214 protein-coding genes, 4 tRNA genes and 2 other RNA genes (2 of these 220 running past the window's edge) are annotated in these 223629 nt (G+C 70.7%); 94 read left to right on the top strand and 126 right to left on the bottom strand.

Annotation, left to right across the window (positions count from 1 at the left end):
* Positions 1-140, top strand: the 3' portion of a protein-coding gene (locus BLT43_RS05695; protein ID WP_090110899.1) for a lytic murein transglycosylase. 655 nt of this gene lie to the left of the window's left edge; 140 of the gene's 795 nt are visible here — the last part of the coding sequence; the start codon falls outside the window, past its left edge; the stop codon is at positions 138-140.
* 127 nt (positions 141-267) lie between these two features.
* Here the strand turns inward: BLT43_RS05695 and BLT43_RS05690 are convergent, their stop codons facing one another.
* The 3 genes from BLT43_RS05690 to BLT43_RS05680 all read right to left on the bottom strand — a co-directional run bounded on the left by BLT43_RS05690 (position 268) and on the right by BLT43_RS05680 (position 1745).
* A complete protein-coding gene (locus BLT43_RS05690) occupies positions 268-741 on the bottom strand; it encodes a GAF domain-containing protein (RefSeq protein ID WP_090110897.1) in 474 nt (157 codons plus the stop codon).
* Positions 742-1056: 315 nt separating this feature from the next.
* Positions 1057-1140: transfer RNA gene (locus BLT43_RS05685), tRNA-Leu, on the bottom strand.
* Between the two features lie 62 nt (positions 1141-1202).
* Positions 1203-1745 (bottom strand): tetratricopeptide repeat protein, encoded by a 543-nt coding sequence (locus tag BLT43_RS05680; protein WP_090110895.1) that lies wholly within the window; start codon positions 1743-1745, stop codon positions 1203-1205.
* A gap of 61 nt (positions 1746-1806) precedes the next feature.
* Here BLT43_RS05680 and BLT43_RS05675 point away from each other — a divergent pair, with 61 nt between their 5' ends.
* On the top strand, positions 1807-2550 hold the full coding sequence (locus BLT43_RS05675) for a rhomboid family intramembrane serine protease (RefSeq protein ID WP_090110893.1): 744 nt from the start codon (positions 1807-1809) through the stop codon (positions 2548-2550).
* Positions 2547-2936: a GFA family protein gene (locus tag BLT43_RS05670; RefSeq protein WP_090110891.1), complete on the top strand. Its 390-nt coding sequence runs from the start codon at positions 2547-2549 to the stop codon at positions 2934-2936. The genes BLT43_RS05675 and BLT43_RS05670 overlap by 4 nt, the downstream gene beginning before the upstream one ends.
* A 3-nt stretch (positions 2937-2939) precedes the next feature.
* On the opposite strand, the gene BLT43_RS05665 is transcribed toward BLT43_RS05670, so the two are convergent.
* Positions 2940-3734, bottom strand: a complete 795-nt coding sequence (locus BLT43_RS05665) for an inositol monophosphatase family protein (protein WP_090110889.1) — start codon at positions 3732-3734, stop codon at positions 2940-2942.
* A gap of 219 nt (positions 3735-3953) precedes the next feature.
* Here BLT43_RS05665 and BLT43_RS05660 point away from each other — a divergent pair, with 219 nt between their 5' ends.
* Positions 3954-5894 (top strand): putative bifunctional diguanylate cyclase/phosphodiesterase, encoded by a 1941-nt coding sequence (locus BLT43_RS05660; RefSeq protein WP_131802623.1) that lies wholly within the window; start codon positions 3954-3956, stop codon positions 5892-5894.
* Here the strand turns inward: BLT43_RS05660 and BLT43_RS05655 are convergent, their stop codons facing one another.
* Positions 5895-6800 (bottom strand): LysR family transcriptional regulator, encoded by a 906-nt coding sequence (locus BLT43_RS05655; RefSeq protein ID WP_090110885.1) that lies wholly within the window; start codon positions 6798-6800, stop codon positions 5895-5897.
* 86 nt (positions 6801-6886) lie between these two features.
* Here BLT43_RS05655 and metF point away from each other — a divergent pair, with 86 nt between their 5' ends.
* From metF to BLT43_RS19090, 6 genes are all read left to right on the top strand, one after another.
* Positions 6887-7753, top strand: coding sequence for a methylenetetrahydrofolate reductase [NAD(P)H] (gene metF / locus BLT43_RS05650; RefSeq protein WP_090110883.1), 867 nt, complete (start codon positions 6887-6889; stop codon positions 7751-7753).
* A 120-nt stretch (positions 7754-7873) separates the two neighbouring features.
* On the top strand, positions 7874-8914 hold the full coding sequence (locus tag BLT43_RS05645; protein ID WP_090110881.1) for a ligase-associated DNA damage response exonuclease: 1041 nt from the start codon (positions 7874-7876) through the stop codon (positions 8912-8914).
* Positions 8911-10515: an ATP-dependent DNA ligase gene (locus tag BLT43_RS05640; protein ID WP_090110879.1), complete on the top strand. Its 1605-nt coding sequence runs from the start codon at positions 8911-8913 to the stop codon at positions 10513-10515. Before BLT43_RS05645 ends, BLT43_RS05640 begins: the two co-directional genes overlap by 4 nt.
* Positions 10512-11588 (top strand): endonuclease/exonuclease/phosphatase family protein, encoded by a 1077-nt coding sequence (locus BLT43_RS05635; RefSeq protein WP_090110877.1) that lies wholly within the window; start codon positions 10512-10514, stop codon positions 11586-11588. Before BLT43_RS05640 ends, BLT43_RS05635 begins: the two co-directional genes overlap by 4 nt.
* Positions 11589-11655: 67 nt before the next feature.
* Positions 11656-13473: a M3 family oligoendopeptidase gene (locus BLT43_RS05630; RefSeq protein ID WP_090110875.1), complete on the top strand. Its 1818-nt coding sequence runs from the start codon at positions 11656-11658 to the stop codon at positions 13471-13473.
* The gene (locus tag BLT43_RS19090; RefSeq protein ID WP_090110874.1) at positions 13470-13967 is read left to right on the top strand and encodes a GNAT family N-acetyltransferase; all 498 of its coding nucleotides are present in this window, start codon (positions 13470-13472) and stop codon (positions 13965-13967) included. Before BLT43_RS05630 ends, BLT43_RS19090 begins: the two co-directional genes overlap by 4 nt.
* Positions 13968-14108: 141 nt before the next feature.
* Here the strand turns inward: BLT43_RS19090 and BLT43_RS05620 are convergent, their stop codons facing one another.
* The 5 genes from BLT43_RS05620 to BLT43_RS05600 all read right to left on the bottom strand — a co-directional run bounded on the left by BLT43_RS05620 (position 14109) and on the right by BLT43_RS05600 (position 18682).
* A complete protein-coding gene (locus BLT43_RS05620; protein WP_090110872.1) occupies positions 14109-14654 on the bottom strand; it encodes a hypothetical protein in 546 nt (181 codons plus the stop codon).
* Between the two features lie 122 nt (positions 14655-14776).
* A complete protein-coding gene (locus tag BLT43_RS05615; RefSeq protein WP_090110870.1) occupies positions 14777-15478 on the bottom strand; it encodes an NAD(P)-dependent oxidoreductase in 702 nt (233 codons plus the stop codon).
* Between the two features lie 44 nt (positions 15479-15522).
* Positions 15523-16506: a Gfo/Idh/MocA family protein gene (locus BLT43_RS05610; protein ID WP_090110868.1), complete on the bottom strand. Its 984-nt coding sequence runs from the start codon at positions 16504-16506 to the stop codon at positions 15523-15525.
* An 88-nt stretch (positions 16507-16594) separates the two neighbouring features.
* Positions 16595-17494, bottom strand: coding sequence for an RNA polymerase sigma factor RpoH (gene rpoH / locus BLT43_RS05605; RefSeq protein ID WP_090110866.1), 900 nt, complete (start codon positions 17492-17494; stop codon positions 16595-16597).
* Between the two features lie 168 nt (positions 17495-17662).
* Positions 17663-18682: an RluA family pseudouridine synthase gene (locus BLT43_RS05600; protein WP_090110864.1), complete on the bottom strand. Its 1020-nt coding sequence runs from the start codon at positions 18680-18682 to the stop codon at positions 17663-17665.
* Between BLT43_RS05600 and BLT43_RS05595 the strand changes: the two genes are divergently transcribed.
* The gene (locus tag BLT43_RS05595) at positions 18681-18989 is read left to right on the top strand and encodes a DUF6476 family protein (protein ID WP_090110862.1); all 309 of its coding nucleotides are present in this window, start codon (positions 18681-18683) and stop codon (positions 18987-18989) included. The two genes, BLT43_RS05600 and BLT43_RS05595, sit on opposite strands and share 2 nt — an antisense overlap.
* A 97-nt stretch (positions 18990-19086) precedes the next feature.
* Here the strand turns inward: BLT43_RS05595 and BLT43_RS05590 are convergent, their stop codons facing one another.
* Both BLT43_RS05590 and BLT43_RS05585 read right to left on the bottom strand, forming a co-directional pair.
* On the bottom strand, positions 19087-19431 hold the full coding sequence (locus tag BLT43_RS05590; protein WP_090110860.1) for an SPW repeat domain-containing protein: 345 nt from the start codon (positions 19429-19431) through the stop codon (positions 19087-19089).
* A gap of 415 nt (positions 19432-19846) precedes the next feature.
* On the bottom strand, positions 19847-20071 hold the full coding sequence (locus BLT43_RS05585) for a hypothetical protein (protein ID WP_090110858.1): 225 nt from the start codon (positions 20069-20071) through the stop codon (positions 19847-19849).
* A gap of 447 nt (positions 20072-20518) precedes the next feature.
* On the opposite strand from BLT43_RS05585, the gene BLT43_RS05580 reads away from it, so the two are divergent.
* Positions 20519-21490 carry a LysR family transcriptional regulator gene (locus tag BLT43_RS05580; RefSeq protein ID WP_090110856.1) on the top strand — a complete coding sequence of 324 codons (972 nt, stop codon included), beginning with the start codon at positions 20519-20521 and terminating at the stop codon, positions 21488-21490.
* 206 nt (positions 21491-21696) lie between these two features.
* On the opposite strand, the gene BLT43_RS05575 is transcribed toward BLT43_RS05580, so the two are convergent.
* A tRNA-His gene (locus BLT43_RS05575) sits at positions 21697-21773 on the bottom strand.
* Positions 21774-21898: 125 nt separating this feature from the next.
* Here BLT43_RS05575 and BLT43_RS05570 point away from each other — a divergent pair.
* A complete protein-coding gene (locus BLT43_RS05570; RefSeq protein WP_090110854.1) occupies positions 21899-22096 on the top strand; it encodes a DUF6324 family protein in 198 nt (65 codons plus the stop codon).
* On the opposite strand, the gene BLT43_RS05565 is transcribed toward BLT43_RS05570, so the two are convergent.
* Entirely contained in the window at positions 22077-22619 is a 543-nt protein-coding gene (locus BLT43_RS05565; protein ID WP_090110852.1) for an MmcB family DNA repair protein, read from the bottom strand. The two genes, BLT43_RS05570 and BLT43_RS05565, sit on opposite strands and share 20 nt — an antisense overlap.
* 113 nt (positions 22620-22732) lie before the next feature.
* On the opposite strand from BLT43_RS05565, the gene ssrS reads away from it, so the two are divergent.
* A non-coding RNA gene (gene ssrS, locus BLT43_RS19490) (6S RNA) lies at positions 22733-22888 on the top strand.
* A 92-nt stretch (positions 22889-22980) separates the two neighbouring features.
* Positions 22981-23322, top strand: a complete 342-nt coding sequence (locus BLT43_RS19230; protein WP_207497418.1) for an SH3 domain-containing protein — start codon at positions 22981-22983, stop codon at positions 23320-23322.
* A gap of 67 nt (positions 23323-23389) precedes the next feature.
* On the opposite strand, the gene nusB is transcribed toward BLT43_RS19230, so the two are convergent.
* The 4 genes from nusB to BLT43_RS05540 form a co-directional block, all read right to left on the bottom strand.
* Positions 23390-23857 (bottom strand): transcription antitermination factor NusB, encoded by a 468-nt coding sequence (gene nusB / locus BLT43_RS05555; RefSeq protein ID WP_090110848.1) that lies wholly within the window; start codon positions 23855-23857, stop codon positions 23390-23392.
* Complete coding sequence (locus BLT43_RS05550) at positions 23857-24375, bottom strand: 6,7-dimethyl-8-ribityllumazine synthase (RefSeq protein ID WP_090111509.1); 519 nt, start codon at positions 24373-24375, stop codon at positions 23857-23859. Before BLT43_RS05550 ends, nusB begins: the two co-directional genes overlap by 1 nt.
* On the bottom strand, positions 24375-25505 hold the full coding sequence (ribB, locus tag BLT43_RS05545; RefSeq protein ID WP_090110846.1) for a 3,4-dihydroxy-2-butanone-4-phosphate synthase: 1131 nt from the start codon (positions 25503-25505) through the stop codon (positions 24375-24377). The genes BLT43_RS05550 and ribB overlap by 1 nt, the downstream gene beginning before the upstream one ends.
* 85 nt (positions 25506-25590) lie before the next feature.
* The gene (locus BLT43_RS05540; protein ID WP_090110844.1) at positions 25591-26262 is read right to left on the bottom strand and encodes a thiamine diphosphokinase; all 672 of its coding nucleotides are present in this window, start codon (positions 26260-26262) and stop codon (positions 25591-25593) included.
* A gap of 147 nt (positions 26263-26409) precedes the next feature.
* On the opposite strand from BLT43_RS05540, the gene BLT43_RS19435 reads away from it, so the two are divergent.
* Entirely contained in the window at positions 26410-28935 is a 2526-nt protein-coding gene (locus tag BLT43_RS19435; protein WP_090110842.1) for a prolipoprotein diacylglyceryl transferase, read from the top strand.
* A 79-nt stretch (positions 28936-29014) separates the two neighbouring features.
* On the opposite strand, the gene BLT43_RS05530 is transcribed toward BLT43_RS19435, so the two are convergent.
* Complete coding sequence (locus tag BLT43_RS05530; protein ID WP_090110840.1) at positions 29015-29254, bottom strand: DUF2842 domain-containing protein; 240 nt, start codon at positions 29252-29254, stop codon at positions 29015-29017.
* 11 nt (positions 29255-29265) lie between these two features.
* Positions 29266-30558, bottom strand: coding sequence for an adenylosuccinate synthase (locus BLT43_RS05525; protein ID WP_090110838.1), 1293 nt, complete (start codon positions 30556-30558; stop codon positions 29266-29268).
* Between the two features lie 187 nt (positions 30559-30745).
* Here BLT43_RS05525 and secG point away from each other — a divergent pair, with 187 nt between their 5' ends.
* Positions 30746-31102, top strand: coding sequence for a preprotein translocase subunit SecG (gene secG / locus BLT43_RS05520; RefSeq protein WP_090110836.1), 357 nt, complete (start codon positions 30746-30748; stop codon positions 31100-31102).
* 175 nt (positions 31103-31277) lie between these two features.
* The gene (locus tag BLT43_RS05515; RefSeq protein ID WP_090110834.1) at positions 31278-32921 is read left to right on the top strand and encodes a CTP synthase; all 1644 of its coding nucleotides are present in this window, start codon (positions 31278-31280) and stop codon (positions 32919-32921) included.
* Positions 32922-32986: 65 nt separating this feature from the next.
* Here the strand turns inward: BLT43_RS05515 and BLT43_RS05510 are convergent, their stop codons facing one another.
* Entirely contained in the window at positions 32987-33469 is a 483-nt protein-coding gene (locus BLT43_RS05510; RefSeq protein WP_090110832.1) for a GNAT family N-acetyltransferase, read from the bottom strand.
* 124 nt (positions 33470-33593) lie between these two features.
* A complete protein-coding gene (locus BLT43_RS05505; protein WP_090110830.1) occupies positions 33594-34376 on the bottom strand; it encodes a MipA/OmpV family protein in 783 nt (260 codons plus the stop codon).
* A 162-nt stretch (positions 34377-34538) separates the two neighbouring features.
* Here BLT43_RS05505 and BLT43_RS05500 point away from each other — a divergent pair, with 162 nt between their 5' ends.
* The 9 genes from BLT43_RS05500 (at position 34539) to BLT43_RS05460 (ending at position 42691) form a co-directional block, all read left to right on the top strand.
* Entirely contained in the window at positions 34539-35321 is a 783-nt protein-coding gene (locus BLT43_RS05500) for a 23S rRNA (adenine(2030)-N(6))-methyltransferase RlmJ (RefSeq protein WP_090110828.1), read from the top strand.
* A 40-nt stretch (positions 35322-35361) separates the two neighbouring features.
* Positions 35362-35808, top strand: coding sequence for a tellurite resistance TerB family protein (locus BLT43_RS05495; RefSeq protein WP_090110826.1), 447 nt, complete (start codon positions 35362-35364; stop codon positions 35806-35808).
* 136 nt (positions 35809-35944) lie between these two features.
* Positions 35945-36733, top strand: coding sequence for an ABC transporter ATP-binding protein (locus BLT43_RS05490; RefSeq protein ID WP_090110824.1), 789 nt, complete (start codon positions 35945-35947; stop codon positions 36731-36733).
* 43 nt (positions 36734-36776) lie between these two features.
* The gene (locus BLT43_RS05485) at positions 36777-37511 is read left to right on the top strand and encodes a transporter substrate-binding domain-containing protein (protein ID WP_090110822.1); all 735 of its coding nucleotides are present in this window, start codon (positions 36777-36779) and stop codon (positions 37509-37511) included.
* 70 nt (positions 37512-37581) lie between these two features.
* Positions 37582-38481, top strand: coding sequence for an ABC transporter permease (locus BLT43_RS05480; RefSeq protein ID WP_090110820.1), 900 nt, complete (start codon positions 37582-37584; stop codon positions 38479-38481).
* The gene (locus tag BLT43_RS05475) at positions 38478-39290 is read left to right on the top strand and encodes an ABC transporter permease (RefSeq protein WP_090110818.1); all 813 of its coding nucleotides are present in this window, start codon (positions 38478-38480) and stop codon (positions 39288-39290) included. Before BLT43_RS05480 ends, BLT43_RS05475 begins: the two co-directional genes overlap by 4 nt.
* Positions 39291-39363: 73 nt before the next feature.
* Positions 39364-40041, top strand: coding sequence for a type 1 glutamine amidotransferase (locus BLT43_RS05470; protein ID WP_090110816.1), 678 nt, complete (start codon positions 39364-39366; stop codon positions 40039-40041).
* Positions 40038-41390, top strand: coding sequence for a glutamine synthetase family protein (locus tag BLT43_RS05465; protein ID WP_090110814.1), 1353 nt, complete (start codon positions 40038-40040; stop codon positions 41388-41390). The genes BLT43_RS05470 and BLT43_RS05465 overlap by 4 nt, the downstream gene beginning before the upstream one ends.
* Positions 41387-42691: an NAD(P)/FAD-dependent oxidoreductase gene (locus tag BLT43_RS05460; RefSeq protein WP_090110812.1), complete on the top strand. Its 1305-nt coding sequence runs from the start codon at positions 41387-41389 to the stop codon at positions 42689-42691. The genes BLT43_RS05465 and BLT43_RS05460 overlap by 4 nt, the downstream gene beginning before the upstream one ends.
* Before the next feature lie 169 nt (positions 42692-42860).
* Here the strand turns inward: BLT43_RS05460 and BLT43_RS05455 are convergent, their stop codons facing one another.
* The 10 genes from BLT43_RS05455 to BLT43_RS05410 all read right to left on the bottom strand — a co-directional run bounded on the left by BLT43_RS05455 (position 42861) and on the right by BLT43_RS05410 (position 51327).
* Positions 42861-44864 carry a TRAP transporter permease gene (locus BLT43_RS05455; protein WP_090110810.1) on the bottom strand — a complete coding sequence of 668 codons (2004 nt, stop codon included), beginning with the start codon at positions 44862-44864 and terminating at the stop codon, positions 42861-42863.
* A gap of 4 nt (positions 44865-44868) precedes the next feature.
* Complete coding sequence (locus tag BLT43_RS05450; RefSeq protein ID WP_242652228.1) at positions 44869-45360, bottom strand: DUF1850 domain-containing protein; 492 nt, start codon at positions 45358-45360, stop codon at positions 44869-44871.
* On the bottom strand, positions 45357-46316 hold the full coding sequence (locus tag BLT43_RS05445; RefSeq protein WP_090110808.1) for a TAXI family TRAP transporter solute-binding subunit: 960 nt from the start codon (positions 46314-46316) through the stop codon (positions 45357-45359). Before BLT43_RS05445 ends, BLT43_RS05450 begins: the two co-directional genes overlap by 4 nt.
* A 444-nt stretch (positions 46317-46760) precedes the next feature.
* Complete coding sequence (gene rpmG / locus BLT43_RS05440; RefSeq protein WP_090110806.1) at positions 46761-46928, bottom strand: 50S ribosomal protein L33; 168 nt, start codon at positions 46926-46928, stop codon at positions 46761-46763.
* 116 nt (positions 46929-47044) lie between these two features.
* An RNA gene (gene rnpB, locus BLT43_RS05435) (RNase P RNA component class A) lies at positions 47045-47440 on the bottom strand.
* 12 nt (positions 47441-47452) lie between these two features.
* Positions 47453-48100 (bottom strand): N-acetylmuramoyl-L-alanine amidase, encoded by a 648-nt coding sequence (locus BLT43_RS05430; protein ID WP_242652227.1) that lies wholly within the window; start codon positions 48098-48100, stop codon positions 47453-47455.
* Between the two features lie 45 nt (positions 48101-48145).
* Positions 48146-48817: a hypothetical protein gene (locus BLT43_RS05425; protein WP_090110800.1), complete on the bottom strand. Its 672-nt coding sequence runs from the start codon at positions 48815-48817 to the stop codon at positions 48146-48148.
* A 38-nt stretch (positions 48818-48855) separates the two neighbouring features.
* Positions 48856-50340 (bottom strand): Asp-tRNA(Asn)/Glu-tRNA(Gln) amidotransferase subunit GatA, encoded by a 1485-nt coding sequence (gene gatA / locus BLT43_RS05420; RefSeq protein WP_090110798.1) that lies wholly within the window; start codon positions 50338-50340, stop codon positions 48856-48858.
* 13 nt (positions 50341-50353) lie between these two features.
* Positions 50354-50641 (bottom strand): Asp-tRNA(Asn)/Glu-tRNA(Gln) amidotransferase subunit GatC, encoded by a 288-nt coding sequence (gatC, locus tag BLT43_RS05415; RefSeq protein WP_090110796.1) that lies wholly within the window; start codon positions 50639-50641, stop codon positions 50354-50356.
* Positions 50642-50670: 29 nt separating this feature from the next.
* On the bottom strand, positions 50671-51327 hold the full coding sequence (locus tag BLT43_RS05410; protein WP_090110794.1) for a hypothetical protein: 657 nt from the start codon (positions 51325-51327) through the stop codon (positions 50671-50673).
* A gap of 68 nt (positions 51328-51395) precedes the next feature.
* Between BLT43_RS05410 and BLT43_RS05405 the strand changes: the two genes are divergently transcribed.
* Positions 51396-52100, top strand: a complete 705-nt coding sequence (locus BLT43_RS05405) for a metal-dependent hydrolase (protein ID WP_090110792.1) — start codon at positions 51396-51398, stop codon at positions 52098-52100.
* 38 nt (positions 52101-52138) lie between these two features.
* On the opposite strand, the gene BLT43_RS05400 is transcribed toward BLT43_RS05405, so the two are convergent.
* Positions 52139-53581, bottom strand: a complete 1443-nt coding sequence (locus BLT43_RS05400; RefSeq protein ID WP_090110790.1) for a Glu/Leu/Phe/Val family dehydrogenase — start codon at positions 53579-53581, stop codon at positions 52139-52141.
* 210 nt (positions 53582-53791) lie between these two features.
* On the opposite strand from BLT43_RS05400, the gene BLT43_RS05395 reads away from it, so the two are divergent.
* The 9 genes from BLT43_RS05395 (at position 53792) to BLT43_RS05355 (ending at position 61657) form a co-directional block, all read left to right on the top strand.
* The gene (locus BLT43_RS05395; RefSeq protein ID WP_165612543.1) at positions 53792-55369 is read left to right on the top strand and encodes a TadE/TadG family type IV pilus assembly protein; all 1578 of its coding nucleotides are present in this window, start codon (positions 53792-53794) and stop codon (positions 55367-55369) included.
* Positions 55366-55905, top strand: coding sequence for a TadE/TadG family type IV pilus assembly protein (locus BLT43_RS05390; RefSeq protein WP_090110786.1), 540 nt, complete (start codon positions 55366-55368; stop codon positions 55903-55905). The genes BLT43_RS05395 and BLT43_RS05390 overlap by 4 nt, the downstream gene beginning before the upstream one ends.
* Positions 55902-56492 (top strand): TadE/TadG family type IV pilus assembly protein, encoded by a 591-nt coding sequence (locus tag BLT43_RS05385; RefSeq protein WP_090110784.1) that lies wholly within the window; start codon positions 55902-55904, stop codon positions 56490-56492. Before BLT43_RS05390 ends, BLT43_RS05385 begins: the two co-directional genes overlap by 4 nt.
* 73 nt (positions 56493-56565) lie before the next feature.
* On the top strand, positions 56566-56940 hold the full coding sequence (locus BLT43_RS19310) for a hypothetical protein (protein ID WP_242652226.1): 375 nt from the start codon (positions 56566-56568) through the stop codon (positions 56938-56940).
* A 60-nt stretch (positions 56941-57000) separates the two neighbouring features.
* Positions 57001-58287 (top strand): homoserine dehydrogenase, encoded by a 1287-nt coding sequence (locus BLT43_RS05375; protein WP_090110782.1) that lies wholly within the window; start codon positions 57001-57003, stop codon positions 58285-58287.
* A gap of 161 nt (positions 58288-58448) precedes the next feature.
* The gene (gene glpX, locus BLT43_RS05370; protein WP_090110780.1) at positions 58449-59432 is read left to right on the top strand and encodes a class II fructose-bisphosphatase; all 984 of its coding nucleotides are present in this window, start codon (positions 58449-58451) and stop codon (positions 59430-59432) included.
* Between the two features lie 178 nt (positions 59433-59610).
* Complete coding sequence (gene recJ, locus BLT43_RS05365) at positions 59611-61356, top strand: single-stranded-DNA-specific exonuclease RecJ (protein ID WP_090111505.1); 1746 nt, start codon at positions 59611-59613, stop codon at positions 61354-61356.
* 98 nt (positions 61357-61454) lie between these two features.
* Positions 61455-61529, top strand: a tRNA-Glu gene (locus BLT43_RS05360).
* Positions 61530-61582: 53 nt separating this feature from the next.
* Positions 61583-61657: transfer RNA gene (locus BLT43_RS05355), tRNA-Glu, on the top strand.
* 115 nt (positions 61658-61772) lie between these two features.
* Here the strand turns inward: BLT43_RS05355 and BLT43_RS05350 are convergent.
* Positions 61773-62333, bottom strand: coding sequence for a transferrin-binding protein-like solute binding protein (locus tag BLT43_RS05350; RefSeq protein WP_090110778.1), 561 nt, complete (start codon positions 62331-62333; stop codon positions 61773-61775).
* 184 nt (positions 62334-62517) lie between these two features.
* On the opposite strand from BLT43_RS05350, the gene gndA reads away from it, so the two are divergent.
* Positions 62518-63936, top strand: coding sequence for an NADP-dependent phosphogluconate dehydrogenase (gene gndA / locus BLT43_RS05345; protein WP_090110776.1), 1419 nt, complete (start codon positions 62518-62520; stop codon positions 63934-63936).
* A gap of 4 nt (positions 63937-63940) precedes the next feature.
* A complete protein-coding gene (locus BLT43_RS05340; RefSeq protein ID WP_090110774.1) occupies positions 63941-65215 on the top strand; it encodes a glycerate kinase type-2 family protein in 1275 nt (424 codons plus the stop codon).
* Positions 65216-65231: 16 nt separating this feature from the next.
* Here BLT43_RS05340 and BLT43_RS19085 read toward each other — a convergent pair whose 3' ends face one another.
* Genes BLT43_RS19085 through BLT43_RS05315 form a run of 5 tightly spaced genes read right to left on the bottom strand, consistent with a single transcriptional unit; the run spans position 65232 to position 69998 of the window.
* Positions 65232-65387: a hypothetical protein gene (locus BLT43_RS19085; protein ID WP_090110772.1), complete on the bottom strand. Its 156-nt coding sequence runs from the start codon at positions 65385-65387 to the stop codon at positions 65232-65234.
* Positions 65384-66748 carry an amidase gene (locus BLT43_RS05330; protein ID WP_242652225.1) on the bottom strand — a complete coding sequence of 455 codons (1365 nt, stop codon included), beginning with the start codon at positions 66746-66748 and terminating at the stop codon, positions 65384-65386. Before BLT43_RS05330 ends, BLT43_RS19085 begins: the two co-directional genes overlap by 4 nt.
* A gap of 1 nt (position 66749) precedes the next feature.
* Positions 66750-68171: a TRAP transporter large permease gene (locus tag BLT43_RS05325; protein ID WP_090110768.1), complete on the bottom strand. Its 1422-nt coding sequence runs from the start codon at positions 68169-68171 to the stop codon at positions 66750-66752.
* Between the two features lie 40 nt (positions 68172-68211).
* On the bottom strand, positions 68212-68799 hold the full coding sequence (locus BLT43_RS05320) for a TRAP transporter small permease subunit (protein WP_090110766.1): 588 nt from the start codon (positions 68797-68799) through the stop codon (positions 68212-68214).
* 59 nt (positions 68800-68858) lie between these two features.
* Positions 68859-69998 carry a TRAP transporter substrate-binding protein gene (locus BLT43_RS05315; RefSeq protein ID WP_090110764.1) on the bottom strand — a complete coding sequence of 380 codons (1140 nt, stop codon included), beginning with the start codon at positions 69996-69998 and terminating at the stop codon, positions 68859-68861.
* 218 nt (positions 69999-70216) lie between these two features.
* Here BLT43_RS05315 and BLT43_RS05310 point away from each other — a divergent pair, with 218 nt between their 5' ends.
* Positions 70217-73108 carry a PAS domain-containing protein gene (locus tag BLT43_RS05310; RefSeq protein ID WP_090110762.1) on the top strand — a complete coding sequence of 964 codons (2892 nt, stop codon included), beginning with the start codon at positions 70217-70219 and terminating at the stop codon, positions 73106-73108.
* Positions 73109-73165: 57 nt separating this feature from the next.
* Here BLT43_RS05310 and BLT43_RS05305 read toward each other — a convergent pair whose 3' ends face one another.
* The 3 genes from BLT43_RS05305 to BLT43_RS05295 all read right to left on the bottom strand — a co-directional run bounded on the left by BLT43_RS05305 (position 73166) and on the right by BLT43_RS05295 (position 76202).
* Entirely contained in the window at positions 73166-74707 is a 1542-nt protein-coding gene (locus BLT43_RS05305; RefSeq protein WP_090110760.1) for a tripartite tricarboxylate transporter permease, read from the bottom strand.
* A 10-nt stretch (positions 74708-74717) separates the two neighbouring features.
* Positions 74718-75149, bottom strand: coding sequence for a tripartite tricarboxylate transporter TctB family protein (locus BLT43_RS05300; protein ID WP_090110758.1), 432 nt, complete (start codon positions 75147-75149; stop codon positions 74718-74720).
* Between the two features lie 63 nt (positions 75150-75212).
* Entirely contained in the window at positions 75213-76202 is a 990-nt protein-coding gene (locus BLT43_RS05295; protein WP_090110756.1) for a Bug family tripartite tricarboxylate transporter substrate binding protein, read from the bottom strand.
* Between the two features lie 153 nt (positions 76203-76355).
* Between BLT43_RS05295 and BLT43_RS05290 the strand changes: the two genes are divergently transcribed.
* The 3 genes from BLT43_RS05290 to BLT43_RS05280 are packed head-to-tail and all read left to right on the top strand — an operon-like array spanning position 76356 to position 79466.
* Entirely contained in the window at positions 76356-77033 is a 678-nt protein-coding gene (locus BLT43_RS05290; protein ID WP_090110754.1) for a response regulator, read from the top strand.
* Entirely contained in the window at positions 77026-78408 is a 1383-nt protein-coding gene (locus BLT43_RS05285; protein WP_090110752.1) for a sensor histidine kinase, read from the top strand. Before BLT43_RS05290 ends, BLT43_RS05285 begins: the two co-directional genes overlap by 8 nt.
* Positions 78405-79466, top strand: a complete 1062-nt coding sequence (locus BLT43_RS05280; protein WP_090110750.1) for an ABC transporter substrate-binding protein — start codon at positions 78405-78407, stop codon at positions 79464-79466. The genes BLT43_RS05285 and BLT43_RS05280 overlap by 4 nt, the downstream gene beginning before the upstream one ends.
* A 22-nt stretch (positions 79467-79488) precedes the next feature.
* Here BLT43_RS05280 and BLT43_RS05275 read toward each other — a convergent pair whose 3' ends face one another.
* The 7 genes from BLT43_RS05275 to BLT43_RS05245 form a co-directional block, all read right to left on the bottom strand.
* A complete protein-coding gene (locus tag BLT43_RS05275) occupies positions 79489-80481 on the bottom strand; it encodes a YeiH family protein (protein WP_090110748.1) in 993 nt (330 codons plus the stop codon).
* Positions 80482-80633: 152 nt separating this feature from the next.
* Entirely contained in the window at positions 80634-81692 is a 1059-nt protein-coding gene (locus BLT43_RS05270) for a TRAP transporter substrate-binding protein (RefSeq protein WP_090111503.1), read from the bottom strand.
* Positions 81693-81724: 32 nt separating this feature from the next.
* On the bottom strand, positions 81725-83014 hold the full coding sequence (locus BLT43_RS05265; protein ID WP_090110746.1) for a TRAP transporter large permease: 1290 nt from the start codon (positions 83012-83014) through the stop codon (positions 81725-81727).
* Positions 83015-83605 (bottom strand): TRAP transporter small permease, encoded by a 591-nt coding sequence (locus tag BLT43_RS05260; protein WP_090110744.1) that lies wholly within the window; start codon positions 83603-83605, stop codon positions 83015-83017. It lies immediately after the preceding gene.
* Between the two features lie 52 nt (positions 83606-83657).
* Positions 83658-84173, bottom strand: a complete 516-nt coding sequence (locus tag BLT43_RS05255) for a flavin reductase family protein (RefSeq protein ID WP_090110742.1) — start codon at positions 84171-84173, stop codon at positions 83658-83660.
* Positions 84170-85060, bottom strand: coding sequence for an aldo/keto reductase (locus BLT43_RS05250; protein WP_090110740.1), 891 nt, complete (start codon positions 85058-85060; stop codon positions 84170-84172). Before BLT43_RS05250 ends, BLT43_RS05255 begins: the two co-directional genes overlap by 4 nt.
* Positions 85060-86214 carry an LLM class flavin-dependent oxidoreductase gene (locus BLT43_RS05245; RefSeq protein ID WP_090110737.1) on the bottom strand — a complete coding sequence of 385 codons (1155 nt, stop codon included), beginning with the start codon at positions 86212-86214 and terminating at the stop codon, positions 85060-85062. The genes BLT43_RS05250 and BLT43_RS05245 overlap by 1 nt, the downstream gene beginning before the upstream one ends.
* 96 nt (positions 86215-86310) lie before the next feature.
* On the opposite strand from BLT43_RS05245, the gene BLT43_RS05240 reads away from it, so the two are divergent.
* The 4 genes from BLT43_RS05240 (at position 86311) to BLT43_RS05225 (ending at position 89783) form a co-directional block, all read left to right on the top strand.
* Positions 86311-87015, top strand: coding sequence for a GntR family transcriptional regulator (locus BLT43_RS05240; RefSeq protein ID WP_090110735.1), 705 nt, complete (start codon positions 86311-86313; stop codon positions 87013-87015).
* Between the two features lie 9 nt (positions 87016-87024).
* The gene (locus BLT43_RS05235) at positions 87025-88155 is read left to right on the top strand and encodes a Gfo/Idh/MocA family protein (RefSeq protein ID WP_090110733.1); all 1131 of its coding nucleotides are present in this window, start codon (positions 87025-87027) and stop codon (positions 88153-88155) included.
* Positions 88156-88288: 133 nt separating this feature from the next.
* Positions 88289-89245 (top strand): calcium/sodium antiporter, encoded by a 957-nt coding sequence (locus tag BLT43_RS05230; RefSeq protein ID WP_090110731.1) that lies wholly within the window; start codon positions 88289-88291, stop codon positions 89243-89245.
* A 91-nt stretch (positions 89246-89336) separates the two neighbouring features.
* Complete coding sequence (locus BLT43_RS05225; RefSeq protein ID WP_090110730.1) at positions 89337-89783, top strand: hypothetical protein; 447 nt, start codon at positions 89337-89339, stop codon at positions 89781-89783.
* Between the two features lie 27 nt (positions 89784-89810).
* On the opposite strand, the gene hppD is transcribed toward BLT43_RS05225, so the two are convergent.
* Positions 89811-90908 carry a 4-hydroxyphenylpyruvate dioxygenase gene (gene hppD, locus BLT43_RS05220; RefSeq protein ID WP_090110727.1) on the bottom strand — a complete coding sequence of 366 codons (1098 nt, stop codon included), beginning with the start codon at positions 90906-90908 and terminating at the stop codon, positions 89811-89813.
* A 155-nt stretch (positions 90909-91063) separates the two neighbouring features.
* Between hppD and BLT43_RS05215 the strand changes: the two genes are divergently transcribed.
* The 4 genes from BLT43_RS05215 to BLT43_RS05200 all read left to right on the top strand — a co-directional run bounded on the left by BLT43_RS05215 (position 91064) and on the right by BLT43_RS05200 (position 93528).
* Positions 91064-91561 (top strand): Lrp/AsnC family transcriptional regulator, encoded by a 498-nt coding sequence (locus tag BLT43_RS05215; protein ID WP_242652224.1) that lies wholly within the window; start codon positions 91064-91066, stop codon positions 91559-91561.
* A 121-nt stretch (positions 91562-91682) separates the two neighbouring features.
* The gene (locus BLT43_RS05210; protein WP_090110726.1) at positions 91683-91874 is read left to right on the top strand and encodes a hypothetical protein; all 192 of its coding nucleotides are present in this window, start codon (positions 91683-91685) and stop codon (positions 91872-91874) included.
* Positions 91875-91981: 107 nt separating this feature from the next.
* Entirely contained in the window at positions 91982-92470 is a 489-nt protein-coding gene (locus tag BLT43_RS05205) for a GNAT family N-acetyltransferase (RefSeq protein WP_090110725.1), read from the top strand.
* Between the two features lie 56 nt (positions 92471-92526).
* Positions 92527-93528 (top strand): MBL fold metallo-hydrolase, encoded by a 1002-nt coding sequence (locus BLT43_RS05200; RefSeq protein WP_165612542.1) that lies wholly within the window; start codon positions 92527-92529, stop codon positions 93526-93528.
* Positions 93529-93530: 2 nt separating this feature from the next.
* Here the strand turns inward: BLT43_RS05200 and BLT43_RS05195 are convergent, their stop codons facing one another.
* From BLT43_RS05195 to BLT43_RS05175, 5 genes are all read right to left on the bottom strand, one after another.
* On the bottom strand, positions 93531-93710 hold the full coding sequence (locus BLT43_RS05195; protein WP_090110723.1) for a hypothetical protein: 180 nt from the start codon (positions 93708-93710) through the stop codon (positions 93531-93533).
* A gap of 1 nt (position 93711) precedes the next feature.
* The gene (locus BLT43_RS05190; protein ID WP_090110722.1) at positions 93712-94833 is read right to left on the bottom strand and encodes a YeeE/YedE family protein; all 1122 of its coding nucleotides are present in this window, start codon (positions 94831-94833) and stop codon (positions 93712-93714) included.
* A gap of 10 nt (positions 94834-94843) precedes the next feature.
* Positions 94844-95773 carry a sulfurtransferase gene (locus BLT43_RS05185; RefSeq protein WP_090110721.1) on the bottom strand — a complete coding sequence of 310 codons (930 nt, stop codon included), beginning with the start codon at positions 95771-95773 and terminating at the stop codon, positions 94844-94846.
* A 209-nt stretch (positions 95774-95982) separates the two neighbouring features.
* The gene (locus BLT43_RS05180; RefSeq protein ID WP_090111499.1) at positions 95983-96210 is read right to left on the bottom strand and encodes a WGR domain-containing protein; all 228 of its coding nucleotides are present in this window, start codon (positions 96208-96210) and stop codon (positions 95983-95985) included.
* Positions 96211-96344: 134 nt separating this feature from the next.
* Complete coding sequence (locus BLT43_RS05175) at positions 96345-97100, bottom strand: alpha/beta fold hydrolase (RefSeq protein ID WP_090111498.1); 756 nt, start codon at positions 97098-97100, stop codon at positions 96345-96347.
* Between the two features lie 88 nt (positions 97101-97188).
* Between BLT43_RS05175 and BLT43_RS05170 the strand changes: the two genes are divergently transcribed.
* Positions 97189-97638 carry an NUDIX domain-containing protein gene (locus BLT43_RS05170; RefSeq protein ID WP_090111496.1) on the top strand — a complete coding sequence of 150 codons (450 nt, stop codon included), beginning with the start codon at positions 97189-97191 and terminating at the stop codon, positions 97636-97638.
* On the opposite strand, the gene BLT43_RS05165 is transcribed toward BLT43_RS05170, so the two are convergent.
* Entirely contained in the window at positions 97635-98381 is a 747-nt protein-coding gene (locus BLT43_RS05165) for a sulfite exporter TauE/SafE family protein (protein ID WP_090110720.1), read from the bottom strand. The genes BLT43_RS05170 and BLT43_RS05165 overlap by 4 nt on opposite strands.
* A 140-nt stretch (positions 98382-98521) precedes the next feature.
* Here BLT43_RS05165 and BLT43_RS05160 point away from each other — a divergent pair, with 140 nt between their 5' ends.
* The gene (locus tag BLT43_RS05160; RefSeq protein ID WP_090110719.1) at positions 98522-98986 is read left to right on the top strand and encodes a GFA family protein; all 465 of its coding nucleotides are present in this window, start codon (positions 98522-98524) and stop codon (positions 98984-98986) included.
* Between the two features lie 59 nt (positions 98987-99045).
* Here BLT43_RS05160 and groL read toward each other — a convergent pair whose 3' ends face one another.
* Positions 99046-100698: a chaperonin GroEL gene (gene groL, locus BLT43_RS05155; RefSeq protein WP_090110718.1), complete on the bottom strand. Its 1653-nt coding sequence runs from the start codon at positions 100696-100698 to the stop codon at positions 99046-99048.
* A 44-nt stretch (positions 100699-100742) separates the two neighbouring features.
* Positions 100743-101030, bottom strand: coding sequence for a co-chaperone GroES (gene groES, locus BLT43_RS05150; RefSeq protein WP_090110717.1), 288 nt, complete (start codon positions 101028-101030; stop codon positions 100743-100745).
* A 635-nt stretch (positions 101031-101665) separates the two neighbouring features.
* Between groES and BLT43_RS05145 the strand changes: the two genes are divergently transcribed.
* The 6 genes from BLT43_RS05145 to BLT43_RS05120 all read left to right on the top strand — a co-directional run bounded on the left by BLT43_RS05145 (position 101666) and on the right by BLT43_RS05120 (position 106332).
* Entirely contained in the window at positions 101666-101923 is a 258-nt protein-coding gene (locus tag BLT43_RS05145) for a hypothetical protein (RefSeq protein WP_090110716.1), read from the top strand.
* 132 nt (positions 101924-102055) lie between these two features.
* Positions 102056-102973, top strand: coding sequence for a manganese-dependent inorganic pyrophosphatase (locus BLT43_RS05140; RefSeq protein ID WP_090110714.1), 918 nt, complete (start codon positions 102056-102058; stop codon positions 102971-102973).
* A gap of 4 nt (positions 102974-102977) precedes the next feature.
* Complete coding sequence (locus BLT43_RS05135; protein ID WP_090110712.1) at positions 102978-103856, top strand: TIGR01459 family HAD-type hydrolase; 879 nt, start codon at positions 102978-102980, stop codon at positions 103854-103856.
* Between the two features lie 58 nt (positions 103857-103914).
* The gene (locus BLT43_RS05130; RefSeq protein WP_090110710.1) at positions 103915-104853 is read left to right on the top strand and encodes a bifunctional riboflavin kinase/FAD synthetase; all 939 of its coding nucleotides are present in this window, start codon (positions 103915-103917) and stop codon (positions 104851-104853) included.
* Entirely contained in the window at positions 104846-105286 is a 441-nt protein-coding gene (locus BLT43_RS05125) for a YcgN family cysteine cluster protein (protein WP_090110708.1), read from the top strand. The genes BLT43_RS05130 and BLT43_RS05125 overlap by 8 nt, the downstream gene beginning before the upstream one ends.
* On the top strand, positions 105286-106332 hold the full coding sequence (locus BLT43_RS05120) for a threonine aldolase family protein (protein ID WP_090110706.1): 1047 nt from the start codon (positions 105286-105288) through the stop codon (positions 106330-106332). The genes BLT43_RS05125 and BLT43_RS05120 overlap by 1 nt, the downstream gene beginning before the upstream one ends.
* Positions 106333-106357: 25 nt before the next feature.
* On the opposite strand, the gene BLT43_RS05115 is transcribed toward BLT43_RS05120, so the two are convergent.
* Positions 106358-106957: a 2-hydroxychromene-2-carboxylate isomerase gene (locus BLT43_RS05115; RefSeq protein ID WP_090110705.1), complete on the bottom strand. Its 600-nt coding sequence runs from the start codon at positions 106955-106957 to the stop codon at positions 106358-106360.
* 129 nt (positions 106958-107086) lie between these two features.
* On the opposite strand from BLT43_RS05115, the gene BLT43_RS05110 reads away from it, so the two are divergent.
* Complete coding sequence (locus BLT43_RS05110; RefSeq protein WP_090110703.1) at positions 107087-108106, top strand: ribose-phosphate pyrophosphokinase; 1020 nt, start codon at positions 107087-107089, stop codon at positions 108104-108106.
* A 143-nt stretch (positions 108107-108249) separates the two neighbouring features.
* Positions 108250-108444 (top strand): DUF1127 domain-containing protein, encoded by a 195-nt coding sequence (locus tag BLT43_RS05105; protein WP_090110701.1) that lies wholly within the window; start codon positions 108250-108252, stop codon positions 108442-108444.
* Positions 108445-108478: 34 nt separating this feature from the next.
* Here the strand turns inward: BLT43_RS05105 and BLT43_RS05100 are convergent, their stop codons facing one another.
* Positions 108479-108823, bottom strand: coding sequence for a hypothetical protein (locus tag BLT43_RS05100; RefSeq protein ID WP_090110699.1), 345 nt, complete (start codon positions 108821-108823; stop codon positions 108479-108481).
* Between the two features lie 92 nt (positions 108824-108915).
* The gene (locus tag BLT43_RS05095; protein WP_090110697.1) at positions 108916-109803 is read right to left on the bottom strand and encodes a 50S ribosomal protein L11 methyltransferase; all 888 of its coding nucleotides are present in this window, start codon (positions 109801-109803) and stop codon (positions 108916-108918) included.
* Positions 109804-110005: 202 nt separating this feature from the next.
* Between BLT43_RS05095 and BLT43_RS05090 the strand changes: the two genes are divergently transcribed.
* Positions 110006-110965, top strand: coding sequence for a PEP-CTERM sorting domain-containing protein (locus BLT43_RS05090; RefSeq protein WP_131802621.1), 960 nt, complete (start codon positions 110006-110008; stop codon positions 110963-110965).
* A 96-nt stretch (positions 110966-111061) separates the two neighbouring features.
* Here BLT43_RS05090 and msrA read toward each other — a convergent pair whose 3' ends face one another.
* From msrA to BLT43_RS05070, 4 genes are all read right to left on the bottom strand, one after another.
* Complete coding sequence (msrA, locus tag BLT43_RS05085) at positions 111062-111712, bottom strand: peptide-methionine (S)-S-oxide reductase MsrA (protein ID WP_090110693.1); 651 nt, start codon at positions 111710-111712, stop codon at positions 111062-111064.
* Positions 111713-111767: 55 nt separating this feature from the next.
* Positions 111768-113006: an MFS transporter gene (locus BLT43_RS05080; protein ID WP_090110691.1), complete on the bottom strand. Its 1239-nt coding sequence runs from the start codon at positions 113004-113006 to the stop codon at positions 111768-111770.
* 44 nt (positions 113007-113050) lie between these two features.
* Positions 113051-113476: a cupin domain-containing protein gene (locus BLT43_RS05075; RefSeq protein WP_090110689.1), complete on the bottom strand. Its 426-nt coding sequence runs from the start codon at positions 113474-113476 to the stop codon at positions 113051-113053.
* Between the two features lie 120 nt (positions 113477-113596).
* The gene (locus BLT43_RS05070; RefSeq protein WP_090110687.1) at positions 113597-114181 is read right to left on the bottom strand and encodes a YdeI/OmpD-associated family protein; all 585 of its coding nucleotides are present in this window, start codon (positions 114179-114181) and stop codon (positions 113597-113599) included.
* Between the two features lie 332 nt (positions 114182-114513).
* Here BLT43_RS05070 and BLT43_RS05065 point away from each other — a divergent pair, with 332 nt between their 5' ends.
* On the top strand, positions 114514-115257 hold the full coding sequence (locus BLT43_RS05065; protein WP_090110686.1) for a sulfite exporter TauE/SafE family protein: 744 nt from the start codon (positions 114514-114516) through the stop codon (positions 115255-115257).
* Here BLT43_RS05065 and BLT43_RS05060 read toward each other — a convergent pair.
* Complete coding sequence (locus BLT43_RS05060; RefSeq protein WP_090110684.1) at positions 115254-117446, bottom strand: primosomal protein N'; 2193 nt, start codon at positions 117444-117446, stop codon at positions 115254-115256. The genes BLT43_RS05065 and BLT43_RS05060 overlap by 4 nt on opposite strands.
* Positions 117447-117719: 273 nt before the next feature.
* Here BLT43_RS05060 and fsa point away from each other — a divergent pair, with 273 nt between their 5' ends.
* The 4 genes from fsa (at position 117720) to BLT43_RS05040 (ending at position 120858) form a co-directional block, all read left to right on the top strand.
* Positions 117720-118373 carry a fructose-6-phosphate aldolase gene (gene fsa, locus BLT43_RS05055; RefSeq protein ID WP_090110682.1) on the top strand — a complete coding sequence of 218 codons (654 nt, stop codon included), beginning with the start codon at positions 117720-117722 and terminating at the stop codon, positions 118371-118373.
* A gap of 121 nt (positions 118374-118494) precedes the next feature.
* Entirely contained in the window at positions 118495-119202 is a 708-nt protein-coding gene (locus tag BLT43_RS05050; protein ID WP_090110680.1) for a DUF484 family protein, read from the top strand.
* On the top strand, positions 119199-120113 hold the full coding sequence (locus tag BLT43_RS05045; RefSeq protein WP_090110678.1) for a tyrosine recombinase XerC: 915 nt from the start codon (positions 119199-119201) through the stop codon (positions 120111-120113). Before BLT43_RS05050 ends, BLT43_RS05045 begins: the two co-directional genes overlap by 4 nt.
* Positions 120114-120162: 49 nt before the next feature.
* On the top strand, positions 120163-120858 hold the full coding sequence (locus BLT43_RS05040; protein ID WP_090111494.1) for a CDP-alcohol phosphatidyltransferase family protein: 696 nt from the start codon (positions 120163-120165) through the stop codon (positions 120856-120858).
* A gap of 13 nt (positions 120859-120871) precedes the next feature.
* On the opposite strand, the gene BLT43_RS05035 is transcribed toward BLT43_RS05040, so the two are convergent.
* Both BLT43_RS05035 and ileS read right to left on the bottom strand, forming a co-directional pair.
* Complete coding sequence (locus tag BLT43_RS05035) at positions 120872-121708, bottom strand: EamA family transporter (RefSeq protein ID WP_090110676.1); 837 nt, start codon at positions 121706-121708, stop codon at positions 120872-120874.
* 118 nt (positions 121709-121826) lie between these two features.
* A complete protein-coding gene (gene ileS, locus BLT43_RS05030) occupies positions 121827-124751 on the bottom strand; it encodes an isoleucine--tRNA ligase (RefSeq protein WP_090110674.1) in 2925 nt (974 codons plus the stop codon).
* A 247-nt stretch (positions 124752-124998) separates the two neighbouring features.
* On the opposite strand from ileS, the gene BLT43_RS05025 reads away from it, so the two are divergent.
* Positions 124999-125400: a group III truncated hemoglobin gene (locus BLT43_RS05025; RefSeq protein WP_090110672.1), complete on the top strand. Its 402-nt coding sequence runs from the start codon at positions 124999-125001 to the stop codon at positions 125398-125400.
* 69 nt (positions 125401-125469) lie between these two features.
* A complete protein-coding gene (locus BLT43_RS05020; RefSeq protein ID WP_090110670.1) occupies positions 125470-126279 on the top strand; it encodes a glycosyltransferase family 25 protein in 810 nt (269 codons plus the stop codon).
* 59 nt (positions 126280-126338) lie between these two features.
* On the opposite strand, the gene BLT43_RS05015 is transcribed toward BLT43_RS05020, so the two are convergent.
* On the bottom strand, positions 126339-127358 hold the full coding sequence (locus BLT43_RS05015; protein ID WP_090110668.1) for a YcjF family protein: 1020 nt from the start codon (positions 127356-127358) through the stop codon (positions 126339-126341).
* A 10-nt stretch (positions 127359-127368) separates the two neighbouring features.
* Positions 127369-128787, bottom strand: coding sequence for a YcjX family GTP-binding protein (locus tag BLT43_RS05010; protein ID WP_090110666.1), 1419 nt, complete (start codon positions 128785-128787; stop codon positions 127369-127371).
* 152 nt (positions 128788-128939) lie between these two features.
* Here BLT43_RS05010 and truA point away from each other — a divergent pair, with 152 nt between their 5' ends.
* The 3 genes from truA to BLT43_RS04995 all read left to right on the top strand — a co-directional run bounded on the left by truA (position 128940) and on the right by BLT43_RS04995 (position 137238).
* On the top strand, positions 128940-129713 hold the full coding sequence (truA, locus tag BLT43_RS05005) for a tRNA pseudouridine(38-40) synthase TruA (protein WP_090110664.1): 774 nt from the start codon (positions 128940-128942) through the stop codon (positions 129711-129713).
* A 119-nt stretch (positions 129714-129832) separates the two neighbouring features.
* Entirely contained in the window at positions 129833-131665 is a 1833-nt protein-coding gene (locus BLT43_RS05000) for an autotransporter assembly complex protein TamA (RefSeq protein WP_090110662.1), read from the top strand.
* Entirely contained in the window at positions 131662-137238 is a 5577-nt protein-coding gene (locus BLT43_RS04995) for a translocation/assembly module TamB domain-containing protein (RefSeq protein WP_090110660.1), read from the top strand. Before BLT43_RS05000 ends, BLT43_RS04995 begins: the two co-directional genes overlap by 4 nt.
* A 28-nt stretch (positions 137239-137266) precedes the next feature.
* On the opposite strand, the gene BLT43_RS04990 is transcribed toward BLT43_RS04995, so the two are convergent.
* On the bottom strand, positions 137267-137986 hold the full coding sequence (locus BLT43_RS04990) for a response regulator (RefSeq protein ID WP_090110658.1): 720 nt from the start codon (positions 137984-137986) through the stop codon (positions 137267-137269).
* Between the two features lie 162 nt (positions 137987-138148).
* On the opposite strand from BLT43_RS04990, the gene mce reads away from it, so the two are divergent.
* Both mce and BLT43_RS04980 read left to right on the top strand, forming a co-directional pair.
* Complete coding sequence (gene mce, locus BLT43_RS04985; RefSeq protein ID WP_090110656.1) at positions 138149-138553, top strand: methylmalonyl-CoA epimerase; 405 nt, start codon at positions 138149-138151, stop codon at positions 138551-138553.
* A 78-nt stretch (positions 138554-138631) separates the two neighbouring features.
* Positions 138632-138934, top strand: a complete 303-nt coding sequence (locus BLT43_RS04980) for a DUF1467 family protein (RefSeq protein WP_090110654.1) — start codon at positions 138632-138634, stop codon at positions 138932-138934.
* On the opposite strand, the gene BLT43_RS04975 is transcribed toward BLT43_RS04980, so the two are convergent.
* The 5 genes from BLT43_RS04975 to BLT43_RS04955 form a co-directional block, all read right to left on the bottom strand.
* Positions 138918-139628 (bottom strand): EI24 domain-containing protein, encoded by a 711-nt coding sequence (locus BLT43_RS04975; protein ID WP_090111492.1) that lies wholly within the window; start codon positions 139626-139628, stop codon positions 138918-138920. The two genes, BLT43_RS04980 and BLT43_RS04975, sit on opposite strands and share 17 nt — an antisense overlap.
* Positions 139625-140203: a nitroreductase family protein gene (locus BLT43_RS04970; protein WP_090110651.1), complete on the bottom strand. Its 579-nt coding sequence runs from the start codon at positions 140201-140203 to the stop codon at positions 139625-139627. The genes BLT43_RS04975 and BLT43_RS04970 overlap by 4 nt, the downstream gene beginning before the upstream one ends.
* Positions 140204-140283: 80 nt before the next feature.
* Positions 140284-140739: a prepilin peptidase gene (locus BLT43_RS04965; RefSeq protein ID WP_090110649.1), complete on the bottom strand. Its 456-nt coding sequence runs from the start codon at positions 140737-140739 to the stop codon at positions 140284-140286.
* Positions 140740-140824: 85 nt separating this feature from the next.
* A complete protein-coding gene (gene mgrA / locus BLT43_RS04960; protein ID WP_090110648.1) occupies positions 140825-141856 on the bottom strand; it encodes an L-glyceraldehyde 3-phosphate reductase in 1032 nt (343 codons plus the stop codon).
* A gap of 66 nt (positions 141857-141922) precedes the next feature.
* Positions 141923-143122: an AI-2E family transporter gene (locus BLT43_RS04955; RefSeq protein ID WP_242652223.1), complete on the bottom strand. Its 1200-nt coding sequence runs from the start codon at positions 143120-143122 to the stop codon at positions 141923-141925.
* A 152-nt stretch (positions 143123-143274) separates the two neighbouring features.
* On the opposite strand from BLT43_RS04955, the gene ettA reads away from it, so the two are divergent.
* The 3 genes from ettA (at position 143275) to BLT43_RS04940 (ending at position 145818) form a co-directional block, all read left to right on the top strand.
* Positions 143275-144930, top strand: a complete 1656-nt coding sequence (ettA, locus tag BLT43_RS04950) for an energy-dependent translational throttle protein EttA (protein WP_090110646.1) — start codon at positions 143275-143277, stop codon at positions 144928-144930.
* 268 nt (positions 144931-145198) lie between these two features.
* A complete protein-coding gene (locus BLT43_RS04945) occupies positions 145199-145405 on the top strand; it encodes a cold-shock protein (protein WP_090110644.1) in 207 nt (68 codons plus the stop codon).
* 209 nt (positions 145406-145614) lie between these two features.
* Positions 145615-145818 (top strand): hypothetical protein, encoded by a 204-nt coding sequence (locus tag BLT43_RS04940; RefSeq protein WP_090110642.1) that lies wholly within the window; start codon positions 145615-145617, stop codon positions 145816-145818.
* A gap of 181 nt (positions 145819-145999) precedes the next feature.
* Here the strand turns inward: BLT43_RS04940 and BLT43_RS04935 are convergent, their stop codons facing one another.
* The 6 genes from BLT43_RS04935 to BLT43_RS04910 form a co-directional block, all read right to left on the bottom strand.
* The gene (locus BLT43_RS04935; RefSeq protein WP_090110640.1) at positions 146000-146437 is read right to left on the bottom strand and encodes a F0F1 ATP synthase subunit epsilon; all 438 of its coding nucleotides are present in this window, start codon (positions 146435-146437) and stop codon (positions 146000-146002) included.
* A gap of 13 nt (positions 146438-146450) precedes the next feature.
* A complete protein-coding gene (gene atpD / locus BLT43_RS04930; protein ID WP_090110638.1) occupies positions 146451-147872 on the bottom strand; it encodes a F0F1 ATP synthase subunit beta in 1422 nt (473 codons plus the stop codon).
* A gap of 18 nt (positions 147873-147890) precedes the next feature.
* Positions 147891-148769, bottom strand: coding sequence for a F0F1 ATP synthase subunit gamma (locus BLT43_RS04925; protein WP_090110636.1), 879 nt, complete (start codon positions 148767-148769; stop codon positions 147891-147893).
* 30 nt (positions 148770-148799) lie between these two features.
* Positions 148800-150338 (bottom strand): F0F1 ATP synthase subunit alpha, encoded by a 1539-nt coding sequence (atpA, locus tag BLT43_RS04920; protein WP_090110634.1) that lies wholly within the window; start codon positions 150336-150338, stop codon positions 148800-148802.
* Entirely contained in the window at positions 150338-150898 is a 561-nt protein-coding gene (locus BLT43_RS04915; protein WP_207497416.1) for a F0F1 ATP synthase subunit delta, read from the bottom strand. The genes atpA and BLT43_RS04915 overlap by 1 nt, the downstream gene beginning before the upstream one ends.
* Positions 150899-151169: 271 nt before the next feature.
* Entirely contained in the window at positions 151170-151934 is a 765-nt protein-coding gene (locus tag BLT43_RS04910; protein WP_090110630.1) for a class I SAM-dependent methyltransferase, read from the bottom strand.
* 96 nt (positions 151935-152030) lie between these two features.
* Between BLT43_RS04910 and gloB the strand changes: the two genes are divergently transcribed.
* From gloB to BLT43_RS04895, 3 genes are all read left to right on the top strand, one after another.
* Positions 152031-152795: a hydroxyacylglutathione hydrolase gene (gloB, locus tag BLT43_RS04905; RefSeq protein ID WP_090110628.1), complete on the top strand. Its 765-nt coding sequence runs from the start codon at positions 152031-152033 to the stop codon at positions 152793-152795.
* Positions 152796-152997: 202 nt separating this feature from the next.
* Positions 152998-155328 (top strand): ATP-dependent Clp protease ATP-binding subunit ClpA, encoded by a 2331-nt coding sequence (clpA, locus tag BLT43_RS04900; RefSeq protein ID WP_090110626.1) that lies wholly within the window; start codon positions 152998-153000, stop codon positions 155326-155328.
* A gap of 159 nt (positions 155329-155487) precedes the next feature.
* Positions 155488-156465, top strand: coding sequence for a M23 family metallopeptidase (locus tag BLT43_RS04895; protein ID WP_090110623.1), 978 nt, complete (start codon positions 155488-155490; stop codon positions 156463-156465).
* Here the strand turns inward: BLT43_RS04895 and BLT43_RS04890 are convergent.
* The 3 genes from BLT43_RS04890 to BLT43_RS04880 all read right to left on the bottom strand — a co-directional run bounded on the left by BLT43_RS04890 (position 156462) and on the right by BLT43_RS04880 (position 160438).
* Positions 156462-158606 (bottom strand): peptidoglycan -binding protein, encoded by a 2145-nt coding sequence (locus BLT43_RS04890; RefSeq protein ID WP_090110621.1) that lies wholly within the window; start codon positions 158604-158606, stop codon positions 156462-156464. The two genes, BLT43_RS04895 and BLT43_RS04890, sit on opposite strands and share 4 nt — an antisense overlap.
* A 3-nt stretch (positions 158607-158609) precedes the next feature.
* On the bottom strand, positions 158610-159791 hold the full coding sequence (locus tag BLT43_RS04885; protein ID WP_090110619.1) for a biopolymer transporter ExbB: 1182 nt from the start codon (positions 159789-159791) through the stop codon (positions 158610-158612).
* A 101-nt stretch (positions 159792-159892) separates the two neighbouring features.
* Positions 159893-160438: a gamma-glutamylcyclotransferase gene (locus BLT43_RS04880; RefSeq protein WP_090110617.1), complete on the bottom strand. Its 546-nt coding sequence runs from the start codon at positions 160436-160438 to the stop codon at positions 159893-159895.
* Positions 160439-160500: 62 nt separating this feature from the next.
* Here BLT43_RS04880 and BLT43_RS04875 point away from each other — a divergent pair, with 62 nt between their 5' ends.
* On the top strand, positions 160501-161469 hold the full coding sequence (locus BLT43_RS04875) for a DUF2125 domain-containing protein (protein ID WP_090110615.1): 969 nt from the start codon (positions 160501-160503) through the stop codon (positions 161467-161469).
* A 9-nt stretch (positions 161470-161478) separates the two neighbouring features.
* Here the strand turns inward: BLT43_RS04875 and BLT43_RS04870 are convergent, their stop codons facing one another.
* From BLT43_RS04870 to hisC, 3 genes are read right to left on the bottom strand one after another with little or no spacing between them, the layout of a single operon-like run.
* Positions 161479-162381, bottom strand: coding sequence for an extensin-like domain-containing protein (locus tag BLT43_RS04870; protein WP_242652222.1), 903 nt, complete (start codon positions 162379-162381; stop codon positions 161479-161481).
* A complete protein-coding gene (locus BLT43_RS04865; RefSeq protein WP_090110613.1) occupies positions 162378-163313 on the bottom strand; it encodes a prephenate/arogenate dehydrogenase family protein in 936 nt (311 codons plus the stop codon). Before BLT43_RS04865 ends, BLT43_RS04870 begins: the two co-directional genes overlap by 4 nt.
* Entirely contained in the window at positions 163310-164389 is a 1080-nt protein-coding gene (gene hisC / locus BLT43_RS04860; protein ID WP_090110611.1) for a histidinol-phosphate transaminase, read from the bottom strand. Before hisC ends, BLT43_RS04865 begins: the two co-directional genes overlap by 4 nt.
* A gap of 110 nt (positions 164390-164499) precedes the next feature.
* Between hisC and BLT43_RS04855 the strand changes: the two genes are divergently transcribed.
* Both BLT43_RS04855 and BLT43_RS04850 read left to right on the top strand, forming a co-directional pair.
* Positions 164500-165309, top strand: a complete 810-nt coding sequence (locus BLT43_RS04855) for a hypothetical protein (protein ID WP_090110609.1) — start codon at positions 164500-164502, stop codon at positions 165307-165309.
* Positions 165310-165431: 122 nt separating this feature from the next.
* Complete coding sequence (locus BLT43_RS04850; protein WP_090110607.1) at positions 165432-165716, top strand: SH3 domain-containing protein; 285 nt, start codon at positions 165432-165434, stop codon at positions 165714-165716.
* 180 nt (positions 165717-165896) lie between these two features.
* Here BLT43_RS04850 and rpsD read toward each other — a convergent pair whose 3' ends face one another.
* From rpsD to BLT43_RS04835, 3 genes are all read right to left on the bottom strand, one after another.
* Positions 165897-166517, bottom strand: coding sequence for a 30S ribosomal protein S4 (rpsD, locus tag BLT43_RS04845; protein ID WP_090110605.1), 621 nt, complete (start codon positions 166515-166517; stop codon positions 165897-165899).
* Between the two features lie 185 nt (positions 166518-166702).
* Positions 166703-167620, bottom strand: coding sequence for a lipid A-modifier LpxR family protein (locus BLT43_RS04840; protein WP_090110603.1), 918 nt, complete (start codon positions 167618-167620; stop codon positions 166703-166705).
* A gap of 63 nt (positions 167621-167683) precedes the next feature.
* Positions 167684-168835, bottom strand: coding sequence for a CaiB/BaiF CoA transferase family protein (locus BLT43_RS04835; protein WP_090110601.1), 1152 nt, complete (start codon positions 168833-168835; stop codon positions 167684-167686).
* Between the two features lie 189 nt (positions 168836-169024).
* Between BLT43_RS04835 and BLT43_RS04830 the strand changes: the two genes are divergently transcribed.
* The gene (locus BLT43_RS04830) at positions 169025-169756 is read left to right on the top strand and encodes a DUF1194 domain-containing protein (RefSeq protein ID WP_090110599.1); all 732 of its coding nucleotides are present in this window, start codon (positions 169025-169027) and stop codon (positions 169754-169756) included.
* Positions 169757-169869: 113 nt separating this feature from the next.
* On the opposite strand, the gene ccoS is transcribed toward BLT43_RS04830, so the two are convergent.
* From ccoS to fnrL, 9 genes are all read right to left on the bottom strand, one after another.
* Entirely contained in the window at positions 169870-170055 is a 186-nt protein-coding gene (ccoS, locus tag BLT43_RS04825; RefSeq protein WP_090110597.1) for a cbb3-type cytochrome oxidase assembly protein CcoS, read from the bottom strand.
* Complete coding sequence (locus tag BLT43_RS04820) at positions 170052-172172, bottom strand: heavy metal translocating P-type ATPase (protein WP_090111489.1); 2121 nt, start codon at positions 172170-172172, stop codon at positions 170052-170054. Before BLT43_RS04820 ends, ccoS begins: the two co-directional genes overlap by 4 nt.
* 32 nt (positions 172173-172204) lie before the next feature.
* The gene (locus BLT43_RS04815) at positions 172205-172654 is read right to left on the bottom strand and encodes a FixH family protein (RefSeq protein WP_090110595.1); all 450 of its coding nucleotides are present in this window, start codon (positions 172652-172654) and stop codon (positions 172205-172207) included.
* Positions 172651-174075, bottom strand: a complete 1425-nt coding sequence (ccoG, locus tag BLT43_RS04810) for a cytochrome c oxidase accessory protein CcoG (RefSeq protein WP_090110593.1) — start codon at positions 174073-174075, stop codon at positions 172651-172653. The genes BLT43_RS04815 and ccoG overlap by 4 nt, the downstream gene beginning before the upstream one ends.
* A 116-nt stretch (positions 174076-174191) precedes the next feature.
* Entirely contained in the window at positions 174192-175103 is a 912-nt protein-coding gene (gene ccoP, locus BLT43_RS04805) for a cytochrome-c oxidase, cbb3-type subunit III (protein WP_090110591.1), read from the bottom strand.
* Positions 175100-175297 carry a CcoQ/FixQ family Cbb3-type cytochrome c oxidase assembly chaperone gene (locus BLT43_RS04800; protein ID WP_017927843.1) on the bottom strand — a complete coding sequence of 66 codons (198 nt, stop codon included), beginning with the start codon at positions 175295-175297 and terminating at the stop codon, positions 175100-175102. Before BLT43_RS04800 ends, ccoP begins: the two co-directional genes overlap by 4 nt.
* 10 nt (positions 175298-175307) lie before the next feature.
* On the bottom strand, positions 175308-176072 hold the full coding sequence (ccoO, locus tag BLT43_RS04795; protein WP_090110589.1) for a cytochrome-c oxidase, cbb3-type subunit II: 765 nt from the start codon (positions 176070-176072) through the stop codon (positions 175308-175310).
* Between the two features lie 4 nt (positions 176073-176076).
* Positions 176077-177678, bottom strand: a complete 1602-nt coding sequence (ccoN, locus tag BLT43_RS04790; protein ID WP_090110587.1) for a cytochrome-c oxidase, cbb3-type subunit I — start codon at positions 177676-177678, stop codon at positions 176077-176079.
* A gap of 319 nt (positions 177679-177997) precedes the next feature.
* Positions 177998-178732 (bottom strand): transcriptional regulator FnrL, encoded by a 735-nt coding sequence (fnrL, locus tag BLT43_RS04785; protein WP_242652221.1) that lies wholly within the window; start codon positions 178730-178732, stop codon positions 177998-178000.
* Positions 178733-178800: 68 nt separating this feature from the next.
* Here fnrL and hemN point away from each other — a divergent pair, with 68 nt between their 5' ends.
* Positions 178801-180144, top strand: coding sequence for an oxygen-independent coproporphyrinogen III oxidase (gene hemN / locus BLT43_RS04780; RefSeq protein WP_090110585.1), 1344 nt, complete (start codon positions 178801-178803; stop codon positions 180142-180144).
* Between the two features lie 201 nt (positions 180145-180345).
* Here hemN and BLT43_RS04775 read toward each other — a convergent pair whose 3' ends face one another.
* The 9 genes from BLT43_RS04775 to BLT43_RS04735 all read right to left on the bottom strand — a co-directional run bounded on the left by BLT43_RS04775 (position 180346) and on the right by BLT43_RS04735 (position 189831).
* Positions 180346-181467 (bottom strand): Gfo/Idh/MocA family protein, encoded by a 1122-nt coding sequence (locus BLT43_RS04775; protein WP_207497415.1) that lies wholly within the window; start codon positions 181465-181467, stop codon positions 180346-180348.
* 76 nt (positions 181468-181543) lie between these two features.
* The gene (locus tag BLT43_RS04770) at positions 181544-182332 is read right to left on the bottom strand and encodes a ThuA domain-containing protein (protein ID WP_090110581.1); all 789 of its coding nucleotides are present in this window, start codon (positions 182330-182332) and stop codon (positions 181544-181546) included.
* Positions 182333-182376: 44 nt separating this feature from the next.
* Positions 182377-183411: a LacI family DNA-binding transcriptional regulator gene (locus BLT43_RS04765; RefSeq protein WP_165612541.1), complete on the bottom strand. Its 1035-nt coding sequence runs from the start codon at positions 183409-183411 to the stop codon at positions 182377-182379.
* Positions 183412-183430: 19 nt separating this feature from the next.
* Positions 183431-184435 carry an ABC transporter ATP-binding protein gene (locus tag BLT43_RS04760; protein WP_090110578.1) on the bottom strand — a complete coding sequence of 335 codons (1005 nt, stop codon included), beginning with the start codon at positions 184433-184435 and terminating at the stop codon, positions 183431-183433.
* Between the two features lie 6 nt (positions 184436-184441).
* Positions 184442-185500: an NAD(P)-dependent oxidoreductase gene (locus BLT43_RS04755; RefSeq protein ID WP_090110576.1), complete on the bottom strand. Its 1059-nt coding sequence runs from the start codon at positions 185498-185500 to the stop codon at positions 184442-184444.
* Positions 185501-185509: 9 nt separating this feature from the next.
* Positions 185510-186322 carry a carbohydrate ABC transporter permease gene (locus BLT43_RS04750; RefSeq protein ID WP_090110574.1) on the bottom strand — a complete coding sequence of 271 codons (813 nt, stop codon included), beginning with the start codon at positions 186320-186322 and terminating at the stop codon, positions 185510-185512.
* Positions 186323-186325: 3 nt separating this feature from the next.
* The gene (locus BLT43_RS04745) at positions 186326-187213 is read right to left on the bottom strand and encodes a carbohydrate ABC transporter permease (RefSeq protein ID WP_090110572.1); all 888 of its coding nucleotides are present in this window, start codon (positions 187211-187213) and stop codon (positions 186326-186328) included.
* Between the two features lie 117 nt (positions 187214-187330).
* Complete coding sequence (locus BLT43_RS04740) at positions 187331-188641, bottom strand: extracellular solute-binding protein (RefSeq protein ID WP_090110570.1); 1311 nt, start codon at positions 188639-188641, stop codon at positions 187331-187333.
* A gap of 314 nt (positions 188642-188955) precedes the next feature.
* A complete protein-coding gene (locus tag BLT43_RS04735; protein ID WP_090110568.1) occupies positions 188956-189831 on the bottom strand; it encodes a LysR family transcriptional regulator in 876 nt (291 codons plus the stop codon).
* A gap of 97 nt (positions 189832-189928) precedes the next feature.
* Between BLT43_RS04735 and BLT43_RS04730 the strand changes: the two genes are divergently transcribed.
* Together BLT43_RS04730 and BLT43_RS04725 are read left to right on the top strand one after the other, a co-directional pair.
* Positions 189929-191140, top strand: coding sequence for a pyridoxal phosphate-dependent aminotransferase (locus BLT43_RS04730; protein WP_090110566.1), 1212 nt, complete (start codon positions 189929-189931; stop codon positions 191138-191140).
* On the top strand, positions 191137-191553 hold the full coding sequence (locus BLT43_RS04725; protein ID WP_090110564.1) for a RidA family protein: 417 nt from the start codon (positions 191137-191139) through the stop codon (positions 191551-191553). Before BLT43_RS04730 ends, BLT43_RS04725 begins: the two co-directional genes overlap by 4 nt.
* A gap of 73 nt (positions 191554-191626) precedes the next feature.
* Here the strand turns inward: BLT43_RS04725 and pepT are convergent, their stop codons facing one another.
* The 10 genes from pepT to BLT43_RS04675 all read right to left on the bottom strand — a co-directional run bounded on the left by pepT (position 191627) and on the right by BLT43_RS04675 (position 204706).
* Positions 191627-192868 carry a peptidase T gene (gene pepT / locus BLT43_RS04720; RefSeq protein ID WP_242652220.1) on the bottom strand — a complete coding sequence of 414 codons (1242 nt, stop codon included), beginning with the start codon at positions 192866-192868 and terminating at the stop codon, positions 191627-191629.
* A gap of 24 nt (positions 192869-192892) precedes the next feature.
* Positions 192893-193927 (bottom strand): ABC transporter ATP-binding protein, encoded by a 1035-nt coding sequence (locus BLT43_RS04715; protein WP_090110560.1) that lies wholly within the window; start codon positions 193925-193927, stop codon positions 192893-192895.
* Complete coding sequence (locus BLT43_RS04710; RefSeq protein ID WP_090110558.1) at positions 193924-195858, bottom strand: dipeptide/oligopeptide/nickel ABC transporter permease/ATP-binding protein; 1935 nt, start codon at positions 195856-195858, stop codon at positions 193924-193926. Before BLT43_RS04710 ends, BLT43_RS04715 begins: the two co-directional genes overlap by 4 nt.
* Entirely contained in the window at positions 195855-196820 is a 966-nt protein-coding gene (locus tag BLT43_RS04705) for an ABC transporter permease (protein WP_090110557.1), read from the bottom strand. Before BLT43_RS04705 ends, BLT43_RS04710 begins: the two co-directional genes overlap by 4 nt.
* A 39-nt stretch (positions 196821-196859) precedes the next feature.
* On the bottom strand, positions 196860-198431 hold the full coding sequence (locus BLT43_RS04700) for an ABC transporter substrate-binding protein (protein ID WP_165612540.1): 1572 nt from the start codon (positions 198429-198431) through the stop codon (positions 196860-196862).
* Positions 198432-198501: 70 nt separating this feature from the next.
* Positions 198502-199431, bottom strand: a complete 930-nt coding sequence (locus tag BLT43_RS04695) for a 2-hydroxyacid dehydrogenase (protein WP_090110554.1) — start codon at positions 199429-199431, stop codon at positions 198502-198504.
* Positions 199432-199743: 312 nt separating this feature from the next.
* Positions 199744-201327 carry a DUF885 family protein gene (locus BLT43_RS04690; RefSeq protein WP_090110552.1) on the bottom strand — a complete coding sequence of 528 codons (1584 nt, stop codon included), beginning with the start codon at positions 201325-201327 and terminating at the stop codon, positions 199744-199746.
* Positions 201324-202433, bottom strand: coding sequence for a Gfo/Idh/MocA family protein (locus tag BLT43_RS04685; protein WP_090110550.1), 1110 nt, complete (start codon positions 202431-202433; stop codon positions 201324-201326). The genes BLT43_RS04690 and BLT43_RS04685 overlap by 4 nt, the downstream gene beginning before the upstream one ends.
* The gene (locus BLT43_RS04680) at positions 202430-203506 is read right to left on the bottom strand and encodes a ketopantoate reductase family protein (RefSeq protein WP_278245649.1); all 1077 of its coding nucleotides are present in this window, start codon (positions 203504-203506) and stop codon (positions 202430-202432) included. Before BLT43_RS04680 ends, BLT43_RS04685 begins: the two co-directional genes overlap by 4 nt.
* 21 nt (positions 203507-203527) lie before the next feature.
* Positions 203528-204706 (bottom strand): hypothetical protein, encoded by a 1179-nt coding sequence (locus BLT43_RS04675; protein WP_090110546.1) that lies wholly within the window; start codon positions 204704-204706, stop codon positions 203528-203530.
* Positions 204707-204823: 117 nt separating this feature from the next.
* Between BLT43_RS04675 and gcvA the strand changes: the two genes are divergently transcribed.
* Positions 204824-205708, top strand: a complete 885-nt coding sequence (gene gcvA / locus BLT43_RS04670; protein ID WP_090110544.1) for a transcriptional regulator GcvA — start codon at positions 204824-204826, stop codon at positions 205706-205708.
* A 182-nt stretch (positions 205709-205890) separates the two neighbouring features.
* On the opposite strand, the gene BLT43_RS04665 is transcribed toward gcvA, so the two are convergent.
* Both BLT43_RS04665 and BLT43_RS04660 read right to left on the bottom strand, forming a co-directional pair.
* On the bottom strand, positions 205891-206244 hold the full coding sequence (locus tag BLT43_RS04665; protein ID WP_165612539.1) for a DUF1428 domain-containing protein: 354 nt from the start codon (positions 206242-206244) through the stop codon (positions 205891-205893).
* Positions 206245-206575: 331 nt separating this feature from the next.
* Positions 206576-208852, bottom strand: a complete 2277-nt coding sequence (locus tag BLT43_RS04660) for an adenosylcobalamin-dependent ribonucleoside-diphosphate reductase (protein ID WP_090110540.1) — start codon at positions 208850-208852, stop codon at positions 206576-206578.
* 209 nt (positions 208853-209061) lie between these two features.
* Between BLT43_RS04660 and BLT43_RS04655 the strand changes: the two genes are divergently transcribed.
* On the top strand, positions 209062-209487 hold the full coding sequence (locus BLT43_RS04655; RefSeq protein WP_090110538.1) for a DUF1489 family protein: 426 nt from the start codon (positions 209062-209064) through the stop codon (positions 209485-209487).
* On the opposite strand, the gene hisG is transcribed toward BLT43_RS04655, so the two are convergent.
* The 3 genes from hisG to hisS are packed head-to-tail and all read right to left on the bottom strand — an operon-like array spanning position 209484 to position 212772.
* Positions 209484-210176 (bottom strand): ATP phosphoribosyltransferase, encoded by a 693-nt coding sequence (gene hisG, locus BLT43_RS04650; protein ID WP_090110536.1) that lies wholly within the window; start codon positions 210174-210176, stop codon positions 209484-209486. The genes BLT43_RS04655 and hisG overlap by 4 nt on opposite strands.
* Positions 210173-211267, bottom strand: a complete 1095-nt coding sequence (locus BLT43_RS04645; RefSeq protein ID WP_242652217.1) for an ATP phosphoribosyltransferase regulatory subunit — start codon at positions 211265-211267, stop codon at positions 210173-210175. The genes hisG and BLT43_RS04645 overlap by 4 nt, the downstream gene beginning before the upstream one ends.
* Positions 211264-212772, bottom strand: a complete 1509-nt coding sequence (gene hisS / locus BLT43_RS04640; protein WP_090110532.1) for a histidine--tRNA ligase — start codon at positions 212770-212772, stop codon at positions 211264-211266. The genes BLT43_RS04645 and hisS overlap by 4 nt, the downstream gene beginning before the upstream one ends.
* Positions 212773-212899: 127 nt before the next feature.
* Between hisS and BLT43_RS04635 the strand changes: the two genes are divergently transcribed.
* Positions 212900-213103, top strand: coding sequence for a SlyX family protein (locus BLT43_RS04635; RefSeq protein WP_090110530.1), 204 nt, complete (start codon positions 212900-212902; stop codon positions 213101-213103).
* A gap of 2 nt (positions 213104-213105) precedes the next feature.
* Here the strand turns inward: BLT43_RS04635 and BLT43_RS04630 are convergent, their stop codons facing one another.
* Together BLT43_RS04630 and dnaE are read right to left on the bottom strand one after the other, a co-directional pair.
* A complete protein-coding gene (locus tag BLT43_RS04630; protein WP_090110528.1) occupies positions 213106-213672 on the bottom strand; it encodes a lipoprotein in 567 nt (188 codons plus the stop codon).
* Positions 213673-213762: 90 nt separating this feature from the next.
* Positions 213763-217272 (bottom strand): DNA polymerase III subunit alpha, encoded by a 3510-nt coding sequence (gene dnaE / locus BLT43_RS04625; RefSeq protein WP_090110526.1) that lies wholly within the window; start codon positions 217270-217272, stop codon positions 213763-213765.
* 311 nt (positions 217273-217583) lie between these two features.
* Between dnaE and xdhA the strand changes: the two genes are divergently transcribed.
* The 4 genes in view from xdhA to BLT43_RS04605 are tightly spaced (each overlapping or abutting the next) and all read left to right on the top strand, a layout consistent with a single transcriptional unit that may run on beyond the window.
* Entirely contained in the window at positions 217584-219068 is a 1485-nt protein-coding gene (gene xdhA / locus BLT43_RS04620; protein ID WP_090110525.1) for a xanthine dehydrogenase small subunit, read from the top strand.
* A complete protein-coding gene (xdhB, locus tag BLT43_RS04615) occupies positions 219065-221467 on the top strand; it encodes a xanthine dehydrogenase molybdopterin binding subunit (RefSeq protein WP_090110523.1) in 2403 nt (800 codons plus the stop codon). Before xdhA ends, xdhB begins: the two co-directional genes overlap by 4 nt.
* Positions 221464-222393, top strand: a complete 930-nt coding sequence (gene xdhC, locus BLT43_RS04610) for a xanthine dehydrogenase accessory protein XdhC (protein WP_090110522.1) — start codon at positions 221464-221466, stop codon at positions 222391-222393. The genes xdhB and xdhC overlap by 4 nt, the downstream gene beginning before the upstream one ends.
* Positions 222390-223629 carry the 5' portion of an ABC transporter ATP-binding protein gene (locus tag BLT43_RS04605; RefSeq protein ID WP_090110521.1) on the top strand. 284 nt of this gene lie beyond the right edge of the window, so the window shows 1240 of its 1524 coding nt (coding positions 1-1240); the start codon lies at positions 222390-222392; the stop codon falls past the right edge of the window. The genes xdhC and BLT43_RS04605 overlap by 4 nt, the downstream gene beginning before the upstream one ends.

The raw sequence follows: 223629 nt of genomic DNA, 5'->3' as shown, positions 1-223629 counted from the left end.
ACTTCCTGCGCCAGAAGGGCTGGCAGCCGGGCGCGGGCTTTCAGGAAGGCCAGCCGAACTTCCGGGTGATCCAGGAATGGAACGCCGCCGGCGTCTACCAGAAGGCGATCGCCCTCATGGCCGCCGACATCGAAGGCTGAGGCCGGCGCCCGAGGAGCGTGCAACTGGCCTCGCCGCAGGGTGGCGGGGCCGGAACGGCAAACCGGCCCCGTGGCAGTCCGCACCGCCGGCGGCGGCGCGAACCGGGGCAGCGCGCCGCCCGCGGGCTCAACGCATCTGCGTTCCGATGGCCGATGAAAGCGCCTCCATGAGACGCACGTCCCTCTCCGTCAGCATGGGCCGGGTGTCCCGGCCGATGCAGCACAACATTCCGTAGACGCTGGCGTCCGTCCGGTAGACCGGGACGCTCAGATGGCTCCTGATCGGGATCAGCTGGGTGATGGGAAGATCGCGAGCGATCTGGTGCGCGCTGGTGTCGGTCATGAGCCGAGGCAGGCCGCCGTCGATGATGTGCCTGCAGTAGATCTCGTTGAGGTCGAAGGCCTGGCCGGTCTGGATCATGTTCTCCAGGCCCGGCGCGCTCACCGCGCGGATGACCGCCTTGTCGGCGCCGAACTCGGACAGGTAGGCCACGTCCATGTCGAACTTTTCGCGGATGTTGGGAAGCAGCGTCTCTATGAACTTCAGATCGCTCGGATCCGAGAACATCGCGAAGGCAGCGGGTGACGTTTCTACGGTCATGATCAAGCTCCGACATTGGACAGGCCGCCCGTCCGATGACCGGCTCACCTGTCTGCAAGGCAACGAGCCGCGTCGTCATGCGGACCGATTGATGTGGAACGAGACTGGCTTCGATTGATGGCCGAAATGGTCCGGGGGCGAGTTCAGACTGGGGCACGCGGCCGATCGGCCGCGCCAGCGCCATCCCGACCGCGATTGCCTCTCCCCATGCCCAGGCGACGCCCTAGTTCGCCCCGAGACACCCGAAACGCCTGTGTCCCGACGCGGACACGGAGCGGCAGGAGGCCGAAGAAGTGCAGCGAATGCAGTCCGAATTGGTGCCCACGGCCGGACTCGAACCGGCACGCCCGAAGGCAGGAGATTTTAAGTCTCTTGTGTCTACCATTCCACCACGCGGGCCCGGGGACCGGCTTACGACGCCCGCGAGGCGGGAACAAGCGCCGGTCTCGACTCCCGCGGGGTCAGAGATCGGTGCCGGGCGGCGCGACCAGCAGCGCGCGCTCGGGCAGCCAGGGGTTGCGGTCGAGGGCCTCGCGCAGCGCCGCCTGCGCCTCGGCATCGCGGCCCAGCCCGATCAGCGCCAGAGCCCGGCCCGACAGCGCGCCGACATGATCGGGCGTGCGCGCCAGCGCCGCGTCGAGATCGGCCAGCGAGGCCGCGAAGTCGCGCTGCAGGAAGCGGGCGAAGGCGCGCTGGTTCCAGCCCTCGGCATAATCCGGGCAGTACTCGACCAGCCGATCGAACAGCGCCGCCGCGCCGTCGAGATCGCCCGACAGCCGGCGCGCCATGCCGCGGTCCAGAAGGTCCTGCGCCCGCGCGTCGGGCGCCGTGGTCCAGAGCTGCCAGAGCTGTTCGCTGAAGCGGTTGGCCATGACCGGGTCGGGCGCGGCGGCGAGGTGGCCGAGCAGTCGCGACATCTCGGGCTCGTGGTCCGGCACCGCCGGGCAGTCCGCCGCCACGGGCGCGGCGAGGCCGAGAAACGCAATGGCGACGAGACGTTGCATGCCCCATGCTGCGCCCTGCCCCTCCGCGCGGTCAAGGCCGCCGCCCCGAAGGTTCACTGAGATGTTCCCGATCCGAGACCACAACCCGTCGCGCGGCTGGCCCTGGGTCACCTGGACCCTCATGGCGCTGAACATCGCCGTGCATCTGTGGGTGATGACCGCCGTGCCGGGCGAGCGCGGGCTGATGCAGCTCTATTACGACTGGGCGATGATCCCGGCGCGCATCGCGCAGCTGGAGAACCCGGTCTCGCTCGTGAGCTCGCTGTTCCTGCATGGCGGGCTGCTGCATCTCGGCGGCAACATGCTGTTCCTGTTCATCTACGGCGACAATCTCGAGGACGAGATGGGCCATGCCGGGTTCCTCGGCTTCTACCTCGCCGCAGGGGTGGCCGCGAACCTCGTGCAGTTCGCCGCGGCGCCGCTCTCGCCGATCCCGACCATCGGCGCCTCGGGCGCGATCGCGGGCGTGATGGGGGGCTACCTGCTGATGTTCCCGCGCGCCAAGGTGGACATCCTCATCTTCCTGGTGATCATCATCCGCGTCGTGCCGGTGCGCGCCTGGGCGGTGCTGGCGGTCTGGTTCGGCCTGCAGGTCGCGGGCGGCGTCGGCACCGACCCCGATGCCGGCGGCGTCGCCTACTGGGCCCATGCCGGCGGCTTCGTCGCGGGCCTCGCGCTAACCCTGCCGGTCTGGCTCAGACGCGGCGGCCCGGCCTTCTGGCGGCGGACGCAGGGCCATCCGCCGCACGCCCCCGCGCCGCCGCTGGGGCGGACCAACGTGCCCGCGGTGAGGAGACGTAGATGAGCCTGAAGGATCCCGTCCACCGCCTGACCTGCCATTGCGGCGCGGTCGAGCTGCGCCTGCATCTCAAGCACGGGCTGGGGGGCGCGCATCGCTGCGACTGCTCGTTCTGCCGCAGGCGCGGCGCCATCGCCGCGCCGGTCGATCTCGACCAGCTGGAGGTGGTGAAGGGGCAGGACGCGCTGACGCTCTACCAGTGGGGCACCAAGACCGCGCGGCACTGGTTCTGCGCCACCTGCGGGATCTACACCCACCACCAGAGACGCTCGAACCCGAACGAGTACAGCGTCAACGTCGCGGCGATCGAGGGGGTGAACCCGCGCGACCTCGGCGATGTGCCGTGGTCGGACGGGGTCAACCATGTCTGCGACCGGCCCGAGGGCCGCTAGCGATCAGGCCTCGCGGGCGCGGACCAGCTTGGCGAAGCGCTCGAAGATCTCGGCATTGGCGGCGACCACGTCGCCATGCTCGAGCGGGTCGTGGCCCTCGCGGATCGCGCCGACGAAGCCGCCCGCCTCGGTGATGATGACCTGCCCGGCCGCGATGTCCCAGATCTTCAGCTCGCGTTCCCAGAAGCCCTCGGTGCGGCCGGCGGCGACATAGGCCATGGCCAGCGCGGCCGAGCCGAACTGCCGGATGCCGGCCACCTCGGGCGCGATCCGGGCGAGATCCTGGATCATCGCCGGCAGGGTGCGGCGGCCGGCGGCCGGAACGGCGGTCTCGAACACCGACTCGACCAGGCGGTGGCGCCCCGAGACCCGCAGGCGGCTTTCGTTCATCCAGGCGCCCTCGCCCTTCTCGGCGTGGAACATCTCGTCCTTCACGGGGTCGTAGATCACGCCCGCGACGATCTTGCCCTTGTGCTCGAGCGCGATCGAGATCGCCCAATGCGGCTGGCCGTGCAGGTAGTTGGTGGTGCCGTCGAGCGGATCGACGATCCAGCGCCGGGTCGGATCCTCGCCCTCGACGGGGCCGCCTTCCTCGCCGAGGAAGCCGTAGGAGGGCCGCGCCTCCATCAGCGCCTCGCGGATGGTCTGCTCGGCCTGCCGGTCGGCGCGGCTGACGAAGTCGGCCGGGCCCTTGGTCGAGACCTGCAGCTGCTCGACCTCGGAGAAGTCCTTGAGCAGCGCCCGCCCGGCGCGGCGGGCGGTCTTCATCATCACGTTGAGATTGGCGGAACGGGCCATCGGGGCCTCCTGGAATGGGCTGTCAGGCCCACCGGGGCCCTGAGATGTCGCGGATCGTCGGGGCTATAAGTGTTCGCACCGCTTGCGGCAAGGGGCCAGCAGGCGGCGCGGGCGATCCCCCGCCTTCGAGCCAAACGCCACCTCGGCGCCGCAATTGCCTAACCCGGCCTTGGCATCTCGGGCCCAGCCTGTGTCGCGGGGGTGCGGCGAGGTGGACGGATGCAGCGACTGATCGGACGGATACGGCGCGAGGCCGGTTGCGCGATGCGGATCGCGGGGGCCAGCCGGGCCAAGCGGCTGGCCATGTCGGCCCTGATGCTGCTGCTGTGCCGCGAGATCGGGCAAGGCCCCGCCGCCCTGCAGATCGCCGCGGCGATCGTCACGCTCGAGGCGGTGCAGATCGCGGCCGCCTGGGCGCGCCCGGCGCGGGGCGGGCCCGGCCCCGGCGCGGCGCTGGCGGTCTGGGGCGTGGCGCTGTGCACCGCGCCGGTCTACCTGCTGCCCTCGATGCTGCTGGCCGGCCAGCCCTCGGTGCCGCTGATGCTCGCCGGCACGATCTGGCTGTTCGGCGTCTACGCGCAGATCTCCAACGTCTTCGTCACCCTGCCGCTGTTCTACTGGAGCCAGATCCTGCCGGGCTTCCTGATGGCGGGGGTGGTGTTTTCCTGCACCCCGGCGATCGCATTCGCGCCGCGCGCGCCGTTGATCGAGTGGCTCGTCCCTGCGTGCCTGATGCTGGCCTATGCCGCGCACAGCTACGACACGCTGCGCCTGCAGAAGCGCACCCGCCGCGCGCTCGAGGACGCGCGCTCGGAGGCCGAGGCCCGACTCAAGGCGCTCGAGCACGTGACCCGGCATGACGGGCTGACCGGGCTGCTCAACCGCCGCGCCTTCGACGAGCAGCTGGCCGAGTTCCTGCTGCGGCCGGCGCAGGCCGGCCGGCGCGTCGCGGTGCTGCTGGTGGATCTCGACGGGTTCAAGCCGATCAACGACACCTACAGCCACGAGGCGGGAGACCGGGTGCTGGGCGCGGTGGGCGAACGCCTCGGCCGGATCGCCGGCGAGACGGGCATCGCCGCGCGGCTGGGCGGCGACGAGTTCGCCCTGGCCTTTCCCGCCCTTCCCTCGGCCGCGCAGGCGCATGGTCTGGCGCGGCAGGTGCTGAAGGAGTGCGAGCGCCCCGTGCCGTTCGAGGAACGGGCGCTGCGGATCTCGGCCTCGGTCGGCATCGCGATCAGCGGGCCGGGCCGCGACAGCGTCACCGCGATCTGCGCCGCGGCCGACCAGGCGATGTTCGCCGCCAAGGACCAGGGCGCCGGCCGGGCGCTGCTCTACGATCCGGCCACCTTCCCGTCGCGCCCGGCGCCTGGCGAACGCCGCCGCCTCGCCGCGGCGCTCGAGGCCGGCGAGATCGAGCTGCTCTACAAGCCGCTGGTGCGGCTGACCGACGGGGAGATGGCGGGCTTCGAGGCGATGCCGCGCTGGCACCACCCCGAGCGCGGCCCGCTCGGCCCCGAGACGCTGCTGCCGCTGGTCGACGATCTCGGCCTGCAGGGCGAGTTCATCGCCCGGCTCGTGCGCATGGTGCTGCGCGACATCGAGGCGCTGCTCTGCGAGGGGTTCGAGCCGGGGCGGGTCTCGCTCGACCTCGCCGCGGCGGCGCTGGCCACGCGGTCGGGGCGCAACGATCTCGAGCAGGCCTTCGCCGCGCATCCCGAGGCCGCCGCCTGCCTGACGCTGGAGATCACCGAAACCGTGTTCGGCCTGCGCGGCGAAGGGCTGATCGAGGCCGGCGTGCTGCAGCTGCGCCGCGCCGCGATGCGGCTGTCGCTCGACGGCATCGGCTCTGGCGCGGGGTCGCTGCAGCAGCTGCGCCGGCTCGACTTCGACGAGCTGAAGATCGCGCCGGGCTTCGTCGCGGGGCTGGGCACGGACCGCACCAGCGAGGTGCTGGTCGCGGCCCTGCTCGGCGTCGCGCGCGGGCTCGAGATCTCGGCCGTGGCCTGCGGCGTGACCACCGAAGAGCAGCAGGCGCAGCTGCTGCGGCTGGGTTGCCCCTACGGCCAGGGGCCGCGCTTCGGGGCGCCCATGACGGGCGCTGCGCTGCGCGAGCGGCTGCGCGCCCGCAGCCCCGCGCCGCCGGCGCTGGCAGCCGGCTGATCAGCCGCGCTGCATCTTCACCGCCTCCTGCCGCGCCAGCCGGGTGAAATGCGCCACATAGGGGCGCGCGGTGTCGTCGGCGCGCGTCGCGGCAAAGAGCCTGCGGGTCTTGCCCTGCGCGGTCAGCGGCCGGGTCACGTAATCCGAGTTGTAGCGCACCTGCCGCACCACCCAGTCCGGCAGCACCGCGACGCCGCGATTCGACGCCACGAGAAGCAGGATCACCGCCGTCAGCTCGACCTGCCGGATGGCGGCGGGCTCCACCCGCGCCGGGATCAAAAGCTCGGTGAAGACGTCGAGCCGTGTCCGCTCCACCGGGTAGGTGATCAGCGTCTCGCCGCGGAAATCCTCGGCCTCGACGAACTCCTTTTCGGCCAGCGGGTGCGAGGACGACGCCACGAAGACCGGCTCGTAGTCGAAGAGCGGGGTGAAGTCGGTCTCGGGCAGCTCCTCGGGATCCGAGGTCACGACGAGATCGACCATCTCGCGCCTCAGCGCCGGCATCGCGTCGAAGGCCAACCCGGGGCGGATGTCGACATCGACCTCGGGCCAGGCGCGGCGGAACTGCTCGAGCACCGGCAGCAGCCATTCGAAGCAGGCATGGCACTCGATCGCGATGTGCAGCCGCCCGGCCTTGCCGGCGACGAGGCCCGCGAACTCGGCCTCCAGCTCGGCCACGCGCGGCAGGATATCCTCGGCCGCGGCCAGGAGCTTCAGCCCGGCGGCCGAAAGCTTCAGCGGCTTGGAGCGGCGCACGAAGAGCTCGACCCCGGCCTGGTCCTCGATGCCCTTGATCTGGTGGGACAGCGCCGACTGGGTGATGTTCAACAGGTCGGCCGCGCGCGCCAGCCCGCCTGTGTCGTGGATCGCCTTGATGGTGCGCAGGTGGCGAAACTCGATATGCAAGCGAAACTCATCATCGTGGTGAGGGTTATGAATTTGTCTCACGATCCCCCGTCTGCGACAAGCATCGCATCCCAAGGAGACCGTCCATGACCCGTCCTGCCGTCAGTTTCGAATTCTTTCCGCCGAAGAACATCGAAGGCTCGTTCCGCCTTTGGGACACGGTGCAGGCGCTGGCGCCGATGGGACCGGAATTCGTCTCGGTGACCTACGGCGCGGGCGGCACGACCCGGAAGCTCACGCACGAGGCGGTGGACGCGATCCACAAGAAGACCGACCTGCGGGTCGCCGCGCACCTGACCTGCGTCGACGCCACCCGCGCCGAGACGCTGGAGATCGTCGACGCCTACGCCAAGGCCGGCGTCGAGGAGATCGTCGCGCTCCGGGGCGACCCGCCTAAGGGCTCGGGCCAGTTCCAGCCGCATCCCGAGGGCTTCGCCGGCTCGGTCGAGCTGATCGAGGCGCTGGCCGCCCGCGGCAACTTCCGCATCCGCGTCGGCGCCTACCCCGAGCGGCACCCCGACGCCGCGCATGAATGGGCCGATGTCGAGCACCTGAAGCGCAAGTTCGACGCCGGCGCGCACAGCGCGATCACCCAGTTCTTCTTCGACGCGGACACCTTCTTCCGCTTCCGCGACGCCTGCGAAAAGGCGGGCATCGACCGCCCCATCATCCCCGGCATCCTGCCGATCGAGAACTGGAAGGGGGCCAAGAAGTTCGCCGGCCTCTGCGGCGCCTCGATCCCGCAGGTGGTGCATGACGGCTTCGAGCACGCGGCGAACCAGCAGGAGGCCGACCTGCTCGCCACGGCGCTGGCGACCGAGCTGTGCGACAAGCTGATCGCCGGCGGGGCCGAGCACCTGCATTTCTACACGCTGAACAAGCCGGACCTGACCCGCGACGTCTGCCACGCGCTGGGCATCCACTCCAAGGCCACGCTTAGCGAAGTGGCCTGAACGGCGCAGAGGTCGCCCCCGGCACATCGACGAGAAAACGGAAAGGGGCGCGAGGCGCCCCTTTCGCCTTTCTCGAAAGACGCACTTCCCGCCCCTGCCGCCCGCACTACCCTCGGATGCATGGGCGATCTTCTCACCTTCACCGACCGGGGCATCTATTGCGAGGCGGGCGATTTCTACATCGACCCGTGGCGGCCCGTCGACCGCGCGCTGGTCACGCATGGCCATGCCGATCACGCGCATGACGGCATGGCGCGCTACCTCGCCACCGACATCGCCGCGCCGGTGATGCGGCACCGTCTGGGCGACATCTCCCTCGACACCGTCCGCTACGGCGAGACGCGGCGCATCGGCGACGTCACCGTCTCGTTCCACCCGGCCGGCCACGTGCCCGGCTCGGCGCAGATCCGGGTCGAGCACCGGGGCGAGGTCTGGGTCGCCTCGGGCGACTACAAGACCATCGACGACGGGCTCTCCACCCCGTTCGAGCCCGTGAAATGCAACGCCTTCATCACCGAATCCACCTTCGGCCTGCCGGTGTTCAAGTGGACGCCGCAGGCCGAGCTGGCGGCCGACCTGAACGCCTGGTGGGCCGCCAACGCCGCCGAGGGGCGGTTCTCGCTGATCGGGGCCTACGCGCTGGGCAAGGCGCAGCGGATTCTCACGCTGGCCGACACCTCGATCGGCCCGATCCTGACCCATGGCGCGGTCGAGAACACCAACGCGGTGCTGCGGGCGCAGGGCATCGCTCTGCCCGACACGACCCGCGTGACGCCCGACACCGATCTCAAGGCCCATGCCGGCGCGCTGGTCGTGGCCACGCCCTCGGGCCTCGGCGGGCCGTGGTCGCGCCGCTTCAACCTGCCCGGCAAGCCCGCCTCGACCGCCTTCGCCTCCGGCTGGATGGCGCTCCGGGGCGTGCGGCGCAGGCGGGCGGCGGATCGCGGTTTCATCATGTCGGACCACGCCGACTGGCCCGGCCTCAACGCCGCGATCCGCGAGACCGGCGCCTCCCGCGTCTTCGTCACCCATGGCTACACCTCGGTGTTCCGCCGCTGGCTCGAGAGCGAGGGCTACGATGCCCATGTCGTCTCGACCGAGTATTCCGGCGAGAGCGTCGATGCCGAGGACGAGGGCGGCCACGAGGGAGAGGCCGCGTGAAGCGTTTCGCCGAACTGTTCCGCGCCGTCGACCAGACCACCCGCACCACCAGGAAGGTGGCGGCGATGGCCGACTACTTCCGCGAGGCGCCCGACGCCGACAAGCTCTGGACCGTGGCGCTGTTCTCGGGCCGCCGCCCGCGCCGCACCATCACCGCCACCGTTCTGCGCGAATGGGCGGCCGAGCGGGCGGGCATCCCGCTGTGGCTGTTCGAGGAGAGCTACCCGATCGTCGGCGATCTCGCCGAGACCATTTCGCTGGTCCTGCCGCCGGCCGAGGCCGAAGAGGACCGCCCGCTCAGCCACTGGATCGGCGAGATCCGCAGGCTGTCGAAACAGGACGAGGCGGCGCGCAAGGCCGGCATCCTCGCCGCATGGGACGCGCTGGGGCCGACCGAGCGGCTCCTGTTCACCAAGCTGCTCACCGGCAGCTTCCGCGTCGGCGTCAGCCAGAAGCTGATGACCCGCGCGCTGAGCCAGGCCACCGGCATCGACGAGCCCGAACTGACGCACCGGCTGATGGGCGCGTGGACCCCCGACACGGTCAGCTGGCAGGGTCTCGTCCACGCGCCCGACCCCTCGGCCGACCTGTCGCGGCCCTACCCGTTCTACCTCGCCTACCAGCTCGACGACCCCGAGGATCTCGGCGACCCGGCCGAATGGATGGCCGAGCGCAAGTGGGACGGCATCCGCGGCCAGCTGATCCTGCGCGGCGGCGATCATCACCTCTGGTCGCGCGGCGAAGAGCTGATGACCGACCGCTTCCCCGAGCTGGGCCGCCTCAAGGACTTCCTGCCGATGGGCACGGTGATCGACGGCGAGGTGCTGGCCTGGGGCGAGGATCAGCCGCTGTCGTTCAACGCGCTGCAGAAGCGGATCGGCCGCAAGACCGTGCCGAAAAAGCTCTTGGCCGAGGCGCCGGCGATCATCATGGGCTACGACCTTCTGGAACAGGACGGCGAGGACATCCGCGCCCTGCCCTTCGCCGAGCGCCGCGCCCGGCTCGACGCGCTGGGCGCCGACCTTCCGCCCGAAGCGCCGTTCCGGCTGTCGCCGCTGGTGCCGGTGGAGAGCTTCGACCAGCTGGCCGAGGAGCGCGCCCGCTCGCGCGAGCTGATGGCCGAGGGGCTGATGCTGAAGCGGGCGGACAGCCCCTATCTCTCGGGCCGCAAGAAGGGCGACTGGTGGAAATGGAAGGTCGACCCGCTCACCATCGACGCGGTGATGGTCTATGCGCAGGCCGGCTCGGGGCGGCGGGCCAACATGTTCACCGACTTCACCTTCGCGGTGCGCGACGGCAACGCGCTGGTGCCCTTCACCAAGGCCTATAGCGGCCTGACCGATGCCGAGTTTCGCAAGATCACCGCCTGGGTGCGGAAAAACACGCTCGAACGCTACGGACCGGTGCGCCACGTCAAACCGGAACATGTCTTCGAGATCGGCTTCGAGGGCATCCAGCCCAGCCCGCGGCACAAGTCCGGCGTGTCCCTGCGCTTCCCGCGCATGCTGCGCTGGCGGCACGACAAGCCGCTCGACGAGATCAACACGCTCGGCGATCTGAAGGACATGCTCGCCGCCTATGGCGGGGACGCCCCGGCATGAGGCGCGGCCTCGCCATCGCCGCCGGGGCCGGCCTCGCGTTGCTCGGCGCGGCCTCGCTGCTGCCGCTGCTCGAGACGGACGCGTGGTGGGTGCGCTACCTCGATTTTCCACGCATGCAGTTCGCGGGGCTGATCGTCCTTTTCTGGATCGCCATGGTCGCGCTTGGCGGGATCGGCCACGGCGCCGCGCGCTGGCTCACCGTGCTGGCGATCGCCGCGCTCTCCTATCACGGCTGGCGGCTCTGGCCCTACCAGCCGCTGGCGCAGGTGGCCGCGCCGATGACGGAAAGCTGCGCGCCGGGTGACCGCATCTCGGTTCTGGTCGCCAACCTCCGGCGCGACAACCGCGACGCGGAGGCGGTGCTGGCCCTGCTGCGCGACGCGGAGCCCGACCTCTTCCTCGCGATGGAGACCGGGCCCTGGTGGGACGAGGCGCTCGCGCCGCTGGGCGAGACCTATCCCGAGATCGTCCAGCACGTGCCGAAGGACGCGACCCATTACGGCATGCATCTCTACTCGAAGCTGCCGCTGGAGCGGGTCGAGTTCCGCTTTCCCTTTGCCTCCGACACGCCGATGCTGTTCGCGGACGTGCTGCACCCCGCGGCGCGGCTGCGCTTCATCGGCCTGCATCCCCGGCCGCCGCTCGCGCCCGACCAGCCGACCACGCTGCGCGACGCGACCCTACTGCTGGCCGGGCGCGAGGCCTGGGCCACGCCGCTGCCGGCGATCGTCGCGGGCGATCTCAACGCCGCCCCCTGGGAGCGCACCGCACGGCGGATGCTGCGGCTGGGCGGGCTGGTCGACCCGCGCGCCGGGCGCGGCCCGATGCCGAGCTTCGACGCCCAGAGTGCCTGGATGAAATGGCCGCTCGACACCGTGCTCTGGCGCCCCGGCCCCGGGCTCATGGCCTTCGAGATCCTGCCGGAGGTCGGCTCCGACCACCTGCCGGTGCGGGCCGAGCTGTGCCTGACCGGCGGCGCGACGCAGCACCCGCCGGCACCCTATCCCGGCGATGCCGAGGAGGCCGAGGCCACCTTCGCCGCCGCCCGCAGGCTGGGCGGCAGCGATGGCTGAGGCGGGTTGAGGCCCCTGCCCCGCGCCCATATCTTCCCCCTGACACACAGATGGAGACGACCGGACCATGACCCGAGAGCCCCGCTTCGACGCCGCGACCGAGACCGGGGGCCGCCCCTTGGGCAACCTGCCGGAATGGGACCTGACCGATCTCTACCCCGCGCCGGATTCGGCCGAGATCAAGAACGACATCGACTGGCTGGAGAAGGCCTGCGCCGACTTCGCCGCCGATTACGAAGGCAAGCTCGCCTCGCTCGACGCCGCCGGCCTGCTCGAAGCCGTGCAGCGCTACGAGCGGATCGACATCGTCGCCGGCCGGATCATGTCCTATGCCGGGCTGCGCTACTACCAGCAGACCACCGACAGCGAGCGCGCCAAGTTTCTCTCGGACTGCCAGGACCGGATCACCGTCTTCACCACGCCGCTGGTGTTCTACGGGCTGGAGTTCAACAGGCTTGAGGAGGACCACCTCGAGACCCTGCTCGGCCAGAGCCAGGAGCTGAACCGCTACCGCCCGGTGTTCGAGCGGATGCGCGCGATGAAGCCCTACCAGCTCTCGGACGAGCTGGAGAAGTTCCTGCACGACCAGTCCAGCACCGGCGCCGCCGCCTGGAACAAGCTGTTCGACGAGACCATCGCCGGCCTCACCTTCACCGTCGACGGCGAGGAGCTGAATATCGAGGGCACGCTGAACCTGCTCACCGAGCAGAACCGCGCCAAGCGCGAGGCCGCGACGCACGAGCTGGCCCGCGTCTTCAAGAGCCAGGTCCGCCTCTTCGCGCGCGTGCACAACACGCTTGCCAAGGAGAAGGAGATCGAGGATCGCTGGCGCGGCATGCCGACGCCGCAGACCGGCCGCCACCTCGCCAACCACGTGGAGCCGGAAGTGGTCGAGGCGCTGCGCGACGCGGTGGTCGCGGCCTATCCGCGGCTGTCGCACCGCTACTACGCGCTGAAGGCGAAATGGCTCGGCCTCGACCGCATGCAGGTCTGGGACCGCAACGCGCCGCTGCCGATGGAGACCGACCGCATCGTCGGCTGGGACGAGGCGCGCGCCACGGTCGAGGAGGCCTATCGCGACTTCGACCCGCGCATGGCCGAACTGTCGCAGCCCTTCTTCGAGGATGGCTGGATCGACGCGGCCGTGAAGCCCGGCAAGGCGCCCGGTGCCTTCGCGCACCCGACCGTCTCGACCGTGCATCCCTACGTGATGCTGAACTACCTAGGCAAACCGCGCGACGTGATGACGCTGGCGCATGAGCTGGGTCACGGCGTGCACCAGCGCCTCGCGGCCGGCCAGGGCGAGCTTTTGTCCTCGACGCCGCTGACGCTGGCGGAAACGGCCAGCGTGTTCGGCGAGATGCTCACCTTCCGCAAGCTGCTTGCCCAGGCCAAGGACCGCAACGAGCGCAAGGTTCTGCTCGCCGGCAAGGTCGAGGACATGATCAACACGGTCGTGCGCCAGATCGCCTTCTACGACTTCGAGTGCAAGCTGCACGCCGCACGCGCGCAGGGCGAACTCACGCCCGACGACATCGACGCGCTGTGGATGAGCGTGCAGGCCGAGAGCCTCGGCCCGGTCTTCGACTTCGCGCCGGGCTACGAGACCTTCTGGGCCTACATCCCGCACTTCGTGCACTCGCCCTTCTACGTCTATGCCTACGCCTTCGGCGACGGCCTCGTGAATGCGCTCTACGCGGTCTACGAAGAGGGCGGCGAGGACTTCCAGGAAAAGTATTTCGAGATGCTGAAGGCGGGCGGCTCCAAGCACCACAAGGAGCTTCTGGCGCCCTTCGGCCTCGACGCCTCGGACCCGGCCTTCTGGGACAAGGGCCTGTCGATGATCGAGGGGATGATCGACGAGCTGGAGCAGATGGAGGCGTGAGCCTCGATCAGCCCCGCGCGGCGCGGGTGACCCTCGCGCCGCTCGACCCCGACCACCTGCCGGTGCTGCGCGCGCTGCGCCCCCTGCCCGAGCAGGAGCAGTTCTCCGGCACCGCCGTCACCATTCTCGGCGACGACCGCGCCGGCATCGAGGTGCACGTGATCCTCGCGGGCGGCGCGCCGGTCGGCCTCTTCAAAGTCGACCGGGCCTACGAGGACGGGCGGCATTTCGCGGAGGCCGGCGCCTGGGGGCTGCGCGGCGTGATGATCGACGCCCGCCACCAGGGGCGCGGCATCGGCGGCGCGGCGTTCGGGCAGCTGCCCGGCTACCTCCGTGCCGCCTATCCCGACCTGCGCCGGATCTGGCTCACGGTGAACTGCCGCAACCCGGCGGCCCGGCAGACCTATCTGCGCGGCGGCTGGATCGACGACGGCACGCTCTACCACGGCGGCGCGGCCGGGCCGCAGCACGTGATGCGGCTGGAGCTGGCCTAGGCCGGCAGGCCGCGCCGCACCGACTTCGCGCGGGATCGCCGTAAGCGGGCGCCGCCACTCGCCGTTCCCCCCTTCACGGAACAAGGGCCGGGGATCGCTCCCCGGCCCTTGTCATGTCAGACCCCGGACACGGGGGCCCGTTCAGTCGTCGTCTTCATCGTCGTCTTCATCTTCTTCGTCATCATCATCGTCGTCGTCTTCGTCGTCGTCGCGGCGCTTCTCGGCCTTTTCCTCCTCGCGCTCGCGACGCGCCTCGGCCTTCTCCTCTTCCCGCTCGCGGCGTTCCTCGGTGCGCTCCGCCTCGCGCTCGAGCCGGTCTTCCTGCTCTTTCTTCGCGCGCTCGGCACGGGGATCGTCGGAGGGGCCTTCGTATTCCTCTTCCACGAGGTTGCCGGCCAGGTCGTATTCGCGCTCGACGGTCGAGCCGTCGGCGTTGCGGGTCTCCTCCTCGAACAGGCTGCTGCCGTCTCCGCTGTAGACCCGCTCGGTGCGGCCCGCGGCCCCGCTGGCCTCGACGATCAGCGTGTCGCCGCTCGGCCGGATGCGGATCTCGCCGCTGTAGCCCTCGGCCACGAGGCCCGCGACCACGGCGTCGATGACGGCCTGGTCGGGCGCCGCCGCGACCGGGGCCGCCACGCCGATCGTGGCGGTGGCGAGACCGGCGAAGAGGTAGGTCCTGAGGGTCATGCGATGTCTCCTGTCCCGTTGCGGCGGCCGCCTGCCGGCGACCGCCTCATCCGGGACAGGTCATGGGGCCGAAATGTGCCGAAAATGTGCTCTCGCGCAGAGCACCGGCCCCGTGGGCAGGATCACGCCAGCATCTCGCGCACCACCTCGAAGGAGGAGCTGTGCGCCGCGTCCTCCTCGCGCGCGATGGCGGGGGTCTGGCGCAGCCATTCGCCGCTCTCGGCGCAATGCAGCATGAAATGCGCGAGATCGGCGTGGCGGGTGCGGATCAGATCCTCGGGGATCACGTCCGGCACCACGACGTATTCGGCGGTGAGCGGCTCCGGCAGCAGCCAGCCCGGGCGCACCGCGGTCCAGTCGAGGTCGGTGGCGCGCAGCATCTCCTCCATGTCACGCATCTGGTCGAGCACGCGGGTCAGCGCCGGGATCGCGGTGGCGCGAAACAGCGCCGGGCCGCGGTCATGCGTGACCACGAAGCTCGCCGAGATGGTGACGAGGCGTTTCACGCCCGCGCCGCGCATCGCCTCGACCAGCCGCCGCGTCCCGGTGGTGTAGAGCGGCGGCGGATCCATCAGAGTCTGCGGATCGCCCGGCACGCCCAGCGCCGAGATGACGGCGTCGACGCCCTGCACCACCGGCCCGAGATCGTCCTTGAGCACGTCGGCCGTGACGCGCTCCACCCCCGGTGCGGGCGGCGCGGCGTCCTCGGGCCAGCTCATCTCGGCGGCGCGGACGCGGTGGCCCTTCGCCACCGCCTGCGCCACCACCTCCTGCCCGGTCACGCCATGCGCGCCCAGAACCAGCAGCGTCTTCGGATCGGTCATGTCGTTGCCCTCCGGCGAAATACCGGGAACAACGACGCCAGGCCTCAGCCGTTCCCGCGACCGCCTGCCGCGTAGACCATGTCGATCATCGCCTGCGTGCCGCGGCTGAACTCCAGCGGGCACGGGTAGTCCGCCTCGCCGCGCACCGCGCGCCCGAAGGCCTCGACCTGCAGCTTGTAATGGTCCACCCCCGGCCAGCGCTCATGCAGCACGCGCTTGCCCTCGGTCTCGAGCGTCAGCTCGGCCTGCCCGAAGGCGTTGGCGTTGAACGGGCAGAGCATCTTCAGCACGCCCGCCTCGCCATGGAAGGTCACCTCCTGACGCGGAAAGAGCCGCATCGAGACCATGCCGGAATACTCGAAGCCGTCGAAGCCGGCCGCGACCTGCGCGTAGACGTCGACGTCGTTCTCGGTGCGGATGGTGGCGTGCCGGATCTCGCGCGGCTCCAGCCCGGTGACGAAGCGCACCGAGCCGAAGGCGTAGACGCCGATATCGGGCAGCGCGCCGCCGCCCGTTTCGGGCCGGTTGCGGATGTTGCCGGTCTGGGCCGAGTTGTCGAAGCTGAAGGCCGCCTCGACATGCCGCAGCGCGCCGATCGCGCCCGACTGCACCAGCTCGCGCGCGCGGATCCATTGCGGGTGATGCACGATCATGTAGGCCTCGGCGGCGACCTGCCCGGTCTCGTCGCGTTTGGCGATCACCGCGTCGAAGTCGCCCGCCCGCATCGCCAGCGGCTTTTCGCACAGCACGTGCTTTCCGGCCGCGAGCGCCTTCAGCGTCCATTCGACATGCATGTGGTTGGGCAGCGGGATGTAGACCGCGTCGATCTCCGGGTCGTCGAGCAGCGCCTGGTAGTCGAGATGCACCCTGAGCCCGGGGCGGAAGGCGCGGAACGGCCCGGCCTTTTCCTCGGACGAGGTGGCGAGCGCCACGAAATCGGCGCCCTCGGCGGCATGGATGGCCCGCGCCATGAACTCGCGCGCGAATTTCGCGGCGCCCAGCACGCCCCAGCGGATCGGTTCGGTCATGTCTCTCTTCCCTCGTTCGGGAAAAGAAAAACCCTCTTCCCGGTCGGGGAAGAGGGTAACGGTCACGGCGCGGGGGGCGCAACGCGGATCAGGCGCGTTCCATCATCCCGCGTTCCTTGGCCAGCTCCTGCATCCGCTTCTGCAGCTTCTCGAAGGCGCGGACCTCGATCTGGCGGATGCGCTCGCGGCTGACCTCGTACTGGCCCGACAGCTCCTCGAGCGTCACCGCCTCGTCCTGCAGCCGCCGCTGCACGAGGATGTCGCGCTCGCGCTCGTTCAGCACGCTCATCGCCTCGGCCATCATCTCGCGCCGCGCATCGAGCTCGTCGCGCTCCTCGTAGTCGGTCGCCTGGTCGGCGCCCTCGTCCTCGAGCCAGTCCTGCCACTGGGTGGCGCTGTCGCCCTCGGTGCCGACCATGGCGTTGAGCGAGGCGTCGCCGCCCGACATGCGCCGGTTCATCGACACCACCTCGTCCTCGGTCACGCCGAGATCGGTGGCGATCTGACGCACGTTCTCGGGGCGCAGGTCGCCTTCCTCGAGCGCGCCGAGCCGGGCCTTGGCCTTGCGCAGGTTGAAGAACAGCTTCTTCTGGCCCGACGTGGTGCCGAGCTTCACCATCGACCACGACCGCAGCACGTATTCCTGGATCGAGGCGCGGATCCACCACATCGCGTAGGTCGCGAGACGGAAGCCCTTCTCGGGGTCGAACTTCTTGACCGCCTGCATCAGGCCGACATTGGCCTCCGAGATCACCTCGGCCTGCGGCAGGCCGTAGCCGCGATAGCCCATGGCGATCTTGGCCGCGAGCCGCAGATGCGAGGTCACGAGCCTGTGGGCGGCGCCCGCATCCTCGTGGTCGACCCAGCGCTTGGCGAGCATGTATTCCTCTTCCGGCTCCAGCATCGGAAACTTGCGGATTTCCTGCAGGTAGCGGTTCAGCCCCTGTTCGGGAGACGGGGCGGGAAGATTCGAATAGGTCGCTGCCATGGGCCCCTCCTTTCGGATGTCTTAGGGTCGGACACGATTAAAGCGCGGCACCGGTTCCGGCAAGCGCAACCGCCGCGCCGGTACCTGTGCAATCATGAACCGAGCGGCCCCGCTTGCGCGAGGGGCTGCATCGAAGGCTCGGCTATATGTGAATTTCGTTACGGCGTTTCAACCCCGCAGCGCGGCAAGGAGTTCCGCCATGTCGGCGGGCATCGGGCTGTCGAAGCTCAGCGCCTCGCGGGTCACGGGATGCCTGAAACCCAAGGACGCCGCGTGCAGCGCCTGCCGCGGGAAGGCGGCCGCGAGGGCTGCGGCATCTGGTCCCACCGCCTTCTCCGAAAGCTTACGCCGGCCGCCATAGACCGGATCGCCGATCAGCGCGTGGCCGGCATGGGCCATGTGCACCCGGATCTGGTGGGTGCGCCCGGTCTCGAGCCGGCACTCGACCAGCGCGGCGCCGGCGAAGGCCTCGATCACCCGCGCGCGGGTCACCGCGTGGCGGCCCTGCTCGAAGCTCACCGCCTGGCGCTGGCGGTCGGTGCGGTGCCGGCCGAGCAGGGTCTGGATCTTCAGCACCGCGCCGGGCTCGAAGCTCGCCCCCTTCACGCCGCGCAGCCGCGGGTCGTTCGGGTCGGGCACGCCGTGGCAAAGCGCGAAATAGCGCCGCTCGGCCGTGTGCTTCTCGAACTGCAGCGCGAGGCCCTGATGCGCGCGGTCGGTCTTGGCCACCACCAAGAGCCCCGAGGTGTCCTTGTCGATCCGGTGCACGATGCCCGGCCGCTTGGCGCCGCCGACGCCAGAGAGGCTGTCGCCGCAATGGTGGATCAGCGCGTTGACCAGCGTGCCGTCCGGGCTGCCCGGCGCGGGATGCACCACCATGCCGGCGGGCTTGTCGATCACGATGAGATCGTCGTCCTCCCACACCACGTCGAGCGGGATCGGCTCGGGCGCCATGTGGCTCTCGGCCGCCTGCGGCACGATGATCTCGACCTGCGCGCCCTCGGCCACCGCGGCCTTGGCGTCGGTCGCGACGGCGCCATCGACCGTCACCGCGCCCTCGGCCATCAGCTTGGCCAGCCGCGAGCGCGACAGCGCCGCCTGCTCTGGCACATCGCGGGCCAGGGCCTTATCAAGACGCGCCGGCGGATCGGCGGCGATGGTGAAGCGCAAAATGGAGACGTCGCCCATGCAGGACACTCCCGAAGCCGAGGGCCCGGTCCGGATCCCGCCCGAGCTGAAATGGCTCAAATGGCTGGTGATCGCTCTGGCGGGCGTGATGATCGCGGGCTTCCTAGTGCTGATCGCGACGCTTGTCATCCGTCTGAACGCCGATCCCCTGCCGCTGCCCGAGCGGATCGCCCTGCCCGAGGGCGCGGAAGCCGCCGCCTTCACCCAGGGCCGCGACTGGATCGCGGTGGTCACGCAGGACGACCGCATCCTCGTCTACGGCCGCGACGGCGCGCTGCGGCAAAGCGTGGAGATCGCGCCCGAATAGGCCGCGGCCCGGCGCGCCGCGACCGGCGAGGCCCCGGGACATGGCATGGCGTGGCGCGGCGGCCCGGCGCGATGTCCGCACCGCCGCGCGCCGCCGCTCAGGCGTGCCCGCCCTCATGCGGCATCAGGTGGGTCCACAGCGCCGCCACCGCGAGCACGATGCCGCACAGCACCGCGTTCCAGGTCGGCAGCGTCATGGCGGTGAACCCCATGACCCAGGGCGAGGCCACCAGCAGCACCGCCAGCACCGCCACCCCGTAATCGGTCCACTCCTCGGCCCCCGCCTCGAGCAGGCCCAGCGCCGCCATGGCCACGACCAGCGCGCCGAGCACGATGAAGCTCCACAGCGCGGCGCCGGTCGCGGCAAAGGCGAAGGGCGAGACGATCAGCCACAGCCCGATCGCGCCGAAGACCCAGTCCTGCCAATGATGTCGATGATGCATGTCGCTCCTCCGTCGCAGGGCCGGAAGGCGTCCGGACGCCGGTGCACCTTGCCGGCCGGCCCAAACGCGTGGCCCGGCGGGGCCGTCCGTCCATGATCGGGGGAGCGGCCCGCAGGCCACGGAAGGCCGCGCACGGCCTTCGGATCACAGATGGGAGAGCCCGGCACCGCGCGGTAGGGGTGGTCGATCACTTTGTCGGGATCGCAGGCGCGGCCGCGCCCGGGGCCGTGCGGAGACCGCGCGGAGGCCGGAATCACAACCCAAGAGCGAGGAATCGGGCGCCGGTCGATCGAAATTCCGCGGCCGCCGGCCCCGCGGATACGGGCAATTGCACGGCCCCGAAATACGGCGATTCTGTGTTGAACCGCCCCTCAAAGGGAAATAGAGGGTCGGCCGAACACAGAATTGCCATATTTCAGCTTCGCCGCGAATTTCGCTGGCCGGAGATGACGGCAGAGTGCAAAGTGGAAATGACCGAGCACTCCCAACGCTGCATGTCTTTTCCGTAGCGATACCATTCCATTTCGAGGTCCTTGCGACCCGACATCATCTCCGATCCGATGGACTGCCAGAGTTCACGGAATTCCATCGCGTCGAGCGCGAGAATTTGCCGTGCAAGGCTCGTCGTTTTTCTATCCATTCTGGATTCCTTTCACTTCCGACCCGAAATTCCACGCGGTCTCTCGCCACGATGTTCGCAGCCGCGCTTCGCGTCGTTCCGCCCCATGTCCGTCCCCATCCCTAGCGGCCGGCCAGCCAGCCCAGGGCCACCGACACCACCCAGATCCAAGACAATATGCCGGCCAGGAAGAACGGGATCAGGAACCAGCCCGACCTCGCATCCCCTTGGGGTCCGGTCACTTCAGCGGGCGGCGGAGGCGCGAAACGGTTCGGGGAGCGCCATTCGACCGCCCCATCCATCATTTCCACCCTACGCCCGTATCGCCCGTATTGATCTCCGATTCGGGACAGGTATGACGGATCCCTTGCCGCTCTTACCGTTATCACGATCGCTTCCACAATCACCTCGGTATTCGCGTGACGCATAGCCGGTATGTCGTGATTTGGGGAGATACTTCCGCATGAAATGGTTCTATCCACCGACCGCCGCCCATCACATTGCATTGCATCAAGATTGACAAAATCTGGCACGCACCAGATCGCATCGCAAACCAGTAGTTTTGATCCATGGCTTCAAGATTATTGGAGGAACCAGTTGGACACCGAAACAGTTAGGACATTCGTGGAAATCGTTGCCCAAGGCAGCTTCGCGGATGCCGCTTCTAGGTTGCATGTCGCCCAGACCACCGTCAGCGCGAGGATCAAGGCGCTGGAAGAGCGGGTCGGCCAGCCGCTCCTCTATCGCACCCGGGGAGGGGTCAAACCCACGCCCGCCGGGCAGCAGCTGCTTCGGCTGGCGCCGCGATTCATCCAGACCGGCGAGCAGATCACGCGACTCACGAGCGTGCCGGAAGGCCATCGCGACATCATCGTGGTCGCGACCGAGGCGAGGCTGCCCTTCGGCTACACCGCCGCATGGATGTCGCATCTGCGGCAATCCGATCCGGAGCTGGCCCTGCGGGTCGTCCTCGACTCGTCAGACCGGGTCGCCGAGGGGCTGGCGCTGGGAGAGATCGATTTGGCCCTGATGCATGTCCCGCCGCACCGGCCCGGCATCAGGTACGAGCTCTTCATCGAGGAAAAGCTGGTGATGCTGACGACGGACCCGGAGGTCACCTCCGTCGACGACCCGCGATTCATCCATATCGACTGGGGCGAGCAGTTCGAGCAGGATTTCAAGCACTGCTTCGGCGAACGAACGTCCCGGTCGATCGAGATCAACTCCGGCCCGCTCGCGATGCACTACGCGCTGAGCTATGGCGGCGCGGGCTATGGCCGGCTGCGCACCGTGCAGCCCTATCTGGACCGGGGCGAGGTCGCGATCGTTCCGGACATGCCGATCTTCTCCTACCCGCTCTACGTCGTGCATGCCGAGAACGCCGATCCGAAACTGATCGACCTCGCGCAGCGCGCCCTGCGCGCCTCGCTGGAGGACTAGCACCGACCGGGCCGCGGCCCCGACGGCGCGTCGGACGACCGGCCCGCCGGCCGGCAACTTCGCGACGTGGCACGACCGGACGTCGCGCGCCGCAGCAAGATATCGCGCAGCAGAAAGGGCCAGCTACAACGACCCTCGGGCCACGCATTGCCTGATCACAGGCAGCGATCCGACCACGTCGGGCCGCGAACACGATTTCGGGAGGATGGTACCGCCTCCCTGGCTTGAACAGGGGACCTCTGGATCCACAATCCAGCGCTCTAACCAACTGAGCTAAGGCGGCACTGGCGCGGAATTAGCGCCGGGCGGCGGGGATTGCAACCCCTGATCCGGCTTCCCTCGCGGCGGCCGCGCTTGCCCGGATCGCCGGCCGGCGATAGGGACGTTGCAACGAGGAAAGGAGCCGCCATGGGCATCGACACCGAACGCGACATCGAGGCGAACCTGCAGATCGGCCCGACCGACCAGGGCATGGTCCGGCTGTTCATCGAAGCCGGCAAGACCGAGATCCCGATGGATTTCGACCCCGACGAGGCCGAGGAGATCGCGGAAGAGATCATGGCCGCGGTGCGGGCGGCGCGCGCGGTCAGGCCGAGGAAAGGCTGATCGCCGGATCGCGCGCCTTGTGCCAGCGCAGCGCCGCATGGCGCGCGAATTTCTGCGTCATCGCCTTGCGCCGCGCGCCGGCAAGCTTCGCTTCCGGCGCCATGGCGACGATCTCCGCGTCGTAGCCGTCGGCGATGATCACGCCGGTCTCGTCGGGCAGCAGCTCCAGCGGAAAGCCGTCATCCACCGCCCAGAAGAAGCGGTCGCAATAGTCGAGATAGCCCTGCCACTTGCGGTCCGAGGTGAAGTCGGCGCGCGAGGACTTGCACTCGATCACCCACAGCTCGCCCTTGGGGCCGAGCGCCATCACGTCGACCCTGAGCCCAGAGACGGGCACGAATTCCTCGACCGTCACGAAGCCGTGCGACAGCAGGTGCCGGCAGACCCCGCGCGCGAGGATCTGGCCCGGTTGCGGCTCAGCGCGCGGGCGCGCCAGCGCCTCGGCCGATAGCGCATCCTCGGGCAGCTGCGGCGTCGGCGGCCGCCGCTCCCCCTTCTCCCAGTCGTCCCAGTCCTCAGGCATGGCGCGCAATATGAACGAAGGGCGAACGCCGTGCAAGCCGCGAAACCTCTCGCACGGCACCCTTGCACGGCCCCCTTGTCAGCGCCGGGGCGCGCGCCTAGGTGTGGCCTCGGCGGTTACTGCTCTTCTCGTGCAACGGGTCAATTCCGGTGGCCTTAAGCAAATCCGAGGGAGCTGGCTCTGGTCGGGTCCTGGCCCGTCTACCTGGCGCCCACCTGTATATACAGGTCCTCGGGAATTCTCACCCGCACGGTCGCTGCGGTTTCCGCCATCTTCCTCCCCTGCGATCCGGGGGCGTTCGTCACGCCCGCCCTGCGTGCTAGACTGCGCCGGCAACCGAACGCCTGCGGAGGTCTGCGCCATGACGCGCCCATTGTCGCTGTTTACCCTTTTGTCCGTCCTGTTCCTCGCGCCCGCCGCCCCGGCGCAGCCGCTCGATGTGCCGTTCGACACCTACTGCCCGCCCGACGCGCAGGCGGCCTGCTTCGGCGCGGCCACGGTGATGGGGCTCGACCCCAATGGCGACGGCTTTTTGGCCGTGCGGACCGGGCCGGGCTCGAACTACCCGATGATCGGCAAGATCCATAACGGCGACCGCGTCGGCACCTACGGGGCGCGCGGGCCGTGGTACGCGATCAGCTTCGGCCCCGACGACCGGCTGGGCTGGGCGCATGGCAATTGGCTGGGCAACCACATTCCCTGAGCCGGCCGAACGAAAAGGGGCGCGGCCATCGGCCACGCCCCTTTCGTGTCTCGTGCGCCCGTGGCGCTCAGAACGCCTCGGGCCGGGCCTCGCGCGCCATGTGATCGAGCACGGCGTTGACGAAGCGCGGCTCGCGCCCCTCGGGGTAGAAGGCCTTGGCGATCTCGACGAACTCGACGATCACCACCTTGGGCGGCGTGGCGTTCGAGATCATCTCGGCCCCGGCGGCGCGGAACAGCGCCCGCAGCGTCGGGTCGATCCGCGCGATCGGCCATTTCGCGACCAGCGCGCGATGCGTCATCTGGTCGATCCGGGCCTGCTCGTCGACGGCGCGCTCCATCAGGCCGCGGAAGGTGTCGAGATCGCCCTCCTCCCATTCGACCTCGTCATAGACCGCGCCGAAGCGATGCGTCTCGAACTCGCGCATCACCTGGTCGACCGATTGCTGCGCGGCCTCCATCTGGAACAGCGCCTGCACCGCGTACATCCGCGCGGTCGAGCGCATCCGCCGCTTCTGGGTCTGCTTGTCGGCCATCAGCCCTCTCCCGAGAGCCGGCTGGCGGTGAAGCCAAGGCCCTTGTCCTTGCGGCCCATGCGGCGCGCCAGCGCCACGAGGTGCAGCGCCGCGGCGGCCGCGCCGCCGCCCTTGTTCTGGCCCTGCGGGTCGGCGCGCACGGCGGCCTGCTCGTAGTTCTCGACCGTCAGGATGCCGTTGCCGATGCAGATGCCCTGCAGCCCCAGCAGCGTCAGCCCGCGCGAGCTGTCGTTGCACACGGTGTCGTAATGCGTGGTCTCGCCGCGGATCACGCAGCCCAGCGCAACGAAGCCGTCATAGTCGCCCATCCGCGCGGCGATGCCGATCGCCGAGGGCAGCTCGAGCGCGCCGGGCAGCTCGACCACCTCGGAGCTGCCGCCGGCGGCCTCGATCTCGGCCATGGCACCGGCGAGGAGGTTGTCGGCGATGTCCTTGTAGTAGGGGGCGACCGCGATCAGGATCTTCGGGCCCTCGTCGAATTCGGGTCGCGCGAGCGCGTGGTGGGTGGGGCCGGCCATCATCCGATCTCCGAAATCTTGCGCGTGCCGGTGATCTCGAGCCCGTAGGCGTCGAGGCCGACCACGCGGGGTTGGGGGGAATTGGTCAGCAGCACGATCCGCGACAGGCCGAGCGAGGACAGGATCTGCGCGCCGAGACCGTATTGCCGCAGCACGTGCGGCGAATGCTCTTCGGTGGTGGCGAGCTTCATGTGCAGGTCGCGCAAGAGCACCAGCACGCCGCGGCCCTCCTCGGCGATCAGCTTCATCGCCTCGCCGAACTCGCGCGCGCGGCCCTTCGGGCCGGTGCCGACCACGTCGAGCATCGGGTCGAGCGTGTGCATCCGGGTCAGCACCGGCGCCTCGCCCGAGATGTCGCCCTTGACCAGCGCGATGTGCTCGGCGCCCTGGGTCTCGTCGACATAGATGCGAAGCGTCCAGTCGCCGCCGAACTCCGACACGATCTGCTGCTCGTCGCGCAGCCGCACGAGGTTGTCGTGGCGGCGGCGATAGGCGATCAGGTCGCTGATCGTGCCGATCTTGAGGTTGTGCGTCTGCGCGAAGGCCACGAGGTCGGGCAGACGGGCCATGGTCCCGTCCTCCTTCATGATCTCGCAGATCACGCCCGACGGGTTGAGGCCGGCCAGCCGCGATATGTCGACCGCCGCCTCGGTGTGACCGGCGCGGACCAGCACGCCGCCCTCGCGCGCCCGCAGCGGGAAGACGTGGCCCGGCGTGGCGATGTCGGCCGCCGTCTTGGAGCTATCGATCGCCACCGCGACGGTCAGGGCCCGGTCATGCGCCGAGATGCCGGTCGACACGCCCTCGCGCGCCTCGATCGAGACGGTGAAGGCGGTCTCGTGGCGCGAGGAGTTGTTGGTCGACATCAGGGGCAGGCCGAGCGCGTCGATGCGCGAGCCTGGCATCGACAGGCAGATCAGACCGCGGCCATGGGTGGCCATGAAGTTGATCGCGTCGGGCGTGGCCATCTGCGCGGGGATCACCAGGTCGCCCTCGTTCTCCCTGTCCTCGTGGTCGACGAGGATGAACATGCGGCCGTTGCGCGCGTCGTTGATGATCTCGTCGATCGGGCTGATCGCATCGGACCAGTCGCTCTCGACGGGGCCGGGGGTCTCGTAGGCTTGGGTCACTGGCGGGTCCTGACGTTTGGCGTGGCCCGCAGATAGCCGAGACCGGCGGTTTTGCAAAGAGCGCGCGGTCCGCCCGCGCCCCGCTTCAGCGGGCCGGCCAGCACCGCGGCGCGGCGCGCAGCCCCGCGATCACCGCGTCGAGCGCCGCGCGCGGCGCGATCGCCAGCATCCCCGGTGCTTCGGCCCGCAGCCGCACCGGGCCGGTCGCCTCGTTCGAGGTGCCCACCCGGCGGTCGGGCGCGAAGTCGAGCCCCGCGGTCGGCCAGCGCAGCCCCTCGGAGGCGATGCGGACCGGCGCCATGGGAAACAGCGAGAAGGCGGTGCCGGGCGGCAGGTCGACCGCCAGCTCGGGCGGGCAGTGGCAGACCAGGCTCTGCGCGCCGATCACCAGGCAGGCCCGGTCGGGCCGCGCGGCGAGCACGTGGTAGACCGCCAGCTCGTGGTCGATCCGGCCGCCGGTGAAGCCGATCGCCAGCACCAGCGGCGCGTCGATGTTGCGCAGCGCCTTGTCGAAATCGGTGCTGTCCTGCTCGGCGATCTCGTGGATGCGGTCGGCGAAGCTCTCGGCGCAGTCGCCGAGGCTGTCCATGTCGCCGATCACCGCGCGCGGCATCGCCCCCGCCCGGCGGGCATGCTCTGCTCCGCCATCGGCGGCGACCAGCACCGGCGCGCGCTCCAGCGCGCATTCCAGATCCTGCGGAAACAATGCGCCGCCACCCAGGAGCGTGACCGCCCCTGCGGACTGGACAATCGGCATCGGTCTCTCCCATCATCGCCGCGGGCGGAACGGCCCGCCCCGCTTTTGCCATGAAATCATCCCACGGCAACCCATCTCACGATCCGGTTTCCAACCCATTCTCTGCTAGATCGAGTGAGCCGGACAGGGAAGAAAGCGAGGACGCTGATGGTTGGATCGAGCAAGATACTCACCGTTTCATACGGGACCTTCTCCTGCACGCTCGAGGGATTCGACGATTCCTTCGACACCATGAAGGCGATCGCCGAGTATTTCCGCGACCTCGCGGCCGACGACCGCTACTTCGGCGCCGAGCCGCCGACCCCCGACGCCGAGATGCTGGCCCGCATCGCCGAGCGCGAGGTGTCCCGCCGGGTCGAGGCGCGCACCGAGGGCACCGGCGTGGTGCTGCGCGCCGCCCTGCCGCAGGAACAGCCCGCCCCCCGCCCCGCACCGACCGAGCCCACCGCCGCCACGGCGCCCGCCGCCGCCGATCCGGCCCCGCGCGCGACCGAGAGCCCGGCGAGCCCGGCCCGGCAGGAAGACGCGACCCCGCAGCCGGCCTCCCCTGCCCCGACCCCCGAGGCAGCGGCCGAGCCCGCGCCCGAGGCGGCACCGGCCCGGAGCGAGCCGGCCCCGCAGCCCGAGCCGTCCCGCACCGCCGCCCCGGCCAGCGGCGACAGCATCGCCGCCAAGCTGCAGCGCATCCGCGCCGTGGTCGGCCGGCAGACGGCCCTCGCCGCCGGCGAGGAGGACGAGGATCTCGCCCCGATGACGAGCCCGGCGCCGCGCACCGGCTTCGGCGGCCGGGACTGGGCCGATGTCGAGGACGCGCAGGAGACCGAGGCCACGCAGCAGGCGGACGCGCAAGAGCCGCAGCCCGAAGTCGAAGTTCACGAGGCTCACGAGGCTCACGAGGCTCACGAGGCTCACGAGGCTGAGGCGCCCGAAACGTCCGAAACCGCAACCCACGACCTCGAAACCCCCGAGGCCGAGGACGAGGAAACCGTCGACTCGGTGCGCGAAGCGCTTCGGCAGGAGCGCGGCGCAGCCGAGGCGGCGCAGGACACGCCGGACGCCGCCGAGGCGGCCGCGCATGACGACGCGGTGGACGAGGCGCTCAGGGCGCTCGAAACCGAGGCCTGGGAAGAGACGTCCGAGCCGGACAACGAGGCCGCCCCCGTCGCGGAGACGGACGCCTCCCAAGAGCCGGGTCACGACGTTCCCGAGGCGCAGCAGACCGAGGAAGACGCAGCGGAGGCCGAGGACACCTCGCAGGCCGAAGCCGCCGAGCCGGCCGCCGAAGCCGATCCGGCCATGCCCCCGGCCGCGGCGCAGCCCGCACCGCGCCGGGCGCGGGTGATCCGGATGCGCAAGGCCGATTTCGAGCGCGCCGTCGCTCGCGGCGAAGAGCGGCCCGCCGAGCCGGAGGACGACCGCGCCGGCCCCGATGCGGCGGCCCAGACCGCGACCGGGCCGGAGCGGGCCGAAGAGGACCTGACCCTCGCCGATCTGGACGAGACCGCGCAGATCGACGCCCCCGGCACCGAAGCCGAAGCCGAGCCGGCCGAGGCCGCGCGGGACGAGGCGCCCCGGCCTAGCGGGTCCGACCCGTCGGACGATGCCGAGCGCGCCCTGCTTGCGGAACTGGCGGCGCTCGAGCGCGAGATGGGGCTCGACATGGCCCCCGCCTCGCGCGAGCTGGCAGACCGGTCGCAAGCCGATCTCGACCAGGCGCTGTTCGATGCGGTCGAGGCGCGCGAAGGCGATGACGCCGCCGAGACCGACGCCGCGCCCGAAGAGCGCCTCGAGGACGGCGACGCCGAAGAAACGGCGGCGTCCGGACAGCCCGACGAGGATGCCGACGAGACCGCCGCCCCCCGCGCCGAGACCGAGGCCGCGCCCCAGCCCGATCGGGCCGGGCCGCTGCGCCGCCCCGCCCCGGACGAGGCCGACATGGACCGGCTGCTCGATGCCGCCGACGCGCGGATGGCCGACCCCGAGGGCAGCCGCCGGCGCGACGCGATCTCGCAGCTCAAGGCCGCCGTGGCCGCGACCGAGGCGGCCCGCCGGCTCGGCGATGTCGAGGATCGCGACGCGGCGGAGAGCGCGTTCCGCGACGACCTGCGCCAGGTGGTCCGGCCGCGCCGCCCCAGGCTGCCCGCCCGCCCGGAGGAGCGCGAGGAGGCCCAGCCCCGCCCCGAGCGGCCGCGTCCCGCGCCGCTGAAGCTGGTGGCCTCGCAGCGGGTCGACCTGCCCGAGGCCGCCGAGCCGCAGCCTGCCAGCGCCGCGCCGGTGCGGCCGCGCCGGGTGTCGCTGGCCGATATCGAGGCCGAGGCCCCGGCCCTGCCGGCCCGGGCCGCCCAGCCGGCGCCGCGCGCCGAGGCGGCGCCGGAACGGTCCGCCGAGGCCGACAGCTTCGCGAGCTTCGCCGCGCGGATGGGCGCGCATGACCTGGGCGAGCTGCTCGAGGCCGCCGCCGCCTACACCGCCTTCGTCGAGGGGCTCGAGGACTTCTCCCGCCCGCAGCTGATGCAGAAGGTGCGCGAAGCGGCGCCGGGCCCGGTGAGCCGCGAGGACGGGCTGCGCAGCTTCGGCACGCTGCTGCGCCAGGGCTTGCTGACCCGGACCCGCACCGGCCGCTTCCAGGTCAACGCGCAGAGCCGCTTCAACCCCGAGCGCCGCGCCGGCTGACGCGCGGGGCCGAAACCAAAACGAAAAAGGGCGGCGCCGCGGCGCCGCCCTTTATCTTTTCGAAGCCGACCGCCCCGGTTCAGCGGTCGCCGCGCTCCTCCTCCTCCGGGTCGGCCTTGCCGACACCGAGAAATATCCGGCGGAAGGGCAGCGCCCAGAGCAGGCCGAGCGCGATGTAGATCACCAGCTCGAGAAACAGCGGCGGCCGGTCGAACAGGCCGACCACGGTGATCGCCACCACCACGTAGAGCGGCAGCCCGACCAGCAGGATCAGCAGCGACAGCCGCCGCCGGGCCTTGTGCGAAAGCTTGCGCGCCATGCCCCGAAGCCTCAGTCCGAGAAGGGGTCGGTGACGAGGATCGTGTCCTCGCGCTCGGGGCTGGTCGAGACCATCGCCACCGGGCACTGGATCAGCTCCTCGATCCGGCGGATGTACTTGATCGCCTGCGCCGGCAGGTCGGCCCAGCTGCGCGCGCCGGCGGTCGATTCCTGCCAGCCCGGCATTTCCTCGTAGACCGGGGTGCAGCGCGCCTGCTGGTCGGCGGCGGTCGGCAGGTAGTCCATGCGCACGCCGTCGAGCTCGTAGCCGGTGCAGATCTTCAGCGTCTCGAAGCCGTCGAGCACGTCGAGCTTGGTCAGCGCGATGCCCGAGACACCGCTCGTCGCGCAGGTCTGGCGCACGAGGCAGGCGTCGAACCAGCCGCAGCGGCGCTTGCGCCCCGTGGTGGTGCCGAACTCGTGCCCGCGCTCGCCCAGCCGCTGGCCGTCGTCGTCATGCAGCTCGGTCGGGAACGGGCCTTCGCCGACGCGGGTGGTGTAGGCCTTGACGATGCCCAGCACGAAATCGATCGCGCCCGGCCCGATGCCGGTGCCGGTCGCGGCCTGCCCGGCGATCACGTTCGAGGAGGTCACGAAGGGATAGGTGCCGAAATCGATGTCGAGAAGCGCACCCTGCGCGCCTTCGAACAGGATCCGCTCGCCGGCGCGGCGGCGCTCGGTCAGCACCTTCCAGACGGGGGCCGCGTATTGCAGGATCTCGTCCGCGATCTCGCGCAGCTGCGCGATCACCGCCTCGCGGTCGATCGGCTCGAGCCCGAGGCCCGCGCGCAGCGCGTTGTGGTGCACCAGCGCCCGGTCGACCCGCAGCTCAAGCGTCGCGGCGTCGGCGAGGTCGGCGACGCGGATCGCGCGGCGGCCGACCTTGTCCTCGTAGGCCGGGCCGATGCCGCGGCCGGTGGTGCCGATCTTGGCGACCGTGCTCTGGCCTTCGCGCGCGCGGTCGAGCTCGCCGTGGAACGGCAGGATCAGCGGCGTGTTCTCGGCGATCATCAGCGTCTCGGGGGTGATCTCGACGCCCTGCGCCCGGATGCCCTCGATCTCCTTCAGGAGATGCCACGGGTCGAGCACGACGCCGTTGCCGATCACCGACAGCTTGCCGCCGCGCACCACGCCCGAGGGCAGCGCGTGCAGCTTGTAGACCTCGCCGCCCACGACCAGCGTGTGGCCGGCGTTGTGGCCGCCCTGGAACCGCGCGATCACGTCGGCGCGCTCGGACAGCCAGTCCACGATCTTGCCCTTGCCTTCGTCGCCCCACTGGGTGCCGACGACCACCACATTCGCCATGGGCCCTGCCCCTTCCGGTCAAACCAATCCGGCGCTCCCTATAGCGCCGGGCGCGCGGCCGCGAAACCGCAATCTGCCCGCCGCACCGCCCGGCCCGGACCCCCGGCTTGCATTCGGGGTTGCGACGCGGGCCGCCAGCTTCTAGATACGGCCCGTTCCGAACCCGAGCCGTCCGCGAGAGGTCCGCATGGAAAACGTCGTCCTGATCGTCCACCTGATCCTCGCCCTGGCGCTGATCGGCGTGGTGCTGCTGCAGCGCTCCGAGGGCGGCGGTCTCGGCATGGGCGGCGGCGGTGGCGGCGTGATGTCGGGCCGCGCGGCCGCGACCGCGCTGGGCAAGGTCACCTGGGGTCTCGCCGGTGCCTTCATCGTCACCTCGATCGCGCTGACCATCATCGCGGCCAACAACTCGGCCGGCGGTTCGGTGCTCGACCGTCTGACCGCGACCCCCGAGGTCGAGGACAGCGCCACCGGCGACGCGCTGGGCGAAAGCCTGCTGCCGCCCTCGGCCGGCGACGGCCCCGTCGTTCCGCTGGCCGACTGATCGGCTTATCCACAACCACTGGGCGTCGGCCGGTTTCGGCCACATGATCTTGCGTCCCCGGTTGCGGTCACGGGCCGAATCCGGATATCCTCAAATCCCGTGATGCCGCGAAGCCCGAGTTTCGCGGCATATCATCTTTCGACATGAACTCGACGATCACGGGGTATCTCCGACCATGGCGCGTTACATCTTCATCACCGGCGGCGTCGTCTCCTCGCTCGGCAAGGGCCTCGCCTCGGCGGCGCTGGGCGCGCTTCTGCAGGCGCGCGGCTACACGGTGCGGCTGCGCAAGCTCGACCCCTACCTGAACGTCGATCCGGGCACGATGAGCCCGTTCGAGCACGGCGAGGTCTTCGTCACCGATGACGGCGCCGAGACCGATCTCGACCTCGGCCATTACGAGCGCTTCACGGGCGTCGCCGCGCGGCGCACCGACAGCGTCTCGTCGGGCCGGATCTACTCGAACGTGCTGGAGAAGGAGCGCCGCGGCGACTACCTCGGCAAGACGATCCAGGTGATCCCGCACGTCACCAACGAGATCAAGGACTTCCTCTCGGTCGGCGCCGACGAGGTCGACTTCCAGCTCTGCGAGATCGGCGGCACGGTCGGCGACATCGAGGGCCTGCCCTTCTTCGAGGCGATCCGCCAGTTCGCGCAGGAGCGCCCGCGCGGCCAGTGCATCTTCATGCACCTGACGCTGCTGCCCTTCGTCGCCGCCTCCGGCGAGCTGAAGACCAAGCCGACGCAGCACTCGGTCAAGGAGCTGCGCTCGATCGGCATCGCGCCCGACGTCCTGGTCTGCCGCTCCGAGCACCCGATCCCCGAGAAGGAGCGCGAGAAGATCGGCCTCTTCTGCAACGTCCGCAAGGAGAGCGTGATCGCGGCCTACGACCTCAAGTCGATCTACGAGGCGCCGCTGGCCTATCACCGCGAGGGCCTCGACCAGGCCGTGCTCGACGCCTTCGGCATCGCGCCCGCACCCAAGCCCAACCTCGCGCGCTGGCACGACGTGATGGACCGGCTGACCCATGCCGAGGGTGAGGTCCGCGTCGCCATCGTCGGCAAGTACGTGCAGCTCGAGGACGCCTACAAGTCGATCAAGGAAGCGCTCACCCATGGCGGCATGGCCAACAAGGTCCGCGTCAAGGTCGAGTGGGTCGACAGCGAGGTGTTCGACCGCGAGGACCCGGCCCCGCATCTCGAGGGCTACCACGCCATCCTCGTGCCCGGCGGTTTCGGCGAGCGCGGCACCGAGGGCAAGATCAAGACCGCCCAGTTCGCGCGCGAGCGCGGCATCCCCTACATGGGCATCTGCCTCGGCATGCAGATGGCGGTGATCGAGGCGGCGCGCAACGTCGCGGGCTTCAAGACCGCCGGCTCCGAGGAGTTCGACCACGAGGCCGGCAAGCGCCGCTTCGAACCGGTGGTCTACCACCTCAAGGAATGGATCCAGGGCAACCACGTGGTCGAGCGCGCGGTGACCGACGACAAGGGCGGCACGATGCGGCTCGGCGCCTACACCGCGGCGCTGAAGGAAGGCAGCCGGGTCTCCGAAATCTACGGCGCCAGCCGGATCGAGGAGCGCCACCGCCACCGCTACGAGGTCGACGTGAAGTACCGCGAGGCGCTGGAGAACAAGGGGCTGTGCTTCTCGGGCATGTCGCCCGACGGCCGCCTGCCGGAAATCGTCGAGTGGTCGGATCACCCGTGGTTCATCGGCGTGCAGTTCCACCCCGAGCTGAAGTCCAAGCCCTTCGCGCCGCACCCGCTCTTCGCCGATTTCGTGCGCGCCGCGGTCGAGACCTCGCGCCTGGTCTGAGCGCCGCGCTTTCAACGGGAAGGCCGGTCCCCTAGGGGGCCGGCCTTCGTCGTTCAGGGGGCAGGTCAGGTCTCGCCTTCGACCAGCACCAGCAGCGGCGACAGCCCGGCCTTGCCCAGCACCGCCGCCGACACCTCGTTGAAGGCGTAGTGATGCGCTCGCAGGCGGTCGACGCCGTCGGCTTTCAGCCGTGCCTTCACCTCCTCGACCAGCCGCGAGCCGAGGCCCTGCCCGCGCCACGCCGCATCGACGACGAGATGCCTCAACATGCCGTTGCGCCGCGCCGCGATCAGCGGCTTGGCCGCGACCTCCTCGACCTCGTAGACCGCGCAGCCGAGAATGCCGCCCGCCTCGGATACGGCGGCGAGCGCGACCACGCCCTCGCGGGCCAGCCATTCGTCGAGAAAGCGGCCGAGATCCGCGTCGGTCTCGTCGTCGCGGAAGACGCGCGGCAGGGCGGCGTGGTGGAAGTCCTGCGCCTGACGGAGCAATGGCAACAGGCTGCGCGCCTCTTCCGCCGGCACCTGCCTGATCGCGATCTCGGTCATTCCGCCGCCCTCCCTGCCTGGGGCGCATCTCCACGTCTTCGCACGGCCGGGTCAAGGCATCGGCCGGAAACGAGGCGGGGCCGGCCCGTCCGGACCGGCCCCGCAGCTTCCCGAGCGCCTGTGCTCAGAACCGGAAGTCGAACTTCCGGGTCAAGCCGATCCGGGCGGCGTACTGGTCGTCCTCGACCGTGATAGGGCTGTCTTCGGCATCGCCGACGAAGCGCTCCCAGGTCGCGGCGGCGTCGATGCCCCAGACTTCCGTGACCTCATAGGTCGCGCCGACCTCCACCCCGGCCGAGATCACGCCGCCCTCGGCCTCGAAGCCGGGCGTGCTGAAATAGGTGTCGGCGTAGTCGTCCGAGCCGATCAGCACGCGCGGCCCGGCGCTCAGCAGCCAGCGGTCCGAGGGCCGGGCGTAAAGATCCATGCCCAGCTCGGCCACCAGCGCCTCATGGCCGCCGAAGCCGTGGCGCAGGTCGGCGAAGACGCCGTAGGCGCGCTGGTCGTAGGAGACGCCGACGCCGACCTCGAGCGCCGCGTCCACGTCCTCGAGCCCGGCGACGTTCTCGACGTCGTCGGCGTCGCGCTCACCGATGTAGCGAAACGCGCCGCGCAGGCCGAAGCCGGTCGAGACGAAGTCCGGGTCGTCATTGCCGATGTCGAAGGGGCCGAAGCGCAGCCGGTCGAGCGCGAAGCCGAAATCCGGGCCGACCTCGTAGTCGTCCGAGCCGAAATACTCGGGCGAGACGCCGACGCCGCCGCGCAGCGTGAAGGCCAGCGCACGGCCCGGCGCCGGGGCGGGTGCGGCTGCGGGCGCCACGACCGGCTCGACCACCGGCTGGGCGAGCGATCCGGCGAAGGCCGGCACGGGCGCGAGAACGAAGGCGAGGAGCGGCAGGCGGCGCATCGGCGGATCCTTTCCAATGGAGATCGCCTTCCAGATACGTCACGCGGGCGCGCAGGCAAACAGATGAGGCCGATGGGGCGCGGCTGCGGCCCGCGCGCCACAGGCCCGCCACGCTTGCCCCGCCCGCGCCCCGCCGCTAGTCGGGGCGCGAAGGAGACGCCCATGCTGTCCTACCAGCACGCCTACCATGCCGGGAACCTCGCCGACGTGCACAAGCACGCGCTGCTGGCCTGGATGCTCGACTATCTCGGCCGCAAGCCGAAGGCGCTCAGCTACATCGAAAGCCATGCCGGGCGCGCGCTCTACCGGCTCGACGCGGCCGAGGCCGCCAAGACCGGCGAGGCGGCGCAGGGCATCCTCAGGGTGGCCGACTGGTTCGCGGCCGACCACCCCTATGCCCGCGTGCTGGACGCGACCCGCGCCGCGCACGGGGCCACGGCCTATCCCGGCTCGCCCGAGATCGCGGCGCGGCTCCTGCGCGAAGGCGACCGGATCGACCTCGCCGAGCTGCACCCGCAGGAACACGCGGCCTTGCAGGCCGCGATGGGCGATCGCGCCCGCGTGCATCGCCGCGACGGCATCGAGATGGCGGTGGCGCTGACCCCGCCAGAGCCGCGCCGCGGGCTTTTGCTGATCGACCCGAGCTGGGAGCTGAAGGACGAGTACCTCTCGATCCCCAAGGCGCTGAAGCGGATCGCGAGGAAATGGCCGGTCGGCGTGATCGCGCTGTGGTACCCGATCCTGCGCGACCGGCCGCACGCCCCGATGCTGCGCGCGCTCGAGCGCGACCTGCCCGACGCGGTGCGCCACGAGGTGACCTTCCCGCCCGCGCGGGAGGGGCACGGCATGACCGGCTCGGGGCTGTTCGTGGTCAACCCGCCCTACGGCTTTCACGCCGAGGCCGAGTGGCTCGGCGCCCGTTTCGCCGCCCTGACGAAATCGTAACCCCCCTTTTCCCCGCCCCGGGGCCGTCTATATCCGCCGCATGTTCGCAGATCTCATCCGCCGCCTCACCGATCCCGGCCCCGAGCCGCTGCCCGACATCGACGCGCGCCTCGCGCTCGGCGCGCTGCTGGTGCGCATCGCCCGCTCCGACGGCAGCTACACCACCGACGAGGTGGCGCGGATCGACCGCATCCTCGCCACGCGCTACCACCTGTCCGAGCCCGAGGCCCGCCGCCTGCGCGCCGATTGCGAACAGCTCGAGGCCGAAGCCCCCGACACGGTGCGCTTCACCCGCGCGATCAAGGACGCCGTGCCCTACGAGGAGCGCGCCGCGGTGATCGAGGCTTTGTGGGATGTCGTGCTGGCCGACGGCCAGCGCGACGACGAGGAAGACGCCTTGATGCGGATGGTGGCGCCGCTTCTGGGCGTCTCGGATCCCGACAGCGCGCTGGCCCGGCAGCGGGTCACCGACCGGCGCGGCCGCTGACCGGCCGGGGCCGGGCCACGGCCCGGTCGAAGCCCGTTCCGCGGCCCCCGTGACGCGGGGTCCGCGGCACTGAACCGTTGCAATTCGAGACGTTTTGCCCCCTACTCGCGATCCAAGCGAGGGGAGCGGACAACACGTGAGCGAGACGAAGCCGGTCATCGAGATCCGCGATCTGCACAAGTCCTACGGGGCGCTGGAAGTCCTCAAGGGCGTGGACATCTCCGCGCCCGCCGGCCACGTGGTGTCGATGATCGGCTCCTCGGGCTCGGGCAAGTCGACGCTCTTGCGCTGCTGCAACCTGCTCGAGGACAGCCAGCAGGGCGAGGTGCTGTTCGAGGGCGAGCCGGTGAAGTGGAAGGGCCAGGGGCTCGACCGCCGTCCCGCCGACCCGCGGCAGGTCACGCGCATCCGCACCAACCTCGCCATGGTGTTCCAGCAGTTCAACCTCTGGTCCCACATGACGATCCTGCAGAACGTCATGGAGGCGCCGGTCACCGTGCTCGGCCGCGACCGCGCCGAGGTCGAGGCCAAGGCCCGCGAATACCTCGAGAAGGTCGGCATCGGCGACAAGGCCGAGGCCTGGCCCGCCCAGCTTTCGGGCGGCCAGCAGCAGCGCGCCGCGATCGCCCGCGCGCTGTGCATGGAGCCGCGGGCGCTTCTGTTCGACGAGCCGACCTCGGCGCTCGACCCTGAGCTCGAGCAGGAGGTGGTGCGCGTGATCAAGGACCTCGCCGAGGAAGGCCGGACCATGATCATCGTCACCCACGACATGCGCATGGCGCATGACGTGGCCGACCACGTCGTGTTCCTGCACCAGGGGCTGATCGAGGAGCAGGGCCCGCCGGCCGAGCTGTTCGGCAACCCGAAATCCGAGCGGCTGCGGCAGTTCCTGTCGCATTCCGCCCCGCAACCGCAGCCCGCCTGACAGAGCGGGCACGGCCCCTTTCCCCAACAGGAGAAGACCACAGATGAAGACCCTGATCCTTTCGAGTGCCGTGCTGGCGCTGACCGCCGGCGCCGCGCTGGCCGAAAGCCACATGCAGACCGTGCGTCTGGGCACCGAGGGCGCCTACCCTCCGTACAACTTCCTCAACGACGCGGGCGAGGTCGACGGCTTCGAGCGCGAGGTCGGCGACGAGGTCTGCGCCCGGGCCGAGCTGACCTGCGAGTGGGTCACCAACGACTGGGATTCGATCATCCCGAACCTGGTCTCGGGCAACTACGACACGATCATCGCCGGGATGAGCATCACCGACGAGCGTGACGAGGTGATCGACTTCACCCAGAACTACCTGCCGCCCGCGCCCTCCGCCTATGTCGCCGCCTCCGAGGAGGTCGACGTGATGGGTGACGTGGTCGCCGCGCAGACCACCACCATCCAGGCCGGCCACGTCGCCGACAGCGGCGCCGCGCTGCTGGAGTTCGCCACCCCCGAGGAGGCCGTGGCCGCCGTGCGCAACGGCGAGGCCGAGGCGGTCTTCGCCGACAAGGACTTCCTCGTGCCGATCGTCGAGGCCTCGGGCGGCGAGCTGGTCTTCGTCGGCGAGGACGTCTCGCTCGGCAACGGCATCGGCATCGGCCTGCGCGAGAGCGACGGCGAGCTGCGCGAGACGCTCGACGCGGCGATCCAGTCGATGAAGGATGACGGCTCGCTCAACGAGCTGATCCTCAAGTGGTTCGGCGAGGACGCCCAGACCTTCTGATCCGGACCGACCGGACAAGACCGCGGGAGAGCGGATCGCCGCTCTCCCGCCCTGCTCCGCCCAGAGGCCCATGTTCTCCTACTGCGCCGATCCAGACACTCTCGAAGGCCTGCGCTGGCTGTCGTGCTACCTGACCACGGGCAAGCACCTGTCCTTCTATTGGGCCTTCGGCACCGTGCTGCTGCTCCTGGCCGTCACCGCGCCGGTGGCGCTGCTCTTCGGCTTCGGCGGCGCGGTCGCCGCGCGCTCACGCGTCGCGCCGCTGGCGTGGTTCGGCAAGGGCTACATCGCGCTGGTGCGCGGCGTGCCCGACATCGCCTTCTTCCTGTTCTTCGTGATCGCGCTCGACCAGGGCATCGAGTGGCTGCGCCATCAGGCGAAGTGCCCCGACTGGGACCAGCCGATCCGGCAGGGCAACGACTTCGTGGTCTGCGCCGAGGCCAAGATGCCGCTCTCGACCTCGGCCCAGTGGGTGCACGAGGTCTACGGCTTCTGGCTCGCCGTCTTCACCTTCGCCATCGTGTTCGGCGCCTTCGCCGCCAACGTGCTCTTCGGCGCGATGCGCGCCGTGCCGCGCGCCCAGATCGAGACCGGCGAGGCCTATGGCATGACGCGGGCGCAGATCTTCCGCCGCATCCTCGTGCCGCAGATGTGGGTCTATGCCCTGCCCGGCCTGTCGAACCTGTGGATGGTGCTGATCAAGGCCTCGCCGCTGCTGTTCCTGCTCGGCGTCGAGGACATCGTCTACTGGGCGCGCGAGCTTGGCTCGACCAAGACGCCGCAATTCACCGACTACCCGCATGGCGACTGGCGCATGTGGTACTTCCTGTTCCTGCTGGTCTTCTATCTCGGCTTCACCCGGGTGTCCGAGATCGCGCTCGACCGGCTGATGCGCCGCCTCACCCACGGGCAGGCGACGCTGGGCGGCGGCGCGGGCCGCGCGGGCATGACCGAAGCGGGGCCGCCATGAGCTGCTGGGACACCATCGCCGATTACGGGCTGCGCTCGCTGGGCTACGGCGAGCGGCTGCTGCCGCGCTCTGACTTCACGCTCTGCCAGCAGTTCACGCTGATCGGCTCGGGGCTGCTGTGGAACATCTATTTCGGCGTGGTGGCGCTGCTGTCGGGCTTCGTGCTCGCGACCGCGCTGGCGCTCGGCAAGGCCTCGGCCTCGCCGTGGTTCCGCAAGCCGGCCGAGTGGACGATCTTCGTCTTCCGCGGCTCGCCGCTCTTCATCCAGTTCTTCTTCGCCTACTTCCTGTTCCTGTCGCTCAAGGGCCAGGTGGACGGGCTCGACGCGCTGACCTCGGCCTGGCTCGGCGCGGCGGTGGTGCTGTTTCTCAACACCGCCGCCTATTCGGGCGAGATCTTCTACGGCGCGCTCCTGTCGGTGCCGAAAGGCGAGGTCGAGGCCGCCGACGCCTACGGCATGGCCGGCTGGACCCGGTTCCGCCGGGTGATCTGGCCCACCATGCTGCGGCTGGCCTGGCCCGCCTACACCAACGAGGCGATCTTCCTGTTCCACGCCACCACGCTGGTGTTCTTCTCGGGCTTCCCGGCCTCGCGCCAGCAGGGCGACGCGCTCTACTACGCCTCCTATTTCGCGGACAAGACCTTCAACCCCTTCGTCCCCTACCCGATCCTCGCGGGCTACTTCATCCTGCTGACGCTGGTGATCATCGCGCTGATGGGGCTGATCGGGCGACGTCTGAACCGCCACCTGCCGGCGGCGCAGGCCACCGCGCGGCGTCCGCGCCGCTTCGCGCTGCTGTTCCGCTGAAACCGGGCACGGCCCCGCTTGCCGCGGCCCCGGCCGCGGTCTAGCTTCGGGGCGTTCCAACCCACGGTGTTCCATGCAGATCGGCATTCTCGAGACCGGCCACGCGCCAGACGCGCTGCGCCCGGAGCTCGGCGACTATTCGGACCTCTTCGAGACGCTCCTTTCGGGGCACGGCTTCGCCTTCCGGCGCTACGACGTGGAGGCGATGCAGTTCCCCGACGGCGCGGCCGAGTGCGACGGCTGGCTCGTCACCGGCTCCAAGCACGGCGCCTATGAGGACCATCCCTTCATTGCCCCGCTCGAGGATCTGATCCGCGACATCCACGCCCGCACCATCCCGCTGGTCGGCGTCTGCTTCGGCCACCAGATCATCGCCCAGGCGCTGGGCGGCCGGGTCGAGAAGTTCAAGGGCGGCTGGTCGATCGGCCGCCAGCCCTACAGCTTCGAGGGCCGCGAGATCGCGCTCAACGCCTGGCACCAGGACCAGGTCGTCACGCTGCCAGAGGGCGCGCGGATCTGCGCCAGCAACGACTTCTGCGCCCATGCCGCGTTGGCCTGGGGCAAGCACGTCTTCACCGTGCAGCCGCATCCCGAGTTCGGCGCCCGCTTCATCGAGGGGCTGGCGACCACCCGCGCCATCGGCGTCGTGCCGCAGGAGCAGATCGACTACGCGCTCGCCAATCTCGACAAGCCGGTCGATGCCGACCTGCTGGCCGAGCGCATGGCCCGCGTGCTGAAGGGGGCCGCATGAACTGGGTCGACCAGATCCCCGAAGCCGCCCGCCTCTACCTCGAACAGCACCGCCTCGACGAGGTGGAATGCGTGATCGCCGACCTGCCGGGCATCGCCCGCGGCAAGGCGGTCCCCGCCGCCAAGTGGGAACGCCAGCAGTTCTTCCACCTGCCGAACTCGATCTTCTTCCAGACCATCACCGGCGACTGGGGCGAGGCGGCGGGCCCGGAGGGCTTCGTCGAGCCCGACATGATCCTGAAGCCGGACCTGTCGACCACCACCGCCGCGCCCTGGGCCGCCGACGGCACGCTGCAGGTGATCCACGACGCCTTCGACCAGAAGGGCCGCCCGGTGGGCTGCGCGCCGCGCAACGTGCTCAAGCGCGTGGTCGATCTCTACAAGGCCGAGGGCTGGACGCCCGTGGTCGCGCCCGAGATGGAGTTCTACCTCGTCGGCAAGAACATCGACCCCGCCAAGGCGATCGAGCCGATGATGGGCCGCACGGGCCGCCCCGCGGCGGCACGGCAGGCCTACTCGATGATGGCGGTGGACGAATACGGCCCCGTGATCGACGACATCTACGAATACGCCGAGATCCAGGGCTTCGAGATCGACGGCATCACCCAGGAGGGCGGCGCCGGCCAGCTCGAGATCAACCTGCGCCACGGCGACCCGGTCAAGCTTGCCGACGAGGTGTTCTACTTCAAGCGGCTGATCCGCGAGGCGGCGCTGAAGCATGACTGCTTCGCCACCTTCATGGCCAAGCCGATCGAGGGCGAGCCGGGCTCGGCCATGCATGTCCACCACTCGGTGATCGACGCCAAGGGCCGCAACATCTTCACCGGCCCGCAGGGCGGCGAGACCGACGCCTTCTTCAACTTCATCGGCGGGTTGCAGGAACACATGCCGAGCGTGATCGCGATGATCGCGCCCTACGTGAACTCCTTCCGCCGCTACGTGCGCGACCACGCCGCCCCCATCAACCTCGAATGGGGCCGCGACAACCGCACCACCGGCATCCGCGTGCCGATCTCGCCGCCGCAGGCGCGCCGGGTCGAGAACCGCCTCGCCGGCATGGACTGCAACCCGTATCTCTGCATCGCGGCCTCTCTGGCCTGCGGATACCTGGGCATGAAGAACGAGATCTGGCCCGACAAGCGGTTCCGGGGCGACGCCTACGAGGCCGCCGAGGAGATCCCGCAGGGCCTCTACGCCGCGCTCGACCTGTTCGACCAGGCCAAGGTGCTGCACGAGGTGCTGGGCCCTGACTTCGCGCGGGTCTACTCGATCGTGAAGCGCGCCGAGTACAACGAGTTCCTGCAGGTCATCAGCCCGTGGGAGCGCCAGCACCTGCTCCTGAACGTATGAACCCGCTCTACCGCAACGACCGCCCCGGCCAGATGCCGCGCAGCTGGTACGTGGCCAGCGGCGGCCCCGCCGAGGAGCGTGCCGCGCTCGAGGGCGAGCGGCGCTGCGACGTGGCCATCGTCGGCGCCGGCTTCACCGGGCTCTGGGCCGCGCTCACCGCGGCGCGGGCCGGGCTCGACGTGGTGGTGCTCGACGCGCATCGCGCGGGCTTCGGCGCCTCGGGCCGCAACGGCGGACAGGTCGGCTCGGGCTTCAACAAGGGCCAGCTCTGGCTCGAGCAGCGGCTGGGCGAAAGCCCGGCCCGGCAGCTCTGGGACCTCGCCGAGGAGGCCAAGCGCCAGCTGCGCGACTTCTGCGCCGAGCATGCGCCCGAGGCGCGCTACCTGCCCGGCGTGGTGCACGGCGCCTATTCCGAGAAGGAGGCCGCCGGCGACCGGGCCGAGGCCGAACACCTTTCTCGCGCCTATGGCTACGATGCGGTCCGCCCGCTCGGGCGCGACGAGATCCGCGGGATCGTCAGGACCGACGCCTATCACGGCGGCACCTACGATTCGGGCGCGGGCCACCTGCACCCGCTGCGCTACGCGCGGGCGCTGGCGCGCGCGGCCGAGGCGGCGGGCGCAACGATCCACGAACTGACCGAGGTCACGAAGGTCGAGCCCGGCCAGCCGGCGGTGCTGCACACGCCCGGAGGCCGCGTCACCGCCGATCACGTGATCCTCGCCGGCAACGGCTACCTGCCCGGCATCATGCCCGAGGTGGCCGAGCGGGTGATGCCGATCAACAGCTTCATCGCCGCGACCGAGCCCTTGGGCGAGCGCTGGCGCGAGGTGCTGGCCGAGGACATCGCCGTCGCCGATTCGCGATTTGTGGTGAACTACTACCGCATGACCGAGGACCGCCGCTTCCTGTTCGGCGGGCGCGAGAGCTATTCGATCGGTTTTCCGACCGACATCACCACCAAGCTGCGCCAGCGCATGGAAGAGCTGTTCCCGCAGCTCAAGGGCACGCGCATCGACAACGTCTGGGGCGGCACGCTCGGCATCACCATGACCCGCCTGCCCGCGCTGCAGAGGATCGGGCCGAACATCCTGTCGGGCGCGGGCTTCTCGGGCCACGGCGTGGCGCTGTCGGGCATGGCCGGAAAGGTGATGGCCGAGGCCGTCGCCGGGCAGGCCGGCCGCTTCGACACCTTCTCGCGCCTGCCGGTGCCCTCCTTCCCCGGCGGCGCCCGCTACCGCGCGCCGCTGCTGACTCTGGCGATGACCTGGTTCTCGCTCAGGGACCGGCTCGGCATCTGAAGCGGCGAAGGGGCGCGCCGCCCGGCCGCCGAGTGCGGTCGCTCCCGCCGCTCTGTCGATGATGCGGGCGAACGGCCCGGTCGTATCAGCTCCGGTAGAGAACGCCCGCCCCGCAGGGGTGCGCGCCGGCGGTACCCCGATGGGGGCACCGCCGGCCTAAAACCACTGCTCAGCCCGCGGCCACCGGACCTTCGCGCCGCGCTGCCGCCGCGTTCAGCCCGAGCACCAGCGCGATCACCGCGGCACCGACGGCCTCGATCGGCAGCGACGGCCAGAACACCGCCACCACGCCGACCGCAGCCAGCAGCCGCGCCCAGAGGCGCATCGGCGCGAAGAGATGCCCCTCGAGCGCCGCCGCGAAGGCGGTCAGCGCCAGGATCGCGAGCAGCCCGTTCCACAGCACCAGAGGCAGCGGCCCGCCGGTGATGATCGGCTCGTTGAACACCATGAAGAGCGGCACGAGGTAGAGGCCCTTGGCGAACTTCCACGCCTGCACCGAGGTCTCCATCGGCGGGGACTTGGCGATCGCCGCGCCGGCGAAGCCCGCCAGCGCCACCGGTGGCGTGACGTTGGAATCCTGGCTCCACCAGAACACCACGAGGTGCGCGATCAGGAGCGGAATGCCGAACTCCTCGGTCAGCGCCGGGCCGATCAGGATGATCAGCACGATGTACGCCGCGGTCACCGGCAGACCCATGCCGAGGATCAGGCTGGCGATCACCACGAGAAGCAGCGCCAGCAGCAGGTTGCCGCCCGAGAAGGCGATCATCATCGCCGAGAACTTCAGCCCGAGGCCGGTGAGCCCGACCACGCCGACGATGATGCCCGCCAGCGCGCAGGCCACCGAGACCGCCACCGCGTTGCGGGCGCCGAGCTCCAGCGCCTCCAGCAGCTTCGCGACGCCGGTGCGCGCCAGCGCCACCGCGCCGGCCGCCGTCGGCCCGGTCTGCGCGAAGGTGAAGAGCGCCCGCAGCACCGCCGAGGCCACCACCGCGACGATGGCGTAGAAGCCCACCCGCATCGGCGAGTAGCCGGCCACCAGGAGCCAGACCAGCACCCCGAGCGGCAGCAGGAAATGCCAGCCCTCGGCCAGCACCGTCCGCACCTTGGGCAGTTCCTCGTCGGGCAGGCCCTCGAGGCCGCGCTTCACCGCGGCGATGTGCACCAGCAGGTAGACCGTGCCGAAATAGAGGAAGGCCGGGAAGATCGAGACCAGCACGATGTCGACGTAAGGCGTACGGGTGAACTCGCTGATCAGGAAGGCGCCGGCGCCCATCAGGGGCGGCATGATCTGGCCGCCGGTCGAGGCCGCGGCCTCGATGCCGCCGGCCTGCGCCGGGCGGTAGCCGAGCTTCTTCATCAGCGGGATGGTGAAGGCGCCGGTGGTGACCACGTTGGCGATGGCGCTGCCCGAGATCGAGCCCATGCCGGCCGAGGCGATCACCGCCGCCTTGGCCGGGCCGCCGCGCTGGCGGCCGGTGGTGGCATAGGCGAGGTCGATGAAGAACTTGCCGGCGCCGGTCACCTCGAGAAAGGCGCCGAACAGCACGAAGATGAAGATGAAGGTCGCCGCGACCCCGAGCGGGATGCCGTAGATGCCCTCGGCGCCCAGCGTCAGCTGGCTCGCCAGCCGCTCGAGCGAGTAGCCGCGATGGTTGAGGATGCCCGGCATCCAGTCGGCGAGGAACGGCAGCTCGCCGCGATTGCCGGCGAAGGCGTAGACGATGAAGACCGCGCCGATCACGGTGATCGTCGGGCCGATGGCGCGGCGCGAGGCCTCGAGCACCAGCAGCGTGGTGACGATGCCCACGGCCACGTCCTGGGTGCGCGGGAAGATGGCGTTGGCGATGGCGTCGATGTTCGCCGGCACCCAGAACCCCACCAGCACGCCGCCGAGGATCAGGAGCCCGTCGACTGCCCAGCCGAGCGTGCCCCGCGGCCGGTCGCGGGTGACCGGGTAGATCAGGAAGCACAGCACCAGGATGAAACCGAGATGGATCGGGCGCTGGAAGAACAGGCCCAGCGGCTGCACGCCGGCGGCGTAGAGCTGGAACAGCGACAGCGCGATGCCGACCACCGCGATGACGCGCAGCGCGAGCTTCGGCTGGATCTGGGGGGCTTCGGGCTGCGGCCCGGGCTCGGTGGCGGCGGGCCGCTCTTCCGGCGAGGTCATGTGGTCACTCCAGTGCGATGCGGACACGGGCGCGGGCGGCGCGTGCGGAGAGCGAGACGGTGGTGCCGCCGACGCTCAGACGGTGGTCGACGGCCATGGAGCCTGCGCGCAGCACGTAGGCGTCGCCCGGCACCGGCTCGTCGATGCCGGTGATCCAGTAGCCGCCGGCGCCGTCGGAGGCTTGGGTGCCGCGGCCGGGGATGTGCCCGAGACCGGCGGCGAAGTCGGGCTGGTGCGACCGCACCAGCACCATGTGCCCGTCCCGGTTCTCGTAGCAGTCGGCCACCTCGAAGCCCTGCACCGAATGGCGCCAGAGCACGCACCACTCGCCGCCCGAGGGGACGGCGAGGCGGGCGATCTCGGTGCCGTCGGCGAGCGTGGCGACGAGGGCGGCGGTGCCGCCCTCTGTCACGGCATCGCCGGCCCCGGCGGCGCCGAGGGCGGAGGCGGCCAGCAGGAGGGACAGCGCCCCTCCCGCCGCGACGCGGCGCCTCACGGGCGCAGGTCGTCCGGGATCTCGGCGCCGGCTTCCTCGAAGTAGCGCAGCGCGCCCGGGTGCAGCGGCACCGGGGTGGCGTTCATGGTGAACTCGACCGTGGTCTCGTTGGCGGCCGGGTGCACGGCCTGCAGATCGGCGATGTTCTCGTACATGGCCTTGGTGATCTGGTAGACCGTCTCCTCGTCGGTCTCCGACGACACCACCAGCACGTTCGGCACGCCGATGGTGGCGACGTCCTCGTCGACGCCCTCGTAGGTGCCGCCCGCGAGCGACAGCGACGCGAAGGTCGGGTCGGCCTCGAGCGCCGCCGCCACCTGCTCCTCGGTGAGCGAGATCATCCGGATGTCCTGGGTGGTCGCGAGGTTGAGGATCGACGAGGTCGGCGCGCCGACGCTCCAGAAGCCGGCGTCGATGTCGCCGTTGGCCAGCGCGTCGGCGGTCTCGTTGAAGTTCAGCCGCTGCGCGTCGAAATCGTCGAAGGACAGGCCGTTGGCCTCGAGCAGGGTCATCGCGTTGACCTCGGTGCCCGAGCCCGGCGCTCCGACCGAGACGCGCTTGCCGGCGAGGTCCGCGATGGACGAGATGCCCGAGTCGGCCGGGGTCACGATCTGCACCATGTTGGCGTAGAGCGAGCCGACGGCGCGGATCATCGGCAGTTCCTGCCCCTCGAAGCGGCCGGTGCCGGAATAGGCCTGCTGCACGGTGTCGGCGAGGCCGATGGCGAGGTCGGCGTCGCCGGTGGCGATCAGGCCCATGTTCTCGACCGAGGCGCCGGTGACCTCTGCGGTGGCGCTCATGCCCTCGACATGGTTGTTGATCACCTCGGCGAGGCCGCCGCCCATGGGATAATAGACGCCTCCGGTGCCGCCGGTCGCGATCGAGAGCTGCGACTGCGCGGCGGCCGGACCGGCTGCCATCACGGCGACCGCAACGAGGGCTCGGATATGAAGCATGGTTTCCTCCCTGACATGCACCCCGCCGAGCCTAGCCGGAGATGCCCGGTTTTCAATGGGCTATCGGCGGCCGTGGCGCCGCGTCCGCCCCGACCCGGCGCCCACGATTCCCGCCCCGCGACTTCCGGCTGGCGGGGCACCGAGCCATCCTGCTCGCAGGGGCTATGCTCCGTGGAGCGCGAGAGGCTGCGCTGCTTGCCCTAACGGCAGGTCACTGCACCACCTTTGGTTGCGCGGGCTTCGCCGGGACGATGCCGAACCGGGGCATGGCCGCTCCGGACGCGGCGCAGGTTCCGACGGAGAGAGGGGGCGCTGCCCCTGCCCCTGCCCCTGCCCCTGCGGGGCTCCCCCGGAGTATTTGCGGAGTGAAGCGGGCCGCCAAGCGAAAGGGCCGCGCTCCTTGCGGAACGCGGCCCTGAACTCTGCCGAGGAGGCGTGGATCAATTACTTGATCTTGCCTTCCTTGTACTCGACATGCGCACGCTTGACGGGGTCGTACTTCCGCACGACCATCTTCTCGGTCATGGTGCGGGCGTTCTTCTTGGTCACGTAGAAGTGGCCGGTCCCCGCGGTCGAGTTCAGGCGGATCTTGATCGTCGTCGGCTTCGCCATGGTCGTCTCTCCTGCTCGCGGGGCGTGCGCGTTGACGGCGCCCGCGTGAATAAGTCTGAGCCCCGCCTTTTAACCGCGCGCGGGGCGCTGTCAACCGCGAAACGGGACGATCGGATACGCGCGGATGGCCTGTAAGCCGGATTCTGTTCCGGGGTCGCCCCCGGCGATGACCATTCGTCTCGACGCGCTGTTGCCAACGCGCCTGAAGCTGCCAACCCGGACCTCTCGGGGTCAGGCGTCCCTGCGGGGATATCCGGTCTCCCGGATCAGCGCCCGCGCGAGGTCCCTATTTGGCATTGCTCCCGGTGGGGCTTGCCGTGCCGGTCCGGTTGCCCGTCCCGCGGTGGGCTCTTACCCCACCGTTTCACCCTGACCCGGACCTGCCGGGCGGACTGTTCTCTGTGGCGCTTTCCCTCGGGTTGCCCCGGCCGGGCGTTACCCGGCACCGTGCCTTGTGGAGTCCGGACTTTCCTCGAACCTCTCGCGAGGCCCGCGGCCATCCGGCCATCCGCGCGAGAGATCTGCTACGCGCGGGGGCTCGCGCGGTCAACGGGAAAGCGCGCGGCGAGATCGGCGATGGCGGCCATGTCGGCCGGCCCCACCGGCCCACCCGCCCGCGGCCGGAAGCGCAGCCGGAAGGCCGCCAGCCGCGCGGCATGGCTCACCGGCGCGGTGTAGCCGAAGGCGCGGGCAGAAGCGTCGAAGGCCTCGGGCGACGGCGCGTCCGCCGGCCCCGCCGCCACGGGCCAGACCGACAGCCCGCGCCGCGCCAGACGCCGCCAGTCGAATCGCGGGCCGGGGTCGTCCTTGCGCTCGGGCGCCATGTCGGAGTGTCCGATCACCCGCTCGGGCGGGATCGACCAGCGATCGAGGATCTGCGCCAGGAGCCGCTCCAGAGCCGCCATCTGCGGCCCGGCGAAGGGGTGGTCGCCGCGATTGGTCAGCTCGATCCCGATCGAGCGGGAATTGACGTCCTCCACCGCGCCCCAGCGCCCCGCCCCGGCATGCCAGGCGCGCCGCTCTTCCGGCACCAGCGCGACCGTCTCCCCCGCCTCGGAGATCAGCCAATGCGCCGAGACCTCGGCCGCGGGGTCGCACAGCCGCTCGAGCGCGGCGTCGTGGCTTTCCATCGCGGTGTAGTGCAGCACGACGAGATCGGGCCGCGCGCCCAAGCGTCGCGGCCCGTGATTGGGTGACAGGCTGTCGGGCACCCGCCCCTAGCGGCCGACGGCGGCGCGGAACGGCGCCGGGTCCCAACCGCAGGCGAAGCCGTCGCCATCGGGGTCGATGCCGCGCGGGTCGCGCTCCGGCCCGCCGCGCGACAGGAAATCGCGCTGCGCCTCGTCGGGCGAGTTGTAGCCGGCGCAGTTGCGCTCGAAGCGGTTGCCCCAGGTGCCGAGGATGAAGCGCGAATACCACTCCTGCCCGCGCTGGTTCGGCGCGTTGAGCGCGTATTCCACGAGGTTCGGGCCATTCTCGCTGCGCTGCGGCAGCGCGGTCGGCTGGATCACCTGGTAGGCCGCGGCCTGCTGGGCGCGGCGCTCGGCGTCTGACTGGATCGTCTCGCGGTTCGACACCGCCTCGAAGCTCTGCTCGTCGGAGATCGAGGGCGAGGCGTTCGAGGGGCTGGCCTGCACGCCGGCGCGGCGCTCGAGATCGGCGCCGCCCGTGGTGCCGAAGCCCGGCTGCGCGCCGCCGATGCCGGCGGCCGACAGCTCGGAGCTGGCGATCGCGCCGCCCGCCGGGGGCTGGAAGCCCCCCATCGTGCCGGTGAGTTGCGCCTCGCGCATCGCCGCCCCGCTGTCGGGGACCGGCGCGGCGCAGGCGGCGAGCGTCAGCCCGGCCGCCGCGAAGGCGGCCATCTTCAGTTTCGGCGCGAGCGTTCTCACGGTGCGACTCCGGTGCAGGTTGTTCCCGAAGCCGCGGGTTACCACCATTTCTCGGGCTTGGAAACGAAACCTGCGGCCTGCTCCAGCGCATAGGCGGTATTGAGCAGATCGCCCTCCTCCCACGGCCGCCCGATCAGCTGCAGCCCGAGCGGCAGGCCCTTGGCGTCGAGCCCGGCCGGCACCGAGATGCCCGGCAGGCCCGCGAGGTTCACCGTCACGGTGAAGACGTCGTTGAGGTACATCTGCACCGGGTCGGCGTCCTTCATCGCGCCCAGCGCGAAGGCCGAGGACGGCGTCGCCGGCGTCAGGATCGCGTCGACCCCTTCGGCGAAGACCTGGTCGAAGTCGCGCTTGATCAGCGCACGCACCTTGCGGGCGCGGTTGTAATAGGCGTCGTAGAAGCCCGCCGACAGCACGTAGGTGCCGACCATGACGCGGCGCTGCACCTCGTGGCCGAAGCCCTCGGCGCGGGTCTTCTCGTACATCTCGGTGATGCCGTCGCCCTGCCCCAGCTTGGCGCGGTGGCCGAAGCGCACGCCGTCGTAGCGCGCGAGGTTCGAGGACGCCTCGGCCGGCGCGATCACGTAATAGGCCGGCAGGGCGTATTTGGTGTGCGGCAGCGAGATGTCGCGGATCTCGGCGCCCGCGTCCTTCAGCATCGCGATGCCGTCGGTCCAGAGCTGCTCGATCTCGGCGGGCATGCCCTCCATGCGGTACTCGCGCGGGATGCCGATCACCTTGCCGCGGATGTCGCCGGTGAGCATCGCCTCGAAGTCCGGCACCGGGAGGTCGGCACTGGTCGAATCCTTGGGGTCGTGGCCCGACATGGCGCGCAGCATGATCGCGGCGTCGCGCACGTCGCGGGTCATCGGCCCGGCCTGGTCGAGCGAGGAGGCGAAGGCGATGATGCCCCAGCGCGAGCAGCGGCCATAGGTCGGCTTGATGCCGGTGATGCCGGTGAATGCGGCGGGCTGGCGGATCGAGCCGCCGGTGTCGGTGCCGGTGGCGCCGAGGCAGAGATCGGCCGCCACGGCCGAGGCCGAACCGCCCGAGGAGCCGCCGGGCGTGAGGTCCGCGCCGGTCTCGTCGCGCCACGGGTTCACGGCGGCGCCGTAGGTCGAGGTCTCGTTAGACGAGCCCATCGCGAACTCGTCCATGTTGAGCTTGCCAAGCATCACCGCGCCGTCGCGGAACAGCTGGCTGGTGACGGTCGACTCGTATTGCGGCTTGAAGCCGTCGAGGATCCGGCTCGCGGCCTGGCTCGCCACGCCCTCGGTGCAGAACAGGTCCTTGATGCCGAGCGGGATGCCGCAGAGATCGGGCGCCTCGCCCGACTTGAGCCGTTCGTCGGCGGCCTTGGCCTGCTTGGCCGCGACATCGGGCGTCTTGTGGGCATAGGCGTTGAGCCGGTCGCCGCCGTCGACGGCGGCGTTGAGCGCGTCGGTCAGCTCGACGGAGGTGATGTCGCCGCGGCGCAGCGCGTCGCGCGCGCCGGCGATGGTGAGCCTGGTCAGTTCGGTCATCGTCTCGCGCCCCTTATTCCACGACCTTCGGCACCGCGAAGAAGCCCTCGCGCGCATCCGGCGCGTTGGCGAGCACCTTCTCGGGCTGGCTGCCGTCCGTCACCACGTCGTCGCGGCGCTTGAGATGCATCGGCGTCACGCTGGTCATCGGCTCGACGCCGTCCACGTCCACCTCGTTGAGCTGCTCGATGAAGCCGAGGATGGTGTTGAACTCCGAGGCAAGCGCCGGCAGCGCCTCTTCCTCGACCCGGATCCGGGCCAGCTTGGCCACCCGCCGGGCGGTGTCGGTGTCGATCGACATGGGGCTCTCCTGTCTGGTCGGCCCCGGCTTTAGCCGCCCCGGGGCGGTCCCGCAAGCAGGGCCCGGCGCAGCAGCTCGATCATCCAGCCCAGCATCGCCGCGTTCAGCAGGTGCCACATGAAATGCGTCCCCACCGGCCAGGCCGCGCAGAGCGTCTCGTCGAGCGAGCGGAAGGCCAGCGAGACGCAGAGGATCGCCGCGCCCAGCGCCAGCCCGCGCCCGACCATCGGCCAGCGCCGCCACAGCAGCACCGCGTAGATCGCGATCAGCAGCGGCACCGGCCAGTAGAAGGCCGAGACCGCGAAGAAGGGCAGCATCGCGAAGGCCGGTGTCAGCAGCATGGTCCAGGGGATGAAGGCCGCGGCCCCCAGCGCCGCGCCCCAGGCCGGCAGCCGCCAGTAGACCCGGTTCGCGGCATAAACGTAGAGCAGGATGAACAGCCCGATCGGCGTGGTGTCGGCGGTCGCGGCCCAGGCCATGGCGAAGCTGTGGAACAGCCCGCTGCCCACCCCGATGGCGAAGAGCACAACGGCCAGCAGCCGCGGCAGCACCAGCCCCTCGGCCCGGCGCCAGCACCAGATCGCGGCCACGAGGAAGGCTACGTTGGTCAGAAGGTTCACCGGCTCGGCCCAGAACCCCGGCGCCAGCCGCTCGCAATAGCCGTCGATCGCCCGGCTCCACTCCATGCCCGTCCCCCGCTGGCCCGCCGTCCCGCCCGGACTATCCTGACGGGTGACAGCAAGAGGAGGGATACATGAAACTCACATGGCTCGGCCACGCCTCGTGGCGCATCGAGGTCGGCCGCGAGGTGCTGCTGATCGACCCGTGGCTCGAGGGCAACCCCGCCTTCCCGGACGCGCGCCGCATCGAGGCGCTCACCGGCGCGACGCGCATCCTCGTCACCCATGGCCATGGCGACCACGCGAGCGAGGTCCCGGCCATCGCCGCCGAGATGGACCTGCCGGTGATCTGCATCGCCGACCTCGCCGGCTGGTGGTCGCAGAACCACGGGCTCGACTGCACCGGCATCAACAAGGGCGGCACGGTGGACCTCGACGGCGCCAGCGTCACCATGGTGAACGCGGTGCATTCCTCGTCGGTCGCCACCTCCGGCGGCCAGCCGGTCTATGCCGGCGCCGAGGCGGGCTTCGTGATCCGCGGCGAGGGGCGCTGCATCTACTTCTCGGGCGACACCGACGTGATGGCCGACATGGGCTGGATCGGTGAATACTACCGCCCCGACATCGGCATCCTCGCCTGCGGCGGCCATTTTACCATGGACATGAAGGCCGCGGCCTGGGCGTCGAAGCGGTTCTTCGACTTCGAGACCGTCTTGCCCTCGCATTACGCGAGCTTCCCGGTGGTGGCCGCGACCGCCGACGAGCTCGTGGCCGAACTGGACGGGGTCGACGTGCGCGTACCCGCCGTTCTGGAGACGGTCGAGATCGCCGCGAAGTGACGGGCGGGAGGGGCCGCGCCGGCCCCTCCCCTCCGGGCTCAGAGGCCCTTGGAGCGGTAGCTCAGCGCCACCCGGCCGATCGCCACGAGGTAGGCGGCGGTGCGCAGGTCCGGCACGTCGTCGCGGCCGTTCCAGAGCTCGCGCATCGCCTGGTAAGCGGTGCGCATCGTGTCATCGAGACCCGAGCGCACCAGCTCCAGCTCGTCGTCGCCCTTCAGGTAGCGCTCCTTGAAGTTCTTCGACAGGTTCCAGCCCAGACCCTTGTCGCCCGAGAGCCGCTCCAGCTCGTCGACGATCAGCTGCGCGCGCGCCTCGTCGGCGCGGCGCTCCATCCGGCCGAAGCGGATGTGGCTGAGGTTCTTGACCCATTCGAAGTAGGACACGGTCACGCCGCCGGCGTTGGCGTACATGTCGGGGATGATGACGCAGCCCTTCTCGCGCAGGATGTCGTCGGCGGCGGCGGTGACCGGGCCGTTCGCGGCCTCGATGATCAGCGGCGCCTTGATCCGCTCGGCGTTCGAGAGGTTGATCGTGCTCTCCAGCGCCGCCGGGATCAGGATGTCGCAATCGGCCTCGAGCAGCTTGGCGCCGTCGCTCTCATGGGTGGCGTGCGGGTAGTCCGCGACGCCGCCATGCTTGGCGATCCACTGGTGCACCGCCTCGACGTCGAGACCGTCCTCGTCGACGATCGCGCCGTCGCGCTCGATGATCGCGGTGATCTTGGCGCCGTCCTCCTCCGAGAGGAACTTGGCGGCGTGGTAGCCCACGTTGCCGAGGCCCTGCACGACGATCCGCTTGTCCTTGAGCGAGCCCGACAGCTTGGCGCGGGCCACGTCCTCGGGGTGGCGGAAGAACTCGCGCAGGGCGTATTGCACGCCGCGGCCCGTCGCCTCGACCCGGCCGTGGATGCCGCCGGCGTTGAGCGGCTTGCCGGTGACGCAGGCGCGCGAGTTGATGTCGGTGGTGTTCATCCGCGCGTACTGGTCGGCGATCCAGGCCATCTCGCGCTCGCCGGTGCCCATGTCGGGGGCGGGCACGTTCTGGGAGGGATGGATCAGGTCGCGCTTGGCCAGCTCGTAGGCGAATCGCCGGGTGATCTGCTCGAGTTCGTGCTCGTTCCAGTCGCGCGGGTCGATCCGGAGCCCGCCCTTGGAGCCGCCATAGGGCACCTCGACCAGCGCGCATTTGTAGGTCATCAGCGCCGCCAGCGCCTCGACCTCCTCCTGGTGCACGTTGGGCGCGTAGCGGATCCCGCCCTTGACCGGCTCCATGTGCTCGGAATGCACCGAGCGGTAGCCCGTGAAGGTGTGGATCTGGCCGCGCAGGCGCACGCCGAAGCGGACGGTGTAGGTGGCGTTGCAGACGCGGATCTTCTCCTCGAGCCCGGGCGACAGGTCCATCAGCGCCACGGCGCGGTTGAACATCATGTCGACGGAATCGCGGAATCCCGGCTCCGCGATCTGGCTTGCTTGCTCGGTCATCGCATCCTTCTCCCTGGTGCAGGCGGCCCGGGCCGGGCCTCTGCCTAGAACCTAATCCTTCCCTGTCAGGAATCGACCGCAAATACAGCGCGTTTGGAACGCAGTTCCGTCGCGGCACGGCCGGCACGGCCGCCGATGCGCCCGATTTTGGCCATGCGGCTCGGCTGTACTGGAGCCACCACACGAATCGACCCCGAACCAGGGAGGCCCATGCCGGTGCATCGCGACCGCCTCATCGCCCCGATCCTGCGCGGCGCCGCGCGACTGAAGCGCGACCAGGCCGGCTCCATGGTCATCTTCTCGCTGTTCATCTTCGCGCTGATGGTGGCGATGGGCGGACTCGGCATCGACCTGATGCGCTACGAGGCGCGGCGCGCCAAGATGCAGGCGACGCTCGACCGGGCCGCGCTGGCGGCTGCGGACCTGCAGCAGCAGCTGGCGCCGGAATCGGTGGTGCGGGACTACTTCGCCAAGGCCGGGCTGAGCGACGGGCTGAAATCGGTCAACGTGATCCAGACCCTCAACAGCCGCACCGTGCAGGTCGAGGCCGAGATCGAGCTCGACACCTACTTCATGCACATGCTGGGCGTCCCCACCCTGCCGGTGCCGGCGCTGGGTACGGCGATCGAATCGGTCACAGACCTCGAGATCGGCTTGGTGCTCGACGTCTCCGGCTCGATGGGCTCGAACGGCCGGATCGGCCGGCTGCGCGATGCGGGTACGGACTTCATCGACCTGCTCTTCGCCAACACCCCGGCCGAGAACCTCACCTTCTCGGTCGTGCCCTACTCGACGCAGGTCAATCTCGGCCAGACGGCGGCGCTGCTCTACGGCGTGGCGCCGCTGCACCCCTATCACGGCTGCGTGCAGGTGCCGTCCAGCACCTACAACTCCACCGCCATGCCGCTGGTGGGCCTGCTGCATTCGGGGCATTTCGACCCCGACAGCTCCAGCAACTGGTACGGCGGCATGGGCGCGCCGAACAAGAACTGCCGCACCGACGCGGCCTTCAAGGTGCTGCCCTGGTCGAACGACAAGGCCGCGCTCAAGTCGAAGATCGAAAACCTGACGCCCGGCGGCTGGACCTCGATCGAGATGGGGGTGAATTGGGGGGCGGCGCTGCTCGACGCCTCGGCCCGGCCAGTGCTGAACGGGCTGATCACCGAAGGCGAGGTCGATGCCAGCTTCGCCGGCCGGCCCTTCGGCTTCCTCGAGCCGGACGTGATGAAGGTGCTGGTCGTGATGACCGACGGCGAGAACACCCGCGACTACGAGATCGACCTGCCCTACCGCACCGGCCTGTCCGACGTCTGGCTCGACGGCAGCGACGACTACTACGTCGCCTCGATCGAGCAGTACAACCGCGACGGCGACTGGTGGTGGAACGAGCCCTTCTACCGGGCCAAGACCCGCGAATGGGTGATGGCGCCGCAGGGCCGGCAGCTGACCTGGCCCGAGCTGTTCGAGCGCATCTCGGTGGAAGACCACGCCGTGCACCTGCGCTACACCCAGTACTGGGACCGCTCCACGCGCAACTACTGGCGCGGCATCGAATCGCGCAACGACAAGGCGCTCAAGGACCAGCGGCTGTCGCAGATCTGCTCGGCCAGCAAGGACAACGGCATCGTGATCTTCACCATCGGTTTCGAGGTGAACGACGCCGCGGCCGAGATCATGCGCGACTGCGCCTCCTCGCCCGCGCATTTCTACCGCGCCGAGGGGCTGCAGCTGGCCAGCGCCTTCACCTCGATCGCCACCCAGATCAACGAGCTGAGGCTGGTGCAATGACCCGGTGGCACGGCCTGCGCCGCCTGGCCCGGCGGCTCGCCCGCGACCGGCGCGGCACCGCGAGCGTCGAGTTCGTGATGATCTTTCCCGTGGTCTTCTCGGTGTTCCTCGCCACTTACGAGCTGGGCCTGACGACCGCCCGGCAGGTGATGCTGGACCGCGCGGTGGACATCGTCGTGCGCGACATCCGGCTCGGCCTGATCACGCCCGTCACCCATGACGCGGTCAAGGACCGGCTCTGCGCCGGCGGGCTGCTGCTCGAGGACTGCCGCGCCCAGATCCGGCTCGAGATGCGGCCGGTCGATCCGCGCGCCTGGGTGCCGCTGCCGGTCGATGTCGACTGCGTCGACCGGATGGACGAGGCCAAGCCGGTGCGCCGGTTCCGCTCCGGCGTCTCGAACCAGCTGATGGTGATGCGCGCCTGCATCCTGTTCGACCCGATCATGCCGACCACCGGGATCGGCGCGACCATGACCAAGGGCAATGACGGCTTCTACGCCTCGGTCTCCACCTCGGCCTTCGTGGTGGAACCATGAGCGCGCTGGCACGCCTGACGCGCCGGCTGCGCGCGCTGCGGCGCGACGAGCGCGGCGCGCTGGTCATCGAGGCGATGCTGATGATGCCGCTTCTGATGTGGACCTTCGCCGCCAGCTGGGTGTTCTTCGACGCCTACCGCGAACAGTCGATCCATGTCCGCGCCGCCTACACGATCAGCGACATGCTCAGCCGCGAGACCGGCTACATCACCCCCGCCTATCTCGACAGCCTGCAACAGATGCAGACCTTCCTGATCGCGACCCGGCAGCCGGTCCGGCTGCGGGTGACGGTCTTCTCCTACGACGCCAACAACGACCGCTACGAGGTGCGCTGGTCCAAGACCCGCGGCGGCGGCACCGCGCTCGACACCGACGCTCTGGCCGGGCTTCGCGGCGAGCTGCCGGTCATGCCGCACCGCGAGGTCGGGATGCTGGTCGAGAACTGGGTCGACTACATGCCGCTGTTCGACGGCACCGGTCTCGAGCCCTTCACCTTCGAGAACCGGGTGGTCAGCCGGCCCCGCTTCGCCGGGCAGCTGTGCTGGAACTCCGACGCCGCCGGCGGCATCGCCACCGCCATCTGCTAGGGCGCCGGCGCCACCGGCTTGCCGGCACCGCCGCGGCGGGCCTATGGTCCGGCGACGCCGCCACGGACATCGCATGACCCCCTTCCACCGCCTCGCCGCCCTTGGCCTGCTGGCCGGCTGCACCGCGTTTCCCGAGCTCGACGCCCGCATCCCCGAGGCCGAGCGCGCGGCCCCGCCGCCGCCGCTGGTCGACGTGGTGCCGCTGCTGGCCCGGGCCGACGCCGCCACCCACCGCATCTCGCCCGAGGCGGGCGCGGTGCTGCGCGCCGAGGCCGCGGCGCTGCAGGGCCGCGCGGCGGCGCGCCCCTCCGGCACGGCAGCGCCCGGGTCGGACCGGCTGGCCGGTCTCGCGGCGCGGGCCGAGGCGCTGCGCGCCCGCGAGGCGATCGATCCCGCCACCCGCGACCGGCTCGAAGCCGGCGTCGCGCTGCCGCCCGCGTTGCAGTGATGCCGGTCAGCCGCTAACAGACGCGGGCAGCCCATTTCAGACCACAGACCGGAGCCTCCCATGACCTCTCCCCTTCGCCTCGGTATCGCCGGCCTGGGAACCGTCGGCGCGGGGGTCGTGCGGATCGTTCAGACCCATCCCGAACTGCTCGAGGCGCGCGCCGGCCGGGCGGTCGCGATCACCGCCGTCTCGGCCCGCGACCGCAACCGCGACCGCGGCGTCGACCTCTCGGCCTATGCCTGGGAAGACGACGCCGCCGCGCTGGCGCGCCGCGACGACGTCGACGTGGTGCTCGAGCTAATGGGCGGGCATGACGGCATCGCCAAGCAGGTGCTCGAGACCGCTCTCGACCACGGCAAGGACGTGGTCACCGCCAACAAGGCGCTGCTCGCGCATCACGGCCACGCGCTGGCCGAGCGGGCCGAGGCCAATGGCCGGATCATCCGCTTCGAGGCCGCCGTCGCCGGCGGCATCCCGGTGATCAAGGCGCTGACCGAATCGCTCGCCGGCAACGAGATCAGCCGCGTCATGGGCGTGATGAACGGCACCTGCAACTACATCCTGACCCGGATGGAAAGCGCAGGCCTGCCCTATGACGCGGTGTTCCAGGAGGCCGCCGATCTCGGCTATCTCGAGGCCGACCCGCAGCTCGATGTCGGCGGCATCGATGCCGGCCACAAGCTGGCGCTGCTCTCGGCCATCGCCTTCGGCACCCGCGTCGACTTCGACGGGGTCGAGCTGGAGGGCATCGGCGCGATCACCATCGACGACATCCGCCACGCCGCCGACATGGGCTTCAAGATCAAGCTGCTGGGCGTCGCGCAGATGACCGGCCGCGGGCTCGAGCAGCGCATGTCGCCCTGCCTCGTGCCGGCCTCCTCGCCGCTGGGCCAGCTCGAGGGCGGCACCAACATGGTGGTGCTCGAGGGCGACGCGATCGGCCAGATCGTGCTGCGCGGCCCCGGCGCCGGCGCCGGCCCGACCGCCAGCGCCGTGATGGGCGACGTGATGGACCTTGCCCGCGGGCTGCGGCTGCCGGTCTTCGGCCAGCCCGCCGCCAGCCTGCGCGCCGCGCGCGCGGCGCAGGCCGCGGTGGCCGCGCCCTACTACCTGCGGCTGCGGCTGCTAGACAAGCCGGGGGCGCTGGCCAAGGTCGCCAAGGTGCTGGGCGAGGCCGGGATCTCGATCGACCGGATGCGGCAGTACGACCACGAGGACGTCACCGCCCCGGTGCTGATCGTCACCCACAAGACCACCCGCGCCGCGCTCGAGGACGCGCTGTCGGGCTTCGAGGCGACCGGCGTGGTGCAGGGCCAGCCGGTGGCGATCCGGATCGAGCAGGTCTGAGCGAAGTCCCTGTCGCCACGGCCTGATTCCCGGGCGGCGGGACGCCACCGCCCGGCGATTCGCCCCCCGTTTGCGCAAACATCGCCTTGCGCGCTTGTCAGCGCCGCGGGGCGCGGGCTACCTCGAGGGCAACGCTCACACTGTCTTGAGGACCCGACCGAATGCCCCAGGCCCCCGAATTCCACGACCGCATGCTGTCCCTCGGCCTCGCCCGCGTTTCCGAGGCCGCGGCGATCGCCTGCGCGCCGCTGATCGGTCGCGGCGACGAGAAGGCCGCCGACCAGGCCGCGGTCAACGCGATGCGCACCCAGCTCAACATGCTCGACATCGCCGGCACCGTGGTGATCGGCGAGGGCGAGCGCGACGAGGCGCCGATGCTCTTCATCGGCGAGGAGGTCGGCACCGGCCAGGGCCCGGCGGTGGACATCGCGCTCGACCCGCTCGAGGGCACGACGCTGACCGCCAAGGACATGCCGAACGCGCTCACCGTGATCGCCATGGGCCCGCGCGGCTCGATGCTGCACGCCCCCGACGTCTACATGGACAAGCTCGCCATCGGCCCTGGCTTCCGCGCCGGCGTCGTCACGCTCGACATGTCGCCGGCCGAGCGGGTCAGCGCGCTGGCCTCGGCCAAGGGCTGCTCGACCGAGGACATTACCGTCTGCGTGCTCGAGCGTCCGCGCCACGAGGAGATGATCTCCGAGCTGCGCTCGACCGGCGCGGCGATCCGGCTGATCACCGACGGCGACGTCGCCGGCGTCATGCACTGCGCCGAACCCGACAAGACCGGCATCGACATGTACATGGGCTCGGGCGGCGCGCCCGAGGGCGTGCTGGCGGCGGCCGCGCTGAAATGCATGGGCGGGCAGTTCTACGGCAAGCTGCTGTTCCGCAACGAGGACGAGAAGGGCCGCGCCAAGAAGGCCGGGATCACCAATTTCGACCGGGTCTACACCCGCGACGACCTCGTCACCGGCGACGTGATCTTCGCCGCCACCGGCGTGACCGACGGCAGCCTCGTGCCGGGCATCAAGCGCGAGGTCGGCTACCTCACCGCCGAGACCATCCTGATGCGCTCCAAGACCGGCTCGGTGCGCCGCATGAGCTACCGCAACCCGGTCGGCCGCAGCCACCCGGGACGCTGAGCCCAGCAAGGCCGGGGGGCGCTGCCCCCCGCCGCCCGTGCCGGGCGTCTCCCCCCGGAGTATTTGCAGAGTGAAGTCGGGGGGCGCCCGTCGCCCTCCGGCACCGGATCGCGCGGTGGTGAGCGCCGCGCCCCTCGCGGGGCTTGCCTTGCCGGCCGCTTCGCGCGACACCCGCGCCATGCCGGACTTCCTGAACGTCTCCGCCTCGATCACGGGCCGCCGCTGGGTCGGCCCCGCCGCCGAGGCCGACCGCCTCGCCCAGGCCATGGCGCAGGGCTGCGACCTGCCGCTGCCGCTCTGCCATGCCCTCGTCGGGCGCGGCGTCACCGCCGAAAGCGCCGCAGCCTGGCTCGCCCCCACCCTGCGCGACCTGCTGCCCGACCCGCTGTCGCTGCGCGACATGGCCACCGCCGCCGAACGGGTGATGCAGGCGGTCGAACGGCGCGAGCGCATCGCGGTCTTCGCCGATTACGACGTCGATGGCGGCTCGTCGGCGGCGCTGCTGCTGGTCTGGCTCCGCGAGATCGGCCACCGCGCCACGCTCTACATCCCCGACCGGATCGAGGAAGGCTACGGCCCGAACGAGCCCGCGATGGAGCGGCTCGCCCGCGACCACGACCTGATCGTCTGCGTCGATTGCGGCACGCTCTCGCACGGGCCGATCGCCGCCGCCAGGGGCGCCGACGTCGTGGTGCTCGACCACCACCTAGGCGGCGAGACCCTGCCCGAGGCCGTCGCCGTGGTGAACCCCAACCGCCAGGACGAGAGCGGCGATCTCGCCCATCTCTGCGCCGCCGCCGTGGTGTTCCTGCTGCTGGTCGAGCTGAACCGGCGGCTGCGCGCGGCCGGCCGGCCGGGGCCGGACCTGATGGCGATGCTCGACCTCGTGGCGCTGGCCACCGTGGCCGACGTGGCGCCGCTCGTCGGCGTCAACCGGGCGCTGGTGCGCACCGGGCTGCAGGTCATGGCGCGGCGCCAGCGCGCGGGGCTCGTCGCGCTCGCGGACGTGGCCGGGCTCGACGTGCCGCCCACCGCCTACCACCTCGGCTACCTGCTCGGCCCCCGGGTCAACGCCGGCGGCCGGATCGGCAAGTCCGACCTCGGCGCGCGGCTCCTGGCCACCGACGATCCGCACGAGGCCGCCGCACTGGCCGAGAAGCTCGACGTGCTGAACCGCGAACGCCGCGAGATCGAGGCGCGGGTGCGCGACGCGGCGCTCGAGCAGGCCGAGGCGCGCGGGCTCGACGGCCCGCTGGTCTGGGCCGCGGGCGAAGGCTGGCACCCGGGCGTGGTCGGCATCGCCGCCGCGCGCATGAAGGAGGCCACCAACCGCCCCGCCGTGGTGATCGGCGTCGAGGACGGCATCGGCAAGGGCTCGGCCCGCTCGGTGCCCGGCATCGATCTCGGCGCGGCGATCCACCGCGTCGCGGCCGAGGGGCTGCTGATCCGCGGCGGCGGCCACAAGATGGCCGCGGGCCTCACCGTCGAGGAGGCCAAGATCGGCCCGGCGATGGAGCGGCTGTCGGAGCTTCTGGAAAAGCAGGGCGCCGGTGCCGGCGGGCCGCGCGACCTGCGGCTCGATTCGGTGCTGATGCCCGGCGCCGCCACGGTCGAGCTGATCGAGCGGATCGAGACCGCCGGCCCCTTCGGCGCCGCCGCCCCCGCGCCGCGCTTCGCCTTTCCCGACGTGATGCTGCACCACGTGCGCGAGGTGGGCCAGGGCCACCTCAAGATCGGCTTCGGCGACGGCATGGGCGCACGGCTCGACGGCATCGCCTTCGGCGCGCTGGACGGCCCTCTGGGCCAGCGTCTCGCCGCGCATGGCGGCGCGCGGTTCCACCTCGCGGGCAAGCTCGACCTCAACATCTGGCGCGGCCGCCGCAGCGTCCAGCTGCGGCTCGACGACGCCGCGCCGGCCGGCTGAACCGGCCCGGCATTTTCCGTCACGGCAACCATGCCGGGGCGCAAATTTCCCCTTGCGGGCGGCCGGGGCTTTGCCTAAACACCGCCTCACCGACGAGCGGCCCGTTCGTCTATCGGTTAGGACGCCAGGTTTTCAACCTGGAAAGAGGGGTTCGATTCCCCTACGGGCTGCCATCGGTCTACGGATCACAGGTCGCGTTTCGCGAAACCGGATCCGTCGTCAGAGTGGCCCGTTCGTCTATCGGTTAGGACGCCAGGTTTTCAACCTGGAAAGAGGGGTTCGATTCCCCTACGGGCTGCCACGACGTCACACCCCCTTCAAACTCGATACTTCAGCGACGGCACGCGCCGGACCCGATCGTTCCGCGTCTTCTCCGTGCGATCGCGCGCCCGACCATGGCCGGGCGCGCCGGGGATTTATTGGCGCTCGATGGCGAAGCCGCCCTTGAGGCCCGAACGTCCCTCATACGGCCTGCCGCCGACCACGCCCTCCTGGGAGATCACGCTGCCCTCGAAATCGCCGACGATGGCCTCGCCGTCCTCGCCGCGCATATCGCCCGAAAAGCGGCTCTCGTCGTCGAAGACGACGCCGTAGAGCATGTCGCCCTCGGTGCGCGACAGCCGGCCGTTCACCGTCCCGGCGACGCGGTTGGCGTCGAGCTGCCCTGCCAGCGACAGCTGACCGTCCACGTCCCCCACATCGCCCGAGAGGCCGCCGATCTCGCCGGCGATGTCGCCTTCGGCGAAATCGACCATCATCGTCAGATCGCCGTTCAGGTCGCCGAAATCCTCTTCCATGATGTCGACGGCGGCATAGCCGGCATAGCTGGCGGTTCCGGTATCCGGCAGCTCCGCGGCCGGCGTGGTCGACAGGTCGGCCAGCCGCGCGTATTCGGCGCCGTACTCGGAACCGGACCCGATGCACCCCGCCACCGAGGTCGTCAGCAGCAGGGCGAGGGCGGTCTTGGTCAGGGACATGGGTCATTCATCCTGTGATTGTTGGCCTGACTGGCTTTTAGTACAATCACGGCGAAAGAATGGCATCCCGCCCCGCGCGCAGCCCCTGTTCCCGCCCGTGACCAGCTTGCCGCGTCGGATCTGTTGTTCCCCCCGCCCGCGGAGGCTAGATGTGCAGCGACACTGAAAGGATCGGAGCCGCTTCATGGCACAAGAGGAAAAAGCGCAGATCGGCCTGGTCGGCCTTGGCACCATGGGCAGCGCGCTGGCGCTCAACATCGCCGAGAACGGCTTCCCGATCGCGGTCTGGAACCGCAAGACGCAGGTGACCCGCGACTTCCACGAGGAGGCCGGCCCGCTCGCCGACAAGGTGATCCCGACCGAGAGCCACGAGGAACTGGTCGCCGCCATCGCCAAGCCGCGCGCGATCATCCTGATGGTGCCCGCGGGCGAGCCGGTCGACGAGCAGATCGCCAAGCTGCGGCCGCTGCTCGACGAGGGCGACCTCATCATCGATGCCGGCAACGCCAACTTCCACGATACCAACCGCCGGGTGCGCGATCTCGACGACGTCGAGTTCCTCGGCATCGGCGTCTCGGGCGGCGAGGCCGGCGCGCGGCACGGCCCGGCCATCATGGGCGGCGGCAAGAAGGAGCTGTGGGACCGGGTCTCGCACATCCTCGAGGCGATCTCGGCCAAGTTCAAGGGCGAGCCCTGCGCCGCCTGGATGGGCCAGGAGGGCGCGGGCCACTTCGTCAAGGCGGTGCACAACGGCATCGAATACGCCGACATGCAGATGATCGCCGAGGTCTACGGCGTGATGCGCGACGGCATGAAGATGTCGCCCGACGCCATCGGCGACGCCTTCGCCCGCTTCAACGAGGGCGCGCTGCAATCCTACCTGATCGAGATCTCCTCGACCGTGTCGAAGGCCAGGGACAAGCACACCGGCGAGCCGATGATCGACCTGATCCTCGACAAGGCCGGCCAGAAGGGCACCGGCCGCTGGACCGCGATCGAGGCGCAGCACCTCGCCGCGCCGATCCCGGCGATCGAGGCCGCCGTCGTGGCCCGCAACCTGTCGAGCCGCGTCGCCACCCGCAAGGAAGGCGAGGAGATGTTCGGCGCCGCGCCGATGGAAGTGCCCGCCGAGATGATCGGCGAGGAGATGCTCGAGCGCGCGCTGATCGCCGGCAAGGTGCTGTGCTACGCGCAGGGCTTCGACATGATCTCGGCCGCCTCGGCGCAGTTCGGCTGGGCGCTGCCGTTGCCGGAGATCGCCAAGGTCTGGCGCGAGGGCTGCATCATCCGCTCGGCGATGCTCGACGACATGGCCGCCGCGCTCTCTGAGGACGAGGACCGCAACCTGATGCTCGCCCCCGCCTTCGCCCGCCACCTGCGCGAGGGCCACGTGGCGCTGCGCGAGCTGGTCGCGATCGGCGCGCGCTACGGCCACCCGATGCCGGCGCTGGCCTCGGGGCTGAGCTACTTCGACGCCATGCGCACCGGCCGCGGCACCGCCAACATGATCCAGGCGCAGCGCGACTACTTCGGCGAGCACGGCTTCGAGCGGGTCGACGGCGTCGAGGACCAGCACGGCCCCTGGCACGGTCACGGGGTCTGATGCCATGACCCTGCCCGGTGACCCCCGCCCGTTCCTGCGCGAACTGTTCGAGGCGGCGGTCGCCGCGGCGGACCCGATGAAGGTGATCCCCCCGGCCCTGCCGCCCCGCCCCGAGGGGCGGGTGGTGGTGGTCGGCGCGGGCAAGGCCAGCGCCCGCATGGCCGAGGCGGTCGAAAGCGTCTGGGGCCCCTGCGAGGGCCTCGTCGTCACCCGCGACGGCTACGAGCGCGCCTGCGAGGGGATCGAGATCGTCTCGGCCTCGCACCCCGTCCCGGACGCGCGCGGCGAGGCGGCGACACGGCGGATGCTGCAGCTGCTGGAGGGCCTGGGCGAGGACGACCTCGCTTTGGCGCTGATCTCCGGCGGCGGCTCGTCGCTGCTGGTCGCGCCCGCGGGCGAGATGATGCTCGAGGAGAAGCGCGCCGTGAACCGGGCGCTTCTGGCCTCGGGCGCGCCGATCGGCGCGATGAACCGGCTGCGCAAGCATCTCAGCCGGGTGAAGGGCGGCCAGCTCGCCGCTGCGGCCCACCCTGCCCGCATGGTGGCGCTGACCATCTCCGACGTGCCCGGCGACGACCCGGCCGACATCGCCTCGGGCCCCACCGTGGGCGAGACCAGCACCGCCGAGGATGCCCGCGCCATCGTCGCGCGCTGGGCCATCGACCTGCCGCCCTCCGCGCAGCGCGTGCTGGGCGGCCCGACCGGGCCTCTGCGTCCCGACGACCCCAGGCTCTCGCGCGCCAAGACCCGGGTGATCGCCGCGCCCTCGCAATCGCTCGACGCCGCGGCCGAACGGGCGTGGGCCGAGGGCGTCGAGGTGCGCCTGCTCGGCGACGCGCTCGAGGGCGAGGCGCGCGAGCTTGCGGCCGAGCACGCCGCGCTGGCGCTGCGCGAGGCCGCCGCCATGGCGCCCGGCGCGGCGCCGCTGCTGCTCCTGTCGGGCGGCGAATGCACGGTGACGCGGCGCGGCGACGGGATCGGCGGGCCGAACGCCGAATACGCGCTGGCGCTGGCCGTGGCGCTCGACGGCGCGCCCAATGTCTTCGCGGTGGCGGGCGACACCGACGGCGTCGACGGCGCGGCCGAGGTGGCGGGCGCGCTGGTCGGGCCGGACACGCTGGAGAAGGCGCGGCAGGCGGGGCGCGACCCGCGCGCCGCGCTCGACACCAACGACGCGCACCGCTTCTTCGAGGCGATCGGCGACCAGCTCGTCACTGGCCCGACGCTGACCAACGTCAACGACCTGCGCGCGATTCTGGTGCGGCCGCCCCGGGGCTGAGCCCCGGGGCCGCGGCTCAGTCCTGCTTGGTGGTGATCAGGTCCCAGATCACCAGCGCCAGCGTCACGCCGATCACCGCGCCGATGTCGAGGCGCGGGATGTGCCAGAGCATGATGCCCGCGAAGCCCAGCAGGAAGGCCAGCGCCACGAGCGACAGGATGCGGTTGGTCATGCCTCGGTCTCCCCGGTCAGCCCTTCGAGCCAGCGCGCGGTGCGCAGCAGCCGGGCGTCGTCGCCGCGCCGCCCGACGAGCTGCACGCCCATCGGCAGGCCGGTCTCCGATTGCAGCAGGGGCACGGTCACGGCGGGGGTGCCGCACAGCGTCCAGAGCCCGTTGAAGATGGAATCGCCGGTCGAGGCGTGGCCCTCCGGCGCGGGGCCCGGCGCCGCCGGCACCAGGATCGCGTCGCAGCGCTCGAAGATCTCGTCGAGACCGGCATAGAGCACGTCGGGCCAGTCGAGCGCGGCGATGTAGTCGCGCGCCGGGATCGCCTTGCCGCGGTCGAGCGCGCCCTGCATCTCCTCCGACAGCTGCGCGCGGCCGCGCTTCTCGTAGCCGTAATAGGACTTGGCCATCTCGGCGAGGTTGATCCGCTCGCGGATCGCCGCCGCCTCGTCGAAGGCGCTCGGCAGCGCCGCCTCGAAGCATTGCTCGCCCAGCGCCTCCACCAGCTCGCTGAGGCCGGCATGGGTGTCGGGATGCGCGTCGTCCCAGCCCGGCGGGCGCAAAAAGGCCAGCGTCGGGCGCACCGGCGGCTTCGTCGTCGCGATGGCGTGCAGCCGCGGCGCCGGGGCGAGCGCGGTCGCCCGGTCGGCCGGGTCGTGGCCGTAGAGCACCTCGGCCAGAAGCGCCGCGTCCTCGACCGTGCGGGCGAAGACGCCGATCGTGTCGAGCGAGGGCGACTGGCTCAGCACGCCGGTGCGGGGGATCGCGCCGAAGCTCGGCTTGAAGCCCACCGTGCCGCAGAAGGCGGCCGGGCGGATCACCGAGCCGCCGGTCTGCGTGCCCACCGCGAAGGGCACCATGCCCGCCGCGACGGCGGCCGCCGAACCCGAGGACGACCCGCCCGGCGTGCGGCTCTCGTCATGCGGGTTGCGGGTCTTGCCCGGATGCAGGAAGGCCAGTTCCGCCGTCACGGTCTTGCCGATGACGATCGCGCCCGCCGCCTTCAGCCGCTCGACCAGCCAGGCGTCCTTCTCGGGCACGCGGCCCTCGTCGAGCGCGGTGCCGTTGGCGGTGGGGATCTTCGCGGTGTCGATCACGTCCTTCAGCGCCACCGGCAGCCCGTGCAGCGGCCCCACGGGCCGGCCCGAGCGGCGATGCGCGTCGAGCGCGCGGGCCTGTTGCAGCGCGTGGTCGCCGTCGAGCCAGGCCCAGGCCTGCACCTTCGGCTCCAGCGCCGCGATGCGGTCGAGGCAGGCCTCGACCAGCGCCGCGGCGTCGAGCGCGCCCGCCGCCAGCCGGTCGCGCAGCTCGCGCGCCGTGAGGTCGAGCATGGCGACATGGCCCCTGGGCAGGGTCTTCGCGGTCATCTCAGCGCCCATAGAACAGCTCCGGCAGGCCGAACACGAGGTTCGGGAAGACGTAGACCAGCACCATCGAGACCACCACCATCGCGAGGAACGGCAGGATGCCCCTGAAGATGTGGGTGAGTTTCACCTCGGGCGGGGCGATGCCCTTGAGGTAGTAGGCCGACATCGCCATCGGCGGCGTCAGGAACGAGGTCTGCAGGTTCAGCGCCACGAGGATGCCGAAGAACAGCGGATCGACCCCGAAGATCTCCAGAAGCGGCAGGAAGATCGGCACGAAGATGATGATGATCTCCGACCATTCCAGCGGCCAGCCCAGCAGGAAGATGATCAGCTGCGCCAGGATCAGGAACTGCACCGGCGTCAGGTCGAGCCCCGAGACGAACTCCGAGATCAGGTGCTCGCCGCCCAGATAGGAGAAGACCGACGAGAAGATGTAGGAGCCGACGAAGAGCCAGCAGACCATCGCCGTGGTGCGCACCGTGAGATAGACGCTCTCGCGCAGCCGCTGGAAGGTCATGGCGCGGTAGACCACCGCCAGCACCATGCCGCCCAGCGCGCCGATCGCGGCCGCCTCGGTCGGGGTGGCGAGGCCGAACAGGATCGAACCCAGCACCGACAGGATCAGCACCGCCAGCGGGAAGAACGAGGTGAACAGCATCCACAGGAGCTTGCCCCAAGGCACGTCGGGCACCTCGTCCTTGGTCGGGCGCGGCGCCGAGGAGGGCTGCAGGATCGAGCGGCCGACCACGTAGACGAGGTAGAGCCCGACCAGCACGAGGCCCGGCAGCAGCGCGCCGGCATAGAGCCGCACGATCGAGACGCCCGAGGCCGCGGCGTAGACGATCAGCATGATCGAGGGCGGGATCAGGATGCCCAGCGTGCCGCCGGCGCAGATGATGCCGGCCGCGAAGCTGTCGTTGTAGCGCGCCTTGAGCATGGCCGGCAGCGCCAGAAGGCCCATCAGCGTCACCACGGCGCCGACGATGCCGGTGGCGGTGGCGAAGAGCGCGCAGGTGATCAGCGCCGCCACGCCCATCGAGCCGGGCACGTTCTTCGAGGCGATGTTCAGCGTGGTGAACAGCCGGTCGACGATGTTGGCGCGCTCGACGATGTAGCCCATGAACAGGAACAGCGGCACCGCGGTCAGCACCTCGTTCGACATCACCGTGTAGGTCTGGTTGATGAAGAGGTCGAAGATGCGGTTGTTGAAGAAGCCGCCGATCCAGGCCGAGGTGCTTTCCCACCAGCCGGCGACCTCGGGGTCGAGCCGGTCGAAGCTGCGCCACATGCGGCCGGCATCGAAATAGGCGAAGTAGCCGAAGCCGATGCCCAGCGCCATCAGCGTGAAGGCGATCGGGAAGCCCAGGAAGACGAGGCAGATGAAGACCCCGAGCATCATCAGGGCGATTTGCGGTTCGGTCACGTGCTCACGCTCCGTATCGGTTCGACGCGGGGCGAGCGCGTCATTTCATGTCCGGGTGGTCTTGCGGCGCATCGTGCTGCGCCATCAGCAGCTGCTCGGTCTCCTCGACATCCTCGGCCGCGGCCAGCCAGACGCCGTCGCGGATCGCCAGGATGCAGCGGAAGATCTGCGCCAGGCCCTGGATCGCCAGCAGCACGCCGGCCGCCACGATCGCGGTCTTGAACTGGTAGATCGGCACGCCCGCCGGGCTGTTGACCGACACCTCGCCGTACTGCCAGGAGCGCGAGGCGTATTTCCAGCCGGCGAAGATCAGCGCCAGAACGCCCGGGTAGAAGAAGATCAGGTAGAGCACGAGATCGACCGAGGCCTGCACCCGCACCGGCCAGAGCCGGTAGAGGAAGTCGCCGCGCACATGACCGCCGCGCGACAGCGTGTAGGCGCCGCCGATCATGAACAGCGTGCCGTACATGATGAAGGAGACGTCGAGCGCCCAGGGCGTCGGCGATCCCAGCACGTAGCGCACGAAGACCTCGTAGCTGACGCCGAAGGTCATCAGCACGATGAGCCAGCCGAAGACCTTGCCGAAGGCGGCGGAGAGGGCGTCGGCGAATTTGATGTATCCAACCATGCGTGTCCCGTGGGGTTGGGGGCCCGGCGGCACGCTGCCGCCGGGCGGTCAGGCCGCGCTCAGAGCGCCAGCTTGCCGGGGTAGTAGTGCTCGTAGGCGAGCGTGTAGTCCGGCGAGTTCATCAGCGTGTAGTAGGTCACGCGCTCGACCCATTCGCGCTGGCTGTCGAGCACGCGCTTCATGAACTCGTCCTGCTCCAGCTCGGGGATCAGCGCGTCCCAGGCGTCGAGCTGCGCCGACAGGATCGCCTGCGGCGTGCGGTGCACGGTGACGCCGCTCTCGGACAGCTTCTGCAGGTCTCGCGAGTACTGGTCGAGCGCCGTGGCCGAGTTGGCGGTCGAGGCGGCCTCGACGGCGTGGCGCAGGATCGCCTGCAGATCCGGGTCGAGGCTCTCGAGGAAGCTGCGGCTGAACAGGAACTCGAAGCTCTCCGAGGCCTGGTGATAGGACGACAGGTAGTAGTTCTTGGCCACGTCCTGCGCGCCGAAGCGGCTGTCGGAGGTCGGGTTGTTGAACTCGAAGGCGTCGATCACGCCGCGCTCCATCGCCGGGACGATCTCGCCGCCCGGCAGCTGCGCCACCGACATGCCCATCGACTGCATCAGGTCGGCCGCGAGACCCACCGTGCGGTATTTCAGGCCCTTGATGTCGTCGACCGCCGCGACCTCGTTCTTGAACCAGCCGAAGGGCTGGGCGGGCATCGGGAAGCCCATCATGCCGACCACGTCGAGCCCCATGATGTCCTGCGTCAGCTCGCGGTAGAACTCCTGGCCGCCGCCGGCATAGAACCAGCCCAGCATGGTGTCGGCCGAGCCGCCGAACACCGGGCCGGTGCCGAACAGCGAGGCGGCCTTGTTCTTGCCGTACCAGTAGACCGGCACCGAATGCGCCATGTCGATCAGGCCGTCGCTGACCGCGTCCATCACCTGGAACGCCGCGACCACGGCGCCGGCGGGCAGCACGTCAACCTTGAGCCGTCCGCCCGACATCGCCTCCACCCGGTCGGCGTAGTGCTGCGCCATCTCCTGCCAGATGTCGGATGCCGGCCACGAGGTCTGCAGCTTCACCACGATCGGGCTCTGCGCCAGCACCGCCGGGGCCGCGAGGCCGCCGGTCGCGGCGACGCCGGCACCCAGCGCGCCCTTCCTCAGGAACGAGCGCCGCGATACCCGCGCGGCGGAGTTGTCTTTGACTGTCATGGTTGTCCTCCCCTTCCCAGTCATCTGCCCGCGCTCCCCCCGCAGGCAGCCCGATCATTGGGTGTATCCGGCGCGAAGGCAACTGGTAATTATTCTTGACCACGTTGCCGCCGCTACGTCAGCCGCGGCGCGCGCAATCGTCATGGATCCGGAACCGGCCCGACTTGCTTGAGTCCAAAAGCCGAATATATCCGCAGGGCTGGCAGGGAGAACAATCTATGGGCGTCGACGTCGAGGCGATATTCGCGGCAGTGCCTTCGCCTTATGTCCTGCTCGACCGCGACCTCCGGATCGTCTGGGCGAACGCCGCCTATCTCGAAGTGACCGGGCGCACCGGCAATCCGCCGATCGGCAAAATCATCACCGAGGAGTTCCCCGCGCCGCCCGACAGCCTGTCCGAGCAGATGCTGCAAAGCTCGTTCCAGCGGGTGCTCGAAAGCGGGCGGGTCGACCACCTGCCGCTGATCCCCTACCCGATCGACATGCCCGACGGCCGGCGCGAGCACCGCTACTGGAGCGCCACGCACAGCCCGATCTACGACGCCGAGGGCCGGGTCGAGTACATCCTGCAGAACACCAACGACATCACCCGCCTGCACCAGCGCGGCCAGACCGGCAGCTTCGAGACCAGCGAGGAGGGCGACCTGATCCGCCGTGCCGAAAGCGTGGCGCAGGAGAACCTCGAGCTCGGCACCGCCACGCGCTTCTTCCAGACCGTGTTCGACCAGGCCCCGAGCTTCATCGCGATCCTGTCCGAGCCCGATCACGTGTTCCGGCTGGTCAATGACAGCTATCGCCAGATCGTCGGCCCCGAGCGCGACTATATCGGCCTGCCGGTGCGCGAGGCGCTGCCCGAGGTCGAGGGCCAGGGCTTCTTCGAGATGCTGGACCAGGTCTACGCCACCGGCGAGCCGATCGCGCTGCGCGGCGCGCAGGTCTTCCTGAACGTCGAGCGCGACGCGCCGCCGACCGAGCTGTTCATCGACTTCGTCTACCAGCCCCTGCGCGGCCCGGGCGGCGATGTCATCGGCATCCTCGTGCAGGGCCACGACGTGACCGCGCAGAAACAGGCCGAGCGGCAGCTGCGCGAGGCCGAGGAACGCTTCCGCACCATGGCGCAGTCCATGCCGTCGCATGTCTGGACCGCCGGCCCCGACGGCCTGCTCGACTGGGTCAGCGACCAGGTCCGCGCCTATGCCGGCACCTCGGACGGAGACTTGCTGGGCGAGGACTGGGTCCGGGTGCTGCATCCCGACGACGTGGCCCGCGTCGCCCCGATCTGGACCCGCGCGGTCGCCACCGGCGAGACCTACGAGACCGAGTTCCGCCTGCGCCGCCGCGACGGGACCTATCGCTGGCACCTGACCCGCGCCGTGCCGATCCACGACGAGGCCGGCCGCGTCCGGCGCTGGATCGGCAGCAACACCGACATCGAGGACCGCAAGGCCACCGAGGCGGCGCTGGCCGAGCTCAACGCCACGCTCGAGGAGCGGGTCGAGAGCCGCAACCGCGAGCTTGAGGAGGTCAACGCGACGCTGCGCCAGAGCCAAAAGATGGAGGCGATCGGCAACCTCGCCGGCGGCGTGGCGCATGACTTCAACAACCTGCTGCAGGCGATCACCGGCAGCCTGCAGCTGGCGCAGCGCGGTCTCGAGGCCGACTCGCCCGCCGCGCAGCGCATCGACCAGGCGATGCAGGCGGTGGATCGCGGCGCCACGCTCGCCGCGCAGCTCCTGGCCTTCGGCCGGCGCCAGCCGCTCGAGCCGCGCGCCACCGATCTGGGGCGGCTGCTGGGCGAGATCGACCCGATCCTGCGTTCGGCGGTGGGCGAGGGCATCGCGATCGAGACCCGCGTCGCATCGGGGCTGTGGAACACGCTGATCGACAGCGCCAACCTCGAGAACGCGCTTCTGAACCTCGCGGTCAACGCCCGCGACGCGATGGAGGGGCGGGGCCGGCTGTGCATCGAGGTCGAGAACGCGACGCTCGACGCCGCCTATGCCCGCGCGCAAAGCGACGTGGTGCCGGGCGAATATGTCTGCCTCGCCGTCACCGACGAGGGCAGCGGCATGACCTCCGAGGTGATCGACAAGATCTTCGAGCCCTTCTTCACCACCAAGCCCGAGGGCCGCGGCACCGGGCTCGGCATGGCGATGGTCTACGGCTTCGTGAAGCAGTCGGGCGGCCATGTCGCGATCGACAGCCGCCCCGGCCGCGGCACCACGGTGCGGATCTACCTGCCGCGCTCGCTGCGCCCCGAGGAAACCGCGCCGCCGCGCGTCGAACGCCCGGTCGCGGGCGGCAGCGAGACGATCCTGCTGGTCGAGGACGACGTCGCGGTGCGCCGCACCGCGCGCGACCTGCTCGAGGATCTGGGCTACGGCGTGATCGAGGCGGCCGATGCCGACGAGGGGCTCGCGGCGATCGAGAGCGGCCGGGATCTCGACCTGCTGCTGACGGACGTGGTGATGCCGGGAAGGCTGACCAGCCGCCAGATGGCCGAGCGGGCGCAGGCGCTGCATCCCGGCCTGCCGGTGCTGTTCGCCTCAGGCTATTCGCGCGACGCCATCGTGCATGACGGCCGGCTCGACGAAGGCATCCAGCTTCTGCGCAAGCCCTATCGCCGCGAGGTTCTGGCGCAGCGGCTGCGCGAGCTGCTCGACGCGCCGGGCGGCGCCGCGCCGGCCCCGAAGGCGGAAGCGCCGAAGCCCGCCGCCCCGCCGCGCGACCCGGCCGCCGCCTGCGCCGGGCTCGGGATCGTGGTCTGCGAGGACGACACCTTCATCCGGCTCGACCTCGTGGAGATGCTCGAGGCGGCCGGCGCAAAGGTGCGCGAGGCGGCCTCGGGCGCGCAGGCGCTCGACCTGCTGGCCGCCGCCCCGGCCGACCTGCTGCTGGTCGATGTCGGCCTGCCGGACCTGTCCGGCGTCGAGGTGGCGCGCCGCGCGCAGGGCCGCCAGCCCGGCCTGCCGGTGATCTTCGCCACCGGTCGCGACCGGGTCGATGGCGCCGAGACGGTCGAGAACGCGGTCACGCTCACCAAGCCCTTCGGCCAGGACGCGCTGCTGCGCGCCGTGGCCGAACGCTGCGGCGCGCTGGCCGAGGGCTGAACGGATCGGGGCCGCCCCCGAAGGGACGGCCCCGGCCCGCCTGCCCTGCCTCGCGCCTCAGTCGGTCTGCGCCGCCTCGCGCTGGGCCGCACCCCGCATCCGCGCCTTGACCACGCCGCCGACGAAGATCGGCAGCACGAAGCCCACGATCGCGATCGCCCAGAGCACCAGCGTCAGCCACGAGCCGAACAGCACCGAGTAGTCGCCATCGGCGATGGTCACGGCGCGGCGCATGTTCACCTCCATGGCGTTGCCCAGAAGCGTGCCGAGGATCACCGGCACCAGCGGCACGTCGAGCTTCCTGAGCACCCAGCCCATCACGCCGAAGCCGATCATCACCATCAGGTCGAAGCTCGAGCCCGAGATGCCGTAGATGCCGACGAAGGAGACCATCGCCACCACCGGCATCAGGATGCGCGGCGGCACCATCAGCACCCGCACGAACAGGCCGACCATCGGGATGTTCATCGCCAGAAGCATGACGTTGCCGATGAACAGCGCCGCAATCAGGCCCCAGACCACGTCCGGGTTCTGGGTGAACAGCAAGGGCCCCGGCGTGATGTTGAGCGACAGAAGCACCGCCAGCAGCACCGCGGTCGTGCCCGAGCCCGGCACGCCCAGCGCCAGCATCGGCACCAGCGCGCCGCCGGCGGCGGCGTTGTTGCCGGCCTCGGGGGCGGCCACGCCGCGCGGATCGCCGGTGCCGAAGGTGCCATTGCGGTCGACCAGCTTCTTTTCCATCGAGTAGGAGATGAAGGAGCCGAGCGAGGCCCCCGCCCCGGGCAGCACGCCCGCGATGAAGCCCAGCACCGTGGTGCGCAGCATGGTCGGCGTGCAGCTCTTCAGCACGCCCCAGGAGGGCACGATCCGGCCGATCGCCAGCTTCGGCGCGGTGCTCGCATCCTTGTCGGTGCCGCGATGCTCGAGGAAGATGAACACCTCCGACAGCGCGAACAGCCCGACGATGGCGACGAGGAAGTCGATGCCGTCATAGAGATGCACCTCGCCGAAGGTGAAGCGCGGCACGCCGGTCTGGGTGTCGACGCCGACCATGGCGAGCCCGAGACCGAGCGCGGCGGCGAAGGCCGATTTCGCCTGGTTGGTCGAGCTGACGCCGCCCAGCGTCATGAAGGCCAGCGCGAAGAGCGCGAAATACTCGGCCGGGCCGAACAGCAGCGCCACCTTGACGAGCTGCGGCGCCAGCAGCACGAGGCCCCAGGTCGCGAAGAAGGCGCCGACGAAGGAGGCGACGCCCGACAGCGCCAGCGCCTCGCCCGCCCGGCCATTGCGGGCCATCGGGTAGCCGTCGAGGCAGGTCATCATCGCCGGCTCGTCGCCGGGGATGTTCAGCAGGATCGAGGAGATCCGCCCGCCATACATCGCGCCGTAATAGACGCTCGTGAGCAGGATCAGCGACGGCGTCGCGCCCAAGCCCAGCGTGAAGGCGAGCGGGATCAGGATCGCCACGCCGTTCGAGGGCCCGAGCCCGGGCAGCGCGCCCATGATCGTGCCGAGAAAGCAGCCCATCAGCGCCAGGCCGATGTTCTGGAAAGTCAGCGCGACGGCGAAGCCGTCGCCGAGGGAAGCCAGAAGGTCCATGGCGCGCTCCTCAGAAGCCGAACGGCCCCTTGGCCAGCGACAGGCCAAGGATCAGTCGGAAGATGACGTAGATGCCGATCGAGGTGCCGGCGCCGATCAGCACGCTCTGCAGCGGCGGCGAGCCGAGCCGCCAGGTCAGGTAGGCGCTGGCGAAGGCGGTGGCGATCAGGAAGCCGACCTCGGGCAGAAGCTGCGCATAGGCGATCATCACCAGCACCGCGAAGCCGATCTCGGCCAGCCGGCCCGCGCGCGGCCATTCCGGCGCCGGGTCGGGCTTGAGCAGGAAGAAGACCGAGCTCAGCGCCAGCACCGCGGCGATCCCGTAGGGAAAGGCGCGCGGTCCCACCGCGTCGGACATGAAGCTGTCGGGGATGATCGCGGCGCGCCAGACATAGAGCAGCGCCAGCATCAGACCGATCCCGCCGAAGATGCGATCGCTCATGCGATCCTCCCGGTGTTGTGCGGGCGGGGCGCGCGCGTCGGGCGCGCCCCGCCACGGGTGCCGTTACTGGATGATGCCGATTTCCTTCGACAGCTCGGTGATCTCGCTCACCGACTCCTGCACGAAGGCCTGGAACTCCTCGCCCTGCAGGTCGAGCGGCGCGAGGCCGTTGCTCTCCATGATCGCCTTCCACTCGTCGGAGGCGTAGAGCTGGTCGAGCGCCGAGACCCAGTAGTCATAGGCCGCGTCCGACATCTCGCCCGGGCCGTAGAAGCCGCGCCAGTTGGCGCCGACCGCGTCGATGCCCTGCTCCTTGGCGGTCGGGATGTCCGAGTACTCGCCCTCGAGCCGCTCCGGCGCCAGCACCGCCAGCACGCGGATGTCGCCCGACTCGATGAAGCCGGTGGATTCCGACAGGTCGCCGGTGAAGGCCTGCAGCGAGCCCGCCAGCAGCTGCGTCACCGCCTCGCCGCCGCCGTCGAAGGCGATGTACTTGACGCCGCGCACCTCCTCGATCCCGGCCTCCTGCGCCGCGATCAGCACCTTGAGGTGGTCCCAGCCGCCCACGGCCGAGCCGCCGCCGATCGAGACCGAGGTCGGGTCCGACTTGATCATCTCCATCAGCTGCGGCAGGTCCTGCACCTCGCTGTCGGCCGAAACCGCGATCACGCCGTAATCGGCGCCGACCGAACCCAGCCAGCGGACCTGGTCCATGGTGTTGCCCGGATAGGCGTTCTGCGCCAGCCGCGTCGCGGTGGCCGAGGAGGCCGCGACCACGAGGTCGTTGTCGTCGGCGCGCTTGTTCACCACCTCGGCGAAGGCCACGCCGCCGCCGCCGCCGGCGAGGTTCACCACCTGCATGGTCGAGGGGATCAGGTCGAGATCCTGCAGCGTCTTGCCCGCCTGGCGGCAGGTGAAGTCCCAGCCGCCGCCCGGGTTGGCGGGCGCGATGCATTCGGGGCTCTCGGGGGTGAAGTCCTGCGCCATGAGCGCGCCGGGCGCGCAGCCGAGCAGCGCGGCGGCCACGAGGCCGCGACGGATGGTGATCGTCATCTTGTCTCTCCCATTTCGTGGTCCGGCCGGACTCCTCCCGCCGGATGCGGGGTCCCTTTTCTACCGCGAAGCTGTCACCAAGCTGTCATCGCCGCGCGCGGCCTTCTGCTCGCGCCGCAACGGCCCTATGCTCGGCCGCCGGGGAGGGACGAGATGCGCCTGCTGATCGTGGAGGACACCGCCGACGTCGCCGAGGCCGCATCCGCGAGCCTCGGGCGGGCGGGCTTCGCCTGCGACGTCGCGCCGACGCTCGCCGATGCCCGCGCCTGCGCGGGGCTCACGGATTACGGCGTGGTGATCCTCGACCTGAACCTGCCCGACGGATCGGGCCGCGACTTCCTGCGCGAGCGCCGCCGCGCCGGCGACCGCACGCCGGTCTTGGTGCTGACCGCGCAATCGGCGGTCGAGGACCGGGTCGGCGCGCTCGACGAGGGCGCCGACGACTACCTCGTGAAGCCCTTCGACCTGCGCGAGCTGGAGGCGCGGGTGCGCGCGCTCACCCGCCGCGAGGCGGGACGGGCCGAGAACCGGGTGACGCTCGCGGGGCTCGACTTCGACCCGGCGGCGCAGAGCCTGCGGGTGAACGGGGCCACGGTCTCGGCCACCCGGCGCGAGCTGGCGCTCCTGAACCTGCTGGTGGCCAACCGCGGCCGGATCATGCCCAAGGACCGGCTGTTCGACGGGCTGTTCGGCTTCGAGAACGCCGATGTCGGCGACAACGCGGTCGAGCTCTACGTGGCCCGCCTGCGCAAGAAGCTCTCGGGATCGGGCGTGGCGATCGAGACGCATCGGGGCCTGGGCTACCGGCTCGAGGTGGCGGGCGATGGCTGAGACGCCTGCGCCGCCGGTGCGCACGCTGTCGCTGAAGTCGCGCGTGGCGCTCGCGGTGGGCGCGGTGCTGCTGCTGGGCGGCGTGGTGGTGCTGGCGGTGGCGCTGGCCTATGGCCGGCAGGCGGCGCGCGAGGCCTATGACCGGCTGCTCGTCGGCGCGGCGAGCGACATCGCCGCCTCGATGTCGGTGCGCGACGGCGCGGTGGTGGTCGACATGCCGGTCTCGGCCTTCCAGATGCTGGCGCTCGCGCCCGAGGACCGCATCCGCTACCGGGTGATCGGCCCGGACGGCGCGACGCTGACCGGCAGCGACGCGGCGCCGCTGCCGCCCGAGCGCGAGGGCGTGGGCCCGGTCTTCTACGACGGCGATCTGGGCGCGGAACCCGGCCGCTACGTCGCCGTCACTCGCCGCTTCGCCGAGCGCGGCTTTTCCGGGCCGGTGCGGGTGCTTCTGGGCCAGACGACGCGGGCGCGCGCGGCCCTGGCGCGCGACATCGCGCAGGGCGCGCTGGCGGTGCTGGCGGCCGCCGGGGTGGTGATCGGGCTCTTCGCATGGCTCGCCACCCGCTCGGCGCTCAGGCCGCTGCAGCGGCTGGGCGGGGCGCTGGCAGAGCGCGACCCGACCGACCTCACGCCGCTGGCCCTGCCGATGCCGTCCGAGATCGCGCCGATGCTGGGGGCGCTCAACGGCTTCATGGGCCGGCTCGACCGCCAGCTCGCCGCCAGCCGCAACCTGATCGGCGACGCCGCGCACCAGCTGCGCACGCCGGTGGCCGCGATCCGCGCGCAGGCGCAGCTGGCGCAGGACGAGTGCGACCCGGAGGCGCGCGCCCGCATCCTCGGGCGCATCCACGAGCGCAGCGTCGGGCTGTCGCGGCTGCTGGACCGGATGCTCGACCGGGCGCTGATCATCCACCGCACCGACACCGCGCCGCGCGCCGCGCTCGATTTGCGCGACGTGGCGCTCGAGGTCTTCGAGGAGGTCGACGCCGCTGCGATCGCGCCGGGCGCGCGGGTGCGGCTCGACCTGCCGCCCGGCCCGCTGGTGGTGCGCGGCGACGCGCTGTCGCTGACCGAGGCCGGGAAGAACCTGCTCGCCAACGCGCTGGCGCATGGCCGCGCGCCGATCCGGCTCGGCGTGGCGCGCGAGGGCGGCCGCGCCCGGCTCTTCGTGCGCGACGCCGGGCCCGGGCCGTCAGAGGCGGTGCTGTCGGGGCTGGGCGCGCGCTTCACCTCCGGCGCGCCGGGCGGCAGCGGGCTCGGCCTCGCCATCGCCCGCGAGGTGGCCGAGAGCCATGGCGGCGCGCTGCTGCTGGGGCGCTCGGGCGACGGCTTCGAGGCGGCGCTGGCGCTGCCGCGGGCGGGGGCGGCATGATCCGGGCGCTCGTCGTCCTGCTGGCGCTGTGGCCCGCCGCCGCCCCGGCGCAGGAGCTGTCGCGCGATTTCGGCCCCGACACCGCGCCCGAGACGCTGCTGCTGCGCTCGACCACCGACCTCGCGGTGCTGGGGCCGGTGGTCGAGGCCTTCCTCGACACCCGGCCGGGGCTGCGCGTGGCCTTCGAGCAATGGGGCTCGAACCCGCTCTACCGGCTGCAATCGGAGGATTGCGCGGCGGGGCGCGCGGGCGCGGACCTCGTGATCTCCTCGGCGGTGCACCAGATGGTCGATCTGGTGAACGAGGGCTGCGCCCGGCCCTACCGCTCGGCGCTGACCGCCGCCCTGCCCGACGCGCTGTCGTGGCGCGACGAGCTCTGGGGCGTGACCCGCGAGCCGGCGGTGATGGTCTACAACCGCGAGCGCGTGGCGCCCGCGCAGGTGCCGCGCTCGCGCTTCGACCTGCTCGACCTCCTGCGCCCGACCGAGAGCCCGTTCCGCGGGCGGGTCGCGACCTACGACATCGAGCGTTCGGGGCTGGGCTTCCTCTTCGCCTTCGCCGATTCGATGGAGGCCTCGACCTTCGGCGGGCTGATGGAGAGCTTCGGACGCTCGGGCGCGGTGGCGACCTGCTGCTCGGCCGAGATCATCGACGGCGTGGCCGAGGGCCGCTACCTCGTGGCCTACAACGTGCTGGGCTCCTACGCGCTGGCGCGCGCGCGGCGCGACGAGCGGCTCGGCGTGGTCGCGCCCGAGGACTACACCTTGATGCTGTCGCGCGCCGCGATGATCCCGCGCGTGGCCGGCAACCCGCGGGCGGCGGCGCAGTTCGTCGACTTCCTGCTCTCGCCCGAGGGGCGGCAGGCGCTGGAGGCGGCGCTGCTGATCGTGCGGCTCGAGGCCGAGGACGGCGCGGCGCTCGACCGCACGGCCGAGACGCCGGAGCGGCCGATCCCGCTGTCGCCGGCGCTGCTGATCGCGCTGGATGCCCACAAGCGGGCGCTGTTCGGCGCGCGCTGGCGCGACGCCTTCCCGGCCGCGGGCGGCACCGCGCCCTGAGCCGGCCGATGGCGCGCCGCATTCAGCCGATCATCGCCACGCCGACGCCGAGCAATGCCGCGATGAAGGCGGTCTGCGCCGCGACCAGCGCGATCGCCGGGCCGCCGACGTCCAGAAGCTTCTTCAGCGAGGTCTTCATGCCCACGGCGGCGATGGCGGTGAGCAGCGCCCAGCGCGACACCGCGCTCGCCGCCTCGGAGAACCAGCCGGGCAGCAGGCCGGCCGAGTTCAGCGCCGCGAGCGCCAGAAAGCCCAGCACGAAGCCCGGCACCAGCGGCGGCCGCTTGGCGCCCTCGGGCGCGCGGCGGCGCATCACCAGCGCCGCGCCCAGAACGATCGGGGCGAGCATCGTGACCCGGATCAGCTTGACCAGCGTGGCGAGGTCGCCCGTCTCTTCCGAGACCGAGTAGCCCGCGCCCACCACCTGCGCCACGTCGTGGATCGTGCCGCCGAGAAACACCCCGGTCTGGCGCATGTCGAAGCCGAGCCGGTCGGCGAGGATCGGGTAGGCGATCATCGCCAGCGTCGAGAGCATGGTGACCGAGACCACGGTGAAGATGAGGTCGCGCTCGCCCTCCTCGCGCCGGGGCAGCACCGAGGAGATCGCCATGGCGGCCGAGGCGCCGCAGATCGCCACCGCGCCGCCCGAGAGAAAGGCGAAGAGCCGGTCGCGGCCGAGCACCCAGGCCGCGAGGATCGAGGCGCCGATGGTGGCGAGCACGCCGCCGACGATCAGGCCCAGGAGGCCTAGCCCCAACTCCTGCACCATGCCGGTCGAGATGCGCACGCCCAGAAGCGCCACGCCGACGCGCAGCAGCGTGCGCGAGGAAAAGGCGATGCCCGGCGCGCTGCGCGGCTCTTCCGACAGGAAGGCCAGCGCGATGCCCAGAAGGATCGCCATCAGCATGGCCGGGGCGCCGTAATGTTCTGACAGGAACTGCGCCGCCATCGCCACCAGCGCCGCGAGGGCCACGCCCGGGAACAGGCTCCGGGCGGTATCGGCAAGGCGGGTCATGGCGGCTCCTTCGGGCATGGCGGCGGCGTGGGCCCGGGCGATGGCCGGGGCACGGGGGGTATTCGTTCTCGGGGGGAAAAAGAGGCGGCCCCTGCCGGGGGCCGCCTCGCATGGCGGGGGGCGGCGACCGCCCCCCGCCCGATGTCAACGCGTCACTCCATGTCGGCGGCGCGGGCGGCCTCGAGCTCGCTCTCGGCCTCGGCCACGGCGGCGGTCAGCGCATCGTAGATCTCCTGCCCGCCTTCGACATTGGCGGTGAACCACTCGTAGACCGGCTGCGCGGCCTCGGCGAAGGCGGCCTTCTGCTCGGGCGTCGGCACGTAGAGATCGCCGCCGCCGGCCACGAAGTCCTCATAGGCCTCGATCGACTTGCGCTTGGGCGAGGCGAAGGTCGCCTGCTGCAGCTGGTAAAAGCCGTCGACCACGACGCGCTTCATGTCGTCGGGCAGCTCCTGGAAGCGCTGGTTCGACATCCACCACAGCGCGCCCATGTAGGCGTGGCCGTCGAGCGTGACGTATTGCAGGCCGGCATCGGGGAACTTCATCGACATGATGTCGGTGATGCCGTTCTTGGTGCCCTCGACCACGCCGGTCTGCAGCGAGGTGAAGAGCTCGGGCCACGGGATCGGCGTCGGCGAGGCGCCGAGCGCACGCACCAGCTCCTGCGGCAGGTCGGCGACCACGGTGCGGATCTTCAGCCCCTCGATGTCCTCGGGCGTCTCGATCCGGCGCTGGGTGTTGGCGAAGTTGCGCCAGCCGCCGGTGTTGCCGATGGTCATCAGCCGGATCGCGTCGCCCGAATCCGCCAGCGCCATGTCGCGCATGGTGCGGGTGAAGTCGCCCGACATCACCGCCTCGGCGACGCGGTCGTCGGCCATCACGTAAGGAAGGTCGAGCACCTGCACGTAGGGGAACAGGCCCGAGGCGCCGCCCGAGGTCGAGATGTAGATGTCGATCGAGCCGTCGGCCACGCCCTGCAGGCACTCCGCGCCGTTCGAGCAGAGCTGCGTGCCCATGAAGATCTCGACCTCGATGGCGCCGTTCGAGGCGGCCTCGACATGGCTCTTGAAGGCCTGCAGGCCGTCATAGTCCTCGTCGGCCTCGTTCGAGTTGGCGGTGGCGCGCAGCGTGTATTCCTGCGCGAACGCGGGTAGCGCGGTGCCGGCCAGCAGCGCCGCCAGACCGGCGGCCTTGAGGGTTTTCGTGAGCATGGTGTCCTCCCTGTTGCTCATCTCGTTGTGATTCAGTCCGCGAAGCCCGTCAGGCGCGGGATCGTCATGGAAATCTCGGGCACGAAGGTGATCAGCATGATCACCAGGATCTCGACCGCGAGGAAGGGCAGGATCGCCTTGGAGATCGTCTCGACCTTCTCGTTCGAGACCGAGGCCGCGACGAAGAGCACAAGCCCCATCGGTGGCGTCGCGAGGCCGACGGTGAGGTTCACGCACATGATGATCGCGAAATGCACCGAGTCGACGCCGAGCGAGGTGAAGACCGGGCCGAGGATCGGGCCGAGGATGATGATCGCGGGGCCCGCGTCGAGGAACATGCCCACCGCGAACAGCAGCAGGTTGATCAGGAACAGCAGGAGCAGCGGGTTCTCGGTCAGCGTCAGGATGAAGTCGGCCAGCAGCTCGGGCGCGTGGGAGAGCGAGACCACCGTCTTGAACGACATCGCCGCGCCCACGAGCAGCAGCACGACGGCCGAGGTGATCCCGGCCTTGGACAGCACGTCCGACAGCTCGGCCACCTTCAGCGTGCGCAGCACGAACAGGCCGATGATCAGCGCGTAGGCCACGGCCACGGCCGCCGCCTCGGTGGGGGTGAACACACCCGACAGGATGCCGCCGAGGATGATCACCGGGGTCATCAGCGGGAAGAAGGCCTTGAGCGAGGCCTGCCCGCGCTCGCCCCAGCTGTGGCGGCGCGAGGCGACCGGGAAGTCGTAGCGGTCGGCCATCAGCTTGACGAGCACCATCAGCCCGACGCCGACGAGGATGCCCGGCACGATGCCGGCGAGGAACAGCGCGGCCACGCTCTCGCCCATGACGTAGGCGTAGATGATCATGATGCCCGAGGGCGGGATGATCGGGCCGATCACCGACGAGGCCGCGGTGATCGCGGCGGCGAAGCGGCGGGTGTAGCCCTGCTTCTCCATCGCCGGGATCAGCATCGAGCCCAGCGCCGAGGTGTCGGCCACGGCCGAGCCGGAAAGGCCCGCGAAGAGCATCGAGGACAGGATGTTGACGTGTGCGAGGCCGCCGCGGAAATGGCCCATCATCGCCTGGCTGAACTCGACGAGGCGCAGCGTGATGCCGCCGCGGTTCATCAGCTCGCCCGCCAGCATGAAGAACGGGATGGCCATCAGCGGGAAGCTGTCCATGCCGTTGTAGAGGTTGCGGTAGAGCAGCGTGATGTCGCGCTCCTGCCCGTTCAGCCACAGCAGGATGCCGGGCGCGAAGAGCAGGCCGAAGAAGACCGGCAGGCCGACCATCAGGAAGAACAGGAAGACCGGAAGGAACAGGACCAGCATCTATTCGGCGCTCCCCAGCTCGGGATTGCGGACCATGGGCAGCCGGTCGGCCGCCCCGAACAGGCCCGCCAGGGCCCTGAGCATCAGCTCGATGTTGACGAGGATCAGCATGGCGAAGCCGACCACCAGCGACAGCATCATCCAGCTGCGCGGGATGCGGTACCAGCTGTCGAACGACAGCGAGGTCGGCAGGTAGAGCGAGGCGGTGTCGAAGCGCCCGCCGAGGCCGTTCACCTCGGCCCAGCCGATGGTGAGGCCCATCACCAGCACCAGCATGGCGATCGACAGGAGCACCAGCGTCAGCGCCGAGGACAGCCGCACCGGCAGCGCGGCGGGCAGCGTGTCGATCGCGACGAAGCCGCCATGGCGCAGCGCGGTCGGGGCCATCAGCCCGGTCATCCACAGCATACAGAAGCGCGCCGCCTCGTCGGGCCAGGGCAGCGCGTTGTTGAACACGTAGCGCATGACCACCTGCAGCAGCGTCACCGCCACCATCACCGCGATGGCCGCGACGCCGATGGCGCGGCCCGCCGTGCACAGCCCCGCATTGAGCCGCCCAAGCGGCCCCAGCACGGCCAGAACTCCTCCCATTCCGTCTCCCCTTCCCTCCCGGGTGGCCGCCCCCTCCCCGGGGGCACGCGGCCTAAGTGTCGTCCTGCGCCAGCCGCGCGGGCTTGCCCGCGTAGAAGACCAGCGGCGCGCCGTCGCGCAGCTCGGCCCGGTCGACCCGGCCGACCACGATCACGTGGTCGCCGCCGTCATGCGTGGCCTCGCGCGTGCAGTCGAAGCGCGCCAGCGCGCCAGCGATCACCGGCACGCCCGCGCCGTTCGTCTCGAGATCGTGCTCGCCGAGCTTCCAGGCGTCCTTCGAGACGCCGAAGCACAGCTCGGCCTGGTCGGCGGCGAGCACGTGGATCGCGTAATGCGTGGCATGCGCGAAATGCCGGAACCGGCGCGAGCCCTTGTCGGGCGACCACAGCACCAGCGGCGGGTCGAGCGACAGGCTCGAGAAGCTGTTGGCGGTGATCGCCACCGGCCCCTCCTCGCCCGCCACCGTGACGATGGTCACGCCGGTGGTGAAGCGGCCGAAGGCATCGCGCAGAAGCCGGGTGTTGCCGGCATCCGGCACGAAGCCGGTGATCTCGGCGGCCGCGCTCACGGCACCTCCTTGCCGAGGCCCGCCTCGTAGAGCGTGAACCAGTCCTGCCGGTCGAGCTCCACCTTCAGCGCGTCCGAGATCTTCGCGATGCGGTCGATGTTGTTGGTGCCCATCACCGGCAGGATAGACGCGGGATGCGCCAGCAGGAAGGCCACCGCGACGGCGGCGCGGTCGACGCCCTGCGCGCGGGCGATCGCGTCGAGCCGCTCGGCCACCGGCCCCTGCCCGGTCATCAGGTCGCCCCCGCCCAGCGGCGACCAGGCCATGACCGGATCGTTGCGGCGCTGGTGGAAGGCGAGATCGCCATTGGTGAAGGGCGAAAGCTCCTTGAGCGAGATCTCGATCTGGTTGGTGGCGAGCTTCGTCTCCATCGCCGATTCCAGAAGCTCCACGTCCCAGGGGCGGAAGTTCGACACGCCGACGGCGCGGACCTTGCCGGACGCCACCAGCGCGTCGAGCGCGGCGCCGGTCTCGCGGTGGTCCATCATCGGGTCGGGGCGGTGGATCAAGAGCAGGTCGAGATGGTCGGTGTGCATGTCGCGCAGGCTCGTCTCGACCGCCTGCTCAATGTAGCTGCGCGAGGTGTCGTAATGCTTCACCCGCTTGTCCGAATGCCGGCCCATCGGCGCGACGATGCCGCACTTGCTGACCAGTTCGATCCGGTCGCGCAGGGACGGATCCTCGCGCAGCGCGGCGCCCAGCACCTCCTCGGCGCCGTAGGCGCCGTAGATGTCGGCCTGGTCCATGGTGGTGATGCCCTGCGCGAGGCAGGCGTCGATCTTGGCCCGGACATGGGCCGGCGAGGTGTCGGAATCGTCGGCGATGCGCCACATGCCGTAGACGATGCGGCTGAATTCCACGCCCTTGGCGATCTCGATACGGTCCATCAGCGTCTCTCTCCCGCGCCCAGCGGCGTCTTCGGTGTCTGGTTCGGCACGCGCCCGTAGGCCTCGGGCAGCGAGCAGGTCTTCAGCCTCGGCAGCACGCGGGCGCCGAAATGCTTCGCCTCGTCGATATGCGGATAGCCGGAGAGGATGAAGGCCCGCATCCCCATTTTCCGGTACTCTTCCAGCTTGGAGTAGACCTGGTCGGTCGAGCCCACCAGCGCCGCGCCGCAGCCCGAGCGGGCGCGGCCCACGCCGGTCCAGAGGTTGGGCTCGATGAAGCCCTCCATGTCCGCGAGCTCGCGGTTGCGCGACTGGTGCGACACGCCGAGCGAGGTGGCGTCGAGGGCGCGCTCGCGGATCGCCTTGCCCTGCTCGTCGTCGAGCTTGGAGACGAGATGCTGCGCGTATTCGCGCGCCTCGGCCTCGGTGTCGCGGACGATGACGTGGACGCGCAGACCGTAATCCAGCGTGCGGTCGTATTTCTCGGCCACGGAATGGACCGCGCGCATCCGCTCGGCGAGGTCTTCCTTCTTTTCGGGCCACATCAGGTAGACGTCGCAATGCTGGCCGCAGAGCTCCAGCGCGTCGGGGCTGTAGCCGCCGAAATACAGAAGCGGCCCGCCTTCCTGGTAGGGTCTCGCCGGGTCGGTGGTGAGGCCCGAGAAGTCGTAGACCTCGCCCTTGTAGTTGATCTCGTCCTGCGTCCAGGCCTGCTTGAGGATCTCCACCACCTCGCGCGAGCGCTGGTAGCGGAACTTGCTGTCGGCCTTCTCGCCGGGGAAGTCGGACGAGATCACGTTCAGCGTCAGCCGGCCTTCCAGCATGTGGTCGAGCGTGGCGACGGTGCGCGCCAGCATGATCGGCTGCATCTCGCCACAGCGGATCGCGGCCAGCAGGTTGATCTTCGAGGTGATCGGCGCGCAGCCGGCGACGAAGGACAACGTGTCCTGCCCGACCTGGTAGGAGGACGGGCACAGGATGTTGCGGAAACCTTGGGCCTCGGCGGTCTTCACGATCTCGGAGCAATGCGCCCAGGAGGAGCGCAGATCGCCCTCGGGCACGCCGAGAAAACGGTAGTCGTCCGAGCAGAGCGCGGCGAACCACGACACCTCCACCGCGTCGAGATCGGGCGAGGTGATGGGGACGACGGTCATGGCGGCTTTCCTCCGGCAGCGGCGATTTCGTCTTGCGTAGCAGCCGCCGGAATGCAAATCAATGGTGCATCAATCTGACCTCCACGGTTTCCGCCGATGCCCGCCGCCGCGCCCGCCTCGCTTCCCATGCACCAGCAGATCAGCGAATTGCTGATCCGCGAGATCGCCTCGGGCCGGCTGGTCGAGGGCGAGCGGCTGCCGCCCGAGCGCGACTTCGCGGCCCAGCTCGGCACCTCCGTCAGAACGCTCAGGAAGGCGCTGGCCGAGCTGGCCGACAAGGGCATGCTCGAGCGCATCCAGGGCTCGGGCAACTACGTGCGGCGCAACGCGCGGGCCGAGAGCGTCTACTCGATGTTCCGGCTGGAGCTGCCCGAGGGCGGCGGCCTGCCGCGCGCCGACGTGCTCGACCTCGCGCGGATGCAGAAACCCGCCGACCTGCCCGCCTTCGGCACCTCGTCCGAGGGCACGCGGGTGCGACGGTTGCGCTACCTGAACCAGGTGGTGATCGCGGTCGAGGAGATCTGGCTCGACGGCGCGGCGGGCGGCATCGATTCGGCGAAGCTCGCCGACTCGCTCTATCTCTACTACAAGACCCATCTCGGCTTCTGGATCACCCGCGCCGAGGACCGGGTCACGATGGCCGGCGTGCCGGACTGGGCGCCCGCCGCCTTCGGCGTCCGCCCCGGCGCCCCCACCGGCTACATTGAGCGGCTGAGCTGGGCGCAGCGCCCGGCGCCGGTCGAGTTCTCGCGCACATGGTTCGACACGACGCGCGCGGTCTACGTGCAGCGTCTGATCTGAGGAGACGACATGACCACCACCCGTTACGGCATCATCGGCTGCGGCATGATGGGGCAGGAGCACCTGCGCAACATCGCGCTCCTCGAGGGCGCCGAGGTCGCCGCGATCTTCGAGCCCGACGCCGGCATGCGCGCCGAGGCCGCCCGCCTCGCCCCCGCCGCGCGGATGGCGGATTCGGTCGCCGACCTGCTCGCCACGCCGGATCTCGACTGCCTGCTGATCGCCAGCCCGAACTTCCGCCATCTCGAGCAGATGGAGGAGATCGCCGCCACCAGGCCGCTGCCGATCCTCGTGGAGAAGCCGCTCTTCACCGACCCGGCCGAGACCGCGCGGCTCGCGGCCTTCCGCGACAGCTACCCCGCCCCGGTCTGGGTGGCGATGGAATACCGCTACATGCCGCCGATCGCCGCCTTCCTGAAGGAAGCGCAGGAGACCACCGGCGGCATCCGGATGCTGACCATCCGCGAGCACCGCTTCCCCTTCCTGCACAAGGTCGGCGGCTGGAACCGTTTCAACCGCTACACCGGCGGCACCTTCGTCGAGAAATGCTGCCACTTCTTCGACCTGATGCGGCTCACGCTCGGCGACGAGCCGGTGCGGGTGATGGCCTCTGGCAGCCAGGCGGTGAACCATGCCGACGAGGATTACGAGGGCGTGGCGCCCGACGTGCTCGACAACGGCTACGTCATCGTCGACTTCGCCCGCGGCGGCCGCGCCATGCTGGAGCTGTGCATGTTCGCGGAAGGCGCGCGCTGGCAGGAGGAAGTGACGGCCGTGGGCCCCAAGGCGCGGATCGAGGCGCTGGTGCCGGGGCCGGGCCGGTTCTGGCCCGAGCATCTGGGCGCGCCGCCGGTGCCGCAGCTGATCGTCAGCCCGCGCGACCCCAAGGGCCCCGAGCTGCGCGAGATCCCGGTCGACCCGGCGCTTCTGGAGGCGGGCGACCACAACGGCTCGACCTTCTACCAGCACGCCCGCTTCCTCGAGCTGGTGCGCGGCGAGCGCGCGCATCCCGAGGTCACGCTCGAGGATGGCTGGGCGGCGGTGGCCATGGGCCTCGCGGCGCAGATGTCGATCCGCGAGGGCCGCGCCGTCGCGATCTCCGAGACCGGGCTGATGCCGGCGCGCCTGCGCGCGGCCTGAGACGGCCGCCGCAACAACGGCGCGGAAATATTCGCGCCACCGGGGGGCGAACCGCTTGTCGGACCGCCCCCTGCCATCCCATTTCACCGCGGGGCCGTGCCGACGGCCCAAGGGACAGTGAAAGGGATCTGACATGGACATCTGGCTGCCGCTGATCGGGGGCCTCGTTCTTCTCGTGCTGGGCGGCGAATTGCTGGTGCGCGGCGCGGTGAAGGTGGCGGAGAAGCTCGGCGTCTCGCCTCTGGTGATCGGCCTGACGCTGGTGGGCTTCGGCACCTCGACGCCGGAACTCGTGACCTCGGTGCAGGCGGCGCTCTCGGGCGCGCCGGGCATCGCCTACGGCAACGTCGTCGGCTCGAACATCGCCAACCTGCTGCTGATCCTCGGCGCCTCGGCGCTGATCACGCCGATCGCCGTGCAGTCGGCGGCGCTCAGGCGCGACGGCGGCGTGATGGTGGCGGTGGCGCTGGCCTTCGCCGCGCTCGGCCTCGTGATGCCGCTGGGGATGCTGACCGGCGCGGTCTTCGTCGCGGCGCTGGTCTTCTACATCTGGACCGCCTTCCGGCAGGAAAGCCGCGGCGCGGTGCACGAGAAGGCCGCCGCCGCCGAAGGCGTCGATCCGGGCCTCGCGCCCGATCATGGCGGCTCGGTCGCGGCCGGCCTCGTCACCGCGGTGGCGGGCCTCGGCCTCGTGGTGCTGGGCGGCTACTTCCTCGTGGACGGCGCGACCGCGCTGGCGCGGGCCTTCGGCATCTCCGAGACGATCATCGGCCTGACCATCGTCGCGGTCGGCACCTCGATGCCCGAGCTGGTGACATCGGTGGTGGCGGCGATCCGCAAGCAGGCCGACGTCGCCTTCGGCAACATCATCGGCTCCAACATCTACAACGTCCTCGGCATCGGCGGCGTCACCGCCATGGTCGCGCCGGGCCGGGTGCCGGGCGAGATCATCGGCTTCGACAACCTCGTGATGATCGCCGCCTCGCTGGCGGTGATGGTGCTGGCCTGGACCGGGCTCAGGATCTCGCGCCGAGAGGGCGGGCTGCTCTTGGCGGGCTACGCGCTCTACATCTGGGCGCTCTGGCCCTGACGCCCCCCGGGACATCGCGCCGCGCCGCCGGAACCCCGGCGGCGCGGCCTCCGTTGGCCGGTCAGATCCGATCACGGAAAGGACCCCCGCGATGACCCGTTTCCCGCTTGCCGCCGCCCTACTTCTCGCCGCCGGACCCGTTCTTGCCGAGGCGCATGAGGAGGAGATGGGCCGCAGCCGCATCGTTCCGGCCGAGGAGGCCGAGATGCTGACCTCCGAGCTGGTGATCGGCGCCAAGCTCTACTCCGTCGCCCCCGGACAGGGCCTGCCCGACCGCGATTCGGCCGGCGATCAGGACATCGTCGCCGCCGACGACTGGGAGCAGGTCGGCGACATCGTCGACATCGTGCTGTCGCGCGACGGCAGCATCGGCGGGCTCAAGGCCGAGGTCGGCGGCTGGCTGGGCCTGGGCGGCGACATGGTGGTCTTCGACCTCGCGGAGCTGCGCAAGGTCGGCACCGCCGAGACGCTGGGCTTCGTCACCGACCTCACGCCCGAGGAGTTGGAATCCCGCGCCGAGGCCGGATCGGACTGGTGAGGCCCCGCCCGTGCGGGGCCCCTGCCCTCACTCGGCGGTGTCGAGCACGCCGCGGGCGATCTGGTCGGCCTCGATCGATTCGAACAGCGCCTTGAAGTTGCCCTCTCCGAAGCCGTCATCGCCCTTGCGCTCGATGAACTCGAAGAAGATCGGGCCGATCACGGTCTTGGAGAAGATCTGCAGCAGGATCTTGGTCTCGCCGCCGCCGAGCACGCCCTCGCCGTCGATCAGGATGCCGTGCTTCTCCATCCGGTCGAGCGGCTCCTCGTGGCCCTGCACCCGCTCGCGGCTCATCTCGTAATAGGCGGCAGGGGGCTTGGGCATGAACTTCAGCCCGCGCTCGGCGATCTCGTCCACCGCGTCGTAGATGTCGCGCGCGCCGACCGCGATGTGCTGGATGCCCTCGCCCTTGTAGCGCTTGAGATACTCGACGATCTGCCCCTTCTCGCCCCGGTCCTCGTTGATCGGGATGCGGATGCGGCCGCAGGGCGAGGTCAGCGCCCGGCTGTGCAGCCCGGTGAACTTGCCCTCGATGTCGAAGAAGCGGATCTCGCGGAAGTTGAAGATGTCGCCGTAGAAGCGGAACCACACGTCCATGTTGCCCTTGTGGACGTTGTGGGTGAGGTGGTCGAGGTAGTAGAAGCCCACCCCCTCGGGATGCGCGTCCGACACCCAGTCGAACTCGGCGTTGTAGGGGTTCGTCTCGTAGTAGTCCTCGACGAAGTAGATCAGCGAGCCGCCGATGCCGCGGATCGCCGGCACGTCCATGGTCTTGCCCGGACCGGTGTACTCCTCGGCCCCCTTCGAGACGGCGTGCTTGAGCGCGTGCTGCGCGTCGACCACGCGCCAGGCCATCGAGGGCGCACAGGGGCCGTGCTCCTCGACGAAGTCGCGGGCATGGCTGCCCGGCTCGTCGTTCAGCACGTAGGTGATGTCGCCCTGCTGCCAGAGCTCGATCTTCTTCGACTTGTGGTTCGCGGTGTGGGTGTAGCCCATCTTGCGGAACAGCGCGCGCAGCTCCTCGGGCTCGGGATGGGCGAACTCGACGAACTCGAAGCCGTCGGTGCCGGCGGGGTTCTCATCGGTGATCCGCGCCTTGGGTGCGTCGTGCGGGAACGGTCCCATGGGGTCCTCCTCCTCCTGAATTCCTTGTCGCCGGGCAGGATATCGAAGGATGCGCGCAAGGTGCTTGCAAAGGCCGGCTCGCGACCGGGCACCGCGCACGAAACATGCATGGAAGCGTGAATTGCGCCTTCAGTCGCGCACGAGATGATGCAATCATGCGTCGTATCCACGCGATGGAGGGCGACATGGAGCTGGACCGCACCGACCGCGCGATCCTCGAGGCGCTGCAGCGCGACGGGTCGCTGACCAATGCCGCGCTGGCCGAGATCGTGCATCTTTCGGCCTCGCAATGCTCGCGCCGCCGCGCCGCGCTCGAGGCGGCCGGGCTGATCGCGGGCTACGCGGTTCGGCTCGACGCGGGCCGGCTGGGGATCGGCCTGCGCGCCGTGGTGCGGGTCAACCTGCGCAGCCACGGGCAGGAGCGCGAAGGCGGTTTCGCCCGCTTCGTCGACGACCATCCGCAGATCCGCGCCGCCTTCTCGGTCTCGGGCGATGCCGATTACGTGCTCGACGTGCAGGTGCCCGATCTCGAGGCCTTCGCGCGGTTCGTGCACGACCACCTGCTGCCGCATCCGCAGGTGGCGCATGTGCGCTCGGAAATTGTGCTCAAGACGCTCAAGGATCGGGCAGGTCCGGACCTGTCCCAGCTCTGATCGGCGGCAATCGGCCGTCCTGCCCGCCCCCGGCCCGAAGGGATTGACCCGACTCGCCTCCCTTGCGTGACTGGAAGCGGGAGGCGGCGCGCCGCTGCGGCACGCCGCGGGAGAGAAGACCATGACGGACGTGCTGCCCGCGACAGCCCGGCCACCGCGCGAATCCACCTCGCGCACGGGGGCCGGCCTTCTGGCCGACATACTCGCCGAGGCGCTGCGCGACATGCTGCGGGCCGAGGACACGACCAGCCGCGCGCTGGCGCGCCGCGCCGCGCGCGAGGCGCTCAGGACCCATCAGGCGCTGCGCAGCTGAGGGCGTTGCGTCACCTTGCACGTGGCGCAGAACGGGATTGCAGCTGACCCCCTGCCACGGCCGGCGCGAAGATCCGATATCGGGGGCATCGCAGCCGACGAAGTGCCATGCCCGCAGACCTCGCCCCCTCCGCCCCGCCCTTTCCGCTGCCCGGCGCCCTGCCGGACTGGCGCGGCACGCTGAAGGCGCATTACCTGCGCCTCGGCGCGTGGTCGCGGCGGCTGCGCTTTCTGGCGCCCTTGGGCGACGCCGCGCTCGACCGGCTGGTCGAGACCACCCGCCCCGACGCGGTGATCGCCACCCGGATCGACGACCGCATCCGCGGCGTGCTCGAGCTGTTCTTCGGCCCCGAGGGCCATGTCGAGATCGCGATCTCGATCGAGGACGCCTATCAGGGCCGCGGCCACGGCCGGCGTCTGTTCGAGGCCGGCCTGCGCGAGGCGCGCAAGCGCGGCGCCCGTACCGCCGACCTCTACTTCGCCCGCGACAACACCGGCATCCGCCGCCTGGTCGAGCGCGCCGAGGGGCGCATCGTCGAGCAGGACGGCGAATGCGAGGCCTTCATCGCGCTCGACCGGCTGCCCCGCGCCGCCTGAGCCGGACCCGGGGGCGCGCCTCGCGCGTTCCTTCCCGAAGCGTCAGGGGAGCCCCGATGAGCCAGCTCGTGCAGCCGCGCCTGGTCAACGACCCGTTCGGCGACCCCGGCCTCTATCTCGACTTCCGCCATGGCCGCCGGGCGCTGCTGTTCGACCTCGGCGACGTCTCGAACCTCAGCCCGCGCGAGTTGCTGCGCGTGAGCCACGTCTTCGTCAGCCACGCCCACATGGACCATGTCGCCGGCACCGACCGGCTGCTGCGGCTGCGGCTGCACCGGCCCCGGTCGCTGGAGATCACCGGGCCGCCGGGCTTTCTCGACCAGATGGAGCACCGGCTGCGGGCCTTCACCTGGAACCTGCTCGATGCCGATTCGGTGGATTTCCGGCTGACCGTGGCCGAGTTCGACGGCCACGCGCAGAGCCGCCGGGCGCTGTTTCGCGCCCGCGACGGTTTCGTCCGCCACGAACTGCCGCCCGAGGCGCTGCCGCCCGGGACGGTGCTGTCGGACCCCGATTTCGAGATCCGCGCCACGATGCTCGACCACGGCATCCCCTTGCTCGCCTTCGCCTTCCTTGAGCGCGAGCGGCTCAATGTCCGGCGCGAGGGCGTGCAGGCGCTGGGCCACGAGATCGGCCCCTGGCTCGGCCGCGCCAAGCGGCTGGTGCGCGAGGGGCGCCCACCGGAGACTCCGGTCGAGATCGGCGAGGGCGCGGCGCTGCGGCTGGGGGATTTCGAGGACCGGGCGCTGATCCGCGGCCCGGGCCAGCGCATCGCCTACGTCACCGATTGCGCCGACCATGCCGCCAACCGCGAGCGGATCGCGGCGCTGGCGCAGGGCGCCGACCACCTGTTCATCGAGGCGGTGTTCCTCGAGGTCGACCGCGACCTCGCGCAGGCCACGCATCACCTCACCGCCCGGGCCGCGGGCGAGATCGCGGTCAGGGCCGGGGCGGTGCGGGTGACGGGGTTTCACCACTCGATGCGCTATGTCGGACAGGACAAGACCCCGGCCGTGGAACTGGCCGGGGTCGTCGAGGCAGCACGCGCGACGGGCTGAGGCTACTCCTGCACCTGGACCGCGGATGCGGCGCAATGCGCGCCGGTGGCGGCGAGGCCCGAGCCGTAGGCCATGAGCGGCGGCGCCTGATAGGGGTTGAGCGGCTCGGAGCCGGCGAGGTCGGCGGCGATCAGCGCCGCCACCAGCCCGAGCACGCCGAAGGCGATGGGTTTGCGCGTCATCTCAGCCCTCCAGTCCCAGCTTCGGGCGCAGCTTCACGCCCCACCACGAGCCGTAGAAGGCCGCGATGAACCAGACCCAGCCATGCAGGCTGCCGGTCGAGACGCCCGAGAAGAAGGCGCCGACGTTGCAGCCGAAGGCCAGTCGCGACGAGTAGCCCAGCAGGAAGCCCGCGACGATGGCCGAGATCCAGCCGCGCGCCGGCAGCTTCGGCAGCTTCGCCGTCAGCCCCCGCCGCCAGGAGGCGACGAGGAAGGCGCCGCCGATCAGCCCGATATTGGTGAGCGAGGTCACGTCGGTGAGCAGGCTCTGCTGCAGCCGCTCGGCATTGACCGGAGTCGCCCAGAAGGCCGAGCCCGACAGGTCCGCGCCCAGCGCCTGGGCGCCCTTGGCGGCCCAGAGGCCGAGCCCGTAGACGATGCCCCAGGGCTGGCCCGCGATGAGCAGGTTGCCCACCGCCAGCGCCGCGATCAGCGCCGCCGCGATCCAAAGCCTTCGCGGGATGCGCCGCGCCTCGGCCGGCGCCAGCCACAGCGCCACGGCGGCCACCGCCGCGAGGCCGATCAGCGTCAGCAGAAGCCCGTCGGTACCGTCGAACACCACCACCGGCGCGGTGCCGAGCGAGATCCACCAGTCGAGGTGATAGGCACCCGCGAAGCTGCCGATGGCGAAGAAGGGCAGCGCCACCGCGCCCACCGCGTTGCCGCTGCCGGCATTGACCAGCGTGCCCGAGCCGCAGCCCATGACGAGCTGCATCGCCGCGCCGAAGACGAAGGCGCCGCCGACCATGGCAAAGCCCACCGGGGCGTGCGCGCCGAACAGCTCCTCGCCATTGGTGGCCAGAAGCGGAAAGGCCGCGAGCGCGACGAGACCGATCGAGACCAGCTGCGCGATCAGACCCGCCGGCTCGCGCCGCAGGATCATCGCGCGCCACGGCCCCGCGAAGCCGAAGCGCAGCCCCTCGAGCACGATGCCGAAGCCAAGCCCCACCAGAAGGAGCGCGCCGTAGCGCGCCCCCGCGAAGGCCGCGAGCGCGAGCGCCGCGATCAGCACGCCGCCGATCAGCAGCCCGCGCCGGGCGATCTCGCTTCCGCCGCGCGGCGCGGCGACTGCCGTATCGGCCATGGGCCTCTCCTCAGTTGCCGGTGATCTGGTTCAGCAGGTTCTCGAACACGCCCGGCGTGTTCTGCATCGGCAGACCCGCCTGCGACCAGCCGACCATCGACTCGGGGTAGAGCTTCACGTCGTCGAGCCCCGCCAGCTCGCTCAGCGCGAACCAGTTGGTCGCGGCCCAGTGGCCGGTGTTGCAAAAGGAGATCAGCGTCTCGTCATCCGAGAAGCCGCCCTCCTCGGCCAGCGCCACCGCTGCCTCGGCGTCGATCAGCGTCGGGTCGTCGGAGAACCAGTTGGAATGGGTGAAGTATTCCGACTGCGGCAGCGTGCCGGGCCGGGCGGCGGCGCCATGCGACTGCTCGCCCTTCCAGAAGCTCTCGGGCCGGGCGTCGACCAGCGTCGCCTCGGTCTCGCCCTCGACCACCTGCAGCACGTCCTCCTGCGTGGCGAGCCACTCGTCCGAGAAGCTGACGGTGATGGCGCTGGGCTCGGGGGTCACGGCTTCGGTCGACAGCTGGTTGCCCGCCGCCTCCCAGGCGCCGACGCCGCCGTTGAGGATGGCGAGATCGGAGACGCCGCTCGACTTCAGGGTCCAGTAGACCCGCGCGGCGGCGCCGAAATCGGTCTCGTCGCTGCCCTGGTGGGTGATCACGACGGGGCGGTCGGTGGTGACGCCGAGGCTTTGCAGCACCTCGGTCAGCTCGTCCTCGGGCACCAGCTGGCCCGGGTTCTCGGCCGGGCCGCGGAACAGGCCGTAGGGCGCCGAGACCGCGCCCTCGACATGGCCTTCGCCATAGGCGTCGCCGCGGATGTCGAGCACCAGCGGATCGCCCGATTCCATGAGCGTGGCGAGTTCCTCGGCGGTGACCAGCGGGCCGAACTCGGCCTGCTGCGCGAAGGCGGGAGCGGACAGCACCGTCGCGGCGGCGGCGAGGGAAATGAACCTGTTCATCTTGTCGGCCTTTCCTGAAGAGGTTTGCCTGTAGATCTGCCGCCACGGCGGAATCTTCAACCGCCGCCGCCGCGCCGGGCGCGCGCGGGCCGGATCGACGTTCCGCAAGGCCGCCCGGCCGGGAACGCATGTTCCACGCCATCCAAAATCAAAGGACATGCATTCCACGGGGGCGCGAAAATAAGAACGCGCCGGAACGCATGTCCGCCCTAGCGCAGCGCGTATCCGTGCCTGAGCCGCAACCGCAGCAGCCGGGTGGCGAGGTCCTGCGCCTCGCGCACGGAGCCGGAGCCCGCGATGCGCGTGCGGCCCTTGCCGCCGATCCGGCCCCAGCGCACCACGATGGCGGCCTGCGCGAAGAGATCCGGCTCGAGGCTGATCTCGTAGAAGCGGTAGCAGTTCTTCGCCCGGTCGATCTTCTCGAGATGGATCTCCATCCGCTCGCCCCGCTGGCCCATGTCGCAATAAGAGCGCGCGACCCCCTGCTTGGCAAGGGTCCGGCGCGCCGCATCGTCGAGTGGCAGGCGCTGGCCGGCCCCGAGACGGATGCCGGCGTCGCCCCCCGCCGCCGTCAGTCCAGCCCGAAGATCAGCCCGCCGAGGCTGCCGCCAAGCCCGAGATCGCGGTCGAAGGCGCCGTCGTCGAGGAAGGACAGCACCTGCGCCATGACGAGGGGGTTGTTCATCATGAAGGTGTGGCTGACCGGCAGGACGATATGGTCGGCCGCGCCCGCCAGCCGGGTCGAGGCGACCGAGACCTTGCCGTCGTCCGGCCCCTCGATCAGCCGCGAGAAGACCGGGTTGAGCGAGGCGTCGCCGGCGATGATGCCGACCTCGTAGGCCGGTAGCGGCAGGCCCTTGGGCAGGCTGGCCGGCCCGGTGCCGAGCTGCAGCCCGGCCGGGCCGTTGAACCACTCGAACGGCTCGAAGGCGCCGAACACGTCGACCAGCTCGGAGCCGCCATTGGGCGGCGCCAGCATCACCACCCGGCCCATCTCGGCCGGTCGCTTGGTCGTGAGCCACAGCCGCACCAGGATGCCGCCCATGGAATGGGTGACGAAATGCACCTTGCGGGCGCCGCAGGCGCGCACGTCGTCGTCGATCTCGTCGACCAGTTCCTCGATCCGCGCCTCGGTCGAGGGGTAGCCGCGGTTGACCACCCGGTAGCCCTGCGCCTCGACCACCTCGGCCATCGGCGCCAGCGACAGGTCGGTACGCGCCAGCCCGTGCAGGAACACGACGCAGTCGGTCGCGCTTTCGGGCGCGGCGCGGGCGCAGGCCGAAAGCAGGCCGAGACAGAGCGACAGGATCAGGATGGGCCGGGTCATGGAATGGAGATAGGTGCGCGGGCCTCGCCGCACAGCCCCGAACAGCCCCGTCTTGCCGCGCGGCGCGCTTGCGGCCATGGTCCGCCGCATGAGCCTGCCCCGTCCCGTCCGCCTCGCCGTCCGCGCCGTGCTGCTGCACGAGGACCGGTTGCTTCTGGTCAACGCCTACAAGGGCCGCGGCGATCTGTGGTGCGCGCCGGGCGGCGGCGTCGAGCCGCACGCCTCGCTGCCCGACAACCTCGCGCGCGAGCTGCACGAGGAATGCGGGCTTTCGGTCGAGGTGGGCGCGCCCTGCCTCGTCAACGAGTTCAACGCAGCCCCGCAATTCCACCAGGTCGAGATCTTCTTCCGCTGCCGGCTCAGGGGCCGCGCGTCCGCGGGCGACTGGACCGACCCCGAGGGCATCGTCAGCCACCGCCGCTGGGTCACGCGGGCCGAGATGGCCGGGCTCACGGTCAAGCCCGAAAGCCTCGCCGCGATCGCATGGGACGGGGCGGAGGCCGCGCATTACGACCCGCTCGAGCCGATCCTGCCCTAGCTCGCGAAGAACAGCGCCGTCATCACCAGCCCGACGCCGGTGATGCCGATCCGCAGATGCTCGATCCGGATCAGCTTGGCGCCGCGCGCGCCGAGATAGCCGCCCACCGTGGTTGCCGCCGCCATGATCAGCGCCGCGTCCCATTCGATCAGCCCGGCGGCGGCGTAGGCCGCGGCCGAGACCAGCGACAGCACCGCCGACATCAGCACCTTGATGCCGTTCATGCCATGCAGGTTCACGAAGCCGATCAGCCCGAGCATCGCCAGCAGCAGGATGCCGAGGCCGCCGTTGAAGTAGCCGCCATAGATCGACACCGCGAGCACCGCCGCCCCCGACAGCGCCGGCCCGGCCGGCCCCAGCCCCCGCGCCCGCACGAAGGCGAGGATGCGCGGCCCGAGCGCGAAGAGCACCGTCGCCACCAGCAGAAGCCACGGCACCAGCCCCTCGAACACGGCGCCGGGCGTGACCAGCAGCAGCCCCGCGCCGAGCAGCCCGCCCAGCGCGCCCAGCGCGATGATCGCGCGCAGCCCCAGCGTGCCCTCGGCCGCGACGTCGCCGCGATAGGCCCAGGCGCTGCCGGCATAACCGGGCAGCGCGCCGACCGTGGCCGTGGCGTTGGCGGCGATCGGCGGCACGCCGAGCCAGACCAGCGCCGGGAAGGTCAGGAAGGTGCCACCGCCCGCGACCGCGTTGAGCGCGCCTGCGAGCAGGCCCGCGACGGTGAGCGTGACGACGAACAGCATGCGATCCTCCCCGGCCCGGAACTGGGCCTCCGATCCATGCCGTGCGCATGGACCCGGTGCAAGACCGTTCGGCGGGCTTGTCGCCGGCCGGGCGATCCGGCCTTCTGGGGCGTGAACGAAACATGACGAGGACCACGCCGATGAAACCGCCGAAGCTGCCGATGGAGGGCGCCTGCCGCTGCGGGCACACCCGCATCCGCATCACCGCCGCGCCGCTCGTGACCTCCGCCTGCCACTGCACCGGCTGCCAGAAGATGACCGGCAGCGCCTATTCGCTGAGCGCGATGTTTCCCGCCGAGGGCTTCGAGGTGACCGAGGGCGCACCGGTGATCGGCGGCCTGCGCGGCCCCGACCAGCGCCATCATTTCTGCCCGGACTGCATGAGCTGGATGTTCACCACCTTCCCGGCGATGGAGGCCGTCGTGAACCTGCGCGCCACCATGCTCGACGACGTCTCGTGGTTCGAACCCTTCGTCGAGACCATGACGGACGAGCGGCTGCCCTGGGTGCGGACCCCGGCCAGGCACGGCTTCGAGGGGTTTCCGCCGATCGAGCGCTTTGAGTCGCTGATGGCGGAGTTCGCGCAGGCGCAGCAGGGCGCCTGAGCGCAAAAAAGGGGGCCCTGAGGCCCCCTTTCGCGTCGGATCGGTGATCCGGCGGATGATTACATCATGCCGCCCATGCCACCCATGCCGCCCATGCCGCCCATGTCGGCGCCGGCGCCGGCGTCGTCCTTCTTGGGCTTGTCGGCGATCATCGCCTCGGTGGTGATCAGCAGGCCGGCGACCGAGGAGGCATCCTCGAGCGCGGTGCGGGTCACCTTGGCCGGGTCGATCACGCCGAACTTGAACATGTCGCCGTACTCTTCGGTCTGCGCGTTGAAGCCGAAGGCCAGATCCTGCGATTCGCGGATCTTGCCGGCCACCACGGCGCCGTCGACGCCGGCGTTCTCGGCGATCTGGCGCAGCGGCGCTTCCAGCGCGCGGCGGACGATGGCGATGCCCGCGTCCTGGTCCGAGTTCTCGCCGGCCAGGCCTTCGAGCGACTTGCCGGCCTGCACGAGGGCGACACCGCCGCCGACGATCACGCCTTCCTGCACCGCGGCGCGGGTCGCGTTGAGCGCGTCATCGACGCGGTCCTTGCGCTCCTTCACCTCGACCTCGGTCATGCCGCCGACGCGGATGACGGCGACGCCGCCGGCGAGCTTGGCCACACGCTCCTGCAGCTTCTCGCGGTCGTAGTCCGAGGTGGTGTCCTCGATCTGGGTGCGGATCTGGGCGACGCGCGCCTCGATCTCGGCCTTCTCGCCGGCACCGTCGACGATGGTGGTGTCGTCCTTGGTGATGCGGACCTTCTTGGCGGTGCCGAGCATGTCCATGGTGACGTTCTCGAGCTTCATGCCGAGATCTTCCGAGATCACCTGGCCGCCGGTCAGGATCGCGATGTCCTGCAGCATGGCCTTGCGGCGGTCACCGAAGCCCGGCGCCTTGACGGCGGCGATCTTCAGGCCGCCACGCAGCTTGTTCACCACGAGGGTGGCCAGGGCTTCGCCCTCGACGTCCTCGGCGATGATCAGCAGCGGCTTCTGCGACTGGATCACCTGCTCCAGCAGCGGCACCATCGGCTGCAGCGAGGAGAGCTTCTTCTCGTGCAGCAGGATCATGCAGTCTTCGAGCTCGGCGACCATCTTGTCGTGGTTGGTCGCGAAGTAGGGCGACAGGTAGCCGCGGTCGAACTGCATGCCCTCGACGACTTCGGTCTCGGTCTCGAGGCCCTTGTTCTCCTCGACGGTGATCACGCCCTCGTTGCCGACCTTCTGCATCGCGTCGGCGATCTGGCGGCCGATGGCGGCTTCGCCGTTGGCGGAGATGGTGCCGACCTGGGCGACTTCGTCGCTGTCGTTCACCGGGCGCGCGGCGGCCTTGATCGCGTCGACGACCTTGGCGGTGGCGAGGTCGATGCCGCGCTTGAGGTCCATCGGGTTCATGCCGGCGGCGACCGACTTCAGGCCTTCCTTGATGATGGCCTGGGCCAGAACGGTGGCGGTGGTGGTGCCGTCGCCCGCCTCGTCATTGGTGCGGGAAGCGACTTCCTTCACCATCTGCGCGCCCATGTTCTCGAACTTGTCCTCGAGTTCGATCTCCTTGGCGACGGTGACGCCGTCCTTGGTGATGCGCGGCGCGCCGAAGGACTTCTCGATGACCACGTTGCGGCCCTTGGGGCCGAGGGTCACCTTCACCGCGTTGGCGAGCGTGTTGACGCCCTTGAGCATGCGGTTGCGGGCATCGGTGTCGAACTTGACGTCCTTGGAAGCCATGTGAGTGCTCCTTAATCAGTATGCGTTGGAGAGGGAGAGCGATCTCAGGCGATGACGCCGAGAATGTCGCTTTCCTTCATGATCAGCAGCTCTTCGCCGTTGATGGTGACCTCGGTGCCCGACCACTTGCCGAACAGGATCCGGTCGCCTTCCTTGACGGCCATCGCGATCAGCTCGCCATTGTCCTTGCGCGCGCCCTCGCCACAGGCGATCACTTCGCCCTCGGCCGGCTTCTCCTTGGCGTTGTCGGGGATGATCAGACCACCCTTGGTCTTTTCTTCACCTTCGACGCGGCGCACCAGGACCCGGTCGTGAAGCGGTTTGAATGCCATCTCTGCAGCTCCTCAGCAGTATGTGTTCTCATGCCCCTCGGGGGCATTAGCACTCCCCCTCGGTGAGTGCCAACGCCGGCAGAGTTAGGCAGCGCTCACGCCCCTGTCAAGAAGTCGGCTCGGCGGAAACGACACGGTTTCCCTGCCGCGTGCAGTTTATCGAAATAAGGGCTTCCCCAACGTCCCGTCTCGTGCATAGTGCCGCGCAGGACAACCCCGGAACGGGAGGGCGACTATGACCAGAGGATACATCCTTCACGGCTGAAAGCCGTATCGCCCCCTGACGCGGCGCGGGCGCTTCATGCCCCCGCCACGCCCCGAGTTTCAAGTTTCCGGGACCCGTTCCATGACCCCCATTTCCGACGCGGTCGATCGGCGCATCGACTCCGGCCCGACGCTGGCCTGCCCCACCCCGCTTCGCCTCTCGCGACGCGGCGTGGGCGCATGGCCCGCCATCGCCGGACCCGCCGCCCACCGCCCGCGCGCCTCACCGCTCTAGGCGCGCTTCCGCAGCGTTCGTGACCGGCCCTGCCGGTGGTGCCCCGCGCGCCGCCGCCCGGACCGCTTGCGCCCGCAGACCGGGCCGGGATGTCCCCTGCCCGCAAACTCAACCTGAAATTGAAGGACGCACAGCAATGCACCCTCCGTTCTACATCGTCGACCACCGTGCCGCCCCCGACGCGCCCGCGCCCTGGGAAGACCGGCCGCATGTCCGCCGCGGCGGCCCGGCCCGGCTGGAGCTGGGCCCGCGCCACCCGGCCACCGGCACCGGCTTCGCCGCGCTGCCCGACGCAAGCGGCAGCCCCCCGGCCCGCGCCGGCGCGGCGGGCGGCGTCTGGCCGCGCCTGCGGGCGCTGATCGCCAGACGGCCCGCCCCGGAGCCGGCCCGGTAAGGCAAGGGGCGGCGCGGGATCTCCCGCGCCGCCCTGTCCCCGCCCCTCGGCCCGGCCCATCGGCGTGACAAGGCGGACGCGCCTGCCTATAAGGCGCGCGACCCGACCACACGTCACTTCCGAGGAAATCCCATGACCACGCTCGTCTTCGGCCACAAGGCGCCCGACACCGATTCCACCGGCTCGCCGCTGATCTGGGCCTGGTACCTGCAGCAGCAGGGCCAGCAGGCCGAGGCGCGGCTGCTGGGCACGCCCAACACCGAGGCCGCCTTCGTCGCCGAGCGCTGGGGCTTCGAGCTGCCCGCCGTGATCGACGACGTCGAGGCCGGCCAGAAGGTCGTGATCGTCGACACCAACAACCCCGCCGAGCTGCCGGCCTCGATCAACGCCGCCGACATCACCGCGATCATCGACCATCACAAGCTGTTCGGCGGCCTCGAGACCAAGGGCCCGATCGACATCACCATCAAGCCGCTGGCCTGCACCGCGACCATCATGCACGACCTGATGGGCCACGTCGCGACCGAGATGCCCGAGGGCATCAAGGGGCTGATGCTGTCGTGCATCCTGTCGGACACGCTGGAGTTCCGCTCGCCCACCACCACCCCGGCCGACCAGGCGCTGGCCGAGCGGCTCGCCGCCGATCTCGGCCTCGACATCCCGGCCTATGCCGCCGAGATGTTCGCCGCCAAGTCCGACGTCTCGGCCTTCTCGGAGGCGGAGCTGCTGCGCATGGACAGCAAGGAGACCACGGTCGACGGCAAGAAGCTGCGGGTTTCGGTGCTCGAGACCACCTCGCCCGAGCAGGTGCTGTCGCGCAAGGACGCGCTGAAGGAGGCGATGCCGAAGGTCGCGGCCGAGGACGGCGCCGACGAGGTGCTGCTCTTCGTGGTCGACATCCTCAAGGAAGAGGCGACGCTGATCGTGCCGAACGACGCGGTGAAGGCGATCGCCGAGAAGAGCTTCGACGCGACCGTCACCGGCGACAGCGTGGTGCTGCCCGGCGTGATGAGCCGCAAGAAGCAGATCATCCCCGTGCTGAAGGCCTGAGCCGATGACGAGGATCATCGACCGCTTCGCCGACATCTCGGGCGACTACGACGCCGCCTTCGTGGATCTCTGGGGCTGCATGCATGACGGCGTGCGGGCCCATGACGACGCCGTCGCCGCGATGCGCGGCTTCCGGGCGGCGGGCGGCAAGGTGATCCTCGTCACCAACTCGCCGCGCCCGCGGCTGTCGGTCGAGCAGCAGATCCGCGGCCTCGGCATCCCGCAGGACAGCTATGACAGCATCGCGAGCTCGGGCGATTCGGCCCGCGCCGCGATGTTCACCGGCGCGGTGGGCGAGAAGGTCTGGTTCATCGGCGACGAACGCGACGAGGCCTTCTTCGAGCCCTTGAAGATCATCAAGGATCCGGTGGAGATCACCCGCACCGATCTCGACGCGGCCCAGGGCATCGTCTGCTGCGGCCCCGAGGACGAGCACGCCGACCCCGAGGTCTACCGGCCGCAGTTCCTGAAGGCCAAGCAGCGCGGGCTGAAGCTCCTCTGCGCCAACCCCGACATCGTGGTCGACCGCGGCGAGGAGCGGGTCTGGTGCGCCGGCGCGCTCGCCAAGCTCTACTCCGAGATGGGCGGCGAGAGCCTCTATTTCGGCAAGCCGCACCCGCCGATCTACGACCTCGCGCGCCGTAGGCTCGCGGAGATCGACCCGACCGTGTCGGACGCGCGGATCATCTGCATCGGCGACGGGCCGCACACCGACGTCTCGGGCGCGGCCGGCGAAGAGCTCGACTGCCTGTTCATCTCGGGCGGCCTCGCGGCCAAGGAGACCGGCACGCGCGAAGGCGGTCAGCCCGACCCCGACAGGCTCGAGGCCTATCTGAAGAGCGAACGGCAGGCGCCCGAGTTCACCATCGGCTTCCTGCGCTGATCCGGCCGGGGCGCGCGCCCGCTTGCGCGCGCCCCGGCGCACGGCTACCCAAGGCGTCATGCGCATTCTGAGCGACTTCACCGACATCGCCCCCGAGGATCGCGGCGCCGCCGCCGCGATCGGCAATTTCGACGGCGTGCATCTCGGGCACCTGTCGGTGATCGACCTCGCCCGGACCGAGGCCGAACGGCTCTGCGCGCCATTGGGCGTCATGACCTTCGAGCCGCATCCGCGCGAGTACTTCGCCCCCGACGCCCCGCCCTTCCGGCTGATGAACCGCGCCGCCCGCGCCCACCGGCTGCAGAAGGTCGGTGTCGAGAAGCTCTACGAGCTGCGCTTCGACGCCGATCTCGCCGCGCACACGCCCGAGGGCTTCGCCCAGGAGGTGATCGCCGAGGGGCTCGGGCTGCGCCATGTCGTGGTCGGCGCCGATTTCCGCTTCGGCAAGGGCCGCGCCGGCGACACCGCCATGCTGCGCGAGCTGGGCGAACGCTTCGGCTTCGGCGTCACCATCGCGCCGCTGGTGGCCTTCGACCAGGGCGAGGTCAGCTCCACCGCGATCCGCGAGGCGCTCTCGGAGGGCCGGCCGCGCGACGCGGCGCGGATGCTCGGCCACTGGCACCGGCTCGAGGGCGAGGTGATCCATGGCGAGAAGCGCGGCCGCGATCTGGGCTACCCCACCGCCAACATGGCCGTCGACGGGCTGCACATGCCGCGCTTCGGGGTCTACGCGGTCAAGGTCGACGTGCTCGACGGCCCGCATGCCGGCAGCTACGACGGCGCCGCCTCGATCGGGGTGCGGCCGATGTTCGGCGAGAACCACCCGAACTGCGAGACCTTCCTGTTCGACTTCAAGGGCGACCTCTACGGCGCCGAGATCTCCGTCGCGCTGGTCGAGTACCTGCGCGGCGAGGAGAGGTTCGACGGGCTGGAGGCGCTGATCGCGCAGATGGACGCCGACTGCGCCCGCGCCCGCGAGGTGCTGGCCCATGCGTGACAAGTTCTGGGAACTGCCGCTCGAACAGCTCGACAAGGCGGAATGGGAGGCGCTCTGCGACGGCTGCGGCAAGTGCTGCCTCAACAAGATCGAGGACGAGGACACCGGCGAGGTGGCGCTGACCCGCGTCGCCTGCCGCCTGCTCGACGGCGCGACCTGCCGCTGCACCAAATACGCCACGCGGCACCGCTACGTGCCCGAATGCATCGTGCTGACGCCCGAAAAGATCGCCGAGACCATGTACTGGCTGCCCGCGACCTGCGCCTACCGGCTCCGGGCCGAGGGGCGGCCGCTCTACGACTGGCACCACCTGATCTCGGGCGACCCGGCGACCGTGCACCGCGCCGGCGTGTCGATGATCCACCGCACCGTGCCCGAAACCCAGGTCGATGACGACGACTGGGAGGACCACATCATCGAGGAGCCCGTCTGATGCAGTTCGCCTCCGACAATGCCGGCCCGGCCCACCCCGCCGTGCTCGAGGCGATCGCGCGGGCCAATGACGGCCACCAGCGCGCCTACGGCTCGGAAAGCGCGCTCGACCGGGTGCGCGACCGTATTCGCGAGATCTTCGAGGCGCCGCAGGCCGAGGTGCATCTGGTCGGGACCGGAACGGCAGCGAACTCGCTGATCCTCGGCTGCATGGCGCAGCCCTGGGACGCGATCTTCTGCTCCGAGCACGCGCATATCGAGCATGACGAGGGCAACGCGCCCGAATTCTACACCGGCGGCGCCAAGCTCTCGATCGTTCCCGCCCCCGACGGGCGGATGTCGGTCGCCGATCTCGAGCGGGTGATCGGCCCCGAGGGCGCGCGCTCGTTCCACAACGCGCAGGCGGGGCCGATCTCGGTCACGCAGGTCACCGAGACCGGCGCGGTCTACGGGCTCGACCAGCTGCGCGCCATCGGCGATCTGGCCCGCGCGCGCGGCCAGCGCGTGCACATGGACGGCGCGCGCTTCGCCAACGCGGTCGCGGCGCTGGGCTGCAGCCCGGCCGAGATGACCTGGAAGGCGGGCGTCGACGCGCTGAGCTTCGGTGGCACCAAGAACGGGCTTCTGGGCGTCGAGGCGGCGGTGTTCTTCGAGCCCGACCTCGCCCGCGACTTCGCGCTGCGCCGTAAGCGCGGCGGGCACCTCTTCTCCAAGCACCGCTTCCTGTCGGCGCAGATGGAGGCCTATCTGGCGGACGACCTCTGGCTCGACCTCGCACGCCGGGCCAACGCCGCCGGGCGGATGCTGGTCGAGGGGCTGCGCGCACATGAGGATGCCGAGATCCTTTACCCGGCCGAGGCCAACCTCGTCTTCGTCACCCTGCCCCGCGCCACGCTGCGGCGGCTGATCGAGGCGGGGGCGGATTTCTACGTGATGGACGGCGATCCGATGGCGGGCGACCCCGAGGCGCGGCTCACTGCGCGCATGGTCTGCGACTGGTCGGTGGGCGAAGAGGGCGTGGCGCGCTTCCTGTCGCTGCTGGGCTGAGGCGCGCCCGCCGGGCGCCTTCGGCTCAGAGCTGCCCCGACAGGTGCAGCGCGAGGTCGCCCAGCCGGTCCTGCCCCCAGAACCGCTCGTCGGTGTCGGTGATGTAGAAGGGCGAGCCGAACACGCCGCGCCGCACCGCCTCCTCGAGGTTCGAGGCGTATTCGTCCGCAGCCCCCATCATGTTGCTCTCGGCCAGTTCCGGGTCGAACCCCGCCTCCTCGAGCGCGGCGCGGATCACCGCCTCCTCGGCGATGTCCTTCTCCTCGGACCAGCAGGCGCGGGTGATGGCGTGCACCAGGAGGCCCATGTCGCCGCCGCCCGCCTTCTGCGCGTTGATGATCGCGTAGCTCGAGGGCGCGGCGTTGGTGGGCCAGAAGGCCGGGCGCAGGTTGAAGGGCAGCCCCGCCTTCTTCGACTGCCGCCGCAGCTCCTGGGCGCGGTACTCGACCCGGCTCGGATGCCGGTCCTTGGGCGCCTGCCCGCCCGAGCGGGGAAACAGCGCCACCACGTCCATCGGCTTGTAGGTGATCTCCGCGCCGTATCTCGCGGCGATCTCCTCGAACCGCGTGCCGGCGATGTAGACATAGGGCGAGAGCGTCGCGAAGAAGTAGTCGATCTGCGGCATCCGCACCCCCTTGACAGACGGCCCCAACGGGCAGGTTTGCGTCACCCTAGGGCTGTGATAGGCGGTGTCAATCATCGCCGCCCGGCCCTTCGGGCGGCCCAGCCAGTCTGCCCGAAGGATGCTGCCCCGATGCCCACCGTGACCGAGCCGAAGCTGATCGCCGGAAACGCCAACAAGCCCCTCGCCAGCGCCATGGCGCGGCGGATGTCGATGCACCGGGGCATGAATGTCGGCCTCGTCGACGCGCGGGTCGAGCGCTTCAACGACCAGGAGATCTTCGTCGAGGTCTACGAGAACGTCCGCGGCGAGGACATGTTCATCATCCAGCCGACCTCGAACCCGGCCAACGACAACCTGATGGAGCTGCTGATCATGGCCGACGCGCTGCGCCGCTCCTCGGCCGCGCGCATCACCGCCGTGATCCCCTATTTCGGCTATGCCCGGCAGGACCGCCGCACCAAGGCGCGCACCCCGATCTCGGCCAAGCTGGTGGCCAACCTCGTCGCCGAGGCCGGCATCGAGCGGGTGCTGACCATGGACCTGCACGCCGCCCAGATCCAGGGCTTCTTCGACATCCCGGTCGACAACCTCTACGCCGCGCCGATCTTCGCGCTCGACATCGCGCACCACTTCCGCGGCCGCCGCGACGAGGTGATGGTGATCTCGCCCGACGTGGGCGGCGTGGCCCGCGCGCGCGAGCTGGCCAAGCGCATCGGCGCGCCGCTCGCCATCGTCGACAAGCGCCGCGAGAAGCCGGGCGAGGTGGCCGAGATGACGGTGATCGGCGACGTCACCGGCAAGACCTGCATCATCGTCGACGACATCTGCGACACCGCCGGCACGCTGTGCAAGGCGGCCGAGACGCTGATGGAGGCCGGCGCCACCGAGGTGCACAGCTACATCACCCACGGCGTGCTCTCGGGCCCGGCGGTCGGCCGGATCGAGAACTCGGTCATGAAGTCGCTGGTGATCACCGACTCGATCGAGCCGACCGAGGCGGTGAAGGCCGCGCCGAACATCCGCATCGTGCCGACCGCGCCGATGTTCGCCCAGGCGATCCTCAACATCTGGAACGGCACCTCGGTCAGCTCGCTCTTCGAGCACGAGACCCTCGTGCCGATCTACGAAGGCATGTACGTCACCGACTGAGGCACGCTGCCACCGGCGCCCGGCATGTGCGCGGCACATGCCGGGGATGCCGAAACGGCCATGGCGCGAAGCCGGGACCGCGACTAGATCCCCGGCATTCGCAACCCCTGCCGCAGCCGGCAGTCCAATCCCAAGGTCCCGCCATGACCAGCATCGCCACCGCCCGCCCCGGCGCCGCCACCCTGCCCCTCACCGCCCTGCTGACCCGCCTGCTCGTCTGGCACGACACCCGTCGCACCGCCAAGGCGCTCGCGGCGCTGACCGATCGCGAGCTGGACGACATCGGCCTCGACCGGTCCGAGATCGGCCGGATCGCCCGGCGCTCGGCCCGCCGCTGAGTCCGCGAGGGCCGCGCCGGCGCGCCGCTGCCCCCTAAAGGAGCGGCGCCAGCGCGGCGGCGAGGCCCTGCGTCACCGGGTCCGGCGTCAGCGCCCAGGCCAGGGCGCGGCCGGCCGCGCCGGTGCCCGACAGGCCGGCCTGCCACTGCGCGTAGGCCTGCGGGTCGAAATACAGCGCGAGGCAGAGCCGCGCGCCCAGCAGAACGGCCAGCGGCAGCAGCAGCAGCCGTGGCCCGAGCCGCAGCCGCAACCCGCGGCGCGGCCGCATCACGATCAGGCCCTCGGACCGCGTGACGGGACGCGCACCCTGCCCCGGCTTTCGACGCCGGGGCGCCGCGTGGTCGACCCGCCGCGTGAAGCCGTCCGAGACATAGGCCATGTCGCGCCCCCCATGAATGCCGTTCCTCTCCCGCCGTTCTAGCACGGCGAGAGGCGGAGATCGGCGCGCGGGGCGGCGCGCGACGCAGCGTCCTAGTGGGTCGGGACGTGACGTCGGACCATCACCAGCGTGGTCCATTCGCCATGGCTGGCGCGCGCGGCCGGCTCGAAGCCCGCACCCTCGTAGGTCGCTTCGACCGACTCGGCCTGCTCGTTGAGCAGGCCCGACAGGATCACGTGGCCCCGCGGCGCGACGTTGCGCGCCATTTCGGGCGCGAGCGCGATCAGCGGCCCCTTGAGGATGTTCGCGAACACCAGGTCGAAGGGCGCCGCGGCCTCGAGCGCCGCGTGGTCGAACCCCGCCGCCTCGAGGCACTCCACCTGCCCGGCCATGCCGTTCGCGGCGAGATTGGCCTCGGCCACCTCGACCGCGACCGCGTCGATGTCGGAGGCCATCACCCGCGCCTCGGGCCAGACCCGCGCCGCCGCCATCGCCAACACCGCCGTGCCACAGCCGATATCGGCGACCCGGGCCGGCTGCCCGCCCTCGGCCGCCAGCGCGTCGAGCGCCTTGAGGCAGCCCAGCGTGGTGCCGTGATGGCCGGTGCCGAAGGCCATGGCGGCCTCGATCAAGAGCGGGATGCGGCCCGCCGGCACCTTGTCGGCGTCGTGGCTGCCATAGACGAAGAAGCGGCCCGCCTCGACCGGGGCCAGCTCGCGCCGGACCTTGGCGACCCAGTCCTCGTCGGGCACCTCGGAGACCACGAAGGGCCTGGCGCCATGGCTCGCCGCCAGCAGGTCGAGCGCGACCGCGTCGGGCTCCTCCTCGAAATAGGCGGTCACCTCGTAGAGCCCCGAGCCGTCCTCGATCTCGAACACGCCGGTGCCGTAGGGCGCGGGCTCGAGCTCCTCGAGCGCCTCTGACAGCACCTCGCCGCGGCGCGGGTCGTCGAGGCTGGTGATCGCGGTGAAGACGGGCATGGCGGTTCTCCGGGCTGGGCCTGCGCGCGGGCATAGGCGCAGGCGCGGGGGGCGGTCAATCGCTGCGACGGCGGCACGAGGCCGCCATGCGCCGCGGCCACTGCTAACGCAATCTGTGGGTGAAATCACATCAGGCTTTTCTCCAAATGCGTTGTCAAATCCCCTGCCTTGGTTAGTATGACGCAGCGTAAGCAACCTTTAGTTGTATTCGCTCCTTTCGGCACACTCCTTGAAGAGGGATTTTTTCATGGTGCGCTTACTACTTTCGAGCCTTGCCCTGCTGGGCATGGGCACCGTCGCGCAGGCCGCGCCCGTCAACGGGACGGGCAACGTCACCCCGGACGTGATCTTCGGCAGCGGCAACGCCAACGGCGCCTTCACCGGAACCTCCGCGCTGAGCCGCGTCGAGCTCGGCCTGCGGGGCAAGCTGCGCTACGACACGTCGGGGGCTCCGCAGAACACCTTCAACTACGACGGCGACCGGACCTACAGCTTCGCCGTGGCCGAGGCAAACGCGCCGGCGACCCGGTCGGCCTTCAACTTCGAATGGTCGATCAACACGCAGCCCTTTCCAGTCATCGACGGCAATACGGGCGGGGGCGTTGGCCCGACCTCCGTTTCCATGACCGAGCCGTCGGATCTTCCGCCGGCCACGGAAGATCCGTTCCTCACGCTCGACAAGCTGACCTACCAGCTCCGGATCGATTTCGACCCCACGGAGGGCACCGATTTCGTGGCCTTCGATCCGATCAACCAGCCCATGGCGGACCATGCCATCGGCACCAACGCCACGGCGAATGGCGGCGGCATGGTGGCGGCCAACGCAACGCAATACGCCATGCTCATCGCGCAGAACAACGTCGCCCAGAACTCGTGGAATCTCGGCTTCTTCGAGCCGCCGGGCTTCGACCCGCAGACCCAGGGCAAGTACACGATCGAACTGGACGCCTACATCTCGTCGGACAACATCGAGGCGCTCGGCCTCGCGGGGATCCTCGACATCGACGCGGGCGCGACGGATCTGCCGGTCCTGCTTGCCTCGACCTCGATCGACATCGTCTACGGCGACGTGCCGGCCCCCATTCCGCTGCCGGCGAGCCTGCCGCTGATGCTGGGCGCCCTCGGCCTCGGTGGCCTGATCACGCGGCGCCGGAGGAGCTGAGACGCGGCGACGACCGCCGAAACGAAACGGGGGCGGCGCATGGCGCCGCCCCCGTGATGTCCGGCCACCGCGCGCCGCGCGGGGCGGGCAGACGGCTCAGGCGCCAGTGCCGATCGGGCAGGTCACGCCGGTGCCGCCGATGCCGCAATAGCCGGCCGGGTTCTTGTCGAGATACTGCTGGTGGTAGTCCTCGGCCATGTAGAACTCGGGCGCCGCCACGATCTCGGTCGTCACCGCGCCGTAGCCCGCGCCCGAGAGCCGCGGCGCGAAGGCCTCGCGCGAGGCCTCGGCGGCCTGCTTCTGGGCGTCGTCGAAGGCGTAGATGCCCGAGCGGTACTGCGTGCCGCGGTCGTTGCCCTGGCGCATGCCCTGGGTCGGGTCGTGGTTCTCCCAGAACACCCGCAGCAGCTCGTCATAGGAGGTCTTCGCCGGATCGTAGATCACCCGCACCACCTCGTTGTGGCCGGTGCGGCCGGTGCAGACCTCCTCGTAGGTCGGGTTCGGCGTGTAGCCGCCCGCGTATCCCACCATGGTCGAATGCACGCCCGGCTGCTGCCAGAAGATCCGCTCGACACCCCAGAAACAGCCCATGCCGAACATCGCCACCTCCAGCCCCTCGGCCGGGTTCGGGTCGAGCTTCGTGCCCAGAACGGTGTGGGTCTCGGCGGTGGGGATCGGCGTCGGGCGGCCCGGCAGGGCCTCCTCGGGCGACACCATCTCGGTCTTCTTGGTGGTCAGGCCGAACATTTCGGTACTCCTTCTAGGGGCTTGCCCGGCATATAGGCAGCGCGGCCGCCGATCGCTACTCGGCCGCGACGGGAAGCCTGCGCGCGGCGAACACGGTCTCGTGTCCCGGCGCCGGGTGGCGCGGGATCAGGAGCGCCAGCACCAGCGACACCCCGGCCATGGCCGCGGCCAGCACGAAGACGGCGTCGGGCGCCTTGAGCCACAGATAGCCGAGGCTCGCGGGCAGGAAGACGGCGGCGATGTGGTTGATGGTGAAGGCCACCGCGGCGGTGGGGGCGATGTCGCCCGGGTCGGCGATCTTCTGGAAGTAGGTCTTCAGCGCCAGCGCCAGCGCGAAGAAGATGTTGTCGACCACGTAGAGGATCGCGGCGACAGCGACGCCCCAGCCGAACCAGTAGAGCCCGCCATAGCACAGGAACACCACGGCGAGGCCGGCATACTCGACCATCAGCGCCCGCCGCTCGCCCCAGCGGGCGACGGCGCGGCCCAGAAGCGGGGCGGCGAAGATGTTGGTCAGCAGCGTGATCAGGAACAGCGCCGTGACCTCGTGCACGTCGTAGCCGAACTTCTCGACCATCATGAAACCCGCGAAGACCACGAAGATCTGCCGCCGGGCGCCGGCCATGAACTGCAGCGCGTAGTAGAGCCAGTAGCGGCGGCGCAGCACGAAGCTCTTCGTCTGCGGATGCGGCTCGCGGAAGGCCGGGAAGGCGAACCAGCACCACAGCGCGACCGCCGCGCAGAACCCGCCCGAGAGCATGTAGACGAAGTGGTAGGAAAGCTCGAAGGCCTCCCATGTCAGCACGATGGCGAGATAGGCCAGAAGCGTCGCCCCCGCCCCGGCCGAGACCAGCCAGCCCAGCATCTGCGGCGCGCGGTCCTTGGGCAGCCATTGCAGCTGCAGCGACTGGTTCACCGTCTCGTAGTAGTGGAAGCCGATCGACGAGAGCATGGTGATCATGAGGATGCCGCCCATGCTCGGAAATTGCGCGGTCAGCGCCGTCGCCACGCCCAAGAGGCCGAGCGAGACCAGCGCCAGCGTCTGCTCGCGCACGAAGAGCAGGATCGCGATCACGCCGATGGCGAAGAAGCCCGGGATCTCGCGCACCGTGTGCAGCCAGCCGATATCCGAGCCGTCGAAGCCCGCGGCCTCCACGACGAAGTTGTTCAGAAGCGCCGACCACGTGGCGAAGGCCACCGGCATGGCCATCGCCATCAGGAACAGGAGCGTCACCGGCCTGCGCCAGAGCGGCAGCGTCCGGGCCTCGGAAAGCGGCATCGGAATACGTGTCATGCGCAAGCTTTACGCCGCCGCCGCGCGATTGACGAGACGTGGCGTCAGCCGCGGGGCGAGAATCTGTAGTCGACCTCGGAGAAGCGCGCGGTCGGGAAGCCGTAGGCGAAGCGCAGTCCCTCCGGCCCGGCCACCACGCCATGCTCGGCCTCGGGCGGGATGAAGACGGCGGTGCCGGGCCCGATCGGGTGCGGCGCGCCGTCGATGGTGACGATGCCGGCGCCGTCGAGGCCGAGATAGAACTCCGCCGGGCCGTGGCGGTGCGGCTCGAGCGTGTCGAAGGGCCCGAACTCGGCGAGGCCCAGCGTCATGCCCGACGACGGCGTGCGGTCGGCCGAGACCAGCGTGCGCCAGCGGACCGTGCCGAAGGCCGGGTCGGTGCCGCCCTCGAGCGGCAGGCTCGCCGCCTCGACCGAGAATCCGCGCGCGACCCGCGCGCCCTCCCACTCCGCGACCGCCGGCAGTTCCATGGCGCACCTCCCGAAAGCTCCTGCCGCGAGGCTGCGCCGAATCGGGGTCGCCCCGCCGGTCCGGGCGCGACATGGCGGCGTCGTTTCCGGGCCTCGTTCGGGGCATGCGCCGAAACCGGCCTAGCGGTCGTGCATACCCTTGCCGGCGAGAATGCGCGGCGCGTGCTTGGCGATGCGGGCGAAGCGGGTCTCGGGCTTCTTCGCGCCCGAGACGAGGATCGCGTAGCCGCGCTGCCGCCCCGGCGTCAGCGCCTCGAAGGCTGCCGCCAGCTCCGGGTCGGCGGCGAGCGCCTCCTCCAGCTCGTCGGGCAGCACGATGTCGTCCTGCGGGAAGGTGACACGCCGCCCCGCCCGGTCGATCTCGACCGCCGCGCGCAGCAGGTCGCGCAGCGCGGGCTCGCGCGCCCGGATCTCGTCGAGGTCGTGAAAGGCCACGTAGCGCGCCGAGCGCGAGTTCGGGCCGGGCGGCACCAGGAGCCCGTCGGGGTCGGGCAACAGCACGCCCTTGAAGAAGGACAGCACGCAGCGCTCCGCCAGCCCGGCCACCATGGCGGTGTTGCCGCCGGCGCAGACATAGCAGGGCTGGCGCCACTTCCAGACCTCCTCGATGCCGTCGGTCGAACGGAGCAGCGCGCGCAGCGCGCCAAGCTCGGCCCGCCATCGCGGCGCCTCGGCGAAGAACGCCTCGATCCTCGGATCGGTCATCTGCGGCCTCCTTTTCCGCTGGCCCGCCACCAGTCTTGCCCCGCCCCGCCCGGCGGGCAAGCGCGAAGGCGGGCGCGTCCGGGCCACTCCGGGCCACCGTGACGGAACGTCCACGCGCGCGGGGGCTTGCGCCTGCGCCCGGCCGTATCAATCTCCGTCTCGCCTGTCAGAGCCGTCGCGCGCCTTCGCGGCCACGCCGACCGACCGGATGGTGGTGGCAAGCCCGGCTGGCCGGGCCTTCGCGGAGCGTGACTTGACCCGACCGACCCGGCGCCACGGCGCCATCCTCGCCCGGAGACCGGGCCCTGCGGCGGCCGCCCCGCGCCCCCGCCATGATTGACGGGTTCTGGGACATCGCGCTGATCGGCTTCGCCGCCCAGATGATCGACGGCGCGCTCGGCATGGCATACGGGCTGACCTCGACCTCGCTGCTGCTGACGCTGGGCTACAGCCCGGCGGCGGCAAGCGCGGCGGTGCATCTGGCCGAGACCGCGACCACCGGCGCCAGCGCCGCCTCGCACCACTTCGCCCGCAACGTCGACTGGAAGATGGTCCGGCCGCTGGCGATCTCGGGCGCGCTGGGTGGGGTGGCGGGTGCGAGCCTGCTCGCCACCGGACTGGGCGAGCACCTCGCGCCGCTGGTCTCGGCCTACCTGGTGCTGATGGGCGGGGTGATCCTGTGGAAGGCGTTCCGCGCGGTGCCCGGCATCCACCCGCCCCGGGGCGTGCGCCGCCTCGGCCTTGCCGGCGGCTTCGTCGACGCGGTGGGCGGCGGCGGCTGGGGGCCGGTCGTGTCAGGCACGCTGCTGGCCTCGGGCGGCTCGGCGCGGCAGATGATCGGCTCCTCCTGCGCGGCCGAGTTCTTCGTGACCTCGGCCATCACCGTCGCCTTCGCCGGCCATCTCGGCCTGTCGGAATTCGGCATGGCGGCGCTGGCGCTGGTGGTGGGCGGCCTGCCCGCCGCGCCCTTCGCCGCCATCGCCGTGCGCTACGCGCCGCGGCGCGCGCTGATGGTGCTGGTGGGCCTGCTGATCATCGTGCTGGGCGTCCGCGGCGTGTGGCAGGCGATCGGCTAGAGAAAGCTCTGTGGATCGATGTCGATCGCCAGCCGGGTGTTGGCCGGCACCTTCACCTGCGCCGCCCACTGCGCCAGCGCCGCCTGCAGCGGCGCGCCCTTCTCGGCCTTCACAAGCAGTCGCACCCGGTGGCGGCCGCGCACACGGGCGATCGGCGCGGGCGCCGGGCCGAAGAGCTGCGCGCCGATTCGCCTGAGCGGCGCGTCGAGCCGCGCCAGCCGGTTGCCGAGGTCGAAGGCCTGCTGCATGTCGGGCGAGGAGATGACGATCCCGGCCATCCGGCCGTAAGGCGGCACGCCCGCCGCGCGGCGGGCCGCGGCCTCGGCGGCCCAGAACCCCTCCTCGTCACCCGACAGGATCGCGCCGATCACCGGGTGCTCGGGCTGGAAGGTCTGCAAGAGCGCCGTGCCCGCCGCCTCGGCGCGGCCCGCGCGCCCCGCCACCTGCCGCATCAGCTGAAAGGTCCGCTCGGCGGCGCGCAGGTCCGAGCCCTGCAGCCCGAGATCGCTGTCGATCACGCCCACCAGCGTCAGCTTGGGAAAGTTGTGCCCCTTGGCCACCAGCTGCGTGCCCACCACGATGTCGGCCGCGCCCTCGGCGATCTCAAGGATGCGGGCCTTCAGCGCCCGGGCCGAGCCGAAGAGGTCGGAGCTGAGCACCGTGACGCGGGCGTCGGGAAACAGCGCCTGCGCCTCTTCCGTGATCCGCTCCACACCCGGCCCGACGGCGGCGAGCTTGCCCGCCACCTCGCAGTTCGGGCAGGTTTCGGGCATCGGCGCGGTCTCGCCGCATTGGTGGCACATCAGACGCTTGAGGAAGCGGTGCTCGACCATCCGCGCGTCGCAATGCTTGCAGCCGATCTGGTGGCCGCAGGCGCGGCAGATGGTCAGCGGCGCGTAGCCGCGGCGGTTCAGGAACAGAAGCGACTGCTCGCCGCGCTCCAGCCGCTGCAGCACCGCGCCCTTCAGGGCCGGCGAGATCCAGCTGCCCGAGGGCACCTCCTCGGTCCGCATGTCGATGGCGCGCATCTCGGGCATCACGGCGGGGCCGAAGCGGCTCTCCAAGTCGAGCCGGGCATATTTGCCCTGCTGCACGTTGACCCAGCTTTCCAAGGACGGCGTGGCCGAGGCCAGCACCACCTGCGCCCGCTCCAGCGAGGCGCGCAGCACCGCCATGTCGCGGGCGTTGTAGAGCACGCCGTCCTCCTGCTTGTAGGAGGTGTCGTGCTCCTCGTCGACGACGATCAGCCCGAGATCGGAGAAGGGCAAAAACAGCGCCGAGCGCGCGCCGACCACCAGCTGCGCGCCGTTCTCGGCCACCATCTTCCAACAACGCCGCCGCTCAGTGGTGGTCACGCCGGAATGCCATTCGGCCGGTTTCGCGCCGAACCGCGCCTCGACCCGGGTCAGGAACTCGGCCGTCAGAGCGATCTCCGGCAGCAGCACCAGCGCCTGCCGACCGGCCGCGAGGCAGGCGGCGACGGCCTCGAGATAGACCTCGGTCTTGCCCGAGCCGGTCACGCCCTTCAGGAGCGTCGTGCCGTAGCGCCCGCCCGCGATCCCCTCGCGCAACCGCGCCGCCGCCAGCTCCTGGTCGCCGGTCAGCGCCTTGCCGGCCATCTCCGGGTCGAGCGGCGGATAGGGCACGTCGCGCGGCGCCTCCTCCTCGACCACCGCGCCGGAGGGCACGAGCCCCTTGATCACCGAGGAGCCCACCCCGGCGAGATCGGCCAGTTCCCCAAGCTGGAAGGCCAGCCCGTCATGTTCCTCCAGAAGGTCGAGCACGCGGGCGCGGGCCGGCGTCATCCGCCCCGGCTGGCCATGGCCGCGCCGGTAGACCTTGCGCGCGCCGGGCGGCTCGGTCAGCCCCGGCGCGCGGGTGGCGAGCCGCAGCATCGCCGGCATCGGCGTCAACGTGTAATCCGCGACCCGGCCGAGGAAGTCGCGCATCACGGCGCGCATCGGCGCGATGTCGAGCACGCGGATCGCCGCCTTCACCTTCGCGGGGTCGTAATCCCCCGCCCCCGGCCCCCAGACCACGCCGTGCACGCGGCGCGGCCCGAACGGCACCTCGACATGGTCGCCCGCCGCGCAGCCGCCCGGCGGCGCGCGGTAGTCCAGCACCCGGTCCAGCGGCTGGGTGGTCAGCACGCCGATCAGCGCGCCTGCCTCGAAACGGGTCTCTGTCATGGGCGGGACGGCATCCTCGGGAAAATTCGAGAGCCGCCAACATGCGGCGCGGCGCCGCCCGGTTCAAGGGACCGGCGTGTCGCGCCGTCGGCGCCGGAGCCAGAGCCAGAGCCGGTGCCGGGGCGGGCGCAGACCGGGCCGCGGCCACCCCGGGCCCCGCCCGATGGGCGGGCCGCAACGTCAATGCGCTGTTCCACCATCCCCGCATCTAGGCTAGACCCAAGGCGAAGCCGCCCCCGCGCCGGGGACGCGATCCATGCAAGGGAGACCGTCATGAAATTCTTCGTCGATACCGCCGAGATCGACCAGATCCGCGAACTCAACGATCTGGGCATGATCGACGGCGTCACCACGAACCCGTCGCTGATCATGAAGTCGGGCCGCGACATCAAGGAAGTGACCAAGGAGATCTGCGGCATCGTCGACGGCCCGGTCTCGGCCGAGACCGTGGCGCTCGACGCCGAGGGCATGATCGCCGAGGGCCGCGAGCTGGCCAAGATCGCCGACAACATCGCCGTCAAGGTGCCGCTGACCTGGGCCGGCCTCAAGGCCTGCAAGACCCTCACCGACGAGGGCCGGATGGTCAACGTGACGCTGTGCTTCTCGGCCAACCAGGCGCTTCTGGCCGCCAAGGCCGGCGCGACCTTCATCTCGCCCTTCATCGGCCGTCTCGACGACATCAACCTCGACGGCATGGAGCTGATCGCCGACATCCGGCAGATCTACGACAATTACGGCTTCGAGACGCAGATCCTCGCCGCCTCGATCCGCTCGGCCAACCACATGTCCGAGGCCGCCAAGATCGGCGCCGACGTCGCGACCGCCCCGGCCGCGGTGATCAAGGCGATGGCCAACCACGTCCTGACCGACAAGGGCCTCGAAGGCTTCCTGAAGGACTGGGAGAAGACCGGCCAGAAGATCCTCTGAGGATCGTCGGCGGGGCGCTGTGCCTTCGAGGCCGCGCCCCGCCGCTTTCGCGCGCCGCCGGGGCGCATCGGCGCCGCGCGGCTGCTAGCATGGCCCGCGACGCGACAGCCCGGACCCGATCATGACCCAGCCCAAGCCGCTCGACCACGGTCTGCGCGACCGGATCCTGTCCGATCCGGCGCTACTGCTCGACGATCCCGACATCATGCGCGCGCTGGTCGAGGCCGACGAGCGCGCCCGCGGCACCAACGTGGTCGACCTGCGCGGCCTTGCCATGAAGCGGCTGGAGACGCGGCTCGACCGGCTCGAGGACACGCACCGCTCGGTGATCGCCGCCGCCTACGAGAACCTCGCCGGCACCAACCAGATCCACCGCGCCGTGCTGCGGATGATGGACGCCACGCAGTTCGAGGTGTTCCTGCGCGACCTCTCGGGCGAGGTGGCCGACATGCTGCGCGTCGACATCGTGCGCCTCGTGCTCGAGACCGCGCGCCCCGAGGACGACCCGGCGATCGCGCGGCTTTCCGAGGTGCTCTCGGTGGCCGAGCCGGGCTACGTCGCCGACTACGTCACGCAGGGGCGCAACGTGCCGCTGAGGCAGGTGGCGCTGCGTCAGGTCGCGCCGCGCGAGCCCAGCCCCTATGGCAGGCAGGCCCCCGAGATCCTGTCCGAGGCCTGCCTCAAGCTCGATTTCGGGCCCGGCCGGCTGCCCGGCATGCTGCTTCTGGGCGCCTCGGACGCCGACCGGTTCACGCCGCAGCAGGGCACCGACCTGATGGGCTTCTTCGCCGGCGTGTTCGAGCGCCAGATGCGGCGCTGGCTGTCGTGATCTCGCCCGCGCTCACCGCCGCGCTCGACCGCTGGCTCGAGCATGAACGGGCGCTGAACGGCGCGGCGCGAAACACGATCACCGCCTACCAGCGCGACCTGCTGGGCTTTCTGGCCTTCATGCAGTCCCATCACGGCGAATCGCAGGGGCTGGGCGCGATCACCCGGCTGAGCGTCACCGACATGCGCGCCTGGATGGCGCATGAGCGCGGCCGCGGTCTCTCGGCGCGCAGCCTCGCGCGGGCGCTCTCTGCGGTGAAGGCCTTCTATCGCTGGCTGTCGGACCGCGAGGGCTTCGAGGCGACGGCGGTGCTGTCGACCCGCGCGCCGCGCTTCAACGCCCGGCTGCCGCGGCCGCTCGACGAGGCGGCGGCGGCGCGCGTGCTCGACACGGTCGAGCTGCAGGCGCGCGAGCCGTGGGTGGCGGCGCGCGACGTCGCCGTCGTCACGCTGCTCTGGGGCTGCGGTCTCCGGATCTCCGAGGCGCTGGCGCTGACCGGCGCCGACGTGCCCCTGCCCGAGACGCTGCGCGTCACCGGCAAGGGCGGGCGCCAGCGGCTGGTGCCGGTGCTGCCCGCCGCGCGCGCGGCGGTGGCGGACTACCTGAAGCTCTGCCCGCATCCCATGGCCCCCGACCTGCCGCTGTTTCGCGGCGTGCGCGGCGGCGCGCTCGGGCCGCGCCCGATCCAGAAGGTGATGGAGGCGGTGCGGCTGCAGCTCGGCCTGCCCGCCACCGCCACGCCGCACGCGCTGCGCCACAGCTTCGCCACCCACCTGCTCAACGCCGGCGGCGACCTGCGGGCGATCCAGGAGCTTCTGGGCCATGCCTCTCTCTCGACCACGCAGACCTACACCGCCGTCGACGCGGCGCGGCTGATGGAGGTCTATGACCGCGCCCATCCGCGCGCGTGACCGCACGCCCACGTTGCGCCCGCCCGCGCTTTCGGCCATGAGGGACCGCATGACTGACGCTCAGAAGGCCCTCGGGGTCCACTTCCTCACCGCCACCGGGGCGGTCTTCGCGATGCTCGCCATGCTGGAGGCGGTGCAGGACGAGTGGAGCATGATGTTCCTCTGGCTCGTGGTCGCCTTCGCGGTGGACGGGGTCGACGGGCCGCTGGCGCGCAAATACGACGTCAAGCGCAACGCGCCGATCTTCGACGGCGTGCTGCTCGACCTGATCATCGACTACCTGACCTACGTCTTCGTCCCGGCCTACGCGCTGTTCGAGTCGGACCTCTTGCCGGGCTGGACCGGCTGGGTGGCGATCATCGTCATCACCTACGCCTCGGCGCTCTACTTCGCCGACAGCCGGATGAAGACCAGGGACAACTCGTTCCAGGGCTTTCCGGGCTGCTGGAACATGCTGGTTCTGGTGCTGTTCGCGCTGTCGCCGAACTTCTGGATCATCCTGGCGCTGGTGGTGGTGCTGGCGGTGGCGATGTTCCTGCCGGTGAAGTTCATCCACCCGGTGCGCACCAAGCGCTGGCGCGCGGTGTCGCTGCCGATGGCGCTGGCCTGGACCTTCTTCGCGGGCTGGGCGGCCTGGGTCGATTTCGACCCGGCGAGCTGGGCGCATTGGGGTCTGGTGATTACCTCGGTCTACCTGCTGGGCGCCGGCGCGGCGCAACAGCTGATCCACGGGCGCGACGGCTGAGGGCGCGGCCCGCTCAGAGCCGGGTCAGCGCCACGCCAGAGACGATCAGCGCCGCCGAGACCGCCTTGCCGCGATCCATCCGGTCGCCGAAGGCGGCCCAGCCGATCAGCACCGCGAACAGGATCGAGGTCTCGCGCAGCGCGCTGACCAGCGCGATCGGCGCCAGCGTCATCGCCCAGACCGCGATGGCATAGGCCCCGTAGGAGGCCGCCGCCGCCAGCGCCCCCTGCCCCCAGACCCGCGGCGAGACCCGCAGGAGCCCGCGCCCGCGCATCATGAAGGCCGCGGGCGGAAACAGCAGCGCCTGCGCCACGAAGAGCCAGCCGACATAGGCGATCGGGTCGCCGGAGACCCGCGCGCCCAGCCCGTCCACGAGCGTGTAGCCGGCGGTTCCCGCCGCCGCGCCCAGCGCGTAGGGAATGAGGTGGCGGCTCTCGCCCGAGCCCAGCGCGCCGCGCGCCATGCCGAGGATACCGAGGCCCAGCACCAGCACGCCCACGACCGACATCGGCTCGATCGCGTCCGACAGGAACAGCGCGCTCGCCACCAGCACCGCCATCGGCGCGGCACCCCGCGCGATCGGGTAGACCCGGCTCAGGTCGCCATGCTCGTAGGCGAAGGCGAGAAAGGTGTTGTAGACGGCGTGGCAGACGGCGGAGGCGGCGACCCAGGGCCAGACCTCGGCTTCGGGGAAGGGCCGCGCCAGCGCCACGGCAAGCCCCATCACGCCCTGCACAAGCGCCAGGATCACCATGCCCGCCACCTTCGAGGCGCCGAGCTTGATCATGGCGTTCCAGCTCGCATGCAGGAAGGCCGCGAGCATCACCGCGAGGAAGACCGGAAGGCTCATCGCGGGCCGCAGGCGGCGATGAGTATTTGCGGAGTGAAGAAGCAAGGCGCGCGCCCTGCTCCTTCACTCTTCAAATACTCGGATCCGGCGCCACGACTCGCGCGGCGCCGGAAGGTCGTCATGCGAGCGCCGCGTCGCAGCGGGCGCAGACGCCCGGATGCGCGTGGCGGCCGACATCGGGCAGGATCTTCCAGCAGCGCTGGCACTTCTCGCCCTCGGCGCGCTCGAACACCACGCCGACGCCCTCGACCTCCGGCAGGCGGAACGCCTCGGCCGGCGACGGGTCGGCGGTCAGGTAGATCGCCGAGGTGATGCAGAGATCCTCGAAGCTCACGCTCTTCAGCGCCTTGAGCGCCTCGGCATCGCGCACATGCACCACCGGCGCCGCCTCGAGCGAGGCGCCGATCACCTTGTCGCGCCGCGCCACCTCGAGCGCCGCGGTCACCACGCGGCGCACCTTGCGGATCGCGGCCCACTTGGCGGCCAGCGCCTCGTCGCGCCACGCCTGCGGCGTCTCGGGGATGTCGGCCAGATGCACCGAGGCGTCGTCGCCCGGATGCCGCTCGAGCCAGACCTCTTCCATGGTGAAGACGAGGATCGGCGCCAGCCAGGTCGTCAGCCGGTGATAGAGCAGGTCGAGCACGGTGCGCGCCGCCCGCCTACGCGCGGTGTCGCCGTCGCAGTAGAGCGCGTCCTTGCGGATGTCGAAGTAGAAGGCCGAAAGCTCGACCGTCGCGAAGTCGAACACCGCCCGGAACACGCCCTGGAAGTCGTAGGCGTCGTAGCCCGCGCGCACGGTCTCATCCAGCTCTGCCAGGCGATGCAGCACCCAGCGCTCCAGCTCGGGCATCTCCGAAGGCTCAACCCGGTCGGCCTCGGTGAAGTCCGCCAGCGAACCCAGCATGAAGCGCATGGTGTTGCGCAGCCGGCGGTAGCCGTCGGCCACGCCCTTGAGGATCTCCGGCCCGATCCTGAGATCGCCGGTGTAGTCCGACTGCGCCACCCACAGCCGCAGGATGTCGGCGCCGTACTGCTTGGTCACGTCGGCCGGGCTGACGGTGTTGCCCAGCGACTTCGACATCTTCATGCCCTTCTCGTCGAGCGTGAAGCCATGCGTCAGCACCCCGCGATAGGGCGCGCGGCCCTTGGTGCCGCAGGATTGCAGCATCGAGGAGTGGAACCAGCCGCGGTGCTGGTCGGTGCCCTCGAGGTAGAGATCGGCCAGCCCGTCCTCGGAGCCGTCCTCGCGGTCGCGCAGCACGAAGGCGTGGGTGGAGCCCGAATCGAACCAGACGTCGAGGATGTCGAAGACCTGCTCGTACTCGTCAGGGTTCACGATCCCGTCGAGGAAGCGGGCCTTGGCGCCGTCGCGATACCACGCATCCGCGCCCTCGGCCTCGAAGGCCTCGAGCACGCGGGCGTTGACGCCATCGTCGCGCAGCAGGAAATCCGGGTCGGTCGGCTTCGCCCCCTTCTTCACGAAGCAGGTCAGCGGCACGCCCCAGGCGCGCTGGCGCGACAGCACCCAGTCCGGGCGGCTCTCGATCATCGAGTGCAGCCGGTTGCGCGCCGATTTCGGCGTCCAGGTCACCAGCTCGTCGATCGAGGTCAGGGCGCGGTCGCGGATGGTCTTGCCGTACCGGTCCTGCCCGTCGCCGACCTCGCGGTCGATGGCGGCGAACCATTGCGGCGTGTTGCGGAAGATCAGCGGCGCCTTGGAGCGCCAGCTATGCGGGTAGGAGTGCTTGATCTTGCCGCGCGCGAAGAGCTTGCCGCTCTCGGTCAGCTTCTCGATCACCGCGGCGTTGGCGTCGCCCTCCTTGCCGTTCGGCTTGAGGATGCGCTTGCCGCCGAACAGAGGCAGGTCGGCGCGGAAGGAGCCGTCCTCCTCGACATTGTAGGTGATGACCTCCGACAGCATGCCCGCGTCGCGGTAGAGCTCGAACTCGTCCATGCCGTGGCTGGGCGCGCAATGCACGAAGCCGGTGCCGTCCTCGTCGGTGACGAAGGGCGCGGGCCGGAAGTCGCGCGGCTGGTCCCATTCGCCCTCGCCGCCCTCGATGCCCGCGAACGGGTGCGCGACCGACAGCCCTTCGAGCGAGGGCGCATCGCCGATCCGCTCCCAGCCGTCGACGCGGGCCTTGGACAGGCAGCCCTCGGCCAGCTTGTCGGCCAGAAGCAGCTTGTCGCCTGTCTTGACCCAGTTGCCCTCGGGCGCGCCGGTGATCTCGTAGACGCCGTAGGAGATGTCGGGGTGGTAGACGACGCCCTTGTTGGACGGGATGGTCCAGGGCGTGGTGGTCCAGATCACCACGTCGGTGCCCTGCAGGAGCGGGTCGTCGGAGCCCAGCACCGGGAAGCGCACCCAGATCGTGAAGCTTTCCTTGTCGTGGTACTCGACCTCGGCCTCCGCGAGCGCGGTCTTCTCGACCGGCGACCACATCACCGGCTTCGAGCCCTGGTAGAGCACGCCGTTCATGAGGAAGGTCATGAACTCCTCGGCGATCACCCGCTCGGCGTGGAAGTCCATCGTCAGGTAGGGCTTCTCCCACTTGCCGGTGACGCCGAGCCGCTGGAACTCCTCGCGCTGCACGTCGACCCAGCCCTCGGCGAAGCGGCGGCATTCCTGCCGGAAATCGACGACGTCGACCTTGTCCTTGTCGAGCCCCTTGGCGCGGTACTGCTCCTCGATCTTCCACTCGATCGGCAGGCCGTGGCAGTCCCAGCCGGGGATGTAGCGCGCGTCGCGGCCCATCATCTGCTGGCTGCGCACCACCATGTCCTTGAGGATCTTGTTGAGCGCGTGGCCGATATGCAGGTTGCCGTTGGCGTAGGGAGGCCCGTCATGCAGCGTGAAGGGCTTGCGGCCCTCCGCCTTCTCGCGCAGCCGGTCGTAGACCCCGATCCGCTGCCAGCGATCGAGCCAGTCGGGCTCGCGCTTGGGCAGGCCGGCGCGCATCGGGAAATCGGTGCGCGGCAGGTTCAGGCTGTCCTTGTAGTCGGGGGTGTCGGGGGCTTGGGTGTCGGGCGTATCGGCGCACATCGCTGGTCGGTCCTGTCGAAGTCCGGTCGTGGTCGGAAATGGATTGAGGGCGGCGCGGCCGTGGCTCATGCGCCTTGTCCCGGCGGCCCTGATGCTGTCAGAGCGCCGGGCCGGTAATTCGCGTGATATGGGCGCGAAGGGCCTGCATGCCCGCGCTTATAGGCCCGCGCGGATCGGGGGTAAAGCGCCCCCGCCCCCTCGCGGCGGCCGGCGCGAGGGGCTATGTGGATTGGCGAAAGGACCCGCCATGCCAGAGCCGCGCATCGAGATCACCGAGGCCGAGATCGCCCGCGTCGTGGCGCGGTTCTACGCGCGTATCCGCGCCCATCCCGGCCTTGGCCCGGTCTTCGCGAAACACGTGGAGGACTGGCCGGCCCACGAGGCGCTGGTCACCGATTTCTGGGCCAGCGCGATCCTCGGCCGCCCCGGCTACCGCGGCAGCCCGCTCAAGGCGCACCAGGAGGCGCGCGACGTGCGGCCCGGCATGTTCTCGCCCTGGCTCGCGCTCTTCGACATGACCCTGCGCGAGGAGCTGCCGCCCGAGACCGCGCAGGCGTGGTCCACGCTGGCGCACCGCATCGGCCGCACGCTGCGCGCCGGCGTGACCGAGCGCGAGACGTTTGAAGGCGGCGTGCCGAAACTGCGGTGACGGCGTTGTGCCGGCGGGGCCGCCGGTCTAGGCGTGGCCCCACCCGGCCGCATCCGCGAGGTTCATGACATGCAGACCCGTTCCGCCATGGGCACCGCGACACGGCCGGTCGAGACCCGTGTCATCAGCCTGCTCCGGCGGCCGGACCGGCGGCAGGTCATGCAGGCCAAGCTCGAATCGGCGGGCATCGCCTGGGAGTGGTTCGACGCCGTCGACGCGGCCAGCGCCGAGCCCGCGCAGCTGTCGCGCCACTTCCCCAGGATGAGCCGGTCCTATCCCTGCGCCCCGGCCGAGATGGCCTGCGCCATCTCGCATCGCCTGTGCTGGGAAGAGTTCCTTTCCGGTTCGGGACAGGCGCTCTGCGTGCTTGAGGACGACGTGGAGTTCGAGCCGGAGCTGGCCGGGCTGCTCGCGGATGACGGCTGGGTCACGCCCGCGGCCGGGCTCGTCAAGCTCGACCGCAACGCCCCGCGCGCCAAGAAGATGCTGGTCTCGGACAGCGCCCTGCCGCAGCCGCTGCCGGGGCGGCGGCTGGTCCGGCTGTGGTCGCGGGCGCTGGGCGGCGGGGGCTATGTCGCGCATCGCGACACGGTGGCGCGCATGGCCGCGAACTTCGACGGCTTCGCCGCGCCGATCGACCATCACCTCTTCAACCCCGCCTTCGCGCCGCATTTCCGGGCCCCCGGCGTGCACCGCCTGACCCCGGCGGTGATTTTCCACCACCATGCCGGCTCGGACATCGAGCCTTCGCGCCAGAGCCAGCGCGAGGCCACCGACTGGAACCGGGTGCGGCTCGCGCGCGAGGCCCTGTCGATGCGCGCGATCCCGGGCCGGCTGGCGGCGCTGTGGCGCGGCGCGCGGTTCGAAAAGCTGCTTTAGGGACCGGCGCCCCCTTTCCCGCCGGGCGCGCCGCCCGGCCATCGCCGCCCCCCGGAGCTTCAGCCCTCGCGCGATCCGAACAGCCCCGTCAGCGCCCGCCGCACCAGCCCGGTCACGCTGGGCCGTTCGACCGCGCGGAACGGCAGCGGGCGGCAGACCTCGATCGCCGCGACGCCGACCCGCGCGGTCAGGGCGCCGTTCACCACGCCTTCGCCGAAACGGCGCGAGACGCGGCTCAGCACGCCGCCGCCGGCGACCGAACTCACCAGGTCGTCGCCCACCGCCACCGCGCCGGTGGCCACCAGGTGCGTCAGCACCGAGCGCGTCAGCCGCCACGCGCCGAGCGTGCCGGACCGGCCGCCATAGATCTCGGCCACCCGGCGGATCATCCGCAGGTTCGCGGTCAGCGCCGCCACCACGTCCGCGAGCGCCAGCGGCACCACCGCCGTCACCGTCGCCACCTGCCGGGCCGCCGCCTCGACCTCGCGCATCGCCTCGCGGTCGAGCGGCGCGAGAAGTTCACGCTCGGCCAGCCCCAGCACCGCGTCGGCGTCGAACAGGTCGCCCTCTCGTGCCTTCACGCGCTCGAGCCCCGGCGCCAGCGCGTCGCGCGCCGCATAAAGCCGCGCGACCTCGGCCGAGACCGTCTTGGCCTGCGCGAGGTCCTGCGCGCCCAGCGCCGCCGCCGCGCCGCGCTGGATGTGGTCGAGCCGCGCCAGCCGGCGGAAGGCCGAAGCCTCCTTCACCGCGATCGCCATGAGCAGCCCCAGCACCAGCGCCAGCAGCGTCGCGGCGACCGCGCCCAGCATCGGCTGCGCGGCCAGCAGGCCCGTCACCCAGTTCCACGCTGCGACCGACAGCATGAAGCCGATGAGCGCGCCCAGCGCCGACAGGAACCAGCGCGCGAGCCGCGAGCGCGGCCGCGCCGCGACCACCGCCACGCGCTGCAGCGCCGCGCCCTGCGGCAGGCCCGGCTCGGGCACCGGCGGCGCGGTGGCGGGCGTCACTTCGGGGGCGCCGCGCTTCGGCTCCTCCTCGAGGTCGATCATCACCGGGCCGCGGCGTTTCTGGTCGCTCATCGCCCCCTCCCTAGAGCCGGTCGCCGAGCAGGAACTCCGCCGCCCGGTCGAGCCGGATATGCGGCGGCCCCTCGCCGGGCTTCAACGTCAGCCGCGCCGGCGCGAAATCCATCACCGAGTAGTCGCCGTCGAGCCAGTTCTCCGCCCCCGCCCGCGCCGGCGCCAGCAGGTGCGACGGATCCTCGGGCAGCGCGCCGGCATTGAGCGCCGCCTGCCGGCCCGAGGCCAAGAGCTTGCCGCGCACCACGTCGATCTCCTCGCCGCCATGGCTGATCCGGTCCTCGACCGTGGTCCTCAGCGCCGCGATCGCCATGGCCTGCGTGCGCGCGCCCGCGAAATCCGCCCGATCGCGCGCCTCGCGCAAGAGCGCCTCGGTGATCGCGGCGAGCTTGCCGTGCTCGGAATGGTGCAGGTGGTCGGCCTTGGTCGCGGCGAACAGGATACGGTCGATCCGCCGGCCCTGGAAGATACGGCTGAGAAAGGCGTTCCGCCCGGGGCGGAAGGCGCGCAGGATGTCGGCCATCGCCGCGCGCAGATCCTCGACCGCCTGCGGCCCGGCATGGATCGCGCTCAGCACGTCGACCAGCACCACCTGCCGGTCGATCCGCGCGAAATGGTCGCGGAAGAACGGCTTCACCACCTCGCGCTTGTAGGCCTCGAAGCGGCGTTCGAACTCGCGCCGCAGGCTTTGGCGCGGCGCCTCGCCCGCGGGCAGCGGCGCGAAGGTCAGCACCGGCGAGCCCTCGAGATCGCCCGGCAGCAGGAACCGCCCCGGCGTGCAGTCCGAATAGCCCGCCGCGCGCGCGGCGTTGAGATAGCCCGTGAAGGCTGCGGCCAGCCGCTTGGCCTGCGGCTCCTCCAGCGTCGCGGCCGGGTCGATCTGGCCCAGCGCCGCGCGGAACGCCGCCGCCTCGGGCATGGCCCCGGCGCGTGCCTCGAGCCGGGCCAGCGCCTCCGACGACCAGCGGGCGAAGTCCTTCTCCAGAAGGCCGAGATCGAGCAGCCATTCGCCGGGATAATCGACGATGTCGAGATGCACCGTGCGCGGCCCCTGCAGCCCGGCCAGCATGCCGCCCTGCTGCACCCGCAAGCTGAGCCTGAGTTCGCTCACCCGCCGCGTGCCCTCGGGCCATTCCGGCTCGGGCGCGAGCAGCTTCGCGAGATGTCCCTCGTAGTCGAACCGCGCCACCGTGTCGTCGGGCTGCGGCCGCAGCACCGCGCCGGTGATCCGCGGCCCGGCGGCGAATTGCGGCATCCGCCCCCGGTCGAGCAGGTTGGCCACCAGCGAGGTGATGAACACCGTCTTGCCGGCGCGCGACAGCCCGGTGACGCCGAGCCGGATCACCGGGTCCGAGAACGGCGCGACCAGCCGGTCGGCCACCCCCTCGACCCCGCGCGTCAGACCGTCGGCGATGCTTGAGATGACCACTGCCCGTTCCCCGTCTTCCTTGCCGGGCAAGATAGGCGGCGTGTCCCGGAATGGACAGGGGCGTGCCCGGGCCAGGCGCGGGAAATGAGTATTTTCAGAGTGAAGTGGACCATGCTTGCCATCGCCGCCCCGCATCGCTAACCCGCCATGCCATGCCCCGCTATGCCCTCAAGGTCGAATACAACGGCGCCCCCTTCTCCGGGTGGCAGCGCCAGTCCGAGCACCCCTCCGTGCAGGGCGCGATCGAGGCCGCGCTGGGGAAGCTGGAAAAGCGCGCCCACACCATCGCCGCCGCCGGGCGGACCGATGCCGGGGTGCACGGGCTGGGCCAGGTCGCGCATTGCGACATGGAGAAGGAATGGGACGCGTTCCGCCTGTCCGAGGCGCTGAACTACCACCTGAAGCCGGAGCCGGTCGCCATCACCGCCTGCGCGCGGGTCGATGACGCGTTCCATGCCCGCTTCTCGGCCACCTGGCGGCGCTACCTGTTCCGGCTGGTCTGCCGCCGCGCGCCGCTGACCCACGAGGCCGGGTTGGCGTGGCGGGTGCCGCACATGCTCGACCCGGTCGCAATGCAGGCGGGCGCCGACCGGCTGATCGGGCGGCACGACTTCACCACCTTCCGCTCCTCGATCTGCCAGGCCGACAGCGCGCTGCGCACGCTCGACCGGCTCGATGTCGAACCGGTGGAGCGGCCCGACGGGCTGGAAATCCGCTTCCACGTGCAGGCACGCTCCTTCCTGCACAACCAGGTCCGCAGCTTCGTCGGCACGCTGGAGCGGGTCGGCGCCGGGGCCTGGACGCCCGACGACGTGACCGCGGCGCTTGAGGCGCGCGACCGCGCCGCCTGCGGCCCGGTCTGCCCGCCGCACGGGCTCTACCTCGCCGCTGTGGGCTACGCGCCGGATCCGTTCGATCACATTTGACCGGCACGACCGAACCGGCGGTTGTCTCCCTCGCCCGATCGGATAGCAATAGGCGCAAGGTCCGGCTCCAGACCCGGATCGTGAAGACATACGAGCGGTCCGTCGGGAGGACAGACATCTTGCGCAACATCGCCGCCCTGACGGGGCTCTCGATCCTCGCCTTATCGACCAGCGCCGTGCTCGCGCAGGAGATCCGCTTCGACATCGAGGTCGCCGACGACGACCTCGAGACCGTGCTCGAGAACTCATCGCTGCTGATCGACCTGAAGGACGAGGCCGAGCCGCCGAGCGCGCAGGACTGGGTCGCCGCCGCCCGCGCCGATTACCGCCGCCTGCTGACCGGCCTCTACGCCGAGGGCTATTACGGCGGCACCATCTCGATCCTCGTCAACGGCCGCGAGGCCGCCGGCATCGCGCCGCTCGACGCGCCGGACCGGGTCGACGACATCGCCATCCGGGTGAACCAGGGCCCGCGCTTCGCCTTCGGCCGCACCGAGATCGCGCCGCTCGCGCCGGACACCGAGCTGCCCGAGAGCTTCGCCACCGGCGAGGTCGCCCGCGCCGAGGCCGTGCGCGCCGCCGCCCGCGCCGGGGTGGATGCCTGGCAGGCGGTGGGCCACGCCAAGGCCGAGGTGGGCGACCAGGAGATCGTCGCCGACCACCCGAGCCAGCGGCTCGCCGCGCGGGTCCGCCTCGCCCCCGGCCCGCGGCTGCGCTTCGGCCCGCTCGCCGTCACCGGCAACGAGGCCGTGCGCGTGGAGCGCATCCGCGCCATCGCCGACTTCCCGACCGGCACGGTCTACGACCCCGAGGATCTCGAGTTCTCGGCCACGCGGCTGCGCCGCAGCGGCGCCTTCGATTCGGTGGCCTTCATCGAAAGCGAGGAGATCGGCCCCGACGCCAGCCTGCCCTTCGAGCTGGTGGTCTCCGAGTCGCTGCCCCGCCGGGTCGGCTTCGGGGCCGAGCTGTCGACCGTCGAGGGGCTCGGCCTCTCGGCCTTCTGGCTGCACCGCAACCTCCTGGGCGGGGCCGAGCGGTTCCGCGTCGAGGGCGAGATCTCGGGCATCGAGGGCGAGGTGCCGGGCGTCACCGGCTCGGGCGGGGCCGACTACCGGCTCGGCGCGAGCTTCAACCGCCCCGCCACTTTCCGCGCCGATGTTGACCTCTTCGCCGAAGCCGAGATCAAGCGCGAGAACGAGATCGATTACCGGCTCGACCAGATCCGCACCGAGATCGGCCTGCAGCGCTACGTCAACGACCGGCTGAGCTACTCGGCCGCGATCGGGGTGCTGAGGGCGCGCGAGGAGACCGACGCGCGCACCCGCGAATACACCCTCCTTACCCTGCCGCTCGACGCCACCTACGACCGCCGCGACGTGGCGCTCGACGCGACCGAGGGCTTCTTCATCGACGCCGAGATCACCCCCTTCGTCGGCGTGACCGGCATCGGAGACGGCGTGCGGCTCTATGCCGACGGCCGGGCCTATCGCAGCTTCGGGGCGGGCGGGCGCGTCACGCTCGCCGCGCGGGCGCAGCTCGGCTCGGTGCTCGGCGCCGGCATCAGCGAGACCCCGGCCGACTTCCTGTTCTACTCGGGTGGCGGCGGCACGGTGCGCGGCCACGAGTACCAGTCGCTCGGCGTCACCACCATCCGCGACTTCGGCGACGGGCCGGTCGAGGTCCGCTCCGGCGGCCGCAGCTTCGCCGGCGCCCAGCTCGAGGCGCGGATCGACGTCACCGACAGCATCGGCGCGGTCGGCTTCTACGACATCGGCTATGTCGAGCGCGACGGCATCCCCGACGGCTCCGGCGACTGGCAGGCCGGGGCCGGCGCCGGCATCCGCTATGCCACCCCGATCGGCCCGGTGCGGCTCGACCTCGCCACCCCGGTCACCGGCGACGATGCCTATGACAGCGTCCAGCTCTACATCGGAATAGGACAGGCGTTTTGAAACAGCTCTCCCGCGCCGCGGCGCTCACCGTCGCCACCGTCGCCCCGACCGTCCTGCCCGCCCAGGAGGAGCAGGCCGAGCGCGACCGCGGCTTCCTGACCGGGCTGATTGAGGACAACCTCTCGGGCGCCGGGCGCGAGGTGATCATCACCGGTTTCGAGGGCGCGCTGAGTTCGACCGCCACGATCGAGGTCATGACCATCGCCGATGACGAGGGCGTCTGGCTCAGGGCCGAGAACCTCGTGCTCGACTGGAACCGCACGGCGCTGCTGCGCGGGCGGCTCGAGGTCGAGGAGCTGTCGGCCGGCGCGATCGAGCTGATGCGCCCGCCCAGCGCCGGACCGGGCGAGCCCCCCGCCGCCGAGGCCACGCCCTTCTCGCTGCCCGAGCTGCCGGTCTCGATCCGGGTGGACGAGTTCGCCATCGACCGGCTGGAGCTGGGCGAGGATTTCCTCGGCGAGCCGGTGGTGTTGACGATCGACGGCGCGGCCCGCCTGGCGGGCGGCGAGGGCGAGGTCCAGCTGGTGGCCGAGCGGCGCGACGACAAGACCGGCCGCTTCGAGATCTCGGGCAGCTACGCCAACGAAAGCCGCGTGCTCGACCTCAACCTCGCGCTCGACGAGGCCGAGGACGGCATCGCGGCGCGGCTTCTCGACCTGCCGGGCCGGCCCTCGGTCGCGCTGACCGTCGAGGGCACCGGCCCGATCGACGATTTCGACGCCGAGATCGCGCTGGCCACCGCCGGCGAGCCCCGCATCGCGGGGGATTTCTCGCTCGACCGCGGCGCCGCACCCGAGGGCGGCGCCGTGCCGCTGGCCTTCACGCTCGACGTCTCGGGCGACGTCACGCCGCTGCTCGCCCCGGATTACGAGGAATTCTTCGGCCCCGAGGTCGACCTGCTCGTCACCGGCCGCCGCGAGGACGACGGCGCGCTGGAGCTGTCGCAGCTCAGCATCGGCGCGCGGGCGCTGACGCTCGACGGCTCGGCCCGGATCGGCGCCGATGGCTGGCCCGAGCGCTTCGACCTGTCGGGCGAGATCGGCGCCGAGGACGGCGCGCCGGTGGTGCTGCCCGTCGCCGGCGGCGAGACTCGGCTCGGCAGCGCCAGCCTGACGCTGAAGTTCGACGGCGCGCTGGGCAACCAGTGGGGGCTCGACATCGTCGCCACCGACTTCGTCCGCCCCGGCCTGACCGTCCCGCGCCTCAACGTGCAGGGCGGCGGCGTCATCGTCGAGGACAGCGACGCCGCGCCGAGCCTGTTCACCGCCGACGTGAACTACACCGCGCGCGGGCTGCAGTTCGACGACGCCGACCTGGCCGAGGCGCTGGGCGAGGAGATCGCCGGCGAGATCGTGCTGGAGCGCGACGGCGAAGGCCCGGTCGTGATCGACCGCGTCACCCTCGACGGGCCGGGCATCGCGCTCGGCGCGAACGGCACCGTCGCGGGCCCCGAGGACGGGTTCGAGACCGACCTCGCGCTCGATCTCTCGGCCGAGCGGCTGGAGCGGTTCTCCGGCCTCACCGGCCTCGACCTCGCCGGCGCCGCCGATCTCGAGATCGCGGCGCTGTTCCGGCCCCTCGACGGCATCTTCGACGTGACGGTCGACGGCACCACCGCGCGGCTCGCGCTGGGGATCGAGCCGCTCGACCCCTACATCGCGGGCGCGGGCGAGATCGCGCTCGAGGCCGCGCGCGACGAGACCGGCACGCGGGTCGAGACCTTCCGCATCGTCACGCCCCGGCTCAGCGCCACCGGGCAGGCCGACATCACCTCCGGCGCCAGCACCGCCGAGTTCGACATCTCGGTCGAGGATGCGGGTCTCGCGCTCGACGGCGTCAGCGGCCCCGCGAGCCTCGTCGGCACCGCCACCCGCACCGCCACCGGCGCGACCGAGGCCAACGTCACCGCCACCCTGCCCAACGGCCGCGCGGTGATCGACGCCGTGCAGGCCCCAGAGGAGGACGGCGGGCAGATCACGCTCGACATGACCGCCGACCTCGCGGACATCGCCCCCTTCTCGACCATCGCCGGGCGCGAGCTGTCGGGCGCGGCGCGGTTCGAGGCCGCGGGCACGCTCGCCTCCGACGCCGCGACCTTCGACCTCGTGGTCGATGCCGAGACTGCCGACCTCGTCACCGGCATCCCGCAAGCCGACCCGCTGCTGCGCGGGCAGGCGCGGCTCTCAGGCAACGTGGTCCGCTCGGGCCCCGAAAGCTTCAGGGTCGAGAACCTCAACGCCACCACCCAAACGCTGCGCGCCACCGGCCGCGCCGAGCTGAACGGCACCACCGCGACCTTCGACCTCGACACGCAGGCCAGCGACCTGACCCCGGTGGGCGAGGCCATCGACCGGCCGCTTTCGGGCGCGGTCGACCTCTCGGCCGCGGGCAGCCTCGAGACCGACCTCTCGGCCTTCGACCTCACGCTCGACGGCAGCGCCACCGACCTCGTCACCGGCATTGCGCAGGCCGACCCGCTGCTGCGCGGCCGCGTCACGCTCTCAGGCAACGCCGCCCGCAGCGGCGAGATGCAGTTCTCGGCCGAGGATTTCGCGCTCTCCGCGCCCTGGATCCGCGCCTCCGGCGACGCCGCGCTCAACGGGACCACCGCCAGCTTCGACATCGAGGCCGAGGCCTCGGACCTCGCGCCGCTGGGCGAGGCGCTCGACCGCCCCATCTCGGGCGCGGCGCGGCTGACCGCACAGGGCACGGCCGAGACCGACGGCTCGGGCCTCGACGCCACGATCGACGCGGTGACGACCGATCTCGTGACCGGCATCCCGCAGGCCGACCCGCTCCTGCGCGGCCGCGTGACGCTGTCGGGCAGCGCCGCGCGCACCGGCCCCGAAAGCTTCGCCGTGCAGGAGCTGCGGCTCGACGGCCCGGCGCTCGCCGCCACCGGCAATGCCGAGGTGGTCGAAGGCCTCGCGGCCTTCGACCTCGAGATCGACGCGCGCGACCTCGCCGCCGTGGGCGAGGCGCTCGACCGGCCGCTCGACGGGCAGGCGACGCTCACCGCCAGCGGCTCGGCCGCGCTCGACGCCTCGACCTTCGACGTGACGCTCGACGGCCGCGCCACCGACCTCGCCACCGGCACGGCGGAGGCCGACGAGCTGTTCGGCGGCGCGCTGACGCTGTCGGGCCACGCCGTGCGCACCGGCCCCGAGGACCTGCTGGTCGAGAACCTGCGCGTCGCCTCCGAGGGGCTGAACCTCTCCGGCTCGGCGCAGATCGAGGAAGGCGAAGGCGTCTTCGACCTCGACCTCGACATCGACGACCTCGCGCCTATCGGCACGCTCGCCGGCCGCCCGCTCTCGGGCGCGGTCGACCTGTCGGCCTCGGGCACCGCGAGCGCCGACCTGTCGCGCTTCGACGTGACGCTCGACGGCACGGCGCAGGACGTGACCACCGGCATCGGCCAGCTCGACCCGCTGCTGGCCGGGCAGACCGTGCTCGACGCCCGCGCCATCCGGACGGGCGAAAACGACTTCGCCCTGCCCCGCTTCTCGCTCACCAACCCGCAGGTTACGGCCAGCGGCAGCGCCACCGTAGAGGACGGGCTGCCCACCGGCGATTTCGACATCCGCCTCGCCGAGATCGCGCCGCTCGCCCCCGGCCTCACCGGCCCCGCGACGCTCTCGGCCTCGGCCTCGGGCGATGCGCAGGGCGGGATCGACTTCGAGGTGACGGGCCGCGCGCAAGGCACCGACCTCGCCGCCACCGGCCGGGTCGCGCCCGAGGCGCAGGGCCGCGAGGTCACCGCGCGCGTCTCGGCCGACATCGCCTCGCTCGCGCCCTTCTCGGATATCGCGGGACGCCCCCTGGGCGGCAGCGTCAACCTCGACGCCGCCGGCACCGTGATGCCCGACCTGTCGCGCTTCGACGTGACGCTGGATGGCCGGGCCTCGGATCTCGATGTCGGCGTCGAGGCGGTCGAGCGGCTGCTCGACGGCACCGGCACCGTGCGGGGCCGGCTCGCGCGCAGCGCGCCGGGCGAGATCGCGGTGCGCGACCTCGACGTCCGCTTCCCCGCCTTCTCGGTCACCGCCGACGCCACCGGCTCGGGCACCGGCCAGAGCGCGACCTTCGACGCGCGGCTGAACGACATCGGCCTCTTCACCCCCGACTTCTCGGGGCCCGTGACCGCCAGCGGCAGCGCCAGCCGCGCCGCCGACGGCACGCTGACCATCGACGCCAGCGCCACCGGCCCCGGCGGCACCAGCGCCGATGTCGCCGGCACCTACGCCGTGAACGGCACGCTCGACCTCGACGTGACCGGCCAGACGCAGCTCGGCCTCGTCAACGACCTGATCGCGCCGCGACGGCTCGACGGCACCGCCCGCTTCGACCTGGCCGTGAACGGCCCGCCGGCGCTGTCCTCGGTGACAGGCACGATCTCGACCGCCGATGCCCGGCTCGCCGTGCCGACGGTCGGGCTGTCGGTCGAGGACATCGACACCACGGTCCGGCTGACCGGCGACCGCGCCGAGCTGGCGCTCTCGGCGGCGCTGGAACAGGGCGGGCGGCTTACGGTCAGCGGGCCGGTCGCGCTCACGGGCGGCTTCGATGCCGACCTCGCCATCGGGCTCGACGGGCTCGAGCTGCGCGACCCCGAGCTGTACGAGACCACCGCCGACGGGCGGCTTTCGATCACCGGCCCGCTCGCCGGCGGCGCGGTGATCGCCGGCCTCGTCGAGCTGGGCGCGACCGAGATCCAGGTTCCCTCCTCCGGCATCGGCGCGCTGGGCGACCTCCCCGAGGTGCGCCACATCGCGCCGTCGGACGCGGTGCGCCGGACGCTGAACCGCGCCGGCCTCACCGTGGCGGGCGTCGAGATCGGCGAAAGCGCCGGGGGCGCCGACGGCCCCTCCGGCCCCGGCTACGGGCTCGACGTGACGATCAGCGCGCCCTCGCGCATCTTCATCCGCGGCCGCGGACTCGATGCCGAGCTGGGCGGCCAGCTGCGGATCGGCGGCACCACCAACCAGGTGATCCCGGTCGGCGAGTTCGAGCTGGTGCGCGGCCGGCTCGACATCCTGCAGCAGCGCTTCCAGCTCGACCAGGGCGGCGCCTACCTGCAGGGCGGCTTCACCCCCTTCATCCGGCTGGTCGCCACCACCGAGACCGCGACCGGCACCGTGGTGCGGATCGTGATCGAGGGCCCGGCGAACGCGCCCGAGGTGCGGTTCGAATCGACCCCGGACCTGCCGCAGGACGAGGTGCTCGCGCAGCTGATCTTCGGGCGCGACCTCTCCTCGATCACGCCGCTGCAGGCGGTGCAGCTCGCCGCGGCGGTGGGCACGCTCGCGGGCACCGGCGGCGGCGGTCTGATCGATGACTTCCGCGCCGGCACCGGCCTCGACGATTTCGACATCACCACCGACGACGAGGGCAACGCCGCGGTCCGGGCGGGCAAGTACCTGTCCGAGAACATCTACACCGACGTCACCGTCGGCACCGACCAGACCTCGATCAACCTCAACCTCGACGTCACCGACGACATCACCGCGCAGGGCTCGGTCTCGAGCGACGGCGAGACCAGCCTCGGCGTGTTCTTCGAGCGGGACTACTGATCCCGCAGGCCCCCGGGGCAAGGGCCGGTCAGAGCGGCGTCGGCGCGGCCAGCCGTTCGTCCACCAGCGCGGCGAGGCGGGCCAGCGCCGGCAGGCCCGCCGCGCCCTCGCGCCGCGCCGCCGCCAGCCGTTCGACCGCGGCGGCAAGCGGCGCGTCGCCGGCGCTGCGCGCCACCCCGGTCAGGAACTGCGCCACATAGGCGATGTCGCGATCGGCCGGCCATTCGGCCCCCATCAGCTGCGCCGCCAGCGCCAGGTCGTCGCGCAACGCCACCCGGTCCGGCGCGATCTCGTCCTCGGGCAGCGGCCGCGGCCCGCCGGGGCGCCGCTCGGCCGGAAGGTGGCGCAGCACCGCGGTCTGGAACTCGGCCAGCCGGGCGATCGGCTTGGCGATGAAGCCGTCCGCCCCGGCCCCGAGCGCCGGCGCCTCGCTCTCCGGGTGGCCGGAGATGGCCAGCAGCACCTCGACCCGCGGTCGCGCCTGCCCCAGCTCCACGATCAGCTCGATCCCCGAGCCGTCGGGCAGGCCGAGATCGGCGATCACGACGTTGGGGCGGTAGACCCGCAGGTGACGCCGCGCGTTGTGCAGGCTGCCGGCCCGGCGGATCCGCGCCCCCGATCGCAGGCACAGAAGGCGCATCGCCTCGGACGCGAAGCGGCTGTCCTCCACCAGAAGCACGGTCAGGCCCAGCAGCGGCCGCTCGGCGGTCGCGGCGGGGGCCTGCGGAAAGGGGTCGATCATCGGCATGGTCGGGCTCCTCGCTCGAACGGGCCGGTCCCGCCCGCGCCCCGCCATGCTGACCGTTCGAGGTGAATCGCGGGTTAAGCCGCGACGATCCGTCCCCGAGGCCGCGCTTGCGCGGTGCCAAGCGGGGTGCGATAACGCCCGCCAGCCCGAAAGGAGCGCCGGATGATCGGACGCCTGAACCACATCGCCATCGCCGTGCCCGACCTCGAGGCCGCGGCCCGCCGCTACGCCGGCCCGCTCGGGGCCGAGATCAGCGCGCCGCAGGCCCTGCCCGAGCACGGCGTCACCGTGGTCTTCGTCACCCTGCCCAACACCAAGGTCGAGCTGATGCAGCCGCTGGGGGAAGGCTCGCCGGTCTCGGCCTTTCTCGAGAAGAACCCGTCGGGCGGCATGCACCACGCCTGCTACGAGGTCGAGGACATCATCGCCGCCCGCGACCGGCTGGTGGCCGAGGGCGCGCGGGTGCTGGGCGGCGGCGAGCCGAAGACCGGCGCGCACGGCAAGCCGGTGCTGTTTTTGCATCCCAAGGATTTCGACGGCTGCCTGATCGAGCTCGAACAGGTCTAGGCCGGGCGGCGGCCCCGCCCGCCGGCCATGAGTATTCAAAGAGAGAAGTAGCAGGGCCAGAGCGCCCATGGAGCCGCAATGACCATCACCGCCGCCTTCGTGCTCTTCGCCGTGACATGGTTCATGGTGTTCTTCGTCGTGCTGCCCCTGCGCCTCGTGACCCAGGGCGACGCGGGCGAGACCGTGCCCGGCACCCACGCCTCGGCCCCGGCCGACTTCCGGCTGGGGCGCAAGGCCCGGCTCACCACGTTCTGGGCGGTGCCGATCTGGGCGGCGCTGTCGGCCTTCATCCTCTGGGGCGGCGTCACGGTGCGCGACATCGACGTCTTCGACCGCATGTCGCCCGAGCGCGGCAGCCCGCTGGTCACCGCCCCCGAGTGACCCGCCGCCCGCCGGCGAGGCGGTGGTAGAAATGGGTGAAGGTGGCCGCGCCGACCACCGGCACCAGCAGGTTCACCACCGGCACCGTCAGCGGCACCGCCATCAGGCAGCCCGCGCCCCAGATCCGCAGCGGATGGCGCTTGCGCAGGCGGCGCGCGCCTTCGCGCCCCTCGCGCCGCATCGCCGCGACCTGGAAATACTCGCGCCCCAGAAGCCAGCCGTTCACGCCGTAGAACAGGAATGGTGCGGCCGGCGGAAAGGCGAGGCTCGCCGCGAAGGCCGCGACGTTGATCAGCACCAGCACCGCGAGGAAGGACAGCGCGTCGCGCACCTGGTCGGCGAGCGGGATCGATCGCGCCGAGGGCAGGCTCGGGTAATGCCGCGCCTCGACCGCCGCCGCCACTTCTTCGAGGAAGAACGAGCTCATCAGCGAGGCGACCGGCAGCATCAGCACCACCGACAGGCCGAGCATCAACAGGAGCGACCCCCAGCCCAGCGCGTCGTCGATCCAGGCGACCTCGCCGATCAGCGGCAGCGTCACCGTCTCGGGCGCGAACAGGCCGACGAGGCCGACGAGGCCGAAATAGATCGCCACCAGCAGCCCCGCCGAGAGCGCGAGGCCGAGCCAGAGCACGCGGCGGAAGCGCGGGTCCGAGAACTGGCCCAGCGCCTTCATCAGGTCGGCGAGGATCATTCCGAGCGCCATTCGGTCAGCGCCGCCACGTCCGGGCGCGGCCGCTCGGGCGGGGCGTGGCGCTCGGTGCCGATATGGATCAGCCCGGCGACGCTCTCGTGTTCGGCCAGCCCCAGCCCCTCGCGGCAGAAGACCGGGTCATGGCTGGCCCAGCCGGTCAGCCAGTTCGCGCCCCAGCCCGCGGCCAGCGCCGCGTTCAAAAGCGACAGGCAGACGCAGGCGGCCGAATGCTGCTGCTCGATCTCGGGGATCTTGTCGGAGGGCTTGGGCGCGGAGATCACCGCCACCACCAGATCGGCGTCGCGGTACTGCGCCACCGCCTTGGCCTGCTTCTCCGGCTCGACCCCCAGCGCCTCGGCGCGCGCGGGCACCAGCGCCGCCAGCCGCTCCAGCGCCGGCTTCTCCAGCACGATCAGCCGCCACGGCTCGAGCTTGCCGTGATCGGGCACGCGCAGCGCCGCCGTCAGCAGCGGCATCAGCGCCTCGCGGTCCGGCACCGGCGTGGTCAGCGTCTTGGCCGGGCGCGAGCGGCGCGACATGAAGAAGTCGAGGGCGGCGGCGTGGGTCTCGGGCATCGGGGTCTCCGGCGGTTGCGCCCCCTACCTGCCGCAGATCACGCGCGGACGAAAGGGCGCGGCGCCGCGCCCGGTGCGGCTCAGATCAGCAGCGGCAGGATCAGCGCCGCCGCGCCGATCGACAGGCCGAGCGGGTAGCGCCGGCTCTCGCGCAGGCTGACCCAGCCCGCCTCGGGCCCGCCCGCCACGCGCCGCGCCGCGAAGACCAGCGCCGCGCCGCCCAGCATGGTGAGCGAAAGCAGCATCGCGAAGCCGCCCCAGGCGTCGGGCGGCAGAAGCGGCACCAGAGCGGCCAGCATCTTGGCGTCGCCGCCGCCCATCACGCCCATGGCGAAGAGGCCGATGCCGACCACCAGCACCCCCAGCCCCGCCATGACCCGCAGCCCGAGATCGGGCATCAGCCCGAACGCCGCGCAGCCCGCCCCCAGCACCAGCACCGCCAGCACCAGCAGGTTGGGGATCTTCATCCGGGTCAGGTCGGTCCAGATCATCGCCGCCATCAGCGGCGCAGCCAGGATCAGCGGCAGGTCGGGCATGTCTCGTCTCTCTCGGCGTGTCGCGCCCCAGACTGCCCGGCCGGGGGGCCGATTCCGGGGCGCGAAGGCGGCGCGAAAGCGGCGATCAGTCGGTCTCTGACGAACGGGCCCAGAGGTTGATCTGTTCCTCGTCGGCGTAGCGGTCGATCTCGGCCAGCTCGGCCTCGGTGAAGTCGAGGTTGCGCACCGCGCCGGCGCAGTCCTCGACCTGGCTCGGCTTCGAGGCGCCGATCAGCGCCGAGGTGATGCCGCCGCCACGCAGCACCCAGGCGATCGCCATCTGCGCCAGCGTCTGGCCGCGCGCTTCCGCGATCTCGTTGAGCTTGCGGATGTTGCCGATCGCCTTGTCGGACAGCATCGAGGGGAAGAGCGACTTGTCCTGCGCGGCGCGGCTGTCCTCGGGGATGCCGCCGAGATACTTCTTCGTCAGCATGCCCTGCGCCAGCGGCGTGAAGGCGATCGAGCCGATGCCGAGATCGTCCAGCGTGTCCTTCAGCCCGTCGCGCTCCACCCAGCGGTTCAGCATGTTGTAGGAGGGCTGGTGGATCAGGCAGGGCGTGCCGAGATCCTTCAGGATCGCCGCCGCCTCGCGGGTGCGCTCGGAATTGTAGCTCGAGATGCCGACATAGAGCGCGCGGCCCGAGCGCACGATGTGGTCGAGCGCGCCCATCGTCTCCTCGAGCGGGGTCTCGGGGTCGAAGCGGTGGGAGTAGAAGATGTCGACGTAGTCGAGCCCCATCCGCTTCAGCGACTGGTCGCAGGACGCGATCAGGGACTTGCGGCTGCCCCATTCGCCATAGGGGCCGGGCCACATGTCGTAGCCCGCCTTCGACGAGACGATCAGCTCGTCGCGGTAGCCCGCGAAATCGGTCCTCAGGATCTCGCCGAATGCGGTCTCGGCCGAGCCCGGCTCGGGGCCGTAATTGTTGGCGAGGTCGAAATGCGTGATGCCGTGGTCGAAGGCCGTGCGGCAGATGTCGCGCTTGGTCTGATGCGGCGTGTCGTCGCCGAAATTGTGCCACAGCCCGAGGCTGACGGCGGGCAGCTTGAGGCCGGAGCGGCCGCAGCGGCGATAGACCATCCGCTCGTAGCGGTCCTCGGCGGGGGTGTAGCGCATCTCGGGGGCTCTCCTGTGTCTGGCGAGGCGACCCTAGGCCCGGCCCCCGCCACGGTCAAACGCGGCTCAGGCGGGGCGCGTCGCGTGCCGCTCCTCGCGATCCGCCGCGCGGTCCTCGGCCTTGAGCCGCGGATCTCCCGACAGGAAACCGCCGAAAGCCCGGAGCGAGGGGACGTTGTCGCAGATCGCCTTGACCACCACGAGGAACGGCACCGCCAGCACCGCGCCCGGCACGCCCCAGAGCCAGATCCAGAACGCCACGGTGACGAAGACCGAGACGATGTTCAGCTCGAGCCTGCGCCCGACCAGCATCGGCGTGACGAAATTGCCCTCGATCGTGGTCAGCGTGAAGTAGGAGAGCGGCGCCAGCAGCGCGTAGGGCACGCTGTCGAAGGTCACCAGAGCCGTCGCGCCGACCAGCACCGTGCCGATGATCGCGCCGATGAAGGGCATGAAGTTCAGCAGGAAGGCCAGCACGCCCCAGACATGCGGCATCGGCAGCTCGAGGATCCACAGCGCCGTGCCGACGCAGAGGCCGAGCCCGGCATTGATCACCGTGATCGCGCCGAGATAGCGCGAGATCTGCTTCTCGACGTCGCGCACGATGGTCAGGGCGCGCTTCTTGTCGTGCAGCTTGGGCGAGGCCTCGACGATGCGGCGGTGATAGAAGTCGCCCGAGGCCAGCAGGAACAGCGTCAGCACCAGCGCGGCGACCAGCGACGAGCCGACGCTGGCGGCGCTGCCCACCGCCTCGGGGATCAGCCCGGACTGGTCGACCACCACCTCCATCTTCTGCCCCTCGGTCGCGCCCGCCGCCTCGGCCATGTCGGAGACCTGCTCGCCCACCTCCTGGATCGAGGCGAGCCGGTCGAGCACGCCGGCGAGCTTGGCCTGCACCTCGTTGCCGATCTCGGGCGCGCGCGACGCCATCTTCGAGACCGGGCCGCTGAGGAAATAGCCCGCGACGCTCACGCCCAGCCCCAGCGTCAGCATCAGCACCACGGCGCTGATCGCCGGCGCGATGCCGATCCGCTCGAAGCCGCGCACCACCGGCCGCAGCGTCAGCGTCAGCAGGATGGCGAGCACGATCGGCAACAGCACGTCGCGCGCGAAGTAGCAGGCGGTGAACCCGGCCAGCAGGAAGGTGCACAGCAGCAGACGGCGGATCTTGCGCAGCTCCGACAGCCGCTGTTCGGACAGCGCCACGGCCGGATCGGGCGGCGCGTCGCCCTCCGCCGCACCCGCCGTGCTCTGCTTCTCCGTCACCGCCGCGAACCCTCCTGAGCCGATGCGGGACAACGCGGCGTCGGCAGGCCGGTTCCGCGCGCCGCCGATCGTCATGCCCGACCGCCACGGCCCGATTGCTACGGCCCGAGCGCACGCGTATGAGGGGGCCGATCGTTGACAGGAGTTCCCCGATGGCCAGCTACCAGTTCGTCTACCACATGGATGGCGTGTCCAAGACCTATCCCGGCGGCAAGAAGACCTTCGAGAACATCCGGCTGAACTTCCTGCCCGGCGTGAAGATCGGCGTGGTCGGCGTCAACGGCGCGGGTAAGTCCACCCTGCTCAGGATCATGGCCGGTCTCGACAAGGACTTCACCGGCGAGGCCTGGGCCGCGGAAGGCGCCAAGGTCGGCTACCTGCCGCAGGAGCCCGAGCTCGACCCGTCCAAGACCGTGCGCGAGAACGTGATGGAGGGCGTGGCCGAGAAGCAGGCCGTGCTCGAGCGCTACAACGAGCTGGCGATGAACTACTCGGACGAGACCGCCGAGGAGATGGCCAAGCTGCAGGACGACATCGACGCGCAGAACCTGTGGGATCTCGACGCGCAGATCGACGTCGCCATGGAAGCGCTGCGCTGCCCGCCGGACGACGCCGATGTCAGCGCGCTGTCGGGCGGCGAGAAGCGCCGCGTGGCGCTGTGCAAGCTGCTGCTCGAGGCGCCCGACATGCTGCTCTTGGACGAGCCGACCAACCACCTCGACGCCGAGACCATCGCCTGGCTGCAGAACCACCTGATCGAGTACAAGGGCACGATCCTCTGCGTCACGCACGACCGCTACTTCCTCGACGACATCACCGGCTGGATCCTCGAGCTCGACCGCGGCCGCGGCATTCCCTACGAGGGCAACTACTCGTCCTGGCTGGAGCAGAAGGCCAAGCGGCTCGAGCAAGAGGCGCGCGAGGACAAGTCCAAGCAGAAGACGCTCGAGCGCGAGCTCGAATGGATGCGGCAGGGCCAGAAGGCGCGCCAGGCCAAGTCGAAGGCCCGGATCGCCGCCTATGAGGAGCTGGCCGGCCAGTCCGAGCGCGAGCGCGTCGGCAAGGCCCAGATCGTCATCCCGAACGGCCCACGCCTCGGCGGCAAGGTGATCGAGGTCGAGGGCCTGAAGAAGGCGATGGGCGACAAGCTCCTGATCGAGGATCTGGAGTTCTCGCTGCCGCCGGGCGGCATCGTCGGCGTGATCGGCCCGAACGGCGCCGGCAAGTCGACGCTGTTCAAGATGCTGACCGGCCAGGAGCAGCCCGACGAGGGCTCGATCGAGTACGGCGACACGGTCAAGCTCTCCTATGTCGACCAGAGCCGCGACGACCTCGACCCCAACGCCACCGTCTGGGAGGCGATCTCCGGCGGCGCCGAGATCATCGAGCTGGGCGACGCGCAGATGAACAGCCGCGCCTATTGCGGTGCCTTCAACTTCAAGGGCGGCGACCAGCAGAAGAAGGTCGGCCTGCTCTCGGGCGGCGAGCGCAACCGCGTGCACATGGCGCGTCTGCTGAAGTCGGGCGGCAACGTGCTGCTGCTCGACGAGCCGACCAACGACCTCGACGTCGAGACGCTGCGCGCGCTCGAGGACGCGCTGGTGGACTTCGCCGGCTGCGCGGTGGTGATCAGCCACGACCGCTTCTTCCTCGACCGGATCTGCACCCACATCCTCGCCTTCGAGGGCGAGGCGCATGTCGAGTGGTTCCAGGGCAACTTCGAGGATTACGAGGAGGACAAGAAGCGCCGCCTCGGCCCCGACGCGGTCGAGCCCAAGCGGGTCAAGTTCAAGAAGTTCACGCGCTGAACGACAAAGGGCGGGGTCTTCCCCGCCCTTTCCTTGTGAGCCGCGCCGCGCCAGCCCCGGCGCGTGACGGCGGCCCGGCGGTGATCCGCCGCATCCCACCCGCCGCTCGAATTATGTTGCGTTCGGACGCCGGCGCCTGCATACGCAGCTTGCGAACGTTATTCCCTCGACCGCTGTTCTCCGTCACCGGCTGCAGTCTTCTCGTTGCGACACTGACCAAGCCGGGCTGCCGCATTGTCGCGGGCAGCGCATGACAGGAGATCACACGATGGCCACTGGCACCGTGAAATGGTTCAACACCACCAAAGGCTTCGGCTTCATCGCGCCCGATGGCGGCAGCAAGGACGTCTTCGTCCACATCTCGGCGGTCGAGCGTTCGGGCCTGACCGGCCTGCGTGACGACCAGAAGGTCAGCTTCGACATCGAAGCCGGCCGCGACGGCCGCGAGTCGGCGGTCAACCTGCAGGTCGTCTGACAGGGCCGGTGCCCCGGCACCGACGAATTTCGACGCCCCGGCCGCATGGCGGCCGGGGCGTTTTTCGTTCAGGAACAGCGGCTTGCTCGATATCGGCGGCTTAACCCCGTGTTATTTCCGCCACGCTAGTTTCATCGGGAGACCGCGGATCGGCCTCATTCCCGCCCGAATCCGGCGAGATGGTCAGGACGTAACGTAAGGAGAGCGACATGGGCACGATCTTCATCCTCGCCGGCAGCATGCTGGGCTTCGTCCTCGCTGCCGTGGGTCTCGTCACCGGCGTGCTGTCGCTGGCCACCGCCCTCGCGATCTGGATCGGCGCCGGCCCGGTCTCGGCCCTGCTCTTCGTGGCTCTGGTCCTGCCCGCGGTCCGCGCGGTGCGCCGGCCCCTGCCGCTGCAAGAGATGGCCTGAGCCCGCCACGGGCCCGCAGGCCGCGGGTCGCACCCTTCCCTCGTTCCCCATGCTCCGCCGGGCGGCTTGCCGCTCCGGCGGTTTTTTCATGGCCGATCGGCACTCGGGTGCCGGATCGCAGGCGCGCACGAAAAAGGGCCCCGCCGCTGGCGGGACCCTCTCGATCGGCGCGAAGGCCGGATCAGAAGTTCGGCTGCTTCGGGTCGAGGCCGATATGGGTGCCCACGGCCACCATGTCGGCCAGCAGCTTGGCGGTGTCGTCCACCGGGCCAGGCTCGTTCTCGAAGCGGGCGCGCGCGTCGCGATGCGCCGCGGCGAACTCCTCGACCAGCCCCTCGTAGACCTCCTGCGTGACCTCGCCGCGCGGCAGCGCGCGCTCGGCCAGCACGGACACCGAGTCCAGACCGATCTCGGCGAAGCCGCCCGAGACCACGTAGTCGTCGGTGCCGCCCGAATGCACGACCTGCAGAAGGCCCGGGCGCAGCGTGGTGATGGTGGGCGTGTGGCCCGCCATCGCCGTCAGGTCCCCGTCGGTGCCGGGGATGCGGACCTCGGTGGCCGAAACGGAAGCGAGCTTCCGTTCCGGGCTGACGAGGTCGAATTGCAGCGTGTCGGCCATGAAGCCCCTCCTATCAGGCCGCGGAGGCCATCTTCTCGGCCTTGGCCTTCACATCGTCGATGCCGCCGACCATGTAGAAGGCCGATTCCGGCAGGTGGTCGTACTCGCCCGCGACCACCGCCTTGAACGAGCGGATGGTCTCCTCGAGCGGCACCTGCACACCGTCGGAGCCGGTGAACACCTTCGCCACGTCGAAGGGCTGCGACAGGAAGCGCTGGATCTTCCGGGCGCGGGCCACGGTCAGCTTGTCCTCTTCCGAAAGCTCGTCCATGCCGAGGATGGCGATGATGTCCTGAAGCGACTTGTAGCGCTGCAGGATGCCCTGCACGTCGCGCGCCACCTGGTAGTGCTCCTCGCCGACGACCGCAGGGTCCATCAGGCGCGAGGTCGAGTCGAGCGGGTCCACGGCCGGGTAGATCCCGAGCTCGGAGATCGCGCGGTTGAGCACGGTGGTGGCGTCGAGGTGCGCGAACGAGGTCGCCGGCGCCGGGTCGGTGAGGTCGTCGGCCGGCACGTAGATCGCCTGCACCGAGGTGATCGAGCCGTTCTTGGTCGAGGTGATCCGCTCCTGCAGCGCGCCCATGTCGGTCGCCAGCGTCGGCTGGTAGCCCACGGCGGAGGGGATGCGGCCCAGAAGCGCCGACACCTCGGAGCCCGCCTGGGTGAAGCGGAAGATGTTGTCGACGAAGAACAGCACGTCGGTGCCGGACTGGTCGCGGAACTGCTCGGCGAGCGTCAGGCCGGTCAGCGCGACGCGGGCACGCGCACCCGGCGGCTCGTTCATCTGGCCGTAGACCAGCGCCACCTGGCTCTCACCCAGCGCGTCCGGCTTGATGACGTTGGATTCGATCATCTCGTGGTAGAGATCGTTGCCCTCGCGGGTCCGCTCGCCCACGCCGGCGAACACGGAGTAGCCCGAGTGCACCTTCGCGATGTTGTTGATCAGCTCCATGATCAGAACGGTCTTGCCGACGCCGGCGCCGCCGAACAGGCCGATCTTGCCGCCCTTGGCGTAGGGGGCGAGCAGGTCGATGACCTTGATGCCGGTCACGAGGATCTCGGACGAGGTCGACTGCTCGGCGAAGGTCGGGGCCTCGGCGTGGATCGGGCGGGTCTCGGTGGTCTCGACCGGGCCCTTCTCGTCGATCGGCTCGCCGATCACGTTGAGGATGCGGCCGAGCGTGGCGTTGCCCACCGGCACCGAGATCGGCTTGCCGGTGTCGGTCACGGTGGCGCCGCGCACGAGACCTTCGGTCGCGTCCATCGCGATGGTGCGCACGGTGTTCTCGCCAAGGTGCTGGGCCACTTCGAGAACCAGCGCCTTGCCGTTGTTTTCGGTGGTCAGCGCGTTCAGGATCTCCGGCAGGTGATCGCCGAACTGCACGTCCACGACGGCGCCGATCACCTGGGTGACCTTGCCTGTTGCTTGAGCCATGTCGTTTCTCCGGTTCTCTTAGAGCGCCTCGGCGCCCGAAATGATTTCGATGAGCTCGTTGGTGATGACGGCCTGACGCGAGCGGTTGTACTCGATCGTCAGCTTCTCGATCATCTCGCCCGCGTTGCGGGTCGCGTTGTCCATCGCGCTCATCCGGGCGCCCTGTTCGGAAGCGCCGTTCTCCAGCAGGGCCGCGAAGATCTGCGTCGCCACGCCGCGCGGCAGCAGGTCGGCGAGGATCTCCTCCTCGCCCGGCTCGTAGTCGTAGAGCGGCGCGCCCTGGGCGTCGTCCTCGGGCGCGTCGAACTTGGCGGGGATGATCTGCTGCTCGGTCGGAACCTGGGTGATCACGTTCTGGAACCGGGCGTAGTAGATCGTCGCCACGTCGAACTCGCCTTCGTCGAAGCGGCCGAGCACGTCGCGGGCGATGTCCTGCGCGTTGGCGTAGCCCACGCGCTTGACGTCGCTCAGGTCGATGTGACCGACGAAGTGCTGGCCGTAGTCGCGGCGCAGCATCTCGCGGCCCTTCTTGCCGACGGTGAGGATCTTCACCGTCTTGCCCTGGGTCAGCAGCTCGCTGGCCCGGATCCGCGCCTTGCGGACGATCGAGCCGTTGAAGCCGCCGCACAGGCCGCGCTCGGCGGTCATCACGACGAGCAGGTGCACGTCCTCCTTGCCGGTGCCGGCAAGGAGCTTCGGCGCGCCGTCCGAGCCGCCCACAGAGGCGGCCAGACCGGCCATCACCGCGTTGAACCGCTCGGCATAGGGCCGCGCGGCCTCGGCTGCGTCCTGGGCGCGGCGGAGCTTCGCCGCCGCGACCATCTGCATTGCCTTGGTGATCTTGCGGGTCGATTTGACCGACGCGATCCGGTTCTTGAGGTCCTTCAGACTAGGCATCGGCCAGCCTCCCTAAGTCCTTGGCTGGTTTCAGGCGAAGTCCCGGGCGAACTCGTCCAGGGCGGACTTGATGCGGCTCTCCGCGTCGCCCTTGATCTTCGGGTCCTCGTTGGTGATCCAGTCCAGCAGCTCGCGGTTGTTCTGGCGCAGGTGCTTGAGCAGGCCCGCCTCGAAGCGGCCGACATCCTTGACGGCGATCTTGTCGAGGTAGCCCTGGGTGCCGGCGAAGATCACGCAGACGATCTCGGCGTTGGTCAGCGGCGAGTACTGCGGCTGCTTCATCAGCTCGGTCAGGCGCGCACCGCGGTTCAGCAGCTGCTGGGTCGCGGCGTCGAGGTCGGAGCCGAACTGCGCGAAGGCCGCCATCTCGCGGTACTGCGCCAGTTCCAGCTTCACCGGGCCGGCGACCGACTTCATCGCGTTGGTCTGGGCCGAGGAGCCCACGCGCGACACCGACAGGCCGGTGTTCACGGCCGGGCGGATGCCCTGGTAGAACAGCTCGGTCTCGAGGAAGATCTGGCCGTCGGTGATCGAGATCACGTTGGTCGGGATGAAGGCCGACACGTCGCCGCCCTGCGTCTCGATGATCGGCAGCGCGGTCAGCGAGCCGGCGCCGTGCTCCTCGTTCAGCTTGGCCGAACGCTCGAGCAGGCGGGAGTGCAGGTAGAACACGTCGCCCGGGTAGGCTTCGCGGCCCGGCGGGCGGCGCAGCAGCAGCGACATCTGGCGGTAGGAGACGGCCTGCTTCGACAGGTCATCATAGATGATCAGCGCGTGCTTGCCATTGTCGCGGAAGTACTCGGCCATCGCGGTGGCGGCGTAGGGCGCGAGGAACTGCATCGGCGCCGGGTCCGAGGCGGTGGCGGCGACGACGATCGAGTACTCGATCGCGCCCGACTCCTCGAGCTTCTTCACCAGCTGCGCCACGGTCGAGCGCTTCTGGCCCACGGCGACGTAGATGCAGTAGAGCTTCTTGCTCTCGTCGTCGCCGGCGGCCTCGTTGTAGGTCTTCTGGTTCAGCACGGTGTCGAGCGCCACGGCGGTCTTGCCGGTCTGGCGGTCGCCGATGATCAGCTCGCGCTGGCCGCGGCCGATCGGGATCATGGCGTCCACGGACTTCAGGCCGGTGGCCATCGGCTCGTGCACCGACTTGCGCGGGATGATGCCCGGCGCCTTGACGTCGGCGACGCGGCGCTCGGCCGCCTCGATCGGGCCCTTGCCGTCGAGCGGGTTGCCGAGGCCGTCGACCACGCGGCCCAGAAGGCCCATGCCGGCCGGCACGTCCACGATCGAGTTGGTGCGCTTGACGACGTCGCCTTCGCGGATGTCGCGGTCCGAGCCGAAGATCACGCAGCCGACGTTGTCGTTCTCGAGGTTCAGCGCCATGCCGCGGACGCCGCCCGGGAACTCGACCATCTCGCCGGCCTGGACGTTGTCGAGGCCGTGGACGCGGGCGATGCCGTCACCGACGGAGAGCACGCGACCGACCTCGGCGACCTCGGCCTCCTGGCCGAAATTCTTGATCTGGTCCTTCAGGATCGCGGAGATTTCCGCAGCTTGGATCGCCATTATCCGACCTCTTTCATGGTGTTCTGGAGTGCCTGGAGCTTCGAGCGGATCGAGGTGTCGACCATCTTCGAGCCCAGCTTGACGACGAGGCCGCCGATGAGGCTTTCATCGACGGTCTGATTGATCTTCACCTCGCGGCCGGCGCTCTGCTTGAGCGCCTCGGCGAGCGCCTTGGCCTGCTTGTCCGACAGCGGCTTGGCGGTGGTGACGTCGGCGGTGATCTCGCCGCGCGCCTCGGCCAGCTTCTCGTCGAGCGCGCGCAGCATCTGCGGCAGCACGAAGAGGCGGCGCTTGGAGGCCATCAGGCCGAGCACGTTGCCCATGGTCTGGGTCAGGGCCATCTTCTGGGCGATCGCGGCCATGGCGCGGCCCTGCTCGTCGCGCGGATAGACCGGCGAGGAGATCAGGTCGCGGAAATCGGCGCTCTCGGCCAGGGCGGCCTTCAGCGCGTCGACATCCTTGCCGAGGGCCGCAAGCGCGTCATCCTCGCGCGCCAGGTCGAACACGGCGGTGGCATAGCGTTGCGCGATGCCGGTTGAGATCGAAGCTGGTTCGGACACGTCCACCCTTCCGCAGTATCTTGGCCCGGCATTCCCGCACCGGTAGAAAGTCGGCGGCGGTCGGGCAGCTTGCATGGCCCTCGCGCGGGCGAAGGCCGTCAAAATCAGGGGCGATGTAGCAGAGCGATCTGCACGTCGCAACCGCCTTGCGCGCCCTCGACGCGGGTGCGCGGCCCGCTCGCGCGGGACTTGCGCGGAGTGCGACATTTTGGCGCTTGCCGCGCGACCGCGCGGGGCCTGGCAGCGGCTCGGCCGTCGCCGGCCCCGCCGCTCAGCGGCAGCGCCGGCTGGGCTCGGGCACCGGCGCGCCGATCCCCTCGAGCACCCGCAGCGGCCGCTTGACCTTGCTGGTCAGCCCCGGCCGGTTCGGCGCCACGACCTGCTTGGAGGCCTCGACCATCAGCACGCCGCCGGCGTTGAACACCGGCAGGTGCTTGCCGGCCTTCTCGAGAAAGGCGGCCGAGCGGCGCCAGCCGCGGCGCAGGCTGGGCGGCTGGTAGAGTGCCGAGACCGCGCGCTCGGCCACGAAGCGGTGCCGGGCGAGCTGCGCCTCGAGCTGGGTCTGCGAATAGGGCCGGCCATAGCCGAAGGGCGTGGCGTCCGAGCGCGACCAGAGCCCGGCCCGGTTCGGCACCACGAAGACCGCCCTGCCCCCCGGCCCCAGCGCGCGCCAGCATTCCTCCAGAAGCGCCGAGCCGTGCTCGGAGGTCTCGAGCCCGTGCATCAGCACCAGCCGGTCGGCCTGCCCGGTGCGGATCGGCCAGAGCGTCTCCTCGCACAGGACCGAGACGTTGGGCTGGCCGGCGGGCCAGGGCATCACCCCCTGCGGCCCCGGCATCAGCCCGATCACCCGCCGCGCGGTGGCAAGGTAGGGCCGCAGCAAGGGCACCGCGAAGCCGTAGCCGACCACCGTCTGGTGCTGGCACTGCGCGGGCGTCCACCATTCCACCAGCTGGTCGCGGATCGCCTTCTGCGCCGCCCGCCCCAGCGCGCTGCGGTAATAGAAGTTGCGCAGGTCGAGCACGTCCAGATGCATTGCGGGCGGCGTGTCCTTGGGTCAGAATTTCGGGGCCGGTCACGGCGGGCCGGATGCGGTCCGGCCCACCATAGCAATCAAAGGACGGACGCCGCCATGCCTCTCGGACTCCTGACCATTCCGTGTCGCACCGACAACTACGCCTTCCTGCTGCACGACGATTCCACAGGCGCCGCCGCGCTGGTCGACGCGCCCGAGGCCGGGCCGATCCAGGCCGCGCTCGAGGCGCATGGCTGGCGGCTGACCGACATCCTGCTCACCCATCACCATGACGACCACGTAGCCGGGGTCGAGGAACTGCGGGAGGGCGGCGCGCGGGTGATCGGCGCCGAGGCCGACGCGCACCGGCTGCCGGCGCTCGACGCCGCCGTGACGCCCGGCGCGCCGCTCGAGGTGCTGGGCACCCGCGTCGAGGTGATCGACGTGCCCGGCCACACGGTGGGCCATGTCGCCTTCCACTTCCCGCAGGACCACATCGCCTTCACCGCCGACAGCCTGATGGCCTTGGGCTGCGGCCGGCTGTTCGAGGGCACCGCCGGGCAGATGTGGGACAGCCTGCGCCGGCTGCGCGACCTGCCGGGCGACACGCTGATCTGCTCGGGCCACGAGTACACCGAGACCAACGCCCGCTTCGCCCAGACGATCGAGCCCGGCAACGCCGCGCTGCAGGAGCGCGCCCGCGCCGTGACGCAGGCCCGGGCCGACGGCCGGCCGACCGTGCCGTCGCGGCTGTCCGAGGAGCGCGCGACCAACCCGTTCCTGCGCGCCGACGCGCCCGAGCTGCAGCGCGCGATCGGCATGGAGGGCGAAACCGCCGAAACGGTGTTTGCCGAGATCAGAGGCAGGAAGGACCGGTTCTGAGCGCATCTGTCGCAGCGAAGAAACCGGGCCGGGAAATCTTGGCGGATCGGAAACACAGCTGCGTGACGTCAGCCCCTCAGGCCACGGGTTTCTGCTAGTTTTAACTTGAAGCGGGGCGGATAAACCCGATCTTTAACTCTAGAGGCCACGGTCCGGACGGGCCCTTTCCCGACCGGACCCCCGATCAGAGGAGCACATCACCGTGCCGTCTTTTTCGACCACTCTCGAGCAGTCCATCCACGCGGCCCTGGCCCTGGCCAATGCCCGCCGCCATGAACTCGCGACGCTCGAGCACCTCCTGCTGGCCCTGATCGAGGAACCCGACGCCGCCCGCGTGATGCGGGCCTGCGCCGTCGATCTGGAGGAGCTGCGCAAGTCGCTCGAGGACTTCATCGAGGACGATCTCTCCACCCTCGTCACCGATGTCGAGGGCTCGGAGGCCGTGCCCACCGCCGCGTTCCAGCGCGTGATCCAGCGCGCCGCGATCCATGTCCAGTCCTCCGGCCGCACCGAGGTGACCGGGGCCAACGTGCTCGTGGCGATCTTCGCGGAGCGTGAATCGAACGCCGCCTATTTCCTGCAGGAGCAGGACATGACCCGCTACGACGCGGTCAACTTCATCGCCCACGGCCAGGCCAAGGACCCCGCCTTCGGCGAGAGCCGCCCGGTGACCGGCGCGACCGAGAAGGACGAGGACGGCGAGACCGCCTCGGCCGGCGGCGCGGGCGAGGAGAAGGACTCGGCGCTCGCCAAGTACTGCGTCGACCTCAACGTCAAGGCCCGCAAGGGCGACGTCGATCCGCTGATCGGCCGCGAGCACGAGGTCGAGCGCTGCATCCAGGTGCTGTGCCGCCGCCGCAAGAACAACCCGCTGCTGGTCGGCGACCCGGGCGTCGGCAAGACCGCCATCGCCGAGGGCCTCGCCTGGAAGATCGTCGAGGGCGCGGTGCCCGACGTGCTGTCGGAGGCCACGATCTACAGCCTCGACATGGGCGCGCTCCTGGCCGGCACCCGCTACCGCGGCGACTTCGAGGAGCGGCTGAAGGCGGTGATGGCCGAGATGGAGAACCACCCCGACGCGGTGCTCTTCATCGACGAGATCCACACCGTGATCGGCGCCGGCGCCACCTCGGGCGGGGCGATGGACGCCTCGAACCTGCTCAAGCCCGCGCTGCAGGGCGGCAAGCTGCGCTGCATGGGCTCGACCACCTACAAGGAGTTCCGCCAGCACTTCGAGAAGGACCGCGCTCTGAGCCGTCGGTTCCAGAAGATCGACGTCAACGAGCCGACGGTCGAGGACGCGGTGAAGATCCTCAAGGGCCTCAAGCCCTATTTCGAGGATCACCACCAGATCAAGTACACCCACGACGCGATCAAGACCGCGGTGGAGCTGTCGGCGCGCTACATCAACGACCGCAAGCTGCCCGACAAGGCGATCGACGTGATCGACGAGGCCGGCGCCGCGCAGCATCTCGTGGCCGAGAGCAAGCGGCGCAAGACCATCGGCGCCAAGGAGATCGAGGCGGTCATCGCCAAGATCGCCCGGATCCCGCCGAAGAACGTCTCGAAGGACGACGCCGAGGTGCTCAAGGATCTCGAGCCGACGCTCAAGCGCGTGGTGTTCGGGCAGGATTCGGCGATCGAGGCGCTCAGCTCCGCGATCAAGCTGGCCCGCGCCGGTCTGCGCGAGCCCGAGAAGCCGATCGGCAACTATCTCTTCGCCGGCCCCACCGGCGTCGGCAAGACGGAGGTGGCCAAGCAGCTCAGCCAGACGCTCGGCGTCGAGCTGCTGCGCTTCGACATGTCGGAATACATGGAGAAGCACGCCGTCAGCCGCCTGATCGGCGCGCCGCCGGGCTATGTCGGCTTCGACCAGGGCGGCCTGCTGACCGACGGCGTCGACCAGCATCCGCATTGCGTGCTGCTGCTCGACGAGATCGAGAAGGCGCATCCGGACGTGTTCAACATCCTCCTGCAGGTGATGGATCACGGCAAGCTCACCGACCACAACGGCCGGGCGGTGGATTTCCGCAACGTGATCCTGATCATGACCTCGAACGCCGGGGCCGCCGAGCAGGCCAAGGAGGCGATCGGCTTCGGCCGCAACCGCCGCGAGGGCGAGGACACCGCCGCGATCGAGCGGACCTTCACGCCGGAGTTCCGCAACCGGCTCGACGCGGTGATCTCCTTCTCGCCGCTGGCGCAGGAGACGATCCTGTCGGTGGTCGAGAAGTTCGTCCTGCAGCTCGAGGCGCAACTGATGGACCGCAACGTCCATATCGAGCTGACCATGGAGGCGGCCCGCTGGCTCGCCGACAAGGGCTACGACGACAAGATGGGCGCGCGTCCGCTGGGCCGGGTGATCCAGGAGCACATCAAGAAGCCGCTCGCCGAGGAGCTGCTCTTCGGCCAGCTCACCAAGGGCGGCATCGTCCGGGTCGGCCTCAAGGACGACAAGATCGAGCTGACCTTCGAGGAGCCGGGCGCCAAGCGTCTCTCGGGCAACAAGCCGCCGCTGCTGACCGCGGACTGAGCCCGAACCGAACGACACATTGACGGCGCGGCCCCCTTCCCCGGGGGCCGCGCCTTTTTCGTGACGCAGGGTCGCATTTCCCGCGACGCGCCGTTGCCGTGGACCGGCCGGGTCCGGCTCCCGCATCTTGGGGCGGACCGGACCGACCGGAGCGACGCCATGACCCGCGCCATCCGCCTGCTGGCCCTGCTGACCGCCTGCGCCGCCGCCCCCGCCGCCGCGCAGGAGCGGTTCCGCCTCGCGCTGCCGATCGACTGCGCGCCGGGGCAGGACTGCTTCGTGCAGAACTACTTCGATGCCGATCCCGGCCCCGGCATGCGCGACCATGCCTGCGGTCCGCTCAGCTATGACGGCCATCGCGGCACCGATTTCCGGGTCTCGACCATCGCGGCGCTGGAGCGCGGCATCACCGTGCGCGCCGCCGCCCCCGGCGTGGTGGCCGCGCGCCGCGACGGCATGCCCGACATTCTGCAGGGCTGGGCGGGCGCGCCCGAGATCGAGGGGCGCGACTGCGGCAACGGCGTGGTGCTGCGCCACGAGGGCGGCTGGGAGACGCAGTACTGCCACCTCGCCGAAGGCTCGGTCGCGGTGCGGCGCGGCGAGCGGGTGGAGACCGGCGCGGCGCTGGGCCTTGTCGGGCTCTCGGGCAACACCGAGTTTCCGCATCTGCATCTCTCGGTCCGCCGCGACGGGGTCGAGATCGACCCCTTCGACCCCGAAGGGTCGGGCGGCTGCGAGGCCGCGCGCGCCGACACGCTCTGGGTCGAGCCGCCCGCCTACCGGGCCGGCGCGCTGATGGAGGCGGGCTTCGCCCCCGCCCTGCCCGACTGGCCGGCGATCCAGTCCGGCACCGCGGCGGCCGAGGTGGCGGCGGACGCGCCGATGGTGCTCTGGGCCTACCTCTTCGGCGCGCGCAAGGGCGACGTGGTGCGGCTGACGGTGACCGGACCCGGCGGCCGGGTGTTCCTGCGCGACATGCCGTTGATGCGGACGCTGGCGCAGTCCTTCCGCGCCGCGGGGCTGGAGCCGCCGGAGGGCGGCTGGCCCGCGGGCGATTACGCGGGCGAGGTCACGCTGTGGCGCGACGGCGCGGCGCTGCACGCGCTCGAGGTGCCGCTGCGCATGGCGGCGCGCTAGCGCTCGGTCAGCTTCAGCTCGATCCGCCGGTTCTGGGCCCGCGCCTCCGGCGTGTCGGCCGGGTTCACCGGCTGGAACTCCCCGAAGCCGTTGGCGGCGAGCCGGTTCGGCGGAATGCCCTCCTCCTCGCTCATGTAGCGCACCACCGACAGCGCCCGCGCCTGGCTCAGTTCCCAGTTGTCGGCATAGGGGCCGCCGCGCACGGGGATGTCGTCGGTGTGGCCGTCGACCCGGATCACCCAGTCGATGCCCTCGGGGATCTCGGTGGCGATGTCGCGCAGCAGCGCCGCGACCTTGGAAATCTCCGCCTCGCCCTCGGGCGACAGCGTCGAGCGGCCCTGGCCGAACAGCACCTCGGAGGAGAAGACGAAGCGGTCGCCTTCGACCCGCACGCCCTCCTGCCCCTCCAGCATGCCGCGCAGCTCGCCAAAGAAGTCCGAGCGGTAGCGCGCCAGATCGGCGGCCTCGGCGGCGAGGCGCGCGGCCTCTTCCTCGAGCCGCTTGCGCTCTTCCTCCTCGAGCTGGCGGCGGCGGCGCTCCTCGGCGGCGGCACGGGCCAGCGCGGTGTTGAGCTGCGAGCCCAGCGCCTCGATCTGCACCTGCGCCTCGGCGTCGGCCTCCTCGGCCAGATCGAGCAGCGTCTTGAGCTGGCCCACCTCCTGCCGCAGCGCCGCGACCTGCTGGTTCAGCGCCTCGACGCGGGCCTGCGCCTCGGCCGAGATCGCCTCTTCCTGCGACAGCGCCTCGCGCGCGGCGGCGAGCAGCGCGGCGCGGCGCTCGGCCTCGCTCGTCTCGCTCTCGGCGCGGGCCTGCGCCGCGGCGGTGGCCGAAAGCGCCTCGGCCAGGCGGGCCGCGAGATCGGCGCGCTCGGCCTCGGTTTCCTCGGCCCCTTCCGCCCGTGCCTGCGCCGCATCGCGCGCGGCGATGGCGGCAGCCAGCCGGTCGGCGAGATCGGCGCGGCCGCGCTCGGCCTCTTCGCCGGCGGCCCGCGCCGCCTCGGCCTCGGCGCGGGCGGCGTCGCGGTCGAGGATCGCGGCGGCGAGCCGCTCCTGCAGCTCGGCCTCGCTGGTCTCGCGCGCGGCCAGCGCCGCCTGCAGCTCGGCGCGCACCGCCTCGAGATCGGCTTCGCCTTCCTCGCGCGCGGCGAGCGCGGCGGCGAGGCGCGAGGAGAGGTCGTCTTCGCGCGCGGCGGCCTGCTCGAGCGCGGCGCGCGCGCCGTCGAGTTCGGCCTGCGTCTCTTCCTGCAGCTCCAGCGCGGCGGCGAGGCGGGCGTCGAGCCCCTCGCTGTCCTGCGCCGCCTGCGCCAGATCCTCGCGCGCCCGGTCGCGCGCCAGCACCGCCTCGGCCAGCGCCGCGTCGAGCTCGTCGCGCGCGGCGCGGGCGGCGGCCAGGAGCGTCAGCGTCTCCTCGGCCTCGCGCCGCCGCTCCTCGAGCGCCAGCGTCATCGCCGTCAGCTCGGCATCCGCGTCCGAGAGACGCGCCCGCAACGCCTCGGCCGCCGCCGCCTCGGCCAGCTTCTCGGCCTCGAGCGTGTCGATGGTCTCGGCCGCGGCCTCCGCCTCGGCCTCGAGATCGGCCAGGAGCGCCTGCAGCGCCTCGCGCCGCGCGGCGGCGAGCCGGGCGGCCTCCGCCTGCGCGTCGATCTCCTCGCGCGCCTGCGCCAGCGCGGTCGCGGCCGCGTCGCGCGCGCCTTGGGCCGTCTCGAGGTCGCCCTCGAGCGCGGCGATCCGTTCTTCGGCCCGGTCGCGCGCGGCCAGGAGCCCCGCCACCTGCGCCTCGAAATCGGTGATGGTGGCCCGCGCCGCGTCGCGCTCTTCGGTCAGCGCGGCGATCCGTTCGGCCTGCCCTTCGACCCGCGCGCGCGCCGCGCTCAGCGTCGAGGTCAGGCTGCCCACCTCCTGCTCGAGGCCGGCCGACCGCTCGCGCTCCAGCCCAAGCGCGGTGGCGAGCCGCTCGACCTCGGCGCCGAGCGCGTCGAGCTGGCTCTCCTGCCCGGTGATGGTGTCGCGCAGCGAGAACTGCACCACGGTGAAGACCGTGAGCACGAACATCAGCACCAGCAGCAGGCCGGTCATCGCATCGACGAAGCCCGGCCAGATCGCGGCCTGGAAGCGGTTCGACGACCGGCGCTGCAGGGCCATGACCTAGCGCCCCCTGATGTCGCGCGTGGCCCGCAGGCCGCCGGGATGGCCGCTTTCGCGCAGCACCCGGGCCAGCCCCGAAAGATCCGAGCGCAGCTCCTCGAGCATCTCCTGCCGTCCCGAGGACAGCTCCTCGAGGATGCGCAGAAGCTGCACGTCCATGCTCCTGAGCCGCATCTGGGTCTCGGCGGGGTTGCCGGCCTCGCTCGCCCGTTCGAAGGCGGCGCGCATCTGCTCCTGCGCCTCGGCGATCCGCACCAGCGCGTCGTTCTCGGCGCGCGGGTCGAGCCGGTCGGCCAGCCGCGACAGCGCCTCGGTCAGCGCCTCGATCCGGCCCGCCTCGACGCGGCGCTGCTCCCCGGCGCCGGCGATCGCGCCCTTCATCTCCTCCATCCGCTCGCCCAGATGCTCGACCATCTGCGCCAGCACGCCGCTGTCGCCGCTGCCGTGACGCTCATCGCCCGAGGTGAAGCCGAGCCGGGTGATGGTCGAGAGCCACTCTTCCAGCTCGCGGTAGAACCGGTTCTGGCCATGGGTCGCGAAGAGTTCGAGCAGGCCGACCACCAGCGAGCCGGCAAGGCCCAGCAGCGACGAGGAGAACGCCGTGCCCATGCCGCCGAGCTGGCTCTCCAGCCCCGATTGCAGCCGCTGGAACAGCGCAGCCCCGCTTTCCTCCTCGGAAGGGCTGAGCGAGCGGATCGTCTCGACCAGCGCCGGCACGGTGGTGGCAAGGCCGTAGAAGGTGCCGAGCAGGCCGAGGAAGATCAGCGTGTTGGCGAGGTAGCGGGTGATCTCGCGCTCCTCGTCGACCCGCTGGCCCACCGATTCGAGGATCGAGCGGGCGCTGTCGGGCGAGATCTGCCGCCGCGCCCCGCGCGAGCGCAGGAGCGTCGCCAGCGGCAGGAGAAGCCCCGGCGCGGGGCCGGTCGAGGCGGGGTTGCGCGCGAAGGCCTCGATCCAGCGCACCGAGCGCATCAGCGCGATCACCTGCCAGAAGCAGGCCAGAACGCCCAGGACGAAGAAGGCCGAGATCGCGGAGTTCAGCCACGGGTTCGACAGGAAGATGCCGCGGATCACCGGGAAGCCCAGCACGAGGCCGGTCGCCACCAGCGCCAGCGCCACCAGCATCGACACGATCTGTCGCACCGGCTGCGAGAATTGCGGTTTTGCCTGGGGCTGCCTCATGCGCAGGGTCGTCCTCTCGTCTCGTTCCCGGCACCATAAGAAGGGAGCCCGGCGGCGGCCATCGGTGCCTCGCGCCTCGCGCGTCGGGTGTGGCGGCGCTGCTAGACGCCCGCCTTCAGGCTGCGCACCCGCCCGACCAGCCAGTCGAGGTCGGGATCGTGCACGCCCATCTCCTCGAGATGCGCCGCAGTGTTGTAGAGATACTCGTCGTTTGGGCCGCGCCCGCCCACGGCGGCGGAGATGCGGCGGGCCTGCGTCTCGAGGTCGAGCGCCACGTATTGCTCGTGTTTCGGGTCGATCACGTAGGTGAGCGCGGGCACCACGCGCCCGTCGGTCAGGGCGAGGTCCTGATGCGTCTCGAGATAGGCCGAGGAGACGAGCTCGCGCTCGCGCAGCATCTCCAGCACGCGGTCGCGCTCGGCCTCGGGGGCGCGCAGCGCCAGGCCGGTGCAGACCGCCCCCTCGGCGCGGTCGAGCGCCAGCACAAGGCCGGGCCGCTCGGGCGTGCCGCGGTGATGGATCGAGGACATGCAGAAACTGCGGTGCCAGCCGTCGAGACGGGCCACCACCACCTCCTCGGGCCGGAAGCCCGGGTTCCACAGTAGCGATCCGTAGCCGAACACCCAAAGCGCGGACTGGTCTGTCATGCTGGTCCTCCTAGCTCCGCCCCTGTAGACACCCGATCCGGTGCGGACGAAAGGGCCCCTCGATGCGATTGATCCTGATTCTCGTGGCGCTCGCCGCGCTGGCCTTCGGCGGCTGGTGGGTCTGGGGCAGCCGGCAGGTGGATGCCCGGCTGGCGCAGGTCACCGCCGATCTCGAGGATCGCGGCTGGCAGCTCGACTACGAGACCGAGGGCACCACGGGCTTTCCCTATCGCTTCCTGCTGGATCTCGACGAGATCGCGGCGGTCTCGCCCGATGGCGGCTTCGGCTGGCAGAGCCCGCGGCTGCGCTTCGTGTCGCAAAGCTACCAGCCCAACCGGCTGATCGCGCTGGCGGCCGACGAGCACGTGGTGCGGCTTCCGGGCCAGGAGCTGGCCATCACCGCGCAGGCGCCCCGCGCCTCCGGCGCGGTGGAGCTCGACACGCGCCTGCCCGTCAGCGAGGCGACCGCCGAGGCCGGCGCGGTGCGGATCCGCTCGGATCTGGGCTGGGAGGCCACGCTCGGCCGGGTGCTGACCGCGCTGCGCGCCGTGCCCGAGGGCGAGGGCTACGACGTCTTCGCCGAGGCCACGGCGCTGGCCCTGCCCGAGGCGCTGCTCGCGGCGTGGGACCCGCAGGGCCGCCTGCCGCGCGAGATCCCGATCACGCGGCTCGAGGCAGGGCTCGCGACCGATGCGCCGCTGGCGCTGGCCGGCGCGCCCGCCCGGGTCGAGGCGCTGGACCTGCGCGAGCTGTCGCTCGACTGGGGGCCGGTGAAGCTCGACGGCGAAGGCCGGCTCGAGATCGCCGCCGACGGCACGCCCGAGGGCGAGCTGGTGCTGCGGATCACCGGCTGGCAGGTGCTGCTCGACCTTGCCGCCGAGGCCGGGCTGCCGGTCGCGCAGTCGCCCCTGCTGCGCGGCGCGCTCGAGCAGATGCAGAGCGACGGCGTGCTCGAGGCGCCGATCAGCTTCTCTGACGGGCGGATGGCGCTGGGCTTCGTCCCGCTCGGGCCGGCGCCGCGGCTGCGCTGAGCCGGGGGCTCAGCGGCAATAGGGCGACCGGCCCGACGCGGTGTCGAAGTGGAAATGGTCGCGATGCGCCGCGTCGGCATCGGGGCCCAGCACCGTGCCGAAGGGGCCGCAGGCCGCCTTGTGCAGCGACCGGAGCGCCGCGCCCGCGCCGCGGCTGTTCCAGCCGGCGCTGAGCGAGATCTCGCGCCCGTCGCGCAGGCCGAAGGCTGAGATGTCCACCGCCCGCCCGAAGGAATGCTCGGACAGCTGCGCCCCCTGCTCGTGGTTGCGCGGGCGGCAGACATAGCTGCCGGCCAGGCGCAGCACCGAAAGGCCGCCGCCCGTGGCCGCGAGCGCGGGCTTCGCCGCCTGGTCGACCCAGGCCGCCAGCGCCCGCGCGGTGGGGCAATCGACCACCGCGGCCGGGGCGAGGCGCACGCCGTGCAGCGCGGTGATCCGCACCGGCTCGGCGATGCCGCAGGCCCCTGCCCCGTCGATCGGGGCGACCCGCGCACCTTCGAGCCCGGGCACGCCGCAGAGGGCCCCCGCCTGGGCGATGGCCGCCGGCGCGACCGGGGCGGAGACGGTCCGCGCGGTGGCGATCGCCGGTCGCAGGTCCGGACGTTCGGCCGGGCGCGGCGCGGCGGCGACGGCCTCAGGAGATGCGGGCGGCGATGCAGGCGCCGGTCCGGCCACCGGCGCCTCGGGCGCGGGGGCGGCGGGGGCAGCGGCGGCCGGAACCGCCGCGAGCCGGGCACGCGGGCGCGACACGGTCGCGGGCTGACCCGACGGCAGCTCGGGCGCCGCGACGGGCGCGCTCGAAACCCGTCCGACCGGGCGCGCGGCGCGGTCGGGGGCCAGCTCCTGCGCCGCCGCCGTCATCGACAGCGTCGCGCAGAGGGCCGCGGCCAGCGGCCAGGCGGGGCGCTTCACCCCCGGCGCTCCCGCGCCGCGCCGCGGCCGAAATCGGGCGCGGCGGTGTCCTGGCCCGCCTCGATGATGCCGCGCCGGATGGCGCGGGTGCGGGTGAAGTAGTCGTGCAGGTGGTCGCCGTCGCCGGTGCGGATCGCGCGCTGCAGCGCGAACAGCTCCTCGGTGAAGCGGCCGAGGATCTCCAGCGTCGCCTCCTTGTTGGTCAGGAAGACGTCGCGCCACATGGTCGGGTCCGAGGCCGCGATCCGGGTGAAGTCGCGGAAGCCGGCGGCGGAGTACTTGATCACTTCGCTGTCGGTGACGCGGCGCAGGTCGTCGGCCACGCCCACCATGGTGTAGGCGATCAGGTGCGGCGTGTGGCTGGTCACGGCGAGCACGAGATCGTGGTGCTCGGCATCCATCACGTCGACATGCGCGCCCATGGCCTCCCACAGCCCGGAAAGCCGGGCCACGGCCTCGGGCTCGGTGTCGCCGTTCGCCGGCACGATCAGGCACCAGCGGTTGTCGAACAGTTCCGCAAAGCCCGAGCGCGGGCCCGAATGCTCGGTGCCCGCCAGCGGGTGGGCCGGCACGAAATGCACGCCCTCGGGGATGTGCGGCGCCACCGCCTCGATCACCGCCTTCTTGACCGAGCCGACATCCGACACCGTCGCGCCCGGCTTCAGCACCGGCGAGATCTCCTCGGCCACCGCGCCCATCGCGCCGACCGGCACGCAGAGCACCACGAGGTCGGCGCCTTCGGCCGCCTCGGCCGCCGTTTCGCAGACCCGGTCGACGAGGCCGATCTCGGCCGCCACGGCGCGGGTCTCGGCCGAGCGGGCATGGCCGGTGATCTCGCCCGCGAGCCCGGCGCGGCGCATCGCATGCGCCATCGAGGAGGCGATGAGTCCGAGGCCGATCAGCGCGACGCGCCCGTAGATCGGCGCGCTCACGCCTGCCCCCGGAACCGGGCGATGCAGCCGACCACGCGGCGGCAGCCCGCCTCGTCGCCCACCGTGATGCGCAGCCCCTCGGGGAAGCCGTAGCCGCCGACCCGGCGCACGATGATGCCCTCCTCGCGCAGCATCGCGTCGCAGGCGATGGCCTCGGATTCGTCCTTGAAGCGCACCAGCACGTAGTTGGCGTGGCTCTCGTCGCAGGCGAGGCCGAGGCCCAGGAGCTTGTCGCGCATCCAGACCCTGAGCCGGGCGGTCTCGGCGCGGCACATCTCGGTGAAGCCGGTGTCGCGGATCGCCGCCTCGGCAGCCGTGAGCTGGGCGTTGGACAGGTTGAAGGGCTGGCGCACGCGGTTCAGCACGTCGATGATCTCGCGTGGGCCGTAGCCCCAGCCGATCCGGAGGCCGCCGAGCCCGTGGATCTTCGAGAAGGTGCGGGTCATCACCACGTTGCCGCGCGCCTCGACCAGCCGCGCGCCGCCGTCGTAATCCTCGGTGAACTCGACGTAAGCCCCGTCGAGCACGAGGATCACGTGGTCGGGGATCGCGTCGGCAAGCCGCGCCACCGCCTCGACCGGGATCATCGTGCCGGTCGGGTTGCCGGGGTTGGTGAGGTAGATGAGCCGGGTGCGCGGCGTGCAGGCCTCGAGGATCGCGTCGACATCGACCACCCGGTCGCGTTCGCGCACCATGACCGGCGTCGCCCCGGCCGCGCGGGCGAGGATCGGGTACATGGCGAAGCCGTGCTCGGTGTGGATCACCTCGTCGCCCGGGCCGGCATAGCACTGGGCGAGGAACTGCAGCACCTCGTCCGAGCCCACGCCGCAGATGATGCGCTCGGCGTCGAGGTCATGGACCTCGGCGATCGCGGCGCGCAGCTGCGCGTGGTCGGTCGAGGGATAGAGATGCAGGCCGGCGGCGGCGGCGCGCAGCGCGTCCTGCGCGCGCGGGCTCGGGCCGTAGGGGTTCTCGTTCGAGCTGAGCTTGAGGACCTCGTCATGGCCCTCCAGCCTGCTCTGCCCACCCTGGTAGAGGGCGATTTCCATGATGCCGGGCTGCGGGGTGATGCTCATGTCTGCGCTCCTTCGGACCGCGCCTGCATAGCCGGGCGCGGGCGCGGTTTCCAGCGGCAAGCGCCGCCTGCGAACTGGCCGCGAGCGATGCCGCGCCTATCTGTCGCGGCATGACCAGCGCGCTCCACCTCGTTTCGGGCATCGCGATCCTCGCCCTCGTTTCGGTCGACTTCATCCTCGCCACGATCGGCGCCGCGCCGCGGGTGATCCTGTCGGACCGCATCGCCCGCACCGTCTTCGCGATCCTCGCGCATGCGACGAAGCACCGCCCGGCCAAGGTGCTGGCGCGGATGAGCGGAGTGATCGTGATGGTGGTGGTCGCGGCCTTCTGGATCGCCGGCACGGCGCTGGGCTGGACGCTGGTGGTGCTGTCGGACCCGAGCGCCGTGGTGCTGACACAGTCGGCCGAGCAGGCCGGCTTCTGGGACGCGCTGGCGCATGTCGGGCACCTGCTCTCGACGCTGGGCGGCGCGATCACCCGGCCCTCGGGCACGTTCTGGAACGCGGTCGAGGTGCTGGCGGGGGTGAACGGCATGGTGGTGCTGACGCTGGCGGTGAGCTTCATCCTCGCCACGGTGCAGAGCGTGCAGGCGGGCCGCGCCTTCGCCGCGCTGCTGCACAGCCTGCCGCCGGGGGCGGACGTGACCGGGCTGTTCGACCGCCTCGCCGACGTGGTGGCGAGCCTGAACTCGGCGCCCTTCGCGCTCTATTACAGCCACGGCCGGGCCGAGCGGCGGCTGCCAGAGGCGCTGGTGGTGATGGCGCGCGCGGCCGCCGCGCAGGGCCCCAAGACCGAGGCGCGGTTCTACGCGCTGATCTCGGACCTGCCGCAGCTCGACCTGCCCGACGAGAACGCGGACCGTTTCGCCGTGCTGCAGGACTGGGCCGCGCAGCGGCGGCTTGGCGCGCTGCAGGCCTGAGACGGACGGGGCGGCCCCCGGCCCGAACCCGCCGACCCGTCGCCGCGCGCGGGAGTTCGGGCTTCACTCGCGGCGGTCGGGCTGACAGAAGTGCCGGTGACGGACATCCAAGAGGTCAGCCCATGCGCCACCCTGCCATCGCCGCGATCCTGACATTGGCGCTCGTCTCCGGCTGCGGCGCGTCCGCGAGCCGGACGATGGTCGAGGGCGCGGGCCCGGACGAGCTTCTGAAGCTGCGCGCGGGGCCGGGGCTGGGCCACGCGGTGATCCTCGGCCTGCCCGACGGCACCCGGCTTCTTCGGCGCGACTGCGTCACCGAGGCGGGCCAGCTGTGGTGCCGCGTCGCGCTGGCCGACGCGCCCGGCGTCACGGGCTACGTGTCCGAAGACTACCTGTCGGATCGCTGAGCCGGCACCCCCGCACCTGCCCGCAAGCCCAACCGCGCCGGCGCCCGAAGCGCCGGCCCGTAGACGCGCGGCCATCGCGCGCCGCCGCAGGCCCGCCCGTGGCCGCCCCGCGGAGTCGCCCATGAGAAAGGGCCGCGCGGTCTCCCGCGCGGCCCCCTGTCCCCCGTCCGGTATTCCGGATCAGTTCTTGGCGTAGAATTCGATGACGAGGTTCGGCTCCATCTGCACCGGGTAGGGCACGTCGCCCAGGCCCGGGACGCGCACAAAGGTGGCGGTCATCTTGGAGTGGTCGACCTCGAGGTAGTCCGGCACGTCGCGCTCGGGCAGCTGCGAGGCTTCCAGCACCACGGCGAGCTGCTTGGACTTGTCGCGGACGGCGATGACGTCGCCTTCCTTGACGCGGTACGACGGGATGTTCACGCGCTTGCCGTTCACGGTCACGTGGCCGTGGTTCACGAACTGGCGGGCGGCGAAGACGGTCGGCACGAACTTGGCGCGGTACACGACGGCGTCGAGGCGGCGCTCGAGCAGGCCGATCAGGTTCTCGCCGGTGTCGCCCTTGACGCGCTCGGCCTCACCGAAGATGCGGCGGAACTGCTTCTCGGTCAGGTCGCCGTAGTAGCCCTTGAGCTTCTGCTTGGCGCGCAGCTGGATGCCGAAGTCCGACAGCTTCTGCTTGCGGCGCTGGCCGTGCTGGCCGGGGCCGTATTCGCGGCGGTTCACCGGGGACTTCGGACGGCCCCAGATGTTCTCGCCCATGCGGCGGTCGATCTTGTACTTGGCAGAGGTGCGTTTGGTCACTCTCTGATCTCCTTCTCTCGGCCCCGGGGGGCCATGTATCGAAGGGCGTTGTCCTCTGGGACGGCCTTGGGGCCGCCTCCCGACAGGGATCCCCTCGCGGGGTCCGCCAACACCAATGAATGCCCCGGAACCGCGTCCCGGGACGGGCGGCTTATACAGCCGTGGAGGGGCGAGTCAACCGCCCCCTACCAGAGCCCGAACTCGAGCTTGAGCGACCCCAGCACCTGCGCCTCGTGCTGGCCCGCGAACTCCTCCGACAACCATGTCAGCCCGTAGAACAGCCGGATCTCGGGGGCCGGCTGCCAGTGCAAACCGGCGCGGGCGCGGGTGCGGTCGCGTTCCTCGCGGCCGGGCAGGAAGACGCTGTCGCCCACCGCGGCCCAGTCGGCACCGGCGGTGACGGCCCAGCCGGTCTCCGGCGCCTCGATCCCGCGATAGGGCTGGCCGGTCACGGGGTCGCGCAGCCACAGCGCGTCATGGCCGATGCCGCCCCAGACGAGGTCCGCGCCGAGGCGCAGCAGCTCCTCGCTGCCCGCCTCGGCGGCGAGGAAGGGGCGCAGCGTGAGGCGGTCGTCCGGCCGCAGCGGCCAGGCCACTTCGCTCTGCGCATGCAGGTGCAGCGCGTCGCCGAGCTGCCGGTCGGTGCCGCGCGGCGGCTCGAAGCCGAGGATATCGTGCGTCCGCTCCTGGAACTCCGACAGGCCCGTCGAGGGGCCGCGCGCGATCACCTCGCCGCCGAAGCTGCCCTCGATCGGTCCGAGCGACTGGTGCCCGAAGGCGCCGAAAGCCAGAAGCCCGGCATAGGGCCGGTCGTCGCGCCCGTCGCGCGTGCGCGCGGGGGCGAGGATTTCGCTGCGAAACCTCAGCTCCAGCAGCGCGTCCGGCCCGGCGGGCGGCGCGCCGTCCCAGGCATCGCCCCGGATCATCGACAGCGCGAAAGAGCCGCTGCGCCAGCGGTCGTGGCCGTCGCCGATGTAGTCGTTCGAGAAGATCCGCCCCCAGCCCAGCGTCTTGGCCTGCGTCTCGGCCCGTGTCTTGCCCGGCGTCTCTGCCTGTACTGGCAGGGCGATCGCTACGGTCAGGGCGGCGAGAGGCAGGCGCATGGCGGTCTCCGGGCTGGCCGCACCGGTCTAGCCGCCCTGCCCCGCCGCGCGCCAGCCGTGGCGCTACGCCCCGCTGCCGCCCGTGTCCTCGCGGTCATGCTCGCCGAGCTTGGGCGCGCGGCGGTCGAGCGCGAGCGGGCTGTCGGAAAAGCGGATCGGGCTGCGCAGCCCCGGCACGCCCTCGGGCTCGATCCGAAGGCCCCGCGCCGTCACCTGCGGGTCGGCGAAGACCTGGTCGACCCGGTTGATCGGCCCGGCGGGCACCGTCGCGGCCTCGAGCGCGGCCAGCACCTCGTCGCGGCCGCGCGCCGCGAAGGCCGCGCCCATCGCCTCGGAGAGCGCCTCGCGGTTGGCGACGCGCGCGCCGTTGGTGGCGAAGCGCGCATCGTCCGGCAGCGCGTCCAGCCCCAGCACCGCGCAGGCGCGGCGGAACTGGCCGTCATTGCCGACCGCGAGGATCAGGTCGCCATCGGCAGCGCGGAACACCTGGTAGGGCGCGATATTGGGGTGCGCGTTGCCCAGCCGCCGCGGCGCCTCGCCGGTGGCGAGGAAGTTCATCGCCTGGTTGGCGAGCACGCCGGTCGCGCAGTCCATCAGCGCCATGTCGATATGCTGGCCCCGGCCGGTCTTCTGGCGCGCGGCGAGCGCCGCCTGGATAGCGATGACCGAGTAGAGCCCGGTGAAGATGTCGGTGAAGGCGACGCCGATCTTCTGCGGCTCGCCCGCCGGGTCGCCGGTCAGGTCCATGATCCCCGACATGCCCTGGATCAGGAAGTCGTAGCCGGCCCGGGCCGCATAGGGACCGTCCTGCCCGAAACCGGTGATCGAGCAGTAGACCAGCGCCGGGTTCTCTTCCTTGAGGCTCTCGTAGTCGAGCCCGTATTTCGCGAGCCCCCCGACCTTGAAGTTCTCGATAACCACGTCGGCGCCGCGGATCAGCGCGCGGGTCAGCTCCAGCCCCTCGGGCGTGCGGAAATCGGCGGTGACGCTCTTCTTGCCGCGGTTGCAGGCGTGGAAATAGGCGGCGGAGCGGTCGCCCTCGACCTCGATCCAGGGCGGGCCCCAGCGGCGGGTGTCGTCGCCCTCGGGCGCCTCGACCTTGATCACCTCGGCGCCGAGATCGGCCAGCACCTGCCCGGCCCAGGGCCCGGCGAGGATGCGCGCCAGCTCGACCACCCTCAGCCCCGCCAGCGGCGCCTCTTTCGCTTCGGCCATGCGTCCCTCCTCCTCGTGGCGGCGCGACGCTAGCGGCTGGCGGCGCCGGTGGCCACAGCGATTTCCGGGCCGGCAGCCCGGCAGGAGGCGGCAGCGCCCCGAGGCCCCCATGGGCTCTTATGCGCCGGTCCGGCCCCGGTCCGGCCGAAACCGTCGCGATCGTGGCGGAACCGGGCTATCCTGCCCCGCATGAAGCTTCCCGGTCTCCTCCTTCTCGCGCTTCTCGCCGCGGGCGCCGGCTTCGCGCAGGAGCGCCGCGAGGTCGGGCTTGAGCTGGTGCTGCTGGCCGACGGCTCCGGCTCGATCGACGACGGGGAGCTGGCGTTCCAACGGCAGGGCTACGCCATGGCCCTGACCGATCCGGAGGTCGTCGCGGCGATCGAGGATTCGCTCTACGGCACCATCGCGGTGACCTATGTCGAATGGGCGACCAACACCGCCGTGGTGGTGGGCTGGACGATCATCTCGGACCACGACAGCGCGGCGGCCTTCGCCGAGGCGCTGCTGACCCCGCCCCGCCTCGCCGTCGGCCGCAACGCCATCGGCGGCGCCCTGCTCGAGGGCAAGCGGCTGATCGAGAGCAACGACATCGACGCGCCGCGCGCGGTGATCGACTTCTCCGGCGACAGCATCGGCAACTCCTCGGGCCCGTCGATCGCCGCCGCGCGGGCCGAGGTGATCGCGGCCGGCATCACCATAAACGCCCTGCCGATCCTGCGGCCCGAGGACGGACGGCGCGCGGGCGGCAATCTCGAGGCCGAATATGCCACGCGCATCATCGGCGGGCCCGGCGCCTTCATGGTGACGGCCGAGAGCCGCGCGACCTTCGCGCAGACCGTGCGCCGCAAGCTGGTGCTGGAGATCGCCGGGCCGGGGCACGGGGCCCAGGACCGTCGCCGCGCGGCCTGCTGCGGCGGCTGACGCCGCCCGGCCACGCGACACGCGCGCTTCGGCAGGCGGCGGGCCAAGACCCGGGCGGCCCGCGGCGGACCGCCGGGCCCTGCCCCGGCCACGCAGCCTCGCCGCGATGCCGCCTAGCGCGGCGCGCGGGGGACCGGGCCGCCGTCATCGGGCAGCTCGTCCCACCTGTCGTTCAGGATCCGGGCCTTGTCCCCGTCCGGATCCTCGTACTGCTGCGACCGCAGCGTCCACAGGAAGCCGAGCAGCCCCAGCCCCCCCAGGAACAACGACACCGGCATCAGGATCACGAGCACGTTCATCGCATGCGCCTCGCCGCGTTGAGGCTGACCGTGAGCGAGGAGCTCGACATCGCCAGCGCCGCGAGCCAGGGCGTCGCGAGCCCGGCCAGCGCCAGCGGGATCGACACCGCGTTGTAGAGCACCGACAGCCAGATGTTCTGCCGCATCCGGCGCGTCGCCACCCGCGCCATCGCGAGCGCGTCCGACACCGCGGTCAGCCGGTCATGCAGCAGCACGAGGTCGGCCGCGTTGCGCGCCGCGTCGAGCGCGTTGCCCGGCGCGATCGAGGCATGGCTCTCGGCCAGGCCGCCGGTGTCGTTCAGGCCGTCGCCCACCATCAGGCAGCGCCGCCCCTCGGCCCGGCGGGCCCTGAGCCAGTCGACCTTGGCCTCGGGCGACATGCGCGCCTCGAAGCGTTCGATCCCCAGCCCGGCCGCGAGGCGCGCGACCGGGCCCGGCGCGTCGCCCGACAGAAGCGCCACCTCGTAGCCCTCGGCGCGCAGCCGCGCGACGCTGGCCGCGGCGTCGGCCCGGGGCGTCTCGGCGAAGCGCAGCGCGTAGGTCGCGCCTTGGGCATCGCGCAGCCCGACGACGGTTTCGTCGTGATCGGCCTTCATGCCCAGCCAATCGGGGTTGCCCAGCGCGACCTCGCGGCCCTCGTGGCGCCCCTCGACCCCGCGGCCGGGCCGCTCGCGCAGCCGCTCCACCGGCACCGGCGCGAGCCCGCGCGCATGGGCGGCGGCGCGGATCGCGCGCGACAGCGGATGCGCCGAGGCCTGCGCCAGCCCTGCCGCCAGCGCCAGGACCGCGTCGGGCGGATCGCCCGCCAGCACCAGCTCGCCGGTGGTCAGCGTGCCGGTCTTGTCGAACACCACCATGTCGATCTCGGACATCCGCTCGAGCGCGGTGTGCGACTTGACGAGGATGCCGCGGCGGAACAGCCAGCCGGTCGTCACGGTCGAGACCGCAGGCACCGCGAGGCCGAGCGCGCAGGGACAGGTGATCACCAGCACCGAGATCGCCACGTCGAGCGCGCGCCAGCCGTCGGCGGTGCCCCACCACCAGCCGAGGAAGGCCGCCGCGCCCAGCAGGTGCACGACCGGCGCATAGATCCGCGCCGCGCGGTCGGCGAGGCCGGAATGCCGCGAGCGCTGGTTCTCGGCCACCGCCACCAGCTCGGCCAGCCGCCGCAGCCGGGTGTCCGAGCCGGCGCGGCGCACCTCGACGGTGAGCGGGCCACTCAGATTGGTCTCGCCGGCCGAGATCTCGGCCCCCGGCGCCACCGGCTGCGGCCGGCTCTCGCCGGTCAGCGCCGAGCGGTCGAGATCGCTCTCGCCGTCGCGCACCACCCCGTCGGCCGGCACCCGGTCGCCCGGCCTGACGCGGATCAGGTCGCCCTCGACGAGGCTGGCCGCGCGCACGATCTCCTCTCGGCCGCCCTGCAGCCGCAGCGCCTGCGGCGCCTCGAGCGCGGCCAGTTCCGAGGCCGCCGAGCGCGCTGCCTGCCGGCCGGCATGGTCGAGGTAGCGGCCGATCAGCAGGAAGAAGGTCAGCGCCAGCGCGGCGTCGAACCAGCCCGGCCGCTCCGCCCCCTCGAGCGCGCCCAGAAGCGAGACCAGCGTCGCGAGGCCGATGGCCAGCGAGATCGGCACGTCCATGTTGAGCCGCCCCGCCGAGACCGCCCGCGCCGCCGAGGCGAAGAAGGGCCGCGCCGCGTAGGCCACGGCGGGCAGCGCGATCAGCGCCGAGACGAGGTGGAACAGCTGCGCCGTCGCCTGAGCCGCGCCGGACCACACCGCGACCGACAGCAGCATCACGTTCATCATCGCGAAGCCCGACACGCCGATCCGCAGGATCAGGTCGCGCCCGGTGCTGTCGCGGCCGGCCAGCAGGTCGGTGTCGAGGCGCTGCGCCCTGTGGCCCCGGGCGGCGAGCGCGTCGATCACGCCGTCCGCGTCGAGGCCGTCGGTGCACAGGTGCACGCGCTTGCGGGTCAGGTTGACCCGCGCCTCGCGGATGCCGGGCAGCCGCGCCAGCGCCGCCTCGACCGAGGCGATGCAGGCGGCGCAATGGATGTCTGGCAGGTGCAGCACGAGGTCGGGACGCGCGATCGTGGCGGCCGGCGCGTCCTGCGACATCGGCGCCGCCACGCAGGCCGGGCAGGCCGCGGTCACGGCCGCACCCGCAGGGCGATGCGCTTCTCGAACGGCGTGCCGTCGGCGGCCTCGGCCTCGAGGTCGATCCGCCACAGGCCGGGCGCGAGATCGAGCGGGACGGGCGTGCCGTCCGCGGCCCCGATCTGCAGCGGCTCGGCCCGCTCCGTCGGCCGCCCGATCGCGACGGCGAGGCGGGCGGGCGTGACGATCCGGCCGTCCCGGTCGCGCAGCTCGAGCCGCAGCGCGCCGCCCTCGTGATCGGCCCGCACGGTCCAGCCCAGCCGCTCCTGCGCCGCGCGGCGGCGCTCGAAGCTCTGGCTCGCGACGTAGCTGCTGTCGACCTCGAGCCCCGAGAAGCTGCCCACGGCCTGCACCGCCATGGTAAGGTTGACCCCGATGATCACGGCGAAGGCGCCGGCGAAGAGCCCCAACACGTGGCGGCCGGTGAGTTCCCTTGTGGTCATGGCTTGTCCTGCCCGTTGAAGGTGGTGTCGACCGAGGCGCGCGCGCCGTCGCCGGCGGCCTCGGCCCAGATCCGCAGCGTGCTGCGATGTTGCCCGGCCTGCGCCGATGCCGGCGGCGCGGTCACGTAGATGCGGGCCAGCGCCTGGGTGTCGGCGGGCACGGTGACGACCGGCCGCGCCGCGCCCTCGACCGAGAGCGCCAGCCCCGTCCCGCCGCCCAGCGACAGCGCGAAGTCCCGCGGCGTGCCGGTCTTGTTGCGCAGCCGCAGGTCGTAGGCGTTGCGGATGCTGCCGTCCGAGAGCGTCACGAAGCGCGGGTTGCGCTCGGGCGCGACCGTCAGCTCGACATCGGCGCGCATGAACAGCATCGCCACCAGCGCCACGCCGATCCCGGCCCAGAGCGCGGCGTAGAGGATGTTGCGCGGGCGGAAGACGTGCTGCCGCGCCGGGCGCGGCGCGGCGCCGGCCGCCTCGCGCGGGGCATCCGACAGCGCGAGGTAGTCGATCAGGCCCCGGTCGCGGCCGGTGCGGGCCATGACCTCGTCGCAGGCGTCGATGCACAGCGCGCAGGTGATGCAGGCCATCTGCTGGCCATCGCGGATGTCGATCCCCATCGGGCAGACATTGACGCAGGCGCTGCAGTCGATGCAGTCGCCCAAGCCCTCGGCCGCGACGGCCTTGCGATGCTTGCCGCGCGGCTCGCCGCGCCAGTCGCGATAGGCGACGGTCAGCGTATCCTCGTCCATCATCGCGCCCTGGATGCGCGGCCAGGGGCACATGTAGATGCAGACCTGCTCGCGCATGAAGCCGCCGAAGACGAATGTGGTGGCGGTCAGCACGAGGATGGTGGCGTAGGCCACGGGCGGGGCGGAGAAGTTCGCGAGATCGCGCGCCAGCGTCGGCGCGTCGGTGAAGTAGAACACCCAGGCCCCGCCGGTCATGAGGCCGATCAGCGCCCAAGCCGTCCACTTGGTCAGCCGCAGCCGCCACTTGCGCACCGACCAGGGCGCGGCGTGCAGCCGCAGCCGGGCGTTGCGGTCGCCGTCGATCCAGCGCTCGACCAGGATGAAGAGGTCGGTCCAGACCGTCTGCGGGCAGGCATAGCCGCACCAGACCCGGCCCAGCGCCGCGGTGAACAGGAACAGGCCGATCCCGGCCATGACCAGAAGCCCCGCCACGAAGTAGAACTCGTGCGACCAGATCTCGATCATGAAGAAGTAGAAGCGCCGATGCGCGAGATCGACCAGCACCGCCTGGTCGGGCAGCTCCGGCCCGCGATCCCAGCGCAGCCACGGGGTGAGGTAGTAGATCCCCAGCGTCACCGCCATGATCTGCCATTTCAGCCGGCGGTAGAAGCCCGAGACCCGGCGCGGGAAGATCGGCACCCGCGCCGCGTAGAGTGAGGAAGATCGTGCCGTCATCTGTTCCGTCCTGTCTGCCGAGGCCCTTCTGCGGCGCGGCAGGACGGGCGGCATTGACGTGGATCAATTTCGGAAAGCTCGCGCGCCCCCGCCGCGACGGCGGGGGCGCGCGAGCCTCAGCCGGGTTCCGCGGCCGAGCCGGGGGCCGCCCCTATCCGCCGCTCCTCGGCCTCGCCGCCGCCGAGCTGGTGGACATAGGAGGCCAGCGCCCGCAGCTCGGCCTCGTCGAGCCGGCCGCCCCAGCCCGGCATCACGCCGTAGGGCCCTTCGGCGATCACGCGGGTCAGGGTCTCGGGCGCGTCGCCGTAGAGCCAGATCGCGTCGGTGAGGTCGGGCGCGCCGATCGACCGGTCGCCGCGCGCATCCGCGCCGTGGCACGAGGCGCAGTTGTCGGCGAAGAGCGCGCCGGCCGGGCCCGCCTCCGGATCGGCGCCCTCGGGCAGCGCCCGGACATGCGCGACGAGGCTGCGGATCTCGTCGCGGCCGAGGAAGTCGCCGAAGCCCGGCATCTGCGAGAAGCGCGTCTCGGGGTCTTCCTCGTTGCGGATGCCGTGGCGGATGGTGTGGGCGATCTCCTCGATCTCGCCGCCCCAGAGCCAGTCGTCGTCGAGCAGGTTCGGATAGCCCACCGCGCCGGCCGCGCCCGCGCCGTGGCATTGCGAGCAGTTGGTGCGGAACAGCGCCGCGCCGGCCTGCACGGCGAAGCGGTGCAGGTCCGGGTCGTCCTCGCGCAGCGCCGCCAGATCGGCGTCGAGCAGCGCCGCCCATTGCCCGGTTTGCGCCGTTTCGACCGCGCGGATCTCCTCGGCGACGGCCGCGCGGGTGGACCAGCCCAGCACCCCCGCCGTCGCGCCCGAGACCAGCGGCCAGGCCGGGAAGGCGATGGTGTAGCCGATGCCCCAGACCACGGTGGCGTAGAAGGTCCACAGCCACCAGCGCGGCAGCGGGTTGTTCAGCTCGCGGATGCCGTCCCATTCATGGCCGGTGGTCTCGGTGCCGGTGATCTCGTCGCGCTCGCCCCCGCTCATTGCCCGGCCTCCCGCTTCGCGCCGCGCTGGAGCGGCTGCTCCGGCTCGGGCGAGAAGATCAGCCGCGCCGCGTCGTCGTGCAGCGGCCGGCTGCCGGGCCGGAAGGCCCAGAGAATGCAGCCGAGAAAGAAGCCGAACATCATCAGCAGCACCCAGCTGTCGGCGATCTGTCGAAGTATCGAGTAGGTGTCCATCGCGCGTCCCCTATCGGCTGGCATCTGCGGTGAAGGTGGAGAAGTCGACCAGCGTGCCGAGCATCTGGAGATAGGCGATCAGCGCATCCATCTCGGTCAGCTCGGGGTTGCCGTCGAAGTCGCGGGCCTGCGCGCCCGGGTAGCGCTCGAGCAGCCCGTCATGGTCGCCCATCGGGTCGGCCTGGGCCCGGAAATCGGCCTCGGCCGTCTCGATCATCGCGGCGCTGTAGGGCACGCCGACCAGGCGGTGCGTGCGCAGCAGCGCCGGGGCGTCCTCGGCCGAGAGCGGCCGGCGTTCGAGGAAGTCGTATTTCGGCATGACGCTTTCGGGCACCACCGATTGCGGGTCGCGGAAATGGTCGACATGCCATTCGTCCGAGTAGCGCCCGCCGACCCGCGCGAGATCCGGGCCGGTGCGCTTGGAGCCCCACTGGAACGGGTGGTCGTACATCGACTCGGCGGCGAGGCTGTAATGGCCGTAGCGTTCGACCTCGTCGCGCATCGGGCGGATCATCTGGCTGTGGCAGACATAGCAGCCCTCGCGCACGTAGATGTCGCGCCCCGCCAGCTCGAGCGGCGAGTAGGGCCGCATGCCGTCGACCTCCTCGACCGTGTTCTCGAGCCAGAACAGCGGCGCGATCTCGACGATGCCGCCGATGGTGACGACGACGAAGGACAGCACCAGAAGCAGCGTGGCGTTGCGCTCGATCATGCCGTGGCGGTCGATCAGCCGGGGCTTGCCCGCCGGGGCGGTCTGGGTGGTTTGCTCGGTCATGGGATCACTCCGCGGCGATGGTGTCGGTGGGGGCGATGCTGCGGGCCGGGGCGCGGCGCACGGTCATCCACATGTTCCAGACCATGATCAGCGCACCGGCGAGGTAGAGGCCGCCGCCCAGCGCGCGGATCACGTACATCGGGAACTTGGCGGCAACGGTGTCGGCGAAGGAGTTGACGAGGAAGCCCTGGTCGTCGACCTCGCGCCACATCAGGCCTTCCATGATCCCGGTGACCCACATCGCCGCCGCGTAGAGCACGATGCCGATCGTCGCGAGCCAGAAGTGCCAGTTGATCGCGGCGCTGGAATACATGCGCTCCCGGCCCCAGAGCTTCGGCGTCAGGAAGTAGAGGCAGCCGAAGGTGATCAGCCCGTTCCAGCCGAGCGCGCCGGAATGCACGTGGCCGATGGTCCAGTCGGTGTAGTGCGACAGCGAGTTGACCGCCCGGATCGACATCACCGGCCCCTCGAAGGTCGACATGCCGTAGAAGGCGAGGCTGGCCACGAACATGCGGATGATCGGGTCGGTGCGGATCTTGTCCCAGGCGCCCTCGAGCGTCATCAGGCCGTTGATCATGCCGCCCCAGCTCGGCATCCACAGGATCACCGAGAACACCATGCCCAGCGTCGAGGCCCAGTCGGGCAGCGCGGTGTAGTGCAGGTGGTGCGGACCGGCCCAGATGTAGAGGAAGATCAGCGCCCAGAAGTGGATGATCGACAGCTTGTAGCTGTAGACCGGCCGGCCGGCCTGCTTGGGCACGAAGTAGTACATCATGCCGAGGAAGCCCGCGGTCAGGAAGAAGCCCACCGCGTTGTGGCCGTACCACCACTGGGTCATCGCGTCCTGCACGCCGGCGAAGAGCTGCACCGACTTGGAGCCCCAGATCGAGACCGGGATCGACAGGTTGTTGACCACGTGCAGCATCGCCACGGTGACGATGAAGGCGAGGAAGAACCAGTTGGCGACGTAGATGTGGCGCTCGCGCCGCTTCAGGATCGTGCCGAGATAGACCGCGAGGTAGGCGAGCCAGACCACGGTGAGCCAGATGTCGACGTACCATTCCGGCTCGGCGTATTCCTTCGACTGGGTCGATCCGAGCAGGTAGCCGGTGGCGGCGAAGACGATGAAGAGCTGGTAGCCCCAGAACACGAACCAGGCGGTGTTGCCGCCCCAGAGCCGCGCCGCCGAGGTGCGCTGCACCACGTAGAAGGAGGTCGCGATCAGCGCGTTGCCGCCGAAGGCGAAGATCACCGCCGAGGTATGCAGCGGCCTCAGGCGTCCGAAATTCGCGAGCCCCTCGGACCAGTCGAAGTTCAGCGTCGGGAAGGCCAGCTGCAGCGCGATGAAGACGCCGACGAGGAAGCCCATGACCCCCCAGAAGGCGGTGGCGATGACGCCGGCGCGCACCGGCCCGTCCATGTAGCCCGACAGGTCGGGCGCAGGGCGCGGGCTGCCGGTGCGGCGCAGTTCGCGCAGCAGCAGCCCGCCCGCAATCAGCATCACCATGGCGGCGTGCAGGCTGTAGGCCGGGTCGCGCCCCCAGTCGGCCGCGATCGCGGCCAGGAGCGTGACCAGGCCGAGCAAGGGGATCTTCATGTAATCCATTGGTCTCGTGTCCCTCGGCTTCGGCCGCGCTCCGGGAATGGCGCGGCGTTTCGACAGCCGATGGCACGGCCCGCACCGGGCGGGCTTTGACATGGATCAATTTCGCCTCGGGCCGGTCCGGGCGGCGGCCATGCATGCCGCGCATGGCGCGGCCCGGCGGCTCGGCCGCACGGGGCGGCCCACCGCCCTGCCCGCCAAGGGCCGGGGCGGCGCTCTAGCGGCCTCGTCGCGGCCGGGGCGAGGATGCGGATCGGAAGGTGGCGTCAGCCCGGTGCGACAATGCGCCCCGGCCTCGGCTCATGCGGCGCGCGGGCCCGGTTCAGGACAGGATGCCGCCATCGGCGTCGTCGCCGGCCTCGAGCGCCAGGCGCTCGAGATCGGGGATGCGGATCTCGCGCAGCGAGGGCGTCTCGATCAGCCCGTCCTTGCGCAGCGCCGTGACCTGCCGGCTGGTGGTCTCGATGGTCAGGCCGAGATGGTCGGCCATGGCCTCGCGCGACAGCGGCAGCTGCAGCGTCAGCGCCCGGCCCGCCCCCGCGCCGCTGCGCGCCCGGCGCCGCGCGAGGCTGACGAGGAAGGCGGCCAGCCGCTCGCGCGCGGTCATCCGGCCCAGCACCACCGTCCAGTCGCGCGCCGCGTCCAGCTCGTCGAGCGTCATGGTCAGCAGCCGCGTCGCGATATGCGGCGTCTCGCGCACCAGCCGCTCGAAGGTGCGGCGCTCGAATCGGCACAGCGTGACGTCGCTCAGCGCCACCACGTCATAGGCCGAGGCGCTGCGGCCGGGGCGGCCGATGAAGTCCGACGGCAGCAGCAGGCCGACCATCTGCCGCCGCCCGTCCTCGAGCGTGCGCGACATGGTGGCGCTGCCGGTGACGATCGAGCTGAGATAGTGCAGCGGCTCGCCCGCCGAGGCGAGCGAGGTGCCGGCGGGCACCTGGCGGTAGCTCTTGGCGCGTTCCAGCACGGCCAGTTCGTCGGCATCGCATTCGGCGCAGACGGCGTTGTGGCGGATCGGGCAATTGCCGCAGGCCGGGATATGGGGCTGCATGGTCATGTTCGACCCATAACGGCGGGATTGATCTGCATCAATGCCGGCCCGGCTGCCGGCGACAAATTGCCCGCATGACCCATGATCCCCTCAAGACCCGCCTCCTCGAAGCCCGCGTGCCCCGCTACACGAGCTTTCCGCCCGCCAACCGCTTCGGCCCCGAGGTCGGCCCCGACCAGATGGCGCAGTGGCTCGGCGCCACGCCGCCGGGCGCGCCGGTGTCGCTCTACATCCACGTGCCGTTCTGCCGGCGGCTCTGCTGGTTCTGCGCCTGCCGGACGCAGGGCGCGCGCAGCGACGAGCCGATCGACCGCTATCTCGACCATCTCGCCATCGAGATCGGGCTGGTGCGGGACCGCCTGCCCCGCGACGTCGCGACGACCGCGCTGCATCTGGGCGGCGGCACCCCCACCCTGCTGTCGCCCGATCGCATGGACCGCCTCGCCGCGATGGTGGAGGACGCCTTCCCGGCGCATCCGGGGCGCGAGGTCTCGGTCGAGATCGACCCCTGCGAATGCGACGGCGCCCGGCTCGACAAGCTGATGGAGATCGGGCTCACCCGCGCCTCGATCGGCGTGCAGGATTTCGACCGCGAGGTGCAGTCGGCCATCGGCCGCCACCAGAGCGCGGCCCGCACGGCGCGCATCGTCGAGGGGCTGCGCGAGCGGGGCGTCGGCGGGATCAACTTCGACCTGCTCTACGGCCTGCCGCACCAGACCGAGGCGAAGCTCGCCGACACGCTGCGGCAGGTTCTCGAGATGCGGCCCGACCGGATCGCGCTCTACGGCTACGCGCATGTGCCGTGGATGGCGCGCAGGCAGAGGCTCATCTCCGAAAGCACCCTGCCCGACGCGACCGAGCGGCTCGGCCTGTCGGCGCTGGCGCGCGACGCGCTTCTGGCCAATGGCTACGTGGAGATCGGCATCGACCATTACGCGCTGGCCGGCGACAGCCTCGCGCAGGCCGAACGGTCCGGGCGGCTGCATCGCAACTTCCAGGGCTACACCACGGACGCCACCGAACGGCTGATCGGCCTCGGCCCCTCGGCCATCTCGCGCTTCCCGCAGGGCTACGCCCAGAACCAGGCGGCCACCGGCGCGTGGCAGGACCGCCTCGCCGGCGCGACGCTCGCCACCGCGCGGGGGCATGTCATGTCGAAGACGGACCGGGCCATCGCCTTCATCATCGAGAGGATCATGTGCGAGGGCCGGGTCGATCTGCGCGGGGGGCAGGACGACCCGGACATGCTGGAGCGCACCCTGCCCCTGGCGCGGCGGGCCATCGAGGAGTTCCCTGGCATCGCGCGGCTCGACGGCCCCGTCCTGCAGGCCGGGTCGCGCGAATACTGGCGGCTGCTCGCCTCGGTCTTCGACACCGAATACGAGGACAGCGCGGGCCGCTACAGCATGGCCAGCTGATCCGGGCGCAGGCGCCGGTCGGTGCGGGATCGATTCGAAACGCCCGGCCGGCCGGCCCCGCGGGGCCGCCTTCAGGCCTCCGGAGACGAGCCGGGGGCCGGAAAGCGCGACGCATTTCCCGGCCATCGGTCGCCGCAATGGAATGCCGGACGGGCCGGGCCACGGGGCGCTCGCCGCGCGGCCCGGCCCCGCTCGGACCGCTCAGGCCGGGTCGAGCGCGACCCAGGCCCCGTCGCGCCCGGAGGAGTCGAGCGCGGCCTGGATGAACCGCAGCCCGGCCACCCCGTCCCGCACCCCCGGGATCGGGGCGCGGGGCGCGTCGGGCGACCGGAGGTCGTCGGCGAACTCGGCATAGAGGCTGGCGAAGGCTTCGAGGAAACCCTCGGGATGGCCGGCCGGGATGCGGGCCGCGCCCGCGAAGCCCGCCCCGCCCCGCGTCAGCAGGCGCCTCGGCTCGCCGATCGGCGTGAACCAGATCCGGTTCGGCGCCTCCTGGTCGAACTCGATCGACCCGCGGGTGCCGTAGACCCGCAGCCGCAGGGCATTTTCGTTGCCGACAGCCACCTGGCTGACCCAGAGAAGCCCCCGCGCGCCGTTCGGGTAGCGCAGCATGATGTGGGCGTTGTCGTCCACGCGCCGCCCGGCGCCGAAGCTGTGGAGATCGGCGCTCAGGGAGGTTGGCTCGAGGCCGCTCACGAAGCTCGCGAGATGCAGGGCATGCGTCCCGATGTCGGCGATCGCGCCGCCCCGGCCCGCCTGCTCGGGATCCAGCCGCCACTTCGACTGCTTGCTCTCGGCCGCGCCGGCCAGCCAATCCTGCGCGTATTCCACGTTGACGACGCGGATCTCGCCCAAGGCCCCTTCGGCGACCAGACGCCGGGCTTCGCGGACCATCGGATAAGCCGAGTAGTTGTGCGTGAGCATCAGCCGGACGCCGGAGCTTTCGACCAGCCCGCGCAGGGTTTCGGCGTCTTCCAGCGTCGACGTCATCGGCTTGTCGCAGATCACGTGGATGCCCTGCTCGAGAAACGCCTTCGCCACGGCGAAATGCAGGTGGTTGGGCGTCACCACGGCCACGGCCTCGATGCCGTCCTCGCGCGCGGCCTCGACGCGGGCCATCTCGGCGTAGTCCGCGTAGATCCGGTCCGGCGCGAGCCCGATCCTGCGGCCCGAGGCCAGAGCCCGCTCGGGGGTGGAGGACAGCGCGCCCGCGACGAGGTCGTACCTGTCGTCGATCCGGGCGGCGATCCGGTGCACGGCCCCGATGAAGGCATCGGCCCCGCCACCGACCATCCCGAGGCGAATTCTTGGTTGATGTTCCATGTCTTGTCCCTCCTGCTCGGTCATTCGCGGCCCGGGCGGGGCGTGGCCCCGCGCCGGCGGCGCTCCGGTTCGGCGCCTAGCGGTATCCGGCTTCGCCTTCGCCGTGCAGGCGCGGTCCGCGGGCCTCGATCTTCTCGGGCGCCTCCTCCACCGGCACGTTGGGCGCGGCGTCCGGATCCGCGATCCGGGCCGCCGGGTTGTGCGCCCATTCCACGGCGTTGCGCAGCACCTGCCGCACGTTCTCGTCGTGATAGGTCGGGTAGGTCTCGTGCCCGGGCTGGAAGTAGAAGACGTTGCCCACGCCCCGGCGATAGGTGACCCCGGAGCGGAAAACCTCGCCGCCCTGGAACCACCCGATCAGCACGGTCTCGAGCGGTTCGGGAATGCCGAAGGGCTCGCCATACATCTCCTCGGAGGCAAGCTCGAAATGATCGGGCAGCCCGCGCACGATGGGATGCCGGGGCGCGGTGACCCAGAGCCGCTCGCGCTCTCCGGCCTCGCGCCATTTCAGGTTGCAGGGGGTGCCCATCAGCCGCTTGAAGATCTTGGAGAAATGCGCCGAGTGCAGCGCGATCAGCCCCATGCCGCCATGCACCGCCGTCGCGACCCGCTCGACGATCTCGTCGGAGACCTCGCCATGCGCGCAATGCCCCCACCAGAGCAGCACGTCGGTCTCGGCCAGCCGCTCGACCGTGAGGCCATGCTCGTCCTCCTGCAGCGTGGCCGTGCCGGCCGAGATGCGGTCCGAGGCGTTGAGCGCCTCCGCGATGCAGGCATGCATGCCGTCCGGGTAGATCCCGGCCACGACCTCGTTGGTTCTCTCATGGACGTTCTCGCCCCAGACGAGGGCTCTGATCTTGGTCATCTGTCGGGTTTCCTATCTTGGCTGAGGCTTCGGGACGGAGCCGGTCAATCCGGGCTTCGCGGCCGCGCGGTGCTCTCGCGGGTGATCAGCACCGGCTGGATCACCTGCTCGTCCACCGCCGTGTTGGTGCCTTCGATCAGGTCGATCAGGCGGTCGCAGGCCATGCTGCCCCACTTGCGGCGCGAATGCCGCACGGTGGTCAGCCCCGGCGTGGTCGTCGAGGCGAAGGACAGATCGTCATAGCCCACGACCGAGATCTCGCCCGGGACCGAGATGCCGAGCCGCGAGAACTCGTGCAGCAGGCCGATGGCGGCCTCGTCGTTGTGGACGAACACGCCCGTCGGGCGGTCCGGCATTTGCGCGATCTCGTTCGCCGCCCGGCGGCCGTAATCGATGCTGAGATTGCCGTCGGAGCGGATGGTCCGGGCCCGGCCCAGCCCGGCTGTCTCGAGCACCTGGTCGAAGCCCCTGAAGCGGCGGTGGATGGCGTCGTGCTGCAGCGGACCGCAGACCTGCAGCAGGTTCCTGTGCCCCTGCTCGAGCAGATGCGTCGCGGCGATCGCGCCGCCCAGGTCGTTGTCGATCCGGACCGTGGGCACCCGCGCCTCCCTGATCGTCGTGCAGGCGACCACGGGCTTGCCGGTGCCGTCCTGCTCCTGCGTCTGCGCGATCATGCCTTGCGGCATTTCGGAGGTGTTGAGCAGCACGCCGTCGGCCTTGTTGGAGCCGAGCATCCCCGAATAGACGAGCTCGGTGTCCGCGTTCTCCGAGGTGTCGCCGATCAGCAGCGTGTAGCCGCGGCCCCGCGCGTGCACCTCGATGCCCTTGAAGAACTCGGCATAGAACGGGTTGCTGATGTCCGAGACCAGGACCATCAGGGTGCGGCTGCGGCCGGTGCGGAAATCCACCGCCATCTGGTTGGTGGTGTAGCCCGTCTCGCGCACGACGGCGAGGATGTGGTCGCGCGTCGACTTCTTGACCTCGTCGGGCCGCGACAGCGCGCGCGACACCGTCGCGACCGAGACGCCGGCGGCTCGGGCGACATCCCGAACGGTGGGTCGCTTGTGGGTCTCAGTCATCGCTTCTCCGCCGTGCTGTTCAACGTCCGATCGGTGCGCCGGCCGCGTCGAACCGGTGGATGCGGTCGACCCGCGGGGCCAGACCGACCGTCGCACCGAGATCGAAGTCATGCTGGCCGTCGAGGCTGACCGTGAAAAGCCCGATCTCGGGCACGCGCGCATAGACGATCGTGTTGTGGCCCAGCCGTTCGACCAGCGTGACCTTGGCCTGCCAAGTCGGGTCGTCGACGTTGATGATCATGTGCTCGGGCCGGATACCGACCGTCTCGGCGCCGAAGGCCCGCGCGGCCCCGCCCGAGATCAGGTTCATCTTGGGCGAGCCGATGAAGCTCGCCACGAACTCTGAGGCCGGGTTGTTGTAGAGCTCCATCGGCGAGCCGACCTGCTCGATTCGGCCGCCGTTCAGCACCACGATCCGGTCCGCCATGGTCATCGCCTCGACCTGGTCGTGGGTGACGTAGATCATCGTCGTCGCGAGCCGCTGGTGCAGTTCGCTGATCTCCACGCGGGTCTCCGAGCGCAGCGCCGCGTCGAGGTTGGAGAGCGGCTCGTCGAGCAGGAACAGCCGCGGGCTGCGCACGATCGCCCGCCCGATCGCCACCCGCTGGCGCTGGCCGCCCGAGAGCTGGCCCGGCTTGCGCTCGAGCAGCGGCTCGAGCTTCAGCGCCTCCGCCGCGGCCATGACCTTCCTGCTGATCTCGGCCTTGGGCGTCTTCTCGAGGCTGAGGCTGAAGCCCATGTTCTCGGCCACGGTCATCTGCGGGTAGAGCGCGTAGGACTGGAACACCATCGCGATGTTGCGCTGCTTGGGCGTCAGCTTGTTGCTGAGCGCGCCGTCGATGCGCAGCTCGCCCGAGGTGATGTCCTCCAGCCCGGCGATCATCCGCAGCAAGGTCGACTTGCCGCAGCCCGACGGGCCGACGAAGACGACGAACTCCCCGTCCCGGATCGACAGGTTGATGTCCTTCAGCACCTCGACCGCGCCGTAGGACTTGTGGACGTTCTTCAGTTCAAGATTGGCCATGGATCCTCAACCTTTCGCCACGTCGGCCCGCCGGGCCGCTCTCTGCTCGGCCAGCGGGGCCTCGAGAATTCTGTCGATCGAGGCCGGGTCGGCGGCCTGCAGCATGCGGCCCTCCCGCCCCGCAACGATGCCTTCGACGTCGTGCACGATCATCTCGCCGATCGGATGCCGCCCGCCCTGGACGGCCGCGGCACGATGCGGCGACAGGATCACGTTCGGCACCGAGCGGATCGCGTCGTCCCGCGGCAGCGGCTCCTGCGGGAAGACGTCGATCGCGAGCCGGATCCGCCGCTCGGAGGCGGCCGCGACGAGGGCGTCGTAATCCACCAGATGCGACCGGCTGATCACCACGACCAGCGTGCCCGGGCGCATCCGGGCGACGAGATCGGCGCTGATCAGCTTGTAGTTCTCGTCGGTCGGCGCGGCGGCGACGACTATGCAGCGGCTTTGCGTGACGAGCTCGTCGAGATCGCAGAGCGCGACGCCCTCGGGCCGCTCGCCCGCGCGTTCGAGCCACGGGTCGAAGGCGCGGATGCGGGAGGCGAAGGGTTCGAGTAGACGCGCGCATTCGCGCGCGATCATGCCGTAGCCGACGAAGCCGATCTCCTGGCCGTAGAGGCTGAAGTCGCGGCCGAGATTGTCGTCGAGCCAGCGCTCGTGCCCCTCGCGGAAGGCCTCGTGCTCCTGCACCAGTCCGCGCCCGCCGGCGATCATCATGCCCAGCGTCATCTCGGCGACGGAGTGCCGGAAGCCGGGCGCGCAGGACAGGACCTCGATGCCGCGCTCGAAGCAGGCCTTGTAGTCGAGCCCGGTCCGGAAGGTGCCCGCGACCTCGATGATCGCCTTGAGATTCCCGGCCCGGTCGAGCTGCTCCGCCGAAAGCCGGGGATGCGCCGCGACCAGGAAGGTCGCCTCGGCGAGCCTGTCGTCGATCTCGGACTGCGCCATCGGCCAGTTCACCCCGCCCGCGACATCGCAAAGTTCGGTCAGGCGGGCATAGCATTCGGGGCTGAAGAGCTCTTCGAGCTGCCTGAAATGCTGGTCCATGATGAGAAGCGGCTTCATTGCGGGCCCTTATTTGACGGCGCCGGAGGTCATGCCCCGGACGAAGTGGCGTTGAAAGATCAGGAAGAGGGCGACCACCGGGACGGCCATGATGACCGTGCCCGCCGACAGCGCCGTGATGTCGCGCGTCTGCGTGCCCTGGAAGTTCAGAAGGCCGACCGAAAGCGTGCGCATGTCCTCGCGCGGCAGGAGCAGCAACCGCAGGAGCAGGTCGTTCCAGCTCCACATGAACTCCAGCAGGCCGGTCGTGACGATGACGGGCGCGGAGATCGGCAGGACGACCCGGCGGTAGATCTGGAACTCGCTCGCGCCGTCGATCCGCGCGGCTTCGTGCAGCGCCTTCGGGATGCCGACGAAGTAGGAGGTGAACATGAACACGAAGACCGACACGGCCAGCGCCAGGTCCGCGAGGATGACGCCGAGATGCGAGTTGATCAGGCCGAAGCTGCGCACCGTCGAGTAGAGCGGCAGGATGATCGCGGTGACCGGGATCATCAGCCCGAGCAGGAAGACGAACTTGAGCAGCAGCTTTCCGGGGAAGTCGATGAACACCATCGCATAGGCGGCCATCGAGGCGATGAAGATCATGACGACCGCATCGATCGCCGAGATCAGGACGGTGTTTCCGAAATACTTGCCGAAGCCGCCCTCGGTCCAGACCCGGACGTAATGCTCGAAGGTCGGCGCCAGCGGCGGAAACCAGGCCGGGTCGCCCAGTTCGGTGGCCGGCTTGAGCGAGGTGAAGACCGTCATGATCGACGGGGCGCTCATCAGCACGGCGATGACCGTGAGCACGAGCAGAAGCAGGTAGCGAGCGAACATCCGTTACGCGTCCTTCTTCTCTTGGATCTGCATGTAGATGATCGTCGCCAGGCTCACGATCACGAGGAGCGCCACGCCGATCGCCGCGCCGTAGCCGTAGTTGTTCTCGAGCGCGCCGCGCTTGTACATGTAGGTGGACAGCAGCTCGCTCGACCGGATCGGCCCGCCCTGCGTGGTGGCCCAGATGATGTCGAACACCTTGAAGGACGCGGTCAGCGTCAGGATGAAGACCACCGCCGTCACCGGCCGCAGCGCCGGCATGGTCACGTGCCGGAACGCCTGCAACGTGGTGGCGCCATCCACCTTCGCGGCGTCGTAGAGATCCTCGTCCACGGCCTGCAGGCCAGCCAGGAAGATGATGACGCTCAGGCCGATGGTCGACCAGGAATGGGCGAAGGCCAGCGCGAACAGCACGACGTCGGGGCTGCCGAGCCAGGGGGTCGCCAGGGCCTCGAGGCCCACGCCCCTGAACGCCTCGTTGATGACGCCGTCGGGCTGGTACATCCAGCGCCAGATCGTCGCCACCGTGACCGGCGCCAGCACGACCGGCAGGACGATGGCGGTCTGCAGGATCAGCCGCGCGCGCCAGACCCGCGACAGCATCGCCGCGATGACGAGCCCCAGACCGACATTGATCACGATGATGAAGGCCGACCAGGCGAAGGTGTTGCGGAAGGCCTCCCAGAAGATCCGGTCGTCGAACATTTCGAGGTAGTTGCCGAGGCCCACCCATTCCATGTCCGGGCTGATGCCGTCCCAGTCGTGGAAGGAGTACTGGACGACGGACAGGGTCGGATAGATCGCGAAGGTCAGGTAGATCGCGAGCGCCGGAAGCAGGAAAAGCAGGGGCGCCAGCACCTTCGACAGCCGCGAGGATGTGTCACTGAACATTCTTGAGCCCATTCACGGTTCTGCGGATGCGGAGCGCGGTCTTCATGCCGGCCCCGCGGCGGGAGGCGTTGCCTGCGCCGCCGGGGGCCGCGCAGGCAACGCCCGATCGGGCGCGCCCTACCGGGGCGCCACCCCGCCCTGCTCCATCGCCTCGCCATCCTCCTTGGCCTTCTCCCAGGCCGACTGGAGCTCCTGCGTGAACTCCTCGGGCGACATCGCATCGAGCAGAAGCGCCTGCAGACCGTCATAGGCCACGTTGGTCAGGCGGCCCGGGGTGATGGTGTCGAGGAAGGCGGGCACGGTCCCGTTGTCCCGGTACCGGTCGACGCTCGCGTTGAGCTCGGCCCGCATCTCGGGGATCTGCGCGTTCTGCGATGCCTCGCCCAGGGGCCCGACCGGCACCATCCCGCCCGTCAGCAGCTTGGTGCGCCCCTCGGTGGTCATGAAGAGCGCGTTGAGATAGGCGACGGCCTCGTCCTTGTGCTCGGAATTGCTGCGGATGTACCAGCCGTTGCCGATCGACTCGGTCGGCACGATCTCCTGCCCCTCCTCGAAGGGCGGGGCCTGGAAGACGCCGTACTGGCCGGCGCGGTCGCCGGCGGCGTCGATGCCGCCATTGATCACCCACGGACCGGTGAAGGTCATCGGCAGGTCGCCCGCCCAGAAGCTGTCCATCATCTCGGCATAGTTGATCGCGACCGGGTTGGGGCCGAACCAGCCGTCCGAGCCCATCTGCTGCAGCCGGTCGCTGGCCGCCACGAAGGGGGCGTCCGTCCATTTCCCGTCCGCGAAGAGGACGTTCTCGATGCCCTCCGGCCCGGCGTAGCGGCCGAACATCATGGACTGCCAATGCGAGATCGACCACTTGTCGGCGGCGCCGAGCCCGATCGGCGTGTCGTAGCCCGCCTCCTTCAGCGCGGCCACCGCGGCCTGCATCTCCGCCCATGTCCGGGGCACGGCGATGCCGACCTCCTCGAAGATCGCCTTGTTGTAGAAGATCCCGGTCGACTCGACCTCGTTGCCGAGCGCCCAGAGCTTGCCGTCCTTCGAGGTCTGCATCAGGACCCCTTCGGGGATGACCTCGTCCCAGCCATGCTCGTAGTAGTAGGGCGTCAGATCGGCGACGAGGCCGCCGTCGATCAGGGCGGCGGGCTGCCCCGGGCCGGTCCCGAAGGTGAAGAGGTCGGGCCCCTCGCCGGCCGAGAGCGCGGGCACGAGCGCCGGGTTGAAGACGTCGGACGTGTTGGTCACCACGGTGTAGACGACATCCGGGTTCGCGGCGCTGAGTTCGTCTGCGAGCGTCTCGTAGATGGTCGTCTCCCCGGGCTCCCCACCGACCCAGATGACGACTTCCGTCTGCGCCGCCGCGGCACCGGCCGCCGCCGATCCGAGCGCAACTGAAAGCATCAGCTTGTTGAACATCTTCATCAGTTCCTCCCTCCAACTCGGCGCCAAACCTGCCGAACGAATCAAAATGTAACCGGTAACATCAGAAAAGTATACGGTTACATTGCTCAACTCAGGCGGTGATCGCCGGTCGCGCCCAAGATGTGCCACACGCTGCAGGCGGTGCCCGGAGGCCGGCGTCTGCGGATGAAAAGCGCTTCGGTCCTGCCTGATCGGGCCGCTTTCTAGACGCCCGGCAGGCCCTCGCCCGCGCCCCGACCAGGCTGCGCGCCCGCCTCGCGGCGCGTTCTGTCACGACGCGGAGAAGGACGAGTGAGATCGGCGCGAGGCGCCGATCAGCTGACCGGGACGGCCACCTGACGGCAGGAGTCAACGAAGGCCTCCACGGCCGCGAGCCGGGCCGTGGAACGGCGCCAGAGCACGCCGGTCCTGCGGGCCTCGCAGCCCTCGAGAACGGTCTTCTCCACCCGCAGACCTTCGGGCCACGGGGCGCCCCAATCCGGCACGATCGAGAACCCGAGCCCCCGGTCCACCATGGCGGCGATGGCGTCGAGCGCGTCGAGTTCGAGCCACTCGCGAACCTGCAGCCCGTTCTCGCGCAGATACCTGTCGACGATCTGCCCGCCCCACTGGTTGCGGTCGTAGCGGATGAACCGCGCGCCCGAGACCAGATCCGCGAGCGTTTCGCCGGCCCGTTCCGCCGGCGCGAGAAGGACCAGAGGCTCGTGGCGCATCGCCAGCCAGTCGACGCTCTTGGGCAGCGGGAAGTTCGGCTCGACCAGGATCGCGGCGTCGAGATGCTCCTCGATCAGGCGGTGGTAGAGATCGACCGACGCGCCGGGCTGCACGAAGTATTCGATCGCCGGGTGCCGCGCGCTCAGATCCGCGATGACGCCCGGCAGGATGCCGGTCATCGCCGTGGCCGTCGCCCCCAGCCGCAACTGCCCCGCGGGCCGGCCCTGCCCCGCGATCGCGCGCAGGTCGCGCGTGCCGGCCACCAGCATCCGCGCGCGGTCGAGGATCGCCAGCCCCGCGGCGGTCGGCTGGACCGTGCGCCCCGACCGGACGACCAGCGATTGCCCGATATCGGCCTCCAGCGCGCGCAGCCGCTGCGCCAGCGCGGCGGGCGTCAGGTTGAGCCGCCGCGCGGCCTCGGCGATCGAGCCGCACTCGGCCACCATGATGAAGGTTTCCAGATACCGGCTGTCCATAAGATGGAATTTCTATCTTCTGATCGTCGAAACACCAGTTTTTCCTGCATCCAGCCGGGCCCTAGGGTGCGATCGACCATCGCGAGAGGCATTTTTCATGACCATCAGGACCAAGTTCGAGAAGCTGGGCACGCGCCATGCGCCCGGGCAGGAAGTGCGGCTGGCCCCGACCGCACCGGAACGGACGCGGCACGAGCCCCTGCCGGGGCAGCCGGTGGATTTCTCGCACGGCGATGTCGACGCGCATCCGCCCTCCCCCGGCGCCTTCGAAGCCTTCGCAGAGGCGGTCGAGACCGGCGGCGCGCAGGCCTATACCGAGTATCGCGGCGCGGCGGCGATCCGAGAGACGCTGGCGGGGCACTTGGCCCGGTTCACCGGCGCGCCGGTCGATCCGCAGGACGGGCTGATCATCACGCCCGGCACGCAAGGCGCGCTGTTCCTGGCCGTCGCGGCCACGGTCTCGGCCGGCGACAAGGTGGCCATCGTGCAGCCGGACTACTTCGCCAATCGCAAGCTGGTGGAGTTTCTCGAGGCCGAGATGCTCCCCGTGCAGATGCGCCATGCGGAGGTGACAGACAGCGCCGGGCTGGACCTCGGCCAGCTCGAGGACGCGTTTCGCGCCGGCGCCCGGGTGTTCCTGTTCTCCAACCCGAACAACCCGGCCGGCGTGGTCTATTCCGAGCGCGAAATCGCGCAGATCGCCGCCCTCGCCGCCCGTTTCGACGCCACCGTCATCGTCGATCAGCTCTACGCGCGGCTGCGCTATCCCGACGTGCCCTACACCCATCTGCGCGCGCAGGACATCGCCCCCGAGAACGTCGTCACCATCATGGGACCGTCCAAGACCGAGTCGCTCTCGGGCTATCGCCTTGGCGTGGCGTTCGGCGGGGCCGAGATCATCGACCGGATGGAGAAGCTGCAGGCCATCGTGTCGCTCAGGGCGGCAGGCTATGCGCAGGCCGTGCTGCGCGGCTGGTTCGCCGAGCCGGAGGGCTGGATGAAGCACCGCATCGCCGCCCACCAGGCGATCCGGGACGATCTCGTGGCGCTGTTCGGTGCCATCCCGGGGTGCCGCGTGCGCCTGCCCGGCGCCGGAAGCTACCTCTTCCCCGAGCTCCCGCCCCTGTCGATTTCGCCCGAGAACTTCGTTACCGTCCTGCGCGAACGGGCGGGGGTCACGGTCACGCCGGGCACCGAGTTCAGCCCGCATGCGGCGCGCAACATCCGGCTGAACTTCTCGCAGGACCACGCCGCGGCGGTGGCGGCGGTGAAGCGGCTCGCCCTGCTCGTCGAGGAGTACCGGGGATGAGCGGCGCGCAGCCGATCCCGCAAGGCGACTACGTCGCCGCCACGCGGCATGGTGGATTGATCCACACCGCCGGTATGACGCCGCGCAAGGATGGCCGGATGATCATGACCGGCCCGATCCGGGCCGGGGAAATAGAATCCTTCGAGGCGGCCGTCACGCTTGCCTGCGCCAATGCGCTCGCGGCGGCGGAGGCGAAGCTGGAGCCCGGCGAGACGCTCGCCGCCATCCTGACGATGACGGTCTATGTCGCAGCCGAAGAGGGCTTTGCCGAGCACAGCAAGGTCGCCGACATCGCCTCGGCCCATCTGCGCCGACGGCTGGGGTCGCGGGGGCAGTGCAGCCGCGCCGCGGTCGGCGTCGCGAGCCTGCCGGGACGGGCGCCCGTCGAGATCCAGATCGTCGCGGCGGTGTGACGGCTGCGGGGCCGGTTCGGCCGGGCGCGGCGGGGCGGAACGCCCCGGCCGCGGCCCGACGGGACGGCCCGGACTACGCCCGGGCCGCGCCCGTCGTGATCGCGACGCAGACCTCGGCGGCGGCGTTCATGTCCTGCACCGAAATCCATTCCAGCGGGCCGTGGATCTCCTGCATGCCGGTGAAGAGGTTCGGGGCGGGCAGGCCCAGCTCGGTCAGGCGGGAGCCGTCTGTGCCGCCGCGCAGCGGCTGCGAGAACGGCGTGATGCCGAGCCCGACCATCGCGCGGCGCGCCAGCTCCACCGGGGTCATGTCCGCGTCGAGGACGTAGCGCATGTTGCGGTAGTTCTTGCGGATGTCGCAGGTGATCGTGGCGCGCGACTCGGTGGCCTGCACCGCGTCGCAGACCTTGCGGACGATGTCGGCCTTCTCCTGCAAGCCGGCCATTTCGAAGTCGCGCAGGATCAGCCTGATCTTCATCTCGGCGGCGCTGCCGGTCATCTCGGTGGCGTGGATGAAGCCCTCGTGCAGCTCGGTCAGCTCCGGCGTCATGGTGGATTGCGGCAGGGCGTCCACGATCTTCGACGCCAGCGTGATGGCGTTGACCAGCTTGCCCCTGGCCTTTCCGGGGTGGACCGAGACGCCGGTGACCGTGATCTCGGCCGTATCGCCGGAAAAGCTATCGTAGTCGATGCGGCCCAGCTCGCCGCCGTCGAGCGTGTAGCCGAAATCGGCCTTCAGGTCGCCCGGCAGCGAGGGATGCACGCCGCGCCCGATCTCCTCGTCGGGGGTGAAGGCGATGCGGATGGTCGGATGCTCGAGGCCCGGCGTCGAGATCAGGTGCCGCGCCATCGTCATGATGATGGCCACGCCGGCCTTGTCGTCAGCGCCGAGCAGGGTGGTGCCCGAGGCGGTCACGATGTCGCATCCGGGCTTGGTGCCGAGATAGGCGTTGTGGTCGGGCGAGAGCGCCAGGCCGGGCGCGTCCGGAAAGGTGATCGTGCCGCCGTCGTAGCGGCGGATCACGCGCGGCTTCACGGCGGTGGCATTGTACTGCTCGGTCGTGTCGACATGCGCAAGAAAGGCGATGGTCGGCCCCGGCACCGTGCCGGGGATCGTGGCCAGCAGCGTGCCGTAGCCTGTCAGGGTGACATCGGCCGCGCCGATCTCCGTCAGCTCGGAGAGCAGCAGGTTGAGCATGTCGAACTGCGCCGGCGTGCTGGGCGTGGCGTCGGAGCCGGAGTCGCTCTGGCTGTCGATGGCGGTGTAGCGCAGCAGGCGCTCCTCGAGCTCGGCGGCAAATCTGTGTTCGGTCACGGCAGGTCTCATGGTGGCGGTGGATCAGACGGCGGCGGCGGTCGCGGCGGCGAGGCCGTTCTGCCGTACCTCGGTGGCGAAATGGCAGGACGCCGCGTGCTTTTCGCCCAGCGCCACGCGCGGCGGCGCCGTCTCGCGGCAGACCGGCTGGGCCAGCGGGCAGCGGGGGTGGAACCGGCAGCCCGTGGGCTGGCCGGTTTGCGAGGCCGCATCGCCGGGCAGACGGATGCGGTCGCGCTTGACGGCGGTGGCGCGATGTTCCGGCGCGGCCCGGATCAGCAGCCGCGTGTAGGGATGCCCGGCCGCGGAGATCAGCGTCTCGGCCGGCCCCTCCTCGAGCACCGCGCCCAGATACATCACGGCGATGCGGTCCGCCATGTAGCGGGCCACGGCGAGGTCGTGGGTGATGTAGAGGTAGGTCACCCCGGTGTCGCGCTGGATGCCGCGCATCAGGTTCATCACGCCCGACCGGATCGAGACGTCGAGCATCGACACCGGCTCGTCCGCGATCACGACACGCGGCTTGATGATCAGCGCCCGCGCGATGGCGATGCGCTGCAGCTGCCCGCCCGAAAGCTCGGAGGGGAAGGCATCGGCGAAGGTCTCGGCCGGCCGCAGCTCCACCGCCTCGAGCATCTCCAGCACCGCGGCGCGCAGGCCGGCGCGGGGCACGAGGCCATGCAGGGTCAGCGGCTCGGCCAGCGACTGGCCTACGGTCAGGCGCGGGTTCAGCGCGTCATAGGGGTTCTGGAAGATCATCTGGACCTTGGCGCGATACGCCTTCAGCGCCGCGCCGGTCAGCCCGGTCACGTCCCGCCCCTCGTAGAGGACCCGGCCCGCCGTGGGCCGTTCCTGCAGCGTGGCGATGCGCCCCGCCGTGGTCTTGCCGGACCCGCTCTCGCCCACCACGGCGAGGGTCTCGCCCGGCCGCAGCGCCAGCGTCACGTCGTCGGCGGCGATCACCGGCGGGTCGGCCCGCCCCAGAAGCCGCGACACCAGACCGGTGTCGTCGGCATAGACCATGCGCAGGCTGTCGAGCTGCAGGATCGGCTGGCTCATGCGCAGGCCTCCTCGGTGGCGGTGGGTTCGGCGGCGTCCACGGGTTCGGCGGCGAACTCCTCGGCATAGTGGCATTCCGCGACATGGTTCCCGCCCAGCTGCACCGCCGGCGGCGGCGTCGAGCGGCACAGCGCCGTCGCGGCCGGGCAGGCATGGGCGAAGCGGCAGCCGCCTTCCGCCGCGGCGGATCCGGTCGCCGGCAGACTGTCCAGCGTCTCCAGCGGGCCGGTCAGGCTGGGCAGCGCGCTGATCAGCGTGCGCGAATAGGGATGCGCCGGCCGGTCGAAGATCCGGCGCGTCGGCGCGATCTCGACGATGCGCCCGGCATACATCACCGCCACCGTCTCGCAGCTTTCGGCCACCGCGCCCATGTCGTGCGAGACGAGGATCAGCGACAGGTTCAGACGCTCGCGCAGATCGGCGATCTCGCCGAGGATCTGGTCCTGGATCAGCATGTCGAGCGCGGTGGTCGGCTCGTCGGCGATCACCAGCTCGGGCTCGAGGATCAGCGACAGCGCGATCATCGCCCTCTGGCGCATCCCGCCCGAGAGCTGGTGCGGGTAGGCGTTCATGCGCGAACGGGGAATGCCGATCATGTCGAACACCTCGCCGATGCGGGCGGTCGCCTCGTCGCGCGTCATCCCGGGGCGGTGCAGGCGCAGCGTGTCGACCATTTGCCGCCGCACGGTGGTGACGGGGTTGAGCGCGTTCATCGCGCTTTGGAAGATCGTCGCCATGCGCGTCCAGCGCAGCGCCTCGATGCGCGAGCGCCCGCCCTCGATCACCGGCTTGCCGTCCAGCACGATGGCGCGGCCGTCATAGCGGATCGTGCCGCCCGTCAGCTCGGCATTGTTGGGCATGGTCTGCAACAGCGCCGAGCCGAGGCTCGACTTGCCGCAGCCGCTTTCGCCCACGATGCCGAGCGAGCCGCCGCGCGGCAGCGAGAAGGACACGCCGTCCACCGCCGCGATCCTGCGGTCGCCGGCGGCGTATTCCAGCCGCAGGTCCGTGACCTGCAGGATCGGCGCCCCGGCGGTGGCGGCGGGCTCGTCGGCGGGCGGTGCCACGCCCCGGCGCCGCTTCGGCGCGCCGCCGCGGGTGCGCAACTGCGGGTTCATGGCGAAGTTCACGCTGTCGCCCAAGAGGTTCAGGCTGGCCACCAGCACCAGCAGCGCCACGCCCGGCGCGATCGACATCCACGGCGCCAGCCGCAGGTGGCGCTGGCCTTCGAAGATCATGCTGCCCCAGCTGACCATGTTCTGGTCCCCCAGCCCCAGGAAGCTGAGCCCCGCCTCGGTCAGGATCGCCATGCCCATCAGGATCGTGCCGTCGGTGACGATCGGCGCGATGCCGTTGGGGATGACGTGGCGCAGGATGACCCACCAATGCGGCGCCCCGGCGGCCAGCGCCGCCTGCACGTAGACCCGCGATTTCAGCGTCAGCACCTGCGAGCGCATCAGCCGGGCCGAGCGCGGCCATGTCGTCAGCGCGATGGCGACGATCGTGAGCGGCAGGCTGGCGCCGAACAGCGCGACGATCAGCAGGATGAGGAAGAAGGTCGGGATGAGCAGGAAGATGTCGAACACCCGGCTCAGCAGCCCGTCGACCCAGCCGCCGAAATACCCAGCCACCGCGCCCAAGGCCGAGCCGATCAGGATCGACAGCAGCGCTGCGCCGATCGCCACGATCAGCGCCACCCGCGCGCCCCAGACCACCCGCGCGAAGATGTCGCGTCCGAAATTGTCGGTGCCGAGCCAATGCGCCGCGCCGGGGGGCTGGTAGAGGTCGAACGCCATGTCCGCCGGGTCGGGCAGCCCCAGCACCGGCGCGGCCAGCGCGGCCGCCGCGATCACCAGCAGGAGGGCCAGGCTCAGCACACCGGTCCAGCTGCGGGCGGTGGCGCGGATGGTCTTGATGACGGTGGGATTCACAGGCGCACCCTGGGGTCCAGTGTTGCGTAGAGAAGATCCGTCAGCAGCGCGGCCAGCATCACCGTGAAGGACATGATCAGGAAGGCGCCCATGATGACGGGCGTGTCCCGCGACAGGATCGCCTCGTAGATCAGGCGGCCGAGACCGGGCCAGCTGAACACCGTCTCGGTCAGCACCGCGCCCGACAGCAGGAGCCCCAGCTCCAGCCCCAGCACGGTGACGATCGGCAGGAGCGCGTTGCGCAGGGCAAAGCCGGTCATCACCCGGCGCTCGGAAAAGCCGATGGCGCGGGCGGTGGTGACATAGGGCTCGGCCAGCGTCTCCGAGACGGAGGACCGCGACAGCCGCACGTATTGCCCGAGCCACACCGCCGTCAGCGACAGCACCGGCAGGATCATGTGGCGGGCCACGTCGAGGCCGTAGGCCAGCCCCTCGCGCGGGCCGGCGACGGACATCATCCCCGACGAGGGCAGCCAGCGCAGCGTCACCGCGAAGAGCAGGATCAGCATCAGCCCCAGCCAGAACACCGGGATCGAGAACAGGGAGATGGAGATCGTGGTCACGGCGGCGTCGAGCGCCGAGCCCGGCCTGCGCGCCATGACGGTGCCGACGAGAACGCCGAGCACGGAGGCCAGCACCAGCGCCGTTCCCGCCAGCAGCAGCGTGGCGGGCACCCGCTCGGCGATGATGTCGATCACCGGCTCGCGGGTGCGGAACGACAGGCCCAGATCGCCCTGCAGCAGCTGGCCGATATAGGCCCCGAGCTGCTGGATCAGCGGCTTGTCGAGGCCGTAGCTCTCGCGGACCGAGGCCATGTAGTCCGGGTCGGCCCCCTCGCCCGCCAGCAGGATCGACACGTCGCCGGGCGCCATGTGGATCAGCGCGAAGTTGATGACGACGATGAACAGGGCGATCGGAAACATCTGCAGCACCCGGAACAGGAAGTAGCGGAGAAGTCTCATGTCGATCGCCCTGTCAGTTACCTTGCCTGCGGTGCCGGCTTAACCGGCATCGTCCGGGCCGGTGACGCCGTAGACGCCGAACCAGCTGATGGACTTGTTGAACCCGTCGGGCATGACCGCGAAGCCGGACCAGCCGGGGCGCACGAGGCTGGTCTTCTGCTCCTCGAAGACGTTGATGTAGGGCATGTCGCGCACCACGATCTCCTGAATGCGGTCATACATCTCCTTGCGCGTCGCCTCGTCGCTGACGGTGTTGGCCTCGGCGGCCAGCTGGTCGAGCTCGGCATCCGAATAGCTCATGAAGTTGCGCGCGCCGTCGGTCGAGAAATGCTCGCGATAGGCGTCCGGGTCGGGGCCGTAGCGGCCGAAATAGCACGAGATGTCGAACTGCTTGTCCTGGATGCGGCTGAACCAGGTCGACTGGTCGAAGCGGTCCAGCTCGGCCTCGATGCCGACCTCGCGCAGCTGGCGCACGAGGATCTCGGTGATCGCGGAGCAGTCGGAGATGTTCGGCCCGGTCACCTTGACCGAGAAGCGCCAGCCGTCATCGCCGCGCGGGAAGCCGGCCTCGTCCAGCAGGGCCTCGGCCTTCTCGGCGTCGTGCCCGGGGAAGCGGGCGTCCTCGTTCACCCATTTCTGCAGGCTGCTGACCCCGGCGTAGTAGCCCGGCGTCCAAGAGTTGTTGAAGGCCAGCTTGTTCATCTGCTCGCGGTCCATCGCGTAGGCGATCGCCTCGCGGACCTTCGGGTTGCCCAGCGCCTCGTGGTTGAGGTTGAGCTGCAGGTCGCGCGAGAAATGCGACGGCGTGTAGACCACGTTGATGTTCGGGTCGGCCTCGAAGATCGGCGCCTCGGCCAGCGGCGGGGCGTAGTTGAACGGCAGGTAGGGGAACTGGCCCGCCTCGAACTCGGCCCGCGCGACATTGGCGTCGGGGATGGTGCGGAAGATCAGCTTGTCCACGTTCGGCGCGCCGCGGAAATACTCCTCGTTCGCCTCGAGCACCACGGCGCTGCCGCGATCCCAGCGGACGAACTTGAACGGGCCCGAGCCCACCGGCTCGTTCACGTAGGGCCCGGTGTCGAACCCCTCCTGATCGGCCCAGAGATGCTCGGGGTAGATCTTGCCGGTCCACTGCGCGCCTTGCGCCATCATCGGCAGGAAGGCCATGTTGGGCTTGTCGAGTGTGATGACCACGGTGTCGTCGTCGGGCGTCTCGATCGACTTCACGTCGCGCAGGAAGGAGGAGAAGGTGTAGCCCTTCTCCATGATCCGCTCATAGGTGAACTTGACGTCCTCCGAAGTCACGTCCTCGCCGTCATGCCACTTGGCGTCGGTGTTCAGGTTGAAGGTGTAGGTCGTCGCGTCCTCCGAGACCTCCCAGCTGTCGGCCAGGTCGCCATAGGCGGCGACGCCGTCGACGATGCCCCAGTCCATCACCACGAGGTGGCTGTAGACGTTCGAGGTGGGGCCATGGCCGCCGGTGTCCGAGGACGGCGCCGGCGACAGCGTGCGCGGCTCATCCTGCTGCGGCATCACCAGCTCGGTTTCGGCCAGCGCGGCGGAAGGCAGCGCGATCGCCGCTGCCAGAATGGTGGAGGTCCTGAGTCTCATCTGACGTGGTCCTTTCATCGATCCTGTCGGGTGGTCTTCGATCTCTTTTTTGTTTCGCGTCGAAGTTGGGTCAGTACCCCCGCGCGCGATCGACGCGCTCGGGAATGGGGTCGCCGCGCCGGTGGCGGCGGATGTTCTCGGCCATGATCCGCACGGCGGAGCCGGCCTGCGTGGGGGCGGCGACGTGCGGGGTCACGAGGATGCCGGGATGGGCCCAGAGCGGATCGCCCGGCGGCAGCGGCTCGGCGCGGAACACGTCCAGCGCGGCGGCGCCGATCTGCCCGCTGTCCAGCGCGGCCAAGAGATCGGCCTCGACCAGGTGCTGGCCCCGTCCGGCGCTGGCGACGAAGCCGCCCCGCGCCATCCGGCCGAACAGCGCCGCGTCGAGCAGGTTCTCGGTCTCGGGCGTCAGCGGCAGCAGGTTCACCACCGCATCCGCGCCGGTGGTCGCCCGCACCAGCCCCTCGGGGCCGGCAAAGCTCTGCGCGCCCTCGACCGCGCGGCCCGACCGGCTCCAGACCCGCGTCTCGAAGCCGATCTGCGCCAGCAGCCGCGCCACGCGGCCGCCGAGCGCGCCGGCGCCGAGAACCGTCACGACGCGGTCGCGTGACAGGACCTCGCTGCGCCGCGTCCATTCGGTGTCGGCGCGGTAGAGGTGGAGGTTGCGGTGCCAGGCCAGCACCACGGCCAGGCACCAGTCCGCCATGCCCTCGGTCATGGCGGGGTCGACCAGCCGCGCGATCTCCACCCCCTCGGGCACCGCGCCCGGCGCCAGCAGGTGTTCGATCCCGGCGTTCAGGCTGAGGATCAGCTCGACCCCCGGCACCGCGGCGATGACGCCCGGATCGGGCTTGCCGGCCACGACGTAGGGCACGGGGCCCGCCCCGGCCTCGGCCGGGTCGGTGAACACCGCGGCCCCCGGAAGTTCGGTGCGGAACCCTTCGGCCAGCGCCTGCGGGTTGCCTTTGGATGCGATGAGTATGCGGATGTCTTGGGTCATGCGAACGAGGCTATTGAAGCGGGGCAAGGGGACAATGTGCCAAATTCTTGGTGACACCTTGCAGAAAACTCATGCAGACCGTTGCAGGCCTGCGACCGTGGCCGCGCGCGGCATCCGTCGGTTGAACGGGGGTGGCGCCCACCGGGCCAAGGTCGGTCAATCGCCCGGAAAACATACGTTCCGCACGGCTTTTCAACGCATCGAAACCGGCGGCGCGCGGCGCCTTCCGACCCGGGATGTCGCGTGGCAGGGCCCCGCGCCTACGGGCGGGCCGGGCCCGGGCCGCGTTCGGCCCGCATGTCGGAAAACTCATCATTGCAGCAGCCCCCGGGCGGCCATCTCGTCCTCGACGAGCTTCAGCGGCACGTGGCCGAAGGACAGGAGCGTGTCGTGGAAGGCCCGCGTCGTGCCTGTCCAGCGGCGGCGCAGGGCGCGGATACCCTCGACCCCGAGCCAGTAGGTCGCGCGCGAGGCGGGGAACATGGAGTTGCGCACCACTTCGGAATGCACGCGCGCCGGGGCGAAGCCCGCCTCCTCGGCATAGAAGCGTTCGCATTCGGCCATCGACCACGCCCCACTGTGCAGGCCCAGATCGACCAGCACCGAGGCGGCATTGCGCCGCTCGAAGGATTTCAGCAGCAGCTTCTCCGCCGGGGAATAGAAGCCGTCGGCCTCCATCAGCAGGTCCTCGACATGGCAGGCCCAGCCTTCCACCAGCGTCAGCGCGCCCTGGAACGCCAGGCCCATGGCGCAGTCGGTCGCCGCGATCCGGCCCAGCCGCGAGGCCGCCGCCCGGGCGCGGCCGTTCTGGGTGTGGTGTCCGACCGAGCCGTGGTGCACGGCGTGGATCGCCTTGACCATGGCCGTGCCATGCGCCAACGGATCGGCCGCGGACATCACCCAGTAGACGCTGCCCGATCCGGGGTTCAGCCCCGGCGGCGAGCGGTAGAACAGGAAGTAGAGCGGCCCGGCCACGCGTCGGAAACAGGCGGGCAGCGGGCGGTAATCCAGCCCGTAGCCGTCATCCGGCGTGACCAGCCCGTGGGTCTCGGCGGCGTCGCGCGCCGCCGCGTCCCAGAGGCGGTAGCTCGCGATCACGTCGTCGGCCGCGGCGGGATGCATGTCCGCCAGCGCGGCGAGCTGATCCTGCCAGCCGGTGTCGGGGTCGATCCGGGCGGCCATCTCCTCCAGTTCCGTGCCGCAGCGCTCGAAGGCCGCGCGGGCCGCCTCCATCGCCCGGTCCGCGCCGAGCGGCAGCTCGTGCAGTTCGCGCAGGACCAGCTCCAGATGCACCGTTCCGCAGGCCGGATCGGCGTCGGGCAGCTGCGCTAGAGAGGCGGCGAAACCGTCGAAGGCCTCGGCCGCCGCTTCGGCCGGGGCCGCCCAGTCGGCAAGCCACGCCTCGTGCAGGCGCATGTCCTCGCGCAGGAACAGCGACAGCGCCGCCGCCTCTGTCATCGCCCGTTCGCACCAGCCCCGCGGCACCGGGCCGTCGCCGATCAGGGCGCGGACCCCGTCCAGGAAGGCGGGGATGGCCGCGAGCCGGGCCGCGATGGCGTCGCGCCGCCACGGCGTGGATTGCGGCAGCAGCAGCGAGATCACGCCGAAGCCCGCCTCGCCCGTGGCCCAGGCCGGGTTTCTCTGCCGCGGGCGGCTCTCGAGGTTCGCCTCCTCCACCCGCATCTCCGCCGCGATCATGCGCCGGTCGTGGGGATGGGCCGCACCGTCCCGCGCGGCCTTCTCGTGCAGGGCGCGGATCTCCTCCAGCTCGGCTTCGATGCAGCCGGGCTCCACCGGCGGCAGCCGGTGATCGTGCCCCTCCGCCCCCATGAAGCTGGCGTCGACCGGCCGCCAGCGGAAGCGATGCGCGAGGTAGTCGCCCACCAGCCCCGTCATGCGCCCAAGCCCACCCAGCGGCGTTCGCGATGGGCCAGGATCATCGCATCGACGATCTCCTGGCTCTTGGCGCCGTCGAAGAAGGTGCATTCCTGCGGCCTGTCCTGCAGGATCTCGTCCACGAAATGGCGCACGAGGTTGCGGTAGTAGAGCTCGGGCCAGGGGGTGGCGAGCGTGGTGCCGGGCGGCAGCGCCGCCTCGGTCAGCTCGTAGGGCACGAATTCCACCGCGTCCGGCCTGGCATGGGTCAGGGTCTCGGCCACGTCGAACTCGGAGATCAGCCGCGCCACCGCCGCGCCCTTCGAGCCGTAGACGCGGATCTCCACGCCCGGGTAGTTGCCGACGGTGACGTAGCTGGTCTGGATCGTGCCCAGCGCGCCCCCGGTATATTCCACCAGCCCGACCGTGCCGTCGTCGATCATGATCTTCTGCCGGCCCGCCTCGCCGCGTACCACCCGTTCGGGCACGAAGTTCCGCATCGAGGAGGCCACGGCCGAGAACTCGCCCCCCAGCCAGCGCATCAGATCGATCAGATGCGAGCCGTAGCCGACGATCGAGGCCGGGATCAGCGTCGAGCGGTCCGCGTCGGGCGGCACCTGCCGCAGCGGCTCGTCGGGGTGCAGCCACTGCGAGTTCTGCTCGAACCCGTTGATGTGGAAGATCTCGCCCAGCGTTCCGTCATCGATCCAGGCCTTGAGCTGCCGGATCGCCGGGGAATAGCGGAAGGTGAAGCCGAGCTTGGTGCGCACCCCGCGCGCATCGGCCCGGGCGGCGGCGTCGAAGGCCGGGCCCGCCTCGGTGTGCAGGGGCTTTTCAGACAGCACGTGCTTTCCGGCCGCGATCGCCGCGAGGCTGAGCGGCAGATGCGTGTGGGTGGGGGTGCAGACATCGACCATCTGCACCTCGGGGTCGGCGATCATCTGCTGCGCGTCGGTGAAGACCTTGCGCGCGCCGAATTTCTCGGCCGCCGCGCGGGCCCGGCCTTCATCCACGTCGCAGACGGCCACGAGGTCGACATCGGGATGCGCGACGTAGCCCGGCAGATGCGCCTTGTCGGCCCAGGCATGGGTGCCGATCACCCCGACGCCAAGTCTCGCCGCGCTCATGGCAGGGCCTTTCCGCATTCGGCGACATAGGCTTCGAGCTCGTCGTAGTTGTGGAAGCCCAGCGCGCGTTTGCCGTCCTCGATCTCGTAGATCATGTCGAAGAGCTTGGCGTTGAGCCGCGTGTCGGCCCCCGCCGCCCTGCCGTAATCGATCAGCTTGCCCGACGACGACCGGGTCTCGGACGGGCGCTTGCGGTAGACGATGTCCCACCAGATGCCCGAGCCCTTCTTCTTGAAGTCGTGGGTCGGCTTGGTGTCCTGGTCCTTCTTCAGAAGCCAGATCGCGTGGTTGATGTTGTCGAGCAGCTTGCGCGTGTCGTCGGCGGTCCTGACGCGGTAATTGGCCGGGTCGAAGAAATCGAAGGCCTGCACGTCGATGCCGTTGGCATCCGCGATCTCCAGCGCCTCCTTGACGATCGCCCCGGCGATCCGGGCGTAGCGCTCGACGCCCAGCGTGTTGCGGATGCGGTCATCCACCAGCGCCGAGAAGACGACCTGGCTGGCATAGACCTCCTTGGCCCAGATCTGGCCCCAGATCTTGTCGGAAAGCTGCACCTCCGTCAGCGCGCCCAGCGCCTCGGCCAGCGCCTTCAGGCGCGGGGTCGAGCTTCCATCCATCTCGCCCAGCTGGATCGGGCCTTCATGCACGTATTCGATGTAGCCGGGATCGACGAGCGCGCCGCCGTAGTTCGGGATCGCGCCGATCACCATCCTGTCGCCGGGCAGGCCCGCGGCGTTCAGCGCCGCGACGAGGGCCGGCTCGTTGAAGCCGTTCTGGAACGACACGACGGCGGTGTCGGCCGTCATCAGCGGGGCCAGCTGCTCGACCGCCTCGACCGCGTGCTGCGATTTCGTGGCGATCAGCACCATGTCGAGCGGGGCCTCGAGTTCGGAGGGGTGCAGCGCCCTGACGGGGATCGTCATCTCGCCGCGAACGCCGTCGATGAACAGGCCGCGCTCCTTCATCCGGTCCACGTGCTCGGCCCAGCGGTCGGTCAGCGTCACATCATGTCCGGCACGGGTCATGTACGCGCCCGCAAGCCCGCCGATGGCGCCGGCGCCAACGATTGTCATCTTCATCTATGTCTCCGGTGGTTAAGCTGGCTGGTACATTTCCAGGCTCCGGGGGCTGTGCGCCCGCCCGTACAGGTATCGGATGAACTCGGGACGATGGGCGTCGGACACCCGCTCCCGCACGCGGCGCACCACCTCGTTGCCCGTCCAGAACGAGGCGGCGAAGGGGCCCTTGAACGGATGCGCGGCCGAGCGCAGGCGGCCGCGCACCCACGCATCCTGCCCCAGCGCCGTGTCGCGCAGGTAGTTCACCGTGCGCTCGGCCGACTGCCCCTCGGCCATGTAGGCCCATGTGGCGCTGGTCTGGCAGGCGGAGCGCAGGTTGCGCAGCTCCGCCGTCAGCTCGTCGTCCTCGTCTTCCATCCAGTCGATCAGGTAGATGCCCTGATCGCCGATGCCCTCCTGCACGCAGCCGGTGACGGCGTTGGCCGAGATGAGCAGCGCGTCCACGGTCGAGCGCCCCGCCGCGACCTCGGCATGGGCGTAGAGCGCCTGGGTCGCGTGGCCGGGAAAGATGTTGTGGCAGATGATGTGCTTCAGCCCGGCGCGCGAGAACATCATGTCGACGTTCAGGTCCACCCGCCGCTCGGCGAAGCCGCACCATGCCGGGTAGGGCACGTCGCGCACCGGGCGGATCTCCATCGTGAAGTCGCCGGTATCGAAGATCATCTCGTCGGTGCGGCGCTTGGCCTCGGCCACCAGCTCGGCCAGGGCGGCGTCCAGCCGGCCCTCGTCGATGGCGCGGGCGTCCTCCCACGACCGCACCCTGTCGGCCAGCGATCCGCGCACGAAGCCCATCCGGGTCAGGAGCCGGTCGATGCGGTCGCGGCAGCCGGCGATCATGCCCGCATCCTCGTGCCCGCGATCGGCACCGACCAGCCCCATGACCTTCTGCTCGTAGGTCGGGCTGCCCCCGGAAAACAGCCGCACCGCCAGAAGCAGCGATGCGATCATTCCTTCAAGGAATGTGCGCCGTTCCCCCGGCGCGATACCGCCCAGCGCGGCCTCGAGCTGCAGCAGTTCGCGCCGCGCGGTGTCCCAATCCTCGTAGCGGCGCGGGGCCACCATGTCGCCGCCGGTGTAGATCGGGACAAGGCCCTCGCCATCCAGCAGGCTGTTGCCGTCGTTTCTCTGGCGTTCGAGGGCATGAATGCCCATCGCGACCGCGGTCAGGCTGTATGTGATCTTGCTGAGGTTCACGGTCGGTTTCCCGTCATGCCGTCGCGGCAACACTGTTTCGAGGACAGGATCGGCCGGAATTGACTAGCGTCTCAACCTGCGAAATTCTGGTGCTTTAATGAGTTTTTGGAATACAGGATGAGCCGCGCCCTTCCCTCCCTGAACGCCCTGAGGACGTTCGAGGCCGTGTCCCGGCACGGCAGCTTCACCAGTGCCGCCGAAGAGCTGAACGTGACGCAAAGCGCCGTCAGCCGCATGATCAAGGGGCTGGAGGAGCATCTCGAGCTGCAGCTGTTCCAGCGCGCCGGCCGGCAGATCAGCCTGACCGAAGACGGCGTCTACTACGCCGGCAAGATCTCCAAGGCGATGGACATCCTCGAAGGCGCCTCGCGCGAGCTGATCGACACCCGGGCCGGGCGCGGCACGCTCAGCGTCGGCATGCTGCCCACCTTCGGCACGAAATGGCTGCTGCCCCGCCTCGGCTCCTTCATGCAGCTGCACCCGGAGCTGACCGTCGACATCACGAGCAGCGACGGCGATCTCGCCTTCGCCGACGAGGGAATCGACGTGGCGATCCGCTTCGGCTACGGCAACTGGCCCGACGCGCGGGCCGAGCCCCTGATGTCGGAGGAGCTGCAGGTCGTCTGCTCGCCCCGGATCATGGACGGCCCCTACCCCCTGACCGATTACGACCAGCTGCGCCGGCACAGCCTGATCGCGCATTCCTCGCGCCCCGGCACATGGTCCCACTGGCTGCAGGCCGTGGGTGCCGGCACCGACGGCTACGACAAGACCCTGCGGCTGGAGCATTTCTACATGGTTCTGCAGGCCGCCAAGTCGGGGCTGGGGATCGGGCTCCTGCCGAGATACCTCGCCGACGACGACATCGCCAATGGCAGCCTGACCGCGCCGTTCCCCGTCCGGGTCGTCAGCCCCGGCGGGTACTATCTCGTGACCCCCTGGGACAAGACGGACCTGCCCCGCGTCCAGATGTTCCGCAACTGGGTGCTGAACCAGGTCTGACCGTCTCGGGCCATGCCACCCGGCACCGCGCGCCCGCAGGTCGCGGCTCCGCGCCCGGCGGGCCCCGGTCCCTGCGGGCTCTCGGCGCGCGGGTCGAAGGCCGCCGTCGCGGTCGGCGGCCGGGCGGGCGCCGTCTTCACCGCGGACACGGGGGCGCGTGCCTCAGCCCGGCGCCCGTGGCGCTACGACAGGTCCGTCAGAACCTCGAACCCGGCGAAGATCATCGTCTTGCCGTTGATCGGCACCTCTCCCATGTCGCCCATGGCCGGGTCCTGCATGGCCTCCCGGAACTTGGCTTCCTGCGTGGCCTGGTCCGGCCATTCCTGCCAGCCCATCACCACCGTCTCGTCCGGGCCGGCCTGCACGGCGAGCGGGAAGGACGTCACCTCCCCCGGCGGGACGGCCATGCCCCAGCTCTCGACGACGCGCGTCGCGCCGTGCTTGCGGAACACCTCCGCCATCCGCGCGGCATGCGCCTGATACTCATCCTTCTTCGCCGTCGGGACTGCCCCGGCATAAGCCATGATCCAAGCCACTGATCGCTCCTCCTCGCTGCGCATCAAGGGCATCATAGCACCGCTGCCGCGATCGCGGCGCGAGCGAAATTTCGAAACCGGCGGCGGGGGATTCCTTGCGCCCCCGAGAACCCGGCCGCTCGAATCCGGAGGCGTCGTCCGGTGACGCCGACAGATGTCAGCCGTCGGGCTCGGATCCGCGAAACGAAAAGGGCCGCGGCAATGCCGCGGCCCGTCTTCTCGTGGGCTCCGTGGTCGAACGGCCCCTCGCTTCGGTACCTTCCGCGTGTTTCTCACGGCCCCTCGGAAAAACGCGGGAGCGCCGGCTCAGCAGCAACCTCGCGCCATCAGATCAGCCGCACTTGGAGTGGCCGCAGCTGCCGCAGGTCATGCAGCCCTCGACCATGCGCATCTCGAAGCTGCCGCAGGAGGGGCAGGCCGGGCCGCGGGGGGCGTCGAGGTTGACCACCTGCTGCTGCGGGTCCTCCTTCAGGCCCATGCCCTCGCCGGCGAGGAAGCCGGTGGAGATCATGTGCTTCTCGATCACGCCGCCGATCGCCGCGAGGATCGAGGGCACGTACTTGCCCTGCATCCAGGCGCCGCCGCGCGGGTCGAACACCGCCTTCAGCTCCTCGACCACGAAGGACACGTCGCCGCCGCGCCGGAACACCGCCGAGACCATCCGCGTCAGCGCCACGGTCCAGGCGAAATGCTCCATGTTCTTCGAGTTGATGAACACCTCGAAGGGCCGGCGATGGCCACCCACGACCAGGTCGTTGATGGTGATGTAGATCGCGTGCTCGCTGTCGGGCCACTTCAGCTTGTAGGTCGCGCCCTCGAGCTCGGAGGGGCGGTCGAGCGGCTCGGACATGTAGATCACCTCGCCGCCCTCGGCCTCCTTCGGCGCGGTCTTGGCCTCGGGCGCCTTGGCGGGCTCGGAGACCGACAGCACGGAGCCGGTGATGTCGTTCGGCCGGTAGGTGGTGCAGCCTTTGCAGCCGGTCTCGTAGGCCTCCATGTAGACGTCCTTGAAGTCCTCGAAGGAAATGTCCTCGGGGCAGTTGATCGTCTTGGAGATCGAGCTGTCGATCCACTTCTGCGCGGCCGACTGCATCTTCACGTGCTCCATCGGCTTCAGCGTCTGGGCGTTGACGAAGTAGTCCGGCAGCTCGGCATCGCCGAACTTCTCGCGCCAGGCCTGCACGGCGTAGTCGACGACCTCTTCCTCGGTGCGGGTGCCGTCCTTCTGCAGCACCTTGCGGGTGTAGGCATAGGCGAAGACCGGCTCGATGCCCGAGGACACGTTGCCCGCGTAGAGCGAGATGGTGCCGGTCGGCGCGATCGAGGTCAGCAGCGCGTTGCGGATGCCGTGCTTGGCAATCGCGTCGCGCACGTCCTTGTCCATCTGCTGCATGTTGCCCGAGGCGAGGTACTTCTTGGCGTCGAACAGCGGGAAGGCGCCCTTCTCCTTCGCCAGCTCCACCGAGGCGAGGTAGGAGGCGCGCGCGATGCGCTTCATCCAGGCCTCGGTCTGGGCGGCGGCCTCGTCCGAGCCGTAGCGCAGCCCGACCATCAAGAGCGCGTCGGCAAGGCCGGTGACGCCGAGGCCGATGCGGCGCTTGTTGCGGGCCTCCTCGGCCTGCGCCTCGAGCGGGAAGTTCGAGGCGTCGACGACGTTGTCCATCATCCGCACCGCGAGGGCCACGAGATCGTCGAGTTCGGCCTCGTCGAGCTTGGCGCCCTTCTCGAAGGCGTTCTTCACCAGCTTGGCGAGGTTGATCGAGCCCAGCAGACAGGCGCCGTAGGGCGGCAGCGGCTGCTCGCCGCAGGGATTGGTGGCCGAGATCTCCTCGCAGTAGCCGAGGTTGTTCATCTGGTTGATGCGGTCGATGAAGATCACGCCCGGCTCGGCCTGGTCGTAGGTCGACTTCATGATCGCGTTCCACAGGTCACGCGCCTGCACGGTCTTGTAGACCTTGTCCTTGAAGACGAGGTCCCACGAGCCGTCGGCCTTCACGGCCTCCATGAACGGGTCTGTCACCAGCACCGACATGTTGAACATGCGCAGGCGGGCCGGGTCGGACTTGGCGGTGATGAAGCTCTCGATGTCGGGGTGGTCGCAGCGCATCGTCGCCATCATCGCGCCGCGGCGCGAGCCCGCCGACATGATGGTGCGGCACATCGCGTCCCAGACATCCATGAAGGAGAGCGGGCCCGAGGCGTCGGCCGCCACGCCCTTCACCTCGGCGCCGCGCGGCCGGATGGTCGAGAAGTCGTAGCCGATGCCGCCGCCCTGCTGCATGGTCAGCGCCGCTTCCTTCAGCATGTCGAAGATGCCCGACATCGAATCGGGCACGGTGCCCATGACAAAGCAGTTGAACAGCGTCACCGCGCGCGCGGTGCCGGCGCCGGCGGTGATCCGGCCGGCGGGCAGGTAGCGGAAATCCTCGAGCGCGCCGTAGAACTTCTCCTCCCAGTGGGCAGGGTCCTTCTCGGGCGCGGCGAGCGCGCGGGCGATGCGGCGCCAGCTGTCCTCGACGCTGGTGTCGATCGGCGTGCCGTCGCTCTGCTTGAACCGATATTTCATGTCCCAGATCTGTTCGGCGATGGGCGCGGAAAAACGGGTCATGGCAGCGATCCTTCGGCTGGGGCGGGGTCTGGAATGTATCAAGATCGGGGGCGGCAGTCGCTCCACCGTCGACGCTGGATATAGACCAGCATAGCACGCCTCAAGCTACAGCTTGTGCTTGACATAGGCTTATCCACAAGAAATTGCGACCCCACGGCAACACGAAATCGCGACTTGAGGCGACCCCGCGCCGCGTCTAAGTCCCTGTCATGGCTCTTCATCTCATCAAGCTCTCGGTCGGCACGGAGGACGTGGCCGACCTCGCCGCATGGCAGTCCGACCCGCGCGGACAGGGCCCCGACGGCCTGCCCCGCCACGTCACCCGGATGTGGCCCAAGCGCGCCGAGGAGGTGCTCGACGGCGGCTCGATCTACTGGGTGATCAAGGGCGTGATCCTGTGCCGCCAGCGCGTGCTGCGATTCGACGAGGTCGATCGCGGCGACGGCATTCGCCGCTGCGCCATCGTCTGCGAACCGGATCTCAGGCGCGTGGCGGCGACGCCGAAGCGCGCCTTCCAGGGCTGGCGCTACCTCAAGCCCGGCGACGCGCCTCGCGACATCGCCGCCGGGGCCGAGCCGGAAGAGCCGCTGCCGCCGGCGCTGCAGGCGGCGCTGGCCGAGATCGGCGTGCTCTAGATCCCGAGCTTTTCCTCCAGCGCCTCGAGCGTGGCGCGGTGCGCCTCGCTCCATTGCGCCGCACCCGAGCGGAACAGAGTCGCCTGGCTGGAATGGATCAGCCCGTCAGAGAGGATCTTCAGCCCGTTGGCGCGCAGCGTCTCGCCGGTCGAGGTGATGTCGGAGATCGCCTCGGCGGTCTCGTTGCGGACCACGCCCTCGGTCGCGCCCTGGCTGTCGACCAGCTGGTAGTCGGCCACGCCGTGCTCCTTCAGGAACTCGCGGGTCAGCCGGTGATACTTGGTGGCGATGCGCAGCCTGAAGCCGTGGCGGCGGCGGAAGGCGGCGGCGACCGCGTCGAGATCGTCGAGCGTGTCGACATCGACCCAGCCCTGCGGCACCGCGATCACCAGATCCGCCCCGCCGAATCCGAGCCGCGCCAGTTCGCGCAGGCGCAGGTCCCAGCCGGCCACCTTCTCGCGCACGAGGTCGGAGCCGGTGACGCCCAGATGCAGCCGGCCCGCGGCCAGCTCGCGCGGGATCTCGCCCGCCGACAGCAGCGCCAGCTCGACCCCGCCGATGCCCTCGACCACGCCCGCATATTCGCGGTCGTTGCCGTTCTTGCGCAGGGTCAGGCCGCGCGCGCCGAACCAGTCGAAGGTCTTGTCCATCAGCCGTCCCTTGGACGGCACGCCGAGACGGATCGTCATGCCCGGCCCTCCCTGATGCGGACGACAAGCTCGGGGCGGACCACGCCGCCCACCGCGGCGACCGAGCGCCCCTGCCCCAGCACGCGGGTCAGCGCGTCGTAGCGCCCGCCGGTGGCGACGGGCGGCAGGTCGGCGCGGCTGGCATGCTGGAAGCCGAAGACGAAGCCGTCGTAATACTCGAGCGTGGTGCGGCCGAAGCTGCCCTCGAAGGGCAGCGCGTCGACATCCACCCCGCGCGCCGAGAGCGCGTCGAGCCGGCGGCGCAGCCCCGAGACCGCCTCGGTGATGGCGGGCATGTCGACGGCGATGTCGCGCAGCGCCGAGAGCACGTTGGGCGCGGTCTCGCGCAGGTCGAGGATCATGTCGATCAGCGCCGTCTCCTCCTCGGAGAGCGGGCGGGTGTCGGCGTCCTCGCGCAGCGTGCTGATGCGGTCCGCGACCTCGGCGCGGCTGCGGACGCCGACCTGCGGCCCGGCCTCCTTGAACGGGTCGGCGGCGGCGAGCAGCGTCTTCTTGTGCGCGGGCAGCGGCGTGCGGGCGCTGTAGCGGTCGAGCAGCGCCCGGAAGCGGCGCGGCCGCCAGATGTGGCGCAAAAGCGCGCCCTTGCGGGCGTCGCTGGTCTGCAAGCCGCGCACCGCCGCCATCAGGATGCCGATGTCGCCGGTCGAGGGCCGCAGGTCGAGACCCGACAGCGCGCCTGCGATGGTCGCGAAGACCTCGGCATCGGCCTCGGCCGGGTCGCCGCCGAACAGCTCGAAGCCGACCTGCAGGAACTCGATCGGCCGGTCGGGGTCGGTCTCCTGCCGGCGGAACACCTCGCCGGCATAGGTGTAGCGCGCCGGGTCGCCGCCCTCTTCCATGTGGGCGCGCACCACCGGCACGGTGAAGTCCGGCCGCAGCATCATCTCGCCCCTGAGCGGGTCGGCGGTGACGTAGGCGCGCGCGCGGATGTCCTCGCCATAGAGGTCGAGCAGCACGTCGGCGGGCTGCAGGATCGAGGTGTCGACCGCCTGCGCGCCGACGGATTCGAACAGCGCCGAGAGCCGCGCCGCCTCGGCGCGGGCGGCGGCGCCCATGGGTCCGGGCATCATGACGACTGGCCCTCGATCATCGCGCGGACGCGCTCGACGAGCTCGGCGCGCGGCACCTCGACCTGGGAGGGGCGGTCCTTCCACTCCTCCAGCGTCGCGTTCTTCGCGATCTGCGCGCCAAGGATCAGGTCCTTGATCTGCACGACGCCGCGATCCTTCTCGTCGCCGCCCTCGATCACCGCCACCGGGCTGCCGCGCCGGTCGGCGTACTTCATCTGGTTGCCGAAGTTCTTCGGGTTGCCGAGATAGACCTCGGCGCGGATGCCTGCCGCCCGCAGCTCGGACGCCATGGCCTGGTAGTCGGCCATGCGGTCGCGGTCCATCACGGTGACGACCACCGGACCCTGCGCCTCGGTCGCGCCGCGGCCCTTGGCGGCCAGCGCCGCGAGCAGCCGGTCGACGCCGATCGAGACGCCGGTGGCGGGCACGGCCTGGCCGGTGAAGCGCTTGACGAGGTCGTCGTAGCGCCCGCCGCCCGCGACCGAGCCGAACTGGCGCGGACGGCCCTTCTCGTCGAGGATCTCGAAGGTCAGCTCCGCCTCGAAGACCGGGCCGGTGTAGTAGCCCAGGCCCCGCACGACGGAGGGGTCGATCACGACGCGGTCGGGCCCCATGCCCTGCGCCTCGAGCAGCGCGGCGATGGTCTCGAGCTCGTCCACGCCCTCGGCGCCAATGGCCGAGCCGCCGACCAGCTCGCGCAGCCGCGCCAGCGTCTCGCCTGCCGTGTCGCGCCGCGCCTCCATGAAGCCCATCACCACCTCGGCCTGCGCGGGCTGCAGCCCGGCGCCTTGGGTGAAGTCGCCCGAGTCGTCCTTGCGGCCCTCGCCCAGCAGCATCCGCACGCCATCGGTGCCGAGCCGGTCGAGCTTGTCGATGGCGCGCAGCACGATGCCACGCTCACGGGTGAACTTCTCCGGGTCGGAGGGGTCGAGCACGCCGGCCACCTCCATCACGCCGTTCAGGACCTTGCGGTTGTTGACCCGCACCACGTAGTCGCCGCGCGCGATGCCCACGGCCTCGAGCGTGTCGGCGAGCATGGCGCAGATCTCGGCATCGGCCGCGACGGAGGGCGCGCCCACCGTGTCGGCGTCGCACTGGTAGAACTGGCGGAACCGCCCCGGCCCCGGCTTCTCGTTGCGCCAGACCGGGCCCATCGCGTAGCGGCGATAGGGGGTCGGCAGGTCGTTGCGGTGCTGGGCGTAGACCCGCGCAAGCGGCGCGGTCAGGTCGTAGCGCAGCGCCAGCCAGTCGCCGGGCCTGTCGCCCTCGGCGTCCTCCTGCCATGCGAAGACGCCCTCGTTCGGGCGGTCCACGTCGGGCAGGAACTTGCCCAGCGCCTCGACCGTCTCGACGCCCGAAGTTTCCAGCGCCTCGAAGCCGTAGCGATGATAGACCTCGGCGATCCGGCGCAGCATCGCGGCGCGCGCGGTGACCTCGGCGCCGAAATAGTCGCGGAACCCCTTCGGCGTCTCGGCGCGGGGGCGGCGGATCTTGTCCTTGGCCATGGATGGGCGTCCTTCTCGGGCACAGTCTTCGCGGGCACAGTCGCGCGCGGGCTTAGCGCGGGCGGCCCGCGGGAGCAACCTCCGCGCCGCGCTTGCAACCCCGCGCGACCTCGTGTGTTAAGGACGCATGACGAAGCAGATCGACATCGAGGAGAAGCTGAGCCACCTGATCCGCACGGTCGACGATCTTTCGGACGTGGTGGCGCGGCAGGAGCGCGAGATCGCCGTGCTGACACGGCAGGTCGCACATCTGCGCGAGCGCCTGGCCGAGGCGGAGGCCGAGGGCTCGGGCGGCGTCGTGCTGGGCGACCAGCGCCCGCCGCACTGGTAGGCTCAGCGCTCCACCCCCATCGCCAGCGCCCGCCGGTCATGCAGCAGCATGTCGGCGTGCCGGCCGCTGGCGCCGAAGGCGGCGTAGGCGGTCAGGAAAGTGGTGTTCGCCGCGAGCCGCTCGGCCGAGCGGCCGCAGGGCTGGCCCTTCGGCACGCCGCAGATCTGCCGCTTCACCTCCTCATAGGCCGCCGCCACCGGCTCATGCGCCACCCCCGCCCCATAGGCCGTCGCCTCGTGGACCCCGGTGTCGCCGAACAGCGCCAGCGCCGCGGTGAACTGCCGCGCGCAGCCATCGGAAAAGCCCGTGACGTAATGCGTGCGCGGCGCGGTGTCGCCGGCGGCGCTGTCATGCAGCGTGAAGCCCGAGGCCGCCTCGACCGCCGTGCCCAGCGCGTCGTCCGGCAGGCCGCAGACCCGGGCCATCTGCCCGAAGGGCAGGATCGTGCCGGGCGCGACCTCGCGGGCATCGGGCGCGGGGCCCGACCATGTCGCGCTGCCGCCGGCCAGGCCCGCCGCGCAGGCCGACAGCGCGATCGCGGCGGTCAGGAATACGAAAGGGCGGCGCATCGCGGTCTCCGTGACAGGGTCTGGCGGCCAGTCTAGCGCGCCGCCCGGCCCAGTCCATCGACCCTGCCCACGGCGCTGGCGGCGCGCCGCTCAGACCTCCTCGACCTCGACCACGCCCGGCAGCGAGCGCAGCGCGCCCTTGATCTGCGGTGTCACCGGCCAGTCGGCGCCGCAGTCGATCTCGACCTCGCCTGGCAGCCCCTCGCCCATCAGGCAGATGCTGATTGGGCCGCGCGCGATGCGCTGGCCGCGCTGCACCTCGCGCCCGGCCTGCTCGAGCACACCCTTGAGCATGGTGATCGCGTCGGGCTGGTCGAGAAAGACCCTGAGCCCCGAGCCGCCGGCATCGGCCACCACCGTGTCGATCGGCGCGACCGAACGGCCGAGGAGCTTCAGCTGGTCGCTCTCCATCGTCGCCTCGACCTGCACCACCACCTGGCTGCCGGTCTCGAGATGCTCGCGCGCGACCTCCAGCGTGTCGGAGAACATCGTCACCTCGTACTGCCCCGTCGGGTCCGAGAGCTGCACGAAGGCGAAGCGGTTGCCCCGCGCCGACTTGCGCTCCTGCCGGCCTGCGACGGTGCCGGCCATCTTGCCGACGAAGGCGCCGCGCTCGCCCGCCTTCTCGGTCACCTCGTCGAGCGTCATCACGCCCTTGCGCTTCAGAGGCGCGAGGTAGTCGTCAAGCGGGTGGCCCGAGAGGTAGAAGCCGACCGCCTTGAACTCCTCGGCCAGCCGCTCGGCCGGCAGCCAGTCGGTCACCTGCGGCATGCGCGGCTCGGGCAGGTCCTCGCCCGCCTCGCCGAAGAGCGAGACCTGCGCGCTTTCCTTCTGGGCGTGGATCGCGGCCGAATAGGCCACCAGCGCGTCGAGCCCCGAGAAGACCCGCCGGCGGTTGCGGTCGAGCACGTCGAAGGCACCGGCGCGGGCCAGCATCTCCAAGGGCCGCTTGCCGATCTTCTTCAGGTCGACCCGGCGCGCCATGTCGTAGATCGTGGCGAAGGGGCGCTCGCCGCGGCCGTCGACGATCAGCTTCATCGCCTCGACGCCGACATTCTTGAGCGCGCCCAGCGCATAGACCAGCTTGCCGTCCACCACGTCGAACATCGCCTGTGAGCGGTTCACGCAGGGCGGCGTCCAGTCGAGGCCGAGGCCTTTCTTCACCTCCTGGAAATAGACGCCCAGCTTGTCGGTGAGATGGATGTCGCAGTTCATCACACCGGCCATGAACTCGACCGGGTGGTTCGCCTTGAGCCACGCGGTCTGGTAGCTGACCACAGCGTAGGCGGCGGCGTGCGACTTGTTGAAGCCGTAATTGGCGAACTTCTCGAGAAGGTCGAAGACCTCCATCGCCTTCTTCTTGTCGACCCCGTTCGCCATCGCGCCCTCGACGAACTTCGGGCGCTCCTTGGCCATCTCCTCGGCGATCTTCTTGCCCATGGCGCGGCGCAGAAGGTCGGCGCCGCCGAGCGAGTAGCCCGCCATGACCTGCGCGATCTGCATCACCTGTTCCTGGTAGACGATGATGCCCTGCGTCTCGGCCAGGATGTAGTCGATCGAGGGATGGATCGAGGTGATCTCGCGCTGGCCGTTCTTGACCTCGCAATAGACCGGGATGTTCTCCATCGGACCCGGGCGATAGAGCGCCACCAGCGCCACGATATCCTCGATGCAGGTGGGCTTCATGCGCTTGAGCGCATCCATCATGCCCGAGGATTCCACCTGGAACACCGCGACGGTCTTGGCGCGCGAGTAGAGCCTGTAGGTCTTCTCGTCGTCGAGCGGGATCAGGTTGATCTGGTTCTCGCCGCCCTCTGGCGGTGTATAGAGCTCGGTCCCGTCCTCGGCCACGTGCAGCGGCCGGCCCGATTTCAGGATCAGGTCCATCGCGTTCTGGATGACGGTCAGCGTCTTCAGGCCGAGGAAGTCGAACTTCACCAGCCCCGCCTGCTCGACCCATTTCATGTTGAACTGGGTCGCCGGCATCTCGGAGCGCGGGTCGCGGTAGAGCGGCACCAGCGCGTCGAGCGGCCGGTCGCCGATCACCACGCCGGCGGCGTGGGTCGAGGCGTTGCGGTAGAGCCCCTCGACCTGCTGGGCGTAGGTCAGCAGGCGGTTCACCACCTCCTCGTTCTTGGCCTCCTCCCTGAGCCGCGGCTCGTCGGCCAGCGCCTTCTCGATCGAGACCGGCTTCACCCCCTCCACGGGGATCATCTTCGACAGCCGGTCGACCTGGCCGTAGGGCATCTGCAGCACCCGGCCGACATCGCGCACGGCGGCCTTCGAGAGCAGCGCGCCGAAGGTGATGATCTGCCCGACCTTCTCGCGGCCGTACTTCTCCTGCACGTAGCGGATCACCTCCTCGCGGCGGTCCATGCAGAAGTCGATGTCGAAGTCGGGCATCGAGACCCGCTCGGGGTTGAGGAAGCGTTCGAACAGCAGCGAGTAGCGCAGCGGGTCGAGGTCGGTAATGGTCAGCGCGTAGGCCACGAGCGAGCCCGCACCCGAGCCCCGGCCCGGACCGACCGGGATGTCGTGTTCCTTGGCCCACTTGATGAAGTCGGCGACGATCAGGAAGTAGCCGGGAAAGCCCATCCCCTCGATGATGCCCAGCTCGAACTCGAGCCGCTGCTCGTACTCCTCGACGCTGACCGCGTGCGGGATCACCGCGAGGCGGGCCTTGAGGCCCTCCTGCGCCTGGCGCCTGAGCTCGACCACCTCGTCATCGGCGAATTTCGGCAGGATCGGCGCGCGCTTGTAGGTCTTGAAGGCGCAGCGTTTCGCGATCTCGACCGTGTTCTCCAGCGCCTCGGGCAGGTCGGCGAACAGCGTCGCCATCTCCTGCGGGCTCTTGAAGTAGTGCTGCGAGGTCAGCCTGCGGCGCGGCTCCTGCTGGTCGACATAGGCGCCCTGGGCGATGCAGATCAGCGCGTCATGCGCCTCGTAGATCTCGGGCCTCGGGAAATAGACGTCGTTGGTCGCGACCAGCGGCAGGTCCATGGCGTAGGCCATCTCGACATGGCCGCGCTCCGACAGCTTCTCGGCCTCCGGCAGGCCGTCCTCGCCCGGATGGCGCTGCAGCTCGACATAGAGCCGGTCCGGGAATGCCGCCTTCAGACGCTGCATCAGCGCCTCGGCCTTGGGCCGCTGGCCCTGCCGCAAGAGCCGGCCGACGGGGCCGTCGGGGCCGCCGGTCAGGCAGATCAGCCCGCCCGAGAGCGCCTCGATCTCCTCGACCGAGACCTGCGGCAGCTGCCCGTCCTCCTTCAGATAGAGGCAGGAGTTCAGCTTCATCAGGTTCATGTAGCCGGCCTCGGTCTGCGCCAGCAGCACCAGCGGCGCGGGCAGCTCGGGGCGCTTGCCCGGCTCGGGCGGCAGGTAGCACAGGTCGACCTGGCAACCGACGATCGGCTGCACCCCGGCCTTGGCCGCCGTCTCGGAAAATTCCAGCGCGGCGAACATGTTGTTGGTGTCGGTGATCGCCACCGCGGGCATCTCGGCCTTGGCGGCGAGGCCCGGCAGCTTCTTCACGGGGATCGCGCCTTCGAGCAGCGAATGCTCGGTGTGGACGCGCAGGTGGATGAATCGAGGATCGGCCATGGAGGCGGTTCTACCCCGGCCGGGGCGGTCCGGAAAGCCGCGCGGGCCCATGGGTCACGCGGCGTCGTGCAAACGTGATGCCGGCGCCATGCCGCGCCGCCCCGCGCGGTCAATTTCGTGCCGAAAGCGGCGGACGGACGACGTGGAAGGCCCACGCCCGGCGCGCATTCCGCAACGAAACGAAGGCGGGGCTTGCCAAGTCGCGCCCCCATCGGCTTTCATGTTGTCCAGCGATAGGACGGCCCGGTCTACGCCGCATCGACCGGGCTCTGGCGTCCTCGGCCATATGGTAAGGCGGCGGATCTACTTCGATGACCGATATCGCGTTTCTTCTGAACGGAGAGACGGTCCGTGCCGGCGGAGCGCCGACGCGCACCCTGCTCGACTACCTCCGCGAGCAGAAGGGCCTGACCGGCACCAAGGAAGGCTGCAACGAGGGCGATTGCGGCGCCTGCACGGTGATCGTCACCGACCCCGAGGGGGGCCTGCGCGCGCTCAACGCCTGCATCCTGTTCCTGCCGCAGCTCGCCGGCCGCGCCGTGCGCACCGTCGAGGGGCTGGCCGAAGGGGCCGCGCTGCATCCCGTGCAGCAGGCGATGGTGGACTATCACGGCAGCCAGTGCGGCTTCTGCACGCCGGGCTTCGTCATGGCGATGGCCGCGGCCCATGCGCAGGGCCGCACCGACCATGACGACCAGCTCGCCGGCAACCTGTGCCGCTGCACCGGCTACGCGCCGATCATCCGCGCCGCCGAGGCCGCCCAGGGCGCGCCCCTGCCCGGCTGGATCGAGAGCGACCGCGAGAAGCTGAAGACGCTTTCCGCCGCGCAGACGGCGGGCGACGCGGCCGCGCGCGCCGATGCCGCGAGCGGCCCCGCGGGCGGCCGCGCCCCCTACGAGCCCGAGGCGGGCCAAGGCACCGACGCCACGCTGACCGAGGCACCGGGCTTCATCCCCGAGACCGCCGACGAGCTGGCCGCCTGGTATCTCGACCACCCCGAGGCGACGCTGATCGCCGGCGCCACCGATGTCGGGCTCTGGGTCACCAAGGGGCTGCGCGCCCTGCCCGAGACCGCCTTCCTCAACCGCTGCGAAGATCTGAAGACGATCACCCGCGAAGAGGGCCGCATCCGCTTCGGCGCGGGCGTCACCATGACCCGCGTGCTCGAGACGCTGGCCGCACCCTACCCCTCCTATGCCGAGATGGTGCGCCGCTACGGCTCGGTTCAGGTACGCAACGCCGCCACGATCGGCGGCAGCCTCGCCAACGGCTCGCCGATCGGCGACAACGCGCCCGCGCTGATCGCGCTGGGTGCGACGATCCACCTGCGCCGCGGCGACGACCGGCGCGACCTGCCGCTCGAGGAGTTCTTCATCGACTACGGCAAGCAGGACCGGCAGCCCGGCGAGTTCGTCGAGGCGGTGAGCCTGCCCGAAGCCCGCGAGAACTTCCGGGTCTACAAGATCTCCAAGCGCTTCGATCAGGACATCTCGGCCGTCTGCGCCGCCTTCGACGCGACCGTCGAGAACGGCAGCGTCACCGCCATCCGCACCGGCTTCGGCGGCATGGCCGCGACGCCCAAGCGCGCGGCGGCCTTCGAGGCGGCGCTGACCGGCCAGCCGTGGACCGCAAAGAGCGTCGAGGCCGCCCTGCCGGCGCTGGCGCAGGACTTCACCCCGCTCACCGACATGCGCGCCTCGGCCCAATACCGGCTCGAGGCGGCGCAGGGCCTCGCGCGGCGCTGGTTCGCAGAGATGTCGGGCCAGCGAACCAACGTGCTGGAGGTGCAGCCATGAGCGTCGGCAAGCCCCTCCCGCATGACAGCGCGGTGCTGCACGTCACCGGACAGGCGCGCTATGTCGACGACATCCCGGCCCCCGCCCATGCGCTGCACCTCGCCTTCGGCCTGTCGCGCATCGCGCGCGGGCGCGTGGTGTCGATGAAGCTCGACAAGGTCCGCGCCGCGCCCGGCGTCGCCATGGTGCTGACGGCGGACGACCTCGACCGGCCCGCCGACTGTTCGCCCAGCGCGCATGACGAGCCGCTGCTGTCGGACGGCACGGTGCATTACATGGGCCAGCAGCTGTTCCTCGTGGCCGCCGACAGCCATCTCGCCGCGCGCAAGGCGGCGCGGCTGGCGGAGGTGGAGTACGAGGAAGAGGAGCCGATCCTCACCGTCGAGCAGGCGCTCGCCGCCAACTCCCGCTTCGAGGACGGGCCGCGGGTCTGGTCCAAGGGCGACGCCGAGACCGCCATCTCGAACGCTCCGCGCCGGCTCAAGGGCCGGCTCGAGATGGGCGGTCAGGAGCATTTCTACCTCGAGGGCATGGCCGCGATGGCCCAGCCGCAGGAGGACGGGGTCACGATCCATTCCTCGACCCAGCACCCGACCGAGATCCAGCACAAGGTGGCCGACGCGCTCGGCCTGCCGATGTCGGCGGTGAAGGTCGAGTGCCGGCGCATGGGCGGCGGCTTCGGCGGCAAGGAAAGCCAGGGCAACGCGCTCGCCGTGGCCTGCGCCATCGTTGCCGGGAAGACCGGCCGCGCCTGCCGGATGCGCTACGACCGCGACGACGACATGACCATCACCGGCAAGCGGCACGACTTCCGGGTCGACTACGAGGTCGGCTACGACGAGGACGGACGGGTGCTGGGCGTCGACTTCACCCATTACACCCGCTGCGGCTGGTCGCTCGACCTGTCGCTGCCGGTGGCCGACCGGGCGATGCTGCATGCCGACAACGCCTACCTGCTGGACGCGGTGCGGATCACCTCGCACCGGCTGAAGACCAACCACCAGTCCGCCACCGCCTTCCGCGGCTTCGGCGGCCCGCAGGGCGTGCTCGGGATCGAGCGGGTGATGGACGAGGTGGCGCATGAGCTGGGCCTCGACCCGCTCGAGGTGCGCAGGCGCAACTTCTACCGCGCGGCGTCGGAGCTGAACGAGGCGCCGCAGCACCACGACGACCCCGCCCCCGCCCTGCCCAAGGACGGCGACACCGACCTCGCCTCGCGCGGCGCGCAGGCGCAGCTGCCAAGCGGCGGGGCCGCGCCCGAGACGGGCGCCAACACCACGCCCTATGGCATGGAAGTCACCGACTTCATCCTGCACGAGATGACCGAGCGGCTGCTCGAGACCTCGGACTACAAGGCCCGCCGCGCGGCCATCGCCGAGTGGAACGCCGAGAACCCGGTGCTGAAGCGCGGCATCGCCTTCTCGCCGGTGAAGTTCGGCATCTCTTTCACGCTGACGCACCTGAACCAGGCGGGCGCCTTGGTGCATGTCTACCAGGACGGCTCGATCCACCTGAACCACGGCGGCACCGAGATGGGACAGGGCCTGTTCCGCAAGGTGGCGCAGGTCGCCGCCGCGCGCTTCGGCGTCTCGCCCGAGCGGGTGCGCATCACCGCGACCGACACCCACAAGGTGCCCAACACCTCGGCCACCGCCGCCTCCTCGGGCTCGGACCTGAACGGCATGGCGGCGCAGGCCGCCTGCGACACGATCCGCGACCGGATCTCGGAGTTCCTGGCCGGCCTGCACCAGTGCAAGCCCTCCGAGGTGCGCTTCGCCGACGACCAGGTGCATGTCGGCGGCGAAAGCCTGAGCTTCGAGCAGGCGGTGAAGCTCGCCTACGAGGCGCGGGTCAGCCTTTCGGCCACCGGCTTCTACAAGACGCCGGACCTGAAATGGGACCGCATCAAGGGCCAGGGCCGGCCGTTCTTCTACTTCGCCCATGGCTGCGCCGTGACAGAGGTGGCGATCGACACGCTCACCGGCGAAAACCGCATCCTGCGCACGGACATCCTGCACGATGCGGGCCATTCGCTGAACCCGGCGCTCGACAAGGGCCAGATCGAGGGCGGCTACGTGCAGGGCGCGGGCTGGCTCACCACCGAGGAACTGGTCTGGGACGACAAGGGCGCGCTACGCACCCACGCCCCCTCGACCTACAAGATCCCCGCCTGCTCGGACCGGCCGGACGTGTTTCACGTGAACCTGTGGGACGCGCCGAACCCGGCGCAGACCATCTACCGCTCCAAGGCGGTGGGCGAGCCGCCCTTCATGCTCGGCATCTCGGCCTTCCTGGCGCTGAGCCACGCGGCCGCGGCCTGCGGGCCCCACTACCCCGCGCTCGACGCGCCCGCCACGGCGGAACGCGTGCTCGCGGCGGCAAAGAGGGCGCGGGGATGAGCTTCGAGCGCGAGGCGCTCGCCGCCGCGGTGGCGGCGCACGGGCCGGTGGTGCGGGTGCTGGTCGCCGCCACCGCCGGCTCCGCGCCGCGCGACGCGGGCACGGCGATGCTGGTCTGGGCCGGGGGCCAGTCCGGCACCATCGGCGGCGGCGCGCTGGAGCACGAGGCGGTGACGGCGGCGCGCGACATGCTGGCGGCGGGCCGCCGTGCGGCGCAGAGGCGCCTGCCGCTCGGCCCGGCCCTGAAACAGTGCTGCGGCGGCGCGGTGACGCTGGTCTGGGAACGTTTCGAGGAAGCCAGCCTGCCCGACGCCCTGCCCTTCGCCCGCCCGCTCGGGCCGGCGGGCGCGCAGCCCGGCGCGGTCGCCGCCAAGGCGCGTGCCATGCGGCCCGGCGCCGCCCCGGCGCTGGTCGAAGGCTGGCTCGTCGAGGCCGCCCCGCCCCTGCGCCGGCCGCTCTGGGTCTGGGGCGCGGGCCATGTCGGGCGGGCGATCGTGTCGGTCATGGCGCCGATGCCGGGGCTGTCGATCACCTGGATCGACCTCGCGCCCGACTGCTTCCCCGACAGCGTCCCCGAGGGCGTCACCGCGATCCCCGCCGCCGCCCCCGCCGCGCTGATGCCGCGCGCGCCGCGCGACGCCGACCACCTGATCCTGACCCGCAGCCACGACCTCGATCTCGAGCTGTGCCACGCCGCGCTGGGCCGCGGATTCGCCAGCTGCGGGCTGATCGGATCGGCCACCAAATGGGCCCGCTTCCGGTCGCGTCTTTCGGCGCTAGGCCATTCATCCGCCTCGATTTCGTGCATCGCCTGTCCCATAGGCGACACGACCCTCGGTCGCGATCCCCAGGCCATTGCCGTCGGCGTCGCGGCCGCGTTACTGAGAGGCGGGAACGAGAGAATGACGAGGGACAGGGCCGGATGAGCGAGCCGCTGCTGAAGCTTGACGGCCTGACCAAGGCCTATCCCGGCGTCGTGGCCAATGCCGACGTCTCCTTCGAGATCGCGAAGGGCGAGGTGCACGCGCTCCTGGGCGAGAACGGCGCCGGGAAATCCACGCTGGTCAAGACGATATACGGCCTGGTGCAGCCCGACCGCGGCGAGATGCGGATGAACGGGGCCGCCTTCGCCCCGGCCGAGCCGCGCGCCGCGCGCGCCGCCGGCGTCGCCATGGTGTTCCAGCACTTCTCGCTCTTCGACGCGCTGAACGTGGCCGAGAACGTCGCCCTCGGCATGGAGAACCCGCCGCCGCTGGGCCAGCTCGCCCAGCAGATTCGCGAGGTCAGCCGGTCCTACGGCCTGCCGCTCGACCCATCGCGCACCGTCGGCGACCTGTCGGCCGGCGAACGCCAGCGGGTCGAGATCATCCGCTGCCTGCTGCAGGAGCCGCGGCTTCTGATCATGGACGAGCCGACCTCGGTGCTGACCCCGCAGGAGGTCGAGATCCTGTTCGAGACGCTGCGCAAGCTGCGCGCCGAGGGGGTGTCGATCCTCTATATCAGCCACAAGCTCGAAGAGATCCGCGCGCTGTGCGACACCGCGACGATCCTCCGGCAGGGCCGCGTGGTCGGCAAGTGCGACCCCAAGACCACCGCGGCGCGCGACATGGCCGAGCAGATGGTCGGGGCGACCCTGTCGACGCCCTCGCGCAGCCTCGGCGCCACCGGCGAGGTGGTGCTGGAACTCAAGGGCCTCTCGGCCCCGGCGCCGCGCGCCTTCGGCACCGCGCTGCGCGACATCGACCTCGAGCTGCGCGCGGGCGAGGTGCTAGGCATCGGCGGCGTCGCCGGCAACGGCCAGGACGAGCTGGCGATGGCGCTCTCGGGCGAGATGGCCACCGCGCCCGGCATGATCCGCTTCAAGGGCCGCGAGATCGGCCGGCTCGGCGTCACCGCGCGCCGCCGGATCGGCCTGCTCTGCGCGCCGGAGGAGCGCATGGGCCACGCCGCCGTGCCGGACATGAGCCTGACCGAGAACGCCATGCTCACCGCCGGCCCGCGCGAGGATCTCGTGCGCCACGGCTTCCTGCGCTGGGGCCGCGCCAAGGGCTACGCCGAGAAGGTGATCGAGACCTTCGACGTGCGCACCCCCGGCGCCGGCACGGCGGCGCGCGCGCTGTCGGGCGGCAACCTGCAGAAGTTCGTGATCGGCCGCGAGATCC

The sequence above is a fragment of the Limimaricola pyoseonensis genome (assembly GCF_900102015.1).
In the GTDB taxonomy this organism is placed as follows: domain Bacteria; phylum Pseudomonadota; class Alphaproteobacteria; order Rhodobacterales; family Rhodobacteraceae; genus Limimaricola; species Limimaricola pyoseonensis.
Note: the sequence above shows the minus strand (reverse complement) of the source record. Positions and strands in the feature narration are given on the sequence as shown.

Excerpts from the sequence above, each read along its gene's own strand:
- BLT43_RS04815 (WP_090110595.1), bottom strand. The coding sequence starts at position 172,654 with ATGACCACAAGGGAACTCACCGGCCGCCACGTGTTGGGGCTCTTCGCC.
- BLT43_RS04980 (WP_090110654.1), top strand. The coding sequence starts at position 138,632 with ATGACCATCACCGCCGCCTTCGTGCTCTTCGCCGTGACATGGTTCATG.
- BLT43_RS04880 (WP_090110617.1), bottom strand. The coding sequence starts at position 160,438 with ATGACAGACCAGTCCGCGCTTTGGGTGTTCGGCTACGGATCGCTACTG.
- hisS (WP_090110532.1), bottom strand. The coding sequence starts at position 212,772 with ATGGCCAAGGACAAGATCCGCCGCCCCCGCGCCGAGACGCCGAAGGGG.
- BLT43_RS05140 (WP_090110714.1), top strand. The coding sequence starts at position 102,056 with ATGACCACGCTCGTCTTCGGCCACAAGGCGCCCGACACCGATTCCACC.
- BLT43_RS04645 (WP_242652217.1), bottom strand. The coding sequence starts at position 211,267 with ATGATGCCCGGACCCATGGGCGCCGCCGCCCGCGCCGAGGCGGCGCGG.
- atpD (WP_090110638.1), bottom strand. The coding sequence starts at position 147,872 with ATGGCTCAAGCAACAGGCAAGGTCACCCAGGTGATCGGCGCCGTCGTG.
- BLT43_RS05395 (WP_165612543.1), top strand. The coding sequence starts at position 53,792 with ATGCCGGTGCATCGCGACCGCCTCATCGCCCCGATCCTGCGCGGCGCC.
- hppD (WP_090110727.1), bottom strand. The coding sequence starts at position 90,908 with ATGGGACCGTTCCCGCACGACGCACCCAAGGCGCGGATCACCGATGAG.
- BLT43_RS05455 (WP_090110810.1), bottom strand. The coding sequence starts at position 44,864 with ATGACCTCGCCGGAAGAGCGGCCCGCCGCCACCGAGCCCGGGCCGCAG.
- BLT43_RS05330 (WP_242652225.1), bottom strand. The coding sequence starts at position 66,748 with ATGACCGCGAAGACCCTGCCCAGGGGCCATGTCGCCATGCTCGACCTC.
- BLT43_RS04940 (WP_090110642.1), top strand. The coding sequence starts at position 145,615 with ATGGGCACGATCTTCATCCTCGCCGGCAGCATGCTGGGCTTCGTCCTC.
- BLT43_RS05565 (WP_090110852.1), bottom strand. The coding sequence starts at position 22,619 with ATGCCTGAGGACTGGGACGACTGGGAGAAGGGGGAGCGGCGGCCGCCG.
- groL (WP_090110718.1), bottom strand. The coding sequence starts at position 100,698 with ATGGCTTCCAAGGACGTCAAGTTCGACACCGATGCCCGCAACCGCATG.
- BLT43_RS05660 (WP_131802623.1), top strand. The coding sequence starts at position 3,954 with ATGCAGCGACTGATCGGACGGATACGGCGCGAGGCCGGTTGCGCGATG.
- BLT43_RS05125 (WP_090110708.1), top strand. The coding sequence starts at position 104,846 with ATGCGTGACAAGTTCTGGGAACTGCCGCTCGAACAGCTCGACAAGGCG.
- BLT43_RS05550 (WP_090111509.1), bottom strand. The coding sequence starts at position 24,375 with ATGGCCGGCCCCACCCACCACGCGCTCGCGCGACCCGAATTCGACGAG.
- BLT43_RS04875 (WP_090110615.1), top strand. The coding sequence starts at position 160,501 with ATGCGATTGATCCTGATTCTCGTGGCGCTCGCCGCGCTGGCCTTCGGC.
- BLT43_RS04700 (WP_165612540.1), bottom strand. The coding sequence starts at position 198,431 with ATGAGACTCAGGACCTCCACCATTCTGGCAGCGGCGATCGCGCTGCCT.
- BLT43_RS04830 (WP_090110599.1), top strand. The coding sequence starts at position 169,025 with ATGAAGCTTCCCGGTCTCCTCCTTCTCGCGCTTCTCGCCGCGGGCGCC.
- BLT43_RS04760 (WP_090110578.1), bottom strand. The coding sequence starts at position 184,435 with ATGGCCAATCTTGAACTGAAGAACGTCCACAAGTCCTACGGCGCGGTC.
- gcvA (WP_090110544.1), top strand. The coding sequence starts at position 204,824 with ATGAGCCGCGCCCTTCCCTCCCTGAACGCCCTGAGGACGTTCGAGGCC.
- xdhB (WP_090110523.1), top strand. The coding sequence starts at position 219,065 with ATGAGCGTCGGCAAGCCCCTCCCGCATGACAGCGCGGTGCTGCACGTC.
- BLT43_RS05680 (WP_090110895.1), bottom strand. The coding sequence starts at position 1,745 with ATGCAACGTCTCGTCGCCATTGCGTTTCTCGGCCTCGCCGCGCCCGTG.
- BLT43_RS04895 (WP_090110623.1), top strand. The coding sequence starts at position 155,488 with ATGACCCGCGCCATCCGCCTGCTGGCCCTGCTGACCGCCTGCGCCGCC.
- BLT43_RS05390 (WP_090110786.1), top strand. The coding sequence starts at position 55,366 with ATGACCCGGTGGCACGGCCTGCGCCGCCTGGCCCGGCGGCTCGCCCGC.
- BLT43_RS04925 (WP_090110636.1), bottom strand. The coding sequence starts at position 148,769 with ATGCCTAGTCTGAAGGACCTCAAGAACCGGATCGCGTCGGTCAAATCG.
- BLT43_RS04735 (WP_090110568.1), bottom strand. The coding sequence starts at position 189,831 with ATGGACAGCCGGTATCTGGAAACCTTCATCATGGTGGCCGAGTGCGGC.
- BLT43_RS05020 (WP_090110670.1), top strand. The coding sequence starts at position 125,470 with ATGCAGACCCGTTCCGCCATGGGCACCGCGACACGGCCGGTCGAGACC.
- BLT43_RS05070 (WP_090110687.1), bottom strand. The coding sequence starts at position 114,181 with ATGACCGATCCGAGGATCGAGGCGTTCTTCGCCGAGGCGCCGCGATGG.
- BLT43_RS04850 (WP_090110607.1), top strand. The coding sequence starts at position 165,432 with ATGCGCCACCCTGCCATCGCCGCGATCCTGACATTGGCGCTCGTCTCC.
- BLT43_RS05635 (WP_090110877.1), top strand. The coding sequence starts at position 10,512 with ATGAGGCGCGGCCTCGCCATCGCCGCCGGGGCCGGCCTCGCGTTGCTC.
- nusB (WP_090110848.1), bottom strand. The coding sequence starts at position 23,857 with ATGGCCGACAAGCAGACCCAGAAGCGGCGGATGCGCTCGACCGCGCGG.
- BLT43_RS05050 (WP_090110680.1), top strand. The coding sequence starts at position 118,495 with ATGACCCAGCCCAAGCCGCTCGACCACGGTCTGCGCGACCGGATCCTG.
- BLT43_RS19310 (WP_242652226.1), top strand. The coding sequence starts at position 56,566 with ATGACCCCCTTCCACCGCCTCGCCGCCCTTGGCCTGCTGGCCGGCTGC.
- BLT43_RS05105 (WP_090110701.1), top strand. The coding sequence starts at position 108,250 with ATGACCAGCATCGCCACCGCCCGCCCCGGCGCCGCCACCCTGCCCCTC.
- ccoN (WP_090110587.1), bottom strand. The coding sequence starts at position 177,678 with ATGGATTACATGAAGATCCCCTTGCTCGGCCTGGTCACGCTCCTGGCC.
- BLT43_RS05540 (WP_090110844.1), bottom strand. The coding sequence starts at position 26,262 with ATGCCGATTGTCCAGTCCGCAGGGGCGGTCACGCTCCTGGGTGGCGGC.
- BLT43_RS05340 (WP_090110774.1), top strand. The coding sequence starts at position 63,941 with ATGACCCTGCCCGGTGACCCCCGCCCGTTCCTGCGCGAACTGTTCGAG.
- hisC (WP_090110611.1), bottom strand. The coding sequence starts at position 164,389 with ATGAGCATCACCCCGCAGCCCGGCATCATGGAAATCGCCCTCTACCAG.
- BLT43_RS04935 (WP_090110640.1), bottom strand. The coding sequence starts at position 146,437 with ATGGCCGACACGCTGCAATTCGACCTCGTCAGCCCGGAACGGAAGCTC.
- BLT43_RS05470 (WP_090110816.1), top strand. The coding sequence starts at position 39,364 with ATGCAGATCGGCATTCTCGAGACCGGCCACGCGCCAGACGCGCTGCGC.
- BLT43_RS05065 (WP_090110686.1), top strand. The coding sequence starts at position 114,514 with ATGATTGACGGGTTCTGGGACATCGCGCTGATCGGCTTCGCCGCCCAG.
- BLT43_RS04975 (WP_090111492.1), bottom strand. The coding sequence starts at position 139,628 with ATGATCCTCGCCGACCTGATGAAGGCGCTGGGCCAGTTCTCGGACCCG.
- msrA (WP_090110693.1), bottom strand. The coding sequence starts at position 111,712 with ATGTTCGGCCTGACCACCAAGAAGACCGAGATGGTGTCGCCCGAGGAG.
- BLT43_RS05250 (WP_090110740.1), bottom strand. The coding sequence starts at position 85,060 with ATGGACCGTATCGAGATCGCCAAGGGCGTGGAATTCAGCCGCATCGTC.
- BLT43_RS04765 (WP_165612541.1), bottom strand. The coding sequence starts at position 183,411 with ATGACTGAGACCCACAAGCGACCCACCGTTCGGGATGTCGCCCGAGCC.
- BLT43_RS05015 (WP_090110668.1), bottom strand. The coding sequence starts at position 127,358 with ATGAGCGACCAGAAACGCCGCGGCCCGGTGATGATCGACCTCGAGGAG.
- BLT43_RS05620 (WP_090110872.1), bottom strand. The coding sequence starts at position 14,654 with ATGACCCTCAGGACCTACCTCTTCGCCGGTCTCGCCACCGCCACGATC.
- gndA (WP_090110776.1), top strand. The coding sequence starts at position 62,518 with ATGGCACAAGAGGAAAAAGCGCAGATCGGCCTGGTCGGCCTTGGCACC.
- BLT43_RS05205 (WP_090110725.1), top strand. The coding sequence starts at position 91,982 with ATGCCCGCAGACCTCGCCCCCTCCGCCCCGCCCTTTCCGCTGCCCGGC.
- mce (WP_090110656.1), top strand. The coding sequence starts at position 138,149 with ATGATCGGACGCCTGAACCACATCGCCATCGCCGTGCCCGACCTCGAG.
- BLT43_RS05265 (WP_090110746.1), bottom strand. The coding sequence starts at position 83,014 with ATGCTGGTCCTGTTCCTTCCGGTCTTCCTGTTCTTCCTGATGGTCGGC.
- BLT43_RS05225 (WP_090110730.1), top strand. The coding sequence starts at position 89,337 with ATGACCCGTTTCCCGCTTGCCGCCGCCCTACTTCTCGCCGCCGGACCC.
- BLT43_RS04970 (WP_090110651.1), bottom strand. The coding sequence starts at position 140,203 with ATGCCCGAGACCCACGCCGCCGCCCTCGACTTCTTCATGTCGCGCCGC.
- hemN (WP_090110585.1), top strand. The coding sequence starts at position 178,801 with ATGACCCATGATCCCCTCAAGACCCGCCTCCTCGAAGCCCGCGTGCCC.
- BLT43_RS04775 (WP_207497415.1), bottom strand. The coding sequence starts at position 181,467 with ATGGAACATCAACCAAGAATTCGCCTCGGGATGGTCGGTGGCGGGGCC.
- BLT43_RS05595 (WP_090110862.1), top strand. The coding sequence starts at position 18,681 with ATGCAGGACACTCCCGAAGCCGAGGGCCCGGTCCGGATCCCGCCCGAG.
- BLT43_RS04725 (WP_090110564.1), top strand. The coding sequence starts at position 191,137 with ATGAGCGGCGCGCAGCCGATCCCGCAAGGCGACTACGTCGCCGCCACG.
- BLT43_RS04770 (WP_090110581.1), bottom strand. The coding sequence starts at position 182,332 with ATGACCAAGATCAGAGCCCTCGTCTGGGGCGAGAACGTCCATGAGAGA.
- BLT43_RS05080 (WP_090110691.1), bottom strand. The coding sequence starts at position 113,006 with ATGACACGTATTCCGATGCCGCTTTCCGAGGCCCGGACGCTGCCGCTC.
- BLT43_RS05315 (WP_090110764.1), bottom strand. The coding sequence starts at position 69,998 with ATGACAGTCAAAGACAACTCCGCCGCGCGGGTATCGCGGCGCTCGTTC.
- BLT43_RS05580 (WP_090110856.1), top strand. The coding sequence starts at position 20,519 with ATGGTTCTATCCACCGACCGCCGCCCATCACATTGCATTGCATCAAGA.
- BLT43_RS04990 (WP_090110658.1), bottom strand. The coding sequence starts at position 137,986 with ATGCCGATGATCGACCCCTTTCCGCAGGCCCCCGCCGCGACCGCCGAG.
- BLT43_RS05135 (WP_090110712.1), top strand. The coding sequence starts at position 102,978 with ATGACGAGGATCATCGACCGCTTCGCCGACATCTCGGGCGACTACGAC.
- ettA (WP_090110646.1), top strand. The coding sequence starts at position 143,275 with ATGGCCAGCTACCAGTTCGTCTACCACATGGATGGCGTGTCCAAGACC.
- BLT43_RS05615 (WP_090110870.1), bottom strand. The coding sequence starts at position 15,478 with ATGACCGATCCGAAGACGCTGCTGGTTCTGGGCGCGCATGGCGTGACC.
- BLT43_RS05670 (WP_090110891.1), top strand. The coding sequence starts at position 2,547 with ATGAGCCTGAAGGATCCCGTCCACCGCCTGACCTGCCATTGCGGCGCG.
- BLT43_RS05460 (WP_090110812.1), top strand. The coding sequence starts at position 41,387 with ATGAACCCGCTCTACCGCAACGACCGCCCCGGCCAGATGCCGCGCAGC.
- BLT43_RS04715 (WP_090110560.1), bottom strand. The coding sequence starts at position 193,927 with ATGAGCCAGCCGATCCTGCAGCTCGACAGCCTGCGCATGGTCTATGCC.
- BLT43_RS05120 (WP_090110706.1), top strand. The coding sequence starts at position 105,286 with ATGCAGTTCGCCTCCGACAATGCCGGCCCGGCCCACCCCGCCGTGCTC.
- BLT43_RS05495 (WP_090110826.1), top strand. The coding sequence starts at position 35,362 with ATGTTCGCAGATCTCATCCGCCGCCTCACCGATCCCGGCCCCGAGCCG.
- BLT43_RS05500 (WP_090110828.1), top strand. The coding sequence starts at position 34,539 with ATGCTGTCCTACCAGCACGCCTACCATGCCGGGAACCTCGCCGACGTG.
- metF (WP_090110883.1), top strand. The coding sequence starts at position 6,887 with ATGACCCGTCCTGCCGTCAGTTTCGAATTCTTTCCGCCGAAGAACATC.
- BLT43_RS05675 (WP_090110893.1), top strand. The coding sequence starts at position 1,807 with ATGTTCCCGATCCGAGACCACAACCCGTCGCGCGGCTGGCCCTGGGTC.
- BLT43_RS05075 (WP_090110689.1), bottom strand. The coding sequence starts at position 113,476 with ATGGAACTGCCGGCGGTCGCGGAGTGGGAGGGCGCGCGGGTCGCGCGC.
- BLT43_RS05175 (WP_090111498.1), bottom strand. The coding sequence starts at position 97,100 with ATGACCCGGCCCATCCTGATCCTGTCGCTCTGTCTCGGCCTGCTTTCG.
- BLT43_RS04945 (WP_090110644.1), top strand. The coding sequence starts at position 145,199 with ATGGCCACTGGCACCGTGAAATGGTTCAACACCACCAAAGGCTTCGGC.
- BLT43_RS05320 (WP_090110766.1), bottom strand. The coding sequence starts at position 68,799 with ATGGTTGGATACATCAAATTCGCCGACGCCCTCTCCGCCGCCTTCGGC.
- BLT43_RS04820 (WP_090111489.1), bottom strand. The coding sequence starts at position 172,172 with ATGTCGCAGGACGCGCCGGCCGCCACGATCGCGCGTCCCGACCTCGTG.
- BLT43_RS05630 (WP_090110875.1), top strand. The coding sequence starts at position 11,656 with ATGACCCGAGAGCCCCGCTTCGACGCCGCGACCGAGACCGGGGGCCGC.
- BLT43_RS04705 (WP_090110557.1), bottom strand. The coding sequence starts at position 196,820 with ATGAGACTTCTCCGCTACTTCCTGTTCCGGGTGCTGCAGATGTTTCCG.
- BLT43_RS05480 (WP_090110820.1), top strand. The coding sequence starts at position 37,582 with ATGTTCTCCTACTGCGCCGATCCAGACACTCTCGAAGGCCTGCGCTGG.
- BLT43_RS05665 (WP_090110889.1), bottom strand. The coding sequence starts at position 3,734 with ATGGCCCGTTCCGCCAATCTCAACGTGATGATGAAGACCGCCCGCCGC.
- fsa (WP_090110682.1), top strand. The coding sequence starts at position 117,720 with ATGAAATTCTTCGTCGATACCGCCGAGATCGACCAGATCCGCGAACTC.
- xdhC (WP_090110522.1), top strand. The coding sequence starts at position 221,464 with ATGAGCTTCGAGCGCGAGGCGCTCGCCGCCGCGGTGGCGGCGCACGGG.
- BLT43_RS05210 (WP_090110726.1), top strand. The coding sequence starts at position 91,683 with ATGACGGACGTGCTGCCCGCGACAGCCCGGCCACCGCGCGAATCCACC.
- BLT43_RS05270 (WP_090111503.1), bottom strand. The coding sequence starts at position 81,692 with ATGCTCACGAAAACCCTCAAGGCCGCCGGTCTGGCGGCGCTGCTGGCC.
- BLT43_RS05060 (WP_090110684.1), bottom strand. The coding sequence starts at position 117,446 with ATGACAGAGACCCGTTTCGAGGCAGGCGCGCTGATCGGCGTGCTGACC.
- BLT43_RS05280 (WP_090110750.1), top strand. The coding sequence starts at position 78,405 with ATGATCCGGGCGCTCGTCGTCCTGCTGGCGCTGTGGCCCGCCGCCGCC.
- BLT43_RS04910 (WP_090110630.1), bottom strand. The coding sequence starts at position 151,934 with ATGCATCTGGACGTGCTCGACCTGCGCAACTTCTATTACCGCAGCGCG.
- BLT43_RS04655 (WP_090110538.1), top strand. The coding sequence starts at position 209,062 with ATGGCTCTTCATCTCATCAAGCTCTCGGTCGGCACGGAGGACGTGGCC.
- BLT43_RS05610 (WP_090110868.1), bottom strand. The coding sequence starts at position 16,506 with ATGACCGAACCGATCCGCTGGGGCGTGCTGGGCGCCGCGAAATTCGCG.
- ccoG (WP_090110593.1), bottom strand. The coding sequence starts at position 174,075 with ATGACGGCACGATCTTCCTCACTCTACGCGGCGCGGGTGCCGATCTTC.
- BLT43_RS04695 (WP_090110554.1), bottom strand. The coding sequence starts at position 199,431 with ATGACCCAAGACATCCGCATACTCATCGCATCCAAAGGCAACCCGCAG.
- BLT43_RS04690 (WP_090110552.1), bottom strand. The coding sequence starts at position 201,327 with ATGACGGGGCTGGTGGGCGACTACCTCGCGCATCGCTTCCGCTGGCGG.
- BLT43_RS05025 (WP_090110672.1), top strand. The coding sequence starts at position 124,999 with ATGCCAGAGCCGCGCATCGAGATCACCGAGGCCGAGATCGCCCGCGTC.
- BLT43_RS05570 (WP_090110854.1), top strand. The coding sequence starts at position 21,899 with ATGGGCATCGACACCGAACGCGACATCGAGGCGAACCTGCAGATCGGC.
- BLT43_RS05600 (WP_090110864.1), bottom strand. The coding sequence starts at position 18,682 with ATGGGCGACGTCTCCATTTTGCGCTTCACCATCGCCGCCGATCCGCCG.
- BLT43_RS05190 (WP_090110722.1), bottom strand. The coding sequence starts at position 94,833 with ATGGCCGATACGGCAGTCGCCGCGCCGCGCGGCGGAAGCGAGATCGCC.
- BLT43_RS05230 (WP_090110731.1), top strand. The coding sequence starts at position 88,289 with ATGGACATCTGGCTGCCGCTGATCGGGGGCCTCGTTCTTCTCGTGCTG.
- BLT43_RS04685 (WP_090110550.1), bottom strand. The coding sequence starts at position 202,433 with ATGAGCGCGGCGAGACTTGGCGTCGGGGTGATCGGCACCCATGCCTGG.
- ileS (WP_090110674.1), bottom strand. The coding sequence starts at position 124,751 with ATGTGCGCCGATACGCCCGACACCCAAGCCCCCGACACCCCCGACTAC.
- BLT43_RS05145 (WP_090110716.1), top strand. The coding sequence starts at position 101,666 with ATGCACCCTCCGTTCTACATCGTCGACCACCGTGCCGCCCCCGACGCG.
- BLT43_RS04885 (WP_090110619.1), bottom strand. The coding sequence starts at position 159,791 with ATGAGGCAGCCCCAGGCAAAACCGCAATTCTCGCAGCCGGTGCGACAG.
- BLT43_RS04745 (WP_090110572.1), bottom strand. The coding sequence starts at position 187,213 with ATGTTCAGTGACACATCCTCGCGGCTGTCGAAGGTGCTGGCGCCCCTG.
- BLT43_RS05310 (WP_090110762.1), top strand. The coding sequence starts at position 70,217 with ATGGGCGTCGACGTCGAGGCGATATTCGCGGCAGTGCCTTCGCCTTAT.
- BLT43_RS05235 (WP_090110733.1), top strand. The coding sequence starts at position 87,025 with ATGACCACCACCCGTTACGGCATCATCGGCTGCGGCATGATGGGGCAG.
- BLT43_RS19085 (WP_090110772.1), bottom strand. The coding sequence starts at position 65,387 with ATGACCAACCGCATCCTGTCGCTCGTGGCGCTGGCCTTCCTGCTGGGC.
- BLT43_RS19435 (WP_090110842.1), top strand. The coding sequence starts at position 26,410 with ATGGTTGGATCGAGCAAGATACTCACCGTTTCATACGGGACCTTCTCC.
- BLT43_RS05100 (WP_090110699.1), bottom strand. The coding sequence starts at position 108,823 with ATGGCCTATGTCTCGGACGGCTTCACGCGGCGGGTCGACCACGCGGCG.
- BLT43_RS04800 (WP_017927843.1), bottom strand. The coding sequence starts at position 175,297 with ATGGACACCTACTCGATACTTCGACAGATCGCCGACAGCTGGGTGCTG.
- BLT43_RS05215 (WP_242652224.1), top strand. The coding sequence starts at position 91,064 with ATGCGTCGTATCCACGCGATGGAGGGCGACATGGAGCTGGACCGCACC.
- BLT43_RS05515 (WP_090110834.1), top strand. The coding sequence starts at position 31,278 with ATGGCGCGTTACATCTTCATCACCGGCGGCGTCGTCTCCTCGCTCGGC.
- BLT43_RS05260 (WP_090110744.1), bottom strand. The coding sequence starts at position 83,605 with ATGGGAGGAGTTCTGGCCGTGCTGGGGCCGCTTGGGCGGCTCAATGCG.
- rpoH (WP_090110866.1), bottom strand. The coding sequence starts at position 17,494 with ATGGCAGCGACCTATTCGAATCTTCCCGCCCCGTCTCCCGAACAGGGG.
- ccoO (WP_090110589.1), bottom strand. The coding sequence starts at position 176,072 with ATGACCGAGCAAACCACCCAGACCGCCCCGGCGGGCAAGCCCCGGCTG.
- BLT43_RS05350 (WP_090110778.1), bottom strand. The coding sequence starts at position 62,333 with ATGTCCCTGACCAAGACCGCCCTCGCCCTGCTGCTGACGACCTCGGTG.
- BLT43_RS05095 (WP_090110697.1), bottom strand. The coding sequence starts at position 109,803 with ATGCCCGTCTTCACCGCGATCACCAGCCTCGACGACCCGCGCCGCGGC.
- gloB (WP_090110628.1), top strand. The coding sequence starts at position 152,031 with ATGCCTCTCGGACTCCTGACCATTCCGTGTCGCACCGACAACTACGCC.
- BLT43_RS05405 (WP_090110792.1), top strand. The coding sequence starts at position 51,396 with ATGAAACTCACATGGCTCGGCCACGCCTCGTGGCGCATCGAGGTCGGC.
- secG (WP_090110836.1), top strand. The coding sequence starts at position 30,746 with ATGGAAAACGTCGTCCTGATCGTCCACCTGATCCTCGCCCTGGCGCTG.
- BLT43_RS05245 (WP_090110737.1), bottom strand. The coding sequence starts at position 86,214 with ATGACCGTCGTCCCCATCACCTCGCCCGATCTCGACGCGGTGGAGGTG.
- BLT43_RS04630 (WP_090110528.1), bottom strand. The coding sequence starts at position 213,672 with ATGCGCCGCCCTTTCGTATTCCTGACCGCCGCGATCGCGCTGTCGGCC.
- gatC (WP_090110796.1), bottom strand. The coding sequence starts at position 50,641 with ATGTCGATCGACACCGACACCGCCCGGCGGGTGGCCAAGCTGGCCCGG.
- BLT43_RS04635 (WP_090110530.1), top strand. The coding sequence starts at position 212,900 with ATGACGAAGCAGATCGACATCGAGGAGAAGCTGAGCCACCTGATCCGC.
- truA (WP_090110664.1), top strand. The coding sequence starts at position 128,940 with ATGCCCCGCTATGCCCTCAAGGTCGAATACAACGGCGCCCCCTTCTCC.
- BLT43_RS04755 (WP_090110576.1), bottom strand. The coding sequence starts at position 185,500 with ATGAAGCCGCTTCTCATCATGGACCAGCATTTCAGGCAGCTCGAAGAG.
- BLT43_RS05275 (WP_090110748.1), bottom strand. The coding sequence starts at position 80,481 with ATGACCCGCCTTGCCGATACCGCCCGGAGCCTGTTCCCGGGCGTGGCC.
- BLT43_RS05115 (WP_090110705.1), bottom strand. The coding sequence starts at position 106,957 with ATGCCGCAGATCGACTACTTCTTCGCGACGCTCTCGCCCTATGTCTAC.
- BLT43_RS05040 (WP_090111494.1), top strand. The coding sequence starts at position 120,163 with ATGACTGACGCTCAGAAGGCCCTCGGGGTCCACTTCCTCACCGCCACC.
- BLT43_RS05690 (WP_090110897.1), bottom strand. The coding sequence starts at position 741 with ATGACCGTAGAAACGTCACCCGCTGCCTTCGCGATGTTCTCGGATCCG.
- BLT43_RS04680 (WP_278245649.1), bottom strand. The coding sequence starts at position 203,506 with ATGACAATCGTTGGCGCCGGCGCCATCGGCGGGCTTGCGGGCGCGTAC.
- ccoS (WP_090110597.1), bottom strand. The coding sequence starts at position 170,055 with ATGAACGTGCTCGTGATCCTGATGCCGGTGTCGTTGTTCCTGGGGGGG.
- BLT43_RS05165 (WP_090110720.1), bottom strand. The coding sequence starts at position 98,381 with ATGCTGTTCGTCGTCACGCTCACCGTCGCGGGCCTGCTCGCAGGCGCG.
- BLT43_RS05200 (WP_165612542.1), top strand. The coding sequence starts at position 92,527 with ATGAGCCAGCTCGTGCAGCCGCGCCTGGTCAACGACCCGTTCGGCGAC.
- BLT43_RS05130 (WP_090110710.1), top strand. The coding sequence starts at position 103,915 with ATGCGCATTCTGAGCGACTTCACCGACATCGCCCCCGAGGATCGCGGC.
- BLT43_RS05525 (WP_090110838.1), bottom strand. The coding sequence starts at position 30,558 with ATGGCGAATGTGGTGGTCGTCGGCACCCAGTGGGGCGACGAAGGCAAG.
- BLT43_RS05300 (WP_090110758.1), bottom strand. The coding sequence starts at position 75,149 with ATGAGCGATCGCATCTTCGGCGGGATCGGTCTGATGCTGGCGCTGCTC.
- BLT43_RS05195 (WP_090110723.1), bottom strand. The coding sequence starts at position 93,710 with ATGACGCGCAAACCCATCGCCTTCGGCGTGCTCGGGCTGGTGGCGGCG.
- xdhA (WP_090110525.1), top strand. The coding sequence starts at position 217,584 with ATGACCGATATCGCGTTTCTTCTGAACGGAGAGACGGTCCGTGCCGGC.
- BLT43_RS04660 (WP_090110540.1), bottom strand. The coding sequence starts at position 208,852 with ATGACCCGTTTTTCCGCGCCCATCGCCGAACAGATCTGGGACATGAAA.
- BLT43_RS04835 (WP_090110601.1), bottom strand. The coding sequence starts at position 168,835 with ATGGCCGAAGCGAAAGAGGCGCCGCTGGCGGGGCTGAGGGTGGTCGAG.
- BLT43_RS05035 (WP_090110676.1), bottom strand. The coding sequence starts at position 121,708 with ATGAGCCTTCCGGTCTTCCTCGCGGTGATGCTCGCGGCCTTCCTGCAT.
- BLT43_RS05505 (WP_090110830.1), bottom strand. The coding sequence starts at position 34,376 with ATGCGCCGCCTGCCGCTCCTCGCCTTCGTTCTCGCGCCCGTGCCGGCC.
- BLT43_RS05160 (WP_090110719.1), top strand. The coding sequence starts at position 98,522 with ATGAAACCGCCGAAGCTGCCGATGGAGGGCGCCTGCCGCTGCGGGCAC.
- BLT43_RS04855 (WP_090110609.1), top strand. The coding sequence starts at position 164,500 with ATGACCAGCGCGCTCCACCTCGTTTCGGGCATCGCGATCCTCGCCCTC.
- BLT43_RS05110 (WP_090110703.1), top strand. The coding sequence starts at position 107,087 with ATGCCCACCGTGACCGAGCCGAAGCTGATCGCCGGAAACGCCAACAAG.
- BLT43_RS05475 (WP_090110818.1), top strand. The coding sequence starts at position 38,478 with ATGAGCTGCTGGGACACCATCGCCGATTACGGGCTGCGCTCGCTGGGC.
- BLT43_RS05510 (WP_090110832.1), bottom strand. The coding sequence starts at position 33,469 with ATGACCGAGATCGCGATCAGGCAGGTGCCGGCGGAAGAGGCGCGCAGC.
- BLT43_RS05295 (WP_090110756.1), bottom strand. The coding sequence starts at position 76,202 with ATGACGATCACCATCCGTCGCGGCCTCGTGGCCGCCGCGCTGCTCGGC.
- BLT43_RS05590 (WP_090110860.1), bottom strand. The coding sequence starts at position 19,431 with ATGCATCATCGACATCATTGGCAGGACTGGGTCTTCGGCGCGATCGGG.
- BLT43_RS05445 (WP_090110808.1), bottom strand. The coding sequence starts at position 46,316 with ATGCTTCATATCCGAGCCCTCGTTGCGGTCGCCGTGATGGCAGCCGGT.
- recJ (WP_090111505.1), top strand. The coding sequence starts at position 59,611 with ATGCCGGACTTCCTGAACGTCTCCGCCTCGATCACGGGCCGCCGCTGG.
- groES (WP_090110717.1), bottom strand. The coding sequence starts at position 101,030 with ATGGCATTCAAACCGCTTCACGACCGGGTCCTGGTGCGCCGCGTCGAA.
- BLT43_RS05530 (WP_090110840.1), bottom strand. The coding sequence starts at position 29,254 with ATGGCGCGCAAGCTTTCGCACAAGGCCCGGCGGCGGCTGTCGCTGCTG.
- BLT43_RS05585 (WP_090110858.1), bottom strand. The coding sequence starts at position 20,071 with ATGGATAGAAAAACGACGAGCCTTGCACGGCAAATTCTCGCGCTCGAC.
- BLT43_RS19230 (WP_207497418.1), top strand. The coding sequence starts at position 22,981 with ATGACGCGCCCATTGTCGCTGTTTACCCTTTTGTCCGTCCTGTTCCTC.
- BLT43_RS05285 (WP_090110752.1), top strand. The coding sequence starts at position 77,026 with ATGGCTGAGACGCCTGCGCCGCCGGTGCGCACGCTGTCGCTGAAGTCG.
- BLT43_RS05170 (WP_090111496.1), top strand. The coding sequence starts at position 97,189 with ATGAGCCTGCCCCGTCCCGTCCGCCTCGCCGTCCGCGCCGTGCTGCTG.
- BLT43_RS05645 (WP_090110881.1), top strand. The coding sequence starts at position 7,874 with ATGGGCGATCTTCTCACCTTCACCGACCGGGGCATCTATTGCGAGGCG.
- BLT43_RS05485 (WP_090110822.1), top strand. The coding sequence starts at position 36,777 with ATGAAGACCCTGATCCTTTCGAGTGCCGTGCTGGCGCTGACCGCCGGC.
- BLT43_RS04740 (WP_090110570.1), bottom strand. The coding sequence starts at position 188,641 with ATGAAGATGTTCAACAAGCTGATGCTTTCAGTTGCGCTCGGATCGGCG.
- BLT43_RS04965 (WP_090110649.1), bottom strand. The coding sequence starts at position 140,739 with ATGCCCGACCTGCCGCTGATCCTGGCTGCGCCGCTGATGGCGGCGATG.
- BLT43_RS05410 (WP_090110794.1), bottom strand. The coding sequence starts at position 51,327 with ATGGAGTGGAGCCGGGCGATCGACGGCTATTGCGAGCGGCTGGCGCCG.
- BLT43_RS05385 (WP_090110784.1), top strand. The coding sequence starts at position 55,902 with ATGAGCGCGCTGGCACGCCTGACGCGCCGGCTGCGCGCGCTGCGGCGC.
- BLT43_RS05465 (WP_090110814.1), top strand. The coding sequence starts at position 40,038 with ATGAACTGGGTCGACCAGATCCCCGAAGCCGCCCGCCTCTACCTCGAA.
- gatA (WP_090110798.1), bottom strand. The coding sequence starts at position 50,340 with ATGACCGAACTGACCAGGCTCACCATCGCCGGCGCGCGCGACGCGCTG.
- ccoP (WP_090110591.1), bottom strand. The coding sequence starts at position 175,103 with ATGAGCGGGGGCGAGCGCGACGAGATCACCGGCACCGAGACCACCGGC.
- BLT43_RS05305 (WP_090110760.1), bottom strand. The coding sequence starts at position 74,707 with ATGGACCTTCTGGCTTCCCTCGGCGACGGCTTCGCCGTCGCGCTGACT.
- hisG (WP_090110536.1), bottom strand. The coding sequence starts at position 210,176 with ATGACGATCCGTCTCGGCGTGCCGTCCAAGGGACGGCTGATGGACAAG.
- BLT43_RS04750 (WP_090110574.1), bottom strand. The coding sequence starts at position 186,322 with ATGTTCGCTCGCTACCTGCTTCTGCTCGTGCTCACGGTCATCGCCGTG.
- BLT43_RS05400 (WP_090110790.1), bottom strand. The coding sequence starts at position 53,581 with ATGACCGAGCAAGCAAGCCAGATCGCGGAGCCGGGATTCCGCGATTCC.
- mgrA (WP_090110648.1), bottom strand. The coding sequence starts at position 141,856 with ATGCGCTACACCCCCGCCGAGGACCGCTACGAGCGGATGGTCTATCGC.
- fnrL (WP_242652221.1), bottom strand. The coding sequence starts at position 178,732 with ATGACCATGCAGCCCCATATCCCGGCCTGCGGCAATTGCCCGATCCGC.
- rpmG (WP_090110806.1), bottom strand. The coding sequence starts at position 46,928 with ATGGCGAAGCCGACGACGATCAAGATCCGCCTGAACTCGACCGCGGGG.
- atpA (WP_090110634.1), bottom strand. The coding sequence starts at position 150,338 with ATGGCGATCCAAGCTGCGGAAATCTCCGCGATCCTGAAGGACCAGATC.
- glpX (WP_090110780.1), top strand. The coding sequence starts at position 58,449 with ATGCCCCAGGCCCCCGAATTCCACGACCGCATGCTGTCCCTCGGCCTC.
- BLT43_RS05290 (WP_090110754.1), top strand. The coding sequence starts at position 76,356 with ATGCGCCTGCTGATCGTGGAGGACACCGCCGACGTCGCCGAGGCCGCA.
- BLT43_RS05180 (WP_090111499.1), bottom strand. The coding sequence starts at position 96,210 with ATGGAGATCCATCTCGAGAAGATCGACCGGGCGAAGAACTGCTACCGC.
- BLT43_RS05240 (WP_090110735.1), top strand. The coding sequence starts at position 86,311 with ATGCCCGCCGCCGCGCCCGCCTCGCTTCCCATGCACCAGCAGATCAGC.
- BLT43_RS04840 (WP_090110603.1), bottom strand. The coding sequence starts at position 167,620 with ATGCGCCTGCCTCTCGCCGCCCTGACCGTAGCGATCGCCCTGCCAGTA.
- BLT43_RS04730 (WP_090110566.1), top strand. The coding sequence starts at position 189,929 with ATGACCATCAGGACCAAGTTCGAGAAGCTGGGCACGCGCCATGCGCCC.
- BLT43_RS05375 (WP_090110782.1), top strand. The coding sequence starts at position 57,001 with ATGACCTCTCCCCTTCGCCTCGGTATCGCCGGCCTGGGAACCGTCGGC.
- BLT43_RS04890 (WP_090110621.1), bottom strand. The coding sequence starts at position 158,606 with ATGGCCCTGCAGCGCCGGTCGTCGAACCGCTTCCAGGCCGCGATCTGG.
- BLT43_RS05185 (WP_090110721.1), bottom strand. The coding sequence starts at position 95,773 with ATGAACAGGTTCATTTCCCTCGCCGCCGCCGCGACGGTGCTGTCCGCT.
- dnaE (WP_090110526.1), bottom strand. The coding sequence starts at position 217,272 with ATGGCCGATCCTCGATTCATCCACCTGCGCGTCCACACCGAGCATTCG.